Origin of the sequence: Planotetraspora phitsanulokensis (genome assembly GCF_016863295.1) — a bacterium.
In the GTDB taxonomy this organism is placed as follows: Bacteria; Actinomycetota; Actinomycetes; order Streptosporangiales; family Streptosporangiaceae; genus Planotetraspora; species Planotetraspora phitsanulokensis.
Map to the genome: position 1 here is coordinate 338636 of NZ_BOOP01000003.1, position 230008 is coordinate 568643.

The following is a 230008-nucleotide window of genomic DNA, read 5'->3' on the forward strand; positions in this document are numbered from 1 at the left end:
GCCGGAAGTCGCGCCGGTGATGACGGCGACCTTTCCTTCGAGCTTGGACACGATGGGCCTTTCCGATTGGGGATGTGCCAGTCATAGAGACACCGATAGTGAGGGGTGCCTCGACTTCGGTGACCGTATCACTATGATGAGGGGTGCCTCAACATAATCATGAGGGGGCTCTCACCTTGGTAATATCGCTGGTATGGAGCACAGGGACGACGATCACCTCGACCAGGCTCAAGTCGGCCCGTCAGGCAGGGTGGCCGTGCCGCGCCGGCGGGACGCTCGGCGCAACCGCGAGCTGCTCACCGCCCTCGCACAGGAGGCGTTCGCCGAGCACGGCGTCGATGCGTCCCTGGAGCAGATCGCGCGGAAAGCGGGCCTGGCGATCGGAACCCTTTACCGGCACTTCCCGACCCGGGTCGATCTCCTGCTCGCCGCGTTCGAACCGAAACTGTCGGAATTCATGACGGCCGCCGAGGCGACGCTCCTGATGGAGGACCCGTGGGAAGGGTTCTGCACGTTCCTGGAAGCCTTGTGCGCCACGCAGGCCGGAGACCGCGGCTTCAACGACTTCATCTCAATGAGGTTTCCCAACAGCCAGGCCACCGAGGCGATGCACGACCATCTGTGTCGCCTGGCCAGTGAGGTCATCGAACGCGGTCAAGCCGCCGGAGTGGTACGCCCTGACATCACCGACGCCGACATCATCAGCCTCGTCTGGGCCAACAGCCGCATCATCGACGCGACCAGAGGCGCCGCACCCAACGCGTGGCGGCGCAACCTGCACATCATGATCGACGGCTTCCGCGCCGCTCAGCACCCGCTACCCGAACCCCCGCTCACCGAGGCGCAGCTCTACCAGGCGATGGTCAACCTCACGACCTGAAAGGATTTTGAACCTGCGGCCCCTTGACGCCCGCACATGGACTGATCGATTTTCGAGCCAGGGGGACCAATCATCCCTGTTGCGCTCCTCCGCGTGTCCTTGTGATGGCGACGTTGTCCGCGTTGTCGTCGAACAGATGCCCCTGCGATGCTTCCCGTGTGAAGACTGCAGGACCGTCAACGAGAAGGGACACGGCAATGGGCGACAGACATCCTGCACTCGCGCGGCTCGACGCTCTCGTCGGCCGCTGGGCGGTACAGCCGAAGGTTCCCGGCCTCGGCAGCGCATGGACAGAGTTCGCCTGGCAAGACGACGGCGCGTTCCTGCGGCAGGAGTCCGACATCGATTCCATGCCGGCCACAGCGCCGAAGGTGTGGCAGGAGAACGCCCCGTTCCCGACCCTCGCTCTGATCGGGCTGGATGACGCCGGCGAGGAGTTCACGATGCTGTACGCCGATGCCCGCGGCGTACACAGGGTGTACCGGATGACATTCGCCGAGGGTGAGTGGCGGATGTGGCGGGACGCTCCTGGGTTCAACCAGCGCTTCGCTGGAACGCTGAGCCCGGACGGCGACACCGTGGAGGCGCGATGGGAGATGTCGACCGACGGCGTGACCTGGTCCCTCGACTTCGAGCTCACGTACTCGCGGGTGCGAGACTCCCTCTAATTCGGCTGGACCGCATGCCCCCGGCTGAACGCCTATGGCCGGTTGGGCATCTTCAGGCTGTCCCCATGTGGCCCGCGGTGCGGCTGGTCGAGGACGTACGGGTCGACACCAACCAGCGGATGGCGATCGCGGCGATGAAGGCGGTGATGGCGGCGACGACGAGCCACGCCCACAGTCGCCACAGCACGGGGTGCGTCATGGTGAGCCAGTCGACCGTCTGCCGGGCCACGGCGGCATACGGGAAGGTGAACGACCAGAATCCGGTCGAGAAGGTCAACCGCCGGTAGGCCGGGATGAGCCCGACCTGCATCAGTGTGAGCACCACGGTGAGGCCGGCGAGGCAGTACGCGACGAGATCCTCCCGGCCTCCGTTCAGACTGAACCACGCGAGCCCGCCCACCGCGGGCGGCGCGACGTAGATCGCGAGCGTGGGCGCCAGCGGGGCGGGAAGCGGCCCCTTGACGGCGACGCGGACGAGAATGAGCGCGCTGACGACGATCCAGAAGAAGACGCCGACGGCGAAAGCGCCCAACGCGAACCCGTGCAGCCCGACTTTCGCGGCCGAATTGGCGGCGATGAATGCGGCGGCGACCGTCGGGAGGAAGTATCCGCCGTGGACGTCCTCAATATGGAACAGTCCCTGTGACCATTGCGCCAGCAACCAACCGGCGAACAGCGCGGCGACCACGATGAAAGCGACCACGAGCCAGGACCCCAGCGCGGGAACGTAGTCGTACACCTCGCCGCCGACGAGCATTCCCACAATCGGAACGAGGGCTGCGATCGGTCCCTGTGCCGGGTTCCGCAACTGGTCGACGAGACGCCGCCCCGACCGACGCCCGGCGACCGCATGGGTGACGATCAGCCAGACCCATGCGATCGCGGTGAGCGCCCACAGCCCGACCGCGACGGCCGCAGGTGCGCCGAGCACGCCGTCCGCGAGAGACCAGGTGGCAGCCAGTCCGGCGAACCCGAATGCGATGGCGAACGTATTCATCGGGACACGCGTCACGGGCGAGGCCACGAGAGCGTCGACCGCGGGTTTCTGCCGATCCGGCGTATCGATGCTCACTAGGTGGCCACCCTCAGATATGGGGACATCTCATGCCTCTCATAAGGAAACGCGACTCAAGAGCTTGGCCGGGAGGTGATCGATGTCCCGCTCTCGCGGAGGCCTGTTCTCTTTCGCGACACGAGGAGTGTGCCAGCTGGTGACCGAGCGCCGTCGAGTGGGTCCCCACGCCCCCTACGTGGGGGAACCGCCCCGGCCGACGGGAACCGCTCCTCGCCGAGGATGCTTCCTCGGTTGATGTCGACGCGTAGACGGTCGCGGGCCGTGGAGTGAACGGCCTTTGATCACACCGGTCTCGAATCCATCGTCGCGGTCTTGCTCGCGACGGCGAGAGCATCCGATGTCGTCGGGCAGCCGTTCAAGAAGCCACCTCGCGGAGGGTGTCCTCAAGAAGGACGTCGAGGTCTTTCGCCACTGCGTCCACGTCCGGGTCGCCGAGTTGCCCGAAAACGTCGCTCGGACGGTCGTATTCGAATGCGACTTCGCCCTCACGGCTTTCCCGCAGGAGGACCCGGAGGGGTGACCGAGCCGTGTCCCCCCGGCACCGGCCACCACAACCATGTCGCTCATCTGCCGGAGGGCCACGAAGCGGGGACGAAGTTGGGGCCGCTGGTGCCGAAGTCGGGCTTGTTCTCGAGGACGAACTGTTCGACGGACAGCGGGGCGTGATGACCGATCTTCTCGACGTTGTCGTTCGTGCCGGCGAACACGCCGTTCTGATAATCGATGGCGACGTTGCTCAGGTGCTGGATGCGGTGCGCGGGCATACCTCGTTCCGCCATGGCCGTGGCGAACTCCTCGACGCTGATCGGCTCGTAGTGCACCGGGATGCCGAGCGTGCCGGACATGGCCTGGGCGATGTCATGGTGGTTCAGCTCGACCGGACCGTGCAGGGAGTAGACCGCGCGGTCGTGCGACTCGGGGTCGAGCAGCACCGCGGCGATCACGTGGGCTTCGTCGACCGAGGCGATCGGCGCGTGCCGGCCTTCGCCGAACGGAAGCCGCAGGTACCCCTCGCCGTCCCGTAGTTCCCACCAGAACTTCAGCCACTCGGCGAAGAACGTGGGCCGCAGGTGCGCGGTGAGCAGGTTCGTCCGGTCGAGCAGGCGCTCGCACAGCCAGTGCTGCCGGGCGGCGTTGCTGCCTGCCTCGCGGCGGGCGGAGATCTGCGACATGTTGACCACAGACCGGACGCCGGCCTCGGACGCCGCCTGGGCGAAGTAGGTGGTCGCCTCGATGAGGCCCGGGAGGATCGGGTAGCACAGGTAGGCGCTCGTGACGCCCTCCAGCGCCGCAGTCACGCCGTCCAGGTCGTGAAAGTCCGCGACGACGACCTCCGCGCCGGCCTCGGCCAGCGAACGGGAGCGCTCGTCGTCGCGGTGCACCATCGCCCGGACGCGGTGACCGCGCTGCAGCAGCAGGTGGATCGTGCTGCTCCCGGTCTTGCCGGTCGCGCCGGTGACCAGGAACAGCCTGTCGTCGTTGGTCATCTGAACACCTCGGCGAACTTCTTCTGGGAATAGTGACGGTTGTTCATGCGCGGGCTCCCTCAGGGCGGATGTGGTCGTCGGCGAAATCGACGGTGATGTCGGTGAAGTTCGCGGTGATGATCGGTGTGGGGCCGGAGCAGCCGTCCTGGACGGCTATATCTGCGTCTTCTCGGTCACTCGAACGAAGCCAGTCAAGTGCCCTGGTTGGACGGTGAAGGCGACCAGGAACAGGTACACCGAGCAGCCTCCCCGAACTCGACACCGTACAGTTCACTGACTGAACCGCCATTGGCGATACCGTAGCACGCAGCAGTTCACTGAATGAACCGACCTGATAGAGGCGGGCCTACCCGCTTTCGGCAGCGGCGATGGCGCCACCATGGGACTCGTGCGGGGCCGGGACGAGCACGACGTGCCGGCGGCCCTGCGCACGGCCGAACTGAGGGTTCGACAAGCTCGCCATGCGTCACGAAGCAACCGCCCTCGTCGCTGCGATCAACGAATGGCTCCAAGTGGCCCACGCAGCACCCCCTCAGCGGGCCCGCACAGGCGGACCTCGAAGCGGGTTAGTCCGCGCGTCCGGTTGAGCGCGTCGCGCTGAGTTCGCCTTCGCCGGCCGAGGGTGTGCGCGGTCGCACGATCGGTTCGAGGAGTCGTCGTGGTGTGTTGATCGCGTTGGACACGGGATCGAGGTCGGAGTCTGTTCGACAGAATCCGGGCCCGGGTTCGATCCGGATCTCCGGGACCGGGACCGCCAAACCGCAATCCTGGCAGCGTCCCTCGCGGTCGAGAAGACCTCCGTCCTGATCATGGCGCTGGGCGCGCTTCACTCCAGACGGAGAGTAGAAGGTGTCCCCCCAGTTCATGAATGCACGCACGACCGGCCACAGCCCGACGCCCTTGGCGGTCAGCCGGTACTCCACACCTCCGGTCGCCTCCTCGTCACGTATGAGCACGCCTTCCTGCACAAGCAACTTCAGCCTGTTGGTCAGGACGGCGCGGGGGATCTTCAGCTGAGTGGCGAAGTCTCCGAATCGTCGCACCCCGAAGAACGCGTCACGAATGATGAGGAGCGTCCACCGCTCTCCGACGATCTCCAACGATCGCGCCAGTGAGCAGTTGCGGTCCGCGTAGGTGCTCGGGAGTGTCATGGTGCGATTCTACCTCCCCAGTTCACTCATTGAACTGACGCGTGCTACGGTCTCCACCAGCAGTAGTTCAGTCAATGAACTCGTGCATGGCTCATGCTCATGGCACACGAACCAAGGGATTGAAGTGAGCAAGAAGATCGTCCTCATCACCGGAGCCAGCAGCGGAATCGGCGCCGCCACCGCGCGGCGTCTCGCCGCTTCGGGGCATCATGTGGTGCTCGGCGCCCGCCGCACCGACCGGCTCGCCGCCCTGGCAGCCGCCATCCGAGAGGACGGCGGCTCCGCCGAGCACACGACCCTCGACGTGACCAGCGCGGACAGCGTCGACTCCTTCGTCCAGGCGGCCCACAGCCGGCATGGGCGCATCGACGTCCTCGTCAACAACGCCGGTGTGATGCCCCTGTCCCGCCTCGACGCGCTGCGCGTCGAGGACTGGAACCAGATGATCGACGTCAACCTCCGCGGCACCCTGCACGGCATCGCAGCCGCACTCCCCCTGATGCGCGCGCAACGGTCGGGTCACGTGATCAATGTGTCCTCCACCCTCGGCCACGAGGTCGTACCGAGCTCCGCCGTCTACAGCGCCACGAAGTTCGCGGTCCGCGCGCTGGCCGAAGGGCTCCATAAGGAGCAACAGGACATCCGGGTCACCGTGATCAGTCCGTCGTTCACCGAATCCGAGTTGAACACCCTGGGCGGCGATCCCGACACCATGGCCTGGGTGCGCACCATGGCGGACAAGCTCAACATGCCCGCGGGCACCGTGGCAGACGCCATCGCCTACGCGATCGCGCAACCCGCCTCCATCGATGTCAGCGAGATCGTCATCCGTCCCATCGTCGAAGCCGCACTCTGACACGGCGGCGGACGTCTGACCGGCCGCGACGGCGGTCCGCGCCCGGCGGGACGTGTCGGTGGGACAAGAAAGCAGGAGATATCCGTGTCCGAAACCACGAAGCGAACCCGTCGTTACGTTCTCGCGGAGCGCCCCGCCACACCCACCGGGTCGCTGCAGAAAGGCGTCCTGCGCTACGAGGAAGACGTTCCCGTGCCGCGGCTCCAAGCGGAACAGGTTCTGGTGAAGGTCGAGTGGATGTCGCTGGACCCCGCCACCCGGAGCTGGATGAACGACACCCCCAGCTCCCTTCCGCCGTCGCCGCTGGGCGAGACCATGCGCGCCCTGGGCGCCGGCACGGTGAGCGCATCGGAGCACCCGGATTTCGCAGTTGGGGACCGGGTATGCGGCTTGCTGGGCTGGCAGGAGGATGCCGTGGTGAACGGCTCGATCCTGCGGCGGGTGCCCGAAGGGGTGCCGCTGAACGCCTCCCTGAATGTCCTGGGCATCGCCGGGCAGACTGCCTGGCTGGGAATGCACGACATCGGACGGCCGAGGAAGGGCGAGACGGTCGTCGTCACCGCGGCGGCCGGCAGCGTGGGTTCCGTCGCCGTCCAACTGGCGCTCGCCTCAGGCGCACGAGTGATCGGCGTCGCCGGAACGCCGGCCAAATGTACATGGGTGCGGGAGCTCGGCGCCGACGAGTGCGTCAACTACCGCGAAGACAACGTGTCGGCGGCGTGCTCTCGGCTGTGTCCTGACGGAATCGACGTCATTTTCGACAACGTCGGTGGGGCGATGCTCGACGCGCTACTCCCGTACGTGGCGGTCAATGCCCGTGTCGTCCTGTGCGGTGCGATCTCCCGGCACGACGGCGGACGCGGTCCTGCCCCTCTGCACAACTGGTTTCACCTGTTGTTCAACAGGGTCCGGATGGAAGGTTTCATCTACATGGATCACGAGGCTCGCTTCGACGAGATCGAGGCCGATCTCCTCCCCCGCCTGCGCACCGGCGAGCTGCGCAGCCGGGAGCACGTGGTCGAGGGACTGACTGCAGCCCCAGCGGCGCTTCACACGCTCTTCGACGGCACGAACACCGGAAAACTGCTCGTGCGCGTAGGTCATTCCTGACCCCGTCCACTGCGCCGCGCAGAAACCGGGGCCGCTCGAAAGCAATCAACTCATGATGAGGAGATCCGTCATGTCGTCTGTGCTCATCACCGGTGCGTCCAAAGGCATCGGCCGGGCCATCGCGATCGAACTGTCAGACCGGGGCCACCGGGTGATCGCCACCGCACGTCGTCCGGAAACACTGGCCGACCTGCCTGTCGACCAGCGCCTGCGCCTTGATGTCACCGATCAGGAAAGCGTCGACCAGGCCATTCAGGACGCCCGCGACATCGATGTGGTGGTCAGCAACGCCGGCGAGACGGTGCGCGCGCCTTTGGAGAGCGTCCCACTCTCGGAGGTCGAACGACTCTTTCAGCTCAACACCCTGGGTGCGCTGCGGGTGGCGCAGGGCGTGCTTCCGGCGATGCGTGAAAGAGGAGCGGGCCGCCTCGTCTTCGTCTCCAGTATCCAGGGGCGGCTGGTGCTGCCGATGGTCGGCCCTTACGGCGCCAGCAAGTGGGCGCTGGAGGCGCTCGCGGAGACGCTCGCCATCGAGACGGGTCACTTCGGTATCAAGGTGAGCGTGGTGCAGCCCGGTGTGGTCTCCTCGGGTGGCGCTCAGCGCGCGAAGGTGTTCCTGAAGGAGAACGACCCGTACACCCCGCTGTATGAGGCGCTCGATGTCCTCCGTGGCGAGTCCGTCACCCCAGAGGAGGTGGCCGCCGCGGTGGCCGACACGATCGAGCAGCCTGAACCTCCGCTGCGCGTGCCGGTCGGTGCACCCGCCAAGCGGGTCCTGCAGGCCCGCAAAGACGCCCCGGAGAGCGAGCCGTTCCTGATGGCCGAGATCAATTGGTAGTTGTCGCGTGGCCAGACGGGAGTCCGGCCACCACCGGTGGATTCATCGAAACGCGGCCGAAGGCTGAGCTGAAAATGGGACGTTCGAGCCGGGCTCGGTCGCCATGGTGAATTCCGAAAGGTGCTAAAAAAGTGGATCTTGGGTGGTGTCAGCCATGGTAGGGAACTCGGCTGGTTTTCCGATGGGACAATCACATCCGCTGGACAATTCCGTCTACTCGGCGCTGACCGGGCCGCACGCCCACTTCGCGCAGCGACGGGGCAACGCACTGCGCTACCCGTTGGACGTGTCACCGTTCATGGCGCTGCCGGACTCCCCTGACGACGCCGACTGGGCGGACATCGCAGCACTCGCTGGTCCCGGTGGAGGCGTCACGCTGACCGGCCTCACGGTCGATCCGCCGGATGGCTGGGAGGTCGTGATGCGAGGGGCCGTGTTTCAACTCATCGACGACGGGATCGCCGCCGTGCCGGACGAGGAGGCCGTCCCCCTCACCCAGGCGGACGTTCCGGAGATGCTTGCTCTGACCGAACGCACCAAGCCGGGACCGTTCCTGCCGCGCACGATCGAGATGGGCACCTATCTGGGTATCCGCCACGGCGGGCGTCTCGTGGCGATGGCCGGTGAACGACTGCGCCTTCCGGGTTGGACGGAAATCAGCGGAGTCTGTACCGACCCGGACTGGCGCGGACAGGGGTTGGGGACCCGGCTGGTGCTGGCTGTCGCAGCCGGCATCCGCAAGCGCGGCGAGACCCCGTTTCTGCATGTGGTCGCGTCCAACACGAACGCCGTCCGGCTGTACGAATCTCTGGGATTCCGACCTCACCGCACTGCAGCCCTTGTGGTCACCCGGCCGCCGGCGTAAGTACGCCACCGCAAGGCATGAAATCACCGTCTCCTACAAGGGACGCCTCCCATTGCCCTGCCCCTTCAGACGAGCTCAGTTGTCATCCGGCCCCGATTCACACACAGAGGACGGCAGTTCCGGCTCGCGCTGGAGCGAATCTCTGACCTGCGGCCCCTTGACCCCCAGAACGATGGCGGCGTGACCGACGACTCCCACCGCCACCGTGATCACCTGGGCGGTGCAGGTGTCCATCCCGGTGGCGGCGCATTCGACCGGCCACGCCTCGGTGCCTTGTGCCGGTCACCGGCGGACGGGATGGAGCGTGCGGTTTGGGCGCGGTGGATGGCGGCCGGGGCGGTGGCCTCACCGGCCACAAAACGGCGATGGTAACAATCGCGGAGATCGTCAAAAGGACGCCCGCCAGAACTTCGAGAAGCACAGTGGTCGACATCGAGCCCTCCCCGCGACCTCGCTGTGGACATGTGACCACGAGGACGAAGGTCTTCCCACACTCCCATGTCGCGTAAGAAGGCCCCCCGCCGACTCCTGCTCGGGGCCGTAACGGCGATCGGAGTCTCGGACGGCGGGCACTCCCCTCCACCCTGATTCCAATATCCGCGCAGGTCAGGACCTGGTCAAATGCCCGAGATCGTTCCAGGCTCCTGCTCAGGGTGGAGAAAGCCCGGCTCAGGGATCGGCCTACGCTAGATATGAGGGGAGTACTTCCCAAGTGCCGATCCGGTCAGTACGGACGTGCCGGAACGTCCCCGGGCGGCCGCCCGCACAGTGCGGGTGAAGGAGACCTCGAGCAGCCGAGCGCGTTCGAGGAGGTCTCGTGCCCGCCGAAGCAGCCCTGACAGTAGCCGATCTTGAAACGATCGGTTCGCCGAGCCTGTGGACGATCACCATCGCCGCTCTGGTGCTGCTGCTGGCCATCGACTTCATCGTGACACGCCGCCCGCACGAGGTGCGGATGGGCGAAGCGGTGGGCTGGTCGCTCTTCTACCTCGCGCTGCCTGTGATCTTCGGTGTCTTCATTTGGGGAGCCTTCGGGTCCCGCGTTTCGATGGAGTTCTTCACCGGCTACGTCGTGGAGAAATCGCTCTCGGTGGACAACCTGTTCGTGTTCATGCTTCTGCTGTCCTCCTTCGCGGTCCCGCCCGCGCTGGCCCGCCGGGTCCTGCTGTACGGCATCGTCGGGGCACTCGTGCTACGCGGGATCTTCATCGCGCTGGGGGCGGCCGTCCTGCAGAGCGGCACATGGGCATTCCTGCTGTTCGGCGGGATACTGATCGTCACCGCAGGAAAGATCTTTAAGGAGGCGATAAGCGGGAAGGCACAGGAGGTCGACATCGCTTCCATGCGCACGATCCGGCTGCTGCGGCGCTTCGTGCGGGTCACCGACGATTTCCGCGGCACCCGCCTGGTCGTTCGCGATGGCGGCCACCGCGCCCTGACCCCGCTTGCACTGGCCATTGTGGCCGTCTTCGCCACCGACATCGTCTTCGCCGTCGATTCGGTGCCCGCGGTCTACGGCGTGACCCAGGACCCCTTCCTCGTCTTCGCCACCAACGCCTTCGCCCTGCTGGGCCTGCGGGCGCTCTACTTCGTGCTTCTGGGAGCCCTGACGAAGCTGCGGCACCTGAACCACGGACTCAGCGTCATCCTGGCCTTCATCGGGATCAAGCTCGTCCTCCACTGGGCACACGGCCTATGGGCGTGGGTCCCGCAGATTTCCACTCTGGTCTCACTGGGAGTCATCGTCGGGGTCCTGACCACCGTCACGATCACGAGCATGCACGCCAACCGCCGCGACACCAAGCCCGACTCCTCACCCGCCGAACGCGAACCCCGCTCGCGGCCGTCGCGCTAGGAGCGCAGTTCTCCTGGTCTGTCCTCGATGACTACGCGGCCGGCTGGTGACACTCTTGGTAGTTGATCATTCAGGTACGGCAGCCCGCCGCATCTGACGCATGCTGACCATGAGAGTGATGCGTAGCATCTACCCGCCTGTCGCTTGCATCCGGAAGAGGACCTGCTCGTGTCGACATCTGCTTACCAGCGAGCGCTGCAGAAGGCTGAAGAGCAGTCGCGGCGCCGACAGGCCCGCAAACTGACGGGCACCCACGTGGCTGCCCTGGCCCTGGCCGCGTGCTTGTCATTGGTGGCCTTCATCGCGCTGCTCATGTCATTACCCGATGCCGTGTCCGCCGCACAGGGAAAGGGTAGGGCCGGTACTTTCGTCCTTCACGAGTTGCGCGAGGGCAAGAACAGCGGGTGGTTGGGGTCGTTCACCTCGGACGACGGAAAGGTGATCCTAAAAGAGAGCTTTGTCTCTCATCGCGACGTCCCCAGCAACGCGAAGCCGGGCGACCGCGTCCGCCTCCTCGAGATTGACGGGGAACTCTGGGGCTCGGGGTCCAAGGACTGGATCTGGATGTCGATCGTCCTGGTCGTCATCGCCGTGATCGTTGTCTTCCTGATCTGGGCTGTCGCTGTGGCAACAAGGCGGTGGATGGCAACGGGTTCGGTATCGGCCACCTAAGGCAATGCAGAGGGAGCGACGTTGCCTGCTGGCCGGCGAGATGCGTCGCCTGTCACCGGCGCAGCGCACTCGACGTTGTGCCCGCGCGTCCGCCCGTCCGAGGCTAATGTCGTCGATATGGGCGAGTTTGTGACGGTGTCTGCCTTCCGAACGCAGGACACCGAAGCGGTGCGGGATGCAGTGATCGGGTTCTTCTCCGCACACTCGTGGCCCGCCGAGCCCTTACACAGTGCCGGTCCGGTGACTGAAGACGACGTGCTGATCTATCCCCCGGTGAACGGGTGGACGGTCGTCATGTGGTCCGGCTACTTCACCGAACTTGCGGCAGTGGAGTACATCTCCCGGCAGCTCGGCATCGTGACGAGCACCGTGCGCATTCACGACGGTGACTACTGGAGCCACGCACTGCTGCGCGACGGCGTCGTGCTGGACCGGTTCGCGACCATGCCGGACTACTTCACCGATGATCCAGACGAGATCGCCCGTCTCCGCGCCAAGTACGCCGGGCAGCCGGCCGTCGTCGCCGAGGCGATCGGCCGTCCAGTGGAACAGGTGGCGCCCTACCTCGTGCAGGTGAACCTGGAAGACGGCGAGGACGAGGACGGCTACTACGTCGACGAGCCGGAGCTGGGCAAGGCGTTTCCAGACGACGAGTTCGAGCTGGACTCCCCCTGGGTGTTCGTCGACTTCTGGAAACGGCTCGGCCCTCGCTACCCGGAGGACCCGTCGGCATACCTGGTACGGATCCGGCCGGCCTCCGGCTGGTCGAACAAGCTCCCCACCGGCGACGCCGAGCTCTGACGAGCGCACCGGATGCGACCGGAACGGATACACCATGGCATCTACTGACGGCGCACGTTCTGTTGAGCAGTGGCGCCGCTATCTCGCCGAGTACAGCGCCGACGTGTTGCGGGTCGCTCGCGAGGACGAGCTGCACGAGGTCAGCGACGTGCAGCGGGCCGCTGGTTGGCTGGGCTTCGACGGCGCCGGCGAGGGCAGGCTCGCTGCGCTCGAGCAGCGTCTCGGCACTCGCCTGCCGCGGAGCTACCGGTCGTTCCTCGCAGCGTCGGACGGGTGGCTCAACATCGGCCCGTTCATGTGGACGATGCGCACCAGCGGCGACGTCGGCTGGCTCCGTGATGTCGATGCTGATTTGTGGAAGATCCTCCGGGAGGAGGCCACGCCTGAGGAAACCGCGCTCGTGGACCGTGCGCTGCTGGTCTCCGGTGATGGCGACGCCCAGTACTGGCTGCTCGACCCCGGTGATGTGTCGGCCGACGGCGAATGGGCGGCGTACGTCTGGGCCAGTTGGTATCCCGGTCTCGGGGACCGATACCACTCGTTCGCCGCGTTGGTGGACGCTGAACGCGCGTCCTTCGAAGACCTGAGCGGGCGCGATGGCCGTCCGCTTCACCCGGACGGTGCGGACGACCTGGTGGCCGAGGGTCGCGAACGGGCCCTGCAGGGCGATGTCCGCGCCGCCGTGGACGCTTTCGCGCGCGCTGCCGTCAATGGCTCGGGCGCCGGTGCGTACCTGGCCGTCATCCTGAACGCGTTCCTCGATCCGAACCACACCCACCACGAGATCCGCAACAACATCTTCGGCCACCCGCACGTGCTCGAGGCGGTCGGTCTCGAGCAGGTGCGCGCCGAAGCCGTGCCGCTGTTCCTGTACGGGCTGGCCCGCAGCGGATCATCGGTTGCCCCGTATCGCCGGCTCCTCTCCGGGATCCTGACCGACGGGGAGATCGAGCGCATCGACGCGCTCGTCCCGCCATTGCTGCCCGAGCCGCCAGATTTCCAGACGGCGCTGCACCAAGCGCGCACCCTCGCACGAGATGGCGCCGCCGACCGGGCTTGGGCCGTCCTGGAAGCCGCCCTGCCCCAGTGGCACTCCGACTCCCCGTACCGCATCGCGCCAGTCGTACTGCTCACCGACCCGACGCTGCGCGACCTGGTCACTCCCGAGCGAGCCCGAACCATCGTCACCGTACCGCGCGGCAACGAAGACTCCTGACAACTCGCGCTCGGCACGGCGACTGGCCGCACGGCCCGCCGAGTCGATCGGCGGGAAAATGGTTGGACGGGACGACGTTCGGGCCGATAGTTTGCCGCAGACCGTGACATCACGCGAGGAGGTGAGACCCATGAACGCTGTATCGATGTGGGTGCTCCCCTCGTCACGGTCGGGCGATTGACGTAGGTGTCGCCGGGAGCGCCGCGAAAAGGCAATCCCGAAAGGCAACGACCTATGAATTCTGCGCATTTAAGTTCGGGCATGGGTGAGCATGCCGTAGTGATCACGCGGGTCGCGGAGAGGCAATGGCACGCTGTGGAGGACGACCGGGTGGTCGGCCGCGGCGATACTGCACGCAGGCCCGACGGACGGATCTTTCTCAGCGTCGACGCGTGGCACGACGCGGTCTTCGACCAGCTCGCCGATGCCATGCTGGCGGACCTGCCGAAGCCGTTGTACACGGTGGTCGACGAGGCTGACCTCGACCTGACGTCCAACTGGGAGCGAGCCGGCTTCACGACCCGACGTCGCGAGTGGGAGTACCTCGTGCCCACCGACCCGCGGGTCACGGGACTCGGCTCAGTGTCACCGCCGTCAGGCGTGACGATGGTGGCCGTCGGCGAGGCGGAGGAGGGCCCTCTGCGCGAGTTGGACCGCGTGATTCGCCACGAAGTCGAGGCCACCGTCGGATGGCAGGAGATGCCGGCTGAGGTGTTGCCCCGCCCGGACGGCGCCACCCTGCTGGACCCGTCGAAGTACGCGGTGGCAGCACAGTCCGATGAATACGTGGGACTGGTCCGGGTGGGGCCGGTGATCCGGCAGCCCCGGATCGGGCTGATCGCAGTCCGGTCCGACCAGCACCGCCGCGGCATCGCTCGGGCGCTGCTCGCCCACGTGCTGGGTTCGCTGCACCGCTGCGGAATCGAAACGGCATCGGCCGACGTCAACGAATCCAACAAGGGGGCCATGGCGCTGTTCGAGGGCGTCGGCGCCCGGCGTGCGAGCAGCAACCTGGAGTTGGTCCTCCGCTGACGCCCACCGCATCACCGCGCGAGGGGACCAGGCCGGAAGCACACGCGGCACAGGCCGACCTGATGAGCGACCATCGATTCCCTCAGCGCGGGGGACGGCCGGTCGCAGCCCACCGTCCGCGACAACCGCGTCTACCGAGGCGCCTCGATCACGGGTGCGTCAACGGATTTCGTTTCATCACCGACCTCACAGTCACCGACCGGAGAAGTGCGAGAAATATGGCAAGAGCAGCAGACGGCATCGAAGTAGAGGGCACCGTCATCGAGTGCCTGCGCAACGCCACCTTCCGGGTGGAACTCCAGAACGGGCACAAGGTGCTCGCGCACATCAGCGGGAAAATACGGAAGAACTACATCAAGATCTTGCCGTACGACCGGGTGCTGGTGGAGCTCAGCCCGTACGACCTCAATCGCGGCCGGATCCTTTTCCGATACAGGACGTAGCGGCCACCGTTGGAAGGCCGGAAGCGCCGGATCTCTTGAAGCCGGCGAAAACAGAGCTCGACCTGAGGCCGCTGCACGGACAGCGGCTTCAGGTTCCGCTCGGCGCATCCGAAGATCGAACTCGGTGTACATCCGAGACGTCCCCATGTAGCGGGCAAGGTGGGCAACGGTCGCCATCCGCACCGGATCAGCGTACCGACCGCCCACCATGCGGCATCGCCGGACGTTCCGCCGGGAGCCGCCTACGCTGAGGCTGTGTCCGATGATGACGGAAGCCGGCCGGCCCGTGTCGAGGACGTGCACGAGCTGGCTCTAGCCATGCCGCACGTCACCGTCGAGTACGGGACCGGCGGCAATCCGGTCTACCAAGTGGGTGGGAAGTCGTTCGTCTTCTTCCGCAACCCCCGGCCGGATGCGGTCGACCCTGACACCGGGGAGCGCTATGCGGATGTGATCGTCTTCTGGGTCGAGTCCGAGGCGGACAAGCAGGCGCTGGTTCAGGACGAGGCGTCGCAGTTCTTCACGACCGCGCACTTCGATGGTCACCCGTCGGTGTTGCTGCGGGCCAGTCGGATCGGTGAGCTCACCCGGAACGAGCTGGCCGAGGTGGTCCAGGACGCGTGGCTGTCGCGCGCATCAGCGCGCAGAGCGGCAGCCTGGCTCCGCACACATGATCCAGCATGATCAAACCCTGATCCCCGGCGCGAGACGGCGTCCAGGTCGGCGAGGTTCAGGGGCCGAACGGCCAGCGGGAACGCCGGGCATCCCACGAAGGGATGCCCTGCGCCCGAAGGTATGCCGTCAGTCCTTACTTACGGACGTCGACATAGACGTCGGCCGTCGTGGCCGCGCCGGTCGTGGAGTCGCCCGGGAAGTACCAGCGCCAGTAACCGTCGGTCGAGGCCTTCACGGAGGTGTTGAGACCGCCGGTGCGCTCGGTCGTGATCGACCTCACCGTGGAGTAGTTGTGCGTACCGGCCTTGCGGAACTGCAGTTGTACGGTTCGGCCGGCGTAGCCGCTGTAGGTGCCGTTGTCCCAGTCGGCACGGGTGAGCTTGCCCGTGGCACTGATCTTGCCCTTCTTCCCGGAGAGACCGGCCTTCAGCTTCGCCTCACGCTTCACCTGTGTGGTCGTCGCGAAGTCCTGGTAGAGACGCGCGGCGGTCACATTCGCCATCCAGGGGCCGCCGGCCATGGCGTTGTGCAGGTGGCCCTTGATGTAGATCCAATTGGTGAAATCGCAGGTCATGGTGGTGGAGCTGGGGTGCGTGCAGTCATAGCGGGGGGCTATGCCGCCGATGACTCCGCCCTCGCCCTGCCACGTCCCGTGCCACAGGTTGGCGCTGATGGGGCCCGCGAAGGCGCCACTCGGGTCGGTGACGGTGAACGACATGGTGAAGGTCGAGTCTTCGGTGCCGACGACGATGTCCTTGCCGCCGTTGACGACGACGCGGTCGAAGTGCGGTTGGTCATCCGCCTTGGCGACAGGCGTGGAAGGGACCGGGGTGCTGGAAGCAGCGGCCTGGCCCGGCTCTGCCGGAACAGTGTCGGCGATAGCGACGCCACCGAGGCCACCTGCCACTGCACTGAACGTCATGGTCGTAACCGCCAACAGGCCCTTCCATGAAGACAGGGCAGTGGGCTGCATGGGGCGCGAAAAGAGTACGTTTTTCACTTTTTCTCCTAGTTTTATGCACGCGGTACGCGCGAAATGTGTTCGGTTTCAGGGTCTGCGCAGCGCTGGGATCAGGGCTGCCGTGATTCGAGGACGTCGACGCCTTGCCGGCGGCACCGGTGACCTATCGGTGAGGCAGATGGCTCCTCACCGCATGGAACGGCGCAACGCACAGGCCGGGGTGAGGGCCGGCGAGCGGCGGTCGCATTCCGAGGTGATGGTCGAGCGCCCTAAAGGAGGGGCGTGATCAGCAGCCGCCCGGCCGAGTTCAGTTCACGGGCCAGCCGGTGTTGTCAGCTTCGACGTGACGGCTACACAGCCTGTGCACGTCAGAAATATTGAGGTCAGGCCACTGGAGGCCGTCGCCCGGGCCAAATGCACGGTGAAGGCGTCAAGGCCTGCCGCGAGCTGACCGTCTGGACTCGTGGATGCCCGGCTGGCTCGACGGGGAGGGCGGCGCCTGCCTGCTCGACGAGAACCCGACGCCTACCGGGTGCTGCCGGCGGTCAGGCGTTCTCGTTAAGAGAGGTCGGGGAGGTTGACGACCTCGGCCAGCCTGATCATCGTCTCGAACCGGGCGATCTGCGCGTCGTCCGGTGGCGGCGGCGTCTCGCCGTCCCTGGCGGGCATCGCGTAGTCGGCGATGACCTGCTCGGGCCCAGCCGGGGTGAACATGAACAGCATCCTCGCCGCATGCTTGCGCTTGTTCAGGAAGCAGTGGCGGATGCCCCCTGGAACGTGAATGAAGTCACCCGCGACGGCGGTGAACCGGTGGTCCCCGTCCAGGAACTCCAGCTCGCCGTCGAGCATGTAGAAGGACTCGTCCCTCGGGTGGGCGTGCGGCTGCGGTCCCCCGCCCGCCGGGACGGTGGCCTCGATGAGGCCCAGACCGCCGTTCGTCTGCGCTCCCGTCGCCTTGATCGTGTAGACGTCGCCGACCGTCCACACGGTCGGGCCTTGCCCGGAAGGTACGTGGAGCGCGCCACGAGTGGTGTATCGAGGGTCGTCGGAAGGCTGTAAGGGAAGGCTCACGCCAAGCTCCTTGTTGTGGTGCTGAAGGTGGTTTGGGGGGCCAGGACTAGGCTGCCGACCTCCCGAGACGCCCGCAAGAATGCAGTTTTTTGTGCGTTAGTACCTAGAAGGGAAGCGATATGGCGGAAATCGCCGAGCCGGCAGCGGAGGTGGAGTCCTCCTGCGACGAGGTCCGGAGCATCCTGTCGCGGGTGGGCGAGAAGTGGGCGCCCCAAGTGATGTCCGAGCTCCACTCCGGGCCGCGGCGCTTCAACGAGCTGCTCCGACTGGTGGCGCCTATCACTCCCCGCATGTTGACCGTCACCCTTCGCGGCCTGGAGTCCGATGGGCTGATCACCCGGACCGTGCACCCCACCGTCCCGCCCCAGGTCGAGTACGGCCTCACTCGAGCAGGGCGGAAGCTGTTCGGCATCGTCAGCGCTGTCGTGGGCTGGACCGACGAGAACCTCGCAGCAGTCCACGCCGCCCGCGCGGCGTACAAGACCACCAACGGCTGACCCTCCAGCGACTGGCGGCCGGTCGGCGGTCGGCTGGAGGTGGCAACACCCTCGGGGGGAATTGATGGGACAACTCGACGGCAAGACCGCGGTGGTGACCGGCGGCTCGACGGGGATCGGTCTAGCCGGTGCCCGCCGCTTCGCCGAGGAGGGGGCCCACGTCTACCTCACCGGCCGGCGGCAGGAGGTGCTCGACGCCGCCGTCGCGTCCATCGGACGGAAGGCGACCGGTGTCCGCGGCGACGTCGCCGTGCCGGCCGACCTGGACCGCCTCTACGAGCGGATCGCCGCGGACGGCCGCCGAGTGGACGTGCTGTACGCGAACGCCGGACTGGGCGCGGTCGCGACGCTCGCGCAGGTCACGGAGGAGCACCTCGACCTCCTGCTCGGCGTGAATGTGAAGGGCACCGTCTTCACCGTCCAGAAGGCACTGCCACTACTGAACGACCACGCCTCGATCATCCTGTCGGCCTCGATCTGGACGGTCGAGGGCCCCGAGGGCTTCGGCGTTTATTCGGCCACGAAGGCCGCGGTGCGGTCCTTCGCCCGCACCTGGGCCAACGAGCTCAAAGGCCGGGGCATCCGGGTCAACGCCATCAGCCCAGGGACGATCGACACGCCCGAGCTCAACAGGAACATCGACGTCGGCACGGAGCAGGGCAGGCAACTGAAGGAGTTCCTGGTCTCCCGGATCCCGCTCGGCCGGATCGGCCAGCCGGAGGACGTCGCGGACGTGGCCCTCTTCTTCGCTTCCGACCAGAGCCGTTTCGTCACCGGTACGGAACTCTTCGTGGACGGCGGCACCGTGCAGGTCTGACGCTCACGCGGTCAGGGGCTGTCCTGGCGATCATGAGAGGAGCCAGATGACGAGTGCCAAGCGCGCGTTTTACGCGTTCGGGTCCCAGTCTGCGAGCTGCTCCATCGGCTCGGTGTCGCCGGTGGTCTCCAGGCCGTCGAGCGGGACGCGCTCGTAGAAGTAGAGGACCAGTTCACTCGCTGCGCCTCGCATCGCCATGTCGCCCGGCTCCGCGTCGGCGGCGAGGTCGTCGCAGCGGACGCCGTCGGCGTTGAGGGTCAGGCGCCAGGAGCGGCCCTCGGTCGTGTGCAGGTCGATGGTCGCCGGCTTGAACGGCCACGGGACGGTCGTCGCCGCGACGGTCGTCAGGAACTCGTCGACGCCCTCGACCGCGACGTCCGTCGGAAGCGGCTGTGCGGCCCCCTGGGTGAGCTGGGCGTCGTAGGTGTGGACGGCGATCTCCTGGATCTGGTGCCGGGCCACGGCTCCGCTGGTCTCCGGGGCCTGCGAGCGGCCCCACCAGGTCCAGCAGCCGCGGTCCGGGCCGGCCTCGCGCATCGCGTCGAGCATGAGCTCGGTCGACTCGGCGAGCCAGGCGTCCAGGGCTTCGCGGTCGCGGGGCGCGGTCGGGGCGCCCTTCGGGTCCGTCCTCGCCGGGGGCTCAGCGCCCGGGCCCGCCGCGACGATGGCGGCCTGGCGGCGGCGGCCGTCACCGAGGTGCTGCGCCAGTTCGCGCAGCGTCCAGTCGGGGCAGGTCGGGACCTGGACGTCAAGGTCGGGGGCGGACGCGATCGCAGCGCGGAACGCGGCCGAGCGGTCTTCGATCAGCCGCAGGACCTCGGGGAACTCCAAGATGTTTTGCACGGCGGTTGTGTATCACAGCGTTCCGGCCGCCGGGTAGCGAATTTGTCGGACGAACGCGTGGACGGCCGGGCGGAGCGCCGGCGCCGAAGCCGTCCTGAAACTCCGCGCACTGCTCGCCAACGGCGACTTCGACCGCTACTGGACCTACCATCTGGGCCAAGAGCACCAGCGCAACCACCAGGCCCGCTACCAACTCGCTGCTTGACCTACGAAGTCGCTCCCAGCAATCCGCACCCCTGGCCGATGTCAGCGGCCTGAGTAGTGTGCGGCCCGGCGGCGCCAGCGCCAGAGGAGTGAAACGAGAGCTAGGCGAGCAGTCCCCACCGCTTCCATGACGGCACGCCCACGTCCCGCTCCAGCGTCTTGTCCAACTGCTCGAGACAGTCCCGCGCGTACGCGAACGGCCCGCCGGGCAGCAGCGTCATCTGCTGGAGGGCGGCCAGGTCGTGACGGTCGATTTCCTCAACGATGCACAACCTCAACTCGGTGATGTCCAGGCGCCGGTTGACGTCCTCGGCCGAGTTGCGCCAGTCCAGCAAGGCGCGCAGGAGTTCCGCGTCCCGTGGCCCGCTGAAGACCCCCGAGATGAATGTGGTGTCGACGGCGCCGAGCATCAGCCGGGGGTAGATGAGGCTTTCACCCTGCCTGTCGGGAAGGAAGCGGGGGTCGGCGAGCACCTCCCGGTTCTTGTCGAGCTCCCGGCACAGGGCTGCGACAGTCTGGCGCCGCTGCTCGGCGGTGGCGGCCCACCGGTCTGCCGGGATGCCAGAGATGGCGGCGAGCAGCGCAAGTGTGGTGCTGACCCCCTCCCACGCCCCCCACGAGGTGATGGTGCCCACGATGGCCACCACCAGCGCCCCACCCAACGATGCGAAGGTGATGAATCGGATGGCCAGGCGCAACATCGGGACCTAGCCGGTTCTCATGGGGGGAACGGTCTGCGGCCCCCACACCTTGCCCAGCTTCGAAGGTTGCTGCCCCTGCGGCTCATACTTGAGCACCATGAGGGCGAGGCCGAAGCCGGCGTGCTCGGCACCCGGCAGGTCGTCGCTCCGGCGGGCGGTCGCCTCCACGCTCAGCTCGGACAGCCCCGCCACCGAGAAATGCCTGCGCAGCCCGTCCAGCGAGTACTTCCGCCCGAGGAGGACACGGATACCTTCCTGAGCGGCGTAGGGGATGGTCTCGCCGTTGGGCAACATCATCGGGATCGTCTGGCCGCTCTTGTTGAGGTAGCGGCCCTCGACCCGCACGGCGTGCTCCTCCTCGATGCTCCCCGTGAACTCCAGCCAGTTCGTGTCGATGGACAGATTGGTGTACATCCCGAGAGCCGCTGTCGCGAACTCCTTGTAGCTACGGCTGACGTCTCGCTCCCGCGCCGCCTCCGCGGCCGCGGCGGCGTCGAGCCGTTCGGTCGTGCCCACCTCCACGGCCAGCCGGTCCTGCGGGCGGAGCAGCGCGGTCAACGTGCGGGTGAACTCGAGATCCCGGTCCATGTTGCCCAAGGTGTTGCCCAGCAGACTGAACAGGATCGGCTCGTGGTCCACCAGGCTGTCGAGAAGTTCACGAAGCGCCCGGATGCTCTGGCCACCCTCGAAATCGAGCTCAATCGGGAGGACCCTCCCCGGCATCCGATGCGTCGCCTCAGAGGTGCCCAGGCGCAGCATGTGAGAGCTGATGTCGATGCCGATGTAGAAGCGGTCTGAGCCCTCGAGTCCCAGACGATCGATCACGTGACGGTCCTTGTTGCCGTCGCCGACACCCAGGCTCACGTAGTGGTACGGGGTGTCTTCGTCCAGGGCCGCCTGGCCGAGGTCCCAGAGCCGGGCGAACGACTCGTTGCTGTCGTACGCCACGGGATAGGACGGATCACTGGCGCTCTGCAGCCACGTGATGGTCGGCCGCAGCCCGATGTACCGATGCCTGTTCTCGATCTTCTTGCCGCCTGTGGTGCCCTTGAGGCCTAGAACGAGGTCGGCGAGGAACTTGCGCGGATCCTCGCCTTCCAGGTTCAACGACCACCATCGGTCCTGCCGCTTCCTCTCAGCGAGAGTTCGCTCAAGACGCACAAGAAGGCCTTCTGCCAATCCGTCACACTCCCCTTGGAATGGAGTACGCCGAAGCGAACCCGGAAACCAACCTGGAATTTCGAGAGAGGTTGGAAATATCTACAATCTATATTTTGCGCCAGCGCGTGCGTCATGTCGATCTTTAAAACCAAGAGGTTCGCCCGCGCGGTGAAAACCTCCCCAAGCGATCATCCGCTGGGCCGCTGTCGCCGGCCCTGTCCCCCGGATCACCCGCGGCGAACCGGCCCGCCGTCAGACGCGACGGATGTTCACCCTGGACCTGATCAACAGCCTCTTGACGCCCTCTTCGCGGTAAACGCGTAAAAATCGATGCCGCCGGCGTAGTGATCGCGTCTGAAACCCTTGCCCACCGGCCGCCACGCGCTTACATAGCTGATGCCCGGTCGGCAGATGAGCGCCAAATGGCCATAAGGAGCGAACGATGGAGCGGATCCGGACCTCGGCGCCGAGATGCGGCGCGGCCGGGTACCCCCTTCGTCGCGGCCTCCGCCCGCCCGACCGCGATCGAGTCGACCACAACTGAGCCGACCGTGATCAAGCAGCCGTGAGCGGATCGACTGCCGGACCCGCTGCCGTCCTGGACTGACCGCCGCGGTCCGGTCCGGCGATGCATGGTTCGACGGGCGCTCCGGCCACGCCGGTTCCCTGCTTCATTCCCTCCACCCTGAGGCCTCGATGAGTTCGTTCGACGCTGGTTTGATCTTCGTTCTTTCGCTGTTCGCCGCGCTGGCCGTGGCTTATCGCTACCTCGGTGACTACGTGTTCCGAGTCGTCACCGGTACCCGGCACTCGCGTGTCGAGCGTGGGGTCTACCGGCTGTTCGGTGCCGACCCCGCCCGCGAACAGTCGTGGGTCCAGTACGCGGGTAGCCTGCTGGCCTTCTCAGGGATCTCAATCCTCTTCCTGTACGCGTTCCTGCGGTTGCAGGGCAAGCTTGGCTGGCTTTCGAACGGGCTGCCCGGCGTACCCGATCATCTCGCCTGGAACGTGGCGGTCAGCTTCGTCACCAATGCCAACTGGCAGGCGTACTCGGGTGAGTCGACCATGGGACACCTGGTGCAGATGACCGGGTTCGGCGTACAGCAGTTCGCCTCCGCCGGGGTCGGCATCGCCGTGGCGGTCGTCCTCGTCCGGGGCTTCGCCCGCAGCCAGACCGACCGGCTGGGCAACTTCTGGGTCGACCTGACCCGGATCATCCTGCGGATTCTGCTGCCGTTCAGCGTCCTCATCGCCATCGTGCTGATCGTGGGCGGCGTGGTGCAGAACCTCTCCGCGGGCGCGGAAGTCTCGACGTTGACCGGCGGGTCGCAGACGATAACCGGCGGGCCGGTAGCCAGCTGGGAGGCCATCAAGCTGCTGGGTACGAACGGCGGCGGTTTCTACAACGTCAACAGCGCCCACCCGTTCGAGAACCCGAGCGGCTGGACCAACTGGCTGGAGCTGTTCCTACTGCTGTGTATCCCGGTCAGCCTGGTACGGGTGTACGGCCGGATGGTCGGGCAGAACCGGCAGGGATACGCGATCCTGGCCGTGTTCGCGATCCTGGTGCTCGCCAGCGGCACCCTCCTCAACATCTTCGAGTCGGCCGGTCATGGCACGGTGCCGCAGGCGGTGGGTGCGGCACTGGAGGGCAAGGATGTCCGGTTCGGTGTCCAGCAGTCGGCCATCTTCGCCGCGTTGAACACGGTGGGGTCAGGTGGCGTGGCCATCTCAAGTCACGACTCGTACACCGCGTTGGGCGGAGGGCTCCTGATGTTGAACATCATGCTCGGCGGGCTCGGCATCGGCGCTGTCGGCACCGGCCTGTACGGCTATCTGATTTTCGCCATGACGACGGCCAAGCTGGCCGGCCTGATGGTCGGCCGGACCCCGGAGTTCCTGGGCAAGAAGGTCAGCGTTCGAGAAATGAAGCTGGTGTCGCTGTATACGCTGGTGCCCCCGGTACTGACGTTGACGGGTACGGCGGCGGCGTTCATGACCGGCCACAACTCCACCGCGCTCAACGTCGGCCCGCACGGCCTGTCCGAGGTGCTCTACGCGTTCACCTCGGCGAGCACCGCCAACGGCTCGTCGTTTGCCGGCATCGCTGTGAACACGCCCTGGTGGAACGTCGCGTTGGGCCTGATCATCTTGTTCGGCCGGTTCCTAGCGATCATCGTCGTGCTGGCACTCGCGGGCACCCTCGCGCGCAGGCAGACGATCCCGGTCTCGGCCGGCACGCTACCGACGGACACGCCGTTGTTCGTGGGGATGGTCGTCGCCGTCACGGTGATCCTGACATCCCTGACCTACCTGCCCGCCCTGGCTCTCGGCCCTCTCGCGGAAGCACTGTGAGGCTCGGTCGTCAACACATCGCCGTTGAACAGTGCAGGCTGAATTCAGCACATCCTGAATTCAGCCTGCGGCCCTGTAATGCCGAACTACTCGCTCAGCCCTTCGAGAAGCTTCTGCCGCTGCGGTTCGCTCAGAGTGTCGATCCGCTGGTTCTCGGCGATGCCGCCGGCTGTGAGCACGGCGCTGATCTGTTCTGACGTGTGACGAGGCAGAACTCGGACGATGCGCCCGATCCCGGTGCCCTTGGTGACCTCGTCGTCGCGGCGGAACACGTCGGCCAGGCTGAGTCGCCCTGATCGGACCGCGGCGCGAAGTTGCGCCTGCGTGAGAGCGGCGGTCTTGAAAGGCGAAGGAGTCGGATTCCGCGTTGGTGTCGTAGGCCGCGGGGTCGGGTGAGGTGAGGGGCTGGCGGAAACCTTTGTCGTTTGACCGACTGAGGTCGATGTGGCCTCTGCCGGTTCTTCTTCGTTGAAGGTGTGAGCAGTGGCGAGCAGCACCCCGGCGGTTGTGGCGGCGGTGGCGGCGATGGCGATCTGGCGGGTGGACAGGCGCCCGTTGCGTTGTTTGCTGGCCGCGAGTTTCATGCCGACGATCGCGGTGCGAAGGAGGACGCCCATCACCATGCTCAACAGGATGGGGACCATCTGAGGCGGGAGCGGGCTGAGGGTGGCGGTCGCGACGCCGACGGCGGGACTGGCGCAGGAGACGACGAGCCAGGGCGTTAGGCGTTGCCGGGCGATGTCGAGCAGCGCGGCCAGGGCGAGCCCTTCACTGGCGGAGTGAACGGTGAGGGCGATGACGACAACGATCGAGGCGGTCAGTGCCAGGGTTGCGCCCTCGATGGCGCGGTGCATGGTCAATGCCGCCGCGGTCCCCATTCCGCCGTACACGGCGGCGCCGACGCCTTGTTTGACTCGCCGGTGGATGCCGGGCGCGTGCGAACCGTAGCGGGACGGTTCGTCGTCGGGGCAGGCGCAGCCCCTACGGGTGAAGTAGGTGATGACGAGGAATCCGAACGCGGCCGCCAGCGCCGGCTCCCACAAGGGGACACCGGTCTCTCCGGCTTCGGCGTACGCGTCGGGCAGCAGGTCGACGAGGGCCGTGACGATCATCATGGCCGAGGCGATCGCCAGCCACAGGGTCATCCGTTGGCTGTTGCGCCGCGCGAGCCATGCGCCGGCGAGCGTGGAGGCGCAGACGAGCAGCACTGCCGCCCAGGCCTCCTGTCGGGCGGGTTGTCCTTCCAGCACCGGCTCCATGGCCTGTGCCCATGCGGATAGGGGCATTGATGAGCACCTCTGGTCGATCTGTCCGCCAAGGCTCGGCGGCGCGGATGGGATCCCGGGGCCGGTATTGAAGGCGTGGTCATCCACGTGTGTCGGTCAGTCGTGGAGCCTCAGGTCGCGGGGCGCGGGGCGGCTTCGCCTGCCGCGGGGTTGCCGTGGAACTGCGGCGTCGGGGATTCGCCGTGGTGGTGGAGCTGGTCGAGCAGGTTCCGCATCTGGGTGATTTGACCGTCGAGCGTCTGCTTCATATGGGAGTCGAAGTCGACGATGAAGGCGTGCAGTGTCTGTATCCGCCGACCCAGCGCTTCCTTGTGGGTCTCGTGGGTGCTTGCGCGGTGGAGTGCCGCACCTGTTTTCAGCACGTCGTGTTGCAACTGTTCGGCTCGGGCACGCGCTTGGCTGAGGATGGTGTTCGCTTCCTGATGGGCCTTGGCGACGGTCCGTGCGGCGGTTTCGTGGGCGAGCTCGATGATGCGGGTCGCGCTGTCACCCGATGGGATCGGCTGCGGAGCCTCATCAGTTCGAAGCGAGCGTCCCCGTAGTTCCTGGTTCTGTTGAAGGATCGTGGTCAGGGCGGTCTCCACGAGGCCCAGGAACGCGTCCACTTCGGCCAGGTCGTAGCCTTCGCGAAGGCGCACCACGGTGAAGACCTGGTTGCGCACGGCCACCGGGTTCAGCAGTCCGTCCGGGCCTTGTGGGTCAAGGGCCCGTGCAGTCGATTCGTTCGATGCGGCATCCGCCGAATGGCCGTGCCCGTGTCCGTGGTCTTCACCCATGAGAGTTCACCGATCCTTTCGATGGGATGAGAGCACCGGCGCGCGAATCTCGCGTTATGCCGGTACGGTCGAATGCTGAGTGCTATTTCTACGCTTATCGTCGCTCGGCGATAATTCCTTGTCCCCCTGAGGGCGGACCCGTTTCCGAGGCACGTGAATCTCGGAAACGGGCCGCGCTCCCGGAGGTCGGCTATTTCTCGTTGCCGGCCTGACCCGCTATCCGGAGTTGATTCTTGGCGGTTCGGGTGCGTGCCGGCTAGTCGTCAGCGTGGCAGTGCCCGTGGTCGTCGTGGTGGTCTCCCTGGTGCTCGTGGCCGTGATCGGCGTGAGTATCCGCCTGGCCGGCGTCGGTGCAGGGGGCGTCGATACACGACGAATGTGCGTGCTCGCCATGGTTTTCTGGATCCATTGGAACCTCCATTTCAGATGTGGGTTCGCAGTTGCGCTTTGCGTGTCCCGATCACCGAGCAGGAAATGCGGAGAACCGCTGACCGTGCCGGCCGCTTGCGCGTGATGGGCGGCATATTCGCGCTCGCGCCGGAACAGAGTTGATTGGATCCGCGGCTGCGCGGCGCCACTATTCGGGATCGGTTGGTTGTGGCGAGAATCGGTCACAGTGGGTGTGGCCTCGTATCGCCGCGGAGGGTTGCGATCCGTTAGGTGGCTCCGCCCTCGATGTGGCGGGAGGCCGGGGGCGGGGTGTGGTGCGAACCGTGAGGGAATCTGGCTGATCGCCGCTATCCGGCGACCTTGTGCAGGTAGTAGGCCGACGCCCAGCCGGAGCGAGCGTTGGAGGACTTGACGGCGATCCAGCCTCGGCTGGACGTGCATCCTCCTGCGAACCGTCCGTCGGACACTCGAAGTGCCCCGATCCGCCGCGCGCCGACCCCTGGCGCCGTGCGCACGTTCAGATAGCTGCTTCGCCGGACGTTGGCGACCTGGTAGGTGCACGCCAGGGAGGGACGCGTGGTGGTGGTGCGATGTGTCGGGGTGCTCCTTCGCAGGTAGTGGGCGTAGGCCCAGCCGGAGCGACCGTTGGAGGATCTGACGGCGATCCAGCCTCGGGTGGACGCGCACCCGCCGGTGAGCCGTCCGCCCGACGCCCGCAGGGTCCCGACCGGCCGCGAATTGAGAGCGGGTGCCGTCCGGACGTTGACGTAGCCGCCCGGTTTGACGTTCGTGAGCTGGTAGGTGCATGCCGGGGCCGGGTGGACGGACGCGGAGGTCGCCTGGGCAGGGGTGGCGATGACCGTGAGCCATCCTGCGGCGGCGCAGACGGCCAGCGCGGGGGTCACCCGCTTGGTGATGTTCACGATGTCTCCCTTCTGTTCGCATCGCTTTGCCTGGGGTGGCCAGTGTGGTGGTCGAAGTCAGGGGACCCGACCTGCGATGCTCACCATGTGTAGTTCTACGATTACCCTACGCTTACACATATGAGCAATCGTTCAATCGTTTCTTTTACCTGCCGACGGGGGGTGTAGCGATAACCATGTGCAATTGAGTGTTCACCGAACGTCTTGACATGGGGCACGCTCACCATATGCTTGTACATGTGAATAGTCGTTCAAATGTCGTGTCGATCGCCGCGGATGCGTGCTCGGTATCCGTCACGGACGCCGATCGGGTGGCCGCCGTGCAGCGGGCGCTGCCGTCCGAGGAGTGCGTGCAGAACCTGGCCCACGTCTTCGGGTTGCTCGCCGACCCCGGGCGGCTTCGCCTCATCTCCGCCCTGCTGGAGGGTGGTGAGATGTGCGTGTGCGACCTGGCCGCGGCGACCGGGCAGAGCATGTCTGCCGCCTCGCACGCGTTGCGACTGCTCCGCGCCGACCGAGTGGTGAAGGTCCGCCGGGCCGGGCGGATGGCCTACTACCGGCTGGCCGACTCGCATGTGCGGATGTTGTTCGACCTGGCCATCACCCATGTCGGACACGAGGACGGGGAACACGGCGATGGCTGACCGGGCTGTTCACGCCAGACCGGGCGACGCGGAACACGTGGGTTCGGAAAGGGATCGTGCCCATGGGCATGGGCATGGGCACGGTGTCAGTGCGGAGGCGGACCGGCGCCACCTGTCCGGTGCTCTCGCGCTGATTGTGGGGTTCATGGCCGTTGAGGTGGTCATCGGCTTCATCGCCCAGTCGCTCGCGCTGATCTCCGATGCGGGTCACATGCTGACCGACGCCATCGCGATCGTCTTCGCCCTGATCGCCATGAGGATCGCAGCCCGGCCTCCTCGTGGGGGCTTCACCTACGGCCTCAAGCGCGCTGAGATCATCTCCGCGCAGATCAACGGAATCACGCTACTGCTGCTCAGCGCTTATTTCGTCTACGAAGGCATCCGGCGGCTGATCGTCCCACCCGAGGTCGAAGGTCTGTACGTGGTCGTCACGGGATTGGCGGGCATCGCCGTCAACCTCGCCGCGACCTGGCTGCTCAACAAGGCCAACCGGTCGAGCCTCAACGTCGAAGGCGCCTTCCAGCACATCCTCAACGACCTGTACGCCTTCATCGCCACCACCGCGGCCGGCGCCGTCGTATGGCTCACCGACTGGGGCAGGGCCGACGCCCTCGCCGCCCTCGTCGTCGCGGCGCTGATGCTCAAGGCCGGCTGGGCTCTCGTCCGCGACTCAGGCCGCGTGTTCATGGAAGCCGCGCCCGCCGGCATGAACCCCGCCGAGATCGGCCGCAGGACCGCCACCATCGATCAGGTCACCGAGGTGCACGACCTGCACATCTGGGAGGTCACCTCCGGCTACGCGGCCATGTCCGCCCACATCCTGGTCGAGCCGCGAGCCGACTGCCACCGAGTGCGGCAAGCGGCCGAGCGGCTCGTGCACGACGAATACGGCATCAGCCACACGACCCTCCAGGTCGACCACGCCGCTGCCGGACGGCCCGCCGACGACCGTACCGAGCGCCATTGCGCTGATCCCCACGGTCCGATTCACACAGCACAGGCTCCGCGTTGACGCATCACCCACGATGGCGCGAACCAGTCGACCCGACATAGCCGCGGTCAGGCTTCGGCGGTGTGCCAGCGGACACCGGTGAGCTGCTGCGAGCGCTCCCACAGGCGACGGCCGAGTTCTGGATCTTGGGCTGCTGCCGACAACTGCACGAGTTCGGGATGTCCAGACCGTCCGCCCCGACCGTCAGGTCCGATGTAGGAGCCGCCGGCGAGATCGGGCTCGGTCGCCGCGAAAAGCTGGGGCAGAGCTCCCATCTCCGGACTCTGCGCCAAGAGCTTGCCGGAAACGCGCATGGCGATCCCCGTGATCCCGGTGCCTTTGCTCTGCATCGGCGTGTTGCTGTAGCCCGGGTGCGCGAGAATGCTGGTGATCGGCGACGATGACGACTGCTCGCGCCGGGCGAGTTCCACAGCGAAGACCGCGTTGGCCAGCTTCGATGCCGAGTAGGCAGCGATAGGCGTGTACTTCCGCGACCACGCGACGTCGTCCAGATCAAGTTCGCCCTTCTCGTGCAGGTACGACGTCACGGTGACCACCCGCGGCGCCGGCGACCGGCGCAGCGCCGGTGCCAGCAACGCCGTGAGCGCGAAGTGGCCAAGGTGATTCGCGGCGAGATGGTGCTCTGCGCCCTGCGCGGTCACGGAGTGCCCGACCATGGAGATGCCCGCGTTGTTGACCAGAACGTCGACGGACTCCTCCTCGCCGATTTCCTCCGCGGCCCGGCGGATCGAGTCCGAATTCAGCAGATCGACCTGACGCACCTCTACCTCAACCCCGGGATTCGCCCTACGCAGCGAGGACGCCACCTCTTCTCCCCGTGCCGCGTCACGAACGGCGAGCAGTACCCGACCGCCGTGCGCCGCGAGCTCGCGCGCCGTCACCAGACCGAGACCGCTGGTCGCACCCGTCACGACGAAGGTACGGCCCTTCTGTTCGGCCATTCGGTCCACGGTCCATCCGCCACCGCCCGGCTTGCTTGCGTTCGTTCTGGAACACGTCGGCATCTCTTGATCTCACATTCTTGTTGACGCGGTCTTGATCAACCCGCTTCGGCAGATCTGGGAACGCGGAAAAGCTAAACCTTTCCATTAATGTGAAGGTCAAGCGGCCGACGGCGCGGTCGCCCACAGGTGCGACGGCGAGGCGCACCGTCCGCACGAATGCCGAGTTGAGGAGAGCGAATTGAAGATCGGAGACCTGGCCGCGAAGACGGGTGTCGCGCCGCGGCTGCTTCGTTACTACGAAGAGGTCGGCATCCTGCACCCGTTCCGGAGCGGCAACGGATACCGCACTTACGGCGAGCCTGCTATCGACCGTGTACTGCAGATTCGCGAACTTCTCGAAGCCGGCTTCACGACGGAGATGATCCGCGAGGTCCTGCCCTGTCTCGAGGCCGCGAAAGAAGAAACGAAGGCCCCGGAATGCCCGGCGGTAAAGGATCTGGACGGACTGCGACGTCAACTCAGCAGCATCGAACGACGCATCGACGTGCTACAACGCAACAAGCACGCGATCGAGACATATCTGCGCGCCTGGGAGGACGCCACGGCTACAGCAGCCGATGGAGTCCCAGTCCCGGTTGCGGAGTGACAGCGGCGACATGCCGAAATGCCCGCAGGACGTCGCCGTACGGGCAGTTGGCCGTCGTGCCCTGAGCCGTTATGCCGGGGCCTGACGGAGGAAGTCTCGCAAGACTTGCGGGTGAGCCCGGCCTCTCCTGGGACAGGGGCATGTGTGGGAGGGGCCGGGCTCGGCATGGCCGCTACGCGGCTGGTCCCGCGACCACGGCCGGGCCTACCCAGAGGCAAGCCCAGCCTGGTCAGACGGCTAGCGGACCTCGACGAAGACGGGGTTGGAGTAGAACCACAGGTCGTCCCACGGGCTCTCCTTGCCGTCGGCCAGCGGCTCGGCCTCGTCGGTGCTGGTGCCGCGGACGCGGGCGTACAGGTCGGTCTCCACGTTCCGCAGGGTGTGGCGGATGACGTAGTCCTGGCCGGACTTGTGCCAGTCGCGGGGACCGAACCGCGCCACGACCTTCGTGGTGGGGTTGGTGTCGGAGTCGAGGTTGGCCGCCGGGCCGGTGACCTGGCCGACGATGAGGTCGACGCGCCGGACCTCCGGGCGGTCGCCGTTTCCGTTCTTGCCCTGCAGCGGCCGGAACCGGATCTCGATCTCGACGTCGCTGCGGTTGCGGCGGCTCACGACGAGGGTCTCACCCGAGGCGGCGTCGCGCCCCTGGCTCTTCGCCGTGACGTCGAGGCTGGTGATGAGGTCGCCGGTGGTCACCCAGATGCGGCCGTTGCGCAGGCCGTCCATGATGTCGGCATAGTCCTGCCTGGCGTGCACGTAGGTCTTGCTGTACTCGCCCGGCCAGAAGTCGGATCCGCCGCGGGTCCAGTGGACGTGCGAGTCCGAGGTCGCGGTGATCCACCAGCGCCGGCCCTCGCCGAGCAGCGAGTCCCACAGGCCGCCGACGCGGGCGGTCATCTGGTCGAAGCCGCCGTAGGTCGGGTGGTTGCCGTACCCGCCGCGTGCGCCGCCGTTGAGCGGGCCGGCCTGGTGGCCGGGGGCGCCCTCGAAGCCGACGTAGATCTCCGGAGCCGCGTTGTTGCCGTTGCGGAACTCGTGGGGGGTGTCCTGCCCGTAGACGCCCAGGCCCGTGGCCGACCGCGCGGCGTGGTGGGCGATCACGAGCGGCTTGTGCGGCATGCCCTTGGCGGTCTTGAGGAACTCGATGAACTTGGCCTCGGTGTCGCGGGCCGGGTCCGTCGGGAACGCGTCGAACTTGTTGAAGCGGCTCTCCAGCTCGAACAGCTGCTGCGCCTCGTCGTCGTGGCGGGGGATCATCAGCGTGTGGTGGTCCAGAGCCGGGGTGTCGAACTCCATGCCCCAGAACTGCAGCACCTCAGGAACCAGCACGCGCGAACGCAGCAGGTCGGGGTAGGCCTGCTCGAGGTTCACCTTGGAGTGGTTCGGGCCACCGTGGTCGGTGCACATCGCCCAGGTGAGGCCGAAGTACTTGGCCATGATCGCGTTGGTGACGATCGGGTAGACCGCGTCCGCGCCCTTGTGGAACACCGGGGGGTTCTTGGTGGTGTCGAACTCGCCGCTGTATTCGGAGTGCACGTGGTGGTCGCCGGCGCGCCACACCCGGTTGCGGGAGTCGCCCTTGCCCTGGTTCTTGTCGTCGTCGCGGTCGTGCGCCTGCGCCGTGCCACCGCCCACGAACGGGGCCGCGGCGACGAACGTGGCGCCCACACCCGCGTACTTGACCAACTGACGCCGCGAAATCGCGGACCGCTCGGAATCTTCGCTCTTCTTGCCCTGCATGTGTTGCCCCTCGTTCACCTGTCGTGGGTATCGACCTGAGAACTCTCTGAGGGTGCGCTGAACGTAGGCTGAACAAAGATCGGGAACGGCGGGAACAAACCACTCCAGCAGGCTGAAATCACCCAGATGGCTGTGCCTGCCGACCGGGTCCGCGATGCCTCAGGGCTTGTGCGTCAAAGGTTGGGCGTGCGCCTGGTCCGTGAGTCGGCCCCCGCGATGCAGCAGGTGCATGCCGTACGCGGATCCCAGACCGGCCAGCACCAGGAGCAGCCACGGCAGACCGTCCGAGCCTGTTCCGTTGGCGATGTCGAGCGAGAGGCCGACGAGCAGGTTCCCGATGAGGATGCCGATCCCGGAGATCAGGTTGTAGAGGCCGTAGTAGGTGCCGATCAATCGGTCGCCGGCCAGTCGCGCGATGGTCGCCATCTCGAACGGGAAGACGAGCAGTGTCCCGAGCGTGAGAACGGTGACGCACGCGACGACAAGAACCATGCCGACCGGGCCGGACAGGCGACCTGCGGGGATGAGCAGTCCGAACGACAGTCCCATCAGTGCCAGTCCGGCGGACATGGCCTGGGCTGGTTGCCATCTGCGCTCGCACCAGGTCGTGACGGGGAGCTGAGCGAAGATCCCCAGCAAGGCGGAGATCACGTACAGAACTGGAACGCCTGCCTCACTACCTGTGAGCCGCCGTACCTCCAGCGGCAGCCCGAGATAGATCTGATACGACAGGGCGTAGTAGGCGAACATCGTCACGGCGAAGCGGGAAAAGGGGCGATTGCCGAGTGCTTCGCGCCAGTCGGCGAGTACCGCTCCCGAACCGGCCGCGGCCCCGGTTCGTGGGGGCAGATGCCGCCATTGCAGTGCGGTGAGGGCCGCGAAGACCGCGGCAGCGGTCAGGCACATGACACGGAAGTCCAGGTTGATCAGCGCGATGCCGATCAACGGGCCGATGAGGATCCCGGTCTGGTAGAAGACGTTGAAAAGCGCGAAGGCCTCGACCTTGCGCTCCCCTGCCTCGTGGGCCAGGTAGGCGCGGGCGGCGGGGTTGAACAGGGCTCCCGCGAATCCCGTCAGCACCGCGGCTGTGATCATGGCCGGCAGGGCGACCGAGAGGGCGAACATCGCGAACGCGACGGTCCGGAGAGCGCACCCCGCCATGATGAGGGGCCGGTAGCCGAGCCGGTCGGCCATGGTGCCGCCGATGAGGAACATCCCCTGCTGGCTGACGTTGCGCAGCCCGAGGACCAGCCCGGCCGCCCAGATCGCCAAGCCGGCCTGGGCGGTCAGGTGATCGGCGAGGTACGGCATGAGCATGTAGAAGCCGATGTTGATGCCGAGCTGGTTCACGAACAGGACCCGCGCCGCTGGACTGAACGAACCTGCTGCTCGCAGCGTGCCGATCACCGGATCCGCTCCAGCGGGTCGGTGACCACTCGGCAGCGGGTCCAGCGGGTGACCTCTCGTTCGCCGGCGTGACCGATCTCGTCCGGCCCGTCCACAGGCATTCCGTCCAGCAGGTCGTGCGTCGAGCAGTAGTCGTCGCTGTAGACGGTGTTCCAGTAACGCCATGGGCCATCGGGGAACACCGCGACGATGACGTGGTCCGCGCTCAGAGTCACGGCCAGCCACCGGGCCACCAGCGCCACCGCACCGGTGCTCCAGCCACCGGAGACGTTGAGGCCCGCGGCGAGTTGCCTGCATGCCCATACGGCTTCGGCCGGGCTGACCCAGTGCACCTCGCTGAAAGCGTCGTAGGCGACATTGCGCGGGTGGATGCTGCTGCCCAGCCCGCGCATGATGCGGTCGCGGGGAGGTTGACCGAAGATGGTCGAACCCACCGCGTCGACGCCGACGAGCCGGAGTCCGGGAAAGCGTCGCCGCAGGACACGGTGGATCCCCGAACTGTGTGCGCCGGTTCCCACGGAGCAGACCAGAACGTCTATGCGCGGAAACTGCTCGGCCAGCTCGCGGGCGAGTCCTGCGTACGCCTCGACCAGATCCGGGTTGTTGTACTGGTCGGGACAGTACGCGCCTGGCAGGCGTGACATCAGCTCGGCTACCCGGTCGCGGCGCGCCTGCTGCCAGCCCCCATGAGGATGCGGGCTTTCGACGATCTCCACGCGTGCGCCGTAGGCCCGCAGCATCTGCCGCATGATGGGCTCCAGACCGGCGTCGGCGACAAGGGTGACAGGGTGCCTGTAGACCGCACCCGCGCGCGCCAGCCCGAGCCCGAACGTCCCGCTGGTCGACTCGACGATCATTCCGCCGGGCAGGAGCTCGCCGCGCGTGCGGGCCTGGTGGATCACGTGCAGCGCGGCTCGGTCCTTGATTCCTCCCGGGTTGAATCCCTCCAGCTTCGCCCAGAAGCCTCTTCCGGCCGGGACGAACGGTTGATCGACATACATCGAGGGTGTGTGGCCGACGACGGCCGTCGAAGAAGTCACCCGCTCAGGTGACCTGGCCTGAGGGAAACCGGCGTGAATAGTCATTTCGCATCTTCCGGATATGAGGGCATTTCATAGGGGGCTGCCGTCCGTGCACAGGCAGGAACCGATGCCGACACCCGACTCATCGACGCGATCTCCTGCAGGAACACGGCTCAACGAAATACGTCATAAATAGGTGGAATTCTCCAAATTTCCGCACTTCCCCTGCAGGCGAGTCGTGACCCTCGATCTTCGAATCCCGTCCGGCCGGTATTCAACTTGAAGTTCGCGACAAACAGGACGAAGCCAGCCAAGTCGATTTGCAAAATTTCGATTGAGAGCAAACGGCGTACTAGTGCAAAGGAAAAGCGGTCCCTAACATTCGACATATGAGCAAGCGTTCAGATGTCGCTCGGCAGGATGCCGAGTCGACGCGCCTGGTGGACCCGGAGCGTGTCGCCTCGGCGTTGGCGGCGATGCCTGCTCCGGAGTCGATCGAGGAGTTGGCCCAGATCTTTGGGCTGCTGTCCGATCCACCGAGGATGCGCCTGATCATCGCGCTGCTCAGAGGAGGCGAGATGTGCGTATGCGACATCGCGGCGGTGTCGGGACATCGTGAGTCGGCCGTCTCGCACGCGCTGCGCCTGCTCCGTGCGCACCACGTCGTCCGAGTACGCCGATCGGGACGCCTGGCCTACTACCGGCTCGACGACTCACACGTCCGGATGTTGCTGGATCTCGGGCTGTCCCACATCACGCACGTGCCCGTCGCGCACTCCAGTGCTGCCCACTAGCCCGCAGTCGTAGGAGGAGTACTCACCATGGCGATCTCACAACCGCATGGATCCGACCTGCATGCCGCCCCGCACGGACACGGCCACGGGCAGGGGCAGGGGCAGGGGCAGGGCCGCGAGGAAGAGGAGCACGGCAGCGGCCATCGGCACGCGTCCACACACGACCACGCGGACGAACGACCCGACACCCCATCGCACGGTCACAGCCACGGGCACGGTCATGGGCACGGGCATGGGCACGGGCATGGGCACGCGATCTCCGCCGACGCGGACCGGCGCTACCTGTGCGCGGCGCTGGCCCTTCTCGTCGCGTTCATGGCCGGGGAACTGGTCGTCGGATTCGTCGCACGGTCGCTCGCACTCATCTCCGACGCCGGGCACATGCTGACCGACTCGGCCTCGATCGTGTTCGCGCTGGTTGCCATGAGGCTCGCCGTCCGCCCGGCCCGCGGCATCTTCACCTTCGGCTTCAAAAGGGCGGAGATCCTTTCGGCGCAGCTCAACGGGGCGACTCTTGTGGCTCTGGGCGTCTTCTTCCTCATCGAGGCGATTCGGCGCCTCATTTCGCCGGCCGAGGTTGAAGGCGGGTTGGTGCTCGTCACCGCGCTGGTGGGCATCGTGGTCAACGTCGGGGCGACATGGTTGCTGAGCAAGGCGGACCGCAGCAGCCTCAACGTAGAAGGCGCTTTCCAGCACATCCTCAACGACCTGTACGCGTTCATCGCGACCGCGGTGTCCGGCCTGATCGTCGTGCTGACCGGCTTCGTCCGCGCGGATGCGATCGCGACTCTCATCGTCGCGACGCTCATGCTCAAGGCAGGTCACGGACTCATGCGGGACACCGCCCGGATCTTCCTTCAGGCGGCGCCGTCGGGGCTCGTGCCCGCGGAGATCGGCGCACGGCTGGCGACGCAACAGGACGTCTCCGAGGTGCACGATCTCCACGTGTGGGAGCTGACATCCGGCTACTCCACGCTGTCCGCGCACGTGTTCGTCCACCCTCAGGGAGACGTGACCTCCGTGCGGCGTTCACTGCAGAAGGTTCTCGCCGACTCGTACGGCATCATGCACACCACTCTGCAGGTGGACCAGATCTCCCGCAGCGTGACAGGCGACGTCGGCTGCGTCGACATCGCCCACTGCGCCGATCCGCACGGCCCGCATTACCTGTCACCACACGACTGAGCCGCCGGCCGACCTGGCCGTATCAGCGTCGTATTCGGTGCACAGCAGTGGTGAGGGGGCACTAATGGACGGATCTCCGGCTGTGAGAATCCGTGGATTCAACGGAGTCGATGAGCGGGCTTCATCGGCGATGCAAGGCTCTGAGACGGAACGCTGCGGTCGCCGCGTCCGAGTCGCGACCGCGCGTGCCCTGCTGATGTTCGTCTTGCTCCCGCTGACGAGCACCGCGTGTTCCAGCGGAGACGACGACGTCTTGGCACGCGCTCGAACCGCCGGGACTCTTCGCGTGGCTCTCACGCAGGCCAACCCTCCCTGGAACTTCCTCGACCGTGGCGACCATCCGATCGGCTACGACGCGGACGTCGCCAACGAACTGGCCAGGCGCCTGAAGATCGGCCAGGTGGACTTCGTGGGATCCGACTTCGCCAGCTTCGTCGGCGGCATACGGGCCGACAGATTCGACATCGTGATCTCCGGGCAGACGATCACGGATCAGCGGCGGAAGCAGGTCGACTTCTCCCGCCCCTACGCCGTCAACGAGGTCTCCGTCTTCGTCCGGAACGACAACGATGCGATCGCCGGCGTCAAGGACCTGGCCGGCAAGAAGGTGGCGGTCTCCGAGGGCACCACACAGGCCGATTTCGCGCGCACCGGCATCCCGGACGCGGACGTCCGCACGTACAAGAACGCCACGCTCGGCCTGACCGATCTGGCCCAGGGACGCGCCGACGCCGCCTTGGTCTCCCGGTTCCTGGGTGCCTATCTGGCCCAGCAGAAGGGCCTTCCGGTGAAACCCGTGGGCCCGACCCTGCAGCGGGAGGTGCTCGGCATGTCGTTCCGGAAGGGCGCTCTGCCCTTCAAACAGGCCGTGGACCAGGCGATCGACGCGATGATCGCCGACGGCACGTTGTCGGTGATCTCCCGCCGATGGCTGAACGGCATCGACATGGCCGCCGAACTACGCAAGGTCCCGCCGAACCGATATCCCTGAACCCACCCAGCAAAGGACCGGACCTCATGGACCTGCTCGCACAATCCGTGCCCATCCTGCTGAAGGGCATGGCCATCACGATCTTCCTCGGGGTGACCTCGTTCGTCCTCGGCTTCGGGCTGGGCGGGCTCATCGCGCTGGCGAGGATCTCCCGATTCACCCTGCTCAAGGCACTGGCGATCGTCTACGTCTCGGTGTTCCGCGGGACCCCGCTCCTCATCCAGATCATGCTGGTGTACTTCGGGCTCCCCCAGCTCGGGATCCAGATGTCGCCTGTGCCGTCGGCCATCCTCACCTTCACGCTGTACTCGGCGGCGTACCTCAGTGAGAACTTCCGCGGCGGCATCCTCGCCGTAGAGAAGGGTCAGTGGGAGGCGGCCGGCTCGATGGGCATGACCTACAGCCGGACACTCAGAAGAGTCGTCTTCCCGCAGGCGTTGCGCATCGCCACCCCGGCGATCGGCAACCGGTTCATCGCTCTGATGAAGGACACCTCCCTCGCCTCCGTGGTCACCGTCGTCGAGCTCACCCGCGTCGCCGAAAGCGTCGGCAGTTCGACCTTCCGGTATGTGGAGGCCTTCGTCGTGGCCGGCGCCGTCTACTGGCTCATCAATTCAGTCCTGTCCGTCGGGCAGGAAGTCCTCGAACGAAGGATGGGAAGGGCATACGCATGACAGACGACGTGGCGATTCACGCGCAGGGGCTGCACAAACGCTTCGGCGACCTCGAGGTGCTGAAGAGCGTGGACCTGACCGTCCGCAGCGGCGAAGTAGTCGTGATCATGGGTCCGTCCGGATCCGGCAAGACCACCCTGTTGCGCTGTCTGAACCTCCTCGAGGAGCCCGACGCGGGAAGCATCACCGTCCGAGGGCGCACCGTGAGCTGCTCAGGCCCGCGTCAAAGCCGTGGCCGGAGGCGGTTGATCCGCGACATCCGGGTCCGCACCGCGATGGTGTTCCAACAGTTCAACCTGTTCCCGCACATGACGGCTCTCCAGAACGTCATCGAGGGTCCGATCCACGTTCGGCGGCTACCACGGTCCTACGCCATAGAGGTCGGCGAACGTCTTCTGGCCCGGGTCGGGCTCACCGACAAGCGCGACGAACACCCCGCCCGGTTGTCGGGTGGTCAGAAGCAGAGAGTCGCGATAGCCAGGGCGCTCGCGATGGAACCCGAGGTGATCCTCTTCGACGAACCCACCTCAGCCCTCGACCCCGAGCTGCGCGCGGAGGTCCTCCAGGCCATCAAGAACCTCGCGGCCCACGGGATGACGATGGTGATCGTCACTCACGAGATCGCCTTCGCGCGGGAAGTGGCCAACAGGGTCGTGTTCATGGACAAGGGCTACATCCTCGAAGAGCAGAGCCCGAGCGTGTTCTTCAGCAATCCCGCCAACACCCGCATCCGATCGTTCCTGCGCCTGATGTCCGACAGTGGTCCCCACCCCGAACTGGAGGAGGCCAGCTGAGCGCCATGGCGTGATCCGATGCCCCCTGGTGGCGACCCGGTGATGAGGACCTTCTCGAGGCGGGCACAACCCTGCGGCCGAGAGGCCGAGAAGGGTGGGCTATAGGCTTTGCTCTACACAACGTAGAGCAAAGATGGAGGGGCATGCGCCCGCCTGGATGGTTCCGACTGATGCGCGCCGGGCTGTTCGCCGTGGTGTGCGTCGGGCTGTCCCAGGCAGGCCACGATCTCATGGCACCGCGCCCGGTGCCCGCCTGGTCGGTCGGCGTCGCGCTCGGTCTGGTCGTGACGATCGGATACCGGCTGGCGGGCCGGGAACGTTCGCTCGGCTGGATCCTCGGCGGAGTGGAGACTATCCAGCTTTATCTGCACATGTGGTTCAGCTGGACGACCCCCTCGGGGACGTCGCCTGACGTCGTCCGGCTCGGCGATGCCCCCCTCATGATGCCCGGTCACATGGAATCGATGGCCGTCACCCATGGCGGCATGTCGACGCCGATGATGTTCGCGGCTCACGCCCTGGCAGGGGCGTTCGTCGCCGTCTGGCTCGCCGTGGGCGAGCGTGCGTTGTGGCGGACCCTTCGTGCGCTCTCGGGGATCCTCTCCTCGCACCTCGGATGGCTCCTGGCCCTCGTCCAGGTGAGACCGCTCACCGCCGGCCCGGCGTCCATACGGCCGATCGGCCAGGACGACGCCGCTCCGCCCGCGGCTCTGCTCCGGCACACGCTGGCGAGGCGTGGCCCACCGTCGGCCGCGCATGCCCGTGACCACGTCATCCGATCACGGCTGATCCGCGCACGCCTCGATCCGGGGGTCTCCATGGCCTCCTGATTCCGGCGGGCGACCGATCGGCCTGGTCGTGTTCGCCCATGTCGACGCCGAATCAGGACTGACCATGATGTTTTCGCCATCCACCGCCGGCGGTGGATGCAGGACCCGCACTTCTCTACGGTGGGCCGCGGCCGCGCTCACCTCGTTGCTCTTAGTCGGCGGCCTCACCGCCTGCGCCGACTCCTCCGGCGGGAGCACCGCCCCCGTGCGACTGCTCGGCCCCTCCCCCGAGTTCCACGGGACCTGGCTGCGACAACCGCTCCCCGAACCCGACGTGACGCTGACCGACACCTCCGGCGAGCCGTTCGACCTGCGGCAGGAAACGGCAGGCAGGCTCACCCTGGTCTACTTCGGCTACACCCACTGCCCCGACATCTGCCCCACCACGATGGCCGACCTCGCCTCCGCGCTGAGGGAACTGCCGGCGTCCGACCGGGACAAGATCTCGGTCGTCTTCATCACCACCGACCCCGACCGGGACACTCCAGAGGTCATCAAAGCCTGGCTCGCGTCCTTCGACACCTCCTTCGTCGGACTGACCGGCGACTATCCCACGATCCGGTCCGCGGCGAAGTCGGTGGGGATCGCCCTCGATCAGCCCACGTCCAAGAGTGGCGACTACGAGGTGACGCACGGCGCGCAGGTCATCGCCTTCGATGGCGCCCACCAGGCCCGCCTGATCTTCACTTCGGGCACATCGTCGGCCGACTACACGGCGGACCTGCACAAACTGCTCGGACGGGTCACCCTCGCCACCCCGGGAGGGTCGTCATGACCAGATCACGCACACCTCTGATCGTCCTGGGCGTCATCGTGGCCGCCATCGCCGGAGTGATCACCTGGGTGTCGACGGGGCACGCCGACGGGACGAAGATCTCCGATCTGCACGTGACACAGGCATACGTGCCGCAACCGGCCTCGCCGGACGTCGCCGCCGCCTACTTCACGATCACCAACTCGGGGAACACCCCGGCCGTGCTCACCGGAGTCCACACCGACGTGTCCGACATGTCGATGCTGCACGAGAGCACCGGCACCACCATGACGATGCTCGGCTCGGTGACCGTGCCCGCGCACGGGATCTTCGTCTTCAGCCCAGGCCGTTACCACGTCATGATCGAGTCCCCGGCGCGGGCGCTCAAACAGGGCGACCACGTCACGCTCACGTTCAGCTTCGCGAAAGTCGGCCAGATCACCGTGACCGCCCCCGTCATGCCGGTGGGCTACCGGCCGCAGAGCCGATGACTCCTCCGAACACGCCGCGCCGGTTCACCCGGCGCGGCGTCCTGGCGGCGACCACGGCGGCCGGCATCGCGGCCGTCGCCGGAGCGGTGGGCGGCGACGCCGCGGCCTCGGTCCTCGGCGGGGAACGGGCCCGCGAGGTCGGCGGGCGACGCATCCCCTTCGACGGCGCCCACCAGGCGGGCATCCTCGCCCCACCCGCCGCACACGGGTGGTTCGCCGCCTTCGACGTGGCCTCCGGCGTCACCCCCCGTCAACTGGAGACACTGCTGCGCACCTGGACCCGCGACGCCCGGCTGATGACGTCGGGTGAGCCGGTCGCGGGCGACGACGCCATGGCACTCGGCCACGGACCCTCCTCTCTGACGATCACGGTCGGCTTCGGCGCCTCGCTGCTGCGCAAGCTCGGCTCAGCCGTGCCGGCCGAGCTCGCCCCGATCCCGTCGTTTCCCCGGGATCATCTGGACGAGTTGCGAAGTAACGGCGACATCGGCGTGCTGATCACCGCCGACGACGCCGTCGTCGCCGCCCACGCCCTGCGGGCGCTCAGCCGTACGGCACGCGGAACGGCAGCCGTGCGCTGGCAGATGAGCGGCTTCAACGCCACGGACGGGGTCACCGTGGAACGAGGAGCCACTCCCCGCAACCTCATGGGACAGATCGACGGCACCGGCAACCCCCGTCCGGGCGACCCGGAATTCGAGGCACACGTCTTCGCCGGCGCCGGCCCGGCCTGGATGCGCGGCGGCAGCTATCTGGTGTTCCGCCGCATCCGGATGTTGCTCGACTCCTGGGACACCCTGTCCCGCGAGCGGCAGGAGCAGGTCATCGGACGGCGCAAGGACACCGGAGCCCCGCTTTCCGGCGGCACCGAGTTCACCCCGCTCGATCTCGCCAAGCAGATGCCGGACGGAGGGCTCGCCATCGGCCCCGGCGCACATGTACGGCAGGCCTCCCCCGCATCCAACACAGGCGCGACGATCCTCAGAAAGGGGTTCTCCTACTTCGACGGCTATCGAGCCGACGGCACACCCGACGCCGGCCTGTTGTTCCTCGCCTTCCAACGCGACCCTCGTGACGGGTTCACCAGGATCCAGCAGCGCCTCGCGATGGCCGACGAGCTCAGCCGTTTCCTCGTGCACGAGTCGAGTGGCCTATTCGCGGTGCCGCCTGGAATCGACCCCCACGGTTACCTCGGGCAGGGCCTGTTGGAAGCTCTGTGACCACGTCGGCAAACGCCCCAAGAAGATCCGCAGTGTCATATGCGCACGCTCGTGCTCCATCACGTCTGAGCTGATGCGGCCTGGCGGTGTCTGCGGGTCAGTGCGCGTGCGATCAGAGGAAGACCGATCAGCGACGGCAGCACCCAGAAGGCGACAGCGGGAAGCCGATCCCACAAGGGCAGGTGCGGCCCGTTGTCCACGTAGAACCCTGTGAGGAGCAGCACGTAGGACATCCCCATCCCGAGAATGTGGACGGCCGGTCGATGCCGGCGGTTCAGGTAGCCGGTCAGCCCTGCGGCGAACGCCAGCGTGCCGATGACGAACAGATGGACGTTCTCTCTCCACCGGATCGCCGACATCACGGTCAACGTGCCGTAGACGACCACCAGACCCCAAAAGTAGGCACGACCGAACCGCATGTGCGTCGGGCTCCCCTTGCGAGTCAAGGCGGCCGTCGCGCCACCCGCCACGCAGGTGAGCCCCGCGAGGACATGGATGGCGAGCGCGGCGAAGAACACCGGTCCCGCATTCGGAATCGGCGTGCCCAAGATGTCGATGTCGTCCACGACACCTCCCATGCGTAGCGTTACTACCTATAGCGACGCTACTCCAAGCCTTGGCCGCCGAAAAGAGCAGATGTAGCGTTACTACCTATGAGAGCCGAAGCGCTCAAGGGCCACCTGGACGGACTCCTGCTCGCCGCGCTGGAAGACGGACCACGTCACGGGTACGCGGTCAAAGAGGCCCTGCGCGACACCACGGGCGGCAAGTTCGACCTCCCGACGGGCACCGTTTATCCGGCGCTGCACCGCCTGGAGCAAGCGGGCCTGATCAGTGGAAGCTGGTCGGTCGTCGGCGGACGTAGGCGGCGCACCTATGAACTGACCGACGAAGGGCGACGTTCCCTCGCCGGAGCGCGTGACCACTGGCAGGAGTTCGCCGCCGCGATCTCCACCGCTTTAGGGGGTTCGCCGTGGCCGGCCACGAACTGATCGAACGGCACCTTCAGATGCTCGCCGAGCGGCTTCCCTCGTCTGTGGTCGAGGAACTCGCCGACGGGCTCACGACATCCTACGAAGACCAGTTGGAGCGGCTCGGCGACCGCGACTCGGCGGCCAGGGCGGCGCTGGCGGACTTCGGCGACGCCGACACGATCGCCACCGCGTTCATCCGTCTGTCCCCTGGCAGGGGAACCGCGATCCGGCTCCTCGCCATCGGACCCCTCGTCGGGCTGACCTGGGGAGCGGCGCTCGTCACCGGTCACACCTGGGCCTGGTCCATTCCGCTGTCGGCACGCCTGGCCTTCGGCCTCGCGCTCAGCACGGCCGTGCTCATGCTGGTCGTCGCCGTCCGGGAACGACGCCATTACCAGGCCGTACGGCTGGCGGCCCTGGGCGGCGCGGGAAGCGTCGTCATCCTCGACTCATCCATACTCGGGACGGTCGCCGCACTCCTCCCGCCACCGTCCGTGCTGCTCCTCATAGCTCTGGTGGCCAGCCTGGTAAGGATCTTGCTCGTGGTGCGAGCCGCACCGGCGCTGATCAGCCGCCCGTGACCGTGCTGCCGACCTCGAGCCAACCGTTCTGCTGGCCGTAGGCCTCTCGTGCCCATCCGCCGTGGGGCTCACGCAGTCCCGTGATGATCAGGCGGTGGCTGTTTCCATATGCGCTGGTCCCCTAACTGGTGCCAGGTATGACTGCACCCGTCCTTGCAGTAGCGCTCCCGCCGGCGCTGGTCTGCGACAGCAAGAAGCGCAATCAGTAACCGAAACGCCTTTACCCGCTCACCCAGCGGCAGATTGATGATCTTCGCCAACTGCTCAGGCAGCCGCCCTCGTGTGATCAGTACCGCCGGAGTATGGGTGGGCCGTATCCCCGCCAGGAAGACACTCTCTGGCCCATCCTCCGCAGTGGCTCCAGCCTGAGTGGAGAACGCAGCCAGATCGCGCAGGACAGCGAACTGCTCCTCAGACGCCAGCTCCTCGAACCAGCTGACGCCCCACGACATCGGACGAAGAGCCTGAGCCAACTCGTTCAGGATGACCACATACTCCCGCACAGCTCCCCCGCCCTGACGACCAGCCTGGCGGCTTCACCATTAACGGGCCATTTGGCCGTCCACCAGGCCATCGGATAGAACGGCACGATGCTCCCCAATGGTTCCCTTGATCCGCAAGCACTGAGCCGGCTCTGGGAGCGGCAGTGGCCCGAGTGCCCGCCCATCGCCCACTGGCTTCGCGGTCACTATCCGGACCGTTGGATCAGGTTTCACAGCCTCCCGGAGTCCAAGCGTTACCCGGACAGCGAGGCGGAATACGCCATCGTGCTCGACCGCCACTACACCGTGCTGGCCGAACTCAATCCGAGCCCAGACCTCCTGGTCATCACGGCCGACTGGACGGACACTCCGGCACCCACACCACCGAAGTGGCCCAGGAGATCAGAAGTCGCACCGGCAGCACAGCACTGGCAGACCCTCATCGAAAGGCCAGACGACGACCCCGAGTTCCGCATCTACACGCAGCTCTACGCCGAGACACGACCATGGCGCCCCGGCATCATCGATGTCGCATTGCGAGCGGTCGCTGACGACGAAATCTACAGCGTGATCCTTAGCCCTCCCGACCTCCGCTGGCTGTATCACCCGTACGACGGCGGCGCCGACGTCATCCTGCCCACGACTGCCGAACGCGATGCTCTCAAGAACCGGCACCGAGCCTGGCTGTCCACACACTCATCAGGTCTCTAAGGACGTATGAATCACGGACAACCGATGCCATCACTGCTTGACCACCGATCAAGCAGCACCATGAGGCCGGACACAGAATGATCCTGGTCCCCCAAGCCGCCGAAAACGCCGACCCGATCAATCGGAATCAGCCCTCTGAGCTGCGTCGGGACATGATTTGAACCTGCGACCCTTGATCCCCAGAACGTGGGGGTAGGAGATCGCCGAGCCGTGGTGACGGTCTCCTTCGTCGAGTGAGTGATGGCCGACCCGGCACCTCGGGGTGGTCGTCACGCTGGTCATGGGAGGCGCGCTGAGCCTGTTCCACCGGCGCCGGCGACGAAGTTCGCCGTACTCGACGAGACCGGCGCCGCCGGCATGGCCAGGCGCTGAGCACCGACCGGAGGAGCCATGCGTACGTCGCCATGCGGGGCCCGCCCATGCCGGCGCCGGGAGGAACCGTGCGCGTGATCGGGCTGATGTCGGGCACGTCGTACGACGCGATCGACGCCGCGGCGGCCGAGCTGACTCTCCTGGGTGACGAGCTGGTGATGCGCCCGATGGGGGCATTCAGCCTTCCCTATCCGCAGGAGCTGCGGACGCGGATCGCCGCCGTGCTGCCTCCGGCGACGACGACCGCCGCAGACGTATGCCGGCTCAACACCGGCATCGGCCGGTCGTTCGCGGACGCGGCCGTCCGCGCCGTCGACGAGCTCTGTGGGGGCGCCGCCGACCTGGTGGTCTCGCACGGGCAGACCGTGTTCCACTGGGTCGAGGACGGTGCCGTCCGGGGCACCCTGCAACTCGGGCAGCCCGCCTGGATCGCCGAGGCGACCGGGCTGCCCGTCGTCTCCGACCTGCGCGGCCGGGACGTCGCGGCCGGCGGGCAGGGCGCGCCGCTGGTGAGCATGCTCGACACGCTGCTGCTTCGGGCCCGGGACGGCGTCCCCGCGGCCCTCAACCTCGGCGGCATCGCCAACGTCACCGTCGTCCCGCCGGACGCCGACCCGGTCGCCTTCGACACCGGCCCGGCCAACGCGCTGGTCGACGCGGCCGTAGGGCACCTCACCGGCGGCGCCCGCGACCACGACGAGGACGGTCGCGGCGCGGCCGCGGGCCGGGTGGATCAGGGCCTGCTGGCCTGGCTGCTCGACGATCCGTACTACCGCAGGTCCGCGCCCAAGAGCACCGGCAAGGAGCACTTCCACCTGCCGTACCTGCTCGAGGCGCTGGAAGCGCGGCCCGTGGCGAACCCTGACGACGTCCTGGCCACGCTCACCCGGCTGACCGCGGTGACCGTCGCGGACGCCTGCCGGGCCCATGGCGTCACCGAGCTCGTCGTGTCCGGCGGCGGCGCCCGTAACCCGGAGATGATGCGGGTGATCGGAGAGGAGCTGCCGGGAGTACGGCTGCTGTCCAGCGACGACCTGGGGGTGCCGTCCGCCGCGAAGGAGGCCCTGGCCTTCGCGGTGCTCGGTTTCCTGACCGTGCACGGGCTGCCCGGTCAGGTGCCCTCCTGCACCGGGGCGCGTCATGCCACGCCGCTGGGCTGCGTCACGCCGGGCCGCCGTCCGCTGAGCCTGCCGAAGCCGGCGACCGTACCACCGCGGCTGCTACGCGTCGCCGGCCCCCCGGTATAGACCGGCTGCGGCAACAGTCACCGTTGTTGCGAATCCGATACATGGCGGTATAGACCAAAACTTTAACTTCTGTTTACCCTAACAGCCTGAGATCCCTACATAAGGGATCTATCCGCCACCCAAGGCCGCCAACCGGTATAGACCAGCCACCCCCCAATAGCAAGGCGGTAATCGAGATGAGCAAGAAGATCGCCGGGACGGTCGGTCTCCTGGCCGCGTGAACTCCCCCACCACCACATCAGGAAGCTGCACGGACACTGCAGCGCCCAACGAGTCGCCGGACATGTCCAACCAATGCCCGCACGCGGCCCGTGCTGGAGGTATGCAGTACCCGATTTAAGGAGTGACGTGAAGATCTCGTTCCTATCGGCGAAGCGCGAACAGAGAAGGGGCCGTGGCGGAAGCCGACGACCTCGGGCTCGCGCGGTCTCTGCTTTGACAATCGGTGCGCTCCTCGCCACATCCCTCACCGGTGTCATGGCGAACGCCGCACAGGCCGACACGGCGTCGAGCGCGCCGGCATCACCCCAGATCGTTCCTCTCCCGGATTCGACGAGCACCACGGCCGAGAGCGTCAATCTCGCCCTCCTGCCGGGTGTGGTCGCCTCCGCCAAGTCTCAACGCATGACCGCGCCCGCTGCGACGTACGCGCCCGCCAACGCCACCGACGTCTTCGTCCACAACGGCTGGACCTCGAACTACGCGTCGGTCGGGAACGGCTATGACCCGACGCAGGACTGGTTCCAGGTCAAGCTGGCCGAGCCCGCCCCGGTCTACGAGGTGTACAGCCTCTGGACGTCGCCGGCCAAGCCGACGGAGTACGACCTGCAGGTCGCCACGGACGCCGACTGTCAGACGTGGTCGACGGTCGCCCACGTGGTGAATCCGAGCGACAAGGATTCCCAGGTCATCGATCGCAAGGACCCGATCTCCTGCGTCCGGATGCAGGCCCTGGCCACGAATTCCACGACCGGGTACACGATCAACGAGTTCGAGGTGTGGTCCGGCCCCAAGCCGGCACCCGTCGTGGGTCAGATCATTCCCGTGCCGGTGCGGCAGACGCCCGGCACCGGTCAGCCGTGGCAGCTCACCGCCAAATCCCGGATCGTGGTCTCCGACAGTGGCCTCGCTGCCACAGCCGAGGTTCTCGCGGGCTCCCTGCGGCCGGCCACCGGGTACGAACTCCCCGTGGTGACAGGTTCCGCCACCGCCGCCGACATCGTCCTCACCCTCGCGCCGGTGCCCGGCCTACCACAGGGCAACGAGGTCGCCGCGGCCGAAGGTTACTCGCTCTCAGTGTCGAGTGCGGGCGTCAAGGTCGTGGCCCCGGAGGCGCACGGCCTGTTCAACGGCTTCCAGAGCCTTCGGCAGTTGTTGCCGGCGGCGAGCTACTCGCCTTCCGTCGGCGTGGGGCCATGGACGGCGCAGCCCATAACGGTTATGGACTACCCGCGATATGCGCACCGAGGTCTCCAGCTCGACCCCGCCCGTAACTTCCTGACGGTGGCCGAAGTACGGTCCATGATCGACCAACTGGCGGCGTTGAAGGGCGACCGACTGCACCTGCACCTGAGCGACAGCCAGTCCTGGCGCCTTGAGATCAAGGGCTACCCGGCACTGAACGGCACCGGGTGCAACGGAGCGAACTGCATCGCGGGTTTCTACACGCAAGAGGACTTCAAGGGCTTGATCAAGTACGCGGCCGACCGGTTCATCGAGGTCGTCCCCGAACTGGAGGGCCCGGCCCATGCCACGGCGGCGGTCACGGCCCTGGGCGGCCGCGCCGTCATGGGTTGCCAAGGCCAGACCCAGACCGACCGGTTCTGCACCAACCCGAATGACCCGGCCAGTGCACGGGCCCTCGCGTTCTGGAAGGACGCGATCGCGCAGCTTGCCGCGATCTCTCCCGCACCCATCGTCCACATCGGCGGGGACGAGGCCATCGGGATGCCCCACGAGGACTACAAGTGGTGGATCCGACAGATGGAGATCATCGTCAACGACAACGGCAAGCGGATGATGGGCTGGAATCCGGCGCTGGAAGGGTACGCACCGGGTTCCACCTCCATCAACCACTACTGGTCCGACTACACCGGCGGTGGGCCCGCTCTCATCAAGCCCGAGTGGTTCAACCAGGGCCGGGACGTCATCGTGACCCCGGAATGGAATGCCTATCTCGACTTCGCGTATGACGGGTCCCCCGGCAGGACGCCTGCCACGGAACTTCTCAAGTCCTACTCGTGGGACCCGGAGTGGGTGTACGAGAAGTACCGGTCGGTGTGGGCTCAACCCGCCTACGGCGGGCCGAAGGCGGAGGACATCCTCGGCATCGAGGCGCCCATCTGGGGCGAGCAGATGCGTGGGCTGGCCACGAACGAGTACATGGTCTTCCCGCGGATGGCCGGAATCCTCGAAAAGGCCTGGTCCCCCAAGGTGCTCTCCCAGGACTACGACGCGTACCGGCAGCGGCTCAGCGCGGCCGGACCCCGGTGGGCGTTCGCGAACGTGAACTACGGCTCCATCTCCCAGGTCACCTGGGACACGGCGGGGATGGGGACGGTCTCCCGTTTCGGTGAGGACAGGACCCTGAGCAACGCGCCCCTGGCGCGTCTGGCCGCCGGCTCGATTCCGCTCGGTGCGTTCACGTCCGTCATCGATTGGGGCGACGGATCCCCGACGGAGCCGGCCGCCGTCGCCGGACGCGATTACGTGGCGAGCCAACGGCAGGGCAGAAGCCTTGTGTCGGTCAGCGGGAGCCACACCTATCCGGCGGACCAGGTGTACCACGGAACCGTCACCTACAGTTATCAGGACCAGACCCGGGTCGTGCCGTTCACAGCGACCGGCCTCCCGGCCTGCACGAAGACGATCACCGGGACCCAGTCCGGACCGTTGACCGTCACCTCTGGTGTCACGTGCCTCTATGACGCGACGATCAGCGGGCCCCTGACCGTGCGTGCAGGTGCCGGGCTTTACGCGTCCGGGTCCGAAGTGCGCGGGCCACTGACGGCGTCCGGGGCGAGCAACGTTGTGCTGTGCGGTACGACAGTGTCCGGACCGGCCGCTCTGAACGGTGGGGCGCGGGTCTGGCTCGGCAACGACAATGGGGACTGCGCGCCGGCGACGGTCAAGGGCCCGGTGACGGTCACCGGCACGACGGGTCAGGTGACGATCGACGGCTCGACGGTCGGCGGCCCTCTCGTCCTGCAGAACAACACGGCGACGACGATCGTCGCCGGTAACCACATCGGCGGGCCACTGTCGTGCGCGGGGAACTCCCCTGCGCCGAGCAACGGCGGCCGGCCCAACACCGTGTCCGGTCCGAAGTCGGGGCAGTGCGCCGGGCTGTAGACGGACGAAATGACCGGTCGGGTGTTAAGCCCGGCAGGTGAACGTTGGTCGCGGCGGCCCTCCCCATCTCACGAATGCGGGAGGGCCGCCGTGACCGGTCAGGCACGGGCAGCCGCAGACCCGACATGTCGCCCTTCGGTTTCCGGGCGTTCCAGACAGCGCCTTACTCGCGCTTGATCGTTTGAGTGCGAGCAGGAACTGACCCACGCGACAGGCGAAATGCGGTCGATGGCCGTGAGATCACGTGATTTGATCGACGCGTGCGGCGATGGGGAGAAGGGGCGGAATGAGGACGTTCACCAGCTGGAGGACCGCTCAGGGCGCCGAGTCCGCCCTGGCCGAGTTGCTGCCGCAGGAGACCTTCCACGAGGTCCGTACGGCTCTCGCGTTCGCCGCCGAGCAGCACGGCGATCAGCTCCGGCCGACGGGCGATCCGTACGTGGCCCACCTGGTGGAGGCACTGGAGACGGCGGTGGCCGGAGCGGGGATCGTGGACCGCGACGTGCTGGTCGCGCTTGCTCTGCACGACGTTGTGGAGGACACGCCCTGCCCGATCTCCGCGATCGCCGACCGGTTCGGCGAGCGGGTGGCCGAACTGGTCGGCTGGGTGACCAAGCCGCAGACCCCGGCCGGAGGCGACAAGCGCGAGGTGAAGCGGGCCTACCTTCGCTCTCTGGCGTCGGCGCCGGACGAGGCCGTGCTGGTGAAGCTGTCCGACCGGGTCAGCAACGTGCAGGAGTTGCACCGCATGCCGGAGGACTTCCAGCGCCGGTACCACCGCGAGACGCTCGACTTCATCCTTCCGCTCGCCCAGCGCGAGCCGTGGTTCGCCGACTGGTTCGCAACCTGGCGGCAGGCCTGGCGCGAGCTCGAGGCCTGAGTCCGCTCAGCCTGTCGCCGTCACCGGTTCGCGGCAGTCGCCTCCGACTCGCCATCACCTGGGACCTCTGATTCGTGCGGCTCGGAACCCGTCGGACTCCTATCTCAGGAGTTCCTTCATTGTTGTGATCTCCGCCGACTGACTGGAGATGATCGATCCGGCCAACTGCTTGGCCGGTTCATAGGCGCCGTCGCGCTGCTCGTCCTCGGCCATCGCGATGGCGCCCTCGTGATGCTGGATCATCATTTCCAGGAACGCCTTGTCGAAGGCAGCGCCCGAGAGCCCTTCCAGTTTCTTCATGGCGTGCTCGGACATCATGCCGGGATTGCCATGGTCCATCGTCATGGCGCCCGGGCTGGGCACCTGCATGCCCCAGCTCCTCAGCCAACCGCTCATGGTCTGGATCTCCGGTCCCTGCGCCGCTTCGATCCGTTTGGCCAGGTCCTTGACCTGCGGGCGTGAAGCACGTGTGTCAGCCAGCCCCGCCATGTCCACCGCCTGGCGGTGGTGCGGGATCATCATCTGGCTGAACCTGACGTCGGCGTCGTTGTGGTCGGCTGCGGGGATCACGGCCGCAGCCGAAGACATGGCCGACATGGTTGACGTGGACGGCGTGTGGAAAGCGGTGCTCGTGGAGGCGCTGTCCGTGATCAGCAGCCCTCCTACAGCCAGCGCGGCCGAAGGAATGACGAGGCGTTTCATTCAGGAAACCTCCGTGCTTGTGATCTGCTGTCGGCGGCACCCGCCACGTGGATGCAAGCAGGGTGACAGGTCGCGCAAGCCCTGGACTGTGAGCAAGCCCGAGCGACACTCGCCGCGGACAGTCGATGAGGCGCCGGGAGTTCGTGGATGGACGCGTCCCGGTGGCGCTTGGCTCTGTGCCCGAGAGCGGGCCGTTCGAGGTCGTCTCACGATGCTGAAGTGACGGATTGTTCGGTGACGGCTTTGTGCAGGGTCTCGGCGAGCTTGACGGCGTCGTCGTCGGCCCAGAAGTGCATGTAGAACAGGCGGGGCTGTTCGCGCAGCGTGTGGTTGTGGATCTCGACGATGTCGATGCCGCCGCCGCGCAGGGCTTTGATGATGCGTTGGATCTCGTCGGCGGTCATGACGAAGTCCCCGTTGACGGCGGCTCTGCCGCCGCCTGTGGGCTGGAAGTTGAGTGCGGTGGTCACTCCCATGCCGGGAGGGATGACGCGACCGTGCTCGGTGACCGGCGCGGTGCGTTTGAAGGTGAACTTGTAGATGCCGCCGTCGTTGGTGCCCTTGGTTCCCATGGCGCGGTCGATCGCGGCGGTGTCGATGTCCAGGGCCGGAGCAGGACTTGACGGTGCCGGAGGAGCGGCCGGGGTGGCGGTGGCGTCCAGGGCGGCGCGGACCGATCGGGCGATGGCCGTGGCGTCGCGGCCCATCGCGTGGACGTGCGTCCACCACACCTCCGGCTGGTGCGACAGCAGGTGCTTGTGGAGGGCGGTCTGGTCGATGCCGTGCTGCTGCAGAACATCGGTGACCTTCTGCAGCTCCGGTTCGGTGACCACCAGGTCGCCCATCATCAAGACGTCGCCGTCCGGGAAGCGGGTGAACGCGGCGTAGCCGCCCAGGGCGAGTCCGGGCTTGATGTCCACCCCGTAGGAGGTGACCTTCAGATCCGAGCGCGGCAACGATACGCGAAAGACCTTTTTGTCGGAGGACAACTTCCCGGGCCGTCCCAGGGCGCGTGCCACCTCGTCCCATCCGGCCTCGTCGCCTGTCGGTGACGGATCGGCGCCGGGATCGCCGCCATCGCGGGCGTGGGCAATGGTGTAGGAGATGTGCGCATCGCGTTCGGTGAGGGCGCAGCCGGTGCCCACCGCCGCCAGAACCGTCAGCGACACCAAGGTCGTCACCTTCACCGTGATCATCCCGACTCCAATCAACGTCAGAGCCAGATCGCTGCTCTTGTACCCGAACCGACGCAAAGGGCAACTGTGGATACTCCGGTGAAATAGGGACACGATGGGACAGAGAGCGGCCCACGCCTCAGGGGACTCGGGCTATGAGGAAGAGCGACCCATCTCATCGATGGGAGCAGGTTTGTCGCCTACTGATCCCCGACCGGCAATCGGGGATTGCCGCGTTGCGCTGCGGTGCCGAATGGCGTCGTTTCGGTGCCCGGCTCGGCGCCCACCCTGTCGTGATCGGCCACCGGCACTGGCACTAGACGGACGGGTTCGGATCACACGGCTACTAGACAGGCATCCCACACGGCTCTCCGGTATCGCGGCGTGGAGATCGCCATCGAGGCCGATGCAGCCCGAGTGCGGATCAGCCGCGCGGACGACGGCCCTCCGACGCTGGAGAGGTCGCCGTCCGCGAACGGCATGCCAAGCTCCGGCGAGGGAGAACCGTACGTTCTCCCTCGCCGGAGCGACGGTCAGGTCGCCTCGCCGGCCCGGGTTTCGAGCGCCGACAGAGCCTCACTGAAAGCCCGCGCCTGGGCGAGCTTGCCGCGTGCGGAGTCCATGAAGAGCCCCGACGCCGTCGTGTCTCCCATCTCCGTCGCCTTCCGCGCGTACCCCGGATACATCTCGTCGCCCGCGCGACGCTCCTCGGTGATCGCGTGGCGCAGGTTCGTCCTGGTGTCGCGGACGAGACCCGCGAGGCTCGCCTGCTCGGCGAAGTGCTCGTCACGTTCGACCCGCGCGGTGCGGTCGAACAGCTGAGCGAGGCTCGGCTGGCCGGTCTCCCTGGCGCGTTCGGCGTACAGGGCGTACTTGGCGTGCGCGACGGCCTCGCCGCGCATCGCGGTCCGCAGATTCCGCAGCGTCCCCGCAGAGGACACCTCAGGGGCTCCCGCCCGGATGGTCGCCGGCTTGGCCATGACGTCCGTGGGGACGGTCATCCCAGCGGACGGGTTGGCGACGGCCTCCTCGGCCCGCGAGAACCTGACGCGGTGCGACGCCTCGTCGTTGCCGATCTCGCTGAACAGCGCCGCCGCCTTCGGTTCGTTCTCCTTCTCCGCCTCGGCGGCGAACCGCTTGTACATCGTCCTCGCCTCGTAGGTCTCACCGCCGGTGCTGTCGCGCAGGTTGGCGGCGTTGTCCCCGATGAGACCCAGCTGCTCGGCGTCCCTGGCGGCGAGCCCATGGAGCTCGCTGTCGGCCGTCCGCTCGAACAGGTCCCGCACCTGTGGGAGCCGTTCCCTGTCGGCCTGTGCCGCGTAGGCGCGGTATGTGGCATGGGCCAGCGCCTCGTTCTCCATCGCGTCCTTCATGTCGACCCGCGTCGACGGATCCATGTCGCCCGGCCCGGCCTTCGCCGACGCCATGGCGGCACCCGCCGGCACGACGACGAACGCGGCCGTGCCCAGAGCGGCAAGGCCGGCCTTCCACCAGATGAGACCTCGGGTTTCCATGCGACCCCCCGGAATCGGCGTGCTCCGCGGTCCGCCAGATGAGAGCCATGGCGGCACGCCGGAGCGCGACCGCCGACCCCTCTGAAGCGGGGTCGGCTCGTGTATTCGCGGTGGTACCCGGAGGACGGCGTCGAACCTCCCTTCAGCACCATCAGTGCGTCGACGGAGGCAAAGTAACGGCAGCAGGCCGCAAACACGGACGAACGAGGGCCTAGTAACCCGCGTGGGGCCTGCGGGGGTATAGGGAGCACTTCAGCCGCCTGCGGCGTGGGCGCCCTGGCCGTACGGAAGTCCTTCCCGCCTCGGGACCTCCTTCCCTACCGCGAGAAGTGAGACCCAGGTCAGGGTGACAGGAGGAGGTATCCGCGATGGCCACGCCGACCGTCATCCAGGACGACGCCGGTGGGCGGCCAGGTCGCCGGATACCCCGGACACGATTCCGGAGGCCCGCCCGCCAGGCGCGGCGCGCACCTGACGAGCGGATCCGTAAACCCGAGGGTCGGAAACGGAGGAGTCATGAGGGCCGCAGTCGGCGACCGGCTGATCATCGAAAGCCCCCCGTCGGGCGGAGCGCCCCGGACCGGGGTGATCACAGCGCTCTACCATTCGGACGGGTCGCCACCCTATGTCGTGCACTGGCTCGACGAGGCGCACGAGACGATGTTCTTCCCCGGACCTGACGCACATATCAAACACGTGGACGAACGCGACCGCTTTGCTGTTAGCCCGCTCCCCTATCTGGGGCGGGCGAGACGAATCGACGCAGACCGATAACCACCGTGGCGAGGCTCTAGAGGGTGGGAGAACTCCCGGCGGGGTGGACTCGGCCCTCCAACCTGGCCTCCCCGTCGCCGAACACCCATGGACGAGGTCCCGAGGTCACGTCGGCGGGATAGCCCAGGTCGAACGGCACTGCCGAATCCAGGTGACGTACGGCGTCCGCCGGCAGAGTGACGTCGAGGGCGCCCAGGTCGTCCTCGAGTTGCTCGACGGTGCGCGAGCCGATGATCGGGTGAACCGCGCGCGACCGGGCGCGGGTCCAGGCGATCGCGATCTGGGACGCGCTCACCCCCAGGTTCTCGGCCACCTCCCGTACGGCACGCGCGGCACGATGGTCGCGCGCGGTGAGGGACACGGGGTCGATCCTGGTGCCGGTCGGGGCGTCGCCGGGGGCAGTGAACTTGCCCGACAACACCCCGCCCGAGAGCGCCCCGTAGGTGACCACGCTCATTCCGTGGGCTTCGGCCATCGGCAGCAGTTCCCGCTCGATGTCACGCCTGAGCAGGCTGTAGGGCACCTGCACCGCGGCGAACGATGTCCAGCCGCGCCACTCGGCCACGGCGTTCGCCCGGGAGACGAGCCACGCGGGAAGGTTGGACGCACCCACGTAGAGCACCTTCCCCGCGCTGACGGCGTCATCAAGCGCGCGCATCGTCTCCTCGATCGGCGTGTGCTGGTCCCACGTGTGCACCCAGAACAGATCGATGTAGTCGGTGCGCAGCCGTCGCAGGCTCGCCTCGAGGGACCGGGTGAGGTTCTTGCGGTGGCCGCCGCCCGCGTTCGGGTCCGTGGCGTCCCGGGACAGCGTGTACTTGGTGGCCAGCACGAACCGGTCCCGGCGGTGCCGAAGGAGATCGCCGACGACCTCCTCGCTGTCGCCGTAGGCGGAGGCGGTGTCGACGACGTTGCCACCGGCCCCGGCGTACAGGTCGATCATCCTGCGTGCCTCGTCCGGCCCGGCGAAGGTCATCGCACCCAGGAACACCTCCGACACGCGCAGCCCGGTCGGACCGAGCAGCCGGTATCGCATCACGCCACGTCTCTCGCGGACAGCTCGAAGGCGCCCGTGTCGATCCCGCGGGCCAGGATGCGCCGCGGGTGGATGCGGATCCACGCCGAGTCGAACGGCATGGCGGCGCCGATGCGTTCGCCGACCGCCTCGCCGCCGGTGGTGTGCGTCTCCGCGCGGCCCCGGATCTCGATGCCGCGCGGGGTCCAGGGGTCGACGGACGCCAGGTCGTCGACGACGAACGCGACGTCAGGGTGGCGTTCCGCGTCGCGGAACTTCTTGCTCGCGGCCATGCCGCTGCCGGCGTGCCCGGCGATCACGATGGTCTGGGTCTCCGGGTCGTAGAAGACCCCTACCGGCACGATGTGCGGCCGGCCGCCGGGTCCGACCGTGGCCAGGCGTCCGAGCGGTTGGCTCTTCAGGTACTCGATCTCGTTGTCGGTGAAGGTCATGAACCCAGTCTGTGGAGCCGGGCGCCCGCTGGGGAGGCCGGGGCGAGGCTAGCCCTCGTACGGCCATGATCCGCTCGCGGCGTCGGCCGTACACTCTGGCTGTGAGCGCCGAGTTGGGAACATTCCTGCGCAGTCTTAGGGAGGCCGTCACCCCGAGCCAGGTGGGACTGCCCACCGGCCAGCGTCGCCGCACGCCCGGCCTGCGGCGAGCCGAGCTGGCCACCATCTCCGGAGTCAGCGTGGACTACCTGACGCGGCTGGAACAGGGGCGCGATCGGCACCCGTCTTCACAGGTCCTCGCCGCGCTCGCGGACGCCCTGCACCTGTCCGTCGGCGAGCGCGTCCAGCTTCGCAACCTGGCCAAGACGGCCTCCGGCGCCGACATCCTGTGCCCCGGGGGGCTGCCGCCCGAGCGGGAGGTGCGCCCCACGATGCGGGCGCTGCTGGACCGGCTGGAACCCACTCCGGCCGTGCTCCTCAACCGGCTCGGGGAGACGCTCGCGCACACCTCCGCCTACGAGCGCCTGGCCGGGCCCCTCGGCCTCCTCGACGGCCGGCCGCCGAGCCGGGTCCGGTTCCTGTTCACCGACGACCGGGCCAAAGCCGCATACCCCGACTGGGACCGCATCGCCGACGAGCAGGTGGCCGCGCTCCTCGCCGAGTCCTCCCGCAACGATCCGCACCTCGCTCACCTCGTCGACGAACTGACCATCGTGGCAGGCGCCTCGTTCGCCGAACGGCTGCACGCCATGCCGGTTGCGCCTCACCGCACCGGTGTCGAACGGCTCATCCACCCCGAGGTGGGGGAACTGCGGCTGGCCTACGAGACCCTCGACGCCGAGGGCCAGCGCGTGGTCGTCCATCTCCCCGCTGACGAGGCCACGTCCGCCGCCCTCGACCGCCTCAACGGGCGCCGGCCCGGTGCCCTGCGTGCGGTGGGGCCGTACGCGTAGCGAAGGATCCCGTGGACGGCGTGCCGGGAAGGGTCAGCGGGGTGCCAAGCCCACCACGGCGGCGTTGCCGGTGGCATCGATCTTGACTATGGCCGCCATGCGGTTGCCCCCCAGTTCGTTCTGCGCCCGCAGGGCCTTGTCCTGCGAGAGGAACAGGCTGTCGATGCCGCACGACAGCCTTGCGTAACCAGCGGATTCACAGGCGATGTAGGGGCCGCTCGCCGGTCGCTGCCGCATGACGCCCGATCCCTTCCACAGGCCGCCGTCCCGCGCCAGTGGGACGTACACCGGGCCCGACCGGCCATCGGCTCTGGGCAGGCCCGGGTAGTCGAGCTGGGCGTACGCGCCGCGCAGTGGGTCGATCGGATCGACCAGGCCGACGGCCAGCCGGTACTCCATGCCGGTCACCCTCGCCGACAGCTGCGGGGCCACGGCCACCACCAGCAGCACGGCCTGGAGGACGAGGGCCGCGGCGACCAGCACCGGGCGGGACGAGAACACCGATCGGCTGTTCATGGGATCCTCTTTCCGGGCGCCATGGGCCGGCTCTGCTCATGTCGGGGGGTTCTTCCGGACGCCCTGTGGCCGGGAGCGTCCAGCGCGCGCCCGGCGTTCGGGCCGGTCATCGCATGGCCTCCATCAGGCGCCTGCGGCCGTAGTTCACCAGGAAGCCCGACCCGATGAACACCACGCCGAGTGCCAGGAACAGCGCCGCCCCGGTGAGCAGAGGCTGAAAGACGGCGAAGCTCTGGATGATGACGAAGAGCACCAGCGCGGCGGTGACCAGGTAGACGAGGTGGGACAGATCACGCCGGGCCGCGACGACGGCGAACCAGGCGGCCGCCAGCACGTAGGCCAACGTGCCCACCACGGCCCGCGCCGTCTGCTCGGCGCTGAATTCGCCGGTGTACCAGGGGGTGCCCAGCGGAGTCCATGCCACCAGGAGCAGCGCGACCACGATCATGCTCGTGACGGCGAGGACCTCCTGCCGTCCATCCCTGCCGGTCAGGAAGACGACGGCGCCGATGGCGATTCCGGCGGCGGCGAGCCCCGCCCCCAGCGCCGGCGACCAGAACGCGGGGCCGGCGCTCACGCCGGGGAAGGCGGCGACGAACAGCCCGGACAGCGCCAGCACCACCCCGGCCAGTCGCCACGGCCCGGCGAATCGGGCCAGGCGTCCGCTGTCATGGAGGTTCGCGATCGCGGACGAGACCCCGCCGGCGGCGAGCATGCCGACGGCGATTGCGGCGGCGCCGCCGTTCTGCTCACCGATGAGCCAGCCGTACCACGCTGATGCGATCGCCAGGGCCATGACGAGGGGGCCCGTGGCCGCCGTGGCGTACGCGTACGCCAGTGCGCCACCTGCCCACACGCCGAGCAAGCTGGAGCTGTAGGCGGGGACCTGCAGGCTCTGCGCCGCCTGGAAGATCACCCCGCCCGCGGCGAACACGCTGACCAGCCTTGCCGCCTGCCGTCCGCCCCGGGACGAAACGGTCTCGCCCACGACGGCCGCGGCGATCCAGATCACCGTGATGCCCGCTAACCGGAGCAGCGGTGACAACTGGTCGAGGTTGGCCGCGACGAGCCAGATCAGCCCGACGCCCAGGAAACCGCCGCCGAGCAGAAGCGCCAGCCTCTCCAGGCTGAGCCTCCGGCCGGGGACATATCCGGCCTCGATGCGCCGTGCGGCGCCTTCGTCGATGAGGCCCTCGGCCTGCCATCGGGTCAACTCGCCCCGTAGCCAGGCCAGGCGCCGAGCTGGAACATGCCGCGTGGATTCCATCCCGCCCCTTCCTCTCGCGCTCACACGCCGACAAGGCGTCCTCTGAGGTGACGGACGGCCCGTCAGGACGATCTCGCCGCCTCGGCGTTGTCATCGCTTCGAGTCTCGGACAGGGAGAGGAATTGGTAATGAGTACGCATACTTAGTGAGAACACGTACTTCGGACCAATCTGTACGACCAATGCGGACAGGGCGACACGTTCCAGCCCGCTGTGATGGATGGCGTCTGGGCGTCCTTCTCGAACGGCGGACCACCCGAGAGGAGCCGACGGAACCCCCTCCGCGGGTGTCCACTGGTGGGCCGCCACGACTGCTCTCGCCCCGATGGCGGCCCGAGCATTGCCGGCGAGCGCGGTCTGTTACCGCTTCGGTTCGTAGACGAGCACGACGATTCCGGAGGCGAACGGTGCGGTTCGCACCAGCGTGAGGTGGGTCGTGTCGATGCCGTCCAACAGTCGTTGGCCGCTTCCCGCGACGGCGGGGAACATCCAGAAGTGGTACTCGTCCACCAGTTTGTGTTCCAGGAGCATCCGGTCGAGTTCGCCCGTCCCGTACTTCAGGATGTTCTGACCGGGCAGCTCCTTCAGCCTCGCGATCTCCTTGGCGACGTCTCCCTCGAGGATCGTGGCGTTCCACGTGGCCTCGGTCAGCGTCCTGGAGGCGACGTACTTGGGAAGGGCGTTCATCCGGGCCGCGTCCTCGTCCCCGGCCTGCTCCATCTTCGGCCAGACCCCGGCGAACGCCTCGTAGGTCACCCGCCCCAACAGGAGGGCGTCGGAGGAGGAGAAGAGAGCGTCGCCGTACGCCGCATGCTCCTCGTCCCAGTACGGCGAGCCCCATTTCTCCGGCGACGAGATGACCCCGTCGAGCGTCACGAACGTCGACTCGATGAGCTTTCGCATGTGTTCCTTCCGCGTTGTCGGCATGGGGACAGCGGCCGATCTGGCCGGACCGCTGTTTCGTACGCTTTCAGCCAGGTGGAACCTGATCGGTGACGTCTTCTCCCAGGGACGGCTCCGGCGCAGGCGGCCCGTGGGTGGCTACCTCACGTCGCAGCGCCCCAGCCCTGGGGAGCTCTGCTCCTCCCACTGCCTCCAGCCGTGGCTGTGGGACTGTGTGACACGATCGACCGTAGGTGATCAGCGTCAGCCGTGCGCAGGATGAAGCCGCTGACCTCGCGTCGTGCCAGGTCATCTCGGCTCCTGGTCGCCGAGCTGGGCCACGTCGACCAGCGCGCGGATCGCGAAGGCCCTGCGCGCCGCCGGCTCCCCCGCCGGCCTGCTCGGCGGCGCCCTCCTACTGCTCAGTGAAGCTGTCGCGAGAAGCCGCACGTCTCCGTCGTCGGATCAGCGGTTGGGTGAACAGCGCGGGTCCACGCCGCCACATCAGGACCCCGGTGACACGAGCGTGACGGTCATCAGCGCTCCCAGGACGTGGGAAAGATAGAGAAAGCCGGGGGTGCGACTCGCGGCAGAAGAGTGAATCCTTGCTAGTCGCACGCAACCTCGTGGCGAGGGTCATGATCCGAGTAGATCGAGGTCACGAACGCAGAAACCGTGGTGCGCCCACTCCTCGCCCAGTACCACCTGAACGCACTCCAGCACCGACTTTCCCCTGGCATACGGCGGCCAACCCGGGCCCGCCGGCACTGGCGCGGGCGCCGAGAGCTGATCGGCCGTCACCGTCGACAGCCAACGCTCTAGCTCAGCGCCTTGCACGTCTCGCGCGGCCAGCACCTCGTCGAAACTGGGGGCCGCCGCTCGGTCCAGGCCCTGCTCCTCCTGGTCAGGGACGAACTCGGACGCCAGCCCGATCGCGGTGAACGGCTCGGTCGATCCCAGACAGCAGCGGCGGAACCACGAGTCGTGCACGAACACCAGATGGCGCTGGGTCTCTACCGCCGACCATTCGCCGCCGACGCGCTGCTGCTCCGAACCCCTGGGCATCGCTCGCAGCCGCTCGATCGTCTCCGCCCAGCCGGCCCGCAGCTGCCGGACAGCCTGCAGCAGGTCCGCCGGATCGGCTGAGCGGAGCAGCAGCCGCACCGGATACCGGCGGTCAAGCTCGGCTTCGACGTACGACGTCACCTCGACTCCGTTGACCACCAGATTGGTGACCAGCCCGTCGATCACAGCGTCCTGCATCACCACCCCGATCAGACGAGCGCGGGTCAAGTCACACTCGCGGAACTCGGCATCAGTCAGGTCCTGGTCCTTGAAGCTCGCCATGCCGGGCAGTATCCACCGGCGTACCGACAACCGCGCAGTTACCGCGGGTAGAGGGTGCTGTAGCCGGGCCTGGAGGCTGTTGGCGGAAACACGCCGAGCCGGCGACCTCGCACCATACGAAACGAGGTCAACGTTCGGCTAGGTACACGCGAGCGATCGTCGAGGTCCGGATGCGCACGCGGACGTGCCATAAGCAGGCACTCGCTGAACGTCCTCAATTCGGCAGAAGAGGAAGTGTCGCCAGCCTCGCCGTGATCATGTAAAGCATCAGGTGGGGCCGAAGCGTCAAGCATCAACCGAGGCCCGACAGTCGATGACGTTCCCCTTGGGGTCGGCGGGGTCGTAGCGGATCTGCCGGACACTACCGCTGACCGGAGGACCCGCCCAGCGGGACCAGCTCACACGCGCGATGACCCACGCGCCTTCCCTGGTCCGGTACGAGATCACAGGCTCGTCCGGCTGGTATCGCCCTGCGCGGGAGAAGTAGGAGACGACGGCGGTCGCCTCGAGACCGTGTTCCCGCACTCGGTACGTCCGGGTGAAGTCGTTCCGGGCGCCGACGGCGAAGCCGATGGCCGCGAGGATCAGCAGGATCGCCACCACTCCGCGCATGGATGAGAACCGGCCCCAGAACGACAGGTCCGCGTACTGCGTGGACGGGACGTTCACGCGGACGCGCCTGGTTTGGGTCCAGCGGTCGATGCCGGGGCGGATGCTCAGGACGACCTGACCGCGATCGGACTGTTGTAGGACACGTTCTCGGCCCCCACGAACGGCAGCAGGCGCTCCGCTTCCTGCTCCAAGGCTGCCCGATCGATCGCGGGCAGCGGGCGGAACGGAGTGAGGCGCAGGGTGTCGCCTTCGAGGGACCAGCTTCCGTGAACGTGGCCGTCCACGAGGAAGGTGGGCCGTACCCGTGCCTGGCCGGGCATCACGCGCTTCCGGTCCTCGTGGCTGATGATGCGGGTCCGGTCGGCATGGCCGAGCAGGGCGTTGTCGAAGGCGGGCAGCAGGCGCACGGGGGCGGGCGTATCGGGATCGGGCAGTTCCGCGTCGGCCAGGTCGATCAGTTCCCTGCCGTCGGGGTCGCGGTGGTGGCGCAGTTCGGCGCGCATGTCGGAGACGATCTCTCCGAGGCGGGTCAGCCCGGACCAGGCCTGTACGTCCATCGTCCCGGCTGGGCCGAACGCTGCCAGATAGCGGCGGATCAGGTCCTTGGCGGTCACCGGGGCCATGGGCCGGCCGAGCCAGGTCTCGGCGGGCGTGACGGAGACGGCCGACCGGGTGCCCCAGGAGCCCCATGTGCCGGTGGCCGGGCTGTGGACGAGGGGAGCTCTGAGCTCGACCTCTCCGGCGAGGATGCGCCCGTCGCGGCCTGGATGGCGTTCGGCCAGCCGTCGGGCCAGTTCCTTTCGCGATGTCGTTCCGCCCGCCAGCAGCTCAAGCCCGGTGGCGACCAGCGAGGCGGTGTCCAGGCCCGCGCTGTTGCGGGCGAAGTACGCCGAGCGGGCGGTGCGGTCGAGCACAGGCTGAAGCAGCGGCCGCAGCCGGCGGAAGTCGTCGGCCGCGGCGAGGTGCTGGGTGCTGCGGAGCAGGCCGGAGCGGACCACCTTCCGGTCCTGCAGCAGCGTGGTGAGCTGGGAGTGGGCGAAGCCGTGGATCCTGCTCCACAGCCCGACATAGGGCCAGTTGGGCTCTTGCGCCTGCAGCGCGACCAGGCGCCCGATCACCTCCAGCGGGGTGTGATCGGTGCGGCCCAGCAGGAGCTGGCGGCCCAGCAGGGCCCGGTTCAGGGCCCTGCTCGAGAGGGTCGTCACGACAGCCGCACCGAGACGTTGCCCCGGTAGGACCCCTGGAGCAGGGACAAGAACGTCTGCGGCACGTCCTCGATCCCGCCCTTGACGACCGTCTGCGGGTAGACGAAGCGGCCCTCGCCCAGCCAGGCGCTGAAGTGTTCCCGCCAGGCGGCGGTCTGGTCGGGGGTGTGGTGGCAGGAGAACGGCAGCAGCTCGATGCCCCTGGCCCGGGCCGCGGCGTGATCGGGCTTGGGGAAGCGCTCCGCCGCATCGCCGAGCTGGCTGGACAGCGAGCCGCACAGCGCGAAGCGGGCGCCGGGCCTGGCCGTCTGCAGTGCGGCCTGATACTGCTCGCCGCCCACGACGTCGAAGAACACCGAAATGCCCTCGGGCGCGAGCTCTCGGAGCCGGTCGACCGGTGAGCCGTCGTGATAGTCGAAGGCGGCGTGGTAGCCGAGCTCGTTCACCAGATAGTCGACCTTGGCCGGGCTGCCGGCGCTGCCGATCACCCGGGCCGCGCCGAGGCACTTGGCGATCTGCCCGGCCAGTGAGCCGACCCCGCCCGCCGCGCCGGAGACGAACACCACGTCGCCCTCGCCGACGCCCGCCACGTCGGCCATCCCGTAGTAGGCGGTCGGCCCCTGACCGAGGTGGTAGCCGGGGTCCGCGAGGGGATCGAGCTTGATGTACTGGGCGGCGGGGCCCGCCGAGTACTCGCTCCAGCCGGTCGTCGACTGGACCAGGTCGCCAACCGCGAGCTCGGGGCTGCCGGACCGGATGACGGTGCCGATGGCGGCCACGCCCACCCGCTGGCCCGGCTGCCACGCGGGTACCGGGATGGTGCAGTCCGCGCGCATCAACTCCAGGTAGGTCGCGGCGAGCCCGACCTGGTCGGTGCGCACCAGAACCTCGCCGTCCACCTCGGTCGTGGCGACGGTGAAGTCGTCGAGTGCCGGTGCGCCGGCGATCTGCGCGGCCAACTGGATCTCACGGGTGATCATTTCTCGGTCCTTAGGTCGGTACGGCCTTCGAGATCGACACTAAGGAGGCTTCCGGTCACTTTTTGACCGGAAGTGGGGCGAGGATGGCGGTATGGCGAACACCAGCTCGCGGACCCTCAGACTGCTCTCGCTGCTGCAGACTCACCGTCACTGGCCCGGCCCGGAATTGGCCGAGCGGCTCGGGGTCTCCGAGCGGACGCTGCGCCGCGACGTCGACCGGCTGCGCGAGCTCGGCTATCCGGTCAGCGCGGCCCGGGGCACCGACGGCGGCTACCAGCTCGCGCCCGGTGCCGTCCTGCCGCCGCTGGTGCTGGACGAGGAGGAGGCGGTGGCCCTCGCGGTGGGCATCGGCGACGCGGCACAGAGCGGGATCGCCGGGATGCGGGAGGCGTCGCTGCGCGCGCTCACCAAGGTGGTGCGGGTCCTGCCGCCCCGGCTGCGGGCCAGGGTGGACGCCCTGCGGGCGATGACCCTCTCCGTCGCCGCGCCCGGGCCGGTCGTCGCGGCGGGGGTGCTCACCGCGGTCGCCCAGGCGTGCCGGGACCAGGAGCGGCTGCGGTTCGGCTACACGGCCAGAGGTTCCGCACCCACCGAGCGCGAGGTCGAGCCGCACCGCGTCGTCGCACTCGGCGGACGCTGGTACCTGGCCGCCTACGACCTGTCCCGGCACGACTGGCGCAGTTTCCGCCTCGACCGGCTGACCGAGCCGGCCGCGACCGGCACGCGCTTCCGGCCGCGTCCGCTCCCGGCCGAGGACGCCGCGGCCTTCGTCCAGGCAGCGAGCGACGCCCCGGCCCCGTACCAGGTCGAGGCGCTCGTCCACGCCCCCGCGACCCGGGTACGGCAGGCGGTCGGTCAGTGGGGCACCGTCGAACCGCTCGACCACGACACCTGCCGGATCACCATGACTTCGACCTCCCTCGATTGGCCGACCCAGGCGCTGGGCAACGTGGGCGCCGAGTTCGAGGTGCTGGGTCCCCCGGAGTTCGCCGCACATGTCCAGGAGTGGGGCGCCCGCTTCCTCCGGGCCACTGGCGCGCCCGAGAGACCGTCCCTGCTGTAGTTCGCTGAACTCAGGCTAGGGCGCTGTTTCGCTGGTGAGTCGCGTGGCGCGGGCGATCAGGTGCCGGCGCTCGGGCAAGCTGGTCGCCCGCCGTGCGGCCTCGCGGTAGGTGGCCGCTGCCGCGGAGCGCTCGCCGGCCAGTTCCAACAGATGTGCACGGGTCGCGAGTAGGCGGTGGTGGCGTGCCATCCGGTGATCGGACTCCAGTTGTGCGAGCAGATGGAGCCCAGCCGCAGGCCCACGCACCTTCGCGAGGGCGACCGCACGGTTGAGTGTCACCATCGGGTTCGGCGCCATCTGTTCCAGGAGTTCGTACAGGGTGAGGATCTGCGGCCAGTCCGTCGCGTCCATGTGCTCTGCCTCGTCATGGACTGCGGCGATCGCCGCCTGCAGCTGGTAGGGGCCGACCTGGCCTCGGGGCAGGGTCTCGGTGATCAGATCAACCCCTTCGGCGATGCGCCGGCGATCCCATTTGCCGCGGTCCTGTTCCTCCAGCGGCACCAGGCTTCCATCGGGCCGGGTGCGCGCGGGTCGGCGAGCGTCGGTGAGCAACATCAAGGCGAGCAGCCCGGCGACCTCGCCGTCGTCCGGCAGCAGCAAGCGAAGCAGGCGGGTGAGCCGGATCGCCTCGTCGGACAGCTGCGGCGCGGTGAGGTCCGGGCCGGCGGTGGTGGTGTAGCCCTCGTTGAATATGAGGTACAGCACGTGCAGTACGGCACGTTCCCGATCAGCCCGTTCTGCGACATCCGGCATCGTGAATGACGCCCCGTTCGACTTGATGCTCTGCTTGGCCCGACTGATGCGCTGGGCCATGGTGGCCTCCGGGACCAGGAAGGCCGCCGCGATCTGCGCCGTGGTGAGTCCGCCCACCGCGCGCAGGGTCAGCGCGATCTGGCTGGGCGCAGAGAGCGCGGGGTGGCAGCACAGGAACAGCAGGGTCAGCGTTTCGTCCCGGTTGGGTTCCGGCTCGTCTGCGGGCGCGGCCAGCAACGCGGACTGTGGAGTCGCCGCCATGACGGCCTCCTCGCGCCGTCGCCGCGACTGGTCGCTACGGAACTCGTCCAGCAACCGGTGGGCGGCGACGGTGACCAGCCAGGCCCGGGGATTGTCCGGTACTCCCCGGGTGGGCCACAACGTCGCCGCCTTCAGCAGGGCCTCCTGGACGGCGTCCTCGCACGCGTCGAACTGCCCGTACCGGCGGACCAGCGCGCTGAGGACCTGCGGCGCCAGCTCGCGCAGCAGGTCCTCGGCGCCCCGATCCCGGCTCACAGATCGGCCGCGGCCTCGTGCAGGATCGGCCACACCTCGACCGGCTCCAAGTCGGCCCAGGGCATGTCCGCCGCGATCTCCTGCGCCCGCTCCTCGCTCTCGCAATCCATCAGGTAGAAGCTGGCGATGTACTCCTTGGTCTCCAGGTACGGACCGTCGGTGACGGCCGGGGCCCCGTCCTTGCGCAGCACCAGCCGGGCGGCCGCCGCATCAGCCAGGCCGTAGGCGCCCAGCAGCTCGCCGGTCTCCCGGTACTTCTCGTTGAACGCCTCCTGCTTGGCGATGGCCTCCGGCCACTCCTCCGCCGGAATCGAGCTCCACTTGTCCTGGTTGCCGTAGATCAACATCAGGTACTTCATCTGGGGGCATCCCTTCCGCTCCGCGCACCCCGTCGGCGGGCCGTCACCCTGCAGACGGAGCGGACGCGCCGGCCTCTACATCCCGTCGACATTCTTTCGCTCATTTTCGTGGCGCCGATGTCGAGCCGACCGGCTCCGCTTCGTCCTTCAGGCGAACGCACCACCCAACCCGCGAAAGGAGCCCCACGATGCCCACGACCAACGCCGTCCCCGCTGACTTCCTCCGCACCTGGCCGGTGTGGCTGGTAAGCGCGCTCACCGGACTGGCCGCGGCCGCTGTGACCGAGTTGTACGGACTCGCCGCCCGCGCCCTTGGCGTTCCAATGGCGGCCGGCAACATCGGGGCCGGCGCCGCACAGCCGATCACCGTCGGTATGTTCGCCATGGGCACGATCATCTGCACGTTCTGGGGGACGGTGCTGGCGGTGCTCCTCGCGCGGTACGCGACCCGCCCGGCGCGCGCCTACGTCCAGGTCGCCGTGGCGCTCACCGCCGTGTCCCTGGTCGCCCCGCTTGGTGCCGGAGACACCGTGACCTCCACCAAGGTGCTGCTGGCTCTTGCGCACCTGCTCGCCGCGACGATCGTCATCCCCACCGTCGCCCGTCGGCTTTCGCACGCTCCGGGCCGTAACGGCCGGCGCGCCGGCACCTGACACCTGTGCCGACGCCGTCGACGAAGGCGCGTCAGTGGTGGTGGCCGTGCCGACCGAGGGTCTCCACGGGGGTCGCACCGGGGCGGGTCCACTGTGGCACAGGGCGGCTGGTCGGGCCCCAGATGGCGTTCCCGTCCGCGTCCGAGCGCCAGTACCAACAGATCGGCGAGCCATGCCCACCGACCGGCGAGCCGACCTGAGGGGCCTCGGGCCAGCCCTCGGGGTTGTCCTCCCACGCCTCGCGGCGGCCATAGGGCGTCATGTCGAGCAGGCCGAGGGACCCGTTGATCGGCTCGTTGCCACGGCCCGTCGTGGAGTAGGTGAGGAACACGCGGTCGCCGTCGCGCAGGAAGCAGGTGATGGAACCCATGCTGCCGCCGACCGGCGCGTCCACGTCGCGCACCGAGTACCAGGGCTGGGTGTAGCCCATGAACTCGACGTAGGAGGCCACCTCGTCCCAACGGCCCGTGGTCAGGATGGCGAACGAGACGCCGCGAGCGTTGAGGTAGACGGCGTCCTTCAGGTGCCAGGCCGTGGTGGTGCAGCCCTCGCACTGCCCCTGGTGCGGCGCGCCGTCGTGCCACATGTGCTTGTAGACCACGAGCTCGTCGCGGCCCTGGAACAGGTCCAGGAACGGGACCGGGCCGTCGGGTCGACGACCTCGACCGTCCCGTCGAGCTCCACCATCGGCAGCCGGCGGCAGGCCGCGGCGAGGGCGTCGCCCTCGCGGGTGTGGGCCTTCTCGCGGACCAGAAGCTCGTCACGGGCGGCCTGCCAGGTGGCCAGGTCGACGATGGGCGGGCGGCCGGGCAGCGCGGTGGTCGGGTCACTCGGCGTGGTCGTCATGGCGTCCTCCATGGTGTCTCGTGCCGGGCCGCGTCGTACGACCCTACGACGGTCACCAGTAAGACCAGCGACCTGGCCGAAACTCATCGCGGCAGGGGCGCCCTCGGCCCAGCCGGCGCCGACCACGTCAGGCTGACAAGTTCACAGACGCGCTCTGAGAGATCGACGCCGTCGCTCCACTCCGGCGGACCGGCCCAGGGAGTGATCAAGGTGGAACCGGAGAACGCCCCGTCCATAAGATCACCGGCTGGCGCCAGGTAGTTTGCCGGGCGTGAGTATGTGGGTCTACTTTCAAGGGCTCGAATCCTCCGGGCTGCCCGAGGACGCGGCGGGCTTTGAGGCGCTATTCGATGTGGAGTTCGACGAGCTGCGTCGACGGGTCCGGGCAGGAGACGCGGTATGGCTGGAGAGCGGCTTCTTCCAGCTGAACGAGCTTTACTCGCCCCGGTCGGAGCCGGGTGGCGACTGGGAGTTCCCCGTCTTCGGTGGCCGGCACATACAGGACCCCGGCGGCGGCCCGGGCCACGCGGTGCTCGAGCCACCGGGGGTGGCGCGCGCTGCGGCGTACCTGGAGGGGGTGTCGTTCCCGGACCGGTGGCAGGAGTGGCGGCAACTGCCCTCGTCCTACTCGCATGAAGAGCTGCGGGAGCGCCTGGCTCAGGACCACGAGGACCTGCGAGCCTTCTACGGCAGGTCGGCGGAGCGGGGCTGGGCGGTGGTCAAGCACTTCTCGTTCTGACCCGGCCGGGATCCCCAGGTCGTCGCCGCTCAGCCGGCCAACGGCGTGTGGTCCCCACGATGTCCTGTCAAACCCCCTCCGCCCGCCACGTCATCCCCTGCCCCGCTGGTCGTGATCCTCTGGGCGGCGGAACCAAGGTCCTCCCCGCGTCCATCAGATCCGTGCTCCGCAGTCGTTCGTGAACTGTCCTCGGATTGCCAGAGCCCTACGCCATGTGACGTATCGCCCGCGCAGCCGGCTTCGCCCCCGGAGGTAGCTCGGATCGCTACCAGGAGCCGACGACCGGGCTCGGCGGTACGGGCACGATGAGGTTCACGATTTGGGCGCGAGAAAGGGAGCAGGTGTCGTCGATGGGGCCCACTACACCGGTCTCGGACTCGAGCACAGGGCTGCTGCGGACCGTGCTCGTTCTCGACGCGGCGGTCTTCTTCGGCGCCGCGCTGTTGAACTTCGGCCTCAAGGTCCCGCTGGGCTTCACCACGTTGCGGTTCGCCGATTCGATCTGGCAGGCGGGAACGGGCGAGGCCGTCATCGGCGCTGCGCTGCTCGCGGCAGGGTTGACCCGAGGCCGCCGCTTGTCCTGGGTGGCGTTGGTGATGTCGGTGCTGGGCATAGCCATCGGCCTCACATCAGAGCGAGTGCAGGGAGCCGCCCGCGACCTCCATGCTCTCATGGTCCCGCTCGCCGTCCTCGTGTTGGCGCTGCTGCTGGTTGCCGGTCGGCGGAATCGGCGGCAGTCCGCTGCGGACCGCGCCGCGTCCACCGCAGAGGCGAAATGACCGCCGACCGGCCGAGCCGTATGGACCACGGGCGGCGACCGCCCCCCGTAGCCGCCGGAATGTTGATGGCGCTCGCAGCGGCGGCATTCGCGATCATGTCCGTCATCCATTTCGGGGTCGACATTCCGGTCGGCTTCGCCACCATCAGCGATTCCTTCCCCGGCGCCGCCCCTCCGGAGGCCGTCATCTCGGCCGTCATGGCGATCGGTGCAACCGCCGTCTTCACCCGGCGGACGACGACCAGAGGAGTCGCGCTGGCGACGACACTGTTCTCGCTCCTGGGCACCGCCTACGGGCTGACCATCACGCTGGGCAGCACCCGCACCGGCGACGTCGCCTACCACCTCGCCATCCTGACCACTCTGCTCGCCATCCTCGGCCTCCTGCTCGTGCCGCGCAGGTCGCAAAGCCATCAGGCTCGGGATGACAGAAACGACGTCCGTTCATAGCGGTGGGATCCTTGTCACCCACGCGGCCCGAGTTGCCGGCGGTCGGGACCGGTCCCCAGGCCACACCCGCGGTCAATCTCCCGGCTCGCGCCTAACCCGCGTTGGCGCGGCGGGCCGTGCTGAACCGGCGTTGGTAGGCGGCGGGGCTGATCGACAGCTTCCTGGCGAAAACCCGTCGCATGCTTTCGTAACTGGGGAACCCGGCGAGGATCGCGGCCTGCGTCGCGGTGTGTCCTTGGTCGAGCAGTGCCCTGGCCATGTCGAATCGGATGTTCTCCACGTAACGGGCCGGTGTCGTGGACAGCTCGTCGCGGAAAAGCCGGGTGAGGTGCCGGGTGCTCACGTTGAGGTGTTTCGCGAGTTCACCGAGCGAGTGGTCCCTCCCGGGATTCGCCGTCACCAAGTCGGTGATTTTGCGGAGAGCCGGCGAGCGGGGCGGCGGTCCTTGCAGCGGTGTCGAGAACTGGGACTGGCCGCCCGCACGCTGCATGTACACCACCAAGGCGCGGGCGACGTCGCGCGCCAGGTCGGGCCCGTGGTCCTCTTCGACGAGAGCGAGCGCCAGATCGATGCCGGCCGTCACCCCTGCCGACGTGTACGTGGTGCCATCGCGAACGTAGATCGCGTCGGGCTCGACATGGCACGTCGGACACCGGGCGGCGAGCTTGTGCGCGACCTTCCAGTGCGTGGTCGCGCGCTTGCCGTCGAGGAGGCCGGCAGCGGCCAGGATGAACGCCCCGGTACAGATCGACACGACCCGGCCGGCCGCGACCGCCGGTATCCGCGCGGCGTCCGCCAGGTCGCCGGGGACACAGGCGCGCGGATACAGGTCGGACCCTGCCACCAGAAACGTGTCGAAAGCCGGCTCCGCGGAGACGGCGCCGTCGACCGCCATCCGAACCCCGAGGTTCGACGTGACGTCCGCACCGGTCGGCGACAGCAGCACGATCCGATAGTCGGCACCGAACCGGTTCGCCTCCTTGAACACCTCCGCGGGGCCGGCGACGTCCAGCAACGTCACTCCGTCGTAGACGAGGATCGCGACGTGATGGGGGGCAAGGTTCACCACTCCGGTCTCTCCGGAGCCGGATCCGCGCGGTGACCAGCCGGACCTCGGCGGCACTGACCGCCGCCGGGTCGGCGACGCAGAAGGGGACAAAGAAGGCATGGACACCGTTCCTTGGTAGCACACCGTAACCGGAGATCACGGGGGCCCTCATGGGCAGGGTTGCTCAACCGGCAGCGGGCGCCGAAGCCACCCTCCTCCGACCGCCCCTCGGTGGCTTCGGCGTGCCCGGGCGGGGTGCGGGTCGTCACGAAAGTCAGTGCAGCGGTCCGGGTGCCCGTGGCGCAGCAGGGACCGTCCGCGCCTGGCGGAACACACGGCTGCGATTTCGCTCTGTCCGGATATAGGTGATTCCTGGCCGGACGAAGGCGGCGCCGCACACCGGTCAGTCGGCAGCATGGAAGTCGGACACACGGTCCCACAGCCGACACTGCCCAGAGAGTCAGAGGTCAAGGACGGGCGAGCCATCTTCTTCGTCGTCGAACCCGACCGCGCCCGGCTGACCGACCTCGCCCAGCGCCTCCGGGCCGGACGGCTCAACCCCATCGTCGGCGCCGTGCGACCGCTTTCCGAAACGGCCTCCGCGTTCGCCCGCGATCGCCGCACGCCCGGCAAGACGATCATTCAGGTCGCGGACCAACGAGGGGCGCAGCACTCGCGATCAGTGTGCGAATCGCCGGCGGCTGCTGATCATCGGTACGGCGGCCACGGTCGTCGGATGCGCCCCGGCCACGGAGCGTCCGACCACAGGAGCGCCCATGGCAGTCCAGGCCGACCGCCTGGATTTCTCAGCCCACCCCCTCAGATCAGCTGTTCCGTGGCCAGTGACACGGGCAGAAGCCGATGCCTATCCCGGCAGCGGTGAGACGACGTACGGAGCACCATGAACGAAACACCCGAGACAGCCCCCGGATACGAGGACGCGGCCCTTGAGCAGGAGCGCGACTTCGGCAGGCTGTTCCAGATGATCACCGGCCACGCGGTGGCGCAGATCGTCCGGACGGCGGCGACCCTCTCGATCATCGACCACATCGCCGCCGGGGCACGCACAGCAGATGAAGTCGCCGAACGGGCATCCACCCATCCGGCCACGACCTACCGCCTGATGCGGGCGTGCGCCTCGATCGGACTGCTCGCTCACGAAGGGGACGGCAGGTTCACCACCACCCCGATGGGAGAACTGCTGCGCGAAGGGGTTCCGGGTTCACTGCGCGACACCACCCTCCACCTGGCGGGCTACTCGACCTGGGTGAGCTGGGCGCACCTTCCCGAAGCCGTGCGCGAGGGCAGAACGCAGGTATACAAGGCACTGGGCATGGACCAGTTCACCTACTTCTCCCGGCATCCGGAGGAGGGCGACGCCTTCGCCTCCAGCGGGTCGAGCATGTCCGAGATCGTGGCCGCCGAGGCGGCGAGCATGCTCGACATCTCGGGTGTCTCGTCGGCCGTCGATGTGGGCGGTGCCAACGGCCGGCTCGTACTCGGGCTGATGCAGGCCAATCCCGCACTGCACGGCATCGTCCTGGATCTGCCGCATGTGACCGGCGCGGCTGCCCGTGCCGCCAAGGAACTCGGCCTTTCGGACCGCTTCAGTGCGGTGGAGGGCGACTTCTTCGAAGAGGTGCCCGCCGCGGATCTGTACCTGCTGAAGTGGATCCTGCATGACTGGGACGACGAAGCCTGCGTTCGCCTTCTTCGCAACTGCCGTGCCGCCGCCAAGCCCGGAGCGCGTGCGGTCGTCTTCGAACTCGTGCTCGGCGAGGTCGGCACTCCGGACTTCGGTGCTGTGGCCGACATGAACATGCTGTCCGTCACCGACGGAGGCCGGGAACGCCACCTGCACGAGTACGACGCCCTGTTCACGGCCGGGGGATGGCGTCGGGTCTCTGCTCGACCCACCCGCTCACCGCTTTGGATCATGGAACTCGAGGCCGCCTGACGCAGTCCGCACAGACGGAGCGTGAGCACCAGGGCGTGTCCTGTGCTCATGCCCGTCTGTGGGACGCCTTGTGCGGTCCCGCACACATTCAGCGCTCGGGGTTGACCGTGCGAGCGAGCCATTCAGTGCGGGTTCGGCGGGCGGCGGTCGACAGGTGCGCGTCGGGGAAGAGGGCGTCGAAGCCGTGGAAGCCACCGGCCCAGACGTGGAGCTCGGCCTGGCCGCCCGCGGCCCAGATGCGCGTGGCGTAGTCGACGTCCTCATCGCGGAAGACCTCTGCGGAACCGGCGTCGATGTAGGTCGTGGGCAGGCCGGACAGGTCTTCGGCTCTGGCGGGTGAGACGTACCCGGGAACCTGGTCGTCGGTGAGGTCGCCGAGGACGGCGTTCCAGGCGAACGCGTTGGTCTCGCGGGTCCAGACGCCGGGTTCGCCGGAGTACTGGCGACTGGAGGTGGTGGCGTTGCGGTGGTCGAGCATGGGGCAGATCAGCATCTGGGCGGCGATCGCGGGGGTGCTGCGGTCGCGGGCCATGAGGGCGACGCCTGCGGCGAGGCCGCCGCCGGCGCTGGCGCCCGCGACGATGACGCGGTCGGGGTCGATGCCGAGGTCGTCAGCGTGGCCGGCGACCCACGACAAGCCCTGGTAGCAGTCCTCGACAGGGGTGATGCCGCCCGCCTCGGGCGCAAGCCGGTAGTCGACGGTGACCACGACGGCACCGAGCAGGTCGAGCCATTCCAGAGGGATGTCGATCTGCGAGAACCGGTCACCCATGATCATGCCGCCGCCATGCATCCAGTAGACGCACGGAGCTCCGGGACCGGCGTCGGCCGGGGTGAGAACCGTCATCGGAATCTGCGCGCCGCCGGACCCGGGGACGGCGACCTCGCGCCGGTCGACGGCGCGGCCGTCCAGCAGGGTCTCGATCGGCGTCGGGGCCATCCGGCGCAACTGCGGGAGGATCTGCGGAGTGACCTCCGGGATGAGCGGCATGTCGGCGAGGAGAGCATTCAGTTCGGGGTCGAGAGCGGGGCGTGCGAGGGACGGCATGGGGATTCCTTCCGGTACGTGTTCCGGGTCAGAGGGAGGGGTGTACGGGCAGGGTCAGAAGGCCTTGCCGCCGACCGGCACGTAATCGGTGTACGGGGATTCGGCGGCGACCAGCTCCTGGACCCGGGAGACGATGGCCTGGGCGGCCTGGCCGGCGAAGATCCGGTGGTGGTCCTCCTCGCTGGTCCAACCCTCAGTGACGTGGACGACGTCGGGGTCGGTCGCCGAACGGCACACGAGGTAGACGAGGCAGTGCTCGCTCGCGGCCGGCTTGCCCTCGTCCAGGCCGGTCAGCAGCAGGTCGACCAGCTCGTCGCCCATGCCGGGCTTGGCGGTCAGGGTGGCGTTGAACCCGTAGCGGACGTTCATGACGGCGCTCCTCTTCGGACAAATGCAGAATCCTCCCAACCAGATGATCCTTCGCCACCCGGTCGGCGTCTTCGCTGATCCAATTTCACCTGTCCAGGCGCGACAACGGTAGAACGTAGCTCTTCGGCTCTTGCACGATCCTCTATTCACGTGGAATGGAGCCCGGGTTGCTGTGATGGAATCAAGGTATGGGATTCGATGAGCTTCGTACCCTGGTGGCCCGGCACGTCCGGCCCGATGAGACCACCGCGATCGACGGCCTGCACATCGCGAAGGCCGAGCGGCCGGGCCCGCCGTCGCCGACGATGTCCGGCACGGTGCTGGCGGTCCTCACTCAAGGCGCCAAACGGCTGATGGTGGGCGACCGAGTACATGAGTACCGACCCGGCACCTACCTGGTCGCGTCGGTCGACCTGCCGGTCACCGGCCACTTCGTCGACGTCAGCCCGCAGCACCCGGCGCTGGGAATGGCGCTCGTCCTGGAACCGTCCGAGATCGCCGACCTTCTCCTGCACGCCGGCCCCGGCGACCTTCCCCGCTCCCGAGCGGGAGCACTACCGGGCATCGCCGTCGGCGACATGACAGCCGGCCTTCTCGACGCGCTGATCCGTCTGGTGCGCCTGCTGGAATGGCCTCGCGACCAGGCGGTACTCGCGCCGATGGCCAAACGCGAGATCCTCTGGCGTCTGATCACCGGAGAGCAAGGGGGCGCCGTCCGCCAACTCGGCCTCGCCGACAGCAATCTGAGCCACATCACCCGAGCCGCCCGCTGGATCCGCGACCACTACGCCGAACCGTTCCGCGTCGAGGACCTGGCACGGCTGACCGGCATGAGCCCCTCGGCGTTCTACCGTCACTTCCAGACCGTCACCGCGCTGAGCCCGATCCAGTTCCAAAAGCAGATCCGCCTCCAGCAAGCCCGGCTCATGCTCGCCACGCACCCTCGCGACATCACCGCTGTCGCCCACCGCGTGGGGTACGACAGCCCCTCCCAGTTCAGTCGCGAATACCGCCGCCAGTACGGCACCGCGCCCAGTCAGGACGCCACCCGGCTGCATCACCCCACCCCGACGCCGTGACTCCCCCGCCCCGGCCGTCGCCGCCTGCAGCCCGTCGCCCACGCATGCACCTGGCCGGTCAGCGCGTGCACGCCCGCTGCCACAAGCCCGTCCAGCCAGGGTCGGGGGCGGCGTCGGTGTACGGCCGACGCGTCGCTGGTCCCGGCCGGTGAGTTCCCGCCAACCGGATCTCGGCCTCCGGGGCCGATCCATGCCACACCGGCGCGACTCCGCGAGAGCAAACCTCGCCCGGCGTTCAGGTCCAGGCCATCCGGGGGCCATCGCCCGCGTGAAAGGTGGGACGAGTCCTCCTCTCCTCCGAGGCAGGACGTCCCTACCCAACAGACGGAGAAGTACATGCGCATCCGCGCGCTGTTCGCAGCCGCCGCCGCGGGCACGCTCGTCCTCATAGGCGCCGCGAGCCCCGCTCTCGCAACCCCCGGCGCGGCAGACGACGTTCAGACCGAGACGGCCTCGGTCGTCACGGCACCCCAATCCAAGACGCCCCACGAGCGCGAGCTCATCGGCGCGCTGCACGAGCACAGCGGCTACTCGGACGGATGGCCCGGCTCCCGGCCCGCCGACTACTTCGCGTCTGGGCGCGACAAGCACGACCTGAACTTCGTCGGCTCGAGCGAGCACACCTCGAACGTCAACTCGCCGCTCGTCTTCAACGAGGAGTGCCTGGACCCGCGGGTCGCGCCGAGCTGCCAGAACGCCGATCCGGTCAACCCACTCGACGCGCTGCGCAAGTGGGACGCGGGGCTCGAGCAGGCCAAGGCCGCGACCGACCCCGCGAAGGACTTCGTCGGCTTCCGCGGGTTCGAGTGGACCTCGGACCGCATGGGCCACATCAACGTCTACTTCTCGAGCAAGAACTCGATGCCCGAGATCGACGGCGGCACCATCGCGATGGATCGTTTCTACGACTGGCTGACGACCACCGGCAAGGACGGCCTGGCGGTCTTCAACCACCCCGGCGACAAGACGCTGTGCGGCCCGCTGAAGTGTGACGTCCGCAGCGACCTCGGCTTCGGCTGGGAGGACTTCAAGTACTTCCCGAAGGCCGACGACCAGATGGTCGGCATCGAGGTCTTCAACGGCGGCAGCGACTTCGGCACGGCGCCCGGGCACAACGCCCCGCCGGAGGGCTGGTACGCCCACGCGCTCGACAAGGGCTGGCACGTCGGCGCGATCGGCGCCGAGGACAAGGGCCACGACCGTACGGACGACTGGGGCGGCTCGCAGTACGCCAAGACCGTCGTCCTGGCCAAGGCCAACACCGAGAAGGACATCAAGCGCTCGATGGCCGACCGCCACTTCTACGCGGTGCTCGACAACGCGCTTCGGCTGGACTTCACGGTCGACGGGCACGGCATGGGCGAGCGGATCCACACCGACGGCAAGCGCCCGCTGGCGATCGACGCGCACGTCCGCGGCTCGAGCACGCCGCTGCAGCTGGACCTTGTCAGCAACGGCGGCAAGGTGGTCGCCAGCTCGACCGGCGACCAGCTCGACGCCTCGCTGAAGGCGGCCGACGACACCTGGTACTTCCTCCGGGTCCTCCGCGACGGCCGTCCGGTCGCGTACTCCAGCCCGATCTGGGTCAACGACGGTAAGCAGGCGGGCGCGCCGAAGGCGCCCGAGGGCGATCTGAACACCACGGGCGGCCGCTGGCTGGCGGGCGACCTGAACGTCCACAGCTGCTTCTCCAGCGACGTCTACTGCGCCGGGACCGACGACGCGAGCGAGGCCGACCCGTTCCGCCAGGGCGTCGACGTCCGCTCGCGCTTCGACGAGGCGGGCGACCGCGGGCTCGACTACCTCGCGGTCACCGACGACAACGATGTCCGCTCGGCGAGCGCGCGAGGCTCCGGCAGCCACGGCGTGCTCGCGATCCCCGGCTACGAGGACCGCGTCAAGGGCGACGCCCACGTGCTCGGCGTGGACAAGGTGCTCGACAACGGCGATGGTTCCGCCGCCGCGATCAACGCGCTGGCGGACAAGGCGCGCGCGAGGGGCGGCGTCTTCCAGATCGACCACCCCGGCTCCAAGATCACCAAGCCGTTCACCGGCTGCAACGCTTCGACGCTCACCTGGGGCTACGGGTTCGACGTACAGCCGGACACGATCGAGGTCTGGAACCCCAGCTCGAGCATCCGCGCCGCCGAGGACTACCTCGACTGCTGGCTGCAGCGCGGCGCACGCGTCGCGCTGACCGGCGGCAGCGACGCCCAGACGCAGTACGGGCAGCCGCAGGGCGCCGGCTATCCCACCACGTGGGTGCTCGCGCGCGACCGCTCGCAGGGCGCCGTGCTGGAGGCGCTGCGCGCCGGCCGCACCAGCGTGTCCGCGCTGCCGCCGTCCGTCGGCGGGCGCCCGCTCGTGATCGAGGCCGACCGCGGCGGGCACTTCGTGTCCGTCATCGGCGACGACGTCCGTCCGGGCGAGACGCTGCGCGTGCGCTCGCTCGACGCGCTCACCGACGGCTCGCTGCGCGTCGTCGCCAACGGCCAGAAGCTGCTCGACCAGCACCTCACGCGCGACGGCGCGATCGAGTTCACCGCCCCGGCCCAGCCGGGCTGGGTGCGCGCCGAGCTGCGCCTCGGCAACGACCTGCTCGAGCAGACCCCGCTGTGCGGGGCGATCAACGTCGGCGTGAACCTGTGCCCGTACGACGCGGCGATGGTCGCTATGACCTCGCCCGTCTACGTCCGCTGATCCGTCGATCTCGGTGACGACGAAGGCCCCGGTCCGATGGACCGGGGCCTTCGTGCCACGTGGGAGGTCTAGCAGGCAGTCAGACGGTGAACCGCACCCGCCGGGTGGGCGGTCGCTAGGCGCCGATGAACTCCAGGAGGAGGTGGAGGTCGTGACCGGCTTCGGCGGTGGCGCCGGCGGCGACGGTGAGGAGCGCCGCGGTGGCGAGGATGAGTCCCGGGTGCCGGCGGAGTGGCGGGGCCAGCAGGGCGGCGACGCGACGGGGAACCGGTCCCGCGCCTTTGAGCGGGCTGCGGTGGCCGAGAATGCCGAGGGCGAGGCCTGGGGCCCGGGTCCGGTCGGGGGTATGGTGGCCGGCCAGGGCTGCCTTACCAAGGGTACGGGCCACGCGAGCCCGGTCACCGGTGACGACGGCGGCACGTTCGTCGGCCCAGCGCTCGACGGTGTAACCAACGGCTCTGGCGAGTGGTCGCAACAGTGGGTTGGCGGCGGCGCCCAGTCCCGCGAAGGCGACGAAGAGATAGTGGTGCGCTGTGAGGTGGGCCCGCTCGTGGGCGAGCAGGATGTCGTGCTCGCCTTCCTCAAGAGCGTGGAGCATGCCGGTGGAGACGACGACGCGGCCGGGCAACCCCGGCAGCGCGAAGGCGTCCGGAGTGTCATCGTCCACGACGACAAGACCGTCCGGTGTGGGCATGCAGGCGGCTTGCCGGGCGGCTGCGGCCAGTGAGCGGGCGCGGCGCCACAGCACACGTGATGCGGCGAGCATGGCGAAGCCGAGCAGCAGGCCGGCTACCAGGGCGATAGCCGGTTCAGCGGGATCGTCACGCTGTGCGGCGTGGGCCGACCAGTGGCCGAGATCGGCAAGCAGGGGGATGCGGATCAGGCCGGTGACGGCCAGCAACCCCAAGGAGACGGTGCTCGCCGCAGCCAGCACCGCGGTCGAGACGGTGAGCAGCCAGGTGGCCAGTCGAGGTTCGCAGCGTTCCGACAGAGGCCGCGCGACGAGAGGGGCGAGCAGGGACAACAGCAGCGGTAGATAGACGGCGATGCGCATCCGACGCCTCTATCGGCCGTGTTGGGGGTCGGATCCGAGCAACTGGCGCAGCAGGTCCGCGTCGGCGTCGGACAGGCCGTCGGCGAACCGGGCGAGAACGGCCTCGCGGTCCGGACGCCCCTCCAGGACGGTGCGCATGCGGCGTGCCGCGAATCCGGGGTCGTCGGTGACAGGCGTGTAGGCGTAGGCCCGTCCGCGTGGACTGCGGGTGAGCAACTGCTTGGCGTACATGCGGGTGAGGATCGTCACCACCGTGCTGTAGGTCGGTTTCCCGCCGAGGCGTTCGGCGACCTCGCCGGGGGTCAGCGCGCCGTCAGCCTGTTGTAGCAGGTTGAGAATCTCGGCCTCACGCTCACCGTTGGCTCGCTTCGTGCCCTGCCCGTGTGCGTCGGCACCCATGGGTTGTCGTTCCCCCGTCTCATCTTCTACAGTCACGTAGAACTTCTACGGCGGTGTAGAAGCTTCCGCGTTTCCCAAGTGTGCCATGCACCCCTGCCGCCAGGACAGTGCAGGGCAGGAAAGGACCAGTGGGTGGCCGACGCGCTCAACCTCCTGAACGCGCCCTCGATTCTGGCGACGTTCGGCACAGTCGGGGTGTTCGTGGTGCTGTTCGCCGAGACCGGTCTGCTGATCGGATTCGTTCTTCCCGGAGATTCACTGCTGTTCACCGCCGGCCTGCTGTGCACCACCGGGGCAGGCGGCGTGCAGCTTTCGCTGCCCGGGGTCCTGGCCTCCGCCGCGGCTGGGGCGCTACTCGGTGCCCAGACCGGTTACCTGATCGGCCGCCGCGCCGGCGGTGTCCTGCTCAGCCGAACGCGCAACCGGCACCTGCTCCGCGGCGCGGCTCGGGCCGAGGAACTGCTCAGCCGCTACGGCCACGGCAAAGCCATCGTTCTCGCCCGCTTCATCCCCCTGGTGCGGACCGTGCTGAACCCGCTCGCCGGCGCGGTGAAGGTGCCCGCGCGCATCTTCACGCTCTGGCAGATCATCGGCGGTCTGCTGTGGACGGTCGGCCTGGTGCTGGCCGGCTACGCCCTGGGGTCCAGCATCACCGGTGTCGATCGTTACCTGCTGCCCCTGATCGGTGCGATCGTCGCCCTCTCCCTGCTGCCACTGGCTCTGGAGATCCTTCGCTCCCGCACCGCCACGAGATCAGCCCGTCGACAGACGCATCGTTGAACCGCAGCGCCTGCCGCGGCAGCGCTACAAGACCCGGTGGCACGGCCGACTGTGCCGCGCCTTTGAACCAGACCGCCCGGCAACCTCGCCGTGCTCCCGGTGCGTCTTCCCTCACGAAGTCCGCCGTGTCTCGCCCGTGACACCCCGACCAGCTGACACAGAGAGATCCCATGAGTGCTATCACCATCGGTCAGGCAATCGTGCTCGGAGTCGTGGAGGGGGTGACCGAGTTTCTCCCCGTCTCCTCCACCGGCCATCTGAAGATCGCCGAAGGGCTGATGGGCGTCCCCGTCGACGACGCCTCCGTGGTCGGCTTCACCGCCGTCATCCAGGTCGGGGCGATCGCCGCGGTGCTGGTCTACTTCTTCGCCGACATCGTGCGCATCGTCTCCGCCTGGGGCCGCGGCATCGCCAACCGCCAGGAGCGTCACCACCACGACTACAAGTTCGCCTGGTGGGTCATCTACGCCACGATCCCGATCGTGATCGTGGGGCTTGCCGCCAAGCCGCTCATCGAGGGCCCGCTGGCCTCGCTGTGGGTGGTGGCGGGTTCGCTGATCGTCGGCAGCGGCGTGATGTGGGCGGCCGACCGGATGGGCCGCCACAAGCGCGGCGAGGACGACACCTCCCTCAAGGACGCCATGCTGGTGGGCTGCTCGCAGATCCTCGCCCTGCTCTTCCCCGGCTTCTCCCGCTCGGGAGCGACGATGTCCACCGCGCTCCTCCTGGACCTGAACCGGGTGGCGGCGACGCGCCTCTCCTTCTTCCTCGGCATTCCCGCGTTGACCGGCGCGGGCCTGTACGAGCTCAAGGACGCCCTCGGCTCCGAGGTCGGCGGCGCCGGTCCCGTGCCGCTCATCGTGGGAACCGCCGTCTCCTTCGTCGTCGCCTACGCCTCCATCGCCTGGCTCCTGAGGTACGTCGCCCGGCACTCCTTCAACGCCTTCGTCATCTACCGGATCGTCGCCGGAGCTCTACTCCTCGCGCTGCTCGGCACCGGAGTGCTCACCGCCTGACAAGCCCGGTTGAGCTCAGACGCGGAAAGGAGCGGCAACCCATGACTGTGGCGATGTCCGGCGTGCTCCCCTCACTGTCGGAGCTGATCGCTCACTACGGTTATCTGGCGGTCGCAGCCCTGGTGCTGCTGGAAGACTTCGGAGTCCCCGTGCCCGGCGAGACAGTCCTTGTTGTCAGTGCCGCCTACGCCGGCACCGATCACCTCAACATCGCCGTGGTCGCCGCTGCGGGGTTCCTCGCCGCGATCGCCGGCGACAGCATCGGCTACGCGATCGGCCGCACCGGTGGCCGTCGTCTGGTCACCCGCTACGGCCGCTACATGCTCCTCACCCCCGCCCGGTTCGCCCGAGCCGAGCAGTTCTTCACCCGCCACGGCGCCGAGGTCGTGGTGATCGCCAGATTCGTCGAGGGACTACGCCAGCTCAACGGCATCATCGCCGGCATCACCGGCATGCCCTGGCGCCGATTCCTGGCCTACAACACCGCCGGAGCCGCCCTGTGGGTCGGGGTCTGGGCGACCCTCGGCTATCTCGCCGGCGACCACCTCACCTCAATCGAGGCCGGGGTGCATCGCTACCAGTGGTACGCCCTCGGCGGCCTGATCCTCGCCATAACCGCCTACGCGGCCATACGCCTTCGACGACATCGCACCCGCCGCAACCCCGAATAACAGCTGGCGCCAGGGCAGCGCGTACCCGGCAATGTAACGATTGCTACATTCGATGATGTGGCACACGTTAAAGCGCCGCCTTCCTGGTTGGTCCTCCTGATCAAGCTGCCGGTCGAACCATCCCGGCACCGGGTGGCCGTCTGGCGGGAACTCCGCAGGATCGGCGCGTTGTCACTCGGTCAGGGACTGTGGGCCGTACCGGACGTCCCGGCTTTCGCCGACGGCCTCGCGCGAGCGTGCAAGCTGACCAACCAGGCCGGTGGGCAAACCGTGACACTGCGGGCATCTGGGCGCGAGCCAGAGGACGCCGAACGCCTTCAGTCGATGTTCACCGCCGCACGATCGGAAGACTGGGCGGAGTTCCTGGCCGACTGCGGCACGTTCGAACAGGAACTGGCCAAGGAGATCCGCACCGGCAAGTTCACGCTGGCCGAACTGGAGGAAGAGGAGCAGAGCCTGGAGCGGCTCCGGCGCTGGCACCGAGATCTGACGGCCCGCGACGTGTTCGGCGCACCTGAGGCCGCAGAGGCCGGCGCACGCCTCAAGCAATGCGCTGCAGCCTGTGAGGACTACGCCGAGCGCGTGTTCGACGCCCTGCACGGAACACCACGATGACCTCAGCGCAGACAGCCGCCGACACTCCTCAGGCCGCACCGCGACGGCAGATGTGGCCGCTGTACGCGGCGGGATTCACCACCGCATTCGGCGCTCACGGCATCGCGGCCAACCTGGGCGGATTCTCCGAGGACGCGATCACCTCGCTCATGGTGCTCGGCGGCCTGCTGGCCCTGTACGACGGAGCCGAGGTGGTGCTCAAGCCGCTGTTCGGCACACTCGCGGACCGCATCGGCACCCGTCCGGTACTACTGGGCGGACTCGTCGCCTTCGCCGGCGCCTCCTTCCTGTACGTCGTGGCGGACAGCCCTGGCTGGCTGTGGGCGGCTCGTCTCGGTCAAGGCGCCGCGGCCTCCGCCTTCTCGCCCTCGGCTTCCGCACTGGTCGCCCGGCTCAACCCCGCGGCCAGACACGGCCGGGCATTCGGCTCCTACGGCTTCTACAAGTCCATCGGCTACACCCTCGGCCCGCTTCTCGGCGGGGCACTGGTGTGGGCGGGAGGACTGCGATTGCTGTTCGGCGTGCTGGCAGTGCTGGGCGCAGCGGTCGCCGTATGGGGAGCGCTCACGGTCCCGGCCGTGCCCCCGCTGCCGAAGGCCCGGCAGACGGTGCTGGACCTGGCCCGGCGATTGGTCAATCCGGCTTTCCTGGCCCCCACGGCGGCGCTGGCCGCGGCGACCGCCGCGCTGTCGGCAGGGGTCGGCTTCCTCCCCGTTTCCGGCGCGGCGACAGGCCTCGGCACCGTAGCCACCGGCGCCGCGGTGTCGGTGCTCGCCGGCTGCGCCGCCCTCGTCCAGCCGAAGGCCGGGCGCGCGCTGGACGCCGGGCGCCTAACCGCACGCGGCGGTATCACAGCAGGGCTGCTGATCACCGCCGCCGGCCTGGGGTGCGCGACGCTGCCGGGGCTGACCGGCATACTGTCCGCCGCCGCTCTCATCGGCGTCGGAACCGGGCTGATCACTCCGCTCGGCTTCGCCGCCCTCGCCGCCGCGACCCCGGCCGAACGGCTCGGGCAGACCATGGGCGCTGCCGAGCTGGGACGGGAACTCGGCGACGCGGGCGGCCCGCTGCTGGTCGCTGCCGTTGCCACCCTCGTCACCCTCGCTCATGGCTACGCCGCACTCGCCCTCCTGCTGGTCCTCGGCTCGGTGCTCATTCATCTCGCGTCGCGCCGAAGCGCGGCTACGGCGTAGTAGTGGTTCATCCTGCTCGTCGAGATCGCCGACTACTTCGCGGAACGAGGACGGGAGTAGTTCTGCTGCGGCTGGCGCGTTGACGACGGATGGCGGTCCCCCATCCGGTCAATGGTGGCCACGGCTTTCAAATCAGCGGTTCGCACCCAGAGGCGTCCACGAGAGCCGAGAAGTCCGCGTGGGGCTCAGCGATCGCACAGGCTCCTGTGAGACGGAGCAGTTGCCGGATCCACGCCTCAAGGCCTGACTGGTCCGGCGATGGGAGATGCGAGGACGGCATTTCGCTCCCTTACCGATCTTCCAGGTGGGGAGATGAGTTGGGTCTCTGAGGTTACTACGGAGAGTAGCGAATGGCTACACTTAGTTATGACTCGAGGAGTTTTCGGGTCGAACTTCTATTCATCGCGCCGTCTCCGACATTGACTCGCCTGATCAGATCGGGTCTGGCCACGTGCCACAAACGATCTCCGACGGACCCCGCGCTCGCCGACGGTCGCGTCTGCTCCCTGGCGGCGACGTCGGGAATTCAACGGCTCTCATCCAGCCGGGAGACGATCGCTTCGGCAACGACGAGATCCTGCCAGGACATACCTGCGCTCTTGAACAGAACGGGCCGGTCCGTCGCGAGTTCCACCTCTCCGGAGACGACTGAACGCATCGTGATCAGATGCTCTCGAGTGATGGCGTTCTCTCCGATGGCCATCACCACGTCGCCGCATTCGCGCAGCGCCGTCGTCACGTCTTCGACGATGACCTGCGCACGCCGCAACAAGCCCGCGTCGACCTCCCGGGCGTCGGGCTCGTGGGAGCCCACGGCGATCACGACCGCGTCGTCGCGTACGAGAGACGAATCGAAAACCGGTCGGCGGGACGTTGTGGCGCACACCACCACGTCCGCGTCGCGAACCACGTTCGCGGTATGGCGACCGCCGGTCGCGACGACCGCAACGTCAGCGTGCCGCAGTGCGGTATGCGCCTCGGGACGTTGCACGACATAGGTCACGCTTGAGATCTCCCGCGTCCCGTACAGCACCGATTTCAGCGTGTCGGCGTGCCCGACACCCTGAGGTCCGGCGCCGAAAACGACGACGTTCAGGGGCTCAGTCGTTCGCGTCAGCACGGGTCTGACAGCCGCCATCGAGACGGCGGGAGTACGCAGTGCGGTCAGTGCGGGGGCGTCGAGCAGGGCTTTGGGGGTGAGCGTCACGGCGTCGAAGAGCACGTACAGGCCCTGGATTCGTGGCAGGCCGGTACCGCTGTTGTGCGGCGCGACTGTAACGATCTTTACCCCGGCACTGTCCGCACGTTCGCTGGGCATGATGAGGAACTGCCCGTGACGGACGTCGACGTGGCTTCGCGCGGGATCATCGGCGGGGTCGAACCCCGCACGCAGCGCCGCCTCGACGGCCTCAACGGCCTCACGCGGTGACGCAAGAGCGGCGATCTGTTCAGGGCCGATGTAGGGAAACGGCGTGTATGTCACCGCAGGACGAACCCTTCGCCGAGTGAGTCCTCGGGATCGATCTCGAAAGTGTGCCGGCCGGTCCGGAACGCCATGCCGGTGACCTCCGGCAGAAATGCCTGACGGCCCGCGACCGGAACCTCGCCCGTGACTCGTGCAAGGAATCGTGTTCCGACGATGGAGTGGTGGACGAGCCGCTGCCCGGGCTGGAGTACGCCGTCCGATGCGAGCACGGCCACTCGTGAACAGGTGCCCGATCCACAGGGCGAACGATCGACCTCGCCGTCGGCGAAGACGGTGACGTTGCGCTGATGGAGATCGCCTGCGTCATCCACGCCGAGCCCTTCGAAGAGGATGGTGCCATAGATACCGTTCAGCCGATCGTCCAAAGGATGCGTCGCGTAATCAGTGTCGTTGAGCAGCCATTTGATCTCACGACCCACGGCGATGAGTTCGGGGTAATTCTCCGGAACGACGCTGAGGCCGATGCTTGAGGCATCGAGATGCGCATATGTCGCTCCGCCGAAGCTGATGTCGACGACCACCTCGCCGCGCGAGGTCGAAATCCCGATCTGCTTGTGGAGGCGGTAGCTGGCAACGCTGAGGAAGTCCACCCCGGTGATCCGCTCTCCCTCGGCGTGGACACGCGCGGTCACCCGCCCGGAAGGCACGTCGATGCGTACGTCCGTAACACCCGACGGGTCAGGCTTGACGAGCCCGCTCTGCACCGCCCACACACCCAGCGCGATGGTCCCGTGACCACATGCCGTGGAAAAGCCGTCCTTGTGCCAGAAGAGCACTCCCAAATGTGCGCCTTCGTCATCAGGCTCGGTGAGAAAGCCGCCATACATATCCGCGTGCCCGCGCGGCTCGAAGCACAACAGCCTGCGCAGGCCGTCGACGTGTGGGTCGCTGATCGCGAACATGCGCTTTTCCGCTACAGTCGCGCCTTCGATGGCCACGGGAGGATCGCTGACGATCCGAAACGGCTCACCGGCTGTGTGGTAATCCGTGGTCGAAATCTTTCGGATATTCATACGCGGTCAACGTAGCACCCGAGCCCGTACATGGACTGTCCGCGCAGATCTTGGACTACAGGCGCTCGCGCGGGCCCTGGGAGCTGTACGGAAAACGCTGTCACTCGCCCGGGCCCATGGCTGCCAGCCTGGAGAGCGCGTGCTCTGACGAGGAGCCCGGCTCAGCCTGGGAGACGAAAAGGTGATGGCCGGGAGCGGTCTCCATGGAGAACATCTGGCGCCAGAGGGTCAGGTCGCCGATCTTCCGGTGCCGCAGGAGTTTGGGATCTCGCACCGTAGCGCGCACGTCGTGGCGTGCCCACAGCCGGCGGAAGTCCTCGCTCTTGTCGGAAAGCTCCTCGATGAGCTTGCGCTGATACTTGTCGTGGCGGACCGCCACCGTCATGGCGCGCAGATGGGCCACCTTGAAGGCGGCCTCGCCCTCCCATTCCAGAAAGTACTCACGTGATTGCGGGTTGAGGAAGGTGAACCGCATCAGGTTGTCGGTGTGCTCGTACCCCTCCCACAGGGCGGCCGCCATGCGGTTGCGGGCCAGGACGTCCAGGCGGTGGTTCACCACGTAGGCCGGCGCATGGGTCCATTGCTCCATCAGTTGGACCACGTGCAGGTCGACCGGCCGATGGGTGCACTCCGGAAGGCCTGCCCGGGGACGCGCGAGTTCGTGGAGATGCGCGGTGGCGTCCGCGTCGCGACAGAGGACCCGCGCCAGCGCGTCGATCACTTGCTCCGACGGACTGCGTTGTCTGCCCTGCTCCAACCGCGTGTAGTAGTCGATGCTGACGCCCGCCAAGAGCGCCACTTCATCGCGGCGCAACCCCGGCGTCCTGCGGCGGTACTCGACATGAGACAAACCCGCCTGAGCAGGGGTGGTCTGTCGTCGTCTCGCCTTGAGGAACTCTCCAAGCGGGCTGCTGGCGCACATGTCCGTCTCCTGCCATGCGAATCCCCGGAAATCGTTTCCGGGCTTTCTCTGCAAGGGACCGCACCGCCGATTTCTCATCGTTGTGAGTGCTGGGACGGATCGCTCCCGAACCACGGCCTCCGGCCACGCTCCGAAACGCGCGAGCTCCACGGAGAAATGCCTGGCACGGTGGATCCACCGGGGCGTGACCCGTCGGCCGGAACCTGCCGGCTGCTGGACAAGGGATTCGGCGACCGGAAGACCATCCGGTGGACCGCACGTGTGTGACGCCCTATCGTCACCAGCTCAGCCGGTTACTCCAAGGTGCCTGCATCGACCGTCACCTGTCAAGGCGGTGACGTAAAGCCTGGCGCAAGGATCCGGGTCGACATTCATGTACAGGCAAAAAGAGCCACGCCTGCCACCCGGCTCGCTTGCGCCGCCCGATGTCGCCGTTTCAGAGTGATGGCGTGGCATTTGTCTACGTCAGTGGACGGCCGTCCCTCGACTTCCTCGGTACGCGTAAATGGCGGACGAGCCGTCCGGAGGAACTGCTGGACGTTCCCGTGACCTTCGCGACCTGGGCGGTGGATGCCGGCATCGTGCATCTCCCCGTCGATATGGATCCTGACGGTTTGCGACGCGTGTTGCGGCTGAGAGAGGCGATCTACCGGCTCGTCGTCGGCCATCTCCGCGGTATGCCATGGAGCGCGAACGACCTGCGCATCCTGGAGGAGGAGGCATCGGGACCACCCACCGGCGTCCGCCTGTCCGCCGATCGTTCCCTCCGGCGGGAAGGTGACCTTCAGTCCGTGATGTCGACCCTCGCCCGCGACGCTGTGGAGCTTCTAGGCGGACCGGACGCCGATCGCATCCGAGAATGCGATCGCGTCGACTGCACTCGCCTCTTCATCGACAGCAGCCGCGGCGGCACCCGGCGTTGGTGCGGGATGGCCGAATGCGGCAACCGTGTCAAGGCGGTGTCGTACCGCCGAAGGCACGCAGCCCACCGTCCGGCTCAGCCAGAGGAAAGGGCGGGCACGATGAAGCGTCGTCTGCCGCACCCATGACCCGAAGCCAGGGGTGGTACCAGGCCTCCGCCACGCCCACGCCTCTTGGCTCTGCCTCAGCAGGGAATTGTGACGAGGAGCGATGTCCCGCTTCCCACCGGGCTGCTGATTTCCATGTCGCCGCCGATCACCGCAACACGGTCCTTGAGGCCGATGAGCCCCGAGCCGTTGCGGGGGTCGGCGCCTCCGATTCCGTCGTCGCGGACGCGGAGCCGCACGGCCGTGTCGTCAACGCTGAGGTCGATGTGAACTACTGAGGCCTGTGCATGCTTGGCCGCGTTCGTAAGTGCTTCCGAAACGATGTAATAGACGGCGGCTTCGACACGCTCGGGCTGCGTCCGGACATTGCCTACGTCCAGCTCGACCGGCACTGAGGAGCGGCGCGCCAGCATCTTGAGGGCCGGGCAGAGGCCCCCCTTGGACAGCATCCCCGGGTGCAGGCCACGGGAGAGTTCCTGCAGGTCCTCGATAGCGCCGGCCAGACCTTCGACCATGTGCGACAGGTGGGACTTGAGGTCAGGTGGCACGATGGCTTCGGCCGCCCGCAGTTCCAGCCCGAGCGTGACAAGGCGTTGCTGTGCTCCATCGTGCAGGTCGCGCTCGATACGGCGGCGGGATTCGTCTGCGGCCGCGATGATGCGGGCGCGGGAGGCGGTGAGTTCGGCTCGGCTCTGCGCATTGGCGATCGCGGTCCCGAGGAGTTCGGTGAACTTCATCATGCGCTCTTCGATCGCCTCGGGTTGCGGGTCCTCTGCGCGCGAAAATGCGATCATCACGCCCCACAGCTGGTTCTCGACCATGATCGGGCTGCCGACCACCGAGCCGAGCGCCCACTCGCGGGCGCGCCTGAGGAACTCGCCGGCGGCGTCGTCGTCGTCCGTACTGCGCCGCGCCGGTTTCCTGGTGTGCCACACCAGCTTCGCCACAGGCATGTCCTCGATCGGCCGACGCGAGCCCAGCGGCACGAAGTGGTCCCGGCAGCCATGATCATCCCAGTGGCTGAGCACGGTTAACGTGCCGTCGGGCTCGAACCGATTCATGTCGGTGTATCGCGTGCCCATGATGCGGCCCATCTCGCGGGTGACCGCGTTGAACACCTCGGATGGGTCGGCTCCGCCGGCGACCAGCGTCGCGACGCGCCGAAGCGCGGCCTGTTCCTCTGCGACGGCCTCGCGGTCGCATGCCGCGGCCAGCAGGGCCTGCAACGACGGCACCACCTGCCGGTGCAGCCGCCGCAGCGTCGGCTCGGGCAGGTCGACGGGGATCAGGAGGGTGGCTATTTGAGTGGCGCCGTCGCGAAGCGGGAGTGCCGCGTGGTGCTCGTCGGCGGGGACCACCTCGGGCTCGATCGCCGCGTAGCGCAGTTCGAGCGCCTGGGCCAGGCACTGTGCGGCTGCCGGCAGTGCGGTTCGCAGGTCCTCCGCGCGCAGCAGCAGGTGAGCGAGGTCTGCGGCGAGGCCTGCCGTGCGGCGCTGTTCTTCGGCCTCTACGGCCCGTGACCGGGCCAGGTCCGCGACGAAGCCCACCAGCAGCGCGGTGGCGAAGAAGAGCAGGGTCGTCACCAGTTCCCCACTGCCGGTCAGCGTCCACTTATAGAAGGGCGGCAGGTGAAAGTACTCATAGGAAAGGGCGCTGGCCACCGCGGTCGCCAGGCCGGACGCCAGGCCGAACACGGTCGAGATCAACAGCACGCCGAGCAGATAAACGACGCCGAGCGAATGCGGGGGCACAAACTGCCGGAGCGGGAAGAGCAGCAGGGTCACCACGGCAACGCAGGCGGCGCCGGCCAAGACACCCATTGGCAAGGATGGAGTCTGGCGCAGCAGCAGCGACGGCAGCCTCGCTTGCGCTAACTCATTGCACTTTCGCGTGTACTGTGCGGACATCGTGGTCACTGGTGAGTTTCTGATCACTTACGAGTGGGCGGCCATGTCGGCGAGCGCGCGCTCCGACGGGGAGCCGAGCTTGGCCTGGGCCACGAAGAGGAGGTACCCGGGAGCATTCTCGATGCGGAATTTCTGACGCCAGAGATCAAGGTCGCCGACTTTCCGATGGCACAGTCGTTTGGGTTCGTGGGATGTGACGCCCGCGTCGTGACGTGCCCAGAGCCGGCGGAAGTCCTCGCTGTTGTCTGAAAGCTCCTCAATGAGATCGCGCACGGACGGGTCCTGGACGACCATCGTCATGGCACGCAGATGGGCGACCTTGAAGGCGGCCTCCTCCTCCCATTTCAGGAAGAACTCGCGGGATCGCGGATTGAGAAAGGTGAACCGAAGCAGGTTGTCGATGTGCTCGTACCCCTCCCACAGGGAGGCGGACAGCCGGTTGCGGACGAGGACGTCCAAGCGGTGGTTCACCACGAATGCCGGTGCGTGCGTCAAATGCTCAATCAGCTGGACCACGTCCGGGGCAACGGGCCGATGGGTGGACTTCGGCGTCCATGCTCGGGGGCGCGCGAGTTCGTGGAGATGCGCGGTGGCCGCCGCGTCAAGCCGGAAGACCCGCGCCAGCGCGTCGATCACCTGGTCCGACGGGGTGCGCTGTTTACCCTGCTCCAGCCTGGTGTAGTAGTCGAGACTGACGCCGGCCGACATTGCCACCTCATCTCGGCGCAACCCCTGCGTCCTGCGCCGGCGGTCAACGCACGGCAGCCCTGCTTCGCAGGGCGTGGTGAGCCGTCGTCTCGCCCTGAGAAATTCTCCAAGCGGGCTCTGTTTGCACATGTCCAGCTCCTACCGTGCGAGCTGTGGGAAAAGGGCGGCGAATGTTGCTTCAGTCCCGGGCGCTCTGCCAGGTGCCTCACTGCCCCTTCCTGCACCCGGACCTCCTTCAGGATTTCGCTGGGCAGGCTCCCCCGTCGTCGACGGCAGCAGGCAATCCTGCTGTGAAGGCAGCCCCCGTCCCCGGCCCCGCAGGCGTGACCTCTCGTCATCCTGCTAGCCGGGTTGCCTTTCTCTCAAATACTCATCGGAGCGCATCCCTGTGGCCGGCGGATTCCGCCCGGTGCACTCGCCAGGCGATGTAGACGAGCACGAGCGCGAGTACCACCTCGATGCCGAGCCCGGTGCCCACTCCAACGGCCTCGAGAAGCGAGAAGTGGTCGAAGTGCCGGACGTGGAAGGTGAAGTGGGTGGCCGCATAGATCAGGTAGCCGATCAGCGCCGACAAGACGACCTTGCTGTCGAGCACCCAGGCGGCGAAGTACAGCATGCCGGTCAACGCGAGCCCGAGGCCGCCGATGTCGGAGATCAGGTGCTCGTTGTACGGGGGATCGAGGCTCACCGTCGGGAAGTCGTCGTAGAACGAGAGAGGAAAGGCGTACTGCCAAACCGAGGCGACCGTCTGCAGCGCGGCCAGGGCGAGCAGCCCGCCTCGCAGCCAATTCTTGATGTGTCCAGGATTCATGCATAAATGACGACAGGCGTGAGGTCTTCGTGACGCGGCACCTGGGCTGGAGTGGTGTGATTCTGGCCACGGAACGAGTTGTCACAATTCTTGTGGCTCGCGGGTCCTTCTCTTGTACAGCACAGCGCAGAGAGGGACGGGAGTAGGCATGAAGATCGCGGTTGCCGGTGGTACCGGGGTGGTCGGGCGGTTCGTAGTGGAGGCGCTGAGGGCTCGCGGACATGCGCCCGTTGTGCTGTCGCGCGGGCAGGGCGTCGATCTGATGAGCGGGTCCGGCCTGGAAGCGGCGCTGGCCGGGGCCGAGGCGGTCATCGACGTCAGCAACAAGATCACGAACCGCAAGTCGGTGTCGGTGGACTTCTTCGACAAGGCGGGGCGGCATCTCGTCGGGGCGGCCGAGCGGGCCGGGGTACGGCACCTCGTGACGCCGTCGATCGTGGGAGTCGACCGGGTCAAGAGCCCGTACTACGCGGGCAAGCTGCGGCAGGAGGAGATCGTCCGGGACGGGGCGGTGCCGTGGACCATTCTGCGGGTGACGCAGTTCTACGAGTTCGCGGGTCAACTGCTGAGCGGCGTGCCGGGGCCGATCGCGGTGGTACCGACGGGACGGGTCCAGCCCATCGCCGCGCGGGAGGTGGCCGAAGCCCTCGCCGACCTCGCCGTCGGATCGCCGCAGGCGATGGCTCCCGAGCTCGCCGGCCCGCAGGTCGAGTCGCTGGTCGACATGGCCCGGCGCCTCATCGCCGCGGGCGGCGCCCGCCGGCGCCCGGTCCTGCCCCTGTACTTTCCCGGCGGTATGAGCAACGGCGGCCTGCTGCCGACCGGTCCCGGCCCCCGCGGCACCCAGACATTCGCCGACTGGCTCAGAGAGAAGATCCCTGCGACGCCTGCATGACGCGGGCGCTCCGCGCACCGACACGGCGGCCTTCGACCGGGGGCCGCCTCACGGCCGAATACTGCAACAGGGCGTCGACAGCGATCTCCCGGTTCGAGTGCCCCCTCATCTCGCCCTCCTCCTCCCCCGACGTGTGGCGCCGACGGCCGCGGGCCGAGGGCAAGATTTTGGGCCAGTCGCCGACGATGGCGATCACTTCCCCTGAATGATCAATCGGGCCTTGAGGTCGTAGATCGAGGGTGGGGGAAGGGGGAACCGCGCGGGACCTGGCCTACGCCGCCGAGGCCGGGAATGTGAGCCACCACTGGTCAGGCATCCGGCCTCGGTCCGCTGCTCTCCGGCGGCGTAGGGTGACCAGTAGGAACAATCTTGGTCCAGAGGGTGACCATGGGAGTACGCGTTACACGCCGTGGGCGATGGGCTGTCGGGAGGGGCGGACTCACTCGACGTGCGGTGGTCGCGAGTGCACTGCTCTTGATCCTCATCGGTGGCGCCTTTGCGGTCCTCGTCCTGTCGATCAGAGGTCTGGACGAGGCGGTGGACCTCCGGAGGCGCTCCAGAGAGGTGCTGGTGACCGCGAACTACGTCGAGAGACTCGTCATCGACCTTGAGACCGGCCAGCGCGGGTTCGTCATAACCGGAGATGCGCGCTTCCTCCAGCCGTGGAGCCACGCTCGTGCCACCCTCCCCCGTCAAACCGCCGCTCTTCAGCGGCTCGCCGGCGACGCCGGGCAGAGAGAACAGGCGCGGCAGATCACGCGAGCCGTCGACACCTACATCCACGACTATTCGGTTCCGACCGTGGAGGCCGGGCGGCGAGACCCCGCATCCGTGCGCACCGTAGCGGTGACCGAAGAGGGCAAACGCCGCATCGACTCCATCCGGAGCCAATTCGATCGCTTCGTGGCCTTCGAGCGGCACCTTCTCACCGAACGCCAGGAGCGCGCCGCCGCCGCCGGTCGCCAGGCCGCCCTGGCCGCAGCGGCCGGTGTCGCGGCATCGGTCCTCCTCGTTCTCACCTTCGACGGCTACATGATCCGGTCGATCGTCCGGCCTGTCCGGCGCGCGTCCGTCATGGCCCGCCACCTCGCCGACGGAGACCTGAGCATGCGGATGCCCGCGACCGCCCCAGGCGAGATCGGCGTGCTTGAACGTTCGTTCAACACCATGGCCACCTCTCTGGAGGTGAGCCGCGGCGAGCTCCACCGCATCGCGGAGGAACAGGCCGCGTTGCGGCGCGTCGCCACGGTCGTCGCCCAGGCAGCCTCACCGTCTGTGGTGTTCGGCGCCGTCGCCGCCGAAATGGGCCACATCCTGGAAGCGGATTGCACGGCGATAAAACGCTACGAAGCCGACGAGACGGTGACGGTCGTCGGCGCGTGGAGCAGACCCGGCGCCCCGCAGTCCCCGCCGCCGCTCGGCTCACGCTGGCCGATTCAGGATGAGAGTGTCTCAGCACTGGTATCGCGGACCGGACGGCCGGCACGCGTGACGGGCAACAAGCGCTCCGCCGCCATCCCCGCGTGGGCCAGGGATCAGGGGATCACCTCTTCGGTCGGCAGTCCCATCATGGTCGAGGAGCGCCTCTGGGGCGTGGCCACCGGTTTCTCGGCCGCGCCCGAGCCGCTGCCCGATGACACCGAGGAGCGGATGCTCGAGTTCACCGAACTCGTCGCCACCGCCATCGCCAACGCCGAGAGCCGCGCCGAGCTGGCCGCTTCCCGTGCCCGGGTCGTCGCGGCCGCCGACGAATCCCGCCGCCGCATCGAGCGCGATCTGCACGATGGCACGCAGCAGCGCCTTGTCTCGCTCGCGCTCGACGTGCGGATGGCGGAGGCCGCCGTCCCTCCCGAACAGGACCAGCTCAAGCAACAGGTTTCACGTGTCGCCTCCGGTCTGTCCGCCGCGGTCGAGGAACTACAGGAGCTTTCTCGGGGTCTCCATCCGGCCATCCTCTCCAGCGGCGGCATCGCCTTCGCCCTGAAAGCCCTCGCGCGCCGCTCCGCCATCCCGGTCGAGCTCAACGTAAACGTCTCCCGCCGCCTGGCGGAACGCATCGAGGTGGCCGCCTACTACGTGGTGTCGGAAGCGCTGACCAACGCGGCCAAGCACGGGCACGCCTCCGTGGTCCATGTCGATCTCACTGTGGAGGGCGCGTTACTCAAGCTCTCGGTTCGCGACGACGGGATCGGAGGAGCCGACCCTCAGCACGGGTCGGGACTCATCGGTCTCATGGACCGGGTTCAGGCCATCGGCGGCAGAATCCACATCGACAGTCCCGCGGGAAAGGGCACTGCCCTATTCGTCTCGATCCCGATCGACGACACGTGACCGGCGCTCGCGACCTCGGCACGGCCGCGTACCGCGCCAAGTGATCATGCGCGTCCGCGACTACATGGATCCGGCCTGAACCGGGATTTCATGTTCCAGCAGTGCCAACAGTCGCGGAGATCTCTCGCGTTGCGGCGAAACAGTGACGGAACATCTCATCCCTGCCGCAGTAGGTCGCCGATGGCCGCGATCCCGCGTCTGATCGCGGCCTCGTTGACGCCTCCGAAGCCGAACACGATCCCCGGCGAGCCCTCGCCGTTCGGCGATCGGTATCGACCGAGCGCTTGCAGCCCGACGGAGCGCTGGGCTGCCGCGTCGACGATCTCCGCCTCGTCGGCTCCCTCGGGGAGCTGGGCGACGGCATGGAAGCCGGCGGCGAGTCCCGTCAGCTCGATGTTGGGAGCATGCTCGCCGATAGCTACGACCAGTTCGTTGCGCCGCGCGGCGTACACGCCGCGCATGCGGCGCAGATGGCGATCGAACCTGCCCGACTCCATCAGCCGGGCCAGCGCGAGCTGGTCGAGTGTCGGAGAGCCGCGGTCGGCGCGGTGCTTCTCCTCCGCGATCCGCGTACCCAGGTGCCGTGGAGCCAGCACCCACCCCAGTCTGATCGCGGGAGCGAGCGACTTGCTGACCGATCCGACACTCACGACGCGATCCGCCGCGAGGCCCTGGAGCGATCCGACAGGCTGCTTGTCATAGCGGAACTCCGAGTCGTAGTCGTCTTCGATCACCACCCCGCTCACCTGCTCGGCCCACTGCAGCAGTGCCAGCCGCCGCTCAGGGGTGAGAACGACGCCGGTCGGGGTTTGGTGGGCCGGCGTGACGATGACCGCGGTCGCCTTCGTCCTGGCGAGCTCGTCGACGACCAGGCCGCGGTCGTCGACGGGGACGAAGACCGGGTTCAGGCCCGCCCGGCGGACGAGGAGAGGCATGTCCAGGTGACCCGGGTCCTCGACGGCGACCGAGGTGGTGCCCGCGGCTCGCAGTGCGGCCAGAGTGAGAGCGGCGCCTTGGGTGAACCCGTTGCAGATCACCACGTCGTCCGCGCCCGCGAACGCTCCGCGAACACGTTGCAGGTACGACGCGATGACCTCTCGCAGCCTGATCGAGCCCCGGGGATCGCCGTAACCCATGTCACGGGCAGAGGCCGCGCGGGTGGCCTCCCCACATGCCCACAACCAGTCGCGCGCCGGAAAGCTGTTCAGGTCAGGGCGTCCCGGCGCGAAGTCGATCTCCAGCCTGGCGGCAGGTGCGGGCTCTGGAGGTGTGAGGACGGTCGTCTGAGGGCTGAACGCGACCCGCGTCGCCGAACCGCCGAAGGCGCGCAGGTAGCCCTCGGCCTCCAATTGTTCATAGGTCGCCTGCACCAGGCCGCGGGAGACCCCAAGGTCCACCGCGAGCTTTCGCGACGACGGCAGCCGCTCACCCGTTTGCAGCCGCCCCTCTCGGACCGCTGTTCGCAGGGCGCTCCGCAGCTGCGAACCCAGCGTCTCGGGGCTCTGGCGATCGAGCTGGATGAAGACGTCCGGGGTGAAACCGGACCACTCGACTTCCACGGAACTGGACCTTACTCAGGGCCACCTGCCCCGCCTAGCGTCGCATCAACCGACCATTAGGACATCTGATGAAAACCACGCAAACTTCTCGGGCTGCCGTGACCGGTCCGGAAACGCCCTCCCTGGAAGGCATGTACGCCGCGATCCGCGCCGCGACTCGGATCCCTGCCGACTGGCAGGTCGTGGTCGACGCCGTCGTCGTCGGCCTGAGCGGGAAGCTCCCTCCAGCCGACGAGGTCCTGCGCGAGGTCCCGGCCCAGGCACGCCAAGGGAGTGACCGGAGCCAAGTGCTCCACGTCGAGCCCGACGGCAGCTTCTCCGTCGTCGCGCTCATCTCCCGGCCCGGACAGGCGACCAGCGTGCACGACCACACGACCTGGTGCGCCGTCGCGGTCGTCGCCGGCACCGAGTACGAGGAACGGTTCAGTCTCGACGAAAGCGGCCAGGCCCTGCTGTTGACGGGGACCCGCACCGACCAGGCGGGGACGGTGAGCGGCTTCGCCCCTCCCGGCGACATCCACCGCGTCACCAGCCTGGGCCCGTCGGTCGGCGTATCCCTGCACGTCTATGGCACCGATCTCGCCCGGATAGGGAACAGCGTGCGCCGCACCTACGACCTGCCCATCGTCGAACCGTATGAAATCGGCTGAAGAGAGGATCGATCATGTCCACCCCAGAGACCCCGCAGAGCGTCGACACCACGTCCACCGCGTCGGCGGACACGGAACGGCAGACCGCCGGAGGCAAGGTGCTCTGGCACTTCACGATGTCGCTGGACGGGTTCGTGGCGGGGCCGAACCACGCGATGGACTGGATGACGGGGTTCTCGCTCCGCCCTGGCCTTGTCGAGGAGTACGTCGAGACGACCGGGGCCGTGCTGGGAGGTCGGAATGGCTTCGATGCCCACCCCGACGTCAGCGGCATCTACGGCGGCGCGTGGCAGGGGCCGGTGTTCGTCCTCACGCACCATCCCGAAGACGCGCCGCCCGCCAACGGTGTGACTTTCCTGGGCTGCGATGTGGCTGAGGCGGTCCGGATCGGACTGGAGGCCGCCGGCGGCAAGAACCTCGAGGTCTTCTCGCCCACGATCGGCCGGCAGCTCCTCGATCTCGGACTGATCGACGAGATCGACCTGCACATCGCGCCGGTGCTGCTCGGCGACGGGATCCGGCTGTTCGACAACCTCGGGGGCGCCCCCGTCCGGCTCGAGCTGTCCAACGGCGACGACCCCTCGGCCGCAGTGAATGTGCGGTACCACCCGGTCGCGACCCGGTAGGTCAGAAACAGACGCGATGAACCACAAGCGCGAGCCGCCCACCCAAGGGGGTGCGTCGCCGCCGTCCTCAAGCGTTCACAAGCTGCGTAACTGGTAGTGGGCCGGTGTCTCGTGCCCCGTGTTCCGCTGATCTATCGCCCTGTCGCAGCGGGGGACAGGGGAACGCCAGATGATGGCTGCGTGAACTTGCCGCCACGTGTCATGCAATAGAACTTGGTGCGCCATATATAGCGACTAGCCTGTGCTCGCCCTTTTTGTGGCGATTTATCAGGAGCTGATCGTGGATATTAGGCGGCCGGGCGCGGTGATTGCGGCGTCGCTCTTTCTCGCGGCCGGATGCTCGACGGCCGGTGCCGACGAACACGCCTCACCGTCCACGTCCGCTCCCGCGAACGCCCAGGCGAGCGCGAATCCGACGGTCCAGATCGGCGCGAGCCACTGCGGCGAGGGCTGGACGAATCCGCAGGCCGGCCCCCAGATCATCATGGTCACCAACACCGGGGACGTCTCCTCGGGGGTCGATCTCGTCGACGTGCCCGGCGGTGCCGTACATGCCGAACTGGAAGGACTGGCCCCGGGGGTGACCCGGCCCCTGCGGGTCAGCCTGACCCAGGGGACGTACGCCATCCGGTGCGACGTGGACGAGCGGGACCTGATCGTCGGGCCGTCCGTCACGGTGGTGGGCAACGCCCCCGGTGGACCGGCGACGGTCCCGATCTCCGATAACGACCTGTTCGCCCCGGCGCAGGCGTACACCGAGTACGTGACCGGCGGGCTGAAGACCCTGCGGGCCAAGACCGAGGCGCTGACCAAGGCCGTGGACCGGGGGGATCTGACCGCCGCCAGGAGGGCGTGGCTGCCCGCCCATCTGGCCTACGAGAGCCTCGGCTCCGCCTACGGCACCTTCGGCGACTTCGACGGCGAGATCAACGGGCGTCCCGCGGGCCTGCCCGGCGGCGTCCACGACAAGAACTTCACCGGCCTGCACCGGGTCGAGTACGGCCTGTGGCACGACGAGTCCGCGAAGACGCTGCGCCCGATCGCCGACCGGCTGTACCAGGACGTCAAGGCGCTGTGCGACGACTTCCCCGACGAGCGGCTCGACCCGGCCGACCTGCCCCTGCGCGCGCACGAGATCCTGGAGAACACCCTCCAGTTCGAGCTGTCCGGACGATCCGACCAGGGCAGCGGCACCACGCTGGCCACCGCGGCCGCCAACCTCCAGGGCACCCGCGAGACCCTCGCCGTGCTGCGGCCGCTGCTCCAGGGCCGCTATCCCGGGCTGAAGCAGGTCGACGCCCACCTGGACCGGGTGGAAACGCTGCTCGCGGCCCAGAAGCACGGCGACACGTGGACGCCCGTCGACCAGCTGGACCACCGGGTCCGTAAAACCATCAACGGCGCGGTCGGTGAGCTGCTGGAAGAGCTCGCCCCGGTCGCCGAGATTCTCTTCCCCAGGCGGACACAGTGAGCGGCTACAACCGCAGGACGTTTCTCGCCGGAGCGCTGGCCACCGGCATCGCCGGCGCCGTCGCCCGTACCGCGCAGGCCGGCGCCGACGCGGGCGCGCCGCCGGTACCCCCGTTCCATGGCCCCCACCAGGCGGGGATCCTCAACCCCGCCCGGCGCAGGACGGTCGTCGCGGCCTTCGACATCGTCGCCGACGGCAAGGCCGAGCTGACGGAGCTGTTCCGCACGCTCACCGACCGGGCGCGCAGCCTGACGACCGGCGGCGTCCCGCCGGAACCGGGCATCACCGCGCCGCCCGCCGACTCGGGGATCCTCGGACCGAACGTGCCCGCCGGGGCCCTGACCGTCACGCTCGGCCTCGGCGCATCCCTCTTCGACGACCGGTACGGCCTGGCCTCCCGCAAGCCCGCCGGCCTGGTCCAGATGCCGGTGTTCCCCAACGACGACCTGGATCCGGCCTGGTGCCACGGCGACCTCAGCCTGCAACTTGAGGCGGACGACGACGACACCGTCCTGCACGCGTTTCGCGACCTCGCCCGGCACACCCGGGGGGCGATGCAGGTCCGCTGGCGGATGAACGGGTTCGTCAGCCCGCCGCGGCCCAGCGGCACGCCGCGCAACTTCATGGGCTTCAAGGACGGCATCTCCAATCCCGACACCAACGACGCCGCCGAGATGGACCGGCTGGTGTGGGTGCGGGACGAGAGGCCCGAGACGGCCTGGACCACGGGCGGCAGCTACGTCGCCTTCCGGCTGATCCGGATGCTGGTGGAGTTCTGGGACCGGGTGGGGATAAGCGAGCAGGAGCAGATGTTCGGCCGGACCAGGGACACCGGCGCACCGCTCGACGGCGCTCACGAGCAGGACGTTCCCCGATACGAGCTGGACCCGGCGGGCAAGGCCATCCCCATCACCAGCCACATCCGGCTGGCGAACCCGCGCAAGCCCGAGACGGACGACAGTCGCATCCTGCGCCGCAGTTTCAACTACGACCGGGGCGTGGACGACGTGGGCAACCTCGACGTCGGGCTGCTCTTCACCAGCTATCAGCAGGATCTGCACCGGCAGTTCGAGGCGGTGCAGATGCGCCTGGTGGACGAGCCGCTGGTCGACTACATCTCGCCGTTCGGCGGCGGCTACTTCTTCGTGGTCCCCGGCGTGCCGGACACGTCCGAATTCTATCTCCAAAGCATACTTATTTGAGCTATTTTAAGGGCTTATTTGGCTGTGTGTCGCTTTTGTGTGGTCAGAGCATTCGCTCAAGCAAGAAAGCATGCGGGCGCGGCCACGCCGGTAGCCGCCGGAGCGCCGGCGCTCTCGGGAACGACGCCCGGCCCACCGACAGCGAGGTGGTACTGCTTCGAAGTGCGGACTTCTCCGCCACGATGCGTGTCATGCGATCGTATGCACCTATTCGTTACGTCTTCACTCTCTCGTCCGATGTGTGATCTAGTGTCCAGCCCGACTATGGCCGCGCGAAATCCATAGAGGTGGATACGTGTCATTCACGAAAAGAGCGTTGTTGACACTTGTGGGGGTGGCTGCGGCGATCACCCCGGTCATCCCCCAGGTGGCCCAGGCAGCGCCTCAGGCGGCCCAGGTGGCCCAGGCAACCGGAAGCGAGCTCCAGCGGATCACCCCGGCGGTGGACCCCGGCAAGCCGCCACAGGATCAGATGGTCCTTGCCGTGATCGGCGACTACGGTGGCTGCGGGGTGGACCGGGCCTGCGCCTCGGAGAACCAGGTGGCCGACATGGTCCACTCGTGGAATCCGGCCTACATCCTGACCGTCGGGGACAACTCCTACCAGCAGGGCCGCCCCGAGGAGGTCGTCAAAGCCCAGGCGCCCTACAAGGCCGACATCGACGCGGGCAAGTTCTTCCCCATCATGGGTAACCACGACTACGGCAACGGCTGCACCCCGGAGAGCGTCCAGCCCAGCGTGGACTTCTTCAAGGTCCCGGTGGCCTACGTGGCCGGGTTCGGCAACGGGCTGGTGGACTTCCTCAACCCGGACGTCAACTGCCAGACGTCGTCGGGCACCACGATGCCGCCCATCTACAACCAGTACAAGAACACGGTCGACAAAAGCACCGCCGCGTGGGTCCTCTCCGGCGGCCACCAGCCCATCTACTCCTCCGGCAAGGCGGGCAACAACCCGGACCGCGCGTGGATGATGACGCCGGGCGTCGACCTGATCCTGGCCGGCCACGACCACCACGCCGAGCACATCGTCACCTCCGACGGCTACAACATCGCGATCACCGGTAACGGCGGCGAGGGCATCACGCCCCTGTTCAGCACCACTCCGGGCAGTCTCTACCGCGAGGCCACGGACTTCGGCGCGATGCGGCTGACCATCACCAAGGACTCCCTCAAGGCCGAGTTCGTCACCCTGCCGGGCAAGGTCGACTACTACTTCATCCTGAAGAAGGACGCCCAGGGCAAGGCGTACGTGGCCGAGCGCTCCGACTGGGTCGACCCGAACCCCGACCCCGGGCAGAACCCGACCCCCAACAAGTACAGCGTCTCGTTCGACCTCGCGGCCGACAAGACTGACGGACTGACGTACAAGAACTACGAGGACGGCCCCTTCCAGGAGACCACGGTCGACGGCCGGAAGGCGCTCGTCCTGCAGAAGAACTCGTTCGGCGGCGCCAACCAGCTCTACATGTTCGTCGACGACACGGCGATCTCCGGCGGACCGTACGCGGTCACGGCGACCTTCGCCTACCGCTCCCCCGTCCCGGGCACGTTCGCTCTCCAGTACGACTCCGCGACGAGCGGCTCCGCGTACCAGAAGTCGGCGTCGGTGACGATCGGCGCGGACCAGGTGAACCAGTGGCAGACGGCGTCGATCGACATTCCCGACATCCGGTTCACCAACCGGGAGAACGGCGGCGCCGACATGCGTCTGTCGGCCCCGGCCAACCTCCCGCTCGCCATCTCCGGGGTGAAGATCGACGTCGCTCCGCCCAAGCCGACCGTGACCCACGTGTCGATGGACTTCTCCGGCGAGCCCAACGGGCTGAACTGGCTGCCCTACGAGAGCGGCCCGGCCCACGAGATCACCGTCGACGGCCGCCGCGCCCTGCAGGTGGACAAGAACACGTTCAACAGCGGCAACAACCTCTACCTCGTGGTCGACGACAAGTTCATCCAGGGCGGGCCGTACGACGGCAAGGCGACGATCGAGTACCGGTCTCCGGTGTCCGGTTCGTTCGTCCTTCAGTACGACTCCGCGGCCACCGGGTCGGCCTACCAGAGCACCACACGCGTGCAGATCAGCTCGCAGATGGTGAACACCTGGCAGACCGTGACGCTCGACATGCCGCAGGTGATGTTCCGCAACCGGCAGAACGGCAACGCCGACATGCGGATCGTCGGCGCCAGTAACCTGCCCCTCATCGTCGGGTCGATGAGCGTCGACATCGCCGGCGGTGAGGATGAGGCGCTCGAGGACGCGTTGAACGCGGTCGCCGCCGCGGAGGCCCACCCGTCGGCCGAGACGATCCAGGCCGCCGAAGCCGCGATCGTCAAGCTCCCCGCCGGCACTGACGCCGACGCGCTGACCCAGCGGCTCAACGCGGTGAAGGCGATCGTCGCAGGTCAAATCCTCACGGCCGCCCGGGAGGCGGTCGCCGCCGCGGAGGCCAATCCATCGGCCGAGACGATCCAGGCCGCCGAAGCCGCGATCGCCAAGCTCCCCGCCGGTACCGACGCCGACTGGCTGTCCCAGCGGCTCGACGTGGTCAAGGCGATCGTCCAGGCGCAGGAGCTGCTCGCGGGGATCACCTCGCGCGACCTCACCGACCAGGCCGCCATCGACGATGCCATCGCCGACCTCGCGGAGGCGAGGACGATCATCGATCAGCTGCCCGAGGATCACCGCGGATCCCTGCAGGACAGTGCCACGGCTGCGCAGCGGCGGATCGTGGAGGCGATCACGGCAGTCCTCGCCGCACCGCCCCAGGGCAAGCCGGCTCCCATCGCCCGCCCCTGGCTGGACCTTGTGATCGCAGACACCTACGACCGGTATGGCAAGGACAACATGCAGGGCCAGGTGATGCGCGTCGTGACCGGACACGCCACCGGCCAAGAGGTCAAGGCGGCGATCGAGGAGTTCCTCGCCAAGCGATGAACCCTCGGGTGCGCGATCGGCAACAGCCGCATCAGTCGCCGAGCCTGTGCACCCGTCCGCCTAACACGATGAGGGCCGTCTCCGGCCCCGAGAAATGAACAAGGCCCGGGTCTCTGACCCGGGCCTTCGTTCATGGAGCGGGTGACGGGAATCCAACCTGCGCTGCCAGATCCTCGATCACGCACCGTCGCTGACGCCCGCCCCCATCACAGCGGGGGCACGCCCGAGTGACTCCACACCGGTCAGGACTCGTGAGGCGCAGGACGGGACGCCGTCGCCTGGTCAAGCGCTCCCCTGCCTCGACCTCACGGTCGTTACGCAACAAGAGGTTGCGGATCATCGGTGCGACCCACTAGAGTCATGCGCAACCGATGGTTGCTTATTGGGGGTCCGTAGTGGAGTTCGGAAAGTTGGAGCGCGAGATCCGCATCGACGCGGCACCGGAGATCGTGTTCGATGTGGTGAGTCGTCCCGAGCACATCAAGATGTGGTGGCCCGATGACGCGTCGTTCGAGCCTGCGCCAGGCGCGGTCGGCGAACTGGTGTTTGGCGCCCACGCTGCGGTTGAACCGATCACGGTGGTCGACGTGGATCCGCCCCGCAGGTTCGCGTTCCACTGGATCGCTCCTAACGGTCAGCTGCCCGATGCGGACAACTCTCTCCTGGTCACCTTCGAGCTCGAGCCCTCCGGTGACGGCACGATTCTGCGCCTGACTGAGAGCGGCTGGCGGGAGAAGGGCTGGGAGGCCGCTGTGCTCGAGGAGGCCTTCCACGACCACGAGCGCGGCTGGGACATGTTCCTGCCCAGGCTGCAGAGCTACGCCCCTTCCGTGGTGGCGCGATGACCGTCGCCGTCGACGACGAACTCTGGTCGGCGATCGGCGACCCGATCAGGCGCCGCCTGCTCGACCTGCTGCTCACGGAAGGAGTCGGTACGCCGACCAGCCTGAGCGATCGTCTCCCGATCTCGCGCCAAGCGGTCACCAAGCACCTGGGCGTCCTCGATCGCGCAGGCCTCGTGCACGCGACACCGATGGGCCGCGAGCGGCGCTACGAAGTCGACGAGGCGCAGCTCTCCCGCGCCGTCCGGCAACTGAATGAAGTCGGCAAGACCTGGGATGCGCGACTGAACCGCATCAAGCGCATCGCAGAACAGATCCAGCGTCAGAAGAACGACTGACCAACAGGCCGCCGGAAGAGATCTCCGGCGACCTCCTCGACCGATGTCGGCGCCCTGTCGCCTTTGGAGGACACATATGAGTGGATTGCTGCTTCGCGACAAGAGCGCTGTGATCTATGGAGGCGGGGGCGCCATCGGCGGCGCAATCGCACGGGTATTCGCCCGGGAAGGCGCGAGGGTCTTCATCGCCGGGCGGACGCAGGCGAAGCTCGACGCCGTGGCGCGTGATATCGCCGCCGCGGGCGGAACAGTCGAGACCGCGCAAGTCGACGTTCTCGATCAGCAGGCGGTCGAAAAGCACGCCGATGCGGTCGCGGCGACGGCCGGCGGCATCGACATCGCCCTCAACGCCGTGAGCGTCATGCACGACCAGGGGACTTTGCTGGCGGACCTCTCGCTTGAGGAGTTCATGCGGCCGATTGACGGCTTTCTGCGGACGCTGTTCATCACAAGCAAGGCTGTGGCACCGCACATGGGTCGCGAGCGTCCTGGCGTCATCCTGACTTTGTCCGAGCCGGGTTCCAAACTGGCTGTAGGCGGCATCTTGGGGCACAGCGTGAGCGCGGCCGGCAAGGAGGCCTTCTCCCGGGTTCTGGCCGCGGAGCTGGCACCTGGCAACATCCGGGTGATCGGCATCCGTCCACACGCTGTCGTCGATGCGCCGGCAGCGGGTTCCTACACCAAGGACCTCTTCAAGCAAACCGCGGCAGCGGCCGGGCAGTCGGTCCAGGAATTGCTCGAAGGCGGGGGGATGGCGCAGGGGACGCTTCTGAAGAGGCTGCCCACGCTCTCTGAAATCGCAGAGACTGCCGCGTTCCTGGCTTCAGATCGAACTGGATCCATGACCGGGACAATCGCCAATCTGTCCGCCGGCGCACTTGTCGACTGAGGCCGCCATGTCCGATCAGGCCGACAAAGCCGAGCTGCTTCGTACCCTGCACATCCCGGGCGCTCCGCTGGTGCTGCCGAACGCCTGGGACGTGGGCAGCGCCCGCGCCGTCGTCGGCGCGGGCTTCCCGGTGGTCGCGACCGCGAGCAACGCGATCGCCGCCGCTCTGGGCTACGACGACGGTGAGGGTGCCCCGAGCGAGGAGATGATGTTCGTCGCCCAACGCATCGCAGCCTCTGTCGACGTGCCGGTCACCGTCGACGCCGAGGCCGGCTACGGGATGGCGCCGGAGGAGCTGGTCGAACTGCTGAACGGGATCGGAGTCGTCGGCTGCAACATCGAGGACAGTGATCACGCCAACGGCGGCCTGATCGACGTCGATCTCCGCGCCACCTACATCGCGCAGATGCGCGCAGCCGCCGACCGCATCGGGGTGCCGCTGGTCATCAATGCCCGGATCGACTCCTTCTTCCCCACCTCGCCTCTGGCCGAGAATCAGAAGCGTGCCGATGCGATCAGCAGGGCCGAGGCGTACTGGTCGGCCGGCGCCGATTGTGTGTTCCCTCCCGGAGCCGGGCCGGACGACCTCCGGGCCATCGTCGCCGAGGTCGGCGCGCCGGTGAACGCCGGTCTTCCGCTGAAACGCGGGTCGCTGGACGAGCTTCGTGCAATCGGTGTGGCCCGGGTCTCCGTGGGGCCCCAGCTGTACCGCAGCGCACTCGACCACCTGCTAACCGATCTCCAGCCTCTCGTCGAGGCACGGAAGTGACTCCCCGTGGAGCGTCGACTTTCTCCCACAAGCCGACGCTCCACGGGGACTTCGTCCACCTCCGCTCGGTACGCTCACGGACCGCGCAGGACGTGACATCGCTGGTCTATAACGCCGGGATCGCGTCGGTGCGCAGCCCCTGGCCGATGACTTGGACATGATCGGGCAGGACCTGGAAACGCACCTCTTCGGTACGCTCCGAGTCATCCGGGCCTTCGCTCCGCACCTCGCATCCCACTGCGGATTGGTGCTGTCTGGGCCATGGAGGCGAGGAGGCGTAGTTTCTCATCGCTCTCGCTCCCCTGATCGGCGTAGTAGAGGACCAAGATCAGATCGTCGACGGGGAGCTTGTCTCGGTGCAGGCGCAGCTCACCGACGACGGGATGGTTCACGGTGGTGGTACCGCCGTCGAGGCTGCGGACGTCGTGACGCGCCCAGAGAGTTCGGAACCGCTCGCTCGACAGGGCGAGTTCGCCCACCAGTTCCACGAATCGCGGGTTGTCGATGTCGTCGCCGATGGACTTTCTGAAGACAGCGATGAACCCTTCCGTGGAGCGCGTCCAGTCCTGCTGGAACTCCTGCTCCTCAGGATCAAGGAGCAGCGATCGGAGACGGTTGTACCCGGGCTGAAGGCGCGGAGAGAGCGCGACTGCGAGCTGGTTGGATGCGAGCACATCGAACGCGCGCCCTTCCACGAACGCGGGAACCTGCACGCTCGCCAGGAGCTGATGCAACCGTGTGGGCACGCGCTCAGGCTTCCGGCGCCGCTGCGGCTTCGGGCGTGAAGTGGCCAGGCCGAGAAGGTATTCCTGTTCGAGCTCGTCAAGGTGCAGGACCCGCGCGAGCGATTCGAGGACCTGCGGTGAGGGGTTCTTGTCACGGCCGCGCTCCAGCCGCAGGTAGTAGTCGCCGCTGATGCCCGCGAGCATGGCGACCTCTTCACGGCGAAGCCCGGGAACGCGTCGATTCGCACCCGCCGGAAGTCCGACCTGCTTCGGAGTGACCAGCGCCCGCCGGGCCCGGAGGTAACCGCCGAGCAGGTTGGCGCGGTCGTCGTCGCTCATATTCAGCAGCGTAGTTCAGGACCCTCCCAGCTAAGGGGGCCCTGGTAGGACCCCGGAAGACGGGGGTACTGCCGCCGGCCGGAGAACAGATCAACACTGAAGGTGTCGCCGCACAGGAGAGGAGCTCAAAACGGCGATGCCGAAGACCGTGCTGATCTCCGGCGGCACCGGCAGTTCGACGGGCGCACGCGATCTTCCGTCCTCAGCCTCGGCACGAATTACGCGGTCACCTCGGCAAGGCCGAGCGCATCCTCGCGTGGAAGCCCCGACCGGTGACCCAAACCATCATCGACCGCGCCCACCAGCTTGTCGGCGCCCTGAGCAGGAGCGATCAATGGACATCACCAACCGCACCGTCTTCATCACCGGCGCCACCTCGGGAATCGGTCTCGAGCTCGCTCGCCGCTTCGCCGCGGCCGGCAGCGCCGTCATCGTCGGCGGCCGACGAACCGACCTGCTCGACCAACTCGCGGCAGAGGAGTTCGCCACCGTTCCCATCGACGTGACCGGCCAGGACAGCATCGACCGTGCCCGCGACACGATCCTCCAGAGCCACCCGGGCCTCGACACGATCGTGACGATGTCCGGGGTCATGATCCCCGAGGACCTGCGCGATCCCGCACACTTCAGTGCCGCGGAGAAGACGATCGACATCAACCTCCTCGGCACCATCCGCGTCATCGACGCGTTCACCCCGCACCTGATCGGACGCGGCACCGGCACCATCATCACGGTCACCTCGGGCATCGGGTTCCTGCCGTTCCCGGTCATGCCGACCTACGCCGCCTCGAAGGCCGGAGTGCATGCCTACTCCGAGGCGTTGCGCGCGCAACTGGACGGCACCGGCATCGAGGTCTGCGAACTCGTCCCCCCGGCTGTCGCCACCACGCCGGAGCAGGCACAGCGCAACCCCCGCGCGCTCAAACTGGCCGAGTTCGCCACCGAGGTGATGGACCTGCTCCAGGCCGACCCCACTCCGCACGAGATCCTCGTCAGGGGCGTGCTGATGCACCGGTGGGCCGAGCGCGACGGCACCTACGACGAGTTGGTCGCCCAGAGGTCGCAGGCACTCGCGATGCTCCCGAGCCGTCAATAAGCGCGGCGACGACGGCGTATGGCGCATCACGCGAATCATCTCGATCTACGAAAAAGACCCCCTTAGACGTGGCTCCACGAGAGCCGCACCCCGGGCCCCACGGCCTCCAATAGACAAGGAACAACAGTGAGTAAGCTCGCACTCGTCACCGGCGCCACCTCCGGAATCGGCCGGGCCTTCGCCGAACGCCTGGCCGCCGACGGCTACGACTTGGTGCTCGTGGGCCGGCGTCAGGAACGGCTTGAAGAGTTCGCCGCCTCGCGCCCCGAAATCAAGATCAAGGCCGTGGCCGCTGATCTGTCCACCACCGCAGGCATCGACACCGTCGCCGATATCTGCGCGACCGAGCCGCTGACCATGCTCGTGAACAACGCCGGTGTCGCCCACTACATGCCGCTCGCCGAGCTCCCCGCCGACAAGGCCACGGAACTCGTCAGCGTCAAGGTCCTCGCCCCCACGATGCTCACCCGCGCCGTGGTCGCGGGCATGCGGGAGCGCGGCGAAGGCACGATCATCAACGTGGCCGGCATGATCGCCTTCAGCGGCCCCGCCCCGCACTCCCAGATGCCCCGCCGCGTCGTCTACGGCGGGAGCCTGGCCTACCTCGTCGCGATGTCCCAGACCCTCAGCGCGGAGCTCGAGGGCACGGGAGTCCACGTCCAGGTCGTGTGCCCGGGTGGGGTGGCCACCGAGTTCCACGAACGCCAGGGCCTGGACATGAGCAGGGTGCCCCGCATGACGGCCGACGATGTCGTCACGGCGAGCCTGCGCGGCCTGGAACTGGGTGAGACCGTCTGCGCCCCGGGCGTCGAGAACGCCGGCCTCCTGGACGCGGTCTTCCAAGCCGACCTCGCCGCCTTCGGAGCGCAGAGCCCCGAGCTCGCCACGCGCTACCGGACCGCCTGAACCGACACGGCCGGCGGTGATGCCCGCCCCCTGGCCGGCATGGTGCGTCGAGGGTCTGCATGGGCAGTCCGTCGGTGATGGCGCCCCTCACGTGCTGTCGCAGCCGGGCTCTCTACGGACGGAGGATTTGGTCTCGGCCAGTCGGCCGGCAAGGAAGCGCTGTTCTGGCTCGGTCTGCGCGAGGTCGAGCGCCCGGCGGTAGGCGTGGTGGGCCTCGCCGTCGCGGCCGGCACGACGCAGGAGCTCGGCGCGGGTGGAGTGGAAGTAGCGGTAATGGTCGAGATCGAGGCCGTCGAGGATGGCCAGGCCGGCTTCGGGCCCGTCGATCTCGGCTACGGCGATGGCCCGGTTCATCTCGACGATCGGAGAGCGGGTCTGTCTGGCGAGCGTCTGGTACAGCGCGGCGATCTGCCGCCAGTCGCGGGGCTCATGCAGGTGCAGGTCGGCGATGGCCGCTTGGACCAGGTAGGGCCCGGTCTGCCCTCGTGCCATGGCCCGCCGCAGCAGCGCTCGGCCCTCGTCGATCTGCCGCGTGTCCCACAGGGTGCGGTCCTGGTCGTCGAGGGGGACGATCTGCCCGTCGCGCAGGCGGGCCGCTTTGCGCGCGTCGTGCAGCAACATCAGCGCCGGCAGCGCGAGTGCTTCAGGTTCGTCTGGCATCAGGTCGGCGAGGGCGCGGCCGAGGTGGATCGCTTCCGCGGCGAGGTCGACGCGGCCGCCGCCCCAGCCCTGGTTGAAGATCAGGTAGACCACGGCGAGGACGGCCGCCAGCCGGTCGGGCAGCTGGTGATCGGGCGGGATGGCGAACGGGATGCCCGCGTGGCGGATCTTGTGTTTGGCCCTGGTCAGTCGCTTGCTCATGGTCTCGAACGGGACGAGGAACGCAAGCGCGATCTCGTCGGTGGTCAGGCCGCCGAGGGCGCGCAGGGTGAGCGCCACCTGCGCCTCGAGGGAGAGCGCCGGGTGACAGCAGGTGAAGATCAGCTCCAGCCGCTCGTCCGGGATGGTGGCGGCGTCGTCCATGAGTGCCTCCGGTGGCTGTGGCCCGGTCTCGATGTCGCGGGCGAGCAGCTTCGTCTTGTCGGCCAGGACCTGACGGCGGCGCAGGTGGTCGATGGCGCGGTTGCGCGCGGTGGTGATGAGCCAGCCGATGGGGTTGGCCGGTTCCCCGTCGCGTGGCCAGCGTTCGGCGGCGACGGCGAACGCCTCGGCGGCCGCGTCCTCGGCGAGTTCGATGTCGCCGAGGATCCCGACCAGGGTGGCCAGCACGCGACCCCACTGGTCGCGGAAGACAGTGTCAAGCGCCACGGAGGCGTCCGTCGATGACGGGCCGTACCTCGATCGCCGTCCCGGGTCTGGTCACCTGGAGCATCCGCTCGGCGATGGCGAGTGCCCCGTCGAGGTCGTCGGCCTCGATCAGGATCAGGCCGGCGAGGTACTCCTTGCTGTCGATGAACGGTCCGTCGGTCAGCAACATCCGTTCTTCGTCGTTGCGCAGCGTCGTCGCCGACTCGTCGGCGTGGAGCCGTGCCCAGCCGGTGACGTCCGGCCGGTCGAGCAGGGCGGCGAGGTCACCTGGAATCGGGCGCGTCGCCCGGTCCGTGTCCTCCGGCGGGCTGTAGGCCAACAACGCGTACTGCATGAGTCCTCCAGTCACGGGTCGATGACGGGTCAAGTATCAGACGAACGGCGTCGCCGTGGACGGACGGCGATCGCCTACCGATTTTTTTTCCAGGGGTGGTGTCCGTCCCGCGCCTGGCCGTTCGTCAGTGCTCCGGATCCGCCCCGAGCGGCTCACCGCATGACCGCGCCCAAGCAACCGGCATTACGACCTGGCCGACGTCCTCGTCGCCGCCTGACCGAAGGGACCCACAATGCCTGACATCCTGCACCGCATCAGCATCGACGCCCCACTGCAGCGGGTACACGACCTCATCGCCGGCACCGACGGCATCGCCCGCTGGTGGACCGGGCGGCCACTGACCGGTGAACACACCATCGGCTGCAGCTTCAGCGTCTACTTCGGCGACGCCGAGAAGCCCGCCGCCGTCATGCAGGTCCTGACCGACACGCCGGACCACGTGGTGTGGCAGGTCACCGACGGACCCGACACCTGGATCGGTACCGGGATCACATTCACTCTCCGGCCCGGCGGCCGCGGCACCACGCTTCTGTTCACCCACTCAGGCTGGCTCCAGGCCGGCGAATTCATGAGCGGATGCAGCACCAACTGGGGCGCCTACCTCACCAGCCTCAAGACCGGCGCCGAAAGCGGCGCGTTCGCGCCTCACCCCGCCGGCGAAATCAGCCGCTGGGACAACCCGGCCGACCAAGAAGGCTCGATGACCACCGAACCCACGCCCGGCCCGAACGCGGCGCGGCTCGAGCGCACGTACGACGCTCCGGCGGAGCTCATCTGGGAGCTGTTGACCACCGCCACCGGCCTCGAGGAGTGGTGGACCACCCACGGCTTCGAAACCCGGGTGAGCGAGCTCGAGCTCAGGCCCGGCGGTCGGCTGCGGTACACCATGACCGCGACCGCGCCGGAACAGGTCGCGTTCATGCGGAACGCCGGCATCCCGCTCTCGAGTGAGTTGCGTAAGACGTTCACCGAGGTCGCACCGACGACCCGCCTCGCCTACCTGTCACTGATCGACTTCGTGCCCGACCACGAGCCGTACGAGCACCTGACGACCATCGACATCGAGCCCGCCGGTGATCGCACGAACGTGGTCATGACGGTCGATTCCCTCCACGACGAAACCTGGACGCAGCAACATCGCGCCCATCGTGGCGACGAGCTCGACAACCTCGAGACGGCGATCAGGCGACGCACAATGTGATCGCACCTGCCCGGGCCGACGTACAAGCCGCGGTGGGATAGACCGCACACAGTTCTCAGCTGGTGGCGCCCCAGGTGAGAGAGAGGCCGGTGGCGGCGCGTTCGGTGCGGATCTCCATCATGCTGCCGAGGATGGTGGCATGGTCGGACACCACGGGCGTGGCGTCGAGCGTGTAGGTGATCCGGGTGCTGACGAGCACCGGGCTGCCCTGCGGCTCGTGGAGGTGGCGGGCGGCGGCGGAGTCGAGCAAACCGGGCCGGACCACCTCGGCTGCCCGGGCGACCGCCACTCCCGCGTCGGCGAGGGCCGTGTAGAGGGAGACGACGGTGAAGTCGCGGTCGCGGATCTGGTCGGCCACCGGCCGACGGACCCAGGACACCTGGTGTACGGCGGGACGTCCCGCGAACTCGCGGACCCGCTCCAGCCGCAGGGCGGTGTCGCCGGGACGCAGCCGCAGCTCCGCGGCGATCCGGGCGGGGGCCCGGCGCACCGCGCGCCCGGCCACCGCTGTGCGCACGTCGTGGCCCTGTTTACGCAGGTCGTCGACCAGGCTGCGGAGCGAGTCGAGCTGGTACGCCAGGTGGGGCGGGGCGACGAACGTGCCCCTGCCGGGCTGCTGCACGATCAGCCGCTCGTCGCTGAGCTGCCGCAACGCCTGGCGCAGCGTCATGAGGGTCACCCCGTAGGAGGCGCTCAGCTCCCGTTGCGGCGGAAGGGCCTCACCGGGGGCGTAGTGTCCCGACCGGATCTTCGCGGCGAGGTCGGCGGCGATGGCGCGGTATCTCGCCTCGTGCCCGGCGTCGAGGGTCATCGTGGTCGGTCACACTCCTGGTCGAGGGCCTGCCGCAGGGTCGCGAGGAAGGCCCGCAGGTCGTCCGGCCCAGCCCCGTCGAGCACCCGCCGCATGACCGCGGCGCCGACCACCACGCCGTCGGCGTGCCGACGGGCTTCGCGTGCCTGATCCGGGGTGGAAATGCCAAATCCTAGCAAGACCGGCCGGTCGCTGACGCGCCTGATCCGCTCGGCGAGCTCCGCCGCCGAAGCGGCGAGGGCGGCCCGCTCACCGGTGGTGCCCATCAGCGACACCGCGTAGACGAATCCGCGGCTGCGGCACGAGATCTCCGCCAGCCGCGGCTGCGGCGTCGCCGGCGACGCCAGCAGGACCAGCTCGATCCCGGCGGCGGCGGCCACGTCCGTCAGCTCGTCCGCCTCGTGCACCTGCAGGTCGGGCACGATCAGGCCGCCGACGCCGGCCCGGCGCAGTGCGGCGCAGAACGCCTCGGGACCATCGTGCAGCACCAGGTTGTAGTAGGTGCTGACGACCAGCGGCACGCCCAGGTCCCGGACCGCGGACAGGTCGGCGAGGATCCGGCGGGTGCTCGCCCCCCGGGCCAGTGCCGTGTCGCCGGCCTGCTGGATGGTGACGCCGTCCAGTGTGGGGTCGGAGAAGGGCAGGCCGACCTCGATCGCGTCCGCGCCGGCTTCGGCGAACGCCCGCAGGTAGTCCGTCCAGCCGGGCGTGATCCCCCCGGTGACGTACGGCATGAGCAGTCCGCGGCCGGTGTCCCGGCGAGCACGCAGGTGGCGTTCGACCGCGCCCGCGGCCAGGGTCGGGTTCGTCACAGCAGCTCCTTCAGGGTGGAGACGTCCTTGTCGCCCCGGCCGGACAACGTCATCAGGACCGTCGATCCGGCGGGCAGTTCGCCGCCGCCCGTCGCGCGGATCACCCAGGCGAGGGCGTGCGCCGATTCGAGCGCCGGGACGATGCCCTCGGTGCGCGCCAGCCGTACTGCCGCGCCGACCGCCTCGTCGTCGGTCACCGTGACGTAGCGGGCCCGGCCCAGGTCGCGCAGGTGGGCGTGCTCCGGGCCGACTCCCGGGTAGTCGAGCCCGGCGGCGATGGAGTGCGCCTGGGTGATCTGCCCGTCGTCGTCCTGCAGGAACAGCGAGCGGCAGCCGTGCAGGACGCCGAGCCGACCGCGGGCGGCGCCGGCGCCGCCCTCCGCCTCGACCCCGACCAGGCGCGCCGGGGTGTCGGCGAATCCGGCGAACGTGCCGGCCGCGTTGGAGCCGCCGCCGACGCACGCGACCACGTGGTCCGGGACGCCGGTCCGCAGCTCGGCGGCGCACTGGACACGGGCCTCGTCGCCGATGACCCGCTGGAACTCCCTGACCATCCACGGGTACGGATCGGGCCCGACGACCGAGCCGACGCAGTAGTGGGAGTCGCCGGTCGCGCCCACCCAGTGCCGCATGGCCTCGCTGGTCGCGTCCTTGAGGGTACGGCTGCCCGTGGTCACCGGGATCACCTCGGCGCCCAGCATGCGCATCCGGAAGACGTTCAGCGCCTGCCGCTCGATGTCACGCTCGCCCATGAACACCGTGGCCTCCAGCCCGAGCAGCGCGGCGGCGGTCGCGGTGGCCACCCCGTGCTGGCCCGCTCCCGTCTCGGCGATCAGCCTGCGCCGTCCCATCCGGGTGGCCAGCAGGGCCTGGCCCAGCACGTTGTTGATCTTGTGGGATCCGGTGTGGGTGAGATCCTCGCGCTTGAGGTACAGCTGCACGCCCAGCGCCTCCGACAGCCTGCGGGCCGGTGTGAGAGGGGTCGGCCGCCCGGCGTGCACGGCGAGCAGCCGCGCCAGGGCGCCGCGGAACCCCGGATCCGCCCAGGCCTCCCGGAACGCCTCGTCCACCTCGCGGCACGCCTCCACCAGGGACTCCGGCGCGTACCGTCCGCCGTACTCGCCGAATCGGCCCCGCGCCTGGGGCCGGCCCATCGTCCCGGCCGCCTCGACGGGCTCGGGCCAGAGCAACACATCTCGCATCCCATACCACCTCGTTCTATAACTCTTCCGAGAGTTCTATAACAGTGAGTGTGGCACGGGCGATGTGGACGCGCCACCACCGGTGCTCGGCACGGCAGCCGGGAGGGCCTTCGGCCGCGAATCGCAGCACGAGCGTGCGGATCGGTTCCTTCAGCGGGCCACGAGTGCCGAGATCCGGTGGGCAGTAGCGCCGGAGGTTGTCCGGCTTCTTGTGCCGGGACTTGGCCGGCTGAACGGACTATCATCACAAAGGCATCCTTTGCGATCACTCCTGGAACTCGAGCGCAAGGCTTCGATCCGACCAGGGTTGCTCACAGCCTTCGGCGGCTTTGGGCTCACGGTGATCAACTGGCTCTGCAGAAGTCGTAGTAGTCCGAGCCCAGAGATCTGTTTTCGCCTGCCATGGGCCGTTGGTAGCTTGATCGCGTGTGCCCATGCACTCACACGCCCTGCCGGCAGGCCGGAGCAAGGAGGGAACACGGTGTCCAGGCGCATGAGCACTCCGTCGGCGGCGCAGATCCGTTGGATCAACGCTGCCGCGATCTACGAGGCCATGCGTGCGCGGGAGTCCTGCACTGCCGGGGATCTCATGACGGCCACCGGTCTGTCGCGCCCGACCGTCCACACGACGTGCGACTGGCTCATCGCCCAGAGTCTCGTGGCCGAGGTGGTCACCGATCTCGTCCAGGACGCGCAGCCGGGCCGCCCCGCCCGCCGCTATCAGATCAACCCCCGCGCCGGGTTCGTCCTCGCGCTCGACATCCGGGAGAGCCGGGTCACGGGGGCCGTCGCCGACCTGACCGGCGGGATCTGCAGCGAACTGTCCCGCGACATCGCCGCCGACCCGAGCCTGCGATCACAGGCAGCCGTCCACGGGCCGTCGATCGCCCACGACCTCGTCGAACTCGCCGGCATCGATCCTGGCTCGGTGTGGCAGGCCTGCGTGAGCATCCCCGCGCCCGTCCAGTCTCGCGAGTACGCCCCTTCGACCGCCGCACAGTATCGGGCGGGCACCAGGGATGTGATCACTGAGCTCGAACGAACCCTCCCGTGGCCGGTGGTCGCCGAGAACGACGCCAACCTGGCGATGATCGGCGAACAGTGGCAGGGCGCCGCCGACCACCACGACAACGCCGTGCTGCTCGACGTGTGCGAGAACGGCTTCGGGGCCGGGCTCATCGTCAACGGCCGCCTCGTACGGGGCAGCAACGGCCTGGCCGGCGAGATGACGTCCGTCGACCTGCTGTCCGGGATGGGTCCCGACGGAGGGGTGGCGCGCAAGGTGGCCCAACTCGGAGCCGAGGCGGTCCGCGACGCGCGCGATGCCTCTGGCGCGGGTCCGTCCCCGGCGGAGACGGGGGCGCTCTTCGACCTCGCCCACGGCGATCCCGAGCAGGTGACGGACGAGATGGTGTTCGCCGCGCTCGACGTCGACGACCCCGCCGCCAAAAGAATCGCCGACCAGGTGGGCGCGATCGTGGCACGTCCTATCGCGATGCTGGCCACGCTGCTCGACCCGGAGTTGGTCGTCATCTGCGGATTTTCGGCCGAGGCCGCCGACCGGCTCATGCCATCGATCGAAGAGCAGACGCTGGAGCTCTACCGCAGGCTCGCCGCCCCACCGCCGCGGCTGGCGCTGTCGGCCCTCGGCAGCAGGGCGACCGTCATCGGCGGAGTGCGCCGCGCGCTCAACGAGGTGGAGGGCCGGCTCTTCGGGTCACCTCACAGCGACCGCTGGCCGGCCACGCCCCTTCGCGCCGCCGACGCTCGGTAGTCCCCGGGTCCGCCCGCCACTTCCGGACGCCCCGTAGGCGGGCGTTCGGCCTTTGATCCCTGCCGTACGCGCCTGATCCACGGGCGCGGATGCCCCCCTTGCCGCGGTTTACGAGCGGGCCTCTATGACGCAGCTGCCGTCCGCGGGGAATGTCGGCCAGGCCGCCCTGACAGCCCCCTGGCCGTTCGCCATATTCGACCGTTGACGCCCCGATCTACGTGGGGCTATGGTATCGAAAAACCTTTAATAAATACCCATTCGTAACATTGCGGTAACACCCCTCCAGTAGTTCACAACCGAGGCAGTCGGCACCGGGACCCACGGATAGACGTGGACGCTCCGCGGCGTCGAGAACGCCACACACGAGACACCCCGCTCGTGGGCAGCCCCTCCCCTCTGGCGCTCACACCGAGGACGCCTCGCCATACCAAGAAAGACTCCAGTGAGACACAACAAGCCGAAGATCGCCGTTGCTGTCCTGTCTCTCACGGCGCCGGCCACCCAGGGCCGAGGCTCCACCGGATGGCACGCCTGGCCCGAACACTCAGGGCGACCAAGCTGAGCGAGTCCCAGGTCGACCTGATGGGCCGGAGTTGGATCGAGGCTCGCCGCCACCTGGGCCCGAATCCTCGCGTCGGCTACAAGATCAAACTGAAAATAGACATTAATGATGTAAACGTGACAATTGACACCTCAGCTTCTTGAATAGGAAGCTTGAACGCGGCCGAGCCCCAGCCACCGTAGTCGGCGGCAGGTCCCCCCAGTCGTCGTGCTCCCGTCTCATAGGTCCCGCCGGTCCGTGACTTGGTCGCGGCCTGGTCGGCCCGCTGATCCGTGGCCGCGTGGTTCGCGGACCAGCCGGTGACGGGGCGGCCGGAGATCCCGGCCGCCGCTCCAGCACCGAGCCCTAGGCGGCGCCCGACGATGGTTCGACCGGGAGACGGCAGCCGAGTCCCCTCGGCGGCCCGGGCGCGGTCGACCACGTGATCAACCACACCGCCGGACCTTCCGGTCCGGCGGTCGATGAACTTGTCCATCCCTCATATCAGCCATCGCTGATCGATCACCCTGACCCGCGTCGCCTGGGAGGGCGGAGCGGTCCCTTCCGGAATTAGTGAGGAACAACCGTGCTCACACGCAAGCCCTACGTCTTCGCCGTCGCAGGCGCTCTGATGTTCGCCGCCGCGGCCTGTGGCGGCAGCAACGACTCGTCCAGCAGCGGGTCCGCCGGCGGAGGTTCGGGCTCGATCACTTACTGGGCGTCCAACCAGGGCACGAGCCTGGAGAGCGACAAGCAGATCCTCCAGCCGGAGCTCGACCGGTTCACCAAGGAGACCGGCATCAAGGTGAACCTCGAGGTCGTGCCCTGGTCCGACCTGCTCAACCGCATCCTGGCCGCGGCCACCTCCGGCAAGGGCCCCGACGTCGTCAACATCGGCAACACCTGGTCGGCCTCGCTGCAGGCGACCGGCGCGTTCGTTCCGCTCGACGACACCCAGCTGAACGCCCTCGGCGGCAAGGCGCGCTTCCTCGGCCCGAGCCTCGCGGCGACGGGCGCCCCCGGACAGCCCCCCGTGGGCGCGCCCCTCTACAGCACGGCCTACGCCCTCTACTACAACAAGCACATGTTCAAGGACGCCGGCATCGCCGACCCGCCGAAGACCTGGGACGAGCTGGTCGCCGACGGCAAGAAGCTCACCAAGGACGGCAAGTGGGGCCTGGCCGTCGAGGGCGCCAGCGTCAGCGAGAACGCCCACATGATCTTCACGCTCGGTCAGCAGCACGGCGGTGACCTGTTCGACAGCTCGGGCAAGTCGCAGTTCGACTCGCCGGCGAACGTGGCCGCCGTCAAGCAGTACCTGAACTTCATCGCCTCGGACAAGATCACCAACCCGAGCGACGCCGCATACTCCAACGGCACCGAGGCGCTTCAGGACTTCATCGGCGGCAAGGCCGCGATGGTGATGTGGCAGTCGGCCAGCGGCACGCTCAAGACGGGCGGCATGACCCCCGACGACTACGGCGTCGCGCCGATCCCGCTGCCCGACCCCTCCTCGGGCGGCAAGCAGGTCGACAGCATGGTCGGCGGCATCAACATCTCCGTCTTCGACAGCGCCGCCAACAAGGACGGCGCGCTGAAGTTCGTGAAGTTCATGACCAGCAAGCAGACGCAGCAGGACCTCAACAAGGCCTACGGCTCGCTGCCGACGGTCACCGACGCCTACGACGACCCGGCGTTCCAGACGCCGGAGATCAAGACGTACCAGCAGATCCTCGGCAACACGGCCGCGCCGCTGCCCCAGGTCGCCAACGAGAGCCAGTTCGAGACCCTGGTCGGCAACGCCATGAACCAGCTGTTCGCGGACGCGGCAAGCGGCAAGCCGATCACCGACGAGACCGTGAAGGCCAAGCTCACCGAGGCCAACCAGCAGATGACGAACTGAGCCGACGTGCTCCGGGGTGCCGGGCGGTGGATCTCCACCGCCCGGCACCCGTGCCTGACCACGTAAGAGTGAAGATCGAAAGGACGTTCATGGTCGTGTCCGCCACGTCCCGGCCCGGCGGGGGGCGGGGATCCGGAGACCCGGGGGGGCCTCCGCCACCATCCGGTGCCGGAAGGGGCCGGGCCACCGCCCGGCTGTCGGTGAGGCTGCGCCGTCTCGGCCTGCCGTACCTGCTGATCCTGCCCGCCCTCCTGCTGGAGCTGCTCGTCCACCTGATCCCGATGGTGATCGGGATCGGCATGAGCTTCATCAAGCTCACCCAGTTCTTCATCAGGAACTGGTCGGCGGCCCCCTTCGCGGGGTGGTCGAACTACCACTTGGCGGTGGACTTCAACGGCCCGGTCGGCCGCGCGCTGCTCCACTCGTTCTTCGTGACGGTCACGTTCACCGTGATCACGGTTGCGCTGTCCTGGTTCCTCGGGATGGCCGGAGCCGTGCTGATGCAGGGCGAATTCCGGGGGCGGGGCTTCCTGCGGGCCTTGTTCCTCGTGCCGTACGCGCTCCCCGTCTACGCCGGCGTGATCACCTGGAGCTTCCTGCTGCAGCGCGAATCGGGGCTCATCAACCACGTGCTGGTGGACCAGCTGCACCTGTTCAGCGACAAGCCCTTCTGGCTCATCGGGCAGAACAGCTTCTTCTCCATCGTCGTGGTGTCGCTGTGGCGCTGGTGGCCGTTCGCCTTCCTGGTGCTGATGGCGGGCCTGCAGAACATTCCCCAGGACCTGTACGAGGCGTCGTCGATCGACGGCGCGGGATGGATGCGTCAGCTGCGCTCGGTCACGCTTCCGATGTTGCGCCCGGTCAACCAGGTGCTGGTCCTCGTCCTGTTCCTGTGGACCTTCAACGACTTCAACACGCCGTACGTGCTGTTCGGGAAGACGGCGCCACAAGAGGCCGACCTGATCTCGATCCACATCTACCAGAGCTCGTTCGTCACCTGGAACTTCGGAACCGGCTCGGCCATGTCCGTGCTGCTTCTGCTGTTCCTGCTGCTGGTCACGGCGGTCTATCTGCTCATCACCTCGCGGAGGAGGAGCGATGCGTGACCCCAAATGGCTGAAGTGGGTGCGCATCATCGGGCTCGGCCTGCTCGGCCTGTTCACGGTGCTGCCCATCTACGTCATGATCACGTCGTCGATCAAGCCGCTGAAGGACGTCCAGGGGGACTTCCACTGGATCCCCACGACGATCACCTTCAGCGCCTTCCGCGACATGTGGTCGACGGTGCCCCTCGCGCACTACTTCGTGAACAGCCTCATCGTGTCGACCATCGCGTCGGTGATCTCGGTGGTGGTCGCGATCTTCGCTGCCTACGCCGTCAGCCGCTTCCGGTTCCCCGGACGCAGGGCCTTCTCGATCACGGTCCTGTCGACCCAGATGTTTCCCGGCATCCTGTTCCTGCTGCCGCTCTTCTTGATCTACGTGAACCTCGGCAGCGCGATCGGCGTGGACCTCTACGCGAGCCGCACCGGGCTGATCATCACGTATCTGACGTTCTCACTGCCGTTCTCGATCTGGATGCTGGTCGGCTACTTCGACTCCATCCCGGTCGCGCTCGACGAGGCCGCCAAGGTCGACGGAAGCGGGCCGGTCGGCGCGCTGATCCGCGTCGTCATCCCCGCAGCGACCCCCGGCATCATTGCCGTCCTCATCTACGCGTTCATGAGCGCGTGGGGTGAGGTGCTGTTCGCCTCGGTCATGACCGACGAGTCGAGCCGGACGCTCGCCGTCGGCCTGCAGGGATACGCCACGCAGAACAACGTCTACTGGAACCAGATCATGGCGGCCTCACTGGTCGTCAGCATCCCGGTGGTGGCCGGGTTCCTGCTGCTCCAGCGCTACCTCGTGCAGGGGCTCACCGCGGGCGCGGTCAAGTGACCCGTCCCGATCCGCACGACTCGATCCATGACCGCACCACTCACCGCATGACCAGGGAGAACAACACCATGAAGTCGCACGGGGGCGACGGCCCGGACCTCACGGCCTTCGGAAGGGACTTCGTCTGGGGCGTGGCCACCTCGGCCTACCAGATCGAGGGCGCCGTCGACGAGGACGGCCGGCTTCCGTCCATCTGGGACACCTTCAGCCGTGTTCCCGGCGCGACCGACGGAGGCGACACCGGTGACGTGGCCTGTGATCATTACCACCGGTGGCAGGAGGACGTCGACCTGATCAAGCAGCTCGGCGTGGACGCCTACCGGCTGTCGATCGCCTGGCCGCGGGTCGTGCCCACGGGCTCGGGAGCCGTCAACGCCAAGGGACTGGCCTTCTACGACCGGCTCGTCGACGCGCTGCTCGAGGCCGGCATCCGGCCGTTCGTGACGCTCTACCACTGGGACCTGCCGCAGGCGCTCCAGGACGAGGGCGGCTGGCCGCGGCGGGACACGGCCTACCGCTTCGCCGACTACGCCGCCGCCGTGGCCGGGGCGCTCGGCGACCGCGTCACCGACTGGACCACGCTGAACGAGCCGCTGTGCAGCTCGTGGATCGGTCACCTCGAGGGCGCGATGGCGCCGGGCCTGAAGGACCTTGAGGCGGCCGTGCGCACGTCGTACCACCTGCACCTGGGCCACGGGCTGGCCACGCAGGCCATCCGTGCCGTCGCCACGAAGACGCCCTCCGTCGGCATCGTCAACAACCTCAGCCCGATCGAGCCCGCCACGGACAGCGACGCGGACCGCGCCGCCGCCCTGCGCATGGACGGGCACGTCAACCGGTGGTGGCTCGACCCCATCCTGGGCCGGGGCTACCCCGAAGACATGGTCCAGGTGTACGGCGTCGATCTGCCGATCCAGGACGGCGACCTGGAGACGATCGCCCAGCCGCTCGACTACCTGGGGCTGAACTACTACTTCCGGCAGATCGTGGCCGACGACCCCCAGGGACCCGCGCCGTACGCGCGGCAGGTGCCGGTGCCGGGCGCGACGACCACCGCCATGGGCTGGGAGGTCAACGCGGACGGGCTGGAGCAGCTGCTGCTCCGCCTGACCCGCGAGTACAGCGCCGAGCGGATCTACGTCACCGAGAACGGCTCGGCCTGGGACGACAAGGTCACCGCCGACGGGACCGTCGAGGACCCCGAGCGGGCCGCCTACCTCGAGGACCACCTCGCCGCCTGTGCCCGGGCCGTCCGGCAGGGCGCGCCTCTGGCCGGGTACTTCGCCTGGTCGCTCATGGACAACTTCGAGTGGGCCTACGGCTACGCGAAGCGGTTCGGCCTGATCCATGTCGACTACGAGACCCAGGTCAGGACCATCAAGGCCAGCGGCCACCGCTACGCCGAGCTGATCCGCGCCGGCAAGGACCTGCACATGGGCTGAGCCCCGTCGGGTCGTTCCGTGGTCCGCCGGATCAGGCATGCTCCGGCGGACCACGGGCACAAGCGCGTCCGGCTCTACAGTGGTCGACGCCGGCCCCAGGCGTTCGACTCGCCCTTAGCACCCAGGAGTATCCATGCCTCGATACCTTCTGCCTGAACAATCGGCGGAGTTGTACGTGCTCGATGTGAACACGGGTGACCGGAGGCTGGTGTACCGGTCATCAGACGTGCTGTTCGAGGCGCCCAACTGGAGCAGCGACGGGCAATGGCTTGTCATCAACGCCGACGGGCTCCTGTTCCGTCTTCCCGTTTCCGGCGGCACCGAGTTGGAACAGATCGACCTCGGCGGTGTGCCGCCGATCAACAACGACCATGTTCTCAGCCCGGACGCCGCAACTGTTTATGTGTCGGCCGCGGATGGTCATATCTATGCGGTACCCATGGCGGGGGGCCGCCCCCGACGCGTGACGAATGACCGCGGACCGGATTTCGCTCACTACCTGCACGGGATCTCCCCGGATGGCACGTCGTTGGCGTACATCGGGTTGCAACGTCGCGGCGACCAGCCGCCCGTCACCAACGTGTACCTCATCCCCGTCGCCGGCGGAACCGATCAGCAGTTGACGGACGACGGCTTCCCCGACGATGGATCGGAGTTCGGCCCCGACGGCCGGTGGATCTACTTCAATTCCGAACGTGCGGCTTCCGCTCCCGGCCACAGCCAACTGTTCCGTATCACCTCGGATGGATCGACGACGGAGCAGCTCACCAGCGACGAGAGGGTGAACTGGTTTCCGCACCCGTCTCCAGACGGCACGCGGATCGCCTACATCAGCTTTCCGCCCGGCGCACTCGGTCATCCGCCGAATGTAGATGTGATCGTCCGGCTGCTCGATCACGGCGGTATCCGCGATCTCGTTCACCTGTTCGGCGGACAGGGGACGATGAACGTGCCGAGCTGGGATCCGACCGGCAACTTGATCGCCTACGTGGCTTATCCCCTGGGCAGCGACAAAGGCGATAAGGAATGACCATCAGTGTGCGGGCCTGGCTCTCTCCTCGTAGCGTGAAGGCGACCTAAGAAGGGCCGGGCGAGACCAGACGCAGGTTCCCACCCCGGAGTTCCGGGCTGGTGCGGTACGGATCGTCCGGAAGACGGGCAATTCCTGAGCACCGAGACGTCGACGGGATCTCAAAGCTATTCGAGGCTTTCGTCACGAGGAATTCACAAGATGGGAATGATTCGGCAGGTTAAGCCATGCGTTTCCGATATCCGGACTGCATTCTTCATCGAGGGTAGATGCCTTTTGAGGGACGCCTTCCAACGGTGACAGTTCACCGCCGCGTCGGCGTGACCCACAAGTCAATGCCTTACGTTCACCACCCTCGAAAGTGGAGAGCCATCATGATCATTGTTGGAATCATCCTGCTGATCATTGGATTCCTGACCGGCATCTCCATCATGTGGACCATCGGGATCATCGTCTTGGTCATCGGATTGGTGCTCATGCTGATGGGCCGCGTGGGCAAGCCCGTCGGCGGCCGCAAGCACTACTTCTGACCCGGCCTTCATGCCGGTGCTCCGCCGGTTGTCCATCACCGCGGTCGGCTCAGGCGGAGCGCAGTGCGCCGGTCGGGGCGAGGCGGACGGGTCGCGTGACCGGGTAGAGGCCCGCGAGCGTGCCGATCAGTACAGCTGCTCCGAGGCCGGCGGCGATGCCTGGGCGGGATGAGCCCATGCCAACCGCAGGAGGTCGAACTGCTGGAGCTCGCCCCCGGAGTCCCAGTGTTGTGCTCCTCGCGGACAACGACCGCCACGGCCGTCAATGCCGCCGGACGGGTGGTCGAGGTTGACGTGACCCGTCGTGATGCCGCGCGGTTCGGGATCGGGTACCCCGTCAACCGAGCAGATGAGGCGAGCGTTCAGGCCGAAAGGCCTGCCCCAGATGTCTCCCACACCGGGCGCGAAAATCCAGGTCAAGGATGCTTCGCGCGAGGTTTCGCACCGTGCATTGGGAGCAGGGCACCGACCGAGGATCCCTAGGAGAAAGGAAGTCCCATGACTACAGCACGTGACGTCATGCACCGCGGCTGTGAGTGCGTGGGAATCAACGAGAATCTGGCCCACGCAGCCCGGCGGATGGCCGAACTGGACGTCGGCGCCCTGCCCATCTGCGGCGAGGACAACCGGCTCAAGGGAATCATCACCGACCGCGACATCGTGGTGAAGTGCATCGCGAAGGGCAGGAACCCGAACGAAGTCAAGGCCGGCGACCTCTTCGAAGAAACCCGTGTGTGGTGGGTCGACGCCGACGCAGACATCGACGAGGTGCTGCACCAGATGGTGGAGCACAAGATCCGTCGCTTGCCTGTACTGGAAAACAAGGAACTGGTCGGCATCATCAGCCAGGCCGATCTGGCAGCGGGGCTGCCGGAAGACAAGGTCGGCGAGTTGGTGGAGGCCATCTCCAGCACTTCCCACTGAGACAGGAGCCATCGCTCGAACTCGACGGGGTTCTGCCGGTCCGGGCAGGACCCCGGTCGACTGTGGCCTGGAGCGCGACGGCCAAGCCATATCGCACTGTAGGGAATGGTGACCATGACTCTCACCAGCAGACTCAGGAATTTCACCAAGACCAAGCCGTTCTACGCCGTCGCCGGCGCCGCCGACTACATCGCCGCGAGGCTGCGCAAGCTGCCAAAGCAGCTGCAGAGGCGCCAGGACGAGGTCCGCGAGACCGCGCGGGACCTGCCAAGCAAGGCACGCAAGACCGTTACCGAGAACCTGCCAGAGCCCGCCCGCGAGTACACCGACACCGTGACCACTATGTTCAACGAGCTTTACGACGAACTGGCGGTCCGCGGCCGAAAGGCCGTAGCCAAAGTGAGCGGAGAGGCGGCACAAGGGCTCGAAAATGTCTCCGAGGCCGCCAAGCCGAGGACCACCCGCCAGGAGAGGAAGGCGCCGGCCCGTAAGTCCGCGTCGCGTCCCAGGACAGCGTCCAGGTCGTGACACGAAATCACGGCCGGGTGGGGCGTTGACTCAGTTTGGCGACTCGACCCTGGTGTGGCCGATCAGGCACCCGGGTCCGAGGTCTGGGGTCTCCCCGGCGGCCGCCGTACCCGTCGCCGCCGGCCTGCTCCAGTTCGGCGTCCCCCTGCGCTTCGGTGAACTGTCGCTCCAGCAGCCCCGCGTACAAGTGCGCCCGCAGCCACGCGCTCATCGCCGAGTTCGCCCAGCAGTCGGGCGGGACGCCGCACGAGCTCGGCTCAGTGAGTATGCCGAAGGGCGGTAGCGAGGTCGTCGAGGTGCTTGGAGACCGGGCCCAGCGTGAGCAGGCCGCTGCCTGCCCCGGCCAGCTCCGCCGTCGCGGGGATGAGCTCGGTGTGGGCGCGCTCCATCGTCTCCCGGTCGCCGATTGCGATCGCCGCCCGGGCGGCGAGGCACCACAGGGCCTCGAACAGCAGGTCGCGGGGCGGGTCCGGGAGCCGGCGCAGCGCCGCCGTAGCCTCACCGCGGCGGTCTTGGGACAGCAGCACCAGGGGGCGGGCCCATGGCTCGTAGAATCCCCAGTCGGTCTGTTCGTCGGCCTGGGCGGGCTGTGCGTGCCGCAGGCGCAGGCACAGCAGGGCGAGCGGCAGCAGCCCGCGTTCCAGTCCGGGCATGCCGGCGCCGTTCAGTCGTGCGGCGGCGTCCTGGTAGGCCGCCTCCACCTCGGCCGCCGATGTCTGCCTGGTAGCTGCGAGCCGTAGCGCCCCATACCACTGGGTGAACACACCCACCAGCGGCAGCTCGTGGGTCTCGGCCAGGCGGCCTGCGGCGGCCGCGTGCCCGTCCGCTCCGGAGAAGTCCGCCAGCGCGCTGCGAGCTTGGAGGCGGATGAGGTGTCCGAGCACCTCGAAGGTGACCAAGCCGTGCCGGGCCGACAGGGCGACCAGCTCGGCACCGATCTGGTCCCGGCGAGGAGCCAGACCCGCTCGGTGGAAGGTCTGCATGAACACACCGTTGAGGGCGAACGCCAGCAGCGCGGGATCGTCCAGGCCGCGGGCGATCTGCACCGCCTGCCGGGCGGCCTGAGGCCCACGCGCTGAGGGGGTGCCGCGCGACTCCAGGGCGATCGTGGCCAGCAGGCGGGCCCGCGCCGCATCGTGCGCGCCGGGCGGGAGGGCGGTCAGGGTGCGTTCGGCCGCCGCCACGATCTGTGCCGCCTGCTCTGGGTCGTCTGAGCGGGTCCAGATCGCCGGGACATCGTACGCACCGATCACACGGGCGGTCAGTTCCGCGTCACCCAGCTCCTCCGCCGCCGTGATGGCCGCCCCGCGGTGTCGGCGGGCCGCCTCCAGGCCGCCGCCTCCGGTCACCGCGAGACCACGCAGCAGCCCCACCGTCGACTCCAGCCTGGCCCTGGCACCGGATGGCACGGTGCGGTCGTAGGCGGCGGCCGCCTGCGCCCACACCCGATCCGCCGCATCGGCCGGGGCGGCGGCGGGATCGAGGTGGCGGGCGTGATTGAGGATGTCGGCCTCCAGGCGGCGCAGTCGCGGGCCTGGATCCACCCCCAGCTGCTCGACCAGCAGCGTTCGTGCCCGGCGCAGCACCGCGAGCGCGTCGCCCTGACGGCCGGTGCGGTACAGCGCGAGGGCCAGTAGTCGCCAGGCGTCCTCACGCCAGGGGTGTTCGGCCACGTGCGCATCCAGATCCGGCACCGCCTGCGCGGCAAGGCCCAGGGCCAGCCGGACCTCGGCCCGGCGCTCGAGGGCGTGCAGCCGCAGCTCCGCCAGACGGGAGCGCTCCACGTGGGTCCAGATCTCGTCGGCGAACTCGGCGTAGGCGGGGCCGCGCCACCAGCCCAGCGCGTCCTCCAGCCGGGCGAGCGCGTGCTGGGGTGGCAGCGTCGCGGCGGCCGCCACCGCCTGCTCAAAGCGCCAGGCGTCCACCGTGCCCGGTTCGGCGTGCAGCGCGTACCCGGGGCCCTCGGTGACCAGCAGCCGAGCCGGAGCACGGGGCGGGCGCTGCGGTTCCAGTGTGCGGCGCAGCGCGGCCACGAAGGTGCGTACCGCGCCCACAGCGCCCAGGGGCGGGTCCTCCCACAGGTCCTCGACCAGGCGGGTGACCGGGACGACGCGGCGGCGGGCGACGATCAGCCTGGCCAGCACCGCGCGGTGCCGCGGCCCCTTCAGAGCGATCGAGCTCCCAGCGCCGTCCCAGGCCACAACCGGCCCCAGCACCCCGAACGCGACCTGCACGCCTGACCACCCTTTCCGGAGGCATCGCCCCTGGTCACCGTAACGCGCTCATTCGATGCTCATCCGCGCCAGGCAGGCTTGACGGCACCTGGTCACCTACGGAACGGACGAAACCATGGCCATCGCCGGCTTTACCTACCAGCGCGTGCCCGTCGCCGACGGCGTATCCCTGAACACGGCCGTATCCGGCTCGGGCACTCCGATCGTGCTGCTGCACGGCTTCCCGCAGACCCACCTGATGTGGCGGCATGTCGCCGCCGACCTCGCGGCCGACCACACCGTGATCTGCCCCGACCTGCGGGGCTACGGCGCCAGCGACAAACCCGCCGAGAGCGACGGCTCCACGTACGCCAAGCGCACCATGGCCGCCGACATCGTCACCCTGGCCCGCGCGCTGGGGCACGAGCGCTTCGCGCTGGCCGGGCACGATCGCGGCGCCCTGGTCGCCTTCCGCGCCGGGCTGGACCATCCCGAGACGATCACGCACCTGGCCCTTCTCGACGTGCTGCCGACCCTGGACATGTGGGAGGTGATGCGCGGCACCAGCGCCGCCGTCGGCTTCCACCTCTACCTGATGGCCCAGCCCCAGGGCCTGCCCGAGCAGATGATCGCCGCCAGCTCGGACGCCTTCTTCGGCCACTTCCTCGACATCTGGAGCAGGGACCCGCAGGCGATCCCCGGGGATGTCCGTACCGCGTACCTGGACGCCTGCCGCGACGCGGTGCCCTCGATCGTGGCCGACTACCGCGCCTCCGCCGGTATCGACATCGAGCACGACCAGGCCGACCGCGACGCCGGCAACCGGCTGGGGATGCCGGTCACCGTGCTCCAGCAGGACTGGGGCGCTGCCCTCGGTTTCGACGCGGCGGCCCTGTGGAGCGCCTGGGCACCGGACCTGCGGCACACCACCGTCGGCAGCGGCCACTTCATGGCCGAAGAGGCACCGGCCGACATCGCCAGGGCCCTTCGAGACCTACTCACCCGCTCGCTGCGGAGCGACCGCCGCCCCGCCGCCACCCCAATGGTCCGCTGAACATTCGCACCACCCACCCATCCTCACGCCCCAGCCGGTGCGTACGCCCCTGACCTGCGGCTTGCCTCTTTCGGGCTCACTTGGTCCGCCCCCTTAAAGGGCGGTCAGCGTGCCCGACGGCCGTGCCGCCTATCCCGCCGGCGCCGCTTTGATCGCGAGATCCTTGACGGTGATCGGGCCTCCCCCGAGTCTGAAGACGTTGGTGAAGCTGAAGCTCGCCCGTTTCGTGCCCGGAGGCAGATGCCCGGGGAACACGACCACCCCGTCGATCCGTACGCCGGGCGGGACGGTCGTGGGCCACCGGCTGCGGAACGGGTCCCCGCTCAGCGTGGTGCCGTCCGCCGCGCTGAGCTGGCTGTATCCGTACACGGGAAGCGACAGCGACTCCGAACCCCTGTTGCGCGCGGACAGCTCGACCCGGGTGAAATGTGACGTGACCAGGATCCGCCGGACGGTGAGAGTGAGCGATCCGGATGTGGCGGTCTTCTGTGTCCTGAGTACGTTGCTCCCCGGCTCGTCGCCGGTGACGTAGCCGCCGACATAACGCACGCCCAGTGCGACGGCGGCCGCGCCGCCTCCGCACAGCGCGATCACCAGCAGCACGGCGGCGAAGGCCGGCATTCCGCGCGACCGCTTCTGCGGGGAAGCGGGAGGCCAACGGAGATGGTCGCTCGGCGCACTCGGCGGCGATCCGCCGTCCCCCTGCACGACCGTGATGACACCGGTGATCGCGACGAGCCCGACGACCAACCCGAGACCGATGGGGTTCGTCCAGTCCTTGCCGGCGAAGCTGATGGCCGCGTCGAGGGCGATGCCGACGACAGTGGCGATCATCGAGAAGAGGATCGCGCGGACGAGCCGCCCACCGCCTATCCGCCGCATGAGCACCACCATCTCGTGGTACGCCTGACTGCCAGGATGTTCAGGAAGGGCGTCCGCTCCGCTGCCGTGAGGCTTTCTTTCACGTCTCGGGCCCGAGCTCATGATCTCCGAGGCGGCGTCCTCACACAATGGGTCTCGAGAAGCGACGTCTTGCCGGCGAACGGAGGGGAGGCTCAGTCGCCGTCCAGGTGGAGTTCCGTCCTGGGGTCGGCCGCGTCCAAGCTGTACCGGGCGGCGATCAAGCTGTCTCGCGGGACGCAGCGGTCCCATCGTCACGGCCTGTGACGCCAACGGACCCCGGCTACGGTGGCGTCATGACCATCGAGTGGCAACTTGTCATCGACTGCGCCGATCCGATCGGCTCGTGGCGTTCTGGGCTCAGGCGCTGGACTACGTGCCGGCGGCCCCGCCCACCGGCCACGCCTCCTGGCGGGACTACTACCTCAGCATCGGCGTGCTGGAGTCGGAGCTCGGGAGCGGTGACGCGCTGGACCGTCTCGTCGATCCGTCGGGCCGCGGCCCCGCCATCTGGTTCCAGGTTGTGCCCGAGCGGAAGTCGTTGAAGAACCGCCTCCACCTCGACCTGAAGGTCGGCGGTGGACGCTCCGTCCCGATCGCCGAACGCCGCAAGCGTGTGGACGCGAAGGTGGCCGAGCTCGCCGCCGCCGGCGCCCAGGTCGTCAAACTCACCGAGTCCGCGGAGCCGGAGCACTATTCGGTGCTGATGGGCGACCCCGAGGGCAACGAGTTCTGCGTCGTGTGACGGAACGAAACTGGTTGACCGCCCGCTCCGGCGCAGACCAGCCCGCCGCTGAAGCTTCCACCTGGGCATGTCGAGGTCGACGATCTCGCCATCGGCATCACCGACATCCAGCCGGCGTCGCCGAGGCCGAGTCCGTGGTTGCACGCAGCGTTGATGAATCTCTGGATGGCGTCGCGGTCACTCTGGATGGGACCGGCAGCGGCAATTTCGTGGAGCTCGAGAGCGTCTGCCAGTGCTGTCACCAACGGCGCCAAGCCACTTGACGGCGGATGGAAGCACGTAGGAAGTCCCGCAGGCCCGGCCGACCTCCGACTGATCATTTGACTGTACTCGGTATTCTGTATGCAACCCGCCCGATTTTCAACCACAAGGGGGATTCATGGTGGTTGACCAGCGGCAGGTGCTGCGCTACCTGGCGTCAATACAACTGCACGACGAGGGAAGGGACCTGGAGGACCTCGAGCTCCTCCGGTGCATCACCGACTGGGTAAACGGGCTCGAAGACGATCTGCGCCTCGCGCAGCAACTGCAGGCCCTGTGGATCTCCCAACTGCAGCAGTCCCGCCGTTACAGCAGCGCGCTGCTCGCCCAGGTGATCGACAGCCCGTCCGGCCCGTCCGCGGGCACGCGGATCAAGCTCCGCTACGCCGAACTGCTCCGTCAGTGGATCACTCGGGAGCAGTGCCCCGACAGCAAGGAGTTGCTGCACGACGCTCTGATCGTCGCACGGCGCGACGCAGACGACCCGTCCTTGCCTGAGTGGCTCCGGCGAGATAACCACATCCGCGTGAAGTGGATCGAGAGGATCAAGTACGCCTTGTTCGGCGAGATCTGCCCGGAGTAGATCGTCAGACGATCGAACGTGGCCACTCGAAGGAGAGGACGCGTATTGCACGGGCACCGTGAGAACCACGGTGCCCGCAAGCTGCACCTGATCGTCGAGGTGGGGGTGGTCGAGCACCAGACGCACTCAGCGTGAGCTTCTTTGCCCGAGGTCACCACTGTTCCGTCCGCTACTCGATGACGGTGAAGGCGCACCAGGGTGACCAGGCCGAGACCGCGTTCCCGTCCTCGGCCCGCACGCGAAACTGGTAGAGGCCAGGAGTCAGCGTCCCCGGCGCGACTCCGGTTCCGAAGACAAGGCCGCTGGGCCAGATGGCTTCGGTCCTCCGAATGAGCGGGTCCTCCCCCGGGTGGCCGATCTCGAAGGTCGCGCTCAGGTTCTTGTAGGTGACGCCGATGATTTGCGGGGTCGGGGAGGCCGCGAAGGTGAGACTGTCGCGGGTTCCCACGACAGGGGCGCCGCTCGCTGCTCCGCACTGCTGGAATCCGGCGTAGGGGCCGGCCGAGATGCGCACTGCAGCAGGGACGCCCGGAGTGGTCACCGCGCCGGACGTATCGACGGTGAACACACACCAGGGTAGCCACTCCGATACCGCGGCTCCGTCCTCCGCCCGCGCCCGAACGCGATAGGAGCCGTCGGTCAACACGCCGTCGGGCATCTGGAATCGCGCCGACGAACCGACGAATCCCACGGTCTGAGTGAGCAGAGGTTCGCCGTCCGAGCGAGACAACTCGAACGCAGCCCGCAGGTTCGGCCGGTCGATGTTGTACGCCGGGGCGCCGCTGCTGACGCCGAACACCGGGTGAGTGCTTCGCGCCAGTGGCGCGGTCATGTCCTGGCACAACTGCGGGGCGAGATCGAGCGAGGACGCCACGTACAGACCGACAGGCACATGTGGTGCCGAAGAAACCGGTGCGCCGGGTGTGGCTGTTGGTCTGGGAACAGGCGTTGGCGATGTTGTGGGCGTGGGGGTCGGTTTGACCTTCCGGGACCGGTACGTGGTCGATGAGTGCTCAGCCGGGATCTGAGTCGTTGATGGCACGTCGATGGGCTTGTGTGTTCTTGGGGGTGGAAGGGTCGACGCGCCTGTTCGAGTGGCGTCCGCCATGGACGCAGCGGGCGTAAGGACGACTGCGTTCACGATGAGCGCCAGCACGACTGCGAAGCGACGCTGCCGTATTGAACGCTGCCGATCGGGCGGTGGGGCGCCGTGTCTCGTCTGCCGCATGAGTGTGCCTCCATGTGCGGTTGATCGGGAATCCCGCGTAGGCAAGCACACACCGCCACTGGGCCAAGGTCACCACGTGGCAGACAGCCGTAAGACGTTCTTCATAACTGGCGCCCCTGCTTCTGCGTCGCCGGCCCGCTGCCGGCCCCTGAGCAGGACCGGGGAAGCCCTTTCGCGTATTGATCGACAGGTCCCGTGCTCCAACCGACCGCCCCCACGTTGTGAATCCCGCCCCATGTGGTCTCCTGGGGAGGAGGGCTTGTGGCATGAGCGGGCACCGATTGTCGATTACCACGCGCATCACTCTGTTCACCGGCGCGGTGGCGGTTGTGCTGTCTGCCCTGCTTGCCACACTGCTGATGATCGGCATCAGGTATTTCGCCACCTCGAACCTCACCAAAGAGCTCCAGGCGAACGCCGGCCGCGTGGCCATCCAAATCGAGCGGGGCATCGTGGCCTATCCCCTCGTGCACCACGAGTCCCGCAGCCTGCAAGTCGTCGACTCACAAGGTCGAGTCGTCGACTCAAGCGGAAATCTGCGGAGCACGCAACCGATGGCGACTTTCACCCCCGACGGTGAGGAAGGCGCCACCTCAGTCGTGTGCGGCAGGATCTTCCCTTCAGGCGAATGCGACCTCGTCGTCGCACAATGGACGCACCATGCCGGTCAGAGATGGATCGTCTACAGCGCTTCCCCGGTGATACCTCCGTGGGTGGATCCGCGGCTGGCAGGGCTGGTGGGAGGGAGCGCGGTGGCGCTCGCCGCAGCCGTCACCTACCTCGGCCACCGGATCGCCACCGTCTCCCTCCAGCCGGTGGACGCCATCCGAGTCGAACTCGACGAGATCAACGCGGCCAGCGCGGGCCGCCGGGTGCCCGTGCCACCCAGCGATGACGAGATCCACGCCCTGGCCGAAAGCGTCAATCACACCCTGAACCGGCTTCAGGCCGCGATGGAACAGCAGCGCCAGTTCGTCTCGGACGCGTCCCACGACTTGCGCAGCCCGCTCGCCGCGATGCGGGCCGAGGTGGAGGATGCTCTGATCGCTCCGCAGGAGACCAGCGTGGCCATGCTGGCTTCGACCTTCCTGGGTGGCCTCAACCGGCTTCAGGCGATCGTGGGCGACCTGCTGACCCTCGCCCGGCTGGACGCGGGATTGCCCGGCGCACACGACCGGATCGACCTGTCCGAGCTTGTCTCGGCCGAGTGCGGGATCCGCCACACGTCGGCAACGAGGATCGAATGTTCGCTGGAGCCCGGCGTGACAGTGATCGGCGACCGGCTACGGCTGGGCCGCTTGCTCACCAATCTCGTGGACAACGCCGAACGGCATGCTGAAACCTTGATCACCATCACCGTGCGGCGCGAGTCGGGCGACGAGTGCGGCGATCTGGCCTTCCAGCATGGCTGCGCCGTGATGGAGGTGCTCGACGACGGCGCGGGCATCGAGCCGGACAAGCGCGAGCTGGTTTTCCAGCGGTTCGCCCGGTTGAAGGCATCCCGCCACCTGGACCCGGGAGGCACCGGATTGGGTCTGCCGATCGCCCGGCAGATCGCCGAGGCCGGCCGGGGAACCCTTCGGATCGAGGACAGCCCTCGCGGCGCACGTTTCGTCCTCCGCCTCCCATCCGCTTCGTCGACGGACGACCAGGGTGACATCGCCGGCTACAACATTCGGCAAGAGCCCGGGGAGCGCTCTGGTTGACCAGCCGTCCGCCCGTGTCGGGACGTCCCCGTCGTGCCCGACATCGGATCAGCGTGACTGCTGACACCTGAACACAGCCTGCTGCGACTCCAGGCCTCTCGCACGGAAGACCACTCCTTAGGGAACTCCAAGGAGTTCACCCGTCGGGCGATGGATCAACGGCGACGCACGGAAGGCTCTTCAGGATCTGCGCCAGCTTCGGGGTGACGCGGACGCTCTCAGCCATGCCGGGGCATCTACATAACCGGCGGAGCGACTCACTGGTCGTCATGCTCGTCGCTGAGGCCGGAGCGATCCAGGAAGGCGCTCAACGGGCCGTCGGCGGCGAGCTTTCCCTGCCGCTGCGCCTCGGACAGATCACGGATCAGCCCCCGCATCTGCTTCTGCGCCTGGTTGCCCTTGCCCTTCCCCCTGCCTTCGTTTTCCGAAAGGTTGCCCGCCATCTCGGTGATCTGCTCGTGGACTTTCCGGGCCAGGCCGGGATCGATACCGCCCTGCGCCTGTTGGGCCAGCAGGGCGTGATCGAAATCGGCGAGCCAGCCGTCGATTCCGCTCTGGGTCGGAAGCGTCGAAGGAGTGTCGGTGGCTTCGGACGGAGTCGGTGTGGGCTCCTCGGAGGCGGCTACGGACGACGTCCCTGATGGCGCGGGCCCGGAGGACGGCTGTTGTGAGTTCGAGAGCAACGACACGCCGACCACGGCAGCGGTGATCGCCGTCAGCGCCACGGCGACCGGTACGACCAAGCGTCGCCCTTCTGACGGTGCTTGGCGTGGCCTGCCGTCTGGCGTATTGAGCAGTGCGGTATCCCCGGCGCGGGCGCCTCCCGGCGGTAGGACAGGTGGCACCGGTGAGCCTGTGGGCCAGGCGGTGCGTGCCGGCGGCTGGGTGAACGCGCTCAAGATCTGTAGAGCTGCGGCGCCGGCAGGCCTGGCGGCGGGGTCCTTGGCCAGCAAGGCCAAGATCAGGCCTTCCAACTCCGCGGGGACGTCCTCCCGATAACGGCTGGGTGGTACAGGTGGCTCATGGAGGTGCTTGTACACCAGTTGCGGCGCCGATCCGACGAACGGCGAGTGCCCGCACAGCAACTCGTAGCCGACGCAGCCGAGCGCGTACAGGTCGGAGGCCGGCTGTCCGCCCTGACCGATGATCTGCTCAGGTGACAGATAGGCGGCGGTGCCCACCACGGTGCCGACAGCGGTCAGCCGCGCTGCCTCGGTCGCCAGGTGTGCCACCCCGAAGTCGACCACCTTGAGCACACCCTGCGTGGTCCGGTGCAAGTTCGCCGGTTTGACGTCACGGTGAACCACACCCGCACGGTGGGCGGCGTCCAAGCCCGTCGCAGCCTGGGTCAGCAGATGACACGCTTCGACGATGCCGTACCGACCCCGCTCGGCCAGATCAGCGGCCAGGCTGCGACCGCTGAGCAACTCCATCACGAGGAACGGCTGCCCCTCATGCTCGCCCACGTCGAGGACGGTCACCACGTTGGGGTGCACGATGCGGGCGGCAGCGCGCATTTCGCGGGCGAACCGCTCACGCGCCTCCATCATCTGGGCCACCTGCGGCGTCAGCATCTTGACCGCCACCGGTCGGCCGGACCGCAGATCCCGGCCCTGCCACACCTCACCCATCCCGCCACGGCCAATCAGCTCACCAAGCTGATACCGGCCAACCAGCAACGACGACGCCATCTCCGGCATATCCCCACCGATAGATCAAATCCGTGCAGTACCGAGCAAACCTACCCGCCATGCCGAGAAGTGGCGCTTCGCTGGTGATCGCGCCTCACGACTGGCAGCGCTTGAGGCCGTCCGGCGTGAAGCACGGCAGGTGCCCGAAGGCCTTCAGCACCTCCTGGCCGTTGCCCCTGATCACGTAATTGAGGAAGCTCGAGGTCAGGGAGTCGGAGGCCGGTGCGCCGTCGGTGTAGGCGTACTCGATCTCGGTGAAGCGGTACGTGTCGTCGCCGATGGCCTTGATCGATGGCGCGTGGCCGTCGATGTTCAGCGTGTGCAGACCCTTGGTGGTGGCGGCGGCCCCGAGTTCGCTGTAGCCGATGGCGCCCTCCAGCCGGGCGACGGTCTTGAGCACCTCACCGGTGCTGCCGAGTTCACAGCGGATGATCTTGTCCTGTGGGGAGTTCTTGTTCTCGCAGTCCCGGGAGGTGAAGGCGGGCTCGCCCTGGCCGTCGAGGATGCGCCGTCGGAGCAGGTCACGGGTACCGGAATTGGCGTCCCGGCTGACGAGCCGGATGGGGAGGTCGGGGCCGCCGAGGTCCTTCCAGTTGACGACATCGCCCCGGTAGATCCGGCGTATTTCGTCGACCGTCAGATTCTTGACGTCCACCTTGTCGTTGACCACGAGGGCGAAGGCCGCGATGGCGACCCGGTCCTCCCGCAGCTGCGTGAAGCTTGCCGGCTTGGGGCCGTCCGAGAGCGCGAGCAGGGTCGGGGAACCGTTGTCCGCGCCTCCCGCTTCCGCCAGTTCCCGCACGCCCTCGTTGCTGCCGTGCGCGTCCACGGTGATCTCTGAGCCCGGGCACTCCGCGGTGTACCGAATGGCCAGTTCCTTCATGGCGGGGGCGAAAGCCGTGGAGCCGACCACCTTGAGTCTTCCCGTGGCGCAACCGATGGGCGGCGCCGGCTGCCGAAAGACGATGATGCCCGCGAGCGTGAGGAGGCAGACGGCGAGCACGATGGTGGTCCCTAAAGCGGGCTTGCTGAACAGGGGTGGCTTGTCGTCGACCGACATGCTGCGGGTGCGCTCCACCTTGCCGTCCTGGATGCCCCCGGTGACGTCGATCTTGTCGCCGGCGCGGCCTCCGCTCAGCAGCACGAGCAGCTTGAAGTGCTGGTCCTCATTGAGCGGCACGCGGGGCAGACGGATCGTGTTGCCGTTGTACTGCATCCCTCCCTTGCCCTCAACCGGGACGAAGTGGCCCAGCAGATGCTCTGCCTTGGGGTCGGGGATGACCTCGACGCTTCGTACGGTGCGCCCGGCGAAGACCACGGTGAGGCCGTGATTCTTGTCGGGGTTGGTGTAGTCGGCGTCGGAGATGCTGCTCGTGCCGGTGTTCTCGATGCGGAGAAGCGCAAGGGTGGGGTTGGACATGCCGGGTTGATCGGTGAAGAGCCCGAGCGGCGCGTCCGGCTGCGCTTGTCCGTCGCCGGCGTTGCCTCCGATGGAGGTATCCATCTGCACGCGGTGGCCGATGTGTTTGCCACGGCGGGTCCGGAGTTGGTACACGGCGCCGGCGGCGGGGGCCACGAGGCCGAGCAGCGCCGCCACCACGGCGACGACGTTCTCAGGGCTCAACCAGTCCACGCGCGCGACGCCCCCCGTGAATGTCCCCTGTAATTCACATGACAATGAGCCATATCTGATCTTTGGTCACCATATGTGGCGACGACGAAGAGAAGGGTGATTTAACGGACCGGTTCTCCGATGTTCGTCAGGAGTTCGCGGCCGCCGAACGGCGACCGGGGAGGCAGGCCGCCGACCGGCCACGACGTCGTCGTCAACATCATCAGGTGGTGGGGTGGAATTGAAGCATGACCCGTTGGGTGCTCCACGTCGACCTCGACCAGTTCGTAGCCGCCGTCGAGCTGCTGCGCCGCCCTGAGCTGCGCGGACGTCCGGTCGTCGTCGGTGGCGACGGTGATCCGACCAAGCGGGGCGTGGTCAGCACGGCCTCCTACGAGGCACGCGCGTACGGCGTGCACTCCGGCCTTCCTCTGCGGACGGCGGCGCGGCGCTGTCCTGATGCGGTGTTCCTGCCCGTCGACCGGGAGGCGTACGAAGCGGCCTCGTCAGAGGTGATGGCGACGTTGCGGGAGATCGACGCCGTGATGGAGGTGATCGGCTGGGACGAGGCGTTCCTCGGGGTCGGAAGCGACGACCCGGAGACGACGGCCCAGGAGATCCAAAGGCGCGTGCGCGAGTCGACCGATCTCGACTGCACCGTCGGCATCGGACGGAACAAGCTGCAGGCCAAGCAGGCGACCGGATTCGGCAAGCCTGCCGGGATCTTCAGGCTCACCGAGGAAACGTGGTTCGAGGTGCTCGGAGAGCGGCCCACCGACGCGCTGTGGGGAATCGGCCCCAAGACGGCCCGGCGGCTGGCCGGACTGGGGATCGACACCGTCATGCAACTCGCGGCCGCCGATCCGGTCGTTCTCGCCGCAAATCTCGGCCCCACGACCGGCCCGTGGCTGGTTCGGCTGGCCCACGGTCAGGACCGCTCACCGGTGGTCGGCACACCCTACGTGGCGCGGTCCCGCAGCCGGGAGACCACCTACCAGCACGATCTCGATGACTGGGGCCAGGTGCAACGCGAGGTCGCCGGCCTGGCGCGGCGTGTCGCACACGACATCGCCATCGAGCGGCGACCTGCGACCCGCGTCGTAGTGAAGGTTCGGTACGCCCCGTTCATCACACACACCCACGGCCACTCACTCGCGACGCCGACCGCGGAGGTAACGGCGATCGAGCAGGCCGCCCGCGCCGCCCTCGATCGATTCACCGAACGGCGGCCGGTGCGGTTGCTGGGTGTCAGGGCCGAGCTTGTCCGCTAGAGAGGGACCCTCTCCCCTGACACCGTGAGGCCGGTTTTCGCTCGTGGCGTCGCCGGCCAAGCGAGGGTGTTCACTCCCAGGGGAGGTGAAGCAGGGCGAGGTCGGCGAGGCGTCGTAGGTCGGCCTGGCCTGTTCCGGAGGCCGCCTGGACGGCGAAGCCCTGGGAGAGGGTCAGCACGTAGGCCGCGGCGTCGCGGGGTTCGACGCTCTGGCGGAGGTCGCCTTCGTCGCGAGCGCGGGTGAAGCGTTCGGTGAGCAGCACCTCGGCCGCCTGGCGGCGGGCGCACAGGTCGGCTCTGACCTCGTCCGCGGTGTCGCCGGTCGCCAGGGCACCCTGGACGAGCAGGCAGCCGGGCGGGGTGGCGGGCCCGGTCGTGGCCTCGGCGGCTCCGATCAGCCAGCGGCGGGCCACTTCCCTCGCGGTGTCGGCCGCGAGCGCGGCCTCGCCGTAGGCGAAGGTCGTCCGGGCGTAACGGTCGACGACCTGCTTGAAGAGGCCGGCCTTGGAACCGAAGGCGCCGTAGATGCTGCCCGCCTTGAGCTTGGTCGCGGCAGACAGGTCGGCCATCGTGGTCCCTTCGTACCCCTTGGCCCAGAAGACGCGCAGCGCCGACTCCACCACCTGTTCGGCGTCGAACTCGCGCGGTCGTCCCATCGGCATGGTGACCTCCTTCATTTTTTGAGCGTCAGTTCAAAATGTTACTTGCTTCCGCTCCCGTCGCCATGCCATCTTGAATGAGCACTCAAGAAGTACGAAGGGAAGCTTGATGGAGCAGACATTGGCCGGCAAGGTCGCAATGGTCACCGGCGGCTCGCGGGGAATCGGGGCGGGCATCGCACGGCGGCTCGCGGCGGCCGGCGCCACGGTCGCGATCACTTACGTCTCCTCCGGTGAACAGGCCGAGCTGATGGTGAAATCCATCCAGATGGCCGGCGGCGGCGCGCTGGCCGTACGGATCGACTCCGCGGACCGGGCGGCCCTCCGCGCCGGGGTCGGACAGATCGTCCAGCGACTCGGCCGGCTCGACATCCTCGTCAACAACGCGGGAGTCGGCGGCGTCGGGCCCATCGGGGAGATCGCCGACGATGACTACGACCACGCCCTGGCCGTCAACCTCACCGCCGTCTTCGCCGCCAGCCAGGAGGCGCTGCGGCACCTCGGCCCGGGTGGGCGCATCATCACGATCGGCAGCATCAACGCCGACCGGATCCACTTCCCCGGCGGCACCGTGTACGCCCTGACCAAGGCCGGTGTCGCCGGCTTCACCCGCGCCCTCGCCCGGGAGGTCAGCAGCCGCGGCATCACCGTGAACACCGTGCAGCCCGGCCCGGTCGCCACCGACATGAACCCCGCCGAGGGCGCCTTCGCCGAGATCACCCGCCCGCACATCGCCGTCGCCCGCTACGGCACCGCCGACGAGATCGGGAGCCTCGTCGCCTACCTCGCCGGTCCGGACGCGGCCTACATCACCGGCGCGACCATCAACGCGGACGGCGGATTCGCCGCCTGACCTGGGTCAACGCCTCCGCCGAGCCGCCCAGTCCACCTGACGCGACCCGCCGCATTGTTCTGGCGGATCAGCACACGGGGCCGGCCCGGTTGGAGTCCGGGCCGGCCCTGTGTCGTGGGGTCGGTGTGCGTTACGGCGCGGAGACGCGGTCGAGAATGCCCACCGCGTCGGTGCCCGGGGTGACGACGAGCTTGCGGGTGAGGGTGTAGGAGCCACCCGCCGGCACGTCGACGTTGAACCGGCTCATCACCCAGTTGCCCGCGGCGTAGACGTCGAAGGCGCTGGCCGGCGTGCCGTAGACGAGACCGAAGACCTGCGGGTCGGTCCCGGTCATGCCGATGTACGGCTTGGTCGGGGTGTACGCCGCCGTCGCACCCGGCGTCACGATGCCGGCGCCCGGGATGACGCTGGCCTGGCCGGCCGCGTCGTGGTCCATCGCGTCACCGGTCCACACGCTGAGTGGAGCCGAGCCGGAGTTGCTCAGCTCCGTCGAGACCGTGGCGAAGTCGTCGCCCGGCTTCAGCGTGTACGTCGTCGTCGCCGTCAGGCCCGTGAAGCCCTTGACCGGCCCGGACACCCGGACGACGGCCTTGTCGCCGGTCGCCTGGACGATCTGGATGTCGGTCGCCGCCACCGACCGGATGTCCCACGCGCTACCGCCGGTCGGCTGGGTCGCCGAGACGTAGGGCAGGTTGATCCAGTCGAACTGGTCGGCCATGCCGCGGACGGCGATGTCGACCGGCTTGCCGCGGGTGCCACCGGAGAGCTGCGAGTCGTTGTAGGCGTCGGCGATCGCCATCGAGAGCTTGTCGTTCTCGAGCATGACGTCGCCGTAGCCCGCCTCGACCAGACCCGAGCCGATCTGCTTGCCGTAGCTCGCCTCGACCGTGACCGGCTTCAGCGCGACGTCGGCGACGCCGCTGCCCGCCGCCGGCACGGTGACCGCGCCGGTGGCCGTCTCGTAGCCCAGCTTGGACACCCGGACGTCGTACCGACCGGTCGGGGCCTTGACGAGGTACTTGCCCTGGGCGTCGGTGCTCGTGGTCGCGACCACCGTGCCGGCCTGCTCGAGGGCGACCCGGGCACCGGAGACGGCGGCGCCGCCCGCGGTGATCGTGCCGGCCGCGCGAGCGGTGTCCGGGACGGCCGCGTCGTGCAGGTCGATCTCGTCGGCCCACTGCGCGATGTTGCGGGTGGGGTCGCCACCGGCGGTCGCGTAGTCGGTCAGGTGGTAGAAGCTGAACTGCTTGGTGGCGCCGGGCGCCATCGTGGCGTCGTAGTAGAGACCCTCGACGTAGCCGTACGCACCGACGGCGGCCGGCGTGTCCAGTGCCCACGCGAGACCGTGGGCGGCCTGGCCGTTCGTGGTGGCCGCGTCAGCACCGACGTAGACGTAGTTCCCGGTCCAGCCCGAGGTCTTCAGACCCGGGTTGGTGCCGCTGAACCCGGGGATCCGGCCGTTGTCGACCGAGCTGTCGGGGTCGATCATGTAGTTGAAGTAGCCCTGGTAGCCCGTCGTGCCGGTGTTGGTCAGCTTGACCGTCATCTTCACGATCGGAGCGTCGGGCAGGGTCTCGTAGCGGACCTGCGCCTTGATGGCCGGGTTCGCCCGGTACTGACCGTTGCCGACCACGGCAGCGCCGTCGACCGCGAGGCCGGGCAGGTCGAGCTGGTCGTTCGGCCGGTCCCACGAGTCGGGCGGCGTGAGGCTCGGGCGCAGCAGCATCTCGCCCCAGTCGAGGGTCTCGGCGCCGTTGGCGTCGTTGAGCAGGAGGTCCGACAGCGCGCCCTGGCCCAGACCGCCCACGCCGTTGTTTCCGCCGACGCCGTTGTTGCCGGCGGCGTACGGCGTCACGGACGCCCGGATCTTGTCGTTGGCCAGGTAGTAGTACTCCTTGCCCGTGACGACGTCCGTGCGCGTGCTGCCGTTGCCGTAGTCCGGCGCGTACGTCGACTTGCCGGCGACCGGGTGGGTCACCTTGATCAGCTTCAGGTCGGCCGTCGCGTTGCCGGTGGTGCCGACCGTGATGCTCGCCGCCGAGTGGTCGTCGGCGATCAGGCCGCGCTTGGCGGCCGTGACGGTCCAGGTCGACGCCGGCAGGCCGATCCGGTAGTGGCCCTTGGCGTCGGTGCTGGTCACCGCGGTGTCCTGACCGGCGGCGACGGCGGTGACCTTCGCGCCGGCGATCGGAGCGCCCGTCTCCGGGTCGCTGACCGTGCCGGTTACGGTCGCCCAGCGCTGCGCGGACTCGCCGCCCGGCACGTAGGCGTAGAGGTTGCCGTCCCAGGCGCCCGTCACGACGGTGTTGCCGCTGACGGCCGGGCCGGCGCCCACCCAGGTGCCGATCTCGTGGCTCCACAGGATTTGGCCGGTGTCGGTGGCCAGGGCGTAGAACTTGCCGTTGTTGGCTCCGACGAAGAGCGTGTCGCCGGCCACGACCGGGCTGGACATGACTCCACCGTGGTAGATGTCGCCGGGCAGCACCCGCTCCCAGAAGACGTTGCCGGTCTGGGCGTCGAGGGCGACGACGGCGCCGCTCGGGAAGCCCATGTAGACGACGCCGTCCTTGACGGCCGCGGCGCTCGGGGTCGAGCCGCTCGAGACGAGCGAGGAACGCGAGCTCTGGTAGGTCCACAGCGTCGCGCCGGTCTTGGCGTCACGGGCGGCGATGCCGTTGTTGGCGCCGATGAAGACCTTGCCCTCGGCCGCGGTCGGTACGCCGTCCTGCCAGCTGCCGAGCGACTCGGTTCCGGTCCACTTGCGGGCGCCGGTGGCCAGGTCGTAGGCGAGCACGCGGTCGGCGGTCTCGTTGCCGACGTACACGGTGCCGTCCATGACGGCGGGCGTGCCGTCGCTCATGGTCGCGCCGGACATCGGGGAGGCCCAGATCTGCCGCCCGGTGCGCGTGTCGAGCGCCTTGAGGACGCCCTGGCTGCCGATGCCGAAACGGGTCTGGTAGGGCCAGAGCACGGTGTGGCCGGAGACGGCCGGCGAGTAGTAGCCGTAGGTGCGCTGGTTGTTCGGGGCCGGCGCCTGCTCGGGCACGGCCTTCCAGCGCAGCTGGCCGGTCACCGCGTCCACGGCGTAGAGCTCCGAGCCGAGGGTCGGCGCGAAGATCAGGCCGTCGCCGTAGGCGAGGCTGCCGTGGATCGACTGCGGCACCTCGAAGTTCCACAGCTCCTTGCCGTTCTTGAGCTGGACGGCGTGGATCCGGCTGTTGCCGTCGCCGTTCTCGTCGCGGGTGCCCGCGTAGACGACGCCGTCGTGGATGACCGGCGACCCGGTGAGGAAGGTGCCGTCGGTGCGGAAGCTCCAGGCCAGGCGGCGGCCGGCCTCCTGCGCCGGCGCGACACCGGAGTGGGCCTGGTTGCCGTGGTGCTGGTCCCAGTCACCGCCGGCGACCGGCTTGAGCGCCGGCTCGTCGGTGAGGGTGAAGTCCGCCGACTTGGTCCAGGTCTTTCCCGTCGCGTCGACCACCTGCACGTCGATGCTGTGCTCACCGACCGTCTGCCGGCTGTCGGGCAGGTTGCCCTGCCAGGTGAACTCGCCGCTGTGGTGCAGCGGCATCCAGTTCTTGTCGCCGGCGATCCGGTAGCGCGCCGAGACGACCTCGTCGCCGGTGTCGTAGGCGTTGATCTGGATGCCCGGGAACTTCGCGGCCGGCACCTTCGAGCCCGGCGCGGGGCTGACGATGGTGAGGTGCTCGTTCTCGCCGTACATCCGGAACGGGTTGTCGAAGCCCGGACCCGCCATGTGGATGTAGCGGAAGCCGCGGGGCGCGTTGTCGATCGTGTAGGAGCTCGACACGGTCTGGATGTGCTTGGCGGTCGAGGCGAACGCCGAGTGGTTCTCGACGTGGTTGGAGTGCTCGTGGCCGACCAGGATCAGCTGCGCCTTGTAGTGCTCGAGCACGTCACCGAAGGCGTCGTACGTCGACGGCGAGCCGAACGGGACGTTCATCGGCTGGTGGGTGAGGACGACGACCTCGATGTCGTTGGTCGGGTCGTCGTCGAGCGGAACGCTCGCGGCGAGGTCGTCCTTGAGCCAGTTCAGCTCCTCGTCGAACGGCGCCGAGCCGTTGTTCTCGAGCACCACGAAGTGCCGGTTGCCGTAGTTGAACGAGTACCACTCCGGACCGACGTTCTTGCGATAGTTGTCGATCTTGTCCTCGTACGCCGACCCGCTCGCGTACTCGTGGTTGCCGACGGCCGGCCACACGCCGACGGCCGACTGCTGGGTGCCGCGACGATACGTGTCGAACTGCCCCTGGCTGGCGTCGTTGGTGAGGTCGCCACTGACCGCGATGAAGCGCAGGTCGGTGCCCGTGGAGTTGATCTCGCGGATCTGGTCGGGCAGCTGTGCGTTGACGTGCGGGTCGGCGATGTTGGCCCAGGAGAAGGTGTCGCCGTCGGAGAGGTCATCACGGACGAGCGCGAAGTCCGCGGTCGGCGTGGCGTCGTCGGCGAGCTGGCCGAGGTTGGCCCAGAACCTCGGCTCCTTGTACTGGTCCAGGCCGAACCGGTAGCCCCGCGGCTGACCGGCCCACACGATGTCCGTCGTGCGACGGTCGGTGGAGATTGTCAGCGAGTAGGAGCCGTCGGCGGCGGTCGTGGTGGCGACCTCGCCGTCGGAGACGCGCACGCCGGCCAGGCCGACCTCGTCGGAGTTGCGCTGGCCATCGCCGTTGGCGTCGACGTACACGACGCCGCTGACGGTGGCCTCCGGCGGGTCGATGGCGGCCGCCGCGTACGACGCGAGCGGGCCCGCCACGACGCTGGCGGCGAGCCCCAGCGTCGTGGCGTACAGGACGAGGCGCAGGCGCGCGCGTGTCCAGGGGAACGAGGACATCGGGATCCTTCGGGGTGGGGAGAGGGCTGTCAGGTCAGGAGCGGCGAGCGTTCGACGAACCAGACCAGACCGGCACCGGCGACGGCGACGGTCGCCGCGACGGTGCCGAGCATGAGGGCGCGAGCGGCGACCGGCGTGGTCGCGGCCCTGCGCAGGAACAGCAGCGCCGGGAAGGCGAGCGCGATGATCGTCAACTGGACGAGTTCGATGCCGACGTTGAAGGAGACCAGGTCGGCCAGCGTCGAGGCCGACAGCGGGCCGTCGACGCTGAGCGCGCCCGCGAAGCCGAGCCCGTGCAGCAGCCCGAAGCCGAAGACCACGGGCAGCCGGTGGCTCGTCCTCGGCGAGAGCAGGTTGTCGAGCGCGACGAACGCGATCGACAGCGCGATGAGCGGCTCGACGATCCACCCGGGCACGCTGACCCAGCCGATCGCGGCCAGCACCAGGGTCACCGAGTGTGCGACCGTGAAGGCCGTGGCGACCTCGACGACGTCGCGCAGCCGCTTCGCGCCCAGCAGCAGCGCCAGTAGGAACAGCACGTGGTCGAGCCCGAAGAGCAGGTGCTCCGCCCCGAGCTGGACGAACCGCGGGATCTCGCTGAGCAGGTCGGTGCGCCCCACCGTGACGCTGGTGCGGTCGGTGTCGAGCAACGTCGTACCGCGGCGGCCGTCGACGTCGTAGGCCACCATCGTTTTGGTGTCGTCGACGACGCCGTCGGAGGCGCGGAAGATGTCGCTGCGGACGGTGAGCGCGCCGGACGCCGGGCAGTCGTAGGCGAGCGCGACCCGCACCGCGCCGGAGTCGGCGAGTTCGACGCGGGCGTCGTCCTCAGCCGTGCACCCGATCGCGCCGCGGCTCAACCGCAGCCGCCCGCCGACATACGCCGCCACGTCGCTCGCGTGCGCGTCCAGCGAAATGCGCCGCACCTCGGTCGGCACCTCGGCGGCCGCGCCGTCCACGCCGACCGCGTCCGGGCTCAGGGCACCGTCGAGACTCAGCAACCGGGCGAGGACGTCGTACTCCACGTCGACGACAGCCGCGACGCCGTCGCCCTGGCTGCGAAGGTCGACCGCGACCGAGGTCGCGCGGACGTGCGCCTGCGCCGGAGCGGCGACCAGGAGCACGGCAGCAAGGGCGGCGAGGAACGCCAGGAGACGCACAGGCAAGCACTTCCGTCGTGGGGGGACCGGCGGTCGTTCACCAACCCTGCAGTGCTCGCTTCACACCCGGCAACTCGAGACGACCCAATTCACCGAACCTTCCGCTGCCGGTCGCCCACCGGCCGAAAGCCGGGTTTCTGGGCGCCGAAAACCGGGTTTTGGGGCCCGGCTACGAGGCCCGCGTACGAAGCCGGGTGAGCCCGGCGGCCAGGGCGCACCCGCACGAGTTGAGCATGACGTCGGCGGCGCGGCTCAACGGCAACTGGCCGAGCTCGATGAGCAGTGACAGGCCCGCCCCGCCCTGTCCGGATATAGGTGATTCCTGGCCGGACGAAGGCGGCGCCGCTCACCGGTCAGTCGGCAGCATGAAAGTCGGACACACAGTCCCACAGCCGACACACTGCCCAGAGAGTCAGAGGTCATGCCAGAGGTCATCGCAGGGTTGGAGATTCCTGACACAGCGGCGGTCGCCGAAGCCACCGCGCTCATCCAGGAGACGACCAGCCCCCTCATCTACCACCACTCCCGGCGAGTCTTCTTCTTCAGCCTGATCCACGCTCACAAGCTCGGCGTCCAACCGGACCCAGAACTGCTCTACCTGGCGGCCATCTTCCACGACACCGGCCTCATGACCCCCTTCTCCGACGTCGAGCAACGCTTCGAAGTCGACGGCGCCGACCACGCACGCAAATTCCTCCTCGACCGGGGTTTCTCAACAACCGCCGCCGAAACCGTCTGGACGGCGATCGCACTGCACACCACACCGGGCATCCCCGACCGGATGGCCCCGGAAATCGCGACCACACAGCTCGGCATCCTGACCGACGTACTCGGCCTCGGCCTGGACGGAATCGAACACGATCAGCTCGGCGAAATCCTCGCGCTCCACCCACGAGGAGACTTCAAGAACGAGTTCCTGCGAGCCTCCGTCGACGGGCTCAAGAACCGCCCCGAAACCACCAACGGCACCGTGAACTCCGACCTGCTCGAGCACTTCATCCCCGGCTTCCGGCGCACGACGACAGTCGAGCGCATCCTCGGCTCACCCTGGCCGAGCTGACCAGCGGCCGACGCCCTCCACGAGCTGGGTGACGCGCTGCCGCGTTCGGTGGCCTGGTCTGAGCAGGCCGTCAGGGGGTGACGATGTTGAAGTCGCGGTCGGCGTCGTCCAGGAGCCCCATCAAAGTGTTGAGCGCCTGACGGTCTCCGGAGGTCTGGACGCCGCCCAGGTCGCCGGAGGCGACCAGAGCGAGCAGTTGCGTCTTGGTCAGGGTCACCGTGAGGTCCGCCGGGGTCGCCTCGCGGGACCGGGTCTGGATGAGGACCCCGTTGGCCACGCTGGTCCTGATCTCCTCCTTGCGGTCGGTGAGATTCCAGTCGATGGTCAGGCGGGTGTCCCAGGCGCGGGGACCGTTGATGCGGATGGCCAGGGAGTCGAAGATCTGCTCGGCGCTCAGAGCGCGAGCGAGGTCGGTGCCGACGCTGTCGAGAGGGTTCTGCGGCTTGTCGCCGCGCAATTCTGCGGCGCCCTGCAGGTAGAAGTTCCGCCAGGTGCCGTTTTCGCTGCCATGACCGAGTTTCTCGTAGACCTTCGCCAGGAGTTCCTTGGCGGCGGTGTCGGCCGGGTCGGCGAACACGACGTAGTTGAGGATCTGGGCGGCCCAGCGCCACTCCCCTGCCTGGTAGGCCTCCTCGGCCTTGGGCAGAATGTTCCGCGCTCCGCCCATGAGCTCCACGTGCCTGCGTGCCGACTCCTGCGCGGGGAGCTCCCAGAGATGGGCGGGGTTGCCGTCGAACCAGCCCATGTAGCGCTGGTAGACGGCCTTGACGTTGTGGGACACCGAGCCGTAATAGCCGCGGGCGTGCCACGCCCGGTCGAGTGCCGGCGGAAGCTCCATCATCTCGGCGATCTCCAGACCGGTATGGCCCTGGTTGAGCAGTCTCAGCGTCTGGTCGTGCAGGTAGGCGTACAGGTCGCGCTGCTGGGACAGGAACACGGCGAGCTCCCGCGTCCCCCACGTCGGCCAGTGGTGGGAGGCGAACAGCACATCGGAGTCAGCGGCGAACATCTCGATCGCCTCGGTGAGGTAGCGGGACCAGACCCGAGCGTCCCGGACGAGCGCGCCGCGCAGGGTCAACACGTTGTGCAGGTTGTGGGTGGCGTTTTCGGCCATGCACAGGGCCCGGTGGTCAGGGAGGAAGAAGTTCATCTCGGCCGGCGCCTCGGTGCCCGGAGTGAGCTGGAAGACGATGCGGACGCCGTCGATCGCCTCCTCCTGGCCGGTGCGGGTGACGTGGAGTGTCGGTTCGATCAGCGAGATCGTTCCAGCGGAAGTGATCTGGCCGAGCCCCGTGCCGATCTGGCCGGTGGCGCTCTTGGGCAGCGCCGCTCCGTACATGAAGACCGCCCGCCGGTTCATCGCGGTCCCGGAGTACACGTTCTCGGATACGGCGTGCTCCATGAATCCGGCGGGAGCGATGATCGGGACGCTCCCCCCGTCGGGCACGACCCCTCGGACGCCGCCGAAGTGGTCTGCGTGGGAGTGACTGAAGATGACCGCGGTCACCGGCCGGTTTCCCCTGTGCCGCCGGTAGAGCTCGACCGCGGCCGCCGCACACTCGGTGGACAAGAGCGGGTCGATGACGACGACGCCCCGTTCGCCCTCGACGAAGGAGACATTGGACAGGTCGAACCCGCGTACCTGATAGACCCCATCGGTCACCCGGTAGAGGCCGTGCTTGGCCGTGAGCTGGGACTGCCGCCACAGACTCGGGTGCGCCGTGTCGGGGCACGGCCCGCTCAGGAATGCATAGGCACCGAAATCCCACACGACCCGGCCCCGGGCATCCTTGATCGTCTCCTGCGACGTCGTCCCGACGAACCCCCTGTCCGCGGCCTCGAAATCAGTGCGGTCCTCCAGCGGCGGCATGACACTCACGGCATCCCCTTCGAAACCATCCGAGCGGCCTCCCAGGCTCTCAACGTCAGGCTCGATTCCGTGGCGTGCCGTCACCTCGACCGGCGACTCGATGAACGTCGTCCGTCGGCTGACCTCCCGACGCCTGAAGAACCTCGTTCAGCTCCTGGATGTCAGCGTCCATCTTCAGCGCGAAGCATCCTGTGGAGCTCGGCCGCCAGACTCGGGTCGGACCAAAACCCGGTCAGTCTGTCGTGGCCTGGAGCTGAGTGCGGCGAGGAGGAACCTCACCTGATCCTTAGGCAGTGCCGGCTGAGTCCTCGCCGGGCTCGCCTCACGACGGCAGTTGCCTTCCCTCCATCAGCGGTAGCCGAAGAACGAACCGGGCGCCGCGAGGGGAGTCCTCGATACGCAGGGTTCCCCGGTGGGCGTGGGCGATGTCGCGGGAGATCGCAAGGCCGAGTCCGCTGCCGGCGGCGTCTCGGCGTCGTCCGTCTTCCAGACGGACGAACCGCTCGAAGACCCGCTCCCGGTCGGCAGGATCGATGCCGACTCCGTCATCGGTCACCGACACGACCGCCAGACCGTCACCGGATGTGACGCATACGATGACGCCGGCCTCCGCGTGGCGTCGCGCGTTGCTCATCAGATTGCTCAGCAGCCGGATCAGCTGGGTCCGTGAGCCGTGTACCCATACGTCCCCGGTCACCCGAACACGCACCGGCACAGGGTGGGAGGTCGTCTCCGCCTCCTCCGCCACCAGCGCGCCCAGGTCGATCGCCTCATGGGACGCCGACTCGCCGCCGCGCAGCCGGGCGAGCAGCAGCAGGTCGTCGACGATCGCCTCGAGCCGGTCGGTGGTCGACAGGGCTCGCTGGATCGTGTCGCGTGGATTGACGTGATCGGGGTAGAGCAGCGCCTCCTCCAGCTGAACCCGCAGGCCGGCGATCGGGTTGCGGAGCTCGTGGGACGTGGTGGAGGCCAGTCGGTACTGCTGTTGAACCGGGCGCAGTGACCGGCCCGTTATTCGCCACGTCAGCCACCCCGACATGACGGTCATGATGAGCGCGGCCGCCGCGACGATGAACTCGAGGTCGTGCGTCGCCAGAATCGACGGCTCCACCGCGCCCGCGTACACGACAGGGGAATCGGCACTCGGTGAGACCCTGTCGACCGTAAGCAGGACACACCGCTTGCCCGGAGGACACTCGGTCCGCCGCCGCAGACGGTCGCCGGGCTCCGGCCTGAGCATGCTGAGGCGCGCCCGGCCCGTCTGAGGGCTCGAACTCGTGATCCTGCCCCGGGCGTCCACCACTTGGACGAGGTCGACGCCGGCGGAAACGGGAATGGGGCGCGGCACATGGTCGCTCCGCACCTGCGCGCTCCACCGGAGGACGGCCTTCTCGGCGTTGAGGAACGCCTCGTCTCGAACCCTGTAGCGGACCGCCAGGTCCATGCTCACGCCGAGCACCACAACGATCATGAGGACGAGCAGCGTCATCACCGTCGTGTAGCGGACTTGAATGGGGCACAGCGACGGCACCGCGTCACCGTCTCCCTGCGCGCCTGACCGGCTCTTCCGAGCGGCCCATGGCCACACGCCATGGGCGATCTCGGCTGGGTGTCTCATCACGGCTGTGTCTTTCACGCTGATCGCTGATCCACACGGACAATGGGCGGCTCAGGAGCGGCCGGTCCGCGAGTTGCTCCTCGAGTAGCCGCCGCCTCCTTTCCTGGAACATCGCCTGCCGCCCGGATGGCCCCGGCGATCCATCCAGTACGGCCGTCCCGTGGTCGAGAGCGGGATGACGACCGGCCGCCGGCACCTGGCCGAACAGGCCTGAGTCCAATGGACGACATCGTCCACTTAACGTGCAGTTACCCAAATTTGTCAAACTGGGATACGAGGTGACCCCCGGAAGTGCCGTGTCACAGCACCGGGCCGGACGACATGGGCGACGAGCTGTTCGCCGACGGCTCTAGCGATCCGCCGCGAGAGCCCTGATCCGGCTCAGCGCCATGTCGATTGCAAGCCTGAAGGGTTGCTCGTCCTGCATCGTCGCTGCGAGCAGATATCCGCCCTGCAGCGCGGCGATGACCCCGAGGGCGAGTTCGTCCGCGGTGACTTCGGAACCCAGCTCGCCTTCTTCCTGAAGTCTGGCCAAACCGCCGGCCAAAGCGTCCCGCAAGGAATCGAAGGCCGCCGCCAGCAGAGGGTGAGCGTGGCCGGAACGGCCGACGAGCTCATTGGCCAGCGAGCCGAGAGGACATCGGTACCCCGCATCCCGGTGCATGCCCGCCACCAGCAGGTCGCGCCACTTCTCCAGGTCGTCCATCGAGTGCAGCTGCTCGAGGAGCGAGTTCTGATGGAGGATGACGCGGCTCGCCTGTGCTGCGATCACATCGGCGATCAGCGCGTCCTTGTTCGGGAAGTAGTGATACAGCTGTGACTTGCTGACGTCGCACGCGAGCACGATCTGGTCCAGGGTCGTCGCCGCGACCCCTTGCCTGTGCATCAGATCGGCCGCGGTCGCGACGATGCGATCGCGAGTGGCCGCGCCGCGCGGGGTAAGTCGTGAAGGATCTTTTCCTGTCCCTCCGGACATATCTAAAACCCTACGTCAGAGGTGTGAACCCGCTGGCCGCAGCCGGTTCCGAGCGGCCGGTCAGGGCGATCGCAGTCGCCGAGATCACGTCTGAGCCGCGCCGTTCAGGTCGCGGCAGACGGGAAGGCTTGACAGACTTCACATATAACCACAAACTGGACGAAATCGTCCATCCGGCAACAGCGGCCTGGAATGAGCGCCAGGCGGAAGCCGGCCGCGACCTGATCGGCCGGAGAATGCGCCATCACCGCGGCGTGTGACAGCTGAGTGCCGGTCGATCATCCGCCGGCCGCGTCATCGGCATCTGGGCAGCGCGCTGCGTAGCGGATGGGAGCGCGGATATGAGAAAGGCCTTCGGCCCCGGACCCGAGACCGCGTGTCTCGATGCCGGCTCCGACGGAGCGGGCCGTCCCGCCGGAGCAAACGTGTCACCGCGAAGAGCCCTGCTTACGCGGCGCGGACGTTCCGATGAAGCCACGGGATTCGATCCTGATGGCCGACGTGTCCGCGGACCTCTCCGCGGCACCCGGTCATATCGCATTCTCCGTCTGGCGGTCCTTCGACCGCCGTTCGTCGTCGCCGGGGCATTCTGCATCGTGGTTTCGCTGGCATGGACCAGGTGGCAGACGCGGGCCCGGATCCTGCACTCGATCGCGGCCATCCACGCCGAACTGGCCGTCCTGGAGGGCGACCCGCAAGATCGTCTGGCCGAACCGAAGGGAAAGGGCGAGTTCGTGCGGCTCGCCGCGACGATCAACACCGTCCTCGAACGGCTCGGCCAGGCGGACAAGCGCGCCGCACGAGCACTCGACCGGCAACGGCAGTTCACCGTGGACGCCGCACACGAACTGCGCACACCTCTCGCCGGGCTGCGCCTCCAACTGGAAGACGCCCAGATGCATCCGGACGACACCGACCTGCGGAATCTCCTCGATCACGCTCTCCATGATCTGGGCCGCGTGCAGAGCATCGTCGCCGACCTGCTCCTGCTGGCCAGGCTGGAGACGGACGCCCAGACCACGATGGAAGAGATCGACCTCACGGCCCTGGTCCGGGAGGCGGTCGCCCACCGCCAGGGATTGCAGGAGGTGCACTTTCACCTCGATCCTGCGGTGAAGGTCGGCGGCGTGCCATCACACATCACTCGCATGCTCGCCAATCTGCTCGACAACGCCCACCGTCACGCCGCACGGACGATATGGATCGACCTTCGCCGCAAGGGCGACAGCGCCGAACTGACCATCGCCGACGACGGGGTAGGCATCGCCCCGACCGACCGCGAGCGGATCTTCCACCGCTTCGTCCGCCTGGACTCGGCTCGCAGCCGTGACTGCGGAGGGACCGGCCTCGGCCTGGCCATCGCCCGCGACATCGCCTCCGCGCACAACGGCAGCCTCCACGTCGAAGACTCCGCCTCCGGTGGCGCGTGCTTCGTCCTCCGGATGCCCCTGGCCGCGAACCGCTGATCAACGCCGAAAGGGTGGAGCTTGGGCCCACTCAGCGCCAGGGCGCGCGGTCTACTGCTGAGGTTTCGCCTGGGAAGCGATTGAGAATTTCCGGCCTCAGCTGGGGCTATGACTGTCAGACCTCGGTTGATGCTTGACGCTTCGGCCCCGCCTGATGGTTGACATGATCACGGCGAGACTGGCGACACTTCCCCTTCTGCCGAAAGTAGTGCATGTGATCATGCCAAGGTTCGGACGACGGCGTTGGACACGGCCGAGACGTTCATCGAGCCGTACGGCGAACGGTATGCGGAGGGCCTGGTTCTCTTCGTCCGTGTGAGGGCGTAGCGGGCCGCTCTACGGTGGCGCGGTCATTTCGACGGCCGCCGTGGGGACCGAGCATGTCACGGCGCTGATCTACGTGGCGGCCTTCGTCCCCGGCAGCGGGGAGCCCGTCGGTGCGTTGGTCGCGAAGTTCCCTGACAGCACGGTGAACGAGTCGCTGCGGCGGTGCCGTTGCCGGGCGGGCAGGTCGACGTGTCCATCGATCCTCCCGTCTTCCACGCCCGGTTCGGCGGCGCAGGAGTGCATGGCTACCCGGGCCAACGCCACGGTGGAGGTGGTCGAGGGCGCCTCGCACATGGTGTTCGTCTCGCATCCGGACGTTACGGCGGCCTTCATCCAGCGGGCGGCCGCCGAGACGGCGTCCTAGGGGTGCCGGGCGAGCAGTTCTGCGAGCTGCCCGAGGTCGGCTTGCAGGAACTCGGGTCCGCCGTTCTGGAATGTGCCCATCAGCTCGACGGCGCGGTCGAATGCCCGCCGCGCCCCGGCCACGTCACCCGTCGACAGCAGAAGCTTCGACAGATCCCGGAGCGAATAGACCTGGATCGGTCCGTGCGCCAACACGCCGGCCAGCCGGACCGCTGCGGTGTATTCCTCGATCGCCTCGTCGACTCGGCCCATGCCCGCGAGGCTCTGCGCGAGCAAGTGCCGGCCTATCGCTTCCTCGGTCCACTGGTCGAGGTCGCGGCCGATGTCGAGCGCCTGCCGCAACGCGTGTACCGCCTCCTCGAACCGCTTAAGCTCGGCGAGCGACTGACCCAGGCCCAACAGGCCGTTGAGTTCGGTGAGACGCTCTCCGCTGAGCCGGCCCAGCGTCACCGCCTGCCGGGCGTGTTCCAGCGCCACCTCGTGGTCGCCGAGCGAGTCATATATGTTCTGGAGGTTGGTCAGCACCGCGCCCTGCTCCTTGGTCATGCCGTGCTCGGTGTAGTGCCGCAACGCGGTCCGCAGCAGGTCGAGGGCGTCGTCGTTCGCGCCGGAGTACCAGCGGGGACCGGCGAGGCTGCGGCACAGGTCCGCCTCGCCGATCGCGTCACCTTGCTCGCGGGCGGCCCGCAGCGCCAAGCGGACGACGTCCTCCCAGTCGCGGAAGAGGCCCGCACTCTCCAGGTACTGCGGCATGGCCAGGGCCAGTCGCCAAGGGGCGACACCGTGGTCACCCTCGGCCGCGACGTGGACAGCCTCGAACAGAACGTCGCGGTGACGATCGAACCAGCTGTAGGCGTTCTCCAGTGAGCCCTGCCGCTCGGCGACCACGCCGTCCGGCGGAGGCGGCGGCGGCGAGCTCCGGACGTAGCTCTTCTTCAGCTCGGACTGGGCATTCAGAGCGCTGTGCAGGTAATGCTGCAGGAGCCGGCTAACCGCCGCCGCCCGCTCGGCGGGTGGTTCGGTTTCCCGGAACAGCTCCTCCGCGTACGCCTTGACCAGGACGTGTGAGGTGAACCGGCCGTGGTCGTCCTCCGTCACCAGCGCGGCCTCCGCCAGTTCCATGAGGGCCTCGCGGGTGCGTCGCGGCTCCCACGCCGACAGACTCGTGGCTGCCTCGGCCGTGATGCCCGGGGTCAGCGCGACCGACAGCAGCCGGAACAGCCGGGCCGCGTCGGGACTGAGCTGGCGGTACGACCACGCGAACGTCGTGCGCGGGTCACGCACGCCCCGCCCGCCTGGGAACGCCGCCAGCCGGTGAGCGTCGTCGCGCAGCTCCGCGGCGACCGACGCCAGCGACAGCCGCGGACGGGCGCTCAGCCGGGCGCCCAGGATCGCCAGCGCCAGTGGCAGGCGCCCGCACAGCTCGACGATCGCGTCGAGGGACTCGGCGTCGCCGCCGGTGACACGGTCGGTGTGTGCGAGCCGCCGTTCGAGCATCTCGCGGGCGACCTGCCGGTCGGGCAGGTCGACCCGGATGAGGCGGGCGCCTCCGAGGACGGCCAGGCCTACCTGCGGGAGGCGGCTGGTGACCAGCACCAGACTTCCGGCCGAGCTCGGCAGCAGCGGCTGGACCTGCGACTGGTCGCGGACGTTGTCCAGCAGCACCAGGATCCGCTTCCCGGCCGTGAGGCTGCGGTAGGCACCCACCAACGCCTCCAGCGACTCCGGGGCGTCCGCACCGCGCAGCCCCAGTGCGTAGAGCAGGGAGCGCAGGGCTTCGACGACCGGGACGCCCTCACCGTCGTCCTCGTGGCCCTGCAGGTCCAGGTAGAGCTGGCCGTCGGTGAACTTCCGGGCGACGCGGTGCGCGAAGTGCGCGGCGAGCGTCGACTTGCCCACGCCGCCCATGCCGTCCATCGCGATCACCAGTGGACCGGTGCGGTTGGTCGTCGCGGCCACGAGGTCGTCGAGCACCGCCAGTTCCGCCCGGCGTCCGACGAACAGCGGAAGATCGGGCGGCAGCTGGGCCGGGACAAGAACAGTGGGCACGGTGGGCGGCAGCTCGGCCGGGACAAGAACGGTGGGCTCGGTGGGCGACACCACGGCTGGGGTGACCACGATCGGGGTCAGCACCCGCAGGTACGCCTCGCGCAGCTCGCGTCCCGGGTCGACACCGAGCTCGTCGGCGAGACGTTCACGAATCGACTGGTACACCGCCAGCCCTTCGGCCTGGCGATCGGCGCCGGCGAGCGCCACCATCAGACCCGCGTGCACGGGTTCGTGGAGCGGGAACATTCTCGCGGCCTGTCGCAGCGGCGCGAGCACCTCGCCCGGACGGCCTTCGGCCACCGCGATACCGGCGGCATCGACCGCCGCGTCGACGAACTGGCCGTCGATGCCGGCGAAGACGGCCGCAGCCGCTGCGTTGTCCGCCAGGCCGCCGCCCGCCGGACCCTGACACAGCTGCAGGGCCTCGCCGTACCGGTCGAGCGCCTCACCCGTCCGCCCAGCGGCGGTCGCCGCTTTCGCCGCCGTGACGAACCGGCCGAAGGCGGCCAGGTCGAGCACGTCGGGACCGGCCGTCAGCCGGTAGCCGTTGCCCTGGCGGGCCAGGTACGACCCAGACGACCGCGGCGCCACGTCGGGTTCCAACATCCGGCGTAGTGCACCGATGTACTTTTGGATGATATTCACCGCGGTCGCCGGCGGGTCCGTCACCCAGATCAGGTCGACGAGCTCGCCCAGTCCGACCGGCCGGCCGTGCTGCGCCAGCAGTAGTGCCAGCAAAGCCCGCTGCTGCCGGGGGCCGGCATCGACCTCGATATCACCCCGCCATACCCGTAACGGGCCCATGACCTGCAAGCGCAACCGAACCTTCATCAGGCGCCCAGCCGGTGGCAGTGGTAGACCGGGGCGGGCGACAGATTGGCCCACGACGTCCGGTTCGGGTGCGGTCACCGGCACAACTTACAGGCCGTGGCACGCGCCGCCGATGCGCGCACGGCTATCGCGCACTAAACCGAACACTCAGATAGACGATGTATGCAGATACCCTTGCGAGATCACGTGCGCGGATCTGCCGCGAGTCGTGCGCTCACGCCGAATTGAGGATGTCGCCGGAGTTGGAACGCTGACGGTCGCGGGAGAGTCCCGTACACCACACCGCCGGTGCCACCTCACGAGCTTTCATCCCGGAAACATGGCCGACGTGTGTCTGGTGGACTGACGGCACGGTTATGACAGGCAGTGCACCCAGACAACAAGCTTGTCGGGCCAGTTCCCGTGGCCCTGAAGGTCCAGGATCGCAAGCTCTACCCGCTGCCCGTAAGAGCCGGGCGCAAGGCAGGTCGGTGGCGTGCCGCCGAAGTTCGCGCCTTTGCGATCCGTCCATGAATCGCCGGCGACCAGTATGCCCTCGCCTTCCCGGTCGCTGCCGTCCTCGGTGAAGCCGATCGCGGTGCCGTCTGAGTTCACCGCCGTGATCGTGCCCTGCACCACCCGGGGCACGCCTCGATCCGAGGCCCCAAAGGTGGCGGTGGCCGCCCCGATCATCAAGCCGAGAGCCAACGCGAGCCCCGAGGTCCAGAGGGGCACCCGAAGCGTGCGGGTGAGTACAGAAGGCATCTGCAGAGAGGACTTCGTTGACATGGCCGGAAAATCTACGACATGCCATGCCTGCGCGGACTGAGCCTTCGCCGATGGCGTTGATCACCAGCTGTGCCGCTGGGCTCAGCTGCCCGACTCGCGTCACGGACGTGCAATCGCCCTCATTTGCCGATGAGCGGATGCTTCTCTACATCATGAACCGAAGCTTGGCGGCCGATCGTTGAGGATCCGCTGGAACAGATAGGAGTCCTGCCATCTACCGTTGATGTGCAGGTACTTGGGCGCCGTCCCCCACTGTTCGAATCCGTTCTTAACCAGCACGCGCTGCGAGGCGACGTTCGACGGGCTCGTACTTGCTTGGATCCGGTGCAGACCGAGTTCCTGGTCAGCAATCTGGCAAAGCGCTGCAACAGCCGCGCTTGCCAGGCCATGTCCGACCTCGGCGGGTTCCACCCAGTACCCCAGATTTGCACTACAAGAAGGACCGAGCACGATCGCGTTGAGCGTTGCACACCCCAACACACGACCGTCTCGCAGCATCGCACAGGCCAGTAGCCTGCCCTCCTTCATTTGCTGCACCATCTCGTCGAGCCGACTCTGCTGGCCGGCAAGCGTCCAGAACGAGTCAGGTCGCACCGGGTCGAAGGGACGCAGATGCTCACGACTGCGGATGTACGCGTCGAGCAGTGCAGGCGCGTCGCCGACGTCCAGTGGACGCAGTAGGACGCCTCCCGGAAGCGAGGCGGAACCGGTCATCGTGAGAGCGTAGCGGCGGCCACACTAACGGCAGCGGAGGACCCCCTGCCGACCGTGGCCGCCGTCCTCTTCTGCCGCTGACGTGCCGCTGATCGGACGGGAGCACGCACACAGGTGCTCGACTCTGCCGAGATGAGTGCGATGTGGCCGCCCCGTGGGGCGGCCACCACATCGAGAAGGAGGAGAGTTCACGGCTGGGTGGTGAGTTCCTCCAACATCGAACGGACCGGCGTGGGTGTGCGGCGGAGGAGATTCTCGAGCTCCGGTCCGGTGGTGGCGAACTCCCCACGGCGTGCTGCGTGGAACATGCCGAGCAGCATGTTCGCCTGATCCGCGGGTACACCGTGGCCGATCATGGTGGCCGTCCACTCGGCGTCGTCGGCGACGACGCGGCGGATGGTGCGTCCGGTGAGTTCGGTGACGATGCCGGCGATGGCTGCGAGGTCGAGCGCGTGCGGTGCGGTCAGCGGCGGGGTCGGACCATCGAACCGGCCCTCGTCGGCGAGGATGATCGCTGCCGCTTCGGCGAGGTCGGCGTGCGTGGTCCAGGATACGGGCCCGTCGGCCGGTGCGACGAGTTCGCCGGTTTCGAGCGCCCGGCCGAGTAGGTGCCGGACGGTGCTGGTGTAGAACCCGTTCCGCAGCGCCGTGAACGGTGTGCCCGTCTTCGACAGGTAGCGCTCGGTGGCGGCGTGGTCGGGCATCGGCGCGAAGACCGAGTCCTCGGCGGCGCCCTGGTGGCTGGTGTAGAGGATGCGCTTGGCACCGGCATCGCGAGCGGCGTCGATCGCTGCGACGTGCTGGGCAACCGCTGCCTCGCCCGTCTGGTCGGTCGAGACGATGAGCACCTGTGTTGCGCCCTCGAACGCATCGGCGAGGGATTCGGGCTCGGTGAAGTCGCCGCGTCGCACGCGCACCCCGCGTGCGGCCAGTTCGCCGGCGCGGTAGGTGTCGCGGACGCTCACGCCGACCCGGTCTGCCGAGACCCGATCGAGCAGCCGATCAACGATCTGGGAGCCGAGCCGGCCGGTACCGCCGGTAATGATGATCATGATCCGTCCTCTCCTGCTAACACTGGAACGATTTGAATGCTACCAGCGTTAGCAACAGGGATAGCAAAATTGCGTTATCGTTGGAAACATGGCAGAGGTGAGGCCGGATAGCGCCAGCAGGCAAAAGACGCGAGCGAACATCGTGGAGTGCGCGGCGCAGCTCCTGCGGGAGCAGGGCGCAAGCGCGGTCACCACCCGTGCGGTCGCGCAGGCGGTCGGCATGCAGGCGCCGACCATCTATCGGTTCTTCGAGGACAAGGACGCGCTGCTCGACGCCGTTGCCGAACATGTCTTCGCCACCTACGTCTCCGGCAAGACCCTCGTCGAGGACAGCGGCGACCCGGTTGCAGACCTGCGGGCGGGGTGGGACACGCATATTGGCTTCGGTCTCGCCAACGCAGCGCTGTTCGGTCTCCTCACCGACCCCAGCCGTGGGGTTCGTTCACCGGCGGCGGCCGCCGGCTTGGAGGTTCTGCGCGCCCGGGTGCACCGCGTCGCGGCAATCGGCCGGCTTCGGGTCCCAGAAAGACGTGCCGTCGAACTCATCCACGCCGCCGGCACCGGCGCCGTGCTCACCTTGCTCTCCACCCCGCCGGAACACCGGGACCGCGACCTTGCCGACGCGATGTACGAGGCGGTGATGCGATCGATCCTCACCGACGTGCCGACGCTTCCCGCGGACAGCACGACCGCAGTCGCTGTCGCATTCCGGGCCGTCGCACCGAAGCTGACAATGCTCACCGGCGCCGAGCGCGCCCTGCTGTCGGAGTGGCTGGATCGAAGCGGCGACGGCCCAACCACCCCCGGTGCCTCAGCTGGCCCAGACTGAGACTGCGATCAGGTGCCGTCCAAGGTTGACCGCATCCGCGAGCGATTGTTCCGTTCCCGGCGGTTCTGTCGCCCGTCATCGTGGCGGCATCGACGGCGTGTCGGGTTGAGCGGATGCGCGTCCGGACGTCGATCCGACGCTCAGCCCCACGTCGCCACCAGGTCGGTGGCACAGGTTCGCTCGTGCTCCCTAGCAACGATGAGGGGCATTTCGCTCAACTTGGTCTGGCAGCGCGACCAGGCCGGCAACCTGTGGTCCGTCAGGAACACGACCACGAGGCGGACTTTCTACAGCACCCGCGTGGAACCGGCAGCCGGTACGGATGGATCGCTTCCGCACATCCGGCTACAGGCTCTACTGTCCGCCGCCGCTACCACGCTGAAGACCAGCGCGGTCTGATCAACGCGCCGGGTGCGGGCGGGCGCCGAGGCGCGACGCACACTCATCTGCCGCAGAGGGTACGGGCTGATCGAGATCCCTTGAACGCATCACCGGTCGGGACAGAACGACAGGGCTCGAGGAACCCGGTCGCCCATCTGCATCCGGTCGACGAAACTGTGCCGATGCATCACGCCGACCTCGAAATGCCGACTCTCCATCGGGACGGGTCTGTGGCCGGCGATGAGTTTGGGATGCTGCGCCGGTCTACCTACCGATACCGCCTGACTCGAAGGGATCACCGCGATGGCAAAGGTCATCTCCACGCTGTTCATCTCGGCCGACGGCGTGGCCGACATCAACCCCGATTGGCACTTCCCCTATTTCGACGAGAACATGGGCCGCGCCGTCGGCGAGGATTACGACACCGCTGATGTGCTGCTCATCGGCAGGGAGACCTACGACAGCTTCGCCGGAGCCTGGCCCGACCGCGAGGCGGCGGGTGGGGACGACGCACCGTTCGCCAAGCAACTCGGGGACGTGCGCAAGGTGGTCGTCTCGCGCCAGCCGCTGGAGTTCTCCTGGCGCAACTCCGAGCTGATCAAAGGCGATCTCCTCGATGCCGTCACCTCGCTCAAGGCCGATGCCGGCATCAGAGGCATCCTCATCCCCGGCTCGATCTCCGTGGTGCAGCAGTTGCTCGCTGCGGGGCTGGTCGATGAGCTGCGCCTGCTGGTGCACCCGGTGGCGGCGCGTAAGGGCCGCAGGCTGTTCGACGACGGCGAAGCGCCGTACCACCTGAGAATGACGGCGACGGAGGCGTTTCCGACGGGCGTGATCCGCGTGATCTACTCGCCGACCGAGGCACCCACTAAAGTCGGCTACGACGAGGTCAAGGACCAGGTGCCCGGCGGGAAGTAGTGGCCTTCTCGGGAGGATCGCCGTAATGGCGCCACATCCGGTGATCGGCGATGTGATCGTCCGATGGCGCCCCACCTGGGCAGGGTGAGCCGAGAGACCAGGTAGGCGGATGCCGGACTACTGGGTTCACTCTCAGTAGCCGCGAGTCGCACCACCCGGCCCCACTCCGGATTGATCATGTCAACCATCAACCGCGGTGCTTGGCCCAGAACGGCAGGCCGTGGGTTCGGCCATGCGGATGAACATCTCGGCGTTGGAGGCGCGCGGCGGGCTGGTGCGCGTAGCCGTCGCGCTCAAGCCGCTCCCAGATCTGCCCGGCTTCGAAGCCGTGGGTGAACTCGGGGTCGTCGCTGTCGAACGCGAGGCGCAGCCGGTGTTCGATGTCGCCGCCGCGTCCCCGGACCTGGGACCGAGCCTGCGGCGGACGCTCTTCACACCGATCCTGTGCTGATTTCCGTGATCCGGGTCACAGCCGGGAGTGATGTGGCGGTTGCGTGCCTCCTTCCGTCGTGAGGAACGGCGGAAGGAGCGCGAAATGCGGGTACACGTAGGCGGACGGTGGGACGCGGCCACCCGGCGAATCGTGGGCGGCCCGTCACGCGGCACGACGCGGCGTACGGTGATCTCGTTCCTGCGACAGCGCGTACGAAGGTGAGCATGCTCGACGATCAGCGGGCGGAACCGGCCGCCGCCGGTCCTGTCCGCGTGCCCGATGCCACGATACGAAGCGCCCAGCGTGGCGACCTGATCGCCTTGCATGATCTGCTTGAGGCGATCACTCCCTACGTGCGCCGGCTGTGCTGGCCCATCGCGTTGCAGGACGCGCCCGACGCCACCCAGGAGACCCTGATCGTGGTGCTGCGCAAACTGGGGACACTGCGGGAGCCCGCCGCGCTCTTCGGCTGGGTGCGCGTGATCGCTGTCCGGGAGGCCGTACGGGTGGCCCGGCAGTCATCCCGGACGACTCCGGCCGAGCTGATCGAACTTCCCGCACCCGATGATCCGGCGTTGACCGCCGACATCAGTGACGTGTTGGACCGACTGTCGCCCGAGCACCGCGCGGTGTTGACGCTCCGCGACCTGGAGGGGCTGGACGAGCAGGCCGCGGGGGAGATGCTCGGCGTCCCGGCGGGTACCGTACGGTCCCGGCTGTTCCGGGCCCGCGAGAGTTTCCGGCGAGCGTGGCGGACAGAGGGGGGTGACCGATGACCTGGCCCATCGGTGAAATCGACGACGTTCGGCGGCTGCGCGTGCTGGCGGCGGCGATCCCCGGCGCCATGTACGTCGAGACCGACCTGCCGGCTCCCTTCGACGAAGTGTGGCAGGTGCTGGGCGACCTGGAACAAGCGCTCCCCGGCCTGGTGCCCGATGTCCGATCGGTTCACGTCACCCAGCACCACGGCGAACGGTTCCGGGCGATGGTTCGAGGCCGGTCCGGACTCCGCGCGCCGTTCGACGGCATCCTGCGGCCCGGCTGGTGCCTCATGCAGAGCCGCTTCGTGTCGTTCGGGATCGCCGTCGTGCCTGCAGGAGACGGCACCCGGCTCGGCTACATGGCAGGCTTCCGGCTGCCGGGCATGCGGATCCTCGGGCCGCTGCTGGTCCCGGCCAACCGGCTGCTCGGCCGAGTCGTCGTCCGCCGTTTCGTCACGCGGTTCGCGCGCCATGTCGACACCGGAGGCCCGCCGATGTGAGCCACATCACGGGAGCGTTCCGGCGAGTGGATCCCTCTCCCAGATATGAGGATTCACGAACTGGCGGCCATCGTGGTGGCCGCGATCCTGGGCGCCGACGCCCTCGTGCACGTCTACTGGATGACCGGCCGCACCTGGCCGGCCCCCGACACACGCACGCTGTCCCAGATGGTGCTCAACTTCGAGGTGCCGTTCACCCCCCGCGTGCTGGCGCCGATCGTTCTCATCCTGGTCGCCGGCGCGACCGCGGTCCTCGCCAGGGCCGGCCAGTTGGGTGGCTGGTTACCCGGCTGGATCGCAACTGCAGGGTCGGCCGCCGTCGCCGTCGGGGCGCTCCTGCGCGGCGGAGCCGGCATCGTCTGGGCACTGGGCATCGGCGCCGATCGGAATTCGGCGTTCTACCGGCTCAACCTCACCGCGTACACCCCGATGTGCTTGATCTTGTGCGGCGCGGCCACCATCGTGACCGTCTGATCCGCGTCCGAAGATGGATTCACGGCTGTGCGCAGCGTAGGGCGGCACGGTTCGACGAGCGCGCTGACGGAGTCATCAAGGCCGTCCTGCGGCTATGCCAGGGGGCAGATCGGCCCGCGCGGGCACGCGCTGCCGTGCGCATGCGTCGTCCTCCTACCAGAGCGAGAAGAAGCTGCGGAGCGGGTGGGGATGGTAGGAGTCGAACAACGCGAAGTTGATGAAGGGGGTGGCGGCCACTCCGAGCAGCGCGAAGGTGCGGTTGAGCGTGGTCATCGTTTGCACGTAACCGCCGTTGCCCTCGGCGTCGACGGCTCCTTGAGGGGAGGGCTCCTCCTCGGAGACGGGCCCGTCGGCCGGGGGTTCGCGTCGTGCGGCCACCTTGCCGATCAGGGCCGCGGCGCCGGTGACCACCGCGGCGGCGACAAGCACGTCCTTGGCGGTCACCATGACCTTCGCGTCTTTGCCGAGCGACCGGCTGTACAGAGTTCTTCGCTCACTCAGCCAGCCGGTCGCGATGGAGGCGTTGACGAGCAGTTCGTACAAGGAGTCGCTCAGGCTGAGCCGGGCGCCGGTAGCCGTCTCCGCGGACCTGCCGGCGGCTCCGGGCCGCTCGCCGGCACGGCCGAGCGCAGGTCTGCCGAACGCGGCGGCGGCCAAGCCGAGGCGGCCGATCGAAGCGGCCGTGGTCTGCACGATCGTCATAATCGTCACCGCCGGTTTCCTCAGGTGAACAGTCGGAAGATCGTTCCGGGCCGGTAAGAGCGCAATATGGTGAAGTTCACGCGGGGAGTGAGCCCGATTGCACCGGCCGCAAAGGCGCGGTTCAGCATCTTCATCACCGTGAGGCAGCGGTAGTAGCGTTTCCCGCGCCGGGAGGCGTCGGACGTGAGGTTGCCCTCCGCATCCAGCGGCAGCCCCTGTGGGAACTCACGCTTGACGAGTCGACCCGCGGCGATAGTGGCGATGTTCGTGAGCGCGGATCCGATGACGGCGAGATCCTTCAGCCTGACCGCGTCGTCGGTCGCTTGATCGAGGTGGCGTTGCGTCCTCAGGGTGTGCTGCTCGATCAGCCAGCCCCCCGCGAGCATCGTGTTCGCCGCGACGTCGTACCTGCTCCACAGCCCTTTGGCCTCAGCGGGACCTGTGGTGCTGGGGCGCGGTAGCTGTGGACTACCAGCGAGAGCAGCGGCAGCCCCCAACTGATGGATGGATGCCGCAGAAGTCGTGAGCAAACTCATCAGCGACCCCCGTGTCGAATGCGGCCCATGGGGCTTCCCACTGCGAGCCGAGAGATTGACGGGTCATTGCTTCGCCTCTAATCAAGCCTGTGGCCAGCCGTTTCCCGTGTCAAGCGAACTTCCGGGCGCCGCACTGGGTGGAGACGCCTTGGCGGGGCCGCGGGCCGTCTCGTGACCGTCGGCGGGGTCGGGGCTCCGCCTTCTTCGGTGTGGTGGGCGTGCGCCACCTCGCCGTCCGCGCCTGCCTCGGCGGGCCTCGCAGCCGGCAACGGTCCACCGCCTTTACGTTGTAGATTCCTAGCCGTCCAAGGATCGCCCGCTGTCTCCGGGACTACTGCCGCGATCCGGCCTCGCATCTCGAAGGTGAGGCGATTCACAGATGAACGAGTAAAGAACAGCCTTCTACGCACGCGATGATCGTGCTAGTTGTCGATCATGCACCGCTCCTTTCCGGCTCGCGTCGCGATGGTGGGCTTGATCGCAACGATCGCCATCATCGCCGTCTTCACGCTGGCGGTGCTTCTCCCCGCCCAAGACCAAGCCCCCGTTGGCACTGCGCCGACCTCCTTCCCCGCCCAATCAGCTCAGGCGGCCGGCGAGGAAGACCCGGACGAGGAAGAGCCGGAAGAACAGCGCCACCCCGCAGGGACCGCGATCCCGCTCATGGTTGACCAAGAGACACGTGACCAGCTCAGCGCCGCTGCACGTGCGGTCGTCGATCCCTCGGGCCCCGTGAAGGGAGCCATGAATGTGGCGACAGGCGGCACCATCTATTACGGGGAGATCTACGGCAAGACCCCCAAGACCGACATGCACTACGTGCGTGCGACCATTGACCTGGTCTATTTCTGGAAACAGAAAGGCGACGGCCCCTGGGAATTCCAGGGCGGCTACGACGCGCGGATGTGCAACCCGAGACCCCCATCCATTCCTCTCGCGCTCCACAGGGCCTGGGGCACCATGGGCGAGCCCTACTTCGACGGAAACCGCTGGTGTGATGGTCAGACAACCTGAGCGACCCACTATGCGGGCGCGCACCCATCCCGTCTGCCATCGACACACCGCGAAGCGGCAGCGGGCCGGCGACAGAGGTGCAAGCCCGGCTTGACGTGTCCCTTCGCCTGCGCACCTTCCACGATGATGGGATGCCAACGGTCACAACCGGGCATGCGGCGGCGGAGGCGGGCTGCTGGGCTTTGTCAAGAGTCCGACACTGCCGAAGAAGTGGTCCCCCTTCAGGGGGAGGATCACCTCGGAACTGAACATTACGCTGCCGATATGGGACTCAGGCGCCGGATGGCCGCCTCGTACGTGCTCGTGACGGCAGCGGCCGTGTTAGTCGTCGAAGCGGTGCTGCTCGGTGTCTACGTGCCATCGATCGTCGGTGACTCCAACCTCCAGAACCGCCTCCAGGCCCAGGCCAACCATGACGCGAACATCCTCAGTCTCTCCGTCAGCAACCTCAACGTGGCCGTCCCCGACGCCACGATGGACGAACTGCTCATCATGGCCCAGAAGGTGGCGAGAACTCAGATCTCGCTCAGCGGATCCCCGGTGAACCAGGACAAGGGCGTGCCGATCACCGTCACCGACGGCAAAGCGATCGACCAGCCCATCGAGGCCCTGGTCGACGCGGAAGGTCTTGTCGTCATCAGCTCCGCAAGAGGCAGCTATCCCCCGGGTGTCCCCCTCGACGTGCGCCTCCTCCCGGAGGGCGGCGGAGGCAGAGGGAAGACGCGCACAGGCGACACGACATGGTGGTCGAGTCCCGTGCTGCTCTACCCTCCCGGCTCGCCCCCCTCTGGCATGGAGACGGCCTTGGCGCCCAAGTACAAGATCCTCGGATACGTCCACGTGCGGGCGCCCTCCGGTTACGGCGAAGCGGGCGACGTGCCCGGGTCGCTGTTGCGCGTGCTGGTGCCGGGCGCTCTAGTGCTGGTCCTGGTCGTGCCGGTAGGCCTGATCTTCGGGCTGCTGAGCACGCGACGTCTGATCGGCCGGCTGCGGCGTCTGGCGAACGTCACCAGCACGGTCGCCCAGGGCGACTTCCGTCCGCGTGTCCCGGTGACCGAAGGGGACGAGGTGGGACAGCTCGAGGAGTCGTTCAACCGGATGACCGAGCGGCTGGAGTCGGCGCTGCACGCCGAGCGGGCGGCGGGACGTGCGGAGGCTCGGCAGGCCGAGCGGGGACGGATCGCCCGCGAGTTGCACGACTCGATCTCGCAGGATCTGTTCTCCCTGAGCCTCCTGGCGGGGGGTATGCGGCGCGCGGCGCCCGATGGGCTCCGGGGGGAGGCCGACTCGATGGAGCGGACCGCGACCAGGGCCATGCGGGAGATGCAGGCGCTCCTGCTGGAGTTGCGCCCGGTCGCGCTGGAGGACGCCGGTCTCGTGCCCGCGATCGAGGAGCTGTGCCGCGCCTACGAGACTCGGCTGGGGCTTCGGGTGGAGACGCGGCTCGATGAGGTTTCGCTCGCGCCCGCGGCGGAGCACGCCGTTCTGCGCCTGGTTCAGGAGGCGTTCAGCAACGCGATCAAACACGCCGATCCCGGCCTGGTGCGGGTACGGCTGACCCAGATGGCGGAAACCGTGGGAGTCGAGATCAGTGACGACGGTGCGGGCTTCGATCTGTCCGCGGTGGCCGCGAATCACGGGATGGGCCTGCGGCTCATGCGCGAGCGGGTCGAGGAGCTGTGTGGAATGTTCGAGCTGCATACGGCACCCGGCCAGGGCACGACGGTCGCTGCCACGCTGCCCTCCGCATCGTCCATGCCGCCGTCCCGAATCGGCGCCCCGGTCACGAGCGCCGGGGAGCAGCCGTGATCCGGGTGCTGATCGTCGACGACCACGAGGTCGTACGGCAGGGCCTCCGGTTCGTCCTCGGGCAGGAGGACGGCATCGAAGTGGTCGGCGAGTGCGCCGACGGCGCCCGCGCGCTGGCGGCGATTCCCGCACTCCGGCCGGACGTGATCCTTCTGGACATGGTCATGCCCGGCATGGACGGGCTCGCCGTGCTCCGGGAATTGACGACCGGTCCGGCGGTGATCGTGCTGGCCTCCTTCCTCGACGACGAACGGGTGATCGAGGCCGTCCGGCTGGGCGCGCTGTCCTACCTGTCGAAGACGACGGCCGTGGACCGGGTGGTGGAGGCCGTACGGGCGGCTGCGGTGGGCGGCAGCGTCCTGGAGGCGGGCACCGCGGCCCTCCTCATCGAGCGTGTCCGGCGGGGCCACCGCAGGAATCCGATGGATCTCCTCACCCCACGTGAGCGTCAGGTGCTCGCCGAACTCGCGCGGGGCCGCTCCAACGCGGAGATCGCCCGTTCTCTCAGGCTCGGCAGGGAGACGGTGAAGACACACGTCTCCAGCATCCTGACCAAGCTCGGGCTTGCCGATCGGACGCAGGCGGCCATCTTCGGGTTGCAGCAGGGCCTCATCCGCCTGGATGAGGCCCTGGACATCTGACGGAGCACCTGATTCCTGTCGGATCTCACCCCGTCCGCAGCGTCTCGGCCGGCGCGAGGCGGGCGGCGCGGAACGCGGGGTAGAGTCCCGCGATCCCGCCGACGAGGACGGCGACCAGCGGGCCTCCCCACAGCGCCTCGACCGGGATCTGCATGGTCCAGCCCCGGCTGCGCGCCAGCGCCGCCGTAATCGCGCAACCGATCAGCACACCTGCCGTGCCTCCGAACGCGCCGAGTACCAGCGACTCGGCGAGGAACTGGCCCCCGACATGCCCTCTGGTCGCCCCGAGCGCCCGCCGCAACCCGATTTCCGCGCGCCGCTCCAGGACCGAGATCACCATGATGTTGCCGATCCCGATGCCCGCCACGAGCAGGGCGATCGCGCCGAGCCCGAGGAACAACACGGCGGATGACTGGGCCACGGCCACCCGGGCGGTGAGCGCGTCCGAGGGACGGGTCAGGTCAACCCGGTCGGGGTTCATCGGGTTGGTGGTCAGCCGGAGCAACGCTGAGACCTCGGTCACCCGCTCCTGCTGTGCGCGGACGTAGATGCGGCTCGGATGACCCGCGTATCCGAACATCGACCGTGCGACGGGGAACCCGATGAGCGCCGACCTGTCCACTTCGGGGGCGAACGGGATCGCCTCGAGGATCCCGGCGACGGTGAACCAGTGGCCGCCGAGCCATACCCGCGTGCCGGGGTCGACTCTGGTGATCCCGAGTGTCGTGGCCGCCTCGTGCCCGAGCACGGTGACCGGGTAGACGGCCGTGGCCGCGTCGAGGAACCGGCCCTGTCTCACGTGCCCGTCCAGGGTGACCAGCAGCGACGGGTCCGCGGCCCGTACGGCGAGGCCGCCGGTCTGACCTTCGAGGACCAACTGGTTGCGATACACGTTCTCCGTGGTCAACTGCGCGGTCGGCGCGACGGCGAGCACTCCGTCGACCTGGCGCAACATCCGCGTGGCCTCCGCCGGGAGTTCCCGCTCGCTGCCGCCGAAGCCTGTGCCGCTGGAGACGGTGAGCAGATTGGTGCCGAGCCGGTCGATCTGGGCGAGCAGGGCGGCCTGGCTGGATCGGGTCACCCCGGCCACCGCCACGATGGCGGCGATGCCGATCGCGATGCCCAGTCCGGACAGCACGGCTCGCAGTCGCCGGGTCCGCAGGCCCAGGGTTGCGGTGGCCAGCAGGTCGACGCCGCGTACCCGGGATGCCAGTGGGGTCGTCGCCGCGTCGGTGCGCGTCATCGGACGGCCTCCCGGGCAGCCTGGTCGACCACTTCTCCGTCACGGAGTTCGATCCGGCGCGCGCAGGCGGCGGCCACGCCCTGGTCGTGGGTGACGATCACCATCGTGGTCCCGTGGGCGTTGAGCTCGCGAAGGAGCGTGACGATCTCCGCACCGTTGGCCGAGTCGAGGTTGCCGGTCGGCTCGTCGGCGAAGACGATCGCCGGTTTGCCGACGAGAGCACGGGCGATCGCGACGCGTTGGCGTTCTCCCCCGGACAGCTTCGCCGTGCGATGCCCGAGACGGTGGCTGAGGCCTACCCGCCCCAGCGCCTCCGCCGCTCGCTCGCGCCGGGTCCGAGCTGCTACCCCTCGGTAGAGCAGGCCGGTGGCGACGTTCTCCAGTGCCGTGAGGCTGTCAAGCAGGAAGAATCGCTGGAAGACGACCCCGACGTGATGGGCCCGCAGGCCCGCGAGGCCGCGCTCCCGCAGATTCTGTACGGCATGTCCGGCCAGCCGTACCGAACCGGAGGTGGGGCGGTCGATCGCAGCCATGAGATGGAGCAGGGTGGACTTGCCCGACCCCGAGGGCCCGAGGACTGCCACCATCTCGCCCGCTTCGACAGTCAGTCCGATCCCTTTGACGGACTCCACCGGCGGCTCGCCCGGATAGACCTTCCACACGTCGTGCAACTCCAGAACTGGGCTCATCCGGCGGGCACCTCCACGTTCATGCCCTCGGTGACCCCGGTGACCTCGACCAGGCCGGCGGACTCGTCAAAGAGCCCGACCTGCACCGGGACCAGCCGGCCCGCCACGGCGACGGCGAACGTCCCGTCCGGCCTGGCCAGCAGAGCGACGATGGGCACGGCGAGCACGTCCTTGCGCTCATCGTCGGTGAGGGCGACCTGTACCAGCGCCTGGTCGAGCATGTTCACGGGACGGCCCGACAGCCGGATCGTGATCGGCACCGACGACTCCGCCTGCCCGTCCGGCCCGTCAGAGGTGGACGCCACCGGGCTGACGGTCGTCACTCGGCCATTGCGCGTCGAGCCGTCGGGCAGCGTGACCAGTACCCGGGCGCCCGGTTTGACGCTCGGCGCCTGGGCGGGGTCGAGCTGGACCGAGACGATGGGGAGGCCGCTCGTGCCATGCAGCACCGGCCCCCGGGGGGACGCGCCGAGCTGTACGTCGTAGCCCGTCACCCGGAGCGCGACCGGAAGGAAAACGACCTGCCCCAAGGGGACCGTCCCGGTCACGGGGAGGCGGGCGTCGTGCTGCCACCTGCGGACGGCGTAATAGGTCGCCAGGGAGAAGTGCCGGTCCACCGTGAACCCGGTGTAACCGAGCGCGCGCAGGTTCACCTCCAGCTGCCGCACGTCTGCGCCGTCGGTCATTCCGAGTGCGAGCGTCCGCCACGCGGGGCGGGAGCCGTACAACAGGGGGACCCGGCGGCCGGCGGCCTCGTACAGCGCATGTCCCCTGGTGATCGTGCTGCCGATGGCGGGCAGCTGAGTGATCACCGCGCCGGACCCGAGGACCTGGTAGTCGCCTTCGTACGCCAATGTGCCGTTGACCTGCTGTTGTTGGGCGATGTCGGTGCGGACCACCTCAGCGGTGCCAGTGACCGTCGGCGGGGTGGCTGCCGGAGCGGGATCGCCCCGCAGCACGGTCCAGGCGCCACCTGCTCCCGCCAGCACCACGACTCCGGCAAGCACGGCGATGGGCCGGTTCATCCGTTCTCCGAGGCCGAGACGATAACGATGCTCTTGCCCACGAAGTACTGCCGGCACGCGGGGAGCTGTTCGCGCCATCCGCGCTTACCCAGGTCGAGCAGCCGTTTCGGCATGGGGAACTCACCTCTGGCGTTGGGGTCGGGCCAGTCGGGGATGCCGTGGTCGCGGAAGCACCGAGCGAGTTGCCTGAGTTTGGCCATGTCGGCGGCGCTGTACGTCGGTCCCTTGTTCTCCCCGGGCAGACGAGCGGCGATGGACGCGCACGCGGTCTTCGCGCTCGCGGGGATCCGGACGGAGGGGTTCACCTGAACGTTCCCCTGAGCGTCCATGACCGGATCGGGGAAGTTCGGCACGCCGTGCTGTCGCAGGCAGGTGGCGAGCTCCCGATACACCGCGAGAACGGCGGAGGCGCTAGGGCTCGGCGCTGGGGTCGCGCCAGGCGTGGAGGTGGCCGCGCAGGCGGCCAGGACGGGCGCGAGCAGCAGCAGGCCCGCTCTGCGGGTCTTCATGGAGTCTGCCTCCGGGGTTGTGGGATGACTCCTTCACGTTCCCGGCTGGGCACTGCGCGCGCATCGCGCCGGAGTGGGGCGGCCGATCCCCCATTCGGGGGAGTCGGCCGTACCACCGCTCCGAGGTGAGCTCGGCATGGATCCCCTCGAACCGGCCGAGGGAACGTCAGCGGTCGTGGGTGGCGGCCATCGCGGGCCCGGCCATTCAAGCGCGGAGCTCGGCAGAGGTCAGGGCGGCGATCAGACGCCTGGCCGACTCCCGGACCTCGCCGAATCGGCACGGAATGCGGCCCTACGCCCGGAGTCCTGAGCGTCGGAAGGCCCTGCCTCTTCCGCTCGTGCCGTCTCGACCTGCAGCGACGTGTCGAGGAGGCCCAGATAATTTCTGGCGAAGCCGGTCAGCGCTGCGTGTCGTGCAGCGCACTAACGAGGAGGTCGCTTGAAGGATCTGGCGCGTCGGCGCACGCAGCCCGAGATTCAGATCATCGTGGGCTGCGTGTTCCTGCTGGTGGCTACGGCAATGGGCTTTCTCGCATGCTCGACCGGCTGGACGACGCAGGACATGAGGATCAGCACCGACATCCAAGCCCTACGCATGCCGTGGCTGACCGGCGCCGCTCTGGTTCTCAACCTGGCCTGCGACACCGTGGGCGGCATCATCATCCTGGTGGTCCTGACCACGGCGCTGATGCTGACAGGGCGGCGCGTCGACGCGGTCCGGTCCCTGGTCGTGGTGGTGGCAGGATGGGGCATCAGCACAATCCTGAAGATCGTTGTGGCGCGGCCGCGTCCTGCTAATCCACACGCACTCCTGGGAAAGCTGGGTGACAGCAGCTTCCCCAGTGGCCACGTAGCCCTGACGCTCTCCCTGGTCATCGCCTTGGCGCTCCTCATCCGCCGCCGTTGGATGATCGTCGTGGGGGCCGTGGTCGTACTCGCCCAGATGTTCGCCCGCGTGTATTTGGGGGCGCACTATCTCAGCGACACCGTCGGTTCGCTCATCGCCGCCCCTGCCGCGATCGCGATTGCACTCGCCCTCGTCCGCACACGTGCACTGGCAGGCCAAAGAGTCGATCCGGCAAGGCGAGCACCGGCCTGCGAGCTCCCCTCGGTGGACAGAACGGGGCAAGACCCGATCGCAGAATGACGCTCCAGCGCCGCGCGTTTCCATCCGCGCGGGCTACCTGATCGGCATGGTGGCGGCCCTCCTGGCCTCCTTCCTCCCGGCACGCCGTACCGCCGTGGTGGTGCTTGCCCTCCTCCTCGATGCGGACGAGCTCGTGCAGTAGCGGCGTCAGTCCAGCGATGCGACGGGGCACTCGCGTTCCGCATACGACGACGTCATGCCGTCTCGCCCAGGAATGTGGAGCGATAGCTGCGCCAGACGGTGATGTCGTATCCGATGGCAAGTGCCGCTCCCAAGAGCAGTGGCGCGCCCATTGCTGCGAGTGCACCGGTGAGCAGGGCCGTGGCGACGAGAGGGCTGACGGACACGGCGACGCTGCGCGCGATGCTGGTCATGCTGGCAGCGGCGGTCCGATCCTCAGGGTCCACGACAGCGGCGGTGAAAGCTTGGCGGGCCGGGACGTCGATCTTCGAGAGAGCTTGACGGATGAGCAGCAATGCGACCGCGCCGCCCAGAGACGGGGCGAACGGGATGCAGGCCAGGATCAGGTTGGAGGCGAAATGCGGCACCAGCATCGCCGCGAGCAGGCCTCTGCGGGCGGCCAAGAGAGGTGCGGTGAGCTGAGCAAGCGCGGGTAGGAGGTTGGCGGCGAAGAACACCAGACCGAGCTGGGCGGTGGTGGCGCCGTAACGGTGGGCGAACCACCAGGCCAGGACGGTCTGTACGGCCAGCCCCCCAGCGAAGGCATCGACCGCGAAGAGTCCCGCCAGGCGGCGGATGTTGGCGGGCACCCGCCAAGGCGCCCGGGTGGCCTGGCGGCCGATCGTCCCGGTGTCGGGTGCGGGACACGCCCGCGCTTCGGCCTCGGGCGACAACCTGAAGAAGAGCGTGACGGTGCCCGCGGCCAGCACGGCATACAACGCGAAGGCCGCGTCACCGGCGGACACCAGGTGCTGCAAACCCAATAGGGCGGCGGCGAGCCCGCCCAGGGCTCCGGCGACCAGCGCCGTCACGTTGTAAAAGGTGAAGACCCTGGTGTGCTGGGACGGCTCACACGATTGCGCCAGGATCGACTGCTCCACCCCCGAGAAAGGGGTGTTGTCGTTCGTCGACGGCGAGATCGTGCCGACGAACGCCGCAGCCGCCAGTGCGAGGAACGACTCGCTCAGGGCGAACACCACGCCCGCCGCCGCCATCAGACACCCGCAGGCGACAAGCGCCCGCCGCCGCCCCCACCGATCAGCGAACAACCCCAGAATCAGACTGGAGGCGACCGAGCCGGCCGAAGCGGCGGCCAGCAGCAGCCCTATCTGCCACGGGGCATCACCGTCTTCCGCCAGCATCTCGGCCAGCAGCACACTGGTACACCCGTAGCCGAAGGTACGAAGCGCCCTCGCCGCTACAACCAATCGGACGTTCCGCGCCGATCTGCCCCAGAATATGCTCCTGACCTGCACGTTTGCCATGCCTCAGTTGAGCGGAGACAGGCCACTGAGGAAACAGACACGCCGATTTCTTTACGGACCGTGTGTCCTGCCGCAGCCGCACAGAGTGGCAGCGAGAGCTTAGCGGCCAGGATGCGGTGTCGGCCCACTTCACCACTCATCACGCCGCGCCACGACCTCCGAATCATTTCCGGCGCGGTTTGCCAGGCGTGCTGGCCAGTGCTGTACCAGTGAGATGTAGTCCTACTCGTTGTCCTGGTGCGGGGAGCAATTGTCCAGCGGTGCGTGCGGTCAGGGTGAGGTGGCCCCTCTCGGCGTCGACCAGTAGTTCTACGAGGCCGTCATGACCGCGGAAGTCGATCGTGACGGCTTTGGCGCGTGCGAAGCCGTTCTCTGGATCAGTGATCATGACCTGCTCGGGACGTACGAGTACGGCGCCGTCGCCGTATGCCGGATGCGGCAGGGCGATGGGACCGATCGGTGTCTCGGCAGTATCGCCGGTCAATTGCGCGGGGATCATGGTCAATTCGCCGACGAACGCCGCGACCACGTCATCGGCCGGCCGGCGGTAGACCGCTTCCGGAGAGCCTGCCTGCACGATGACGCCATCGCGTAGGACGGCCACTTGCGCTGCGAGTGACAGCGCCTCGGCCTGATCGTGAGTCACCAGGACGGTGGTGGCGGCAGTGGCTGCCAGCGCTGCGGTGACCGCCCGGCGTGTGTCGGCGCGTAGTTCGGCGTCCAGGGCCGAGAAGGGTTCATCGAGCAGCACAAGGTCGGGACGGGTGGCGAGGGCCCGGGCGAGCGCCACTCGCTGCTGCTCGCCTCCGGAAAGTTGATGGGGGTAACGACGCGCGTACCGATGGTCGAGCGCGACGAGCTCGAGCATGTCCGCGACGACATGGCGGTCGCGCCGCGCGCGCCTCGGGAGTCCGAACGTCACGTTGCCTGCCACAGTGAGGTGCGGAAACAGGCTTCCTTCCTGCGGCACGTAGCCGATGCGGCGCCGCTCGGGCGGCACATCGGCCATCGGGCGGTCCGCGATCATCACCGTCCCCGCGTCGGGCCGGTCGAAGCCGGCGATGAGCCGCAGGAGGGTCGTCTTGCCGGATCCGGAGCGTCCGATCAGTGCCGTCAGCTGACCGGCGGGTGCCGTCAGATCGAGTCCGTCGAGCACTTTCGCCGTTCCGTACGACTTCGCCAGGCCGGTCACCTTCATGCCGCCGCTCATCGGCCCGCCCCTTCCTTGCGACGGGTCAGCAGGTAGGCAGCGGGGACCGAGATGAGGATCATCAGCAGTGCGTACGGCGCCGCCTGACCATAGTTAATCGACGTGGAGGCGCTCCAGAACTGGGTTGCGAGCGTACGAGTGCCTATGGGCGCCAAGAGGAGAGTCGAGGTCAACTCGGTGGTGATGGCGAGGGACACCAGGGCGGCACCGGTTGCCACACCTCGGGCGATCAGGGGGAGGGTGACACGTGACAGCACTCCGGCGGGTCCGACGCCAAGGGAGCGTCCGACGTCGCCGAGTTCGGGCGGTGTCTGCTTGAGCACGGCGCGGAGGCTCACCATGGCGCGTGGCATGAACAGGACGGCGTATGCGGCGAGCAGCATCGCCGTGCTCTGGTACAGAGACGGCAGGTGACGTGCCGCGATAGTGACCAGCGCGAGCGCGACGACGATGCCGGGCAGAGAGTTGCCCAGGTATGTGCTCCGCTCGACTATCTGACTGAACCGTCCTCGACGCCGGACCGACAGCCAGGCCACGGGGAACGCGAGCGTCGTCGTGACCGCCGCGCCGAGGAGAGCTAAAACGATCGATGTACTCGCCGTCTGCAGGAGCTCGGCTGCGGGGAACTCGGCCGAGGTGCTGGTGAGGAGCCACCACGCGATGCAGCCCAACGGCACGCCCAGCGCCGCAGCAGTAAGGAGGACCAGCCCGGCGAGAACCCCCGGCGCGGTACGGCCGAGCGGATACCGGATCACTTGGCGAGCCACGCCACCGCCGACTCTCATCAGAGGGGCGCCCCCGCTCAACGCCCGCTCGGCACCGAGCAACAGCAGGCACAGAGGGATGAGCACCCCGGCAAGGGCAGTGGCCGCGGACCCGTTGAACGTGGATTGGTACTGGTCGTAAATCGCGGTGGTGAACGTGTCGAAGCGCAACGCCTCCAAGGCGCCGAACTCGGCGAGCAGGTGCAGCGCCACAAGCAAGGCGCCGCCGGACAACGCCGGCCGCAGTTGCGGCACGACGACCCGGCGGAAGGTCCGGTACGGGCCGTTGCCGAGCATCCGCGACTGTTCTTCGAGTGCGGGGTCGAGTCCGCGCAGCATGGCGGCGACCGGCAGATAGACCAACGGGTAGTAAGACAGCGTGGTCACCAGGAGGGCGGCGCCCAGCCCTGCGAACGACGGCGACAGGGAGTACCAGGCGAAACTGTTCACGAACGCGGGGACGGCGAGCGGCGCGAGCATGAGCGCGGTCCATACCGGACGCCCGCGCAGGGTGGTTCTCTCGACGAGCCAGGCGGCGAGCGTGCCGACGGTCACGCACGCAGCCGTGCCCAGCGTGACGAGCAACACGGTGTTCGTGAGCAACTCGCCCACGCGCGGCCGCCACAGCAGCCGCGCGGTGTCGTGGCCGGCGAGTACCCCGGCGAGCACGTATCCCGCCGGGACCAGGGTGAGCACCGCCACGGCGACGGCCGAGCCGAGCTGAATCGGCCGGCCGCCGGCGCGCGCTGCGTGGATCAGACTCACAGGAGGCCGACCTGCTGCATGTTCTCGATGACCTTCGGGCCGTTGAGCGTGTTGAGGTCGACGGCCGGGATGTCCAGCTCCGCCAGGGGCTTCAGTTTCGGATTCGCCGGGACCCCGGTGCCGACGGTGTACTCCAGGGCGTTGCTGTCAGCCAGCAGCTTCTGACCCTCGGGGCTGGTCATGTAGGCGAGGAACCGCTGGGCTTCGGCGGCGTGCTTGCTCGACTTCAGGACCCCGCCGCCGGACACGCTGAGGAACGCGCCTGCGTCCTTGCCGCCGAAGAATTCCAGTTTGGTGTTGGAGCTGTTGGCTCCGCCGTCCGCTTGGTCGCCGTACCAGTAGTAGTGGTAGATGACGCCGCCCGGCACCTCGCCGGAGTTGGCCGCCTTCATGATGGTGCCGTTGCCGCGGTAGATCTTGGCGTTGTCCTTGATTCCCTGGAGCCATGCGGTCGCGGCGGCGTCGCCTTGGACGGCGTAGACGGCGCTGACGATCGCCTGGAAGTCGGCCCCGCTCGGGGAGATGCCGAATCGGTCCTTCCACTCGGGTTTCGCCAAATCCATGATCGACTTGGGGAGCCGGTCGTCGGTCAGCTGAGAGCTGTTGTAGACGAACACCGTGGAGCGGGCCGCCACTCCCACCCAGTCGCCCTTGCTGGAGGAGTACTGGGCGGGAACCTGCGCCTTCGTCGCCGCGTCGACGGACGCGAACAGATCCTTACTCGACACCAGCGCCATCGCGGGCGAGTTCTCCGTGATGAACACGTCAGCGGGTGAGGCCGCGCCCTCGACGACGATCTGGTTGGCCAACTCGAAGTCGCTGCCGTTGCGGATCTCCACCTTGATGCCCGTCTTCGCGGTGAAGGCGTCGGCCCATGCCTTGCCGACCTCCTCGTGCTGCGCGTTGTACAGCACGATTGACCCCTTGGCGGCACCGGTGCCGGCGGCGGTGGACGGGGACGCCTTGTCGCCACCGCAGGCGGTGAGGCTCGCCGTGGCCATCACGGCGAGCGCGGCGAGGAGATGTCTGGCTGTCCGCACGCGGGACTCCTTTGGAAATGCGATCTCGATAACTCGAAGGAAGGCTAGCCTTTCCTTAGTTAGGCCCACCTCCCTAAAATTGGGGGGTGACATCGCTGCCCGTCCTGCTGCTCGACGACCACCGGGTCTTCACCGACTCCCTGGCGTTGACCCTGGACGTCGAGCACGACATTCACTGCGTCGCCACCGCCCGCACGGCTCGCGAAGGTCTCGCCAAGGCCGCCGCGATCGACTTCGCCGTCGCCATCACCGACCTCCAACTGCCCGACGCGGATGGGTTCGACGTCATCGCGCAGCTGCATACGCTTCGTCCGGAGGCGCGGATCATCGTGCTCACCGCTCATTCTCGAGCGGACCTTGCTGATCGGGCGATCGCCGTCGGCGCGGTCGCCTTCCTCGGCAAGGACGCGCCACTCCCCCGCATCCTCGCGGCCATTCGATCCGCGGACGCGGCACATCCGATGGTCGAAGTGGAGCGCCGAAGTCCCCAAATCCACCTCACCGACCGTGAATACGACGTGCTGCGCGAGCTCGGCAGAGGCAACGACGCCGGCCGCATCGCAGCGACGTTGGGGATCTCGCTGCACACGGCGCGCGACCACATCAAGGCGGTCATGAGGAAACTCGGCGTGCAGACGCAGCTCGACGCGGTGGTGTCCGCTGACCGGCTCGGCCTCATCACCATCGGCTCCGGATACTGATCTTGACTGTTTCGGAAGGGCGTCGCGTTCTCTGGCTGACGCTCGCGGCTCACATGCTCCTCGCCGCCGTGGTCGCGACCGCGGTGTCGGTGCTCATCACCGTCGGCGTGTGGCGGTACGCCGAGGACGATGCGCGCCGGAGCGTGGAAACAACCGGCCGCCAGGTGGCCGCGGCTGTGCTCGCGCCGATGTCGGTGCGGAACTTCCTACGGCTCGATGAGCTTGCCCGGGGAGATCTGCGTGGCCGCATCTGGCCGTTCCTCCAAGCAGGCACGGTGCAGCGAGTCAAGGTCTTCCAGGTTCAGGGTGCCCTCGCCACCGTGGTGTTCTCCGATGAGCCCCGTGCCGAGGGCCTGTCCGGCCGTCTCGACTCCCAGATCGCCACACGGATGGCCGTCGATGACGTGCTCGTCCAACCGGCACCCGACGACGCCGAGCACCGCTACGAGGCCGGCCTTCCGGGCAGCCGAATGGAGGTCTTCTTCGGCTTCCGCGACGCCGACGGCAACGACATGCGAATGGAGCTCTACCTGCCCGTTGATGTGGGCGCGACGACGAGGCAGACCGCGATGGTCCTGCTACCGACGGTGCTGATCGGCCTCGCCGCGATCACCGCCGCCGGCGTCCCGCTTTCGGTGACGCTGGCACGCCGGCTGCAGCGCGACCGGGCTGCACTACGCGCCGCACGCGAGTACGGCCTCGCCGCCTCCGAGCTTGCCCGGCGAGACCTGGCGAGGCGACTGCACGACGGCATCATCCCCGACCTCGCCGGAGTCGGACTGCTCCTGCAGAGGGCACAACTCACTGAGCAGCCCTGGCCCCGCCACCGGGAGTTCCTCGACCGCGCCCAGCACCTATTGGCCGGGGAAGTACGGCAGCTGCGCAGCCTCCTCACCGAACTCCTCCCGGCCGACCCAGTCGGCCAGGACATCGAAACGGCTCTCCGCGGCCTCGCGGTACGGATCCGGGAGAGCGAGGTCCCTGGCCCCGGTCCTATGGTCGACATCGCCGCCAGCGGCCTAGGCCCGCTGGACGAGCAGCGCGCCATCATCCTCTATCGGGCCGCCGGCGAACTGCTCCGCAACGCGTTCCGCCACGCGCACTCTCATACCGTGCACATCCGCGTCGCCGCCACCGACGCGGCGACGGTCACCATGACCGTCGCCGACGACGGTGTGGGCTTCACCCTCCCCCTGCCTCACCGTGCCGGCCATATCGGCCTCCGCCTCGTCCAGCACCTGGTTGAAGACAACCGAGGCCGGTTCACCATGACCAGTACGCCAGGCGCAGGCACGACTGCAGCCGTGTCCCTCCCCCGCGCAGCCGCCCCTCCATCCGGCTGATCGCCATGCTCGTCCGACCTGCGGCAAGCCCGGGCAGCGCGGTCAGAATCTCCCGACTCGCATGCATCCCTCCGTTATCGATGAGGGTGCCGTGCTGCCGGTTGATATAGCTCTGCGTAGATTTCTTCGAAACGGGCGAGAGAACGGCGATGATCGTGAGTGGCCGCCAGCGCGAGGCCGGCCTGGGCCATCGAGTTGCGCAGTTCGGCCGAGGTCAGGATCGCGGCCAGGTGCCGGGCCAGCTCCCGCACGTCACCCGGCCGGTACAGGTAACCGTTGCCGTCCACGAGATGCGGTAGAGCCATGGCCCGTGCCGCCACGACCGGTAGCCCGCTCGCCATCGCCTCCAGCGTGGCGATGCTCTGCAGCTCGGCCACGCCGGGCATCGCGAACACGTCGGCGGCTGAGTACACCTGTGGCAGAGCGGCGTCGGGGACGAACCCGAGAAAGTGCACCCGGCCGTTCACGCCGAGGCGTGCGGCGAGCCGTTCCAGGGCTGCCTTCTTCCCTCCCGTCCCGACGAACACGATCTGCGCGTCGACGTGGTTCAGCACATGGGGAAGGGCCCACACCAGCTCGTCCAGGCGTTTCTCCTCGTCGAGTCGGCCGACGAACAAGATGGTGGGCCGGTCGTCCAGCGCGAAACGCTGCCTCGCCCACTTCTGGGGCTGCGGCTGGAACCTGTGCAGATCGATCCCGCACGAGATCGCCTCCACTTCGCGGGTGAACCCCTTGGCGGCGAGCAGCTCGGCAGCGATCCGCGTGGGCGTGGTGACACGGTCGGCTCGGGCGAACACCCGGCTGAAGTCGCGCCAGACGAGATCGCCCACACCTCGACGAAACCGGACCGGCACATGGGCGAACTGGAACATGTTGTCCGGCATGAAGTGGTTGGTCGCGACCACGGGCAACCCGGCACTCCGGGCCGCCGCGATCGCCGCCCTGCCCACAACGAAATGTCCCTGCACGTGGATGACCTGCGGGCCGACCTTGCCGATCAACCACGACAACGTACGGCCGAGCCCTGCGGGCACGCTGACTCTCATCGTCGGGTGAACCAGCAGTGGGACGGAACGCAGCCGGTGGACCACGACAGCGTCGCGGATCTCCACGCGCGGTCGGCCATCAGCGGATGCGCACACCACATGGACCTCGGCGCCACGGGCGGCGAGGCCGCTCGCCAGGCGATGGCTGAAATAGGCGGCGCCGTTCACGTCTGGAGGGTAGGTGTCGGTCGCGATCAGGATGGTGCGGCCACGGTCGGCGTCCGGTCCCGGTGACGGAGTGTGCGGTGCCTGCCCTTCGAGACGGGACGGGGGTATGGCGTCAAGCGGGAAGGCATTCATCAGGTCGATCCTTTGTCGAGGCGCTGTCGAGGCGCTCATGTGGGCAGCGGGGTGGTTCGTGCGAGCACGGCGATGCCGGCGCCGGCTACCAGGGCGAATACGACGGCGATCGCCGCGTGGTCCGGCAGGGGTTCACCGAGGAGCGAGGCGCCGCAGGTCACGGCGGTGAGCGGATCGGCCACCTGCAGCGTGGCGAATGCCACGCCGAAATGCCCGCTCCCCCGCTGTCCGCCCGCGCTCCTGGGGGGATGGGCGTACGCGCGCTGGATCAGCATCAACGCGGCCACAGCCGGCAGCGGCAGGGCCGCGAGGAGCCACAGGTTGTCGCCTGTTCCGCCCACGACGACGTGGGTGAACGTCGCGGTCGCGCCGTACAGGACTCCGGCGGCGAGTGCGAGCAGGGCGCTGCGGACGGCGCCCGCCGAGTACTGAGCGAGACCGAAGCAGGCCAGGGCGGCGAGACCGGTGGCCACGAGCATGGCCACCGCCGCCGCGTTCGTCAGTTGCGGTGTCTGGGAGGACGGCGGGACGAGCAGCACAAGGCCGATCAGCCCGACGCTCACCAGACACGCGGCGGCGAGTTCCCCGGGTCCTGTGCTGCGGCCGTGCATCGCGGAGGCGATCGGCAGGGCGAACAGGAGGCTGGCCACTCCCATCGGCTGCACCACGCTCAGCGGGCCGAGGCTCAGCGCGACGACGTGCAGGGTGGCTCCGGCGGCGCTCGCCGCGGCACCGGCCAGCCAGGCCGGCCTGCGAAGGAGCACACGCAGACGAGGTGTGGAGGAACGGGCGGCTTCGTGTTGCTGCAGCGCAGCGCCGAGGGCGAAGAACAACGAGCCGAGCAGCGCGACGCCGGCGGCGAGTGCGGTCATGCAGTTCGCTGCCTGGCGGTCCGGCCACGGTCGCGCACCAGCTCCTCGAGCAGGGCGTCCCACCGCCTGCCGATGTCGTCGGGGTCGTACGCGGCGGCTGTGCCGGCCGCTGCGGCGCCGAGCGCACGGCGCGCCTGCTCGTCCTCGATGAGTTCGCAGACGGTGCGGGCCAGCTCGCCGACGTTCTCGGCCCCGACCAGGCGTCCGTCCACGCCGTCGGTGATCACCTCCGCCGGCCCCGTGGGGCAGTCGAACGCCACGACCGGCAGGCCCTTGCTCATCGCCTCGAGCAACACCATCGGCATGCCCTCGGAACGCGAGCTGAGCACGAACATGCTCGCCTTGGACAGCTCCTCGCCGACCTGGTCGGTGCGTCCCATCAGGAACACCGTGTCGTCGAGGCCGGCGTCCTCGATCTGTGCGGAGAGCCGGTCGAGCCAGGGGCCGGAGCCGAAGATCCGCAGATGCCACTCCGGGTGCCGGTCGGCGACCAGGCGCCATGCCGAGATCAGCAGGTCGAACCCCTTGTTCCGATCGAGCCGGCCGACCGCGACGGCTGAGTGGCTGTCTAGCGAGGCCGGCTGTCCGCCGAGCGGCGGCAGGGCATTGGGAATGCGGGCGACACGCTGGCCGGGCAACAGCGCCGCGTACTGGTCATGATCGGACTTGGTCAGGGTGACCACCGCGTCGAATCTGCTGTAGCGGCGGGCGATGACCTCGTAGAGCCGGCGCCTGTGCGCGGTCAGATGGCGATGCTCCTGACCGATGGTGATCACTTCGGGCGGTGCGAAGGAGGTGATGAGGAGATTCAGCGCCGGACGCGTCCCGATCAGTGTGCCTCCGCGGAGGCTGCGCAGGTAACGCACCACCAGCAGGTCGGTCCACAGAGAGCAGCTCCGGTACACGGGCTCGGCGGTGGGGACCAGGACGCTGGGGAGCCGCGCCAGCCACCGCGCCGCTCCGGTCTTCTCCTGGGTGCGGTCGTCCAGGGTGATCACCTTGACTCCGTGCGGGATGTCGAAGAAGGGTCTGTTCCTGGTCCGGACGACGCTGATGACCTCGACGTCCCGCTCCTGCGCCAGGTAACCGGCCAAGTTGAGCACTGTGCGGATCGTTCCGCCCATGCCGAAGGCGTGGAAGAGCACGATGCGCACGACATCCGAGTCGGCCGCGCGGCCGCGGCGCGCGCGCCACAGGTTGGCCAGATCGAGCAGGCGCAGGGCCGTCCAGCGCACCCATCGGGCGCCTCGTCCCAGCACCCACGTCCGAAAACGCCGCACCGTCACCTCCTGTCGTACCGGCTGCCGGCCACCCCACGTGCGCGACCGGCGGGCGCGGAGCGGCCGTGCGCGGAACGCACTGCCAGGTGAATCGTCTGATCGCGCTTACTGATGCTCAGGTAGACCACGAAGGCCACGATGGCGATCAGGAAGAGGAAGCTCGTGACGACGGTCCCGAGGCCGAGGCCGCCTTCCTCGCCCGGCTGCGACAGGTAGTCGCCGAGAGAAGCACCCAATGGACGGGTGAGGACGTAGGCGATCCAGAAGGTCAGAACGCTGTTGACCTTCAGCACCCCGTGGGCGAGGGCGACAAGCGCGATCAGGGCGGCGAACATCACGGCGGACGGCAGGTAGCCCATGTTCAGGCGCTCGGCGACGAGGTCGCCGGACGCGGTCCCGAGCGCGAAGGTGAACAGGATGGCAAGCCAGTAGAAGCTCTCCCGCCGTGTGCTGGAGATGGTGTGGATGGACAACGTGCGCTCGACGGCGTACCAGGCGGCGAAGGTCACGATCAGCGCGAGCCCGAAGACCGCCGTGGTGATCTCCAGTGGGACCCCCAGACCGTCGGTCAGGTTGTCGGTGATCAGTGTGCCCACGACGCTGATCAGGGCCACGGTGACCCAGTAGATCCACGGCACGTACGCCCCGGCATGGAACTGGAGGACGAGGAAGAGGGCCAGCAGACCGGCCATGACGCAGGTGGTGGTGGTCAGCCCCAGGTTCATCGTGGTGCTGAGGAAATCGGCGGCGGTCTCCCCGACGGTCGTGCAGAGGATCTTGATGATCCAGAAATAGACCGTGACCTCGGGCACCTTGTTGAGGGCCTGCCTGGCATGCCAGGAGGCCGTTCTCGATTCGGGAGTCATCATCGGCCCAGGCTGGCACCTCGCGCCTGAACTCAACCTGACTGCGTGACGGGTGTCTTCACGTGCGGCGACGCCCGCTGGCGACCCTCGCTGGCCGTGGCATAGTCTGACGACCCCGACCTACTACAGCGTGTAGGGAGATCCGATCTCATGCCCACCGTCGCCATCGTCGAGGATGACTCGGCGCTACGTCAGGTGCTCGGCCGCGGCCTGCGCGAGGAGGGGTTCGAGGTACCTGTCTGTGTCTCCACCGGATCGGACCTGCTCCGCCAGATCGACGGCGTGACTCCGGAGGTGTTCGTCGTCGACATCGGCCTTCCCGACGTGGACGGCCGCGACCTGTGCCTGGCTCTGCGGGCGCGCGGGGTGGATACGCCGGTCCTTTTTCTCACCGCACGTGGAGGCATCACAGACCGGCTGGCGGGATTCCACTCCGGCGCGGATGACTATCTCCCCAAGCCCTTCCATTTCGACGAGCTGGTGGTCCGCTTACTTGCGTTGATCCGCCGAAGCGGCTCCCAGCGTCCCGCGCCGCCGGGACTGCACCTTGATCCGGCCTCGCACACGCTCAGGGACGGAGCTCGGGCCGTCTCCCTGACCCCGACCGAGTTCCGCATGCTCGCGCTCCTGCTGGCGCGCCGAGGCGAGGTCGTCCGCCGTCAGGCCCTCATCAACGCGGCATGGCCGCCCGGCGCCATGGTGCACGACAACACGCTGGACGCCTATGTCGTGCGGCTGCGCCGAAAGCTCACCGAAATAGGACGGGCCGGCGTGGTCACCACCATTCGCGGGGTCGGATATTCGATCTCGTGATCCGCAACAAGCTCGTCATCACGGCGACGGCCACGCTCGCCGCCGCCCTCGGGGCGCTGACCATCGGGTTCTCGTCGGTGTTGTCGTGGCGGCTGGAGCAGGACGCCGACGGCGTCCTGCGAGCGCGGGCGGAGGCCGCTGCGGCGAACATCACGATCCGGCAGGGGCACCTGGCGCTCGCGGACACGCCCTACGACGAGGCGCTCGACAGCAGCGTATGGGTGTTCGACGGAAACGGAACACTGATCAGCAGCCCGTCCAGATTGAGCCGGCTCGACCCCGCCGCCCGAACGGTCAGCACGTCGCCCCAGCCCACCCCCCGTGACGTGCACGACGACACACGGATGCTCGCGCTTCGCCTGCGTGACGCCGGCGCGCCGAAGGCGACAGTGGTCGCGGCCCTGTCGCTGATCCCGTATGAGGATGCCGCACGCACCGCACTGATCGGCGCTCTGATCTTCGATGTGCTGATCCTGGCCATCGGCGCCTTCTTCATCCGCCGGACCGTCCTGCATGCGCTACGGCCAGTGGGGCAGATGACCGCCCAGGCGGCCACGTGGTCGGAACGGGATCTCGATCGGAGATTCGGGCTGGGGCCTCCGCGGGACGAACTGACCGGACTGGCCGCGACCCTCGACACCCTTCTGGCCCGGCTGTCCGCAGCCCTGCGCCACGAGAAGCGGGTCACCGCCGAGATCGCACATGAACTGCGGACCCCTCTCACGCAATTACGGCTCGAGACCGAGATCGCTCTTCGCCAGGACCGGCCGCCCGATCAACTGCGCAGCGCGCTCCGGCAGGTCCTCGCAGGAACCGACCGGCTGGCCGACACCGTCGACACGTTGATCGGGCTGGCACAACAGAGCATCGATCCGTCCACGGGTACGTGCAAAGCCCTCGAAGCAGCGAACGCGGCGCTACGCTCCTCCACCAGCCTGGACAAGGACGTCCGGCTGGATCCTTCGGCCCAGACAGACCTTGTCGTCGCGTGCGACCGGGATGTGGTGCTCCGCATACTCCACCCGCTGCTCGACAACGCCGCGCGGTACGGCCGCTCGACGGTCATGCTGGGGATATGCCGCGACGGGAACAACGTGGTGTTCTCCGTCGCCGACGACGGTCCCGGATTCGGCCCCGAGGAGATCTCAACCGTCTTCATGCCGGGAGTCCAAGGAGCCGCCGCCGGCCCCGGAGAGGGCGCCGGCCTGGGACTGGCACTCGCCCGCCGGCTCACCGACGCGGCAGGTGGCACCCTGACTGCCAAGCTCTCGAACGGCGGCCTGATCGAGGTGCACCTCCCCGCGGCATGAGTGACAGGCTCAGCGCGCCACAAGCATCACCAGGATCGACGCGAAGTCCCGTGTGGCGTCGAACGCCGCCCCCGCTGCCAGCAGCGTCATCGCTCCCACGGCCCACAGGAGCCGACGATGGGTGACCGGCTCAGGCGTCAGCAGCGCGGAGACACGCTCGGCCACGCTGAGCTGGTGAAATCCCGGCGCCAAGGAAGAAGCCGCCGCGGAGGCCGATCTGGCCAAGGCGGCGGCCGCCAGCGCTTGGGCCACGAGACGACGGCTCCCCGCCACGACCACGGCGTCCTCGTCCGCATCCCGCTCACACAGGAAACCGATGGATCGGCGAACGGGAACAAGCAGGGGGTTCATCGCCGCAGCCAGCTCCGCCAGCGCCAACGCGACAGAATGACGCGCCCGCAAGTGTGCCCGTTCGTGGGCGATCAGCGCCCGGCGCTGCCCGGCGTCGAGCGCGCGGAGCATGCCCTGCGTGACGACCACCCGTCCGCCGCCAGTACGAGATCCGGGAACGGCGAAGGCATCCGGCCTCGCATCGGCTACCACGAGCAGCTCTCCACCCGGCAGTGCACCGAGCCGCCGCAAACGCCGTCTCGCCTGAACCAGGCGACGCAGCGCCAAGAACGAGCGCACCGCACCCACACCGAGGATTGCCACGCCGACCAACGACACGGCGTCGTGAACCGGCACCAGCCGCTCCGCGGCGTCGAATGCCGGAATGTCGTCGACGAGCAGTGACCCGAGCAGGAGGCACGTCCAGACGGTGCCCGCCGCCGCGATCACCGCAGCGGCCGTCAGCGTCCACAGGCCGGCCCGCGGCGGCAGCGCCTTCGCGACCGCCCGGCTCGACACCGCCAGCACGACGCAGACCAGCAGAGGCAGGTAGACGGCGACGGTCACGACGAGCCTTCGGCGTCCAGCGCGGCACGAAGGGCGGCTTCGTCGGCCGCGTCGAGCGTGGTGACGAAGCGCATGAGGATCTCGCCGCGGTCGGCGCCGCCATTCAGAACGGCCCGCATCTGCTCGGCCGCGACCTCCGCGGCCCCCTTCACCGGCCTGTACGTCGACCGGCCCGCCGGGCCCAACCGGTGAACCTGCCCCTTGGCGTGAAGCCGCGTCAGAATCGTGTGCACGGTGTTGTAGGCCAGATCTCCCCCGACGGCCACCTGGACCTCGGCCGCGGTCATCGGCCCGTCGGCCGCCCACAGGGCACTCAGAATCTCGCCCTCCAGTTGGCCCGCCGAACGTCTCGACCTGGCCGCGCCCCTGCCCGCCATCTCACCTCGATTCGCCGGTCTACACCGTACCGCCACGGACGCACGAACACCCGAGCGTTCACGCCCCTACAGTGTGTAGGAACCTACCTACTACATCATGTAGGGTCATAGCCCACTCAGCTGGCGAAACAGCCGCATAAACGTAGGGAGATCGTGGTGAACCTGGCCCCCGGACAGCGTCGGTCCCGTGCCATGGCGGTGCGACCCGCGTGACCACGGCCACTCCCTCAGCGCTCACCGCCGCCGTCAACCTCCTCGATCCCACCTCGCTGCTCCAGACCTTCGGAGTCGTGGGCGTCGCCGCGACCTTGTTCGCCGAGACCGGTCTGCTCGTCGGCTTCTTCCTGCCGGGCGACTCGTTACTGTTCCTCGCCGGCATCGCCGCGTCCCCGGTGGCGCAGGACATCGTCGGCGTGCGACTCAGCCTTCCGCTGTTGCTGCTGGTCGCGCCCTTGGCCGCCATCATCGGCGCACAGCTCGGCCACCACCTCGGCTCACGCTTCGGCCGCCGACTGTTCGCCAAGCCGGACTCGCGCCTGTTCAAATCAGCCCACGTGGCCCGTGCCGAGGCCTACTTCGACCGGTACGGCCCCGCCAAGGCGGTGATACTCGCCCGTTTCGTCCCGGTCGTACGAACGCTCCTCAACCCCGTCGCAGGCGTCCTCCAGATGCCGCCAGGGCGGTTCCTCCGGTGGAACATCATCGGCGGCCTGCTGTGGACCGACGCCATCCTGCTCGCCGGCTACCTGGCCGCCGGCACGCTCCGCGACACCGTGGGCGCACAGAACATCGACAGGTACCTTCTCCCCGTCATCGCGTTGATCGTGCTGGTATCCCTCACACCGCTGTTCATCGAAGTGCTGCGGCACCGCAGAGGCCGACGCACCGCCGAAGGAGCCGCGCCCATCGACGGAGGACACCGATGAGCGCACATCTGTCCTACCTGGAAGCTCTCGCCGTCGGTGCCCTCCAGGGCATCACCGAACTGTTCCCCGTCTCCAGCCTCGGGCACAGCGTGCTCCTTCCGGCGCTGGTCGGCGGGCGCTGGGCCGACGATCTCAACGTCTCCACACCCGAGTCGCCCTACCTGGCCTTCGTCGTGGGACTGCACGTCGCGACCGCGCTCGCGCTCATGCTGTTCTTCTGGCGTGACTGGCTCCGCATCGTCACCGGTTTCGTGACGTCGATACGCCATCGACGCATCGCCACAGCCGACGAGCGCCTGGCCTGGATGATCATCATCGCCACGATTCCCGTAGGGGTAACCGGCCTGCTCCTGGAACACACCTTCAGGACCGTCCTCGGCCGCCCGTTGCCCGCGGCGGTCTTCCTGGCACTCAACGGCGTGATCCTGTACGGCGCGGAACTCCTGCGCCGGCGAACACTCGCCATCCGGCCCGCGACGACACCCGCAATGGCCGGCGCCGGTGTCGACGCCGCGGCGCTCGGGAGCGGAGACCAGGGCACCACGGATCTGGCCGGTGATCGACGTCTCGCCGCACGGTCCTGGCGCGACACCACGCTCATCGGCACCGCACAGGTCCTCGCGCTGCTACCCGGCATCAGCCGATCGGGTGCCACCATGGCGGCCGGGCTGTTCCGCGGACTCGACCACGACGACGCCGCCCGTTTCTCCTTCCTCCTTGCCACACCGGTCATCCTCGCCGCCGGGGTACTAAAACTTCCCGATCTGTTCGGCCCGCTCGGCGACGGCATCCACGGGCAGGTCCTCGCGGGCAGCGCCGCGTCGTTCGTCTGCGCGTACCTCGCCGTGCGGTTCCTCACCAGGTATTTCCAGACCCGGACCCTGATCCCGTTCGCGGTGTACTGCACCGCTGCCGGAGTGGCGAGCTTCGCCTGGCTGGCCACCCGCTAGCCCGACGTCCAATCGCCGTCCCTTGAGGGTGATCATGCACGCCTTCGGGTGCGCGCAGCACGACCTGCGACAACCCGTTCCGTGATCATGCGCGGATTCGGCCGCACCAAGACTGAACCGCCATTTCTCCATCGGTGATCATGCACGAGCCTTCTCAGTTACCCGGAATCGGCCGTCCTTGGAGTGAGGAGCCGAATGACCAGGGGCGCCAGCAGGACCATGATGAACAGCCGCACGCTCTGCACGCTCGAGATGAGAGACACGTCGGCGTGGGTGGCCACTGCCGTGGTCAAAACGGCGTTGATTCCACCAGGGGTGGTGGCGAGGTAGGCATCGGCCAGGGGGATCCGCACCGTCGCGGACAACACCCAGGCCAGGCCGGCGCACGCCATGCTGATCGCCACGGTGCAACACAGGGCGAGAGGCAGCAGCCGGCGGATGTGCGTCATGGCGGGGCGGGTGAAACGCAGGCCGATGTCGAGGCCCACGATGGTGAACAGGAACGCGCGGAGCAGGCCGGTGGGGGCGAACTCCTCCGAGAAGCCCCCGGCTGTGATGGCGGCCGTAAGGAGCATCGGTCCGAGCAACGCGGGACTGGGCAGCCGGACGGCGCGGCCGATGACGATGCCGGCGAAGCAGACACCAGCCAGGAGCAGCAGCCCGATCCCCTGATGGTCGCCGGTGACCAGGTGCCAACCGCCGCCCGTGTACGGCGTGGCCGTAGCAGGAGTGGTCATCTGCGGGCTGATCAGCCAGTGGACCACGAGGGGCGCGGTGGCGGCGACCAGCGCGACGCGCAGGCATTGCAGGAAGGCGACCGTACGCGAATCGGCGTTGTGCTCCTGAGCGGCGGAGATCACCGCAGCCGAACCTCCGGCGATCATGCCCAACGTCGCGCTGGCCCGGTCGATGAGGCCGGTGCGCGCCATGGCGGCGGCTGCGAGGAGGCTGAGTCCGATGGTCGCCGCGGTGACGACGGTCAGCGGAAGTACGGCGCCGGAGGCGTGCTCCAACGTGCTCGGGTTGAGGTAGCTGCCGATCAGCACCCCGAGCCCGGCCTGACAGGTGCGATTGAGCCGAGCCGGTACCTGATCGGCGGTCAGTCCCGTCGCGGACAGGGCCAGCCCCGCCACCAGTGGAGCGAGCAGATGCGCTGCCGGCAGGACCGACTCGGCGGACTCGCCGATCATGTAAGCGATCACGATGAGGGTCAGCCACCCGGCCCAGCGGCGCCACAAAACGTACCTGGAGGGAGCGCGGGCCGGGATCGTGCCTTGCGAGATGCTGCTGCTCATGCTCACCCACGTTGCGCTCGGCGACCTCTGACTACCCTGAGTAACGGAATCGGTGTGCGCTCGGATTCCCCTCGCCAGGCAAAGAACAACGCCATGAGGCCCAGCGCGACCGACAGCCGTCGCATAAGCCGAGAAAGTGGCGCTTGAACCCCTCGGGCGCCCGGGCGTATCCGGCTGCGAACTCCCCCACGTTGGGGTGGGCGCTGCACGGCATATGTAGGTGGCCCCTATGGGTGGGAGTCGGTCTGAACGCGGCGACCGCAGCGTCACCCACGCCGCGGCCGTGCTGTGGCTTGTACTGAGCCAGGTAGGCCTTCTGCCCCATGTGACGGCTCGATCGGCGGATGTCGGGGTGGCCCGGCGGACAACACCGGATGTTAGCGGTCACCCGGCGGCCGGATGATGCGTGCGTCAAGTGCTGGCTCCTTTCCGACCCCACCCAGAGGAGACCTGTCCATGCGACCTCCGCGCCGGTTATCGCGCTGGCGGCTGGTGCTGATCGGGCTCGCGACCGTGCTCACCGCGACCACGTTGATCAGCATCCCGGCGAGTGCCGACAGCCCGATCGCCCTTCCGAGCACCCCGCCCATTCGGCCGACCCTGTCACCGCCCCCGCCGACTTTCTTTCCTACTCCCCCGCCGGGTTTCCCGCCGGGCTCCACGCCTCCCCTACATCTGTGTCCGCCCGACTGCGCGCCGATGCCCACGGTCAAGATCGCAGGGGCGGGCGACAGTTATACAAGTGGTGAAGGCGCGACCTGGGACCACAAGTACGTGACATTCCCGGACGGCTCCGAGGACTTCCGGCATCAGAGCGGCTACGCTCCACTCGCTCTCGCGTGGGACTACCTGCAATCGGCCCGCTATGGAGGCCAGTACACGGTCCAGCCTGATGTGATCAGCCACACCTGGGGCACCGGCAACAGCGATCGCTTCATCTTCAACGCCTCGTCGGGCGCCAAGGTCAGCCACCTGACGGACGTGCAGTTCGAAGACGAGAGTCACCCCGACATCACCGAGGTGCGGAACGTGTCTCAGCTCTCGGGCGTTCCCCGGGACCTCGACATCTTCTACTTCGGGCTCGGCGGCAACGACGCCGAATTCGGGCCGCTGATGAGGATGGTGCTGATAGGCCACTACTCCACCGCGACGGCCGGCAACTACGTAAACAGACGCAAAGCTCAGGCGCGCCTCGTCCACTACAAGGTGCAGCAGCTGATGGAGGACATGCCGCAGGTCTCGGCGAACATCGAGCAGGGCCTGGTGAACGTGATGAACGCCACGGATCACGCGGAGATCGTCGCCGCGCTCTACCCGTTGGCAGTCAAGCCGTCAGGCAACGTCGATCACAATCAGATCGGCGGCCTGGCCATGGACGAGATCTATCCGTTCGTCGTCGCGGTGAACAAGGCGATCACGGATGCGGTTGACCGGTTCCGCGCGAGGTTCCCGCAGAGAAAGGTTCACGTGTTCGACCCGAACACGGCGGGGCCGAACGGCACCAGCGTGGTGAGCGGTCACGAGGTCGGCCAACCGGATTCATACTTCAACGGAGTGATTTCCCGGTTCGGGCTCTTGGCAAGGGGCAAGATCTTCAACGCGCTTCAGGAGAGTTTCCACCCCAACGAGTTCGGTGCGGTGGCGATCGGCCGGGCGCTGGCGAACTGGATGGCTGGCAAGTTCCCGTCCCTCTTCCCGAACGGACCCGACTTCAACCGCGTCATCACCAACCCGCGAGCCTCCGTTGACGACCCGGAGGCCGACCAGCAACTTGAGGAATGGGCAAGCACCAACCTCGGCAAGCTGTGTGACGGGGAATCCATCGACAGCATCTGCCACTTCATAGGCCCGGACGGTCAGCTGACGATCCCGCTTGAGGTGTTGCTGAACCCGATCCCGCTGGAGCCGATTCCGGGAGCTCCGAGGGTCGTCGGCCCCCGGGGCAGCGGGGGCGGCGGGTCGAGCGGCGGGCCAGCGCCATCGAGCTGGATTCCGGCCACCTACAGCAGCGCGCCGTCCGGCGTCCCGGGCCCCGGCGGCATCACGAACACACCCACGGGGGACCCCTGCGATCTCATCGTGAAAACAGCGGAGCCGGGCCTGCAGGTGGCCGTCTCCACGTCCACGCTGAGCGGCGGCGTCCTGCGAGAACCCATGGATATCACCTATGTCCACTTCTTGACTACCGATAAGGCCGACCCGTGTATCAAGGGTGAGAAGATCGACCCGGAGAAGCTCCGGGAGCAAGCAGAGGCGTGGTTGAACGGCGGTCCGCTGCCGTAATGATCAGCACCGGACGACGCCGTTGATCGCAACCGCCGGGCGGGCGTGCACCGCCCGGCGGCCCCGGATCACCGACAGCGCCGACGGGTCTCACTCGGCGGGCGGGAGACCGTCCAGGCTCGCCAGCCGCCGGGTCAGCGCCACCCGGGAGCGCACGTCGTACTTGTTGAAGATGCGGGCGACGTGGGTTTCCACCGTCTTCTGACTGACCTGGAGGTGCTCGGCCACCTCCCGGTTGGTCAGCCCTTGGCTGACCAGTTCGGCCACCTGGCGTTCCCGCGCCGTGAGCACCGGCGGCCCGGCGGTGCTCCGTGCCGCGTGCCGGGGACCCTGCGCGGCCAGCCGGCGCTCCACCCTGGCCAGTTGACCGGCGAGCCAGTCCGCGCCCGACCCCCTGTAGGCGGCCTTGGCCTGGGCGATCTCGGTGCGGCACTGCGCCACGTCCCCCATGCGGCCGTGGATGTCGGCGAGCAACTGGTGCGCCAGACCACGTTCGACGGTGGCGCCGCTCTCGGTGAACCGCTCGGCGGCGATCCAGGCCGCCGCCACGGCGCCGCCCAGGTCGCCGCATTGGCACAACGCGCGGGCGCGGGCGTCGTAGGCGGCGCCGAGGTGATACGCCGGGCCGCCGCCGCCGGCGGCGACCGCCGCGGCCGACCGGGTGAGCGCGGTACCGACGTCGCCGTCGGCACCGGCGCGGATCGACTGCACCGCCAGCCGTTCCACCTCGGTGTCGCGGGACAGGGCCGGGGGCAGCGGCGGCACGTGACCCGCCCCGCTACGGCCGGCGGCGAGCCGGACCCGCACCACGGACACATGCGCCATCGCCAGCCACCAGGCCGAACCCGGAGCGGCGTCGGCGAGCCGGTCGGCGAGCGCCATGGCTGGGCGCACGCCGTGCCGCCACAGCACCGGCAACAGCATGACGCACTGGGCCATCGCCAGGGTCTCGCTGCTCTGGATGTAGTCGGAGGCCGCGGCGGCGTGCTCCGCGACGTCGATGGCCTCCTCCAGCCGTCCGCCGCGGGCCTTGTGGTGGGCCTGGGCGATCAGCAGGTACGGCATGTCGTTGCTGCGACCGGACATCGTCGCCAGGTCGATGCCCCGGGCCAGATGGCGCTCCGCGTCGTCGGGCCGCTGGAGACTGGTCTCGCCCCAAGAGAGCGGCGCGACGAGTTCCACGTGCGTCGACAGGGCGGTGTCCGGCGCGCTGTCCATCAGCCACCCGGCTCGCCTGCTGTGCGAACGCGCCGCCGCGACGTCGCCGTCCTGCAGGCAGGCCAGGGCCAGCAGGGCGTACGCGGCGGCGCCGAGCGTGGAGTCGGCCGTCTTCGACAGGATTTCGATGGCTTCGAGCGCATGCCGGCGCGCGCCGCCGGGGTCCGCCCGCAACACGGCCACGGCGGCCAGCTCTAACAGGAGCGGGGCCCGCACCCGCAGGTCCTGCCCGGCCCGGCGGGCCTGCGCGCTCAACAGGGCCCGCGCCTCGTCGAGCCGGCCGAGCAGCCGCGAGATCACGGAGGAGAAGGCCACCGCCTCGGTGGCCACGTCGTGCGGCAGGTGGATGACCTCGTGCAGGATTCGCCGGCCCTCGGTCAGCGACCTCACCGCGGTGCCCCGCGCCAGCCAGGTGAGCAGGTGGCCGCGATACGGCACGAGGTCCTCGCGTTCCGGCAGCACCCGTAGGGCGTCACGCAGCAATCGCACTGCGGTCGCCGGGGCCGAGCCCACGTACGCGATGCCCGCGTCGCCCAGCGTCCTGGCGGCCTCCTCGTCACCGTGCTCGGCGCACCGCTCGGTGTGGTGGGCCAGCAACGCCAGCGACCCGTCGTTGCGGCGCAGGTAGCCGGCGACCCGGGCATGGGCGGAGATGCGCCAGCCAGGCCCGCACGTGTCGTACGCGGCGGCGCGTACGAGTGGGTGGCGGAACACGAACCGGGCGCCCGCCAGCGCGCCGAGCCCCTGCCTGCAGAGCTCGTCCACGGCGGCGGCGGCCGTCCCGGCGTCGAGTTCCGCGACGTGGGCGATGACGACGAGCGAGGCCAGCTCGCCGGCGACCGCCGCCGCGTGGGCCGCCCGCCGGCCGGTCGGGGTGAGCCGGTCCAGCTCCCGGCGCAGCACCGCAAGCAACGTCTGCTCGAGGGCGAGCGCCGCCCCGGGCCGGCCGTCGGCCAGTTCCGTCAGTGTGTGGTCGTCGGCGTCCAGTAGCGACCGCAGGAACAGCGGATTGCCGCCGCTGACCCGGAACATCAACCGTCCCCGGTGCGGGTCCACCTCGGACGGCAGCAGCGCGGCCACCGCGTTCGCGTCGAGCGGGTGCAGGCTCAGCCGGGTGACGCGCGGATCCTGCCGGGCGAGGGCGTCGCCCACCACGGCCGGGATCATGGCCGACCGGCAGGCGATGGCCAGCAGGAACCCGCCGGCCGGCGGGCGGCGGAGCAGGAACTCGGTCAGTTCGAGCGACGACGCGTCCGCCCAGTGCAGGTCGTCGAGCGTCAGTACGGTGCCGCGGTCGGCGGCCAGGTGGGACAGGAGCGCTCGGATGCCTCGATAGGTGTGGTAGCGATCCAACCGGCCTTGAGTCGTGTCGGTCGTCTCGCCCGTCATCAACAAGGTGCGCAGCGCCGCCTCGGCGAAATCACCGGGCCGAGTGCCGGTCGGCGCCGCACCCGGGGCGCCGTACTCGTCGGACAGGCGGGTGAAGGCGTCCACGTACATGCCGAACGGGACGAGGCTCTCGAACTCGGTGGCGCTGCCGGCGAGCACAGTACGCCCGGCGGCGTGCGCCCGCTCGACCAGGTATTCCAGCAGCCGCGTCTTGCCCATGCCCGGCTCGCCGTCGATGAGGACCAGGCGGCATTCGCCGGCCGCCGCGCCCGCGACCGCCGCGTCGATGCGGGCGAGCTCGTCGGCCCGCCCGACCGGCTCGGGCCGGGACAGCCAGACGGATCCCGATCCTGCCGGCCCACCATCGGACATGGAACCCCCGGTTCGTCCGGCGATCACACCGGCTGCCGGAGCGCAAGTCGGCGAACACGCCAGGACCCAGTCGCACGATCTACGTCGCGATGATCATACAGATCGGGATCGAAGTCCATGGCGGCCGGGTCGCCCGCGGGAGCCGACAATCAGGATGACCGGGTTGCCGGGCGTGGAGCGCGAACAGCGCCTGACGCCACTGCCACCGCGGCTGCATGTGCCGTCCAGTCGCATCTCCGCTACCCAGGCTTCGGATGAAATGGGTGCATTTCGAATAACCCGTGGCTAATCACGGTGAAGGTCGACTCCGGAGCCTCGATCCACAGGCCGGGCAGGTCACGCAGGGGTTCGGACACAAGGACCCGTGCGTCGCCGGACAGCTCCGCACGCATGAACACCTCGGGGTGCAGGTCCCGGAGACACTGTGTGGTGGTGCTGTGGAAGAGTGATCGCGAACGACGCTCGGTGGAGTAGCGAAACGCCCACAGCCGCTCGCCGTCCGATGTGGCCACCGTCATCTGGACCGGGCGCTCCACGCCGTGCGCCCGTCCCGTCTCCTCCACGAATCCGACCATCCGCTCCACCGCGCCCGGCGGGTCCTCGCGCAGCCCGAACGTCAGCGCCAAGAAGAACATGACCTCCGAATCCGTGGACCCCTCGATCGCCGGAAACAGCTCCGGTTCGACGGCCAGTACGAGGTCGCGTTTGAGCCGGCCGAATTGGGAGATCGCGCCGTTGTGCATCCACAGCCAGTTGCCGTGGCGGAACGGATGGCAGTTCGTCTGCTGTACGGCAGTCCCGGACGACGCGCGCACGTGGGCCATGAACAACGGCGACCGGACGTGGCGCGCGAGTTCGCGCAGGTTCCGGTCGCCCCAGGCGGGCTTGGTGTCCTTGAACACCGCGGGCGGCACCTCGACGTCGTCGTAGTAGCCGACCCCGAACCCGTCGCCGTTGACCGTCTCCGCGCCGAGTCTGGCGTGGAGACTTTGGTGAATCAGCGAATGCTCCGGCTCGTAGAGCAGCGTCTCCAGATTGATCGGCGAGCCGGAATAGGCGAGCCAGCGGCACATATGTGCTGTTTACCCCCGAAAGTCACGCGCGGAACTGGGCCCGACTCCCTGACCGGCGCCTGGCGTGGGCGGCGGCCTCGGGGGTATTCGGGGTTACGGCATGTTGGTCGCGTCAGGTGCTCTCTATCGGATCGGAGGCCTGCCCGCCGTTCTCCTCGTGCGAGGCCTTGTGTTGTGAGGCCGGCACCACGATCTGTTCGGTGTCCTTGTTACGAGTCACCCAGAGGTAGGCCAGCGCGCCGATGAACAGCACGATCGAGGTCCACTGGTTGATCCGCAGCCCCAGGAGCGTCACCGCGTGGTCCACCCCGCCGACCGGGTCGATCCGCAGCCCCTCGATCCAGAACCGCCCGAACGTGTAGCCGGCGACATAGAGGGCGAACAGGCGGCCGTGGCGCAGCGTGAACCGCCTGCCGGCCAGGATCAGTCCGAAACCGAGCGCCGCGTCCCACAGCGACTCGTACAGGAACGTCGGGTGGTAGAGCACTCCTGGCTCGCCGCCGTGCGCCTGGTCGATCTCCAGGCCCCACGGCAACGTGGTCGGACTGCCGTAAAGCTCCTGGTTGAACCAGTTGCCCCAGCGGGCGATCGCCTGCCCGAACGCGATGCCGGGCGCGACCGTGTCGGCCACGGCGCCCAGAGACAGCCCCCGGCGACGGCAGGCGAGCCACATGCCCACGCCTCCCAGGGCGACCGCGCCCCAGATGCTGAGCCCGCCTTCCCAGATGAACAGCGCCCGGTAGGGCTCCTTGATCGCGCGCGGGCCGAAGTAGGTCTGCCAGTCGGTGATGACGTGGTAGAGGCGAGCGCCGATCAGGCCGAAGATCACTGCGGGGACCGCGATGTCGCTGATCGTGCCCTTCTCGCCGCCGCGGGCGCGCCAGCGGCGCTCGCTGAGCCAGGTGCCGAAGACGATCGCGAGGAGGAAGCACAATGCGTAGGCGCGGATCGGGATGAATCCGAGATACCAGACCCCTTCGGAAGGGCTGGGAATCGAGGCAAGGGCCATGCCGGTGAGGCTAGCCAACGTGAGGCCACTTGGCCGCCTTCGTGGCCTGAGCTCGCCGCGCCATGCTCGGACTGCACTGCGGCGAGATAGATCCAGGCGGCGACCGAGGCATGGCGGGTTCCAAGGCCATCCTGCATATCGTTGCGGCATGAATACTCCGGCGACAGAAGTCGACATCGACGACGACCTTGTTGACCGTTTGATTCGCGCGCAGCACCCGGATCTGGCGGGACCGCTCGTCCTCGTTGCCAACGGCTGGGACAACGTCATCTATCGCCTTGGTTCGGACCTGTCCGTACGGCTGCCGCGCCGGCAGGTGGCCGTCGACCTCATCGTCAACGAGCAACGCTGGTTGCCGGTCCTGGCCGAGCAGGTCGAAGTCTCGCTGCCCATACCCATCAGGACTGGCGAACCCGGCGAGGGCTACCCATGGCCATGGACGATCGCACCCTGGTTCGAAGGCCGTACGGTCGCCGACGTGCCGCCGTCCGAACGCTCCGGCATCGCCGTCCCGCTGGCTGAGTTCATGACAGACCTCCACCGGCCTGCACCGCCTGGTGCACCGCATAACCCCGTCCGTGGCGTCCCTCTCGCCTACCGTGACGAAGCGGTTCGGCAACGCCTCCAGTTCATTTCCCGATCAGCTGAGCTCCTGCCCCTCTGGGAGAAGTCGGCGGCCCTCCGCCCCTGGCAAGGTCCCCCGCTCTGGCTCCACGGCGACCCGCACCCGGGGAACCTCTTGCTCAACGGGGAAGGGCTGGTGGCTGTTCTTGACTTCGGTGACCTCACCAGCGGCGATCCCGCCACCGATCTGGCCGCCGCGTGGCTGGTGTTCGACGAGAACGCCCGTGAGGTATTCCGATCACACGTGGACGCCGATGAAGTGACCTGGGAGCGTGCACGGGGCTGGGCCCTCGCCTTGGGCACTGCTCTGGCCGCCCACTCGGCCGATAATCCCAGCATGGCGGCTATCGGAAGGCATGTCCTTGACCAGGTGCTTCTTACCTAGAGGCTGTCGCTGGTCGGGTTTTGTCCGGTGGTATGAGAGGAGGGTCGGGCGACCCGACCCTCCTGCTCGATTTCCTCGTTGGGTCTATTTGTGCTTGGGGACGTACAGCTTGATCGAGTCGATCGTCGCGCTGCCCTCACCGGCGTCGGTGTAGGGGTCGCCGATCACGGGGAAGTCGGGGTAACCCGAGCCGGCCGGCCACTGGTCCGGCCACTCCTGGCGGTTGTAGACGCCGTTCTGTACAAGAGTGCCGTTGTAGCTGCCGTCGTACTGATCGGGCGTGTTGTTGTAGTGCCAGATGGGCACGTTGTCGACGACGAAGTCCCGGTGGAAGCGGATCGTCCGGTACCCGCCGTGCAGGAACGTTCCGGTGACCTCTTCGGTGTAGCCGGTCTTGTCCCGCTCGACGGCGAAGACGTAGTCGCTGTTCGGCATGAGTTCGGGGACCATCTCCGCCGCCGCGGACGGCGACACCGGCTCGGCCACGCCGCCGGAACAGGTGGTCATGAACCACTGCGAGTTACCGGTGATTCCGCCCTTGCCGGGCTTGTAGTTCGGCATGCCGTTGATCCACATGTCGATGATGTTGTTGGTGCTGTCGCGGATCGGGTAGTACGTGTTGGTCGTCGGGTCACAGATGCGCCCACCGGTTCCCGTGCCGATCCGGTCGGGGTGCTGGGCGAACGAGTCCATGAGGATCTTCCGCCGGTAGTGCCAGAAGTGCAGGTTCGCCGGCTTCGGGTTGGAGAAGTCGACGATGCCGAGCAGGTGGAAGGCGTTGTATCCGAAGGGACCATTCGTCACGCTCTGCCAGTCACACGGATTTGTCGTGATCTGGCTGTTCCACCCCTTGGTTCCGATGCCCTCCGCGTACGGGAACTGCGTCTTGCATTCGCCGGCGACTGGCGTGTACCCGTTCTCCTTGCCGTCGTAGGAGATGCTGCCGTTGCGCTCTCCGCCGAAGTCGAGCGTCTTGAGGCGGTACTCGAGACGGTATTCGGGTGGCAGCTTCTGCGTGGTGGTGATCAGCGCGCCGTCGTAGGAATCCGGCGAATTGATCTTAAGAACGTTGCCGGCCTTCGCCTTCTCGGTCGAGATCGTCGGCGGCCGTTCCGGAGTGCCGTTCTTGTCCCAGTCGCGGGCCGACAATGAGGCGGTCAGCCAGCCGTCCTTGCCGAATTGCACGTCCTTGCGGTATGTCGCGAAGCTGTTCAGCGCCGCTTGCATGGCGGGGCCGTAGTCGTTCTTCCACCAGTCCCCGTAGTCGTCCATGATCGTGTCGACGGGCTGGTCACCGGTCCAGCGGATCCACGGACTCGAGTCCGTGTTCAGGTCCTTCTCGCGGCCCTGGAAGTCCTCCGAGTACTTCAGTTGCCAGCTGGCGGGGGTAGCCGCCGGCCCGCCGTCCGGCATGGCCGCGGTGGCCGGGACGCTCATGCCCGGGATCGCCGCCGCCGCGGCGACGAGTCCGGCGATACCGATCCTCACTGTTCGCTTACTACGCACTGCATCTCCTAGAAATTCTGCTTGTTGTCGTGCAACCGCAGGTTCAGATGCTTGCCTTGCTCAGTGCCCGTTCCGCCGTACCGCTGCCGGCGCAGTGACCGCTGCCCCGGTTCCGGCACAACCGTTGGAACGCGCCCTTCTGGATGTGCTCCTGCGCGTTCTCCTTGGTGATCTGTGGCGACTCGACCACCGTGTCCTTCTCCACCTCCTTGTGGTCAGAGCACCTCGATGGCCCGGTCAAGCCAGAGGCGGCCGATCTGGTCGGCGCTGTTCACCCTGGTGACGACGTAGATCCAGATGATGCGTCGCCGCCGCGGGGCGACCCCGATCAGGTGCCGGACTCGGCCGTGAGCAGGGTGGTGCCGTGGGCGTCGGTGAGTACGAGCCGGGCCTGCGCGCTGGGTGTGACCTTGCCCTTGAGCTTGACCGCGGTGTTCGCCGTACCGGTGAAGGTGCTCTCGTCCAGCGTCTTGCCGGTCGTGGCGTCGACCAGGGTCGCGCGCAGCTTCTGCCCGATCGCGGTCGAGAACAGTCGGCCGGTGACGTTGCCCGACGCGTCCACCTTGACGTCCGCGGCGCCGTTGGCGTTCGCGTTGGTGACGTCGCCGAGGTCCATCGTCGGCAGGAACGTCTCCGTCCACGACAGGGTCTGCCCGGCCTTGAGCGTGGCGGGGCTGAAGAACTTCATGGACACACCGGCCCACAGCTCGATGTAGGGGCGGGCCGAGTTGCCCTTGCTGTAGATGTTGGTGTCGAAGGAGCCGTTCTGGCCCCACTCCCAGAACTTCATGCCGGGGGTCTTGGTGTTGTCGCCGACCCGGATGACGCCCTCGTCGTTCTCGTGGTTGACGACGCCCCACCAATTGCCCTGCTGCATGGTGGCCAGGTCCTGGCCGTAGGCGATGCCCGAATTGGTCCAGTTGGACATCTGCTTGAGCTTGTCCAGCTTGAGCAGGCCGGAGCCGGCGGGACCGGCGGGCTGTTCGACGCTCTCCATCCACTTGTAGCCCGGGTCGCGGTAGACCGTCTTGACCGGCGAGACGACCGACATCGTCGGGGATCCCGAGTTCGACGGGGCGCCCGGCGCGAGCGTCGTGCACGTCCAGTACTCGTACTGCTTGTCCTCCGCGTTCGGGTTGTTCAGGCTGACCGCCATGTCGACGGTCGGCTTGCGCGCGTCCACGGAGTAGGTGACGGACGTCTTGATGCCGGTGGCGCCGTGCACGTACTTGGACGGCTTGAACGGGTAGTCGACGTCGTCGGTCTTGGTCATGGTGACCGAGAACCTGCCGTTACTCTGGTCGATCTTGTAGTCCCACGGCACATTCCAGTACTTGCCGTGCTCGGCTTCGGTGAGCGTCGGGAACACACCGCCGTACACCATCAGCCAGTTCTGGTAGAACGGCGAGTTGCCGGGGGTCCCGGGCGCCGCGCTGGAGAACCCGTACGGGGTGCCGACGGGGTTGGTGTAGAGCAGATCGTGCCCGGTCGGCTTGTAGATGATCGAGAGGAGACGGCCGCCGTAGCTGGGCGCGAACGTCGCCTTGATGTACTTGTTCTCCACCTCGATGGTCTTGATGGTCTGCCCGACCACCTTGTTGGCCACACCGTCCGACCGGACGGACACACCGTCGTCGCTGACCTTGTAGTCGTAGCGCTCGAAGACGGTGGTGGCGTGTGTGTTGACCTTGAGGTAATCCGGGCCGTTCGAGTTGAAGCCGGCACCCGGCGAGGTGAAGTGCCTCGGGGCCTCGACGGACACGGACGCCGTGCTCGTGCTGGCGGTGCCGGTGACGTCGGTGACAGCCCCTTGGGCCAGCGCCACCCTGCCGCGCGCGCCGGCCCTGAGGGTCTGCCCGCTGTCCAGCTTGATCACGAGGGTGGAGGCGTCAGGGAAGTACGCCGCGTCGTCGCGCAGTGCCTGGCTTACGTCACGGCCCGAGGTGGTGGTGAGGCCGGTGAAGCGCAGCAGTCCGCGGACCTGATCGGCCGTGACATTGGTGCCGCTCACGCCGGTCTTGGTCTCCTTCACCTCGAGGTCGCCGGCCTTGGCGATCCGGTGGCTGAACCGGACCTCGATCGTGTCGCCGGACGCCCCGACCTCGACACCGGCGATCTGCGGAGCCGCGTAGGCGCCTCCGCCGCCCGCGACGGTCGCGACGACCTCGGCGGTGGCCGGTCCCGCGTTCGTCGTCAGTCTCAGGCCGGCGCCGAGAGCCAACCGGTAAGAGGCGTCGCCGTTCAGGTCGGCGCCGAAGTACAGCCGATAGCCGCGCTGGCTGGTCCCGGCGAGGCTTTCCACGTACACCGGGTGGACGGACGAGTCGCCACTCGTGAGCGTGATGTTCGATCCGGTGTAGACGCCGACAGGCATCCCCGACCAGACCGTCCCGGCGAACGTGACGTCGACCGTGCGCGAGTCCACCTGCTCGGCGGACGAGACGGCTGCGAGCGCGGCGTCCTGGGAGGTCCCGCGGAACTTGGACTGCTTCGTCGACGAGCCGGGCAGCACGCCGCCGTCCGCGGACCGGAAGAACAGGTCGCCGAGCTTGTCGCTTCCGCCGTCGAACCACAGCTCGTAGGTGTGGCCGTCCAGCGTGGCACCGGCACCCAGCACCACCCTCAGTGTCCGGTGGTCAGGGGTGTCCACGGGACGGACGGTCGTGCCCGCGATCTGCGAGAGCGGCCGACCGTCGAGCGCCGCGTCCGCGCCGCCGGCGACGCCGCCGCCGACCTTGATGTACTGGACCGCGTACGCCGAGTTGGCTGCGGTGAACTGCAGGATGTCCGGCCCGAGCGCCTTGTTGAAGGTGATGTCGATCGACTTGTCGTCGACCGAGGACACCTTGCTGACGCGCAGCGAGGGCTGCTCCGAATGCTGGGACTGGGCCAGCACCGGCTGCGGCAGCGACACGACCGTGCCGGCCGCCGTGGTCAAAGCCAGCGCCACGGCGAGGGCCGCGCCGCGCGGGCGCGCCCGGTTAAACTGACTGTTCATGTTGTCCTCTCCCAGGAGGGGTGGTCCCGGAGCCCGGTGTGCAGACCGGGCTCCGGTGGCTTTTTCGGCCGACTTCTTCGGGATATGGAGTGACCTCCGCGTCCGTCCTCGTGCGTGGGATGGGCGGGAAGCACGACGGCAAGCCTTCTGCCGACCGCGTCCGCTGAAGAAGTGCGAGCTAGGGGATACGGATCAGGGCCGACGGTTCGGTAGAAGGCGGCCAGTGAACGGAGAGTTCGGCGGCGGTCAGGCGGATTCGCTGGAGGACAGCTGTGGCTCGACGTCCGGGGACGCACCTGCCCGAACCCGCGCGACCTCCTCCGCGCTCGGATAGGACCTGGCGCAGCCGGGCCACCGGCACGACAGCGCCCCAGCGATCACGGCCGACTCGAGCGCGTCGGGCGGTGCAGTCCCGGCGAGCCGTAGGGCCAGGTAGGCGCCGGCCAGCGCGTCGCCGGCGCCCGCAGTGTCGACGACCACGACCTGTGGCGCCACGACGCGATGGATCCCACCGTCGGTCAGCACCACCGCCCCGGCCGGGCCGTCGGTCAGCACGATCTCCTGCGGCCCCTCCCCCAGCGCGGACCTGATCCGGTCGGGATGGTCCGTGTCGAGCATCGCGCGAGCGTCCTCGCTGGACAGGATCACGATGTCGGCGGCGCGGGCGAACGCGAGGTTCCGGTCGGTGTCGGGGCGCAGCATCAGGCGGTGGTTGACGCAGAAGGTCACCGTGACGCCACTGTCGCGGGCCAGTTCGGCCGCCCGCTCGGCAGCCAGGGCGGCACTGCTGGAGATCGCCAGCGAGATCCCGCTGACGTGCAGCGCCCCGGCGTCCTCCAGCAGGCGCCCGTCCACGTCCGCCGGGCTGAGCCGCGTCGCCGCCGAGCCGGACCGGTAGTAGCCGAAGGTGTGCCCGCCGTGCCGCACCGCGTTGACGTACATTCCGGTGGGAGCGGACGGATCGACGGTGACCCGGTCGACGTCCAGGTGCGCGCGCCGCCAGAAGTCCAGCAGCAGGCGGCCCGGGGTGTCCGCGCCAAGGCGGGTCAGCAGCCTGGCTCGGGTGCCCATCCGGGCCGCCATGACGGCCACGTTGGCGACGTCACCCCCGAAACCCCGGCCGAGGTAGTCGGAGGGAAGGTCGTCACGCACGCCCACCTCCAGCAGCCCCTCGCCCACGGCGACGAGGACGGGCGTCCCTTCGCTGCTCGCGGGGTCGGTGTGGTCTTGGATCACGCCGGCTTCCTCACTCCCGATATCGGTACGGCACAACGGCGGACGGATCAGAAGATGCTGTCCGGGTTGCTGTACCGGTCCACGTTGTCCTTGGTGACCACCGGTGCCTCCAAGGGGGTGTCCTTGCTGGGTTCGGCGCCCGCGAGCACCGCCATCATCCGGTCCAGGCCCGCGCGGCCGATCGTGTCGGCGTTGTTGACCGCGGTGGCGGCGTAGTTCGAGCCGCTCTCGATGGCGGCCAACGCCTCCTTCTGGCCGTCGGCGGCGACGAGGAACATCTCGTCGGTCCGCCCGGCGTCGGAGATCGCCTTCTGGGCGCCCAGGCACATCGCGTCGTTCTCACAGAACACGGCGTCGATGTGCTGGTTCTTGGCGAGAAGGTTCTCCATCACCTTCAGACCGCCGTCGGAGCTCCACCCCCCGAAGTCCGGGGCGGTCACGACCGTGATACCGGGCGACTGCTTGACCACGCCGAGCAGGCCGTTCGTTCGGTCCAGACCGATGGTGTTGTCGGCCGGGCCGCCCGTGATGACGGCGAGAGTGCCGTTGCCCTTCAGCCGATCGGCGATGTACTGGCCGTCGCCCTGCCCGATCTGGGTGTTGTTAGGACCGATCCAGCTGGTGTACTGGCCGCCGGCGAACTTGCGGTCCACCAAGATCGACGGGACGTTCTTCTGCTCGATCGCGTTCATCGCGGCGGGCGCGGCGTTCAGCGGACCGCCGGAGATGATGATCCCGTCCACCTTCTGCGTCAGCAGGTCGTTGACGTTCGTGGTCAGCTTGGCCGCGTCCCCCTGGGCGTCCGTGCTGATCACCTTGACGTTGCTGTAGGTCTTGGCCTCGGTCTCGATGGCCTTGGCCATCGCGATGAAGTACGGCGCCTGGAGGCTGTAGTTCGCGATGCCGATGGTCAGGGTCTTCTTCGCGGCGCCTCCGCCGTTGTCAGCTCCGCTGGCATCGGAGCCTCCGCACGCTGCGAGCGACAGTGCGAGCGCGCCCACGAGAACACATCCGGCAATCTTCTTCATGGTTCTTCCTTCAAGGTGGGATGGACGCCTCACGACACGGCGAACGAGGCGACGGGGGGACGAGGACCTGGAGGACGGTGTGGCGGTGCGGCTAGGTGTTCTGCCGTTCGCCTCGGCGCATGAGGATCGCGACCGCGATGATGAGCCCCTTCAGCACCTGCTGCCAGTAGCTCTGCACGTCGTAGAGGCTGAGCAGGTTGTCGATGAGCCCGAGCAGAACGACGCCGGCGAGGGTGCCGCCGATGGTGCCGCGTCCGCCCGACAGGCTGGCTCCGCCGATCACACAGGCGGCGATGGCGTCGAGCTCGAAGCCCTGGCCGACGCTCGGCTGAGCGATGCCGACCCGGGAGGCGAGGATGACGCCCGCGACTCCGGCGCACAACCCGGACAGCGCGTACGCGAGCACCAGGTGACGCCGTACCTTGACGCCCGCGAGCCGAACCGCCTCCCGGTTGCCGCCGATGCCGAGCAGCGCCCGGCCCGCCGACGTGCGGTTGATCAGAACCCAGCCCAGCGCGAACATCGCCAGCGTGATGATCGCCGCGATGGGGATGATGCCGACATCCTGCGAACCGAGGGTCAGAAAGTCCGGCGTGGTCGGAGTGATCGGGGTCTTGGAGTAGACGTAGGTGAGCCCTCGAAACGTCGTCATGGACGCGAGGGTCACCACGAACGGAGCCAGCGAGAACCGCGCGACCATGACGCCGTTGACCGTTCCGCACAGCACACCGACGACGATCGCCACGAGGATCGCCAGCGGCAGCGGCAGCCCGCTCACCAGGCCGGCCGACATGATGCCGGTCAGCGCGACCACCGATCCGACCGACAGGTCGATCCCTCCGGTGAGGATCACCAGCAGCATGCCGAGGGCGAGCAGCCCGGTGGAGACCATCTGCCGGAGCAGGTTGGTCATGTTCCCCTCGGTGAGGAACGAGTCATTGGTGACACCCGCCACCACGACGATCGCGACCGCGGCGCCGATCAGCACCAGGACGGTCGGCGACGGGACGGCCACGCGCCACCGGGCGGACGCCGGTGCCGCAGCCCCCGCCACCTCACCCGAATCCGTGTCCAGCACCACCGAAGTCCGCTGCTGCGTCATGCCGCGACCCCCACCGAATGCGCGAGGACCTCGTCCTCGGTCGTGTCCGCCGAACCGACCTCGGCGACCAGCCGTCCGCCGCGCATCACCAGCACGCGATCGGTGGCACCGAGGACCTCGGTCAGGTCGGAGGAGATCAACAGGATCGCGACCCCCTCCCGGGTCAACTCGTCGATCATGCGGTAGATGTCGACGCGGGTGGCCATGTCGACCCCGCGAGTCGGCTCGTCCAGGATCAGCACCCGCGGCCGCGTCAGGAGCCACTTGGCCAGCACGACCTTCTGCTGGTTGCCGCCGCTGAGATGGCGGACCGGAATCTCCGGACGTGGCGGGTGGATGCCCAACCGCTCGATCATGTCCTGAACGTTCGCGGCACGCCGCCTGATGTCCAGCAGGCCCGCGCGTGAGATCCGGGTCATCGTCGCGAACGTGGTGTTGTCGGTGACGTCCATGCCGAGGACGAGCCCGCTGTGCTTGCGGTCCTCGGTGACAAGCGCGACCCCGGCGCCGATGGCGTCGCCGGGCGTGCGGAATCGCGTAACGGCGCCGTCCAGCTCAACGGTTCCGGACGTCGGCCGGTCGGCGCCGAACACGCATCGAGCGACCTCGCTGCGGCCGCTGCCGACCAGCCCGAACATGCCGACGATCTCACCCGCTGCCAGGTCGAACGACACGTCGTCGAACACCCCGTCCCGGCTCAGGCCACGCACGCTGAGCAACGGCTTACCAGGCTCGGGCACCCGGTCCGGGTAGATCTGCTCCAGCCGGCGCCCGGCCATCAACGCGATGATCTCGTCCTCACTGGTGCGGGCCGGGGTGAGCGTATCCACCACCCGGCCGTCCTTGATGACGGTGATCGAGTCGGAGATCTCCATCACCTCGGCCAGCCGGTGCGAGACGTACAGGATCGCGACGCCACGCTCCCGCAGCCTGCGGATCAGGTCGAAAAGCCGGTCGAGGTCGGTGCCTGCGAGCACGGCGGACGGCTCGTCCAGCACGAGCATCCGGGGCTCGACCGCCAGCGCCTTGGCGATTTCCACCATCTGCTGGCGCGCGACCGACAACTTGCCTGCACGGACGCGCGGATCGATGTCGGCGAACCCGATCTCCTCCAGCAGCGCCCGCACCCGTGCGTGCGCCGCCGACCAGTCGACCAGCCCGCGTTTGGTGGGCAGCGCCCCCAGCAACACGTTCTCTGTCACCGTCATCTGGGGCACGAGGCTGAGCTCCTGGTAGACGGTCCGGAACCCCAGACCCTGCGCGTCCTCGGGTCCGCGCAGGGTGAGCGCCTCGCCGTCCAGCAGGATCTCCCCGCCGTCCAGCGGCACGGCCCCCGCCAGCACCTTGATCAGAGTCGACTTGCCGGCACCGTTCGCGCCCGCGATGGCGAGAACCCGCCCGCCCTCGGCGGTCAGGTCGACGCCGTGCAGGACCTCGACGCCGCCGTATCCCTTGCGGACGCCCCGCAACTCCAGCTTCATGCCAGGCCGTCCATGACGATGATGGTCTTCTGCTCGGTCATGTCGAGGAGGGTGTCGTGCAGTCCCTCGCGGGCCCCGCCGGTCAGCTTCACGCCGCCGAACGGAAGGTTCTCCGCGCGCAGCGCCGTGGAGCCGTTGATCACAACACCCCCGACCTGGAGGCGCCGGGCCACTGAGAAGGCCCGTCCGATGTCCCTTGTGAAGATCGCCGCCTGCAGCCCGTAGGCGGACTCGTTGGCCAGCCGCACCGCCTCCATGGCATCGGCCACCCGCAACAGCGGTGCGACCGGCCCGAAAATCTCCTCGGCCACGGCCTCCGCGTGCGGCGCGACGTCCACCAACACCGTCGGCGGCACGAACGCCCCGTCCCGGGGACCGCCCACCACGACGCGCGCACCGTCATTTACGGCTGCCCGAATCGCCTGGTCCACAGCGACGGCGGCAGGCTCCGTGATCAGCGGGCCGACGTCGGTGGCCTCGTCCAGTTGGTCACCCACGACCAGCTTCCTGGCCTGCGCTTCCAGCGCGTCAGCGAACGCGTCGTACACACCGTCCTCGACGTAGACGCGCTTGACGGCGCAGCAGATCTGTCCGTTGCCGCGCGCCAGCCGCCCGAGCACGACGGCCTCGGCGGCGCGTTCCACGTCGGCGTCCGCACACACGATCAGTGCGTCGTTGCCGCCGAGTTCCAGGTGCGTCCGCTTCAGCGTCCCGGCGGCGAGCTCGGCTATTGCCTTACCTGCGGCGGTGCTGCCGGTAAGGCTGATCATCTGCACGCCGTCGGCGGTCGCGAGGAACCGCGCCAGCTCCGGCCCGCCGGGGACGATCTGGTGCGCCGCCTCAGGGAAACCGGCCGCCTCGATGATCCGGCCGATCTCCATCAGCGTGAGTGGACACTTCTCCGGCGGCTTCACGATCACCGCGTTCCCCGCTGCCAATGCCGCCGCGGCTTTGTGCGCCCACAGCTCGACCGGGTAGTTGAACGGGACGATCGCCGCGACCACCCCGATCGGCTCCCGGACCGTTACCGCCAGGTGGTTCTCAAGACCGGGGACTGCGTCCAGCGGGATCTGCCGGCCAAAGATCCTGGTCGCCTCCCCAGCGAACCCGCGGAAGATCCGGACCGCGGCTGCGATCTCCTCGCGGGTCTGCCGGATCGGCTTCCCGTTCTCGGCGGCCAGATCCCGGGCCAGTTCCTCGGCCCGCGCCTCGATCCCGTCTGCGACCTTGGCCAACAGCCGTGCCCGCTCATGCGAGGCGGTCGCGGCCATCGCGGTCCGGGCGTCCTGGGCCGTCCGGACCGCCGCGCGCGCCTCATCCTCGGTCGCAACTGGCATCTCGCCCAGCACGGCGCCGGTCCCAGGGTTGTGAACGGGTAGAGCTCGTCCTCCGGTCAACGGATTTATCACGTACAGCTCCTTGCCGGTCGTTCCACTATGTAGAATCACACTTCGTATCGTGGAATCGTCAGCACATTAAAACGGAAGTAAAGAGACTGTCAATGGGTTACGAACCAGCCGAAAACGTGCATCACAGCGGCCGGGCTTCATCGGCTGGCAACGCGGTGACCAAGACGCTCAACGTGTTGGAGGCCGCCGTCGCAGGACAGGGACCGCGCCGACTCGCCGACATCAGCGTCGAATCAGGCGTTCCGAAAGCCAGCGTGCATCGCATCCTCGCGACACTCACCGACCTCGGCTTCATCACCAGCGAGGGTGGCGGGAGCTACCGCGCGGGCCCCCGCATGCTCGCCCTCGCCGAGGAGGTCAAGGCCGCCAGCGCAGCCGGCATCGGCGACGTCCTCACCCGGCTCTCCCGGGATGTGCGCCAGACCGTCCACCTCGCGCTGCACAGCGGCGACCACGCCGTCTACGTCCACAAAGTCGAGGCCGACCAGCCCTACCGGATGGCCTCCCGCGTCGGCATGCGCCTGCCCCTGCACTGCACGGCCATCGGGAAATGCATCCTGGCACACCTGCCGGAGGACGAACTGGTGTCCATCGTCGCCAGCGCGGGAATGCCCACGAAGACGTCCGAGACGATCACCGACCTCAACCGGCTGTCCATAGAGCTGACGCAAATCCGCGAACAGGGCTATTCCATCGACGACGAGGAGAACGAGAAGACCATACGGTGCATCGGCGCCCCCGTCTTCGACCGCACCGGTACCGTCGTCGGCGGCGTCAGCATCTCGACGGTCGCCTTTCTCCTGCCCCGCGAGGAGTTGCTCGCCTTCGCCCCCGCCCTGCAAACGGCTGTCGCCTCTCTCACAAACCTTCTCTAATTGCAAGCGCAAACACATTTGGGGAAAGCGCCGGCTGCCGAGACTCGGCCGTGAAGGCCCAATGGTCGCGCAGCTCCATTGACATGCTTGGACTTCACGCAGTACCGCGGCACGGGTCAGGAAAGCCATCGTGCACAGTTCACGCTGAACGTCTTTCGTGCGCCCAGCAGCGCAGGCGTTGAAGCAGCGCCCGTTGACAGCGGCTGACCTGCAGCTTTGTAAGCTCGCCGTCGCTTTCCGGTGTGAGTCCGGTCCGAGTCACTGCCAGGGCGCCCCGAAGCATGGAAGTTTCGTCTGGAAACCCCGTGATGCGAGATCGGCTTAGACCGAATTACGCTTCAGGGAGCATGCCGAAATTCGATTCGGCACCTCGACCTGGGAAGCTGGAAATAGATGAAGCTCCATGGCAGTGATCCAGGGGCGGCTCAAGCAACTTCTGGCCCAACATCGAATTCGTGACGCCGTCCCAGCCTCCGCTGGACACGCTGCTATCGAAAACGGCGCAAGAGACCTTATTGGGGCCAATATCTGACGGGAAAGTCGCAGGTCTGCGAAGAACCTCTTGGGAGACGTTCAATGTTGCAGAGTCAGAGCTGAAACAGCCCGCCCCTTGTTTCAGAGTCGCTCCGGCATGCCAAGCCTGATTATGCGGAGCGGAGTACTGAGATGAGTCGCCGGATGACCTCATTCCTGGGGTTGTCCGGCCTCATGGTGGCCGGGTGTACAGCAAGCATCGACGGGTCTGCTCGCATCGACGTGACGCATCACCCGCCAAGCCGAGCCCAGTGGCAGGGCTGGGTGCTGCCGAGCGAGGCCGACGCCACCGCCCTCATGTATCACCTTCACGACGGTGGAGGCTTCGGCAGCCCGTATCACCGGCGGTGTCACCGTCGAGGTCAGCTGCCGACCGGGTACCGGCTGGTGATCGCGACGCGGTTGAAGGCGTTCATCACGGTTGCCAGCCAGGCGATCGCCGAGACCTGGTCTGCGGTGAGTACGGCCGCGGCGGCGTTGAAGTGCTCGTCGCTGACGTGTCCGTCCGGCACGCGTGTGATCGCCTCGGTCAGGCGGAGGGCGGCGCGGTCGGTCGCGGAGAAGTAGCCGGTCTCTTCCCAGGCGGGCAGCACGGCGATCCGGTCGGGGGTTTCGCCCTTCTTGAGGGCGTCGCGGGTGTGCAAGCGCAGGCAGAACGCGCAGCCGTTGATTTGGGAGGTGCGGATCCTCAGCAGCTCGACCAGGAGCGGGTCGAGGCCCGCTGCGGCGGCGGCCCCTTCCACCTCCGACGACAGGGCGATGAGGGCCTTGTAGGCGGCCGGGTGCTGCTTGCCGATGTTGACGCGCTGAGGGTCGGTCATGGTTCCTTCGATTCGTTCGTGTGGCCTGCACCGCGCCCTTCGGGCGCATCTTGGTGGCCGGTGATGTGTGTTCCGGCAGAGACAGAGTTCGTGTAGAGCGTTGCCGCCCGCTGCGTGCCTCGGGCTACGACCTCGGGTCGTCCACCTTGAGCTTGTCTCCAGTGTCGGAGACGAAGACGACCAGGAGCTTGGCCGGCTTGGTCCGGCTGGTGTTCTCCGTGAGCACGTGGTGGGCGCCCGGCTGCTCGACCCAGTTCTCGCCCTGCTGGTAGGTGGTCACGGGCTTGTCGTCGAGCTGGCTGCGCACGGTGCCCTCCAGGACGTAGGCGTAGACGAACGCCTGGCCGTGCCGGTGCGGCATCGCGCGTGCGTTGGGCGGGAGGTCGACGACCGCCGAGGTGAACGTCTTGCCTTTCACATCCGGAAGGGCCTGCTGGAGCAGCGGTTTGAGGGTTTCGGCGGGGCGCGTCGATGCCGGAGCCGCGGTCGGCCCCTCGGCGTGGGCGGGCTGGTCGGAGGTCGAGCAGGCCGTGGCCGCAGTCAGCGTGGCCGCAGCCAGGAGGCCGGCGGCGATTCGCATTCCGATCATGATGGGCCTCCTGATTCAGTCTTCGGCGACACGGATGATCGTCTTGCCGGGGGTGCGCTTGCCGGGGGCGAATGCGGCGGGTGCCTCGGCGAGCGGCCGCACAGCACCGACGAACGGCCTGAGCCGGCCTTCCCTCAGCCGCGTGGCGAGGTCGGTGAGCCGGGCGCGGTCGGGTTCGACGACGAAGAAGACCGCCCGCCCGTCCTTGGGCTGGACCTTGGGCGGCATGACGATGGTGACGAGTGTGCCGCCGGCCCGGACCAGGGCGGCCGAGCGGTCGAGGGTGTCGCCGCCGATCACGTCGAACACGACGTCGGCCTCGTCGGCGTCCTCGAGCTTCTCGGTCTGCAGGTCGATGAAGGTGTGGACGCCGAGTTCGAGTGCCTTGTCCCGGTGGGAGGCCCGGCCGGTGCCGATGACGCGGGCGCCGGCCTCGCGGGCGAGCTGTACCGCGATCGAGCCGACGCCGCCCGTGGCACCATGGATCAGGACGGTCTGGCCTGTGGTGAGGCGGCCGTGGTCGAACAGGCCCTGCCAGGCGGTCAGCCCGGAGATCGGCAGCGCGGCGGCCACGGTGTGGTCGACGTCCGCCGGCAGCGGGGCGAGGTTGCGAGCCTCCACCGCGGTGTACTCGGCGAGCGTGCCGTTACGGGTCCAGTCGGTCAGGCCGAACACCCGCTGTCCGACGCTCAGGCCGGTGGTGCCGTACCCCAGCTCTACGACGACACCGGACAGCTCGTGCCCGGGCACGCTCGGCGTCCGGTCGCGGCCGGCGCGATCGGTCCACGTGGCGGGCCAGTCCAGCTCGCCAGGGGTGAAGCCGGCGGCGTGCACCCGCACGATGACGTCGTTCTCGGCCGCATGGGGGTAGGGCATGTCCGTCAGGGACATCCCGGCAAGACCGGCGTTACGGTCTCGCACAGTGATGGCTTGCATACAGGTCCTTACTGGGAGGAGCGACCCGAGCGCACAGCCCGCCAGCGGGCAGGGCCATAGCGGCTGCAGGTGGATCCATGCCGTTCTGCATGTTCGATCTCACCTGCTCTCGGTATTCCTTCGTCGCCCGTTTTGCGTTCTCATCAGGCAGACGAGGTAGCCCCTCCGGGTGTGACAGCTCAGACGCGCACGAGTTTGTCGGGATTGATGACCCGGCGGTACGCGGTGATCAGACCGTCTGCGATCTGGACCGTGTCGACGGAGTAGACCCGGCCTTCCCGGTGCAACACGAGGGCGAGCTCGCCGCCGACCTCGGCGAAGTCGATGCGGTCCGGGTGCCACTGGCGCCCCACACGCACCATGACCTCAGCGACGCGCTCACCGCCGTGGATGAGCTTGCGTGCCGCGGAGACCTTGCCTCCGCCATCGGTGACGTAGACGACGTCCGGGTGCAGGAGCCTGACCAGGCCGGCCAGGTCCCCGGCCTCGTAGGCGGCGCGGAAGGCTATGAGGACGCGTTCACGCTCCGCCTTCGACGCCTGCGGCGTGGACTCCTTCGCTTTGGCCACCCGCCGTCGTGCCCGCGAGGCGAGCTGCCGGGCACCCGGCACGGAGACGTCCAGCACTTCGGCGATCCGGCCGAACTCAAGACCGAAGACATCGTGCAGGACGAAGGCCACCCGCTCCGGCGGGCTCAGCTCTTCCATGATCAGCAGCATCGCCGAACTGACGGACTCGTCGACGAGTACCGGCTGCGACGCGTCCGGCCCTGTCAGCAGCGGCTCAGGCAGCCACGGACCGGCATAGGTCTCCCGACGAGCACGGGCACTCTTGAGAATGTCGTAAGACCGTCGCGCGGCCACTGTCACCAGCCAGGCCCGCAGATCACCGATGTTCTGCAGATCCGCTCCGGCCGCCCGCAGCCACACGTCCTGGGTCACATCCTCGGCATCGGCCACACTCCCCATCAGCCGGTAGGCCACACCGAAAACCGCGGGCCGGTGCCTCTCCCATTCGGCTCCGAGCGGGTCCTCCTGCTCAGACCGTCCGGGCCCGTGCCCGTCACCCATACAGATCGCAACCTCCTCCAGCTTGCGGATCCAGCGTAGCCATCCGAACTCGGGATCTTCGAAGCCAGCTCCGCGGAAGCGAGCCGGCCCGCTCAGACACGGAGTTGCTGCAACTCGGCCAAAGTGAGGACTTTCATCTCTTCTCCAAGTAGCTCGCCGACCGGGTGAACCCGACCGCATCAGAACGAGAGGCGTAAAACGCGTACCGCACCACGTCGCCAGTGCGGGGCGCATGAATCATCTGGCCGGGCCTGACGACGACACCCACATGCCCTGGACCTGAAGACTGCGGATGCATGAAGAACAGGTCGCATCGCAGGGCCGACATTTCATGATTAGGCGGGGTTGTATGATGAGCTTGTATAACAACCCCTGAGCCGGCACCCCCTGGAGACGATGCCACGTGGTCGACCGCCTCTCCTTCCTGTCCGAGGAGATCCCGCGAGACACCGGCGTCCCGCTGCGGGCCCGGGTCCACAGCCGTATCCTCGACGCCATCCGCTCCGGAGTGCTGCCGCCCGGGTCCATGATCCCAACGGAGACGGAACTCGGACAGCTCATGGGGGTCAGCCGCACTGTCGTGCGGGAGGCCCTGATGCTCCTGGACGAGGATGGTTTCCTCTTCTCGCGCCGTGGCGTCGGACGCTTCGTCGCCGACACCCTCCCGCCGAGGGGGCTCGAACGCATCAGACCGCTCGAGGAACTCCTGAGCACGCCGGCGTCTCCGGTCGTGCTCAGCCGCAGCGAAGTGACGCTCCAGCATCAGTCCGCCACCTTCGTCACCGAGGGACTGGGACTGCGGGCGAACGCTGCGACGTGGTTCTTCGAGACCGTCCTGTCCCGCGACGGCGAGGCGGTCGCGCTCAGTCAGGAGCACTTCCCTGCCGCTGGGGCGATCGACGCCGGCACCAGTGACGCGATCGCCGCCGCCATGCGGGCAGCCGACAGCGGCACCCTGCTGTCGATCCTCCTGAACAAGTACGGGCCGCGGATCGGCCCCGGAGCCGTCCGGATCATGCCAGGCGTCCCCGGTGCGTCACGTGCGGCGCTCCTCGGAACCCCCGCGGGCGAGCCCGTCCTGATCATGACGCAGACGGCCGCACTGAGCGGCGCGCCGTGCTACCTCGCCAAACACCTGGTCCTCAGCCGGGCAGGCCACCTGTCCATCCTGCAGACCGGGTAGCGGCGCCCTCCCCCAGCCCCGCTCACGGCCCGCGCGCCGGGCCGCGGCCGTCATCCACCCCGCTGCAAGGATCCCCATGCCGTACACCGTCGTCCTGCGCCGTCCCTACGTCGGCCGTCTCCTGGGCGGCTCCCTGATCGGGCGCCTCCCCGCAGCGATGGCCGCCCTGGCCATCGCGCTGACACTCCGTCAGGCAGGCGCCGATTACGCGACCGTGGGTCTGGTCACCGGAACCTTCGCCGTGGCGCAGGCGATCGCGGGGCCGCTCCTGGGACGCTGCGTCGACCGACTCGGGCAACCGCGGGTCCTCACCGCCTCGGCGATCGTCGCCTCAGGCGGATACGCGGTGCTGGCGCTGGCACCGCACAGCACGGCACTCGCCTTCCTCGGCGCTGTCATCGCCGGAGCCGCCACCCCTCCCCTCGAGCCGTGCCTGCGCGCCCTGTGGCCGCAACTGGTGGAGCCCCGCGAACTGGAATCCGCCTACTCCTTGGACGCCGGCGCCCAGGAACTGCTCTTCATCGCCGGGCCACTGGCGGTGACCGGCATCGCGGCGGCGGGGTCACCCCGGGCGGCCCTGTGGGTGTCGGCCGCTCTCGGCCTCGTGGGCGCCCTTGTGATGAGCGCCTCGGAGCCTTCACGATCATGGGCACCGGCCGTGCGGACACCGCACTGGCTCGGTGCTCTGCACAGCCCCGCCCTGCTGCTGCTCATCCTGGGCCTGGCCGGAGCAGGATTGGCTGTGGGGTCGTTCAACGTCTTCAGCGTGGCCTATGCCGACTCCCACCACATTCCGGGCGGAGCCGGGACCCTGCTGGCACTGAACGCCACAGGGGCCCTCATTGGCGCGATCTGCTACGGGACCTACGGCGCACGCCACTGGCGGGCCGCGCCCGCGCGGAAGGCGGCGCTGCTGGCGTTCGGCATGGCGGCCTCCTACTGGCTGGTGGCCCTCGTGCCCGGACCGGCCGGCATGGCGGTGGTCGCCGTCGTCACCGGGGTCTTCTTCGCACCACTGCTCTCCGTCTCCTTCGGCATGGTGGGTGACCTCGCCCCTGAGGGAACCGTCACGGAGGCGTTCTCCTGGTTGGTGACTCTGGTGGGCGCCGGCATCGCCGGCGGCTCGGCCGCCGGCGGATCGCTGTTGCTCCACGGGGGGCCGACTGTCGCCGCAGTGATGGGCGCGTGCGGAGTCACCGCAGGCGCGGCGCTGATGCTCGCCGGTCGGCGGATGTTCATCACCTCTCCCGCACAGGCCTGACACCGGCGCCGGCCGGGGCGAGCGCCCGGGCGATGCCGCCAAGCTGGGCGGTCGTGCCGACCGGGACGCTCGACTTTACGACGATCACCGCGTCACGCCGCAGGTGAGGAACCAGTTCGACCACCGCGGCATTCGGGTCGCTCAGGTCGGCCGCGAGCTCGCCGCCCGTCTGCTGCGGCGTCCCCACGCACAGGATGTGCAGGTCAGCGTGCGCTGCGACGTCCTCGTACGAGCAGGTAAAGCGAAGGGTCCCATTTCCGCTGTGGTGGGAGATAGCCTCGGCCAAGCCGGGCTCGGAGAACGGGACCCGGCCCGAGGACAAGGTGCGGACTGTGGCAGGGGCGACGTCCAGGCCGAGGACCTCGTTGCCCCCGATCGCCATACCGGCGGCGTAGGGGATTCCGAGGCGGCCGCATCCGATGACGCAGATGTTCACTGGGTGCCTCCGGGCGAAGGGACCAGAACGTGCGGATGACGATGATCGGGTGTGGCCATCTGGGAGCCACGCACGCGGCTTCGATGGCGGAGATCGGTCATGACGTCCTGGGAGTGGAGGTCGACGCAGCGAAGATCGATACGCTGCGGACGGGTCGTGCGTGGTTCCATGAGCCCGAGCTGGACGAGATGCTGGCCAGGCACATCGCGTCGGGCCGGCTGCGGTTCACCACGGACTTCGCCGAAGCAGGCGAGTTCGGCGACGTGCATTTCGTCGGGGTGGCCACCCCGGGCACGGACAGCGGCGAGTACGACCTGACGCAGTTGTTCTCGGCGGTGAGCATGCTCGCCGGGCACCTGCACCGACCCTGCGTGATCGTCGGCAAGTCGACCGTCCACGCCGGCACCACCGCGGCTGTGCGGGAACTCGTCCGCGACCTGGCGCCGGCCGGGGACGCTGTGGAGGTCGTGTGGAACCCGGAGTTCCTGCGCGAAGGTCACGCCGTGCAGGACACACTGCGCCCGGACCGGATCGTGGTCGGCGTGACCAGCGCGGAGGCCGAGCGAGTCATCCGCGAGGCGTACGCCCCGATCACCGACGCCGGTGTCCCCCTGGTCGTGACCGACCCGGTGACCTGCGAGCTGGTGAAGGGCTCGGCGAACGCGTTCCTCGCGATGAAGATCTCGTTCATCAACGCCATGGGCGACCTGTGTGAGGCGGCCGGAGGTGACGTCCGTCTGCTCGCCGACGCGATCGGGTTGGACCCGCGCATCGGTCGAGCGTTTCTGGACGCCGGCCTCGGTTACGGCGGCGGCTGCCTGCCGAAGGACGGGCGGGCATTCGCCGCTCGAGCACGCGACCTGGGGGCGGACGGCGCCGTGGAGCTGCTGTCCGTCGTCGACGACATCAACGCGGCCCGGCGCACCCGCGTCGTCGACATGACGACGAAGGCAGTCGGCGGTGACGTGGCGGGCGCACGTATCGGCGTGTGGGGTGCGGCCTTCAAGGCCGGGACGGACGACATCCGCGACTCGCCCGCCCTGGACGTCGCCACCCGCCTCCACGCTGCAGGCGCCGCTCTCACCGTCTACGACCCGATGGCCATCGACACCGCCCGCGCCGCCCACCCGGAGCTCGGCTACGCCCGGGACCCGATCGCGGCCGCACGGGACGCCGACGTCCTGCTCGTCATGACCGGCTGGCCTGAGTTCCGCGCCATCAACCCGCAGGAGTTGGGCGAGGTGGTGGCCAAGCGGGTCGCGATCGACACTCGCGCCGTGCTCCACGACGGCTGGTGGGCCGGGGCCGACTGGACGATCCACCGGCTCGGCCGCGGATAGCCGCATCACGGGCGTTGACCGACGATCACCGCGGCCTGCACGGTCGCGGTGAGCCGTCCGGACGGCTCAATGTCAGTCAGGGTCTTGCGCAGGGCCAGCTCCCACGCGTCGACTTGCCCGCCCAGGACGGCCTGGGAGAAGAAGGCGTAGGTGTCCCTTGTCTGGGCTCTCAAGGTCGGCCGTCGAACCGTGTACTGCGCAGGAGCGGATGGCCCCCGCGGCGCGACTTAATAGAGCGTTGTGAAACCAAATTAAGGGCAGGGCGGAGCCGCATTCGTTCGCATTAACTGTGCTACGGCCCTGCCGCTTCTGTCGCCGCGCTCAGGATTCTCGCCCTTCGCCCAGCGTCCGCTCTGAGGCGACGGCAGTGGCGACGTCACGCGGGTATGCATGCCGACCGCGTAGCAGAATCACAGCGTTCGCAACCAGAGGCACCAACATGATCAAAAATGCGTAGCGCAGGCCGAGCTCGCTCCGCGCCCCTCCCGGGCCCAGGGAGTCCGCCACGAATCCGAAAGTGACGGGAGCGACGGCCTCCGCTCCCATCCGCAGGAACGTGCGAACGCTTTCGGCCCGCCCCCAGAGACGGAAGTGAACGACGTCAAGGCGTGCAGCGTCGAGCGGGGGATTCGCAGCCGTGAGGGATCCGGCGGCGAGGAACAACAACGGCAGCGCGATCGGCAACGCTGTGGTCAGCAGGCCCGGTACCAACAAAGCCACCGCGGCCAGATACGACAAGGCCGGCACGACCATCCGTGCGGCCAGATGCCCTTCGGATGAGAGCCGGTCCGCGATTCGCCCTCCGGTGAGAACACCCAGCAACGCACCCAGTCCGATCACCGGCACCAGTCCCGTGACGACCGCCTGACTGAGATCGTACTGACGGACGACGAAGACGACGGCGAAGGTCCGCAGCCCGGCGAAGAAGAAGTACCCGGCGGCGGAGGCCACGATCAACATGACATTGGTGGGGATGCTCAATATGTACCGGGCGGCCTGCCACAACGACATCCGCAACGGGTCTGTCCGAAGAATCCGCGCACGATCAGGCCCTATGTTCCGATCACGGACGGCGACGCGCATCGCGTCTTCGCGGCTCCTTCCACCATCGGCATTTCCCCCCGCGCCGCGCTCCCCTCCCTGGAAACCGGCCGTATCTGGAGACAGCCGGCCTTGGCCGCCACGCGCGGGCTCGGGCAGATGCCGGGCGATCACGAAGATGAGGACGATTCCCAGCAGGGCGAGGAACCAGAACGTGGAACGCCATGACATGAGGTGCGCGAGATTGCCGCCGACCACAAGGCCGAATCCCGCGCCGATCATTTCCCCGCTCAATATGAGGCCGTAGATGCGGCCGCGCTCGCCCGGATGGAAAAAATCGCCGATAAGCGACGCGAGCGTGGGACCGGCTGCGGCCATGACGGCGCCGAGGGCCAACCGGGAGAACAGGAGCCACAGGTACGAGTCGGCCAATCCAGCGAAAACCATGGCCAGGCTCCAGACCGCGATACTCGCGACCAACAGCCTCACCCTGCGCACGCGGTCGGCCAGCACCCCGAGCGGCAATACCGCAAGAGCGCTCGTCGCCGCCGAAACGGCGACGAGGGACCCGAGTTCGGTGTTGGTTATGCCCAGACTTCGCTTGAGCTCCAGCCCCACCGCTCCGACAGCTCCCTTGTCCGCGGCGTCCAGCGCCAGAACACAAGCGAGAACAACGACGATCCGTAACCGCCGAGATCCACCGGCCGCGGCGACCAGGCGCTGCGCAAGGCGTGCGAAGGCGGCGGAAACAAAGCCACCTGCCCCGCGCGTGCGCCCTTCCGGTTTCGCCGACATGGATCCTCATCTCTCGGATGATCCGACCGCTCGAGGGGCACAGTGACCCGAAGCAGTCTCAAGCACCCACGAATGTCACTCGCAGGCAAAATCGCCGCGACGCCGGAGGTACAGAGGAAGCCGGCACGTCACAGGTGGCCGGCAACGGAAGCGTGCCCCTTCCGCGCATACCGAATCCAGGCCGGTATCTCTCGTAAGCCCCGATTGCGGCATCAGGACCCTAGAGAGCGGCTTTCGTACTGCTTGTACGCCCCGCACCGGCTGTCTTCGACACGGCGACGTTGCGGCCATTGGACCGGATCGCCGTGCCGGAGGGCCTGTACACAGTCGTCGTCGATCCGGTTTCCGACGGCTTGTAAATCGCCGGCCGACCGCACGCGTGCGGTGCCCCTTTGTTGGTGATGCCGCGGCGAGGAACGCGACCACTCCTGCCGTCATCGCCCCCACCACCAGCCAGATGCGCCGATCGAGGCGGACCCGCGAGAGCCAGGCGAGAAGAAGCATCGTGAAAGGCAGCTCCGCGACCAAGACAGGCTGCACCAGAGCCAGGCCCCCCCATGGACAGCGCCACTGCCCCCTTCCTGCTTGATCTGGCATCCACGTCACGCGGGAGCGCTGCGGCAAAACGAGAATGCAAACAACCCAGACCAGCCGTTGAGCCGACACCTCCGTCTCCGTAGTGACCGGGGTGGTTGCCGGCGGATCACCAACGCAGCTATTTACCGCGCCGATGGTTTTCTCCGGGGAAATCGCGGTAGGGGCAAATATGCATGTCGGGGGGAGGATTATTCATGACGGAATCAAGAGAACACGGCCCCTACAGCGGACCCGCAGGCGCCGAAGGGCAGCGGACCGGCAGCACCCGCAGCGAGCTGGACACCGACGAACGCGAGTTCTCGTTCTGGCAGGACAGGACTCGGGTATTCCTGCAGCCGATCGCGGCGCCGTCGATCCTCGGCTACTTCGCCTTCGCGACGGCGACGATGATGGTCGGCGCGTGGATGGCCCGCTGGTACGGGACCATCCTCACTCCGGTCATACTGTTTCCCTTCCTACTGACCGCTGGGCTGGCGCAGCTCATGGCGGCCACGTGGTCCTACCGCGCTCGGGACGGTCTGGCCACTGCGGTCCACGGGATGTGGGGGGCGTTCTGGTTCGCCTTCGGCCTCATGTTCATGCTGGTGGCCCTGGGAGCCTTCCCCATCGCGCTGGCGCCGAGGATCGGTGTCGCCAATCCGTCGTTCGCGTTCTGGTTCATCGCACTGTGCTTGATCACAGGGCTTTGCGCACTGGCCGCGACGGCTCGAAACCTGGGCCTGGCGGTGCTGCTCATCCTGCTGGCCGTCGGGTCAGGATTCGCCGCCGCCGGCTTCTTCTCCGGAGCGTCGTGGCTGGTGATCATCGCGGGCTGGCTCTTCGTGGCGTCCGCCGCCGCCGCGCTGTACGTGGCCGGCGCCATGCTGCTCGAGGGAAGCTTCGGGCGAACCATCCTGCCGCTGGGCCACTACACAGCAGCGGCCAACGTCCCAGGCCGGAAGGTCACCCGGCCACTGGAATACAAGTACGGCCAACCAGGGGTGAAGATCGGCCAGTGAACACGACCGGGATCCAGACTCCGCCTGCCGGACCTGAAAGTCTCCGGCAGGCTCAGTCTGGCGATTGGGGGGCTGGCGCGCTGGACGCCGTCACGGACAAGACGTGCACCGCAACGCTGACCGGAGACCGCGTTTAGCTATGCTTGACCGATACGTCCGGTTTGAGCAAATTTGTCCAGCAGGAGTCCCCCGTGCCTCATGTGGCCGAGTTCTGCAGATCCCTGGCACGTCGCTCCATCCGCGCCTACCACATCGCGTGCGCGCGCGACGACACAGCGAGCCGCAACGTTGTCGTACCCGACGGTGTGTGGGCGTGCTCCGGCTGCGACGCAGTGCTCTTCAGAGCCGAGGCCCTGTCAGAACACCTGTGTTTGGGCCGCACCACCATCTGAACACGGACGGCCCTCATGATCGCCAGGCACTCCGACGCCTGGCGGCATCGAGCGGTGGCGGGGGCCTTCCGGCAGCCCTGCGACAGGTGCAGGTCCCAACTCGCCATCACCTTCGAGAGCCGCCTGTTCCCGACCCCTCGATAGACCTTCTCCACCGTCCGGCTGCGGACCAAGGCCTGATCGAAGCCGCGAGGAGCGGGCCGGCCGCCAGGCGCGGTACTACTCCACGCGGGAGTGCTGCCCGGTGCGGGCGCGCAAGGCTTGCGCGAACCACGTGAACACCGGCATCAGGCTGGGCGGGACGGGCCATCCGTTGATGACGGCCAGCAGGTGCCAGTAGCGTTCCGCGCGGGGGTCGCCGGCGATCTCCAGACGTGTCAGCAGCCAGTGGCGCAAGTCGGCGTCGTCGGCGCGGCTGAAGGTTTGCGCGTAGCGGGCGGTGAGGGCGTCGATGATGGGTGCGGCCTCGGCTGAGGCTGCAGCGATGCCGGCATCGAGCGCGCGGCCGACACTGTCCCGAACGGTCTCGGTGAGGTCGTGGTGCAAGCCGGTGAGGTCGCCTTGGGCGCGCTCGGCCGCCTGGTACTCCGCCATGCGGCGCACGGCCGCGCGAAAGTCGGGATCCTGGGTGAGCTCGGCGAGTTCCACCCAGGCGTCGACCTGCTCGGGTTCGGGGTCGTCCGGCAGTTCGGGCATGGCCGAGCGCATCATGTCGACGAAGTCGGCGTTGGCGTCGAGTCCACCGAACGTGTCGTCGATGAAGTCGGTGATCAGGCGTCGGCGTTCGTCGTCGGAAAGCTTGGCGAGCTTGTGCATGAGGTCCATCTCCTCGGGGCTGGAGCCGCGTTTGGCCACCGCGCGCAACACAGCGCGCCGCAGTCGCAGAGTGCGGATCTGCACCTCCAGGGCATCGGCGTGTGCGGCCGCGACCTCGGGCACCGAGACCTCCCGATCCAGCACCTGCCGGATGACGGCAAGGTCGAGGCCCAGGTCACGCAGGGTGCGCACTAGGTCCAGACGTGTGAGCGCGCCGATGTCGTAGAGCCGGTAGCCAGCCGGGCTGCGGTCTGTCGGCGGCACGATCCCGGTGTCGGAGTAGAACCGGATGGTCTTGACCGTCAGCCCGGTCCGCCGGGCCAGGTCACCGATCGTGAAGAGCGTGTCGCCGTCCATGCCCGCACTCTCGCGCCTCCCCCTACGGGAGACTCAACCTCAGTCTCCCCGCTGGGTCGCCAATCCACAGGTCTTGACAATCACTCGAGGCCCCGGGAACCCGCGCCGTGAGGTGTTCTTCGCCAAGGTCCGAGAGTGCTTGGTTGTGCCGCGGTCGATCTAAATCATTTGCAGCACCATCGGCGCCGCGAGTCCGACCACACCGGTGTTCCACATCATCGAGGCCGAGGAGAACTAGCGGAGCGGAGCGGATGTCGCCCCGCGTTCCGCGGCGGCGTGTCCGGCGACGTTCACCGCTCCCAGCATGATGTTCTCGGCCGCGCGGACGGCCTCCGCCCGGCTCAGACGACCGGCGGTCGCCTCGCGGGCCAGCGCCTCGGCTGCGCCGACGACGCCGAGCATCAGCGCCTTCCCCTCGCTTTTCGGCATCGGCACGAAACGCTCCACGGCGCGTAGGTAGAGCCCGGCGTAGCGCTCCCGCCCCTCCGCCAACAACTCCTCGGTACCGGCGATCGAGGAGAGCGCCGCGGTCACCGCGCCGAACTCCTTGCCGATGTGCAGTACGCAGTCGATGTACGCCTCGGCCAGGATTCGCACGGTCTCCTCCAGCGAACGCACCCGCGCGCGCAGTGCCGTGGTCGCCGCTTCGGTCTGCTGGTCGTCGATGCGCCGGTAGAGCGCGGTCAGCAGTCCCGCCCGCGTCTCGAAGTGCTCGTAGGCGACCGGCTTCGTGACGCCGGCCGCCTCGGCTACCCGGGCGAGTGTCAGCGCGTCCGCACCCTCGGCCCGGACGATCATCATCGCCGAGTCGAGCAGTTGCAGGCGTCGCTCCTCGCGTGACAGCCGACGTCCGGCCACATGGTCCTCCGCCCACCGCCGACAACTTACGGAAAGTAGCCTACGTTGTCCGATCACCGATCTCCCCCTGCCCTTCGTCGGGCAGGGTCGCTCCCATAGCGGCGGACACCGACCACTCCCCCCTGCCGCAGGTCGCCTCGAGCCCGGCCTTGACAAGCAACCTACCAATGGTAACTTACTAAGCGTAAGTTACTTCGGCCGCCCACCTCGGCGCACGCTCCCGGCGTTCCGGTAGCCCGGCGCATGGAGCGGCCGGTGCATGCCGCGCCCCCCACCCCGGCCGGCGGCATGCCTTCTCCTTCCCTCCTCTGGAGAACAGATGACGCATCGCATACTTGTCGTCGGCGGCTACGGGCTCGTCGGCGGATGGCTCGTCCGTCACCTGCGTACGGCAGGGCACGACATCGACGCGGTGATCGGCGGGCGGCGGCCCGCCGAGGCCGCCGCACTGGCTCGCGATTGGGGAGCAAGCGTCGTGAAGTTCGACGTCGGCGACGCCGAGAGCGGGCTGGCCGCGGCAGGGCCGGTCGACCTGGTCGTCTCCGTGGTGCAGGACCCGGACGACGATCTGCTGAGGGCGGCGCTGCGGGCTGGATCCGCGCACCTCGGGATCGTGCGCAAGGCGGACAACGTCGGCCACACCATGATCGCCGCAGCTGACCTGGCCCAGCGCCCAGCCCTGATCATGGGCCACTGGCAGGCGGGGGTCACGACATTCGCCACACTGGCCGCCGCGCAGGGATTCGGCCGGATCGAGCGCATCGAACTGGCCGCCCTGTTCGACCGCGCCGACCCCACCGGGCAGATGACCACCGACGACAGCGAGGCCTTCTTCAACCGCGCCCTCCTCCGCCGCGGCGGACGGTGGGAGACCGTCGAACCGGCGGACAACATCCGCACCGTCGATCGGGGCGGCCCGCCGGCGTTCGACGCCCAACCCATGGGCGTCCTCGACGTTCCGGCGCTGGCGGCGGTTACCGGTGCGCCGAACGTCCGCTTCGACCTGGGGCTCGGCGACTCCTACGGCACACTCGCCGGCGGGACGCCGTCCCACGAGATCTACGCAGACCTGTGGGGCCGGGACGAGGACGACGCGCCGGCGGCGCTGCGCACGGTGGTCAGCGACCCGCTGGGGCAGGCCCATCTGACCGCCCTCGGAGCACTCAACGGCATCGAGCGCATCCTCGGCCTCGACGGCGCGCCGCCCCCGGAGGCCGGTGTGGTCCTCCCCGAGACGGCGATCGACCCGGTGCGCGCGTTGGAACGCCTGCGCGCGTTCGGCGTCGGCATCACCACCGTTCCCCTCCCGGTCGGCGCGGGCTGATCACACCGCGTCCGCGGAGCCGGCGTGCCCTTTCGGGTCGGGCCGGGTAGCCGGTACCGCATCACTCCACGTCTCTTGCGGACAGTTCGAAGGCGCCCGTGTCGATCCCGCGAGCCAGGATACGCCGCGGACGGGGTGATCACCGATGCGATCAACAAGCGGCTCCGGGCGCGGGCCGTCGCCGAAGAATAATCCCTCGCGACGGCGCCGTCTGGATGTCACCATGCGGATCATGAGCACCCGGCTGCGCGCGATCGCACGAGACACGGTCGCTGCCGTCCAACACGGTGGTTACACGTCGCCAGGTGGCCAGTGGGTGTATCTCGCGGACGACGTGGCGCATGCTGTGGCGAGCACTCGGCTCTACCTTCCCGAGGAGGACCTCGGCACGGCCCAGGGTGATGCGGAGGCCGAGCATGACATGCCGAATCTTCGCATCGAGGTCACGAATGAGTCCACCTTGGAGGCGGCCCGAGCCATGGCGGGCGACGGCACCGATCTGGCCTGCCTTGTCTTCGCCTCGGCGAAGAACCCCGGCGGCGGGTTCCTCACCGGTGCCCAGGCACAAGAGGAGAGCCTGGCCAGGGCATCGGCGTTGTACGCCTGCCTCACCGCTGTCCCGCAGTTTTACGCCTACCACCGCGCCCAAGGTGACTTGCGTTACAGCGATCGGGTCATCTACTCGCCCGGTGTGCCGGTCTTCCGCGACGATAAGGGCCGCATGCTCGACGAGCCGTATCGCGTGGCCTTCCTGACCGCGGCCGCACCCAACGCAGGGGTCATCGCGCGCAACCAGCCACATTTGGCGGGCAGCATACCGGCCGCACTGTGGGAAAGGACCGTTCGTGTGCTCGATGTGGCGGAAGCCCATGGCCACCGCCGACTGGTACTCGGAGCGTGGGGGTGCGGGGTGTTCGGCAACGATCCCAGACTGATTGCCGACACGTTCGCCCGGGCGCTGGCCACGCGCAACCGCTTCGACTACGTTCGCTTCGCCGTACTGGACCGACAGCCTGGCACGCCGACCTACACCGCATTCGCCCACGTTTTTCCAACAAGGAGAGCGCAGTCTCCTGGTAACGAAACGGCGCTGCTACTCGACCCGACATAGGGAAGATCAGAACGGAGACAGGGCGAAGGGCGCAGCCGTCCCAGAGTGCTGGGGGCCAGCCGCATCGTCTGTCATCTCCGACCGGGTTCCTCGAGCCCTGTCGTTCTGTCCCGACCGGTGATGCGTTCAAGGGATCTCGATCAGCCCGCACCCTCTGCGGCATGACAGTGCGTTCGCCCGTGAGAGTGTTGCTGTCATGGCAGCTGGAGTGACGCCGGGCCGCGAGGTTGTACTCGAGACGGGTCGCCTGCTGCTCAGACCTTGGCGGGTAGCCGAGGCTGTCGTGTTGCGTGAGCTGTGGGCCGAACGTGATCCACGAGTGCCTCCACACCGCCGAATCGACGCGGATGGACACCCCACGGTCGCAGAGCTCGAGGATTCGATCCGCACCAACCAGCCATCGTCGATCGGGTTGCTGGCGGTCGAGCGGAAGGCCGCGCACGACGTCATCGGCTACTGCGGGCTGATCGACGCCGGACGAGGATCGGAAGGGGCACCGGAACTGGCGTTCGAACTCCTACGCCGAGTCTGGCGTCAGGGATACGCGACCGAGGCCTCGTTGGCGGTTCTGGACTGGGCGAGATCGTCCGGGCACGAACGTCTGTGGGCCACGGTCTGGGAGTGGAACACCGCTTCTCGCCGTGTGCTGGCCAAGGTCGGGTTCACCGAGACCGAGCGGAAGGAAGTGGACGCGGTCTACGGAACCACCCTGTTCACCACGAGACGGCTCTGACACACCCGATGTTCGGCCTGAGGCGTCGGATGTCCTTCCGCGTAGGGAACGACGCCCGCTCGGCGGCAGATCCGGACGTCGGGCGGAGGCACCGCGATGACGGTGCCCTGACCGTACGGATCCTGGTCAGCTAGTTGGTCCCAGAGTTGATCAGCGCTGTCAACGCGGGCAACTCGACATCGGCGGCGGCGATCAGTGCGTCGACGGGCCGCTGCGCAGTACCGGTGTGTCGCTGAGCAACAGCGAGGAGTTCCGGGATGGGCTCGGGTACGCGATGAATTCCATCGACGGTCTCCAATGGCCCAACCCCGTTCGCCAGCAGCCAAAGGTAGTCACCCAAGTCTCGGGCGATGACCTGCAGCTCGCCCTCCGAGCCGAGAAACACGATGGGGTGTGTTTCGATTGCGGCGCTCGGATCCAGAAGGCAGCCAACCCGCCGGAACCGTCTTGTCCGAAGACCCGAAACGGTGGGGCGCCAGCGGTCGGGTCGCCGGTCCAGTGACGCCACCACTCGGCGGTCTCGCCGGACCACATGAACATGTCGTACGGCTGGAAGTCGTGGCCGTCGTGGTCCTC

At 68.2% G+C, this 230008-nt stretch carries 215 protein-coding genes and 1 pseudogene (1 of these 216 only partly in view); 109 read left to right on the forward strand and 107 right to left on the reverse strand.

What is annotated here, in order from left to right; all coding sequences use genetic code 11:
• Positions 1-51 carry the 5' end (the start) of an SDR family oxidoreductase gene (locus tag Pph01_RS04470; protein ID WP_204071623.1) on the reverse strand. 684 nt of this gene lie to the left of the window's left edge, so the window shows 51 of its 735 coding nt (coding positions 1-51); the start codon lies at positions 49-51; its stop codon lies off the left edge, out of view.
• Between the two features lie 142 nt (positions 52-193).
• On the opposite strand from Pph01_RS04470, the gene Pph01_RS04475 reads away from it, so the two are divergent.
• Together Pph01_RS04475 and Pph01_RS04480 are read left to right on the forward strand one after the other, a co-directional pair.
• Entirely contained in the window at positions 194-880 is a 687-nt protein-coding gene (locus tag Pph01_RS04475; RefSeq protein ID WP_204071624.1) for a TetR/AcrR family transcriptional regulator, read from the forward strand.
• 197 nt (positions 881-1077) lie between these two features.
• Entirely contained in the window at positions 1078-1548 is a 471-nt protein-coding gene (locus tag Pph01_RS04480) for a hypothetical protein (protein WP_204071625.1), read from the forward strand.
• A 52-nt stretch (positions 1549-1600) separates the two neighbouring features.
• Here Pph01_RS04480 and Pph01_RS04485 read toward each other — a convergent pair whose 3' ends face one another.
• The 3 genes from Pph01_RS04485 to Pph01_RS04495 all read right to left on the reverse strand — a co-directional run bounded on the left by Pph01_RS04485 (position 1601) and on the right by Pph01_RS04495 (position 5261).
• Positions 1601-2545 (reverse strand): SLAC1 family transporter, encoded by a 945-nt coding sequence (locus Pph01_RS04485; protein WP_204071626.1) that lies wholly within the window; start codon positions 2543-2545, stop codon positions 1601-1603.
• 641 nt (positions 2546-3186) lie between these two features.
• Complete coding sequence (locus Pph01_RS04490; protein WP_204071627.1) at positions 3187-4110, reverse strand: NmrA family NAD(P)-binding protein; 924 nt, start codon at positions 4108-4110, stop codon at positions 3187-3189.
• A gap of 566 nt (positions 4111-4676) precedes the next feature.
• Positions 4677-5261: a winged helix-turn-helix transcriptional regulator gene (locus Pph01_RS04495; protein ID WP_204071628.1), complete on the reverse strand. Its 585-nt coding sequence runs from the start codon at positions 5259-5261 to the stop codon at positions 4677-4679.
• Positions 5262-5385: 124 nt separating this feature from the next.
• Here Pph01_RS04495 and Pph01_RS04500 point away from each other — a divergent pair, with 124 nt between their 5' ends.
• The 11 genes from Pph01_RS04500 (at position 5386) to Pph01_RS04550 (ending at position 15633) form a co-directional block, all read left to right on the forward strand.
• On the forward strand, positions 5386-6117 hold the full coding sequence (locus Pph01_RS04500) for an SDR family oxidoreductase (RefSeq protein ID WP_239116427.1): 732 nt from the start codon (positions 5386-5388) through the stop codon (positions 6115-6117).
• Positions 6118-6201: 84 nt separating this feature from the next.
• Complete coding sequence (locus tag Pph01_RS43245; RefSeq protein WP_204071630.1) at positions 6202-7227, forward strand: NADP-dependent oxidoreductase; 1026 nt, start codon at positions 6202-6204, stop codon at positions 7225-7227.
• A gap of 70 nt (positions 7228-7297) precedes the next feature.
• Entirely contained in the window at positions 7298-8065 is a 768-nt protein-coding gene (locus Pph01_RS04510) for an SDR family oxidoreductase (protein ID WP_204071631.1), read from the forward strand.
• Between the two features lie 142 nt (positions 8066-8207).
• The gene (locus Pph01_RS04515) at positions 8208-8930 is read left to right on the forward strand and encodes a GNAT family N-acetyltransferase (protein WP_239116428.1); all 723 of its coding nucleotides are present in this window, start codon (positions 8208-8210) and stop codon (positions 8928-8930) included.
• Positions 8931-9747: 817 nt separating this feature from the next.
• A complete protein-coding gene (locus tag Pph01_RS04520) occupies positions 9748-10785 on the forward strand; it encodes a TerC/Alx family metal homeostasis membrane protein (RefSeq protein WP_204071632.1) in 1038 nt (345 codons plus the stop codon).
• A 168-nt stretch (positions 10786-10953) separates the two neighbouring features.
• On the forward strand, positions 10954-11457 hold the full coding sequence (locus Pph01_RS04525) for a hypothetical protein (RefSeq protein ID WP_204071633.1): 504 nt from the start codon (positions 10954-10956) through the stop codon (positions 11455-11457).
• A 240-nt stretch (positions 11458-11697) separates the two neighbouring features.
• A complete protein-coding gene (locus Pph01_RS04530; RefSeq protein WP_204071634.1) occupies positions 11698-12258 on the forward strand; it encodes a hypothetical protein in 561 nt (186 codons plus the stop codon).
• A 34-nt stretch (positions 12259-12292) separates the two neighbouring features.
• Entirely contained in the window at positions 12293-13474 is a 1182-nt protein-coding gene (locus Pph01_RS04535; protein ID WP_204071635.1) for an SMI1/KNR4 family protein, read from the forward strand.
• 261 nt (positions 13475-13735) lie between these two features.
• On the forward strand, positions 13736-14506 hold the full coding sequence (locus Pph01_RS04540) for a GNAT family N-acetyltransferase (RefSeq protein ID WP_239116429.1): 771 nt from the start codon (positions 13736-13738) through the stop codon (positions 14504-14506).
• A 218-nt stretch (positions 14507-14724) separates the two neighbouring features.
• Positions 14725-14949, forward strand: a complete 225-nt coding sequence (gene infA, locus Pph01_RS04545) for a translation initiation factor IF-1 (protein ID WP_204071637.1) — start codon at positions 14725-14727, stop codon at positions 14947-14949.
• Positions 14950-15204: 255 nt separating this feature from the next.
• A complete protein-coding gene (locus Pph01_RS04550; protein ID WP_239116430.1) occupies positions 15205-15633 on the forward strand; it encodes an MmcQ/YjbR family DNA-binding protein in 429 nt (142 codons plus the stop codon).
• Between the two features lie 124 nt (positions 15634-15757).
• Here the strand turns inward: Pph01_RS04550 and Pph01_RS04555 are convergent, their stop codons facing one another.
• On the reverse strand, positions 15758-16546 hold the full coding sequence (locus Pph01_RS04555; RefSeq protein WP_204071638.1) for a hypothetical protein: 789 nt from the start codon (positions 16544-16546) through the stop codon (positions 15758-15760).
• A gap of 597 nt (positions 16547-17143) precedes the next feature.
• Entirely contained in the window at positions 17144-17656 is a 513-nt protein-coding gene (locus tag Pph01_RS04560) for a cupin domain-containing protein (RefSeq protein ID WP_204071639.1), read from the reverse strand.
• Positions 17657-17775: 119 nt separating this feature from the next.
• Between Pph01_RS04560 and Pph01_RS04565 the strand changes: the two genes are divergently transcribed.
• Positions 17776-18153, forward strand: a complete 378-nt coding sequence (locus Pph01_RS04565) for a winged helix-turn-helix transcriptional regulator (protein ID WP_204071640.1) — start codon at positions 17776-17778, stop codon at positions 18151-18153.
• 64 nt (positions 18154-18217) lie between these two features.
• On the forward strand, positions 18218-18970 hold the full coding sequence (locus Pph01_RS04570; protein ID WP_204071641.1) for an SDR family NAD(P)-dependent oxidoreductase: 753 nt from the start codon (positions 18218-18220) through the stop codon (positions 18968-18970).
• A gap of 69 nt (positions 18971-19039) precedes the next feature.
• Here the strand turns inward: Pph01_RS04570 and Pph01_RS04575 are convergent, their stop codons facing one another.
• From Pph01_RS04575 to Pph01_RS04585, 3 genes are all read right to left on the reverse strand, one after another.
• The gene (locus tag Pph01_RS04575) at positions 19040-19813 is read right to left on the reverse strand and encodes a maleylpyruvate isomerase family mycothiol-dependent enzyme (protein WP_204071642.1); all 774 of its coding nucleotides are present in this window, start codon (positions 19811-19813) and stop codon (positions 19040-19042) included.
• A gap of 305 nt (positions 19814-20118) precedes the next feature.
• Positions 20119-20679 carry a hypothetical protein gene (locus Pph01_RS04580; RefSeq protein ID WP_204071643.1) on the reverse strand — a complete coding sequence of 187 codons (561 nt, stop codon included), beginning with the start codon at positions 20677-20679 and terminating at the stop codon, positions 20119-20121.
• 45 nt (positions 20680-20724) lie between these two features.
• Positions 20725-21825, reverse strand: coding sequence for an L-histidine N(alpha)-methyltransferase (locus Pph01_RS04585; protein WP_204071644.1), 1101 nt, complete (start codon positions 21823-21825; stop codon positions 20725-20727).
• A gap of 750 nt (positions 21826-22575) precedes the next feature.
• Here Pph01_RS04585 and kdpA point away from each other — a divergent pair.
• A complete protein-coding gene (gene kdpA, locus Pph01_RS04590; RefSeq protein WP_204071645.1) occupies positions 22576-24234 on the forward strand; it encodes a potassium-transporting ATPase subunit KdpA in 1659 nt (552 codons plus the stop codon).
• Between the two features lie 86 nt (positions 24235-24320).
• Here kdpA and Pph01_RS04595 read toward each other — a convergent pair whose 3' ends face one another.
• The 3 genes from Pph01_RS04595 to Pph01_RS04605 form a co-directional block, all read right to left on the reverse strand.
• Entirely contained in the window at positions 24321-25607 is a 1287-nt protein-coding gene (locus tag Pph01_RS04595) for a hypothetical protein (RefSeq protein WP_204071646.1), read from the reverse strand.
• A gap of 23 nt (positions 25608-25630) precedes the next feature.
• Positions 25631-26296: a DivIVA domain-containing protein gene (locus tag Pph01_RS04600; RefSeq protein ID WP_204071647.1), complete on the reverse strand. Its 666-nt coding sequence runs from the start codon at positions 26294-26296 to the stop codon at positions 25631-25633.
• Between the two features lie 737 nt (positions 26297-27033).
• Positions 27034-27609: an SH3 domain-containing protein gene (locus Pph01_RS04605; RefSeq protein WP_204071648.1), complete on the reverse strand. Its 576-nt coding sequence runs from the start codon at positions 27607-27609 to the stop codon at positions 27034-27036.
• 239 nt (positions 27610-27848) lie between these two features.
• On the opposite strand from Pph01_RS04605, the gene Pph01_RS04610 reads away from it, so the two are divergent.
• Together Pph01_RS04610 and Pph01_RS04615 are read left to right on the forward strand one after the other, a co-directional pair.
• Entirely contained in the window at positions 27849-28253 is a 405-nt protein-coding gene (locus Pph01_RS04610; protein WP_308441871.1) for an ArsR/SmtB family transcription factor, read from the forward strand.
• Between the two features lie 37 nt (positions 28254-28290).
• Positions 28291-29265 (forward strand): cation diffusion facilitator family transporter, encoded by a 975-nt coding sequence (locus tag Pph01_RS04615; RefSeq protein ID WP_275412799.1) that lies wholly within the window; start codon positions 28291-28293, stop codon positions 29263-29265.
• A gap of 47 nt (positions 29266-29312) precedes the next feature.
• Here the strand turns inward: Pph01_RS04615 and Pph01_RS04620 are convergent, their stop codons facing one another.
• The gene (locus tag Pph01_RS04620; protein ID WP_275412794.1) at positions 29313-30269 is read right to left on the reverse strand and encodes an oxidoreductase; all 957 of its coding nucleotides are present in this window, start codon (positions 30267-30269) and stop codon (positions 29313-29315) included.
• A gap of 178 nt (positions 30270-30447) precedes the next feature.
• On the opposite strand from Pph01_RS04620, the gene Pph01_RS04625 reads away from it, so the two are divergent.
• Complete coding sequence (locus Pph01_RS04625; protein ID WP_204071652.1) at positions 30448-30855, forward strand: MerR family transcriptional regulator; 408 nt, start codon at positions 30448-30450, stop codon at positions 30853-30855.
• A 237-nt stretch (positions 30856-31092) separates the two neighbouring features.
• On the opposite strand, the gene Pph01_RS04630 is transcribed toward Pph01_RS04625, so the two are convergent.
• From Pph01_RS04630 to Pph01_RS04640, 3 genes are all read right to left on the reverse strand, one after another.
• Positions 31093-32613, reverse strand: coding sequence for a CehA/McbA family metallohydrolase domain-containing protein (locus Pph01_RS04630; RefSeq protein ID WP_239116432.1), 1521 nt, complete (start codon positions 32611-32613; stop codon positions 31093-31095).
• A 141-nt stretch (positions 32614-32754) separates the two neighbouring features.
• Positions 32755-34002, reverse strand: a complete 1248-nt coding sequence (locus Pph01_RS04635) for an MDR family MFS transporter (RefSeq protein WP_204071653.1) — start codon at positions 34000-34002, stop codon at positions 32755-32757.
• Complete coding sequence (locus tag Pph01_RS04640; RefSeq protein ID WP_275412795.1) at positions 33999-35042, reverse strand: PLP-dependent cysteine synthase family protein; 1044 nt, start codon at positions 35040-35042, stop codon at positions 33999-34001. Before Pph01_RS04640 ends, Pph01_RS04635 begins: the two co-directional genes overlap by 4 nt.
• Before the next feature lie 371 nt (positions 35043-35413).
• On the opposite strand from Pph01_RS04640, the gene Pph01_RS04645 reads away from it, so the two are divergent.
• The 9 genes from Pph01_RS04645 (at position 35414) to Pph01_RS04685 (ending at position 42757) form a co-directional block, all read left to right on the forward strand.
• Positions 35414-35818, forward strand: a complete 405-nt coding sequence (locus tag Pph01_RS04645; protein WP_204071655.1) for an ArsR/SmtB family transcription factor — start codon at positions 35414-35416, stop codon at positions 35816-35818.
• Between the two features lie 27 nt (positions 35819-35845).
• Positions 35846-37003, forward strand: a complete 1158-nt coding sequence (locus tag Pph01_RS04650) for a cation diffusion facilitator family transporter (protein WP_204071656.1) — start codon at positions 35846-35848, stop codon at positions 37001-37003.
• A gap of 286 nt (positions 37004-37289) precedes the next feature.
• Positions 37290-37994: a transporter substrate-binding domain-containing protein gene (locus tag Pph01_RS04655; protein ID WP_204071657.1), complete on the forward strand. Its 705-nt coding sequence runs from the start codon at positions 37290-37292 to the stop codon at positions 37992-37994.
• Between the two features lie 26 nt (positions 37995-38020).
• The gene (locus Pph01_RS04660; protein ID WP_204071658.1) at positions 38021-38668 is read left to right on the forward strand and encodes an amino acid ABC transporter permease; all 648 of its coding nucleotides are present in this window, start codon (positions 38021-38023) and stop codon (positions 38666-38668) included.
• Complete coding sequence (locus Pph01_RS04665) at positions 38665-39462, forward strand: amino acid ABC transporter ATP-binding protein (protein WP_204071659.1); 798 nt, start codon at positions 38665-38667, stop codon at positions 39460-39462. Before Pph01_RS04660 ends, Pph01_RS04665 begins: the two co-directional genes overlap by 4 nt.
• 143 nt (positions 39463-39605) lie before the next feature.
• On the forward strand, positions 39606-40292 hold the full coding sequence (locus tag Pph01_RS04670; RefSeq protein ID WP_204071660.1) for a hypothetical protein: 687 nt from the start codon (positions 39606-39608) through the stop codon (positions 40290-40292).
• Positions 40293-40356: 64 nt separating this feature from the next.
• Complete coding sequence (locus Pph01_RS04675; protein ID WP_204071661.1) at positions 40357-41067, forward strand: SCO family protein; 711 nt, start codon at positions 40357-40359, stop codon at positions 41065-41067.
• Positions 41064-41537, forward strand: a complete 474-nt coding sequence (locus tag Pph01_RS04680) for a copper chaperone PCu(A)C (RefSeq protein WP_204071662.1) — start codon at positions 41064-41066, stop codon at positions 41535-41537. Before Pph01_RS04675 ends, Pph01_RS04680 begins: the two co-directional genes overlap by 4 nt.
• Positions 41534-42757 (forward strand): Dyp-type peroxidase, encoded by a 1224-nt coding sequence (locus Pph01_RS04685; protein WP_204071663.1) that lies wholly within the window; start codon positions 41534-41536, stop codon positions 42755-42757. Before Pph01_RS04680 ends, Pph01_RS04685 begins: the two co-directional genes overlap by 4 nt.
• 59 nt (positions 42758-42816) lie before the next feature.
• Here the strand turns inward: Pph01_RS04685 and Pph01_RS04690 are convergent, their stop codons facing one another.
• Positions 42817-43323: a DUF2306 domain-containing protein gene (locus tag Pph01_RS04690; RefSeq protein ID WP_204071664.1), complete on the reverse strand. Its 507-nt coding sequence runs from the start codon at positions 43321-43323 to the stop codon at positions 42817-42819.
• A gap of 87 nt (positions 43324-43410) precedes the next feature.
• Between Pph01_RS04690 and Pph01_RS04695 the strand changes: the two genes are divergently transcribed.
• Together Pph01_RS04695 and Pph01_RS04700 are read left to right on the forward strand one after the other, a co-directional pair.
• A complete protein-coding gene (locus Pph01_RS04695; protein ID WP_204071665.1) occupies positions 43411-43749 on the forward strand; it encodes a PadR family transcriptional regulator in 339 nt (112 codons plus the stop codon).
• Positions 43731-44312, forward strand: coding sequence for a hypothetical protein (locus Pph01_RS04700; protein ID WP_204071666.1), 582 nt, complete (start codon positions 43731-43733; stop codon positions 44310-44312). The genes Pph01_RS04695 and Pph01_RS04700 overlap by 19 nt, the downstream gene beginning before the upstream one ends.
• Positions 44313-44380: 68 nt before the next feature.
• On the opposite strand, the gene Pph01_RS04705 is transcribed toward Pph01_RS04700, so the two are convergent.
• On the reverse strand, positions 44381-44815 hold the full coding sequence (locus Pph01_RS04705) for a DUF5958 family protein (RefSeq protein WP_204071667.1): 435 nt from the start codon (positions 44813-44815) through the stop codon (positions 44381-44383).
• Positions 44816-44902: 87 nt separating this feature from the next.
• On the opposite strand from Pph01_RS04705, the gene Pph01_RS04710 reads away from it, so the two are divergent.
• The 4 genes from Pph01_RS04710 (at position 44903) to Pph01_RS04725 (ending at position 51355) form a co-directional block, all read left to right on the forward strand.
• Positions 44903-45505 (forward strand): DUF3885 domain-containing protein, encoded by a 603-nt coding sequence (locus tag Pph01_RS04710; protein ID WP_204071668.1) that lies wholly within the window; start codon positions 44903-44905, stop codon positions 45503-45505.
• Between the two features lie 440 nt (positions 45506-45945).
• Entirely contained in the window at positions 45946-47124 is a 1179-nt protein-coding gene (locus tag Pph01_RS04715; protein ID WP_239116433.1) for an anhydro-N-acetylmuramic acid kinase, read from the forward strand.
• Between the two features lie 624 nt (positions 47125-47748).
• A complete protein-coding gene (locus Pph01_RS04720) occupies positions 47749-50475 on the forward strand; it encodes a beta-N-acetylhexosaminidase (protein WP_204071670.1) in 2727 nt (908 codons plus the stop codon).
• 286 nt (positions 50476-50761) lie between these two features.
• Positions 50762-51355 carry an HD domain-containing protein gene (locus Pph01_RS04725; protein WP_204071671.1) on the forward strand — a complete coding sequence of 198 codons (594 nt, stop codon included), beginning with the start codon at positions 50762-50764 and terminating at the stop codon, positions 51353-51355.
• Between the two features lie 99 nt (positions 51356-51454).
• On the opposite strand, the gene Pph01_RS04730 is transcribed toward Pph01_RS04725, so the two are convergent.
• The 3 genes from Pph01_RS04730 to Pph01_RS04740 all read right to left on the reverse strand — a co-directional run bounded on the left by Pph01_RS04730 (position 51455) and on the right by Pph01_RS04740 (position 54746).
• The gene (locus Pph01_RS04730; RefSeq protein WP_204071672.1) at positions 51455-52057 is read right to left on the reverse strand and encodes a DUF305 domain-containing protein; all 603 of its coding nucleotides are present in this window, start codon (positions 52055-52057) and stop codon (positions 51455-51457) included.
• A gap of 206 nt (positions 52058-52263) precedes the next feature.
• The gene (locus Pph01_RS04735) at positions 52264-53253 is read right to left on the reverse strand and encodes a DUF1259 domain-containing protein (RefSeq protein ID WP_204071673.1); all 990 of its coding nucleotides are present in this window, start codon (positions 53251-53253) and stop codon (positions 52264-52266) included.
• A gap of 512 nt (positions 53254-53765) precedes the next feature.
• A complete protein-coding gene (locus tag Pph01_RS04740; RefSeq protein WP_204071674.1) occupies positions 53766-54746 on the reverse strand; it encodes a ferritin family protein in 981 nt (326 codons plus the stop codon).
• Between the two features lie 516 nt (positions 54747-55262).
• Here Pph01_RS04740 and Pph01_RS04745 point away from each other — a divergent pair.
• A complete protein-coding gene (locus tag Pph01_RS04745) occupies positions 55263-55520 on the forward strand; it encodes a DUF1918 domain-containing protein (protein ID WP_204071675.1) in 258 nt (85 codons plus the stop codon).
• A gap of 16 nt (positions 55521-55536) precedes the next feature.
• Here the strand turns inward: Pph01_RS04745 and Pph01_RS04750 are convergent, their stop codons facing one another.
• Together Pph01_RS04750 and Pph01_RS04755 are read right to left on the reverse strand one after the other, a co-directional pair.
• Positions 55537-56556, reverse strand: a complete 1020-nt coding sequence (locus Pph01_RS04750) for an aldo/keto reductase (RefSeq protein ID WP_204071676.1) — start codon at positions 56554-56556, stop codon at positions 55537-55539.
• Positions 56556-56987 (reverse strand): PPOX class F420-dependent oxidoreductase, encoded by a 432-nt coding sequence (locus tag Pph01_RS04755; protein WP_204071677.1) that lies wholly within the window; start codon positions 56985-56987, stop codon positions 56556-56558. Before Pph01_RS04755 ends, Pph01_RS04750 begins: the two co-directional genes overlap by 1 nt.
• A gap of 101 nt (positions 56988-57088) precedes the next feature.
• Between Pph01_RS04755 and Pph01_RS04760 the strand changes: the two genes are divergently transcribed.
• Positions 57089-57940 (forward strand): helix-turn-helix domain-containing protein, encoded by an 852-nt coding sequence (locus tag Pph01_RS04760; protein WP_239116434.1) that lies wholly within the window; start codon positions 57089-57091, stop codon positions 57938-57940.
• A 33-nt stretch (positions 57941-57973) separates the two neighbouring features.
• Here Pph01_RS04760 and Pph01_RS04765 read toward each other — a convergent pair whose 3' ends face one another.
• From Pph01_RS04765 to Pph01_RS04800, 8 genes are all read right to left on the reverse strand, one after another.
• Positions 57974-58456 (reverse strand): GDYXXLXY domain-containing protein, encoded by a 483-nt coding sequence (locus Pph01_RS04765; protein WP_204071679.1) that lies wholly within the window; start codon positions 58454-58456, stop codon positions 57974-57976.
• A 106-nt stretch (positions 58457-58562) separates the two neighbouring features.
• Entirely contained in the window at positions 58563-59723 is a 1161-nt protein-coding gene (locus tag Pph01_RS04770; protein WP_204071680.1) for a DUF2157 domain-containing protein, read from the reverse strand.
• Positions 59724-60082: 359 nt separating this feature from the next.
• Positions 60083-60625 carry a dihydrofolate reductase family protein gene (locus Pph01_RS04775; RefSeq protein ID WP_204071681.1) on the reverse strand — a complete coding sequence of 181 codons (543 nt, stop codon included), beginning with the start codon at positions 60623-60625 and terminating at the stop codon, positions 60083-60085.
• Positions 60626-60913: 288 nt separating this feature from the next.
• Entirely contained in the window at positions 60914-61054 is a 141-nt protein-coding gene (locus tag Pph01_RS04780) for a hypothetical protein (protein WP_204071682.1), read from the reverse strand.
• Between the two features lie 186 nt (positions 61055-61240).
• On the reverse strand, positions 61241-61951 hold the full coding sequence (locus tag Pph01_RS04785) for a DinB family protein (protein ID WP_204071881.1): 711 nt from the start codon (positions 61949-61951) through the stop codon (positions 61241-61243).
• Between the two features lie 285 nt (positions 61952-62236).
• Entirely contained in the window at positions 62237-62620 is a 384-nt protein-coding gene (locus tag Pph01_RS04790) for a DUF3592 domain-containing protein (protein ID WP_204071683.1), read from the reverse strand.
• Positions 62621-62667: 47 nt separating this feature from the next.
• Entirely contained in the window at positions 62668-63768 is a 1101-nt protein-coding gene (locus tag Pph01_RS04795; protein WP_204071684.1) for a winged helix DNA-binding domain-containing protein, read from the reverse strand.
• Complete coding sequence (locus Pph01_RS04800; RefSeq protein ID WP_204071685.1) at positions 63765-64748, reverse strand: MDR family NADP-dependent oxidoreductase; 984 nt, start codon at positions 64746-64748, stop codon at positions 63765-63767. Before Pph01_RS04800 ends, Pph01_RS04795 begins: the two co-directional genes overlap by 4 nt.
• Before the next feature lie 91 nt (positions 64749-64839).
• On the opposite strand from Pph01_RS04800, the gene Pph01_RS04805 reads away from it, so the two are divergent.
• Positions 64840-65811: a helix-turn-helix transcriptional regulator gene (locus tag Pph01_RS04805; protein ID WP_204071686.1), complete on the forward strand. Its 972-nt coding sequence runs from the start codon at positions 64840-64842 to the stop codon at positions 65809-65811.
• 15 nt (positions 65812-65826) lie between these two features.
• Here the strand turns inward: Pph01_RS04805 and Pph01_RS04810 are convergent, their stop codons facing one another.
• On the reverse strand, positions 65827-67080 hold the full coding sequence (locus Pph01_RS04810) for an RNA polymerase sigma factor (RefSeq protein WP_204071687.1): 1254 nt from the start codon (positions 67078-67080) through the stop codon (positions 65827-65829).
• Positions 67077-67439, reverse strand: a complete 363-nt coding sequence (locus tag Pph01_RS04815) for a YciI family protein (RefSeq protein ID WP_204071688.1) — start codon at positions 67437-67439, stop codon at positions 67077-67079. The genes Pph01_RS04810 and Pph01_RS04815 overlap by 4 nt, the downstream gene beginning before the upstream one ends.
• Positions 67440-67627: 188 nt before the next feature.
• Here Pph01_RS04815 and Pph01_RS04820 point away from each other — a divergent pair, with 188 nt between their 5' ends.
• Positions 67628-68092 (forward strand): DUF6069 family protein, encoded by a 465-nt coding sequence (locus Pph01_RS04820; RefSeq protein WP_204071689.1) that lies wholly within the window; start codon positions 67628-67630, stop codon positions 68090-68092.
• A gap of 31 nt (positions 68093-68123) precedes the next feature.
• Here Pph01_RS04820 and Pph01_RS43635 read toward each other — a convergent pair.
• Positions 68124-69025: pseudogene (locus tag Pph01_RS43635) on the reverse strand (DUF899 domain-containing protein).
• Positions 69026-69209: 184 nt separating this feature from the next.
• Here Pph01_RS43635 and Pph01_RS04830 point away from each other — a divergent pair.
• The 3 genes from Pph01_RS04830 (at position 69210) to Pph01_RS04840 (ending at position 70905) form a co-directional block, all read left to right on the forward strand.
• A complete protein-coding gene (locus Pph01_RS04830; RefSeq protein WP_204071690.1) occupies positions 69210-69677 on the forward strand; it encodes a hypothetical protein in 468 nt (155 codons plus the stop codon).
• A 401-nt stretch (positions 69678-70078) separates the two neighbouring features.
• Complete coding sequence (locus tag Pph01_RS04835; RefSeq protein WP_204071691.1) at positions 70079-70456, forward strand: hypothetical protein; 378 nt, start codon at positions 70079-70081, stop codon at positions 70454-70456.
• 65 nt (positions 70457-70521) lie between these two features.
• Positions 70522-70905 carry a hypothetical protein gene (locus Pph01_RS04840; RefSeq protein WP_204071692.1) on the forward strand — a complete coding sequence of 128 codons (384 nt, stop codon included), beginning with the start codon at positions 70522-70524 and terminating at the stop codon, positions 70903-70905.
• 91 nt (positions 70906-70996) lie between these two features.
• Here Pph01_RS04840 and Pph01_RS04845 read toward each other — a convergent pair whose 3' ends face one another.
• The gene (locus Pph01_RS04845; protein WP_239116437.1) at positions 70997-71971 is read right to left on the reverse strand and encodes a GlxA family transcriptional regulator; all 975 of its coding nucleotides are present in this window, start codon (positions 71969-71971) and stop codon (positions 70997-70999) included.
• 442 nt (positions 71972-72413) lie between these two features.
• Complete coding sequence (locus Pph01_RS04850) at positions 72414-72626, reverse strand: hypothetical protein (RefSeq protein WP_204071694.1); 213 nt, start codon at positions 72624-72626, stop codon at positions 72414-72416.
• A 228-nt stretch (positions 72627-72854) separates the two neighbouring features.
• Here Pph01_RS04850 and Pph01_RS04855 point away from each other — a divergent pair, with 228 nt between their 5' ends.
• Positions 72855-73910 (forward strand): methyltransferase, encoded by a 1056-nt coding sequence (locus tag Pph01_RS04855; RefSeq protein ID WP_204071695.1) that lies wholly within the window; start codon positions 72855-72857, stop codon positions 73908-73910.
• Between the two features lie 88 nt (positions 73911-73998).
• Here the strand turns inward: Pph01_RS04855 and Pph01_RS04860 are convergent, their stop codons facing one another.
• The gene (locus Pph01_RS04860) at positions 73999-74958 is read right to left on the reverse strand and encodes an alpha/beta hydrolase (RefSeq protein WP_204071696.1); all 960 of its coding nucleotides are present in this window, start codon (positions 74956-74958) and stop codon (positions 73999-74001) included.
• Between the two features lie 54 nt (positions 74959-75012).
• A complete protein-coding gene (locus tag Pph01_RS04865; RefSeq protein WP_204071697.1) occupies positions 75013-75327 on the reverse strand; it encodes a putative quinol monooxygenase in 315 nt (104 codons plus the stop codon).
• A 188-nt stretch (positions 75328-75515) separates the two neighbouring features.
• On the opposite strand from Pph01_RS04865, the gene Pph01_RS04870 reads away from it, so the two are divergent.
• Positions 75516-76406 (forward strand): AraC family transcriptional regulator, encoded by an 891-nt coding sequence (locus Pph01_RS04870; RefSeq protein WP_204071698.1) that lies wholly within the window; start codon positions 75516-75518, stop codon positions 76404-76406.
• A gap of 336 nt (positions 76407-76742) precedes the next feature.
• Positions 76743-79106 carry a CehA/McbA family metallohydrolase gene (locus Pph01_RS04875; RefSeq protein WP_204071699.1) on the forward strand — a complete coding sequence of 788 codons (2364 nt, stop codon included), beginning with the start codon at positions 76743-76745 and terminating at the stop codon, positions 79104-79106.
• A 115-nt stretch (positions 79107-79221) separates the two neighbouring features.
• On the opposite strand, the gene Pph01_RS04880 is transcribed toward Pph01_RS04875, so the two are convergent.
• Together Pph01_RS04880 and Pph01_RS04885 are read right to left on the reverse strand one after the other, a co-directional pair.
• On the reverse strand, positions 79222-80160 hold the full coding sequence (locus Pph01_RS04880; RefSeq protein WP_204071700.1) for a M56 family metallopeptidase: 939 nt from the start codon (positions 80158-80160) through the stop codon (positions 79222-79224).
• A gap of 9 nt (positions 80161-80169) precedes the next feature.
• The gene (locus tag Pph01_RS04885) at positions 80170-80559 is read right to left on the reverse strand and encodes a BlaI/MecI/CopY family transcriptional regulator (protein WP_204071701.1); all 390 of its coding nucleotides are present in this window, start codon (positions 80557-80559) and stop codon (positions 80170-80172) included.
• 132 nt (positions 80560-80691) lie between these two features.
• Here Pph01_RS04885 and Pph01_RS04890 point away from each other — a divergent pair, with 132 nt between their 5' ends.
• The 5 genes from Pph01_RS04890 to Pph01_RS04910 all read left to right on the forward strand — a co-directional run bounded on the left by Pph01_RS04890 (position 80692) and on the right by Pph01_RS04910 (position 84834).
• A complete protein-coding gene (locus Pph01_RS04890) occupies positions 80692-81339 on the forward strand; it encodes a DedA family protein (RefSeq protein ID WP_204071702.1) in 648 nt (215 codons plus the stop codon).
• A gap of 170 nt (positions 81340-81509) precedes the next feature.
• Positions 81510-82355: an undecaprenyl-diphosphate phosphatase gene (locus tag Pph01_RS04895; protein WP_204071703.1), complete on the forward strand. Its 846-nt coding sequence runs from the start codon at positions 81510-81512 to the stop codon at positions 82353-82355.
• Between the two features lie 41 nt (positions 82356-82396).
• Entirely contained in the window at positions 82397-83026 is a 630-nt protein-coding gene (locus Pph01_RS04900; protein ID WP_204071704.1) for a DedA family protein, read from the forward strand.
• Positions 83027-83083: 57 nt separating this feature from the next.
• Positions 83084-83641 (forward strand): Chromate resistance protein ChrB, encoded by a 558-nt coding sequence (locus tag Pph01_RS04905; protein WP_204071705.1) that lies wholly within the window; start codon positions 83084-83086, stop codon positions 83639-83641.
• Positions 83638-84834 (forward strand): MFS transporter, encoded by a 1197-nt coding sequence (locus tag Pph01_RS04910; protein WP_204071706.1) that lies wholly within the window; start codon positions 83638-83640, stop codon positions 84832-84834. The genes Pph01_RS04905 and Pph01_RS04910 overlap by 4 nt, the downstream gene beginning before the upstream one ends.
• A 526-nt stretch (positions 84835-85360) precedes the next feature.
• Here the strand turns inward: Pph01_RS04910 and Pph01_RS04915 are convergent.
• The 3 genes from Pph01_RS04915 to Pph01_RS04925 form a co-directional block, all read right to left on the reverse strand.
• Positions 85361-86317: an ornithine cyclodeaminase family protein gene (locus Pph01_RS04915; RefSeq protein ID WP_204071707.1), complete on the reverse strand. Its 957-nt coding sequence runs from the start codon at positions 86315-86317 to the stop codon at positions 85361-85363.
• Entirely contained in the window at positions 86314-87333 is a 1020-nt protein-coding gene (locus tag Pph01_RS04920) for a proline racemase family protein (protein WP_204071708.1), read from the reverse strand. Before Pph01_RS04920 ends, Pph01_RS04915 begins: the two co-directional genes overlap by 4 nt.
• Before the next feature lie 100 nt (positions 87334-87433).
• Positions 87434-88255, reverse strand: a complete 822-nt coding sequence (locus tag Pph01_RS04925; protein ID WP_204071709.1) for a helix-turn-helix transcriptional regulator — start codon at positions 88253-88255, stop codon at positions 87434-87436.
• 425 nt (positions 88256-88680) lie between these two features.
• Here Pph01_RS04925 and Pph01_RS04930 point away from each other — a divergent pair, with 425 nt between their 5' ends.
• Positions 88681-89304, forward strand: coding sequence for a CGNR zinc finger domain-containing protein (locus Pph01_RS04930; protein WP_204071710.1), 624 nt, complete (start codon positions 88681-88683; stop codon positions 89302-89304).
• Positions 89305-89360: 56 nt separating this feature from the next.
• On the opposite strand, the gene Pph01_RS04935 is transcribed toward Pph01_RS04930, so the two are convergent.
• The 3 genes from Pph01_RS04935 to Pph01_RS04945 all read right to left on the reverse strand — a co-directional run bounded on the left by Pph01_RS04935 (position 89361) and on the right by Pph01_RS04945 (position 92709).
• A complete protein-coding gene (locus tag Pph01_RS04935; RefSeq protein ID WP_239116457.1) occupies positions 89361-91190 on the reverse strand; it encodes a sensor histidine kinase in 1830 nt (609 codons plus the stop codon).
• Positions 91191-91217: 27 nt separating this feature from the next.
• Positions 91218-92027 (reverse strand): helix-turn-helix transcriptional regulator, encoded by an 810-nt coding sequence (locus Pph01_RS04940; protein WP_204071712.1) that lies wholly within the window; start codon positions 92025-92027, stop codon positions 91218-91220.
• 241 nt (positions 92028-92268) lie between these two features.
• A complete protein-coding gene (locus tag Pph01_RS04945; protein ID WP_204071713.1) occupies positions 92269-92709 on the reverse strand; it encodes a hypothetical protein in 441 nt (146 codons plus the stop codon).
• Between the two features lie 148 nt (positions 92710-92857).
• On the opposite strand from Pph01_RS04945, the gene Pph01_RS04950 reads away from it, so the two are divergent.
• Positions 92858-93604 carry an SDR family oxidoreductase gene (locus Pph01_RS04950; RefSeq protein WP_204071714.1) on the forward strand — a complete coding sequence of 249 codons (747 nt, stop codon included), beginning with the start codon at positions 92858-92860 and terminating at the stop codon, positions 93602-93604.
• A 453-nt stretch (positions 93605-94057) separates the two neighbouring features.
• Positions 94058-95935 (forward strand): CHASE3 domain-containing protein, encoded by a 1878-nt coding sequence (locus tag Pph01_RS04955; protein ID WP_204071715.1) that lies wholly within the window; start codon positions 94058-94060, stop codon positions 95933-95935.
• A 155-nt stretch (positions 95936-96090) separates the two neighbouring features.
• Here the strand turns inward: Pph01_RS04955 and pdxR are convergent, their stop codons facing one another.
• Positions 96091-97494 (reverse strand): MocR-like pyridoxine biosynthesis transcription factor PdxR, encoded by a 1404-nt coding sequence (pdxR, locus tag Pph01_RS04960; RefSeq protein ID WP_204071716.1) that lies wholly within the window; start codon positions 97492-97494, stop codon positions 96091-96093.
• A 98-nt stretch (positions 97495-97592) separates the two neighbouring features.
• On the opposite strand from pdxR, the gene Pph01_RS04965 reads away from it, so the two are divergent.
• From Pph01_RS04965 to Pph01_RS05005, 9 genes are all read left to right on the forward strand, one after another.
• Positions 97593-98144: a cysteine dioxygenase family protein gene (locus Pph01_RS04965; protein ID WP_204071717.1), complete on the forward strand. Its 552-nt coding sequence runs from the start codon at positions 97593-97595 to the stop codon at positions 98142-98144.
• A gap of 14 nt (positions 98145-98158) precedes the next feature.
• The gene (locus Pph01_RS04970; RefSeq protein ID WP_204071718.1) at positions 98159-98770 is read left to right on the forward strand and encodes a dihydrofolate reductase family protein; all 612 of its coding nucleotides are present in this window, start codon (positions 98159-98161) and stop codon (positions 98768-98770) included.
• 280 nt (positions 98771-99050) lie between these two features.
• On the forward strand, positions 99051-100241 hold the full coding sequence (locus tag Pph01_RS04975) for an EfeM/EfeO family lipoprotein (RefSeq protein ID WP_204071719.1): 1191 nt from the start codon (positions 99051-99053) through the stop codon (positions 100239-100241).
• Positions 100238-101443, forward strand: a complete 1206-nt coding sequence (gene efeB, locus Pph01_RS04980) for an iron uptake transporter deferrochelatase/peroxidase subunit (protein ID WP_204071720.1) — start codon at positions 100238-100240, stop codon at positions 101441-101443. Before Pph01_RS04975 ends, efeB begins: the two co-directional genes overlap by 4 nt.
• 334 nt (positions 101444-101777) lie before the next feature.
• The gene (locus Pph01_RS04985) at positions 101778-104381 is read left to right on the forward strand and encodes a metallophosphoesterase (protein WP_204071721.1); all 2604 of its coding nucleotides are present in this window, start codon (positions 101778-101780) and stop codon (positions 104379-104381) included.
• 410 nt (positions 104382-104791) lie between these two features.
• The gene (locus Pph01_RS04990) at positions 104792-105226 is read left to right on the forward strand and encodes an SRPBCC family protein (RefSeq protein WP_239116438.1); all 435 of its coding nucleotides are present in this window, start codon (positions 104792-104794) and stop codon (positions 105224-105226) included.
• Positions 105223-105561 carry an ArsR/SmtB family transcription factor gene (locus tag Pph01_RS04995; RefSeq protein WP_204071723.1) on the forward strand — a complete coding sequence of 113 codons (339 nt, stop codon included), beginning with the start codon at positions 105223-105225 and terminating at the stop codon, positions 105559-105561. The genes Pph01_RS04990 and Pph01_RS04995 overlap by 4 nt, the downstream gene beginning before the upstream one ends.
• Before the next feature lie 76 nt (positions 105562-105637).
• Positions 105638-106450 carry an SDR family NAD(P)-dependent oxidoreductase gene (locus Pph01_RS05000; protein ID WP_204071724.1) on the forward strand — a complete coding sequence of 271 codons (813 nt, stop codon included), beginning with the start codon at positions 105638-105640 and terminating at the stop codon, positions 106448-106450.
• A gap of 7 nt (positions 106451-106457) precedes the next feature.
• Entirely contained in the window at positions 106458-107219 is a 762-nt protein-coding gene (locus Pph01_RS05005) for an isocitrate lyase/PEP mutase family protein (RefSeq protein ID WP_204071725.1), read from the forward strand.
• 203 nt (positions 107220-107422) lie between these two features.
• On the opposite strand, the gene Pph01_RS05010 is transcribed toward Pph01_RS05005, so the two are convergent.
• The gene (locus Pph01_RS05010) at positions 107423-108283 is read right to left on the reverse strand and encodes a helix-turn-helix domain-containing protein (RefSeq protein ID WP_204071726.1); all 861 of its coding nucleotides are present in this window, start codon (positions 108281-108283) and stop codon (positions 107423-107425) included.
• A gap of 334 nt (positions 108284-108617) precedes the next feature.
• Between Pph01_RS05010 and Pph01_RS05015 the strand changes: the two genes are divergently transcribed.
• Positions 108618-109379, forward strand: a complete 762-nt coding sequence (locus tag Pph01_RS05015) for an SDR family oxidoreductase (protein WP_204071727.1) — start codon at positions 108618-108620, stop codon at positions 109377-109379.
• Between the two features lie 126 nt (positions 109380-109505).
• Positions 109506-110285 carry an SDR family NAD(P)-dependent oxidoreductase gene (locus Pph01_RS05020; RefSeq protein WP_204071728.1) on the forward strand — a complete coding sequence of 260 codons (780 nt, stop codon included), beginning with the start codon at positions 109506-109508 and terminating at the stop codon, positions 110283-110285.
• A gap of 87 nt (positions 110286-110372) precedes the next feature.
• Here the strand turns inward: Pph01_RS05020 and Pph01_RS05025 are convergent, their stop codons facing one another.
• Both Pph01_RS05025 and Pph01_RS05030 read right to left on the reverse strand, forming a co-directional pair.
• Positions 110373-111593 carry an RNA polymerase sigma factor gene (locus Pph01_RS05025; RefSeq protein ID WP_204071729.1) on the reverse strand — a complete coding sequence of 407 codons (1221 nt, stop codon included), beginning with the start codon at positions 111591-111593 and terminating at the stop codon, positions 110373-110375.
• The gene (locus tag Pph01_RS05030; protein WP_204071730.1) at positions 111583-111927 is read right to left on the reverse strand and encodes a YciI family protein; all 345 of its coding nucleotides are present in this window, start codon (positions 111925-111927) and stop codon (positions 111583-111585) included. Before Pph01_RS05030 ends, Pph01_RS05025 begins: the two co-directional genes overlap by 11 nt.
• Positions 111928-112159: 232 nt before the next feature.
• On the opposite strand from Pph01_RS05030, the gene Pph01_RS05035 reads away from it, so the two are divergent.
• Positions 112160-113128 carry an SRPBCC family protein gene (locus Pph01_RS05035; RefSeq protein ID WP_204071731.1) on the forward strand — a complete coding sequence of 323 codons (969 nt, stop codon included), beginning with the start codon at positions 112160-112162 and terminating at the stop codon, positions 113126-113128.
• A 55-nt stretch (positions 113129-113183) separates the two neighbouring features.
• Here the strand turns inward: Pph01_RS05035 and Pph01_RS05040 are convergent, their stop codons facing one another.
• The 3 genes from Pph01_RS05040 to trpB are packed head-to-tail and all read right to left on the reverse strand — an operon-like array spanning position 113184 to position 115953.
• The gene (locus Pph01_RS05040; protein WP_204071732.1) at positions 113184-113939 is read right to left on the reverse strand and encodes a GntR family transcriptional regulator; all 756 of its coding nucleotides are present in this window, start codon (positions 113937-113939) and stop codon (positions 113184-113186) included.
• Positions 113936-114751 carry a tryptophan synthase subunit alpha gene (gene trpA, locus Pph01_RS05045; protein WP_204071733.1) on the reverse strand — a complete coding sequence of 272 codons (816 nt, stop codon included), beginning with the start codon at positions 114749-114751 and terminating at the stop codon, positions 113936-113938. The genes Pph01_RS05040 and trpA overlap by 4 nt, the downstream gene beginning before the upstream one ends.
• Positions 114748-115953, reverse strand: coding sequence for a tryptophan synthase subunit beta (trpB, locus tag Pph01_RS05050; RefSeq protein ID WP_204071734.1), 1206 nt, complete (start codon positions 115951-115953; stop codon positions 114748-114750). The genes trpA and trpB overlap by 4 nt, the downstream gene beginning before the upstream one ends.
• Before the next feature lie 481 nt (positions 115954-116434).
• Here trpB and Pph01_RS05055 point away from each other — a divergent pair, with 481 nt between their 5' ends.
• The 9 genes from Pph01_RS05055 (at position 116435) to Pph01_RS05095 (ending at position 126563) form a co-directional block, all read left to right on the forward strand.
• Positions 116435-117727: an ROK family transcriptional regulator gene (locus Pph01_RS05055; RefSeq protein WP_204071735.1), complete on the forward strand. Its 1293-nt coding sequence runs from the start codon at positions 116435-116437 to the stop codon at positions 117725-117727.
• A gap of 1127 nt (positions 117728-118854) precedes the next feature.
• The gene (locus Pph01_RS05060; protein WP_204071736.1) at positions 118855-120171 is read left to right on the forward strand and encodes an extracellular solute-binding protein; all 1317 of its coding nucleotides are present in this window, start codon (positions 118855-118857) and stop codon (positions 120169-120171) included.
• A gap of 200 nt (positions 120172-120371) precedes the next feature.
• Positions 120372-121277, forward strand: a complete 906-nt coding sequence (locus tag Pph01_RS05065) for a carbohydrate ABC transporter permease (RefSeq protein ID WP_239116439.1) — start codon at positions 120372-120374, stop codon at positions 121275-121277.
• Positions 121270-122109 carry a carbohydrate ABC transporter permease gene (locus tag Pph01_RS05070; protein WP_204071737.1) on the forward strand — a complete coding sequence of 280 codons (840 nt, stop codon included), beginning with the start codon at positions 121270-121272 and terminating at the stop codon, positions 122107-122109. The genes Pph01_RS05065 and Pph01_RS05070 overlap by 8 nt, the downstream gene beginning before the upstream one ends.
• Positions 122110-122156: 47 nt before the next feature.
• Complete coding sequence (locus Pph01_RS05075) at positions 122157-123551, forward strand: GH1 family beta-glucosidase (RefSeq protein WP_204071738.1); 1395 nt, start codon at positions 122157-122159, stop codon at positions 123549-123551.
• Positions 123552-123684: 133 nt separating this feature from the next.
• Entirely contained in the window at positions 123685-124581 is an 897-nt protein-coding gene (locus Pph01_RS05080; RefSeq protein WP_204071739.1) for a TolB family protein, read from the forward strand.
• A 374-nt stretch (positions 124582-124955) separates the two neighbouring features.
• A complete protein-coding gene (locus tag Pph01_RS05085; RefSeq protein WP_204071740.1) occupies positions 124956-125111 on the forward strand; it encodes a DUF6131 family protein in 156 nt (51 codons plus the stop codon).
• 498 nt (positions 125112-125609) lie between these two features.
• Positions 125610-126035, forward strand: a complete 426-nt coding sequence (locus Pph01_RS05090; protein ID WP_204071741.1) for a CBS domain-containing protein — start codon at positions 125610-125612, stop codon at positions 126033-126035.
• 114 nt (positions 126036-126149) lie between these two features.
• Positions 126150-126563 carry a hypothetical protein gene (locus Pph01_RS05095; protein WP_204071742.1) on the forward strand — a complete coding sequence of 138 codons (414 nt, stop codon included), beginning with the start codon at positions 126150-126152 and terminating at the stop codon, positions 126561-126563.
• A gap of 257 nt (positions 126564-126820) precedes the next feature.
• Here the strand turns inward: Pph01_RS05095 and Pph01_RS05100 are convergent, their stop codons facing one another.
• Positions 126821-128797 carry an AfsR/SARP family transcriptional regulator gene (locus Pph01_RS05100; RefSeq protein ID WP_204071743.1) on the reverse strand — a complete coding sequence of 659 codons (1977 nt, stop codon included), beginning with the start codon at positions 128795-128797 and terminating at the stop codon, positions 126821-126823.
• Positions 128798-128912: 115 nt separating this feature from the next.
• Here Pph01_RS05100 and Pph01_RS05105 point away from each other — a divergent pair, with 115 nt between their 5' ends.
• Entirely contained in the window at positions 128913-129830 is a 918-nt protein-coding gene (locus Pph01_RS05105; RefSeq protein WP_204071744.1) for an alpha/beta fold hydrolase, read from the forward strand.
• A 129-nt stretch (positions 129831-129959) separates the two neighbouring features.
• Here Pph01_RS05105 and Pph01_RS05110 read toward each other — a convergent pair whose 3' ends face one another.
• Positions 129960-130712: a hypothetical protein gene (locus tag Pph01_RS05110; RefSeq protein ID WP_204071745.1), complete on the reverse strand. Its 753-nt coding sequence runs from the start codon at positions 130710-130712 to the stop codon at positions 129960-129962.
• A 364-nt stretch (positions 130713-131076) separates the two neighbouring features.
• Here Pph01_RS05110 and Pph01_RS05115 point away from each other — a divergent pair, with 364 nt between their 5' ends.
• Together Pph01_RS05115 and Pph01_RS05120 are read left to right on the forward strand one after the other, a co-directional pair.
• Complete coding sequence (locus Pph01_RS05115; RefSeq protein WP_204071746.1) at positions 131077-131475, forward strand: VOC family protein; 399 nt, start codon at positions 131077-131079, stop codon at positions 131473-131475.
• Positions 131476-131854: 379 nt separating this feature from the next.
• Positions 131855-132319, forward strand: coding sequence for a hypothetical protein (locus Pph01_RS05120; RefSeq protein ID WP_204071747.1), 465 nt, complete (start codon positions 131855-131857; stop codon positions 132317-132319).
• A gap of 169 nt (positions 132320-132488) precedes the next feature.
• Here Pph01_RS05120 and Pph01_RS05125 read toward each other — a convergent pair whose 3' ends face one another.
• Positions 132489-133211, reverse strand: a complete 723-nt coding sequence (locus Pph01_RS05125) for a hypothetical protein (RefSeq protein ID WP_204071748.1) — start codon at positions 133209-133211, stop codon at positions 132489-132491.
• Positions 133212-133813: 602 nt separating this feature from the next.
• Here Pph01_RS05125 and Pph01_RS05130 point away from each other — a divergent pair.
• Complete coding sequence (locus Pph01_RS05130) at positions 133814-135253, forward strand: sensor histidine kinase (RefSeq protein WP_239116440.1); 1440 nt, start codon at positions 133814-133816, stop codon at positions 135251-135253.
• Positions 135254-135510: 257 nt separating this feature from the next.
• Here Pph01_RS05130 and Pph01_RS05135 read toward each other — a convergent pair whose 3' ends face one another.
• Complete coding sequence (locus Pph01_RS05135; protein WP_204071749.1) at positions 135511-136953, reverse strand: serine/threonine-protein kinase; 1443 nt, start codon at positions 136951-136953, stop codon at positions 135511-135513.
• An 85-nt stretch (positions 136954-137038) separates the two neighbouring features.
• A complete protein-coding gene (locus Pph01_RS05140) occupies positions 137039-138577 on the reverse strand; it encodes a PstS family phosphate ABC transporter substrate-binding protein (RefSeq protein ID WP_204071750.1) in 1539 nt (512 codons plus the stop codon).
• A gap of 227 nt (positions 138578-138804) precedes the next feature.
• Between Pph01_RS05140 and Pph01_RS05145 the strand changes: the two genes are divergently transcribed.
• Positions 138805-139827, forward strand: coding sequence for a DNA polymerase IV (locus Pph01_RS05145; RefSeq protein ID WP_204071751.1), 1023 nt, complete (start codon positions 138805-138807; stop codon positions 139825-139827).
• Between the two features lie 70 nt (positions 139828-139897).
• On the opposite strand, the gene Pph01_RS05150 is transcribed toward Pph01_RS05145, so the two are convergent.
• A complete protein-coding gene (locus Pph01_RS05150; protein ID WP_204071752.1) occupies positions 139898-140488 on the reverse strand; it encodes a TetR/AcrR family transcriptional regulator in 591 nt (196 codons plus the stop codon).
• A gap of 106 nt (positions 140489-140594) precedes the next feature.
• Here Pph01_RS05150 and Pph01_RS05155 point away from each other — a divergent pair, with 106 nt between their 5' ends.
• Positions 140595-141338: a 3-oxoacyl-ACP reductase family protein gene (locus tag Pph01_RS05155; protein ID WP_204071753.1), complete on the forward strand. Its 744-nt coding sequence runs from the start codon at positions 140595-140597 to the stop codon at positions 141336-141338.
• A 130-nt stretch (positions 141339-141468) separates the two neighbouring features.
• Here the strand turns inward: Pph01_RS05155 and Pph01_RS05160 are convergent, their stop codons facing one another.
• Together Pph01_RS05160 and Pph01_RS05165 are read right to left on the reverse strand one after the other, a co-directional pair.
• Complete coding sequence (locus Pph01_RS05160; RefSeq protein WP_204071754.1) at positions 141469-146187, reverse strand: outer membrane protein assembly factor BamB family protein; 4719 nt, start codon at positions 146185-146187, stop codon at positions 141469-141471.
• Between the two features lie 29 nt (positions 146188-146216).
• Positions 146217-147347 carry a HupE/UreJ family protein gene (locus tag Pph01_RS05165; protein WP_239116458.1) on the reverse strand — a complete coding sequence of 377 codons (1131 nt, stop codon included), beginning with the start codon at positions 147345-147347 and terminating at the stop codon, positions 146217-146219.
• Between the two features lie 421 nt (positions 147348-147768).
• On the opposite strand from Pph01_RS05165, the gene Pph01_RS05170 reads away from it, so the two are divergent.
• On the forward strand, positions 147769-148407 hold the full coding sequence (locus Pph01_RS05170) for an HD domain-containing protein (protein ID WP_204071756.1): 639 nt from the start codon (positions 147769-147771) through the stop codon (positions 148405-148407).
• Positions 148408-148477: 70 nt separating this feature from the next.
• Here the strand turns inward: Pph01_RS05170 and Pph01_RS05175 are convergent, their stop codons facing one another.
• From Pph01_RS05175 to Pph01_RS05185, 3 genes are all read right to left on the reverse strand, one after another.
• Positions 148478-150277, reverse strand: a complete 1800-nt coding sequence (locus tag Pph01_RS05175; protein ID WP_204071884.1) for an alkyl/aryl-sulfatase — start codon at positions 150275-150277, stop codon at positions 148478-148480.
• 322 nt (positions 150278-150599) lie between these two features.
• On the reverse strand, positions 150600-151766 hold the full coding sequence (locus Pph01_RS05180) for a sensor histidine kinase (RefSeq protein WP_204071757.1): 1167 nt from the start codon (positions 151764-151766) through the stop codon (positions 150600-150602).
• A 478-nt stretch (positions 151767-152244) separates the two neighbouring features.
• Positions 152245-152871 carry a TetR/AcrR family transcriptional regulator gene (locus Pph01_RS05185; RefSeq protein WP_204071758.1) on the reverse strand — a complete coding sequence of 209 codons (627 nt, stop codon included), beginning with the start codon at positions 152869-152871 and terminating at the stop codon, positions 152245-152247.
• A 23-nt stretch (positions 152872-152894) separates the two neighbouring features.
• Between Pph01_RS05185 and Pph01_RS05190 the strand changes: the two genes are divergently transcribed.
• The 3 genes from Pph01_RS05190 (at position 152895) to Pph01_RS05200 (ending at position 155028) form a co-directional block, all read left to right on the forward strand.
• Entirely contained in the window at positions 152895-153131 is a 237-nt protein-coding gene (locus Pph01_RS05190) for a hypothetical protein (protein ID WP_204071759.1), read from the forward strand.
• Between the two features lie 336 nt (positions 153132-153467).
• Positions 153468-154337, forward strand: coding sequence for a sensor histidine kinase (locus tag Pph01_RS05195; RefSeq protein ID WP_204071760.1), 870 nt, complete (start codon positions 153468-153470; stop codon positions 154335-154337).
• Positions 154338-154704: 367 nt separating this feature from the next.
• On the forward strand, positions 154705-155028 hold the full coding sequence (locus Pph01_RS05200; protein WP_204071761.1) for an alpha/beta fold hydrolase: 324 nt from the start codon (positions 154705-154707) through the stop codon (positions 155026-155028).
• On the opposite strand, the gene Pph01_RS05205 is transcribed toward Pph01_RS05200, so the two are convergent.
• From Pph01_RS05205 to Pph01_RS05220, 4 genes are all read right to left on the reverse strand, one after another.
• Positions 155025-157907, reverse strand: coding sequence for an AfsR/SARP family transcriptional regulator (locus Pph01_RS05205; protein WP_308441874.1), 2883 nt, complete (start codon positions 157905-157907; stop codon positions 155025-155027). The two genes, Pph01_RS05200 and Pph01_RS05205, sit on opposite strands and share 4 nt — an antisense overlap.
• 354 nt (positions 157908-158261) lie before the next feature.
• On the reverse strand, positions 158262-158675 hold the full coding sequence (locus tag Pph01_RS05210) for a hypothetical protein (RefSeq protein ID WP_204071763.1): 414 nt from the start codon (positions 158673-158675) through the stop codon (positions 158262-158264).
• 150 nt (positions 158676-158825) lie between these two features.
• Complete coding sequence (locus Pph01_RS05215; protein WP_204071764.1) at positions 158826-159389, reverse strand: GNAT family N-acetyltransferase; 564 nt, start codon at positions 159387-159389, stop codon at positions 158826-158828.
• 188 nt (positions 159390-159577) lie between these two features.
• Positions 159578-160441, reverse strand: coding sequence for an NmrA family NAD(P)-binding protein (locus tag Pph01_RS05220; RefSeq protein WP_204071765.1), 864 nt, complete (start codon positions 160439-160441; stop codon positions 159578-159580).
• An 88-nt stretch (positions 160442-160529) separates the two neighbouring features.
• Here Pph01_RS05220 and Pph01_RS05225 point away from each other — a divergent pair, with 88 nt between their 5' ends.
• Entirely contained in the window at positions 160530-161270 is a 741-nt protein-coding gene (locus Pph01_RS05225) for a TetR/AcrR family transcriptional regulator (RefSeq protein ID WP_204071766.1), read from the forward strand.
• A 488-nt stretch (positions 161271-161758) separates the two neighbouring features.
• On the opposite strand, the gene Pph01_RS05230 is transcribed toward Pph01_RS05225, so the two are convergent.
• Positions 161759-161974, reverse strand: coding sequence for a hypothetical protein (locus Pph01_RS05230; RefSeq protein WP_204071767.1), 216 nt, complete (start codon positions 161972-161974; stop codon positions 161759-161761).
• On the opposite strand from Pph01_RS05230, the gene Pph01_RS05235 reads away from it, so the two are divergent.
• From Pph01_RS05235 to Pph01_RS05255, 5 genes are all read left to right on the forward strand, one after another.
• The gene (locus tag Pph01_RS05235; RefSeq protein WP_204071768.1) at positions 161955-162569 is read left to right on the forward strand and encodes a dihydrofolate reductase family protein; all 615 of its coding nucleotides are present in this window, start codon (positions 161955-161957) and stop codon (positions 162567-162569) included. The genes Pph01_RS05230 and Pph01_RS05235 overlap by 20 nt on opposite strands.
• Positions 162570-162801: 232 nt before the next feature.
• On the forward strand, positions 162802-163020 hold the full coding sequence (locus tag Pph01_RS05240; protein WP_204071769.1) for a hypothetical protein: 219 nt from the start codon (positions 162802-162804) through the stop codon (positions 163018-163020).
• Between the two features lie 206 nt (positions 163021-163226).
• Positions 163227-163778, forward strand: a complete 552-nt coding sequence (locus tag Pph01_RS05245; RefSeq protein ID WP_204071770.1) for an RNA polymerase sigma factor — start codon at positions 163227-163229, stop codon at positions 163776-163778.
• On the forward strand, positions 163775-164263 hold the full coding sequence (locus Pph01_RS05250; RefSeq protein ID WP_204071771.1) for an SRPBCC family protein: 489 nt from the start codon (positions 163775-163777) through the stop codon (positions 164261-164263). The genes Pph01_RS05245 and Pph01_RS05250 overlap by 4 nt, the downstream gene beginning before the upstream one ends.
• 45 nt (positions 164264-164308) lie before the next feature.
• A complete protein-coding gene (locus tag Pph01_RS05255) occupies positions 164309-164737 on the forward strand; it encodes a DUF3995 domain-containing protein (RefSeq protein WP_204071772.1) in 429 nt (142 codons plus the stop codon).
• A gap of 153 nt (positions 164738-164890) precedes the next feature.
• On the opposite strand, the gene Pph01_RS05260 is transcribed toward Pph01_RS05255, so the two are convergent.
• Both Pph01_RS05260 and Pph01_RS05265 read right to left on the reverse strand, forming a co-directional pair.
• Positions 164891-165448, reverse strand: a complete 558-nt coding sequence (locus Pph01_RS05260; protein ID WP_204071773.1) for a hypothetical protein — start codon at positions 165446-165448, stop codon at positions 164891-164893.
• An 11-nt stretch (positions 165449-165459) separates the two neighbouring features.
• Complete coding sequence (locus Pph01_RS05265; RefSeq protein ID WP_204071774.1) at positions 165460-165975, reverse strand: hypothetical protein; 516 nt, start codon at positions 165973-165975, stop codon at positions 165460-165462.
• 426 nt (positions 165976-166401) lie between these two features.
• Between Pph01_RS05265 and Pph01_RS05270 the strand changes: the two genes are divergently transcribed.
• From Pph01_RS05270 to Pph01_RS05280, 3 genes are all read left to right on the forward strand, one after another.
• A complete protein-coding gene (locus Pph01_RS05270) occupies positions 166402-166989 on the forward strand; it encodes a hypothetical protein (RefSeq protein WP_204071775.1) in 588 nt (195 codons plus the stop codon).
• A gap of 264 nt (positions 166990-167253) precedes the next feature.
• On the forward strand, positions 167254-168798 hold the full coding sequence (locus Pph01_RS05275; RefSeq protein WP_204071776.1) for a HAMP domain-containing sensor histidine kinase: 1545 nt from the start codon (positions 167254-167256) through the stop codon (positions 168796-168798).
• On the forward strand, positions 168795-169439 hold the full coding sequence (locus Pph01_RS05280; protein ID WP_308441872.1) for a response regulator transcription factor: 645 nt from the start codon (positions 168795-168797) through the stop codon (positions 169437-169439). The genes Pph01_RS05275 and Pph01_RS05280 overlap by 4 nt, the downstream gene beginning before the upstream one ends.
• 25 nt (positions 169440-169464) lie before the next feature.
• On the opposite strand, the gene Pph01_RS05285 is transcribed toward Pph01_RS05280, so the two are convergent.
• The 4 genes from Pph01_RS05285 to Pph01_RS05300 are packed head-to-tail and all read right to left on the reverse strand — an operon-like array spanning position 169465 to position 172905.
• Positions 169465-170682 (reverse strand): ABC transporter permease, encoded by a 1218-nt coding sequence (locus Pph01_RS05285; RefSeq protein WP_204071777.1) that lies wholly within the window; start codon positions 170680-170682, stop codon positions 169465-169467.
• Positions 170679-171371 (reverse strand): ABC transporter ATP-binding protein, encoded by a 693-nt coding sequence (locus Pph01_RS05290; protein ID WP_204071778.1) that lies wholly within the window; start codon positions 171369-171371, stop codon positions 170679-170681. Before Pph01_RS05290 ends, Pph01_RS05285 begins: the two co-directional genes overlap by 4 nt.
• Positions 171368-172396 (reverse strand): peptidoglycan-binding domain-containing protein, encoded by a 1029-nt coding sequence (locus Pph01_RS05295; RefSeq protein ID WP_204071779.1) that lies wholly within the window; start codon positions 172394-172396, stop codon positions 171368-171370. The genes Pph01_RS05290 and Pph01_RS05295 overlap by 4 nt, the downstream gene beginning before the upstream one ends.
• Positions 172393-172905 (reverse strand): hypothetical protein, encoded by a 513-nt coding sequence (locus tag Pph01_RS05300; protein WP_204071780.1) that lies wholly within the window; start codon positions 172903-172905, stop codon positions 172393-172395. The genes Pph01_RS05295 and Pph01_RS05300 overlap by 4 nt, the downstream gene beginning before the upstream one ends.
• Before the next feature lie 439 nt (positions 172906-173344).
• Between Pph01_RS05300 and Pph01_RS05305 the strand changes: the two genes are divergently transcribed.
• The gene (locus Pph01_RS05305) at positions 173345-174052 is read left to right on the forward strand and encodes a phosphatase PAP2 family protein (RefSeq protein ID WP_204071781.1); all 708 of its coding nucleotides are present in this window, start codon (positions 173345-173347) and stop codon (positions 174050-174052) included.
• A 194-nt stretch (positions 174053-174246) separates the two neighbouring features.
• On the opposite strand, the gene Pph01_RS05310 is transcribed toward Pph01_RS05305, so the two are convergent.
• The 4 genes from Pph01_RS05310 to Pph01_RS05325 form a co-directional block, all read right to left on the reverse strand.
• Entirely contained in the window at positions 174247-175497 is a 1251-nt protein-coding gene (locus Pph01_RS05310; RefSeq protein ID WP_275412796.1) for an MFS transporter, read from the reverse strand.
• 163 nt (positions 175498-175660) lie between these two features.
• Positions 175661-176707, reverse strand: a complete 1047-nt coding sequence (locus Pph01_RS05315; RefSeq protein ID WP_204071783.1) for an ABC transporter ATP-binding protein — start codon at positions 176705-176707, stop codon at positions 175661-175663.
• Complete coding sequence (locus Pph01_RS05320) at positions 176704-178236, reverse strand: ABC transporter permease (RefSeq protein WP_204071784.1); 1533 nt, start codon at positions 178234-178236, stop codon at positions 176704-176706. The genes Pph01_RS05315 and Pph01_RS05320 overlap by 4 nt, the downstream gene beginning before the upstream one ends.
• Entirely contained in the window at positions 178233-179276 is a 1044-nt protein-coding gene (locus tag Pph01_RS05325) for an iron ABC transporter substrate-binding protein (RefSeq protein WP_204071785.1), read from the reverse strand. Before Pph01_RS05325 ends, Pph01_RS05320 begins: the two co-directional genes overlap by 4 nt.
• An 86-nt stretch (positions 179277-179362) precedes the next feature.
• Between Pph01_RS05325 and Pph01_RS05330 the strand changes: the two genes are divergently transcribed.
• Together Pph01_RS05330 and Pph01_RS05335 are read left to right on the forward strand one after the other, a co-directional pair.
• Positions 179363-179977, forward strand: coding sequence for a response regulator transcription factor (locus Pph01_RS05330; protein WP_204071786.1), 615 nt, complete (start codon positions 179363-179365; stop codon positions 179975-179977).
• 2 nt (positions 179978-179979) lie between these two features.
• Positions 179980-181320 carry a sensor histidine kinase gene (locus tag Pph01_RS05335; RefSeq protein ID WP_204071787.1) on the forward strand — a complete coding sequence of 447 codons (1341 nt, stop codon included), beginning with the start codon at positions 179980-179982 and terminating at the stop codon, positions 181318-181320.
• Positions 181321-181394: 74 nt separating this feature from the next.
• Here the strand turns inward: Pph01_RS05335 and Pph01_RS05340 are convergent, their stop codons facing one another.
• The 4 genes from Pph01_RS05340 to Pph01_RS05355 are packed head-to-tail and all read right to left on the reverse strand — an operon-like array spanning position 181395 to position 185687.
• Entirely contained in the window at positions 181395-182666 is a 1272-nt protein-coding gene (locus tag Pph01_RS05340) for a glycosyltransferase (RefSeq protein WP_204071788.1), read from the reverse strand.
• A gap of 35 nt (positions 182667-182701) precedes the next feature.
• A complete protein-coding gene (locus Pph01_RS05345; RefSeq protein ID WP_204071789.1) occupies positions 182702-183538 on the reverse strand; it encodes a DMT family transporter in 837 nt (278 codons plus the stop codon).
• The gene (locus Pph01_RS05350; RefSeq protein WP_239116441.1) at positions 183535-184818 is read right to left on the reverse strand and encodes a glycosyltransferase family 4 protein; all 1284 of its coding nucleotides are present in this window, start codon (positions 184816-184818) and stop codon (positions 183535-183537) included. Before Pph01_RS05350 ends, Pph01_RS05345 begins: the two co-directional genes overlap by 4 nt.
• Positions 184819-184820: 2 nt before the next feature.
• Positions 184821-185687 (reverse strand): COG4705 family protein, encoded by an 867-nt coding sequence (locus Pph01_RS05355; protein WP_204071790.1) that lies wholly within the window; start codon positions 185685-185687, stop codon positions 184821-184823.
• A gap of 147 nt (positions 185688-185834) precedes the next feature.
• Here Pph01_RS05355 and Pph01_RS05360 point away from each other — a divergent pair, with 147 nt between their 5' ends.
• Positions 185835-186497, forward strand: coding sequence for a response regulator transcription factor (locus Pph01_RS05360; protein ID WP_204071791.1), 663 nt, complete (start codon positions 185835-185837; stop codon positions 186495-186497).
• A complete protein-coding gene (locus tag Pph01_RS05365) occupies positions 186494-187807 on the forward strand; it encodes a sensor histidine kinase (RefSeq protein WP_204071792.1) in 1314 nt (437 codons plus the stop codon). The genes Pph01_RS05360 and Pph01_RS05365 overlap by 4 nt, the downstream gene beginning before the upstream one ends.
• Before the next feature lie 9 nt (positions 187808-187816).
• Here the strand turns inward: Pph01_RS05365 and Pph01_RS05370 are convergent, their stop codons facing one another.
• Positions 187817-188704 (reverse strand): M48 family metalloprotease, encoded by an 888-nt coding sequence (locus Pph01_RS05370; RefSeq protein WP_204071793.1) that lies wholly within the window; start codon positions 188702-188704, stop codon positions 187817-187819.
• A complete protein-coding gene (locus Pph01_RS05375) occupies positions 188701-189081 on the reverse strand; it encodes a BlaI/MecI/CopY family transcriptional regulator (protein WP_204071794.1) in 381 nt (126 codons plus the stop codon). The genes Pph01_RS05370 and Pph01_RS05375 overlap by 4 nt, the downstream gene beginning before the upstream one ends.
• 209 nt (positions 189082-189290) lie before the next feature.
• Between Pph01_RS05375 and Pph01_RS05380 the strand changes: the two genes are divergently transcribed.
• Together Pph01_RS05380 and Pph01_RS05385 are read left to right on the forward strand one after the other, a co-directional pair.
• Complete coding sequence (locus Pph01_RS05380) at positions 189291-190007, forward strand: DedA family protein (protein ID WP_204071795.1); 717 nt, start codon at positions 189291-189293, stop codon at positions 190005-190007.
• Positions 190004-190957: an undecaprenyl-diphosphate phosphatase gene (locus Pph01_RS05385; protein WP_204071796.1), complete on the forward strand. Its 954-nt coding sequence runs from the start codon at positions 190004-190006 to the stop codon at positions 190955-190957. Before Pph01_RS05380 ends, Pph01_RS05385 begins: the two co-directional genes overlap by 4 nt.
• Positions 190958-191115: 158 nt before the next feature.
• On the opposite strand, the gene Pph01_RS05390 is transcribed toward Pph01_RS05385, so the two are convergent.
• Entirely contained in the window at positions 191116-192252 is a 1137-nt protein-coding gene (locus Pph01_RS05390; RefSeq protein WP_204071797.1) for an AbrB family transcriptional regulator, read from the reverse strand.
• Positions 192253-192951: 699 nt separating this feature from the next.
• Between Pph01_RS05390 and Pph01_RS05395 the strand changes: the two genes are divergently transcribed.
• Positions 192952-194535, forward strand: a complete 1584-nt coding sequence (locus Pph01_RS05395) for an SGNH/GDSL hydrolase family protein (protein WP_204071798.1) — start codon at positions 192952-192954, stop codon at positions 194533-194535.
• A 90-nt stretch (positions 194536-194625) separates the two neighbouring features.
• On the opposite strand, the gene Pph01_RS05400 is transcribed toward Pph01_RS05395, so the two are convergent.
• The 3 genes from Pph01_RS05400 to lgt form a co-directional block, all read right to left on the reverse strand.
• Positions 194626-197514 (reverse strand): helix-turn-helix transcriptional regulator, encoded by a 2889-nt coding sequence (locus tag Pph01_RS05400; protein WP_204071799.1) that lies wholly within the window; start codon positions 197512-197514, stop codon positions 194626-194628.
• A 239-nt stretch (positions 197515-197753) separates the two neighbouring features.
• Positions 197754-198587: a class II glutamine amidotransferase gene (locus Pph01_RS05405; protein WP_204071800.1), complete on the reverse strand. Its 834-nt coding sequence runs from the start codon at positions 198585-198587 to the stop codon at positions 197754-197756.
• A 112-nt stretch (positions 198588-198699) separates the two neighbouring features.
• Positions 198700-199596 (reverse strand): prolipoprotein diacylglyceryl transferase, encoded by an 897-nt coding sequence (gene lgt / locus Pph01_RS05410; RefSeq protein WP_204071801.1) that lies wholly within the window; start codon positions 199594-199596, stop codon positions 198700-198702.
• 148 nt (positions 199597-199744) lie between these two features.
• Between lgt and Pph01_RS05415 the strand changes: the two genes are divergently transcribed.
• A complete protein-coding gene (locus Pph01_RS05415) occupies positions 199745-200605 on the forward strand; it encodes an aminoglycoside phosphotransferase family protein (RefSeq protein WP_204071802.1) in 861 nt (286 codons plus the stop codon).
• 84 nt (positions 200606-200689) lie between these two features.
• On the opposite strand, the gene Pph01_RS05420 is transcribed toward Pph01_RS05415, so the two are convergent.
• From Pph01_RS05420 to Pph01_RS05455, 8 genes are all read right to left on the reverse strand, one after another.
• Complete coding sequence (locus Pph01_RS05420) at positions 200690-202093, reverse strand: hypothetical protein (protein ID WP_204071803.1); 1404 nt, start codon at positions 202091-202093, stop codon at positions 200690-200692.
• A gap of 61 nt (positions 202094-202154) precedes the next feature.
• The gene (locus Pph01_RS05425; RefSeq protein ID WP_204071804.1) at positions 202155-202316 is read right to left on the reverse strand and encodes a hypothetical protein; all 162 of its coding nucleotides are present in this window, start codon (positions 202314-202316) and stop codon (positions 202155-202157) included.
• 123 nt (positions 202317-202439) lie between these two features.
• Positions 202440-205109 (reverse strand): DUF5107 domain-containing protein, encoded by a 2670-nt coding sequence (locus tag Pph01_RS05430; protein ID WP_204071805.1) that lies wholly within the window; start codon positions 205107-205109, stop codon positions 202440-202442.
• Between the two features lie 246 nt (positions 205110-205355).
• Positions 205356-206345: a PfkB family carbohydrate kinase gene (locus Pph01_RS05435; protein ID WP_204071806.1), complete on the reverse strand. Its 990-nt coding sequence runs from the start codon at positions 206343-206345 to the stop codon at positions 205356-205358.
• 47 nt (positions 206346-206392) lie between these two features.
• Positions 206393-207373, reverse strand: coding sequence for a substrate-binding domain-containing protein (locus tag Pph01_RS05440; RefSeq protein WP_204071807.1), 981 nt, complete (start codon positions 207371-207373; stop codon positions 206393-206395).
• A gap of 91 nt (positions 207374-207464) precedes the next feature.
• Positions 207465-208475, reverse strand: a complete 1011-nt coding sequence (locus tag Pph01_RS05445) for an ABC transporter permease (protein WP_204071808.1) — start codon at positions 208473-208475, stop codon at positions 207465-207467.
• On the reverse strand, positions 208472-209956 hold the full coding sequence (locus Pph01_RS05450; RefSeq protein ID WP_204071809.1) for a sugar ABC transporter ATP-binding protein: 1485 nt from the start codon (positions 209954-209956) through the stop codon (positions 208472-208474). Before Pph01_RS05450 ends, Pph01_RS05445 begins: the two co-directional genes overlap by 4 nt.
• Positions 209953-211404: an aldehyde dehydrogenase family protein gene (locus Pph01_RS05455; RefSeq protein ID WP_308441873.1), complete on the reverse strand. Its 1452-nt coding sequence runs from the start codon at positions 211402-211404 to the stop codon at positions 209953-209955. Before Pph01_RS05455 ends, Pph01_RS05450 begins: the two co-directional genes overlap by 4 nt.
• Positions 211405-211457: 53 nt before the next feature.
• Here Pph01_RS05455 and Pph01_RS05460 point away from each other — a divergent pair, with 53 nt between their 5' ends.
• Positions 211458-212240 (forward strand): IclR family transcriptional regulator, encoded by a 783-nt coding sequence (locus tag Pph01_RS05460; protein WP_204071811.1) that lies wholly within the window; start codon positions 211458-211460, stop codon positions 212238-212240.
• Positions 212241-213136: 896 nt separating this feature from the next.
• Here the strand turns inward: Pph01_RS05460 and Pph01_RS05465 are convergent.
• The 4 genes from Pph01_RS05465 to sigJ form a co-directional block, all read right to left on the reverse strand.
• Positions 213137-213595, reverse strand: a complete 459-nt coding sequence (locus tag Pph01_RS05465) for a carboxymuconolactone decarboxylase family protein (protein WP_204071812.1) — start codon at positions 213593-213595, stop codon at positions 213137-213139.
• A 124-nt stretch (positions 213596-213719) separates the two neighbouring features.
• The gene (locus Pph01_RS05470) at positions 213720-214184 is read right to left on the reverse strand and encodes a cupin domain-containing protein (protein ID WP_204071813.1); all 465 of its coding nucleotides are present in this window, start codon (positions 214182-214184) and stop codon (positions 213720-213722) included.
• Between the two features lie 15 nt (positions 214185-214199).
• The gene (locus tag Pph01_RS05475; RefSeq protein ID WP_239116443.1) at positions 214200-215060 is read right to left on the reverse strand and encodes an NADP-dependent oxidoreductase; all 861 of its coding nucleotides are present in this window, start codon (positions 215058-215060) and stop codon (positions 214200-214202) included.
• A 239-nt stretch (positions 215061-215299) separates the two neighbouring features.
• A complete protein-coding gene (sigJ, locus tag Pph01_RS05480) occupies positions 215300-216190 on the reverse strand; it encodes an RNA polymerase sigma factor SigJ (RefSeq protein ID WP_204071815.1) in 891 nt (296 codons plus the stop codon).
• Between the two features lie 403 nt (positions 216191-216593).
• On the opposite strand from sigJ, the gene Pph01_RS05485 reads away from it, so the two are divergent.
• Positions 216594-217373 (forward strand): GntR family transcriptional regulator, encoded by a 780-nt coding sequence (locus tag Pph01_RS05485; RefSeq protein ID WP_204071816.1) that lies wholly within the window; start codon positions 216594-216596, stop codon positions 217371-217373.
• Positions 217374-217449: 76 nt separating this feature from the next.
• Positions 217450-218634, forward strand: coding sequence for an MFS transporter (locus Pph01_RS05490; RefSeq protein ID WP_204071817.1), 1185 nt, complete (start codon positions 217450-217452; stop codon positions 218632-218634).
• Here the strand turns inward: Pph01_RS05490 and Pph01_RS05495 are convergent.
• Positions 218612-219070, reverse strand: a complete 459-nt coding sequence (locus tag Pph01_RS05495) for an NAD(P)-binding domain-containing protein (protein ID WP_204071818.1) — start codon at positions 219068-219070, stop codon at positions 218612-218614. The two genes, Pph01_RS05490 and Pph01_RS05495, sit on opposite strands and share 23 nt — an antisense overlap.
• A 35-nt stretch (positions 219071-219105) precedes the next feature.
• Between Pph01_RS05495 and Pph01_RS05500 the strand changes: the two genes are divergently transcribed.
• A complete protein-coding gene (locus Pph01_RS05500; protein WP_239116460.1) occupies positions 219106-220410 on the forward strand; it encodes a UDP-glucose dehydrogenase family protein in 1305 nt (434 codons plus the stop codon).
• A 5-nt stretch (positions 220411-220415) separates the two neighbouring features.
• On the opposite strand, the gene Pph01_RS05505 is transcribed toward Pph01_RS05500, so the two are convergent.
• Both Pph01_RS05505 and Pph01_RS05510 read right to left on the reverse strand, forming a co-directional pair.
• The gene (locus tag Pph01_RS05505) at positions 220416-220583 is read right to left on the reverse strand and encodes a hypothetical protein (protein ID WP_204071819.1); all 168 of its coding nucleotides are present in this window, start codon (positions 220581-220583) and stop codon (positions 220416-220418) included.
• 148 nt (positions 220584-220731) lie between these two features.
• The gene (locus tag Pph01_RS05510) at positions 220732-222246 is read right to left on the reverse strand and encodes an MFS transporter (RefSeq protein ID WP_204071820.1); all 1515 of its coding nucleotides are present in this window, start codon (positions 222244-222246) and stop codon (positions 220732-220734) included.
• A 791-nt stretch (positions 222247-223037) separates the two neighbouring features.
• Between Pph01_RS05510 and Pph01_RS05515 the strand changes: the two genes are divergently transcribed.
• Entirely contained in the window at positions 223038-223841 is an 804-nt protein-coding gene (locus Pph01_RS05515) for an acetate uptake transporter family protein (RefSeq protein ID WP_204071821.1), read from the forward strand.
• Positions 223842-224452: 611 nt separating this feature from the next.
• On the opposite strand, the gene Pph01_RS05520 is transcribed toward Pph01_RS05515, so the two are convergent.
• Together Pph01_RS05520 and Pph01_RS05525 are read right to left on the reverse strand one after the other, a co-directional pair.
• Positions 224453-225406: a MerR family transcriptional regulator gene (locus tag Pph01_RS05520; protein WP_204071822.1), complete on the reverse strand. Its 954-nt coding sequence runs from the start codon at positions 225404-225406 to the stop codon at positions 224453-224455.
• A 234-nt stretch (positions 225407-225640) separates the two neighbouring features.
• Positions 225641-226264, reverse strand: a complete 624-nt coding sequence (locus Pph01_RS05525; RefSeq protein WP_204071823.1) for a TetR/AcrR family transcriptional regulator — start codon at positions 226262-226264, stop codon at positions 225641-225643.
• A 319-nt stretch (positions 226265-226583) separates the two neighbouring features.
• Here Pph01_RS05525 and Pph01_RS05530 point away from each other — a divergent pair, with 319 nt between their 5' ends.
• The 3 genes from Pph01_RS05530 (at position 226584) to Pph01_RS05540 (ending at position 229432) form a co-directional block, all read left to right on the forward strand.
• Positions 226584-227588 (forward strand): NmrA family NAD(P)-binding protein, encoded by a 1005-nt coding sequence (locus Pph01_RS05530; protein ID WP_204071824.1) that lies wholly within the window; start codon positions 226584-226586, stop codon positions 227586-227588.
• 232 nt (positions 227589-227820) lie between these two features.
• Positions 227821-228699 (forward strand): TIGR02452 family protein, encoded by an 879-nt coding sequence (locus Pph01_RS05535; RefSeq protein WP_204071825.1) that lies wholly within the window; start codon positions 227821-227823, stop codon positions 228697-228699.
• Between the two features lie 196 nt (positions 228700-228895).
• The gene (locus Pph01_RS05540; RefSeq protein ID WP_204071826.1) at positions 228896-229432 is read left to right on the forward strand and encodes a GNAT family N-acetyltransferase; all 537 of its coding nucleotides are present in this window, start codon (positions 228896-228898) and stop codon (positions 229430-229432) included.
• 130 nt (positions 229433-229562) lie between these two features.
• Here the strand turns inward: Pph01_RS05540 and Pph01_RS05545 are convergent, their stop codons facing one another.
• On the reverse strand, positions 229563-229817 hold the full coding sequence (locus Pph01_RS05545) for a hypothetical protein (RefSeq protein ID WP_204071827.1): 255 nt from the start codon (positions 229815-229817) through the stop codon (positions 229563-229565).
• Positions 229818-230008 lie beyond the last annotated feature (191 nt).

Bases quoted from the DNA above. Each gene is read 5' to 3' on its own strand.
- Pph01_RS04475 (WP_204071624.1), top strand. From the start codon at position 194: ATGGAGCACAGGGACGACGATCACCTCGACCAGGCTCAAGTCGGCCCG.
- Pph01_RS04480 (WP_204071625.1), top strand. From the start codon at position 1,078: ATGGGCGACAGACATCCTGCACTCGCGCGGCTCGACGCTCTCGTCGGC.
- Pph01_RS04485 (WP_204071626.1), bottom strand. From the start codon at position 2,545: ATGAATACGTTCGCCATCGCATTCGGGTTCGCCGGACTGGCTGCCACC.
- Pph01_RS04490 (WP_204071627.1), bottom strand. From the start codon at position 4,110: ATGACCAACGACGACAGGCTGTTCCTGGTCACCGGCGCGACCGGCAAG.
- Pph01_RS04495 (WP_204071628.1), bottom strand. From the start codon at position 5,261: ATGACACTCCCGAGCACCTACGCGGACCGCAACTGCTCACTGGCGCGA.
- Pph01_RS04510 (WP_204071631.1), top strand. From the start codon at position 7,298: ATGTCGTCTGTGCTCATCACCGGTGCGTCCAAAGGCATCGGCCGGGCC.
- Pph01_RS04535 (WP_204071635.1), top strand. From the start codon at position 12,293: ATGGCATCTACTGACGGCGCACGTTCTGTTGAGCAGTGGCGCCGCTAT.
- Pph01_RS04540 (WP_239116429.1), top strand. From the start codon at position 13,736: ATGGGTGAGCATGCCGTAGTGATCACGCGGGTCGCGGAGAGGCAATGG.
- infA (WP_204071637.1), top strand. From the start codon at position 14,725: ATGGCAAGAGCAGCAGACGGCATCGAAGTAGAGGGCACCGTCATCGAG.
- Pph01_RS04555 (WP_204071638.1), bottom strand. From the start codon at position 16,546: ATGACGTTCAGTGCAGTGGCAGGTGGCCTCGGTGGCGTCGCTATCGCC.
- Pph01_RS04565 (WP_204071640.1), top strand. From the start codon at position 17,776: ATGGCGGAAATCGCCGAGCCGGCAGCGGAGGTGGAGTCCTCCTGCGAC.
- Pph01_RS04570 (WP_204071641.1), top strand. From the start codon at position 18,218: ATGGGACAACTCGACGGCAAGACCGCGGTGGTGACCGGCGGCTCGACG.
- kdpA (WP_204071645.1), top strand. From the start codon at position 22,576: ATGAGTTCGTTCGACGCTGGTTTGATCTTCGTTCTTTCGCTGTTCGCC.
- Pph01_RS04600 (WP_204071647.1), bottom strand. From the start codon at position 26,296: ATGGGTGAAGACCACGGACACGGGCACGGCCATTCGGCGGATGCCGCA.
- Pph01_RS04620 (WP_275412794.1), bottom strand. From the start codon at position 30,269: ATGCCGACGTGTTCCAGAACGAACGCAAGCAAGCCGGGCGGTGGCGGA.
- Pph01_RS04645 (WP_204071655.1), top strand. From the start codon at position 35,414: ATGAGCAAGCGTTCAGATGTCGCTCGGCAGGATGCCGAGTCGACGCGC.
- Pph01_RS04650 (WP_204071656.1), top strand. From the start codon at position 35,846: ATGGCGATCTCACAACCGCATGGATCCGACCTGCATGCCGCCCCGCAC.
- Pph01_RS04660 (WP_204071658.1), top strand. From the start codon at position 38,021: ATGGACCTGCTCGCACAATCCGTGCCCATCCTGCTGAAGGGCATGGCC.
- Pph01_RS04665 (WP_204071659.1), top strand. From the start codon at position 38,665: ATGACAGACGACGTGGCGATTCACGCGCAGGGGCTGCACAAACGCTTC.
- Pph01_RS04670 (WP_204071660.1), top strand. From the start codon at position 39,606: ATGCGCCCGCCTGGATGGTTCCGACTGATGCGCGCCGGGCTGTTCGCC.
- Pph01_RS04675 (WP_204071661.1), top strand. From the start codon at position 40,357: ATGATGTTTTCGCCATCCACCGCCGGCGGTGGATGCAGGACCCGCACT.
- Pph01_RS04680 (WP_204071662.1), top strand. From the start codon at position 41,064: ATGACCAGATCACGCACACCTCTGATCGTCCTGGGCGTCATCGTGGCC.
- Pph01_RS04685 (WP_204071663.1), top strand. From the start codon at position 41,534: ATGACTCCTCCGAACACGCCGCGCCGGTTCACCCGGCGCGGCGTCCTG.
- Pph01_RS04695 (WP_204071665.1), top strand. From the start codon at position 43,411: ATGAGAGCCGAAGCGCTCAAGGGCCACCTGGACGGACTCCTGCTCGCC.
- Pph01_RS04710 (WP_204071668.1), top strand. From the start codon at position 44,903: ATGCTCCCCAATGGTTCCCTTGATCCGCAAGCACTGAGCCGGCTCTGG.
- Pph01_RS04720 (WP_204071670.1), top strand. From the start codon at position 47,749: ATGACCGCGCCCGCTGCGACGTACGCGCCCGCCAACGCCACCGACGTC.
- Pph01_RS04725 (WP_204071671.1), top strand. From the start codon at position 50,762: ATGAGGACGTTCACCAGCTGGAGGACCGCTCAGGGCGCCGAGTCCGCC.
- Pph01_RS04730 (WP_204071672.1), bottom strand. From the start codon at position 52,057: ATGAAACGCCTCGTCATTCCTTCGGCCGCGCTGGCTGTAGGAGGGCTG.
- Pph01_RS04735 (WP_204071673.1), bottom strand. From the start codon at position 53,253: ATGATCACGGTGAAGGTGACGACCTTGGTGTCGCTGACGGTTCTGGCG.
- Pph01_RS04740 (WP_204071674.1), bottom strand. From the start codon at position 54,746: ATGGAAACCCGAGGTCTCATCTGGTGGAAGGCCGGCCTTGCCGCTCTG.
- Pph01_RS04745 (WP_204071675.1), top strand. From the start codon at position 55,263: ATGAGGGCCGCAGTCGGCGACCGGCTGATCATCGAAAGCCCCCCGTCG.
- Pph01_RS04750 (WP_204071676.1), bottom strand. From the start codon at position 56,556: ATGCGATACCGGCTGCTCGGTCCGACCGGGCTGCGCGTGTCGGAGGTG.
- Pph01_RS04755 (WP_204071677.1), bottom strand. From the start codon at position 56,987: ATGACCTTCACCGACAACGAGATCGAGTACCTGAAGAGCCAACCGCTC.
- Pph01_RS04765 (WP_204071679.1), bottom strand. From the start codon at position 58,456: ATGAACAGCCGATCGGTGTTCTCGTCCCGCCCGGTGCTGGTCGCCGCG.
- Pph01_RS04770 (WP_204071680.1), bottom strand. From the start codon at position 59,723: ATGGAATCCACGCGGCATGTTCCAGCTCGGCGCCTGGCCTGGCTACGG.
- Pph01_RS04775 (WP_204071681.1), bottom strand. From the start codon at position 60,625: ATGCGAAAGCTCATCGAGTCGACGTTCGTGACGCTCGACGGGGTCATC.
- Pph01_RS04785 (WP_204071881.1), bottom strand. From the start codon at position 61,951: ATGGCGAGCTTCAAGGACCAGGACCTGACTGATGCCGAGTTCCGCGAG.
- Pph01_RS04800 (WP_204071685.1), bottom strand. From the start codon at position 64,748: ATGATCACCCGTGAGATCCAGTTGGCCGCGCAGATCGCCGGCGCACCG.
- Pph01_RS04805 (WP_204071686.1), top strand. From the start codon at position 64,840: ATGGCGAACACCAGCTCGCGGACCCTCAGACTGCTCTCGCTGCTGCAG.
- Pph01_RS04815 (WP_204071688.1), bottom strand. From the start codon at position 67,439: ATGAAGTACCTGATGTTGATCTACGGCAACCAGGACAAGTGGAGCTCG.
- Pph01_RS04820 (WP_204071689.1), top strand. From the start codon at position 67,628: ATGCCCACGACCAACGCCGTCCCCGCTGACTTCCTCCGCACCTGGCCG.
- Pph01_RS04840 (WP_204071692.1), top strand. From the start codon at position 70,522: ATGGCGCTCGCAGCGGCGGCATTCGCGATCATGTCCGTCATCCATTTC.
- Pph01_RS04855 (WP_204071695.1), top strand. From the start codon at position 72,855: ATGAACGAAACACCCGAGACAGCCCCCGGATACGAGGACGCGGCCCTT.
- Pph01_RS04860 (WP_204071696.1), bottom strand. From the start codon at position 74,958: ATGCCGTCCCTCGCACGCCCCGCTCTCGACCCCGAACTGAATGCTCTC.
- Pph01_RS04865 (WP_204071697.1), bottom strand. From the start codon at position 75,327: ATGAACGTCCGCTACGGGTTCAACGCCACCCTGACCGCCAAGCCCGGC.
- Pph01_RS04870 (WP_204071698.1), top strand. From the start codon at position 75,516: ATGGGATTCGATGAGCTTCGTACCCTGGTGGCCCGGCACGTCCGGCCC.
- Pph01_RS04875 (WP_204071699.1), top strand. From the start codon at position 76,743: ATGCGCATCCGCGCGCTGTTCGCAGCCGCCGCCGCGGGCACGCTCGTC.
- Pph01_RS04880 (WP_204071700.1), bottom strand. From the start codon at position 80,160: ATGCGCATCGCCGTCTATCTACCGCTGCTGTTGTCCCTGCTCGCCCCT.
- Pph01_RS04885 (WP_204071701.1), bottom strand. From the start codon at position 80,559: ATGGGTGCCGACGCACACGGGCAGGGCACGAAGCGAGCCAACGGTGAG.
- Pph01_RS04895 (WP_204071703.1), top strand. From the start codon at position 81,510: ATGAGTGCTATCACCATCGGTCAGGCAATCGTGCTCGGAGTCGTGGAG.
- Pph01_RS04900 (WP_204071704.1), top strand. From the start codon at position 82,397: ATGACTGTGGCGATGTCCGGCGTGCTCCCCTCACTGTCGGAGCTGATC.
- Pph01_RS04910 (WP_204071706.1), top strand. From the start codon at position 83,638: ATGACCTCAGCGCAGACAGCCGCCGACACTCCTCAGGCCGCACCGCGA.
- Pph01_RS04920 (WP_204071708.1), bottom strand. From the start codon at position 87,333: ATGAATATCCGAAAGATTTCGACCACGGATTACCACACAGCCGGTGAG.
- Pph01_RS04925 (WP_204071709.1), bottom strand. From the start codon at position 88,255: ATGTGCGCCAGCAGCCCGCTTGGAGAGTTCCTCAAGGCGAGACGACGA.
- Pph01_RS04930 (WP_204071710.1), top strand. From the start codon at position 88,681: ATGTCGCCGTTTCAGAGTGATGGCGTGGCATTTGTCTACGTCAGTGGA.
- Pph01_RS04935 (WP_239116457.1), bottom strand. From the start codon at position 91,190: ATGTCCGCACAGTACACGCGAAAGTGCAATGAGTTAGCGCAAGCGAGG.
- Pph01_RS04940 (WP_204071712.1), bottom strand. From the start codon at position 92,027: ATGTGCAAACAGAGCCCGCTTGGAGAATTTCTCAGGGCGAGACGACGG.
- Pph01_RS04945 (WP_204071713.1), bottom strand. From the start codon at position 92,709: ATGAATCCTGGACACATCAAGAATTGGCTGCGAGGCGGGCTGCTCGCC.
- Pph01_RS04950 (WP_204071714.1), top strand. From the start codon at position 92,858: ATGAAGATCGCGGTTGCCGGTGGTACCGGGGTGGTCGGGCGGTTCGTA.
- Pph01_RS04970 (WP_204071718.1), top strand. From the start codon at position 98,159: ATGTCCACCCCAGAGACCCCGCAGAGCGTCGACACCACGTCCACCGCG.
- Pph01_RS04995 (WP_204071723.1), top strand. From the start codon at position 105,223: ATGACCGTCGCCGTCGACGACGAACTCTGGTCGGCGATCGGCGACCCG.
- Pph01_RS05000 (WP_204071724.1), top strand. From the start codon at position 105,638: ATGAGTGGATTGCTGCTTCGCGACAAGAGCGCTGTGATCTATGGAGGC.
- Pph01_RS05005 (WP_204071725.1), top strand. From the start codon at position 106,458: ATGTCCGATCAGGCCGACAAAGCCGAGCTGCTTCGTACCCTGCACATC.
- Pph01_RS05010 (WP_204071726.1), bottom strand. From the start codon at position 108,283: ATGAGCGACGACGACCGCGCCAACCTGCTCGGCGGTTACCTCCGGGCC.
- Pph01_RS05015 (WP_204071727.1), top strand. From the start codon at position 108,618: ATGGACATCACCAACCGCACCGTCTTCATCACCGGCGCCACCTCGGGA.
- Pph01_RS05030 (WP_204071730.1), bottom strand. From the start codon at position 111,927: ATGCAGTACGCGTTGTTGGCCTACAGCCCGCCGGAGGACACGGACCGG.
- Pph01_RS05035 (WP_204071731.1), top strand. From the start codon at position 112,160: ATGCCTGACATCCTGCACCGCATCAGCATCGACGCCCCACTGCAGCGG.
- Pph01_RS05040 (WP_204071732.1), bottom strand. From the start codon at position 113,939: ATGACCCTCGACGCCGGGCACGAGGCGAGATACCGCGCCATCGCCGCC.
- trpB (WP_204071734.1), bottom strand. From the start codon at position 115,953: ATGCGAGATGTGTTGCTCTGGCCCGAGCCCGTCGAGGCGGCCGGGACG.
- Pph01_RS05070 (WP_204071737.1), top strand. From the start codon at position 121,270: ATGCGTGACCCCAAATGGCTGAAGTGGGTGCGCATCATCGGGCTCGGC.
- Pph01_RS05075 (WP_204071738.1), top strand. From the start codon at position 122,157: ATGACCAGGGAGAACAACACCATGAAGTCGCACGGGGGCGACGGCCCG.
- Pph01_RS05080 (WP_204071739.1), top strand. From the start codon at position 123,685: ATGCCTCGATACCTTCTGCCTGAACAATCGGCGGAGTTGTACGTGCTC.
- Pph01_RS05085 (WP_204071740.1), top strand. From the start codon at position 124,956: ATGATCATTGTTGGAATCATCCTGCTGATCATTGGATTCCTGACCGGC.
- Pph01_RS05090 (WP_204071741.1), top strand. From the start codon at position 125,610: ATGACTACAGCACGTGACGTCATGCACCGCGGCTGTGAGTGCGTGGGA.
- Pph01_RS05095 (WP_204071742.1), top strand. From the start codon at position 126,150: ATGACTCTCACCAGCAGACTCAGGAATTTCACCAAGACCAAGCCGTTC.
- Pph01_RS05105 (WP_204071744.1), top strand. From the start codon at position 128,913: ATGGCCATCGCCGGCTTTACCTACCAGCGCGTGCCCGTCGCCGACGGC.
- Pph01_RS05110 (WP_204071745.1), bottom strand. From the start codon at position 130,712: ATGCGGCGGATAGGCGGTGGGCGGCTCGTCCGCGCGATCCTCTTCTCG.
- Pph01_RS05120 (WP_204071747.1), top strand. From the start codon at position 131,855: ATGGTGGTTGACCAGCGGCAGGTGCTGCGCTACCTGGCGTCAATACAA.
- Pph01_RS05130 (WP_239116440.1), top strand. From the start codon at position 133,814: ATGAGCGGGCACCGATTGTCGATTACCACGCGCATCACTCTGTTCACC.
- Pph01_RS05135 (WP_204071749.1), bottom strand. From the start codon at position 136,953: ATGCCGGAGATGGCGTCGTCGTTGCTGGTTGGCCGGTATCAGCTTGGT.
- Pph01_RS05145 (WP_204071751.1), top strand. From the start codon at position 138,805: ATGACCCGTTGGGTGCTCCACGTCGACCTCGACCAGTTCGTAGCCGCC.
- Pph01_RS05150 (WP_204071752.1), bottom strand. From the start codon at position 140,488: ATGCCGATGGGACGACCGCGCGAGTTCGACGCCGAACAGGTGGTGGAG.
- Pph01_RS05155 (WP_204071753.1), top strand. From the start codon at position 140,595: ATGGAGCAGACATTGGCCGGCAAGGTCGCAATGGTCACCGGCGGCTCG.
- Pph01_RS05160 (WP_204071754.1), bottom strand. From the start codon at position 146,187: ATGTCCTCGTTCCCCTGGACACGCGCGCGCCTGCGCCTCGTCCTGTAC.
- Pph01_RS05170 (WP_204071756.1), top strand. From the start codon at position 147,769: ATGCCAGAGGTCATCGCAGGGTTGGAGATTCCTGACACAGCGGCGGTC.
- Pph01_RS05175 (WP_204071884.1), bottom strand. From the start codon at position 150,277: ATGCCGCCGCTGGAGGACCGCACTGATTTCGAGGCCGCGGACAGGGGG.
- Pph01_RS05180 (WP_204071757.1), bottom strand. From the start codon at position 151,766: ATGACGCTGCTCGTCCTCATGATCGTTGTGGTGCTCGGCGTGAGCATG.
- Pph01_RS05185 (WP_204071758.1), bottom strand. From the start codon at position 152,871: ATGTCCGGAGGGACAGGAAAAGATCCTTCACGACTTACCCCGCGCGGC.
- Pph01_RS05205 (WP_308441874.1), bottom strand. From the start codon at position 157,907: ATGAAGGTTCGGTTGCGCTTGCAGGTCATGGGCCCGTTACGGGTATGG.
- Pph01_RS05210 (WP_204071763.1), bottom strand. From the start codon at position 158,675: ATGTCAACGAAGTCCTCTCTGCAGATGCCTTCTGTACTCACCCGCACG.
- Pph01_RS05215 (WP_204071764.1), bottom strand. From the start codon at position 159,389: ATGACCGGTTCCGCCTCGCTTCCGGGAGGCGTCCTACTGCGTCCACTG.
- Pph01_RS05220 (WP_204071765.1), bottom strand. From the start codon at position 160,441: ATGATCATCATTACCGGCGGTACCGGCCGGCTCGGCTCCCAGATCGTT.
- Pph01_RS05225 (WP_204071766.1), top strand. From the start codon at position 160,530: ATGGCAGAGGTGAGGCCGGATAGCGCCAGCAGGCAAAAGACGCGAGCG.
- Pph01_RS05235 (WP_204071768.1), top strand. From the start codon at position 161,955: ATGGCAAAGGTCATCTCCACGCTGTTCATCTCGGCCGACGGCGTGGCC.
- Pph01_RS05240 (WP_204071769.1), top strand. From the start codon at position 162,802: ATGCGGATGAACATCTCGGCGTTGGAGGCGCGCGGCGGGCTGGTGCGC.
- Pph01_RS05245 (WP_204071770.1), top strand. From the start codon at position 163,227: ATGCTCGACGATCAGCGGGCGGAACCGGCCGCCGCCGGTCCTGTCCGC.
- Pph01_RS05250 (WP_204071771.1), top strand. From the start codon at position 163,775: ATGACCTGGCCCATCGGTGAAATCGACGACGTTCGGCGGCTGCGCGTG.
- Pph01_RS05255 (WP_204071772.1), top strand. From the start codon at position 164,309: ATGAGGATTCACGAACTGGCGGCCATCGTGGTGGCCGCGATCCTGGGC.
- Pph01_RS05265 (WP_204071774.1), bottom strand. From the start codon at position 165,975: ATGAGTTTGCTCACGACTTCTGCGGCATCCATCCATCAGTTGGGGGCT.
- Pph01_RS05275 (WP_204071776.1), top strand. From the start codon at position 167,254: ATGGGACTCAGGCGCCGGATGGCCGCCTCGTACGTGCTCGTGACGGCA.
- Pph01_RS05285 (WP_204071777.1), bottom strand. From the start codon at position 170,682: ATGACGCGCACCGACGCGGCGACGACCCCACTGGCATCCCGGGTACGC.
- Pph01_RS05290 (WP_204071778.1), bottom strand. From the start codon at position 171,371: ATGAGCCCAGTTCTGGAGTTGCACGACGTGTGGAAGGTCTATCCGGGC.
- Pph01_RS05295 (WP_204071779.1), bottom strand. From the start codon at position 172,396: ATGAACCGGCCCATCGCCGTGCTTGCCGGAGTCGTGGTGCTGGCGGGA.
- Pph01_RS05300 (WP_204071780.1), bottom strand. From the start codon at position 172,905: ATGAAGACCCGCAGAGCGGGCCTGCTGCTGCTCGCGCCCGTCCTGGCC.
- Pph01_RS05310 (WP_275412796.1), bottom strand. From the start codon at position 175,497: ATGGCAAACGTGCAGGTCAGGAGCATATTCTGGGGCAGATCGGCGCGG.
- Pph01_RS05315 (WP_204071783.1), bottom strand. From the start codon at position 176,707: ATGAGCGGCGGCATGAAGGTGACCGGCCTGGCGAAGTCGTACGGAACG.
- Pph01_RS05340 (WP_204071788.1), bottom strand. From the start codon at position 182,666: ATGAATGCCTTCCCGCTTGACGCCATACCCCCGTCCCGTCTCGAAGGG.
- Pph01_RS05345 (WP_204071789.1), bottom strand. From the start codon at position 183,538: ATGACCGCACTCGCCGCCGGCGTCGCGCTGCTCGGCTCGTTGTTCTTC.
- Pph01_RS05355 (WP_204071790.1), bottom strand. From the start codon at position 185,687: ATGATGACTCCCGAATCGAGAACGGCCTCCTGGCATGCCAGGCAGGCC.
- Pph01_RS05360 (WP_204071791.1), top strand. From the start codon at position 185,835: ATGCCCACCGTCGCCATCGTCGAGGATGACTCGGCGCTACGTCAGGTG.
- Pph01_RS05375 (WP_204071794.1), bottom strand. From the start codon at position 189,081: ATGGCGGGCAGGGGCGCGGCCAGGTCGAGACGTTCGGCGGGCCAACTG.
- Pph01_RS05385 (WP_204071796.1), top strand. From the start codon at position 190,004: ATGAGCGCACATCTGTCCTACCTGGAAGCTCTCGCCGTCGGTGCCCTC.
- Pph01_RS05390 (WP_204071797.1), bottom strand. From the start codon at position 192,252: ATGAGCAGCAGCATCTCGCAAGGCACGATCCCGGCCCGCGCTCCCTCC.
- Pph01_RS05395 (WP_204071798.1), top strand. From the start codon at position 192,952: ATGCCCACGGTCAAGATCGCAGGGGCGGGCGACAGTTATACAAGTGGT.
- Pph01_RS05400 (WP_204071799.1), bottom strand. From the start codon at position 197,514: ATGTCCGATGGTGGGCCGGCAGGATCGGGATCCGTCTGGCTGTCCCGG.
- Pph01_RS05405 (WP_204071800.1), bottom strand. From the start codon at position 198,587: ATGTGCCGCTGGCTCGCCTATTCCGGCTCGCCGATCAATCTGGAGACG.
- lgt (WP_204071801.1), bottom strand. From the start codon at position 199,596: ATGGCCCTTGCCTCGATTCCCAGCCCTTCCGAAGGGGTCTGGTATCTC.
- Pph01_RS05415 (WP_204071802.1), top strand. From the start codon at position 199,745: ATGAATACTCCGGCGACAGAAGTCGACATCGACGACGACCTTGTTGAC.
- Pph01_RS05430 (WP_204071805.1), bottom strand. From the start codon at position 205,109: ATGAACAGTCAGTTTAACCGGGCGCGCCCGCGCGGCGCGGCCCTCGCC.
- Pph01_RS05440 (WP_204071807.1), bottom strand. From the start codon at position 207,373: ATGAAGAAGATTGCCGGATGTGTTCTCGTGGGCGCGCTCGCACTGTCG.
- Pph01_RS05445 (WP_204071808.1), bottom strand. From the start codon at position 208,475: ATGACGCAGCAGCGGACTTCGGTGGTGCTGGACACGGATTCGGGTGAG.
- Pph01_RS05450 (WP_204071809.1), bottom strand. From the start codon at position 209,956: ATGAAGCTGGAGTTGCGGGGCGTCCGCAAGGGATACGGCGGCGTCGAG.
- Pph01_RS05460 (WP_204071811.1), top strand. From the start codon at position 211,458: ATGGGTTACGAACCAGCCGAAAACGTGCATCACAGCGGCCGGGCTTCA.
- Pph01_RS05465 (WP_204071812.1), bottom strand. From the start codon at position 213,595: ATGACCGACCCTCAGCGCGTCAACATCGGCAAGCAGCACCCGGCCGCC.
- Pph01_RS05470 (WP_204071813.1), bottom strand. From the start codon at position 214,184: ATGATCGGAATGCGAATCGCCGCCGGCCTCCTGGCTGCGGCCACGCTG.
- Pph01_RS05475 (WP_239116443.1), bottom strand. From the start codon at position 215,060: ATGCCCTACCCCCATGCGGCCGAGAACGACGTCATCGTGCGGGTGCAC.
- sigJ (WP_204071815.1), bottom strand. From the start codon at position 216,190: ATGGGTGACGGGCACGGGCCCGGACGGTCTGAGCAGGAGGACCCGCTC.
- Pph01_RS05490 (WP_204071817.1), top strand. From the start codon at position 217,450: ATGCCGTACACCGTCGTCCTGCGCCGTCCCTACGTCGGCCGTCTCCTG.
- Pph01_RS05500 (WP_239116460.1), top strand. From the start codon at position 219,106: ATGACGATGATCGGGTGTGGCCATCTGGGAGCCACGCACGCGGCTTCG.
- Pph01_RS05510 (WP_204071820.1), bottom strand. From the start codon at position 222,246: ATGTCGGCGAAACCGGAAGGGCGCACGCGCGGGGCAGGTGGCTTTGTT.
- Pph01_RS05515 (WP_204071821.1), top strand. From the start codon at position 223,038: ATGACGGAATCAAGAGAACACGGCCCCTACAGCGGACCCGCAGGCGCC.
- Pph01_RS05520 (WP_204071822.1), bottom strand. From the start codon at position 225,406: ATGGACGGCGACACGCTCTTCACGATCGGTGACCTGGCCCGGCGGACC.
- Pph01_RS05530 (WP_204071824.1), top strand. From the start codon at position 226,584: ATGACGCATCGCATACTTGTCGTCGGCGGCTACGGGCTCGTCGGCGGA.
- Pph01_RS05535 (WP_204071825.1), top strand. From the start codon at position 227,821: ATGAGCACCCGGCTGCGCGCGATCGCACGAGACACGGTCGCTGCCGTC.
- Pph01_RS05540 (WP_204071826.1), top strand. From the start codon at position 228,896: ATGGCAGCTGGAGTGACGCCGGGCCGCGAGGTTGTACTCGAGACGGGT.